The sequence below is a fragment of the Enterobacter sp. A8 genome, assembly GCF_004296595.1.
GTDB lineage: Bacteria > Pseudomonadota > Gammaproteobacteria > Enterobacterales > Enterobacteriaceae > Enterobacter > Enterobacter cloacae.
In genome coordinates this window covers 1-230,686 of record NZ_SCMF01000002.1, presented here as the reverse complement: position 1 = coordinate 230,686, position 230,686 = coordinate 1, and the positions used below count along the sequence as shown (strand labels likewise).

The following is a 230,686-nucleotide window of genomic DNA, read 5'->3' as shown; positions in this document are numbered from 1 at the left end:
CTTAAAATCACTGGCGACGGCCTGTCCCAGATCCACCACCATGTTCTGGCTGGCGCTGTCTACCTGGCAGGTGGTGTCGTAAATATTCCCTTCGATATTGAGCGTGACGTCGGTCGCGCCCGCAGAGAGGCTCGTCAGAGCGAGCAAAAGGGATAACGTTTTCATCTTCGCTCCGTTACTGGTATTCAAGATCGATGGTGGCAATCGTATTGGCTTTCCCCGCCGTGACGCTGGCATCCGTCTGGTAATACTGCACCGCGAAGGGGATCACATCCGGAACGCCTGGCTCGGCTCTTCCACCCACCGGGATTGGGTAGTCGTATTTAAGATCGACACCGTCAAGCAGCATTCTCACCCCCACGCCCGTGGCGCTGTCGCTGCCGGGCGTCAGGTTCAGGACATCTGCATACTGGCTGTTGATGCCATTTGCACTGGTTACCGAGGCCGTAAGATTGACCTCTTCGGTACAGGTGGCGGTGATGTTGAAATACTTCCAGGCCGTATAGCTGCCCACGTGGGTAAATTGCGACACCGGGAAATTGCCGAGGGTCACCGTCAGATTTAACGGATCAATAGAACAGGTCGCCGTTCTTTCGCTGACCGTGGCGGAATAGTGGCTGGTATTACGTGCACCAGAAATCCCCACAGAGTTAAAAACCCCGAATCCATAGGGATCCTGCGCGAGCGAAAGGGTACCGCTACCGATATGTGATGCCGTTTTGATTAACCGCTGGGTGTAGCTGAAAGAAAATGTTTGTCCGCTGTCGCTGCTGACCGTCCCAATGGGCGTGGCGGTTGTATCGCATGAGTACCCTTTGCCGCGAACGATCTGCCCGCTGCTGTTCAGAAGCTCAATGCCGATGCCGTCAACATTGGTGGTATACACGCCCGGCATGCCAGGCACTTCCGTTCCCGTTCCGTAATAGCAGGAAATAAGGGTGTGATTCGTCATCGTGCCGGTACAGCTGCCGTTAACGGTATGGGTCTTTGCCGAACCCGGGATGACGCCGCCAATATCGAGTGTTGTGGGTACAGAAAGCGTGCCCGCATCAAGGGTATAAGGCAGATCGGCGCTGTCACAGGAGGTTGCCGCCTGGGCATGCGGCACCAGACACGCGCTCGTGAGTAAAACCAGCAGTGCGAAGACATATCTACACATGTTCATTTTTTCCTCGGGAAGGGTCATACACACTGCGCCGTAACGTTAAGAACAGGGCCGTCGGCTTTGGTGGGCAGGTGATAAGTTGCCGTGCAATGGCTGTCGGCGGTTTTCCCCCAGCTGACGTTAACCGTACCTGTCTCGTGCATACCGGTGAGGTACACCTGCCCGCCGTCGCCTACGATAAATTCACCGTCCTGATGGGCCTGAGATGCCGTTGCGCCAAAGGGGATCGGGCGACCATCCGCGCGTTTTAGTGTCATCAACACCCGACTGCCTACGTGGGTTTCATAATGTGCTCGCACGATGGCGCCGCGCGTTGGTGTCACCGTTTTGGCGGCCTGGTCGATATCGGCATTTTCCGGCAAGGTTTCGGTGTTCAGCGCGAGGGTGTTGTGACGGTATGGCGAAACGTACGGCACAATGGCATAGCCGCGAAAATCGGTGTTAATGCCTGTCTGATTGGTGACGTTGGTGTCGTCTGCGCCCGGCGCTTCGATCAGCGCAGCGGTCTCACCCATCGGCTGACCAAGGGTGATGCCATGCGCATGGGCGATCATGCTGCCCTGAAGACCGACATTGAGTTGTTGTTGCTGGTTATCCTGGGAATACCCGGCGCTCACTTCGCCGTAGGTGCCTTTATAATCGGCATTCAGACTGGTGCTGTCACCACTGCTCTGACTATGGCCCTGCTGAACCCCCCAACTGAGGTTATTACCGGCCAGCGCCGTGCCGTTCAGACCTACGCTTTGGGTTGTTTCGTGCTTCGTGCTGTTCAGGTTGTAGTTCACCCAGGTGTTGCTGAGCCAGCGATCGAGCGGAACGGAGACGTTAAATGCGATCGTCTGCTCGCTGGTTTTCTCATTATTATCATCCCCGCTGTCACGCGTGTTTTTATCCAGTCCGTAACTGAGACCGTAGCTGATGCCGTGCCAGGAGTTGTTGTAGCCGAGGTTCAGTGAGGTCATCCCCTGGCTTGAATTCCAGTAGTTCTCTTTGACCAGGCTTAACGTCAGGGAACCAAACGCCCCGCCCAGGGACTGGTCGACAGTCGCCTCCTCGCGGCTGCGGCGCGTGTCCGGCGTTTCCCAGTCGTCATTACGGGTATGGGAATCCAGCGTGTCCTGCAGGGTGTAGAACCCCTTGCTGTTATAGCGATAGCCAGCAATGGAAAAATGGGTACCGGTGGTGGCGAAATCTTTGCTGTAGCGGATGCGCCAGGAGCGCCCACGAGTGGGGTCCTGATCCTGCATCTCTGATTTGGCGTCGGTGACATCCACCGAAAAGGCCCCGAGATCGCCGATATTCTTGCCGACCCCCAGCGCCAGCGCATCGTAATACTGGCTTGCCTGCACGCCGCCGTAGACCGTAAAGCCGTAAGGCAAGCCGTAGATTGCCGTACCCTGCATAAACGGAGTTTTTTCGACGTCGTTATCATAGCTGCGATAGCGCCCCGCGGTGAGGCTGTATTTAAAGCGGCCTTCACGCTGCAACACCGGCACTGACGCATAAGGCACCACAAAATGCTGTTCGCTGCCGTCCGTCTCTTTTACGGTGACGTTCAAATCGCCGCTTCCGCCGGTGGGGTAGAGATCGTTGATCTCGAACGCGCCGGGAGCGACATAGTTCTGGTAAATGACGTAACCATTCTGGCGAACGATAACCTGGGCGTTACTGTGCGCCGTACCGCGGATCACCGGCGCAAAGCCCTTCATGCTGTCCGGGAGCATGTCGTCATCCGAGGCGATCTGCGCCCCGGTGTAAGAGATGCTGTCAAACACGTCGGAAGGGGAAGAGCTTTGGCCGAATGTGACGTTCCCGCCAAGGGCGATAATATCGCGCTGGGCGTAGGTATAGACCGAAGAAAATTGGCTCTCTGCGTCACCGTTACCGCTGGTTTTGCTCCATGTGGAGTAGTTACGAAAACGCCACGCCCCGAGGTTAAGACCCGGACGCAGGTTAAGAAACTCGCTGCGCTGATCGCTACCGTTTTCACCTTTGCCGCGGTTGTTCCCGGCGGTGAAGCTGTAATTGAGCAGCAGGGCGTTAATTCCCTCGTCATATTCCTGCGGGTCGACGTAATCACGCGGTACCTGAGTAATTGCGGTCTGGGGAATGCTTAACAGCAACTGCTGCGGATTAACATGAAACGTTGCGCTGGCGGAGGGGATCACGCTCAGGTCAATACACTGCGCCTTATCGTCCTGCCCGAATTTTTCGATATTAATACCGAAGCTTTTTAGCTGGGCGGCGCTAAGACACGGCTGCAGGGTTGATTTACCGCTGGCGTCTTTCTTCAGCGTGAACTCAATCTCTTTGCTTGCCACTTTATTATTGTTGACGTAAACGTCAACGTGATATTTACCGGGAGCCTGACCGGGACCAATCTCATAAATACTGAGGTCGGTTTTACCCTGGCCTGGGTTATCAATATCCAGTAGCGCCGGGTTGAAATAATCATCGGCCAGCACTTTTTGCACACACACACCCAACAGCGTGCAGCCCAATGCAATAAGCATTGAGCGTCCGTGCTGTTTGGGTGGTTCGGTGGAGTAGTCCCAGCTCATAATAATTTTTGCTATTCCAGACGTTATTTAATCTGTGCGCTATAGGACTGGCTAATACCGCCATAATCATTGATGATTTTCCAGCTCACGGTGTGTGCTGTAATATTTCCGGGTGTCGCGAAATGGGTTTCACTTTTTGGGCCAGCATAGGTGGCTTTATCGACCTTTTTACCGTCGAGCGTTATTTCCTGGAAATTCATATAAAACGGCGTGGGGTTTTCGACAATCAGCTGGTTTCCCCGGGTGTGCCAGGATAATTGCGTGGCGACATCTTCCGGTTTTCCGGTAATACCTGACGGACGATAAAGCAGCTTAATGCGGGTTTTAATCGCAATCTGCAGCGTATTAACGCTCTCATTGCGCGCAGAAGAGGGGATGGATTTAATATTCAACCAGAACAGCGATTCGCGATCGGCAGGTAAGTTTCCCCCGGTTCTGATGATGCGCAGAACGTTCTCTTGCTTCGCATCAAGGCGAAACAGCGGCGGCGTGATCAGAAACGGCGCTTTCTCACGTGCGTTATCTTCCGTCTCGACCCATGACTGCACCAGATAATCGAGATTGTCCGGGTTGGTGATCCCAATAGAGGATTCTTTTTTACTTTCTGGGTAGACCACGCGCGTGCCGCCAATGGTAATACCCGCATGGGCAACGGAAGCAATAAATAAAAAAGAGGAGGCCAGAAGATATTTTCGCATAGTGACACCGTAATAAAGCAATAACAGATATTAGCCACTGGGGTAGCTAATATCTGTTTTATTAGTTGTAAACGATAGTGAAGGTAGAAGCGGCATTCGCCAGTCCGGCAGACACCGTTCCTCCGGTCTGGATATAACGTGCACCAAACTGTAGATCGTTTGTTGTGGTACCTGGCGTGAGCGTATACGCAGCAGAGGCCGTATATAAGCTCAGTGGATTTTCCGTTTTATCCAGCAACTGAACACCCACTCCTGACGCCGAACCGGTTCCTGATGTCACAGCAAGAATATCTTTGTTGTTACTGTCAGGCGTCCCGCCGAATGTCACCGAGGCGCTGGTAACCGTTTCAGGACAATCTTTTAACTGAATACTAAAGCGGGTTGTCGAGGTCGTCGAACCACTTCCGGTAAATGCAGATTTAGACACCTTACCTAATGAAACATTAAGCGGATTGCTTAAACCGTTTACCACAGTACATGCAGAATCAATAATCTCACCTGTGAAATTAATTTGACCTTCACCACTGGACGCAAATACAGAAACGGAAGCACACGCCATCCCGGCGGCGATCCCCGCAATAATCATTTTTTTCATTTAAATCCTCTGAATGAAAGTATGGCACTTCAGGTATTAATCATCACGTGGCTGATTAATTCGGCATGAACTATCGCTGAGAACTATTTTTCGTTCAATTTATCTTCAGACCATTTTTACTCTCGAAGGGCGTTTGTTCGGGTGTCGGGAGAGAAAGGAAAATGATTACCCGCCAGGCATTTATCAGGGCTATAGTATCTGCAAAGAGCCGCAAGGAGAGATGTCGTGGACTATCGTAAAATTATCAAAGAGGTAGGGCGGGGAAAAAACCATGCCCGCGACCTGGATCAGGAAACGGCCCGTGCGCTGTACACCCATATGCTTAACGGCGACGTGCCCGATCTGGAGATGGGCGGTATCCTGATTGCGCTACGCATTAAAGGTGAAGGCGAAGCGGAGATGCGCGGTTTCTATGACGCGATGCAGGCGCAAACGCTGCGCTTAACGCCACCGGTAGCCAGACCGATGCCGATTGTCATCCCTACCTACAACGGCGCGCGCAAACAGGCGAATCTGACGCCACTGCTGGCTATTCTGCTGCATAAGCTCGGGTTCCCGGTAGTTGTCCATGGCGTTAGCGAAGATCCGACTCGCGTCCTGACGGAGACCATTTTTGGCATGTTAGGTATCGAGCCAACCCTGCACGCCGGACAGGCACAGGCAAAGCTGGATGGTCATCAGCCGGTCTTTATTCCGGTTAAGGCGCTCTGTCCACCGCTGGAAAAACAGCTGGATATGCGCTGGCGCATGGGCGTGCGCAACAGTGCGCACACCCTGGCGAAACTGGCGACGCCGTTTGGTGAAGCGGATGCCCTGCGCCTCTCCAGCGTATCGCACCCGGAGTATGTCACGCGGGTGGGCAAGTTCTTTGAAGATATCGGCGGCAGGGCGCTGCTGATGCATGGCACCGAAGGGGAAGTTTATGCCAATCCGCAGCGCTGCCCGCAGCTGGTGCTGATTGATGCCGCCGGCACGCGACCCGTGCTGGAGCGGGGTGAAGAGAATGTAGATGTGGTGTTGCCGGAGGCAAAAGATCCGCACACGACTGCGCACTGGATTGAGCAGTGTCTAGCCGGCAATGTCCCTGTTCCGCACGCCCTTAAGCTGCAGATGGCCTGCTGCCTGCTGGCAACCGGAGAAGTGGAGTCTGTCCAGGCGGGGTTAGCCCGTGTGGAACAGGCGTTTTAGGCAAAAAAAAGCCCGTCCAGTGGCGGACGGGCAAGCAAGGGTAACAACAGGGTCAATGAGGGTTGGAGCAGCTCACCAGAGGGTATGGTGAGGGTGGAGCATTACTTCAGTCGATTATTTGTAGATAACCGCAGTGCCGCTCAGCTTGTTATTGCCGTTAGCGGAGGTGATGGTGTATCCGCTTGCACCGGCCGCAGCGGCTTTTTCAGCCAGTTTGGCTTCCAGACCGTCCAGCGTGGTTGCGCCATCAGCACTCACCACACCTACTTTATTCATGTTCTGTGCCTGAGCAGAAGAAACGGGCTCTACAGCGAAAGCGCCAAAAGACAGAGCAGACATGGCAACAGCAGCAACAGCATATTTGATGGTTTTCATAATTAATCTCTCGCAGGTTTTTCTGTTAAGGTGACGATGTTCCGTCGATGTGATAAGTATCACGTTTTTTTTCGGCAGATAAAATCGAAGAGAATTGACGTGGTTGCTCAAAAAAATTGAATGACAAATAACTTATTGAATATTAATAAATTCAGAAGGGCAATTTACAGTTCTTGTCGCTCCGGTTTACAGACGCATGATTCATGGCACATTTTGCTACGCGCCTGTTAAAAAATCGTGAGCGTAAAGGAAATCGCTTGCGCGGTGAACTTCGGTAAAGGAAAGTCAACGTAACTGGCTGTCTTTCGATCCTCTGCGATTATATCCTGAATGTGATTTGTTTTTTGAATCTTTATTCTGCTGGCAGGAGACGCATAACCGTACGCCGGGCATGGCTTTACGGCGCGCTTCCGGAATCGTTTCTCCGCACTCTTCACATTCCGTTAAACTTTCACCGCGCGGAATTTCACCGCGAGCACGGGCAACGGCATCTTCAATGGTACTGTTGATCTGTTCGTTAACGGCGTCATCATTCGCCCATCCGGAAGCCATGGCTTATCCTCACGTTCGGTGTGTATCTTATTCATATGGGGTCAAAAAACGTACAGTCAAGACGGGGGTGAGAACTGCATCTGTCAGCCAGATGCAGTGGTTCTCGGAAGGGGAACTTATTTATAGATGGTTGCTGTGCCATACATATGGTTATCGCCGCCAGCGGAATTCACCACGAAGCCTTTCGCACCTTCTTCGCGCGCTTTTTCGGCCAGCTTGTTTTGCAGATCGTCAAGGTTACTTGCACGGCTTACCGAGACGGTGCCTGCGGGGCGCAGCTGGCTGGTATCGGTACTTTCGGTCAGTGACTGAACGGCCATGGCAGAAAATGACGCACTCGCCAGCGCGCCAGCGATAACAACAAGAGTCAGGTATTTTTTCATAATCACATCCTCAGGGGGAAACAACAGGTGATTCCCTTTAAGTTTAGAAGCCTGACGAGTGTGATTTAGCGCAAAAATTTGATGATGATCTGCTTATTTTTTGAACGATATAAATTGACAATTCGCTGACAGATCAGCGACATAAAGGTCACTGATTTATGGCGTTTTTTTGCGCACAGCAGAGAGATATTTACCGTTGCTCCCGCACAGGGTATCTTACGCCGCTGTTTAAAGGAGAATGCCATGACTTCCAAGCCGGGATTACACCCGCGAAATCGCCACCGCAGCCGCTATGACATGAAGGCGTTATGCCAGAGCTGCCCTCCGCTGCAGGACTACATCGTGCAGACCCCAGCCGGTGAGCCTTCGGTCAACTTTGCCGACCCGCAGGCGGTAAAAATGCTGAATAAAGCCCTGCTGGCGCATTTTTACGGCGTTACGCACTGGGATATCCCGGAAGGCTTTCTCTGCCCGCCCGTGCCGGGGCGTGCCGACTATCTCCACTATCTTGCCGATCTGCTGGCTGACGATCGTGGCGGCGTTATTCCTCAGCAGGCCACGGTTCTGGATATTGGGACCGGCGCGAACCTGATTTATCCGCTTATCGGCGTGCATGAATATCACTGGCGCTTTACCGGGAGCGAAATTGGCGCTGAGGCGTTTGCCAGCGCGCAGGCGATCATTAATGCCAATCCTGGCTTAAGTCGGTCTATTCGCTTACGCCGTCAGAAAGATGCCGCCTCTATTTTCAACGGCATTATCCACAAGAACGAGCACTACGACGCCACCCTCTGCAACCCGCCATTCCATGATTCAGCGGCTGCCGCCCGGGCCGGGAGCGAACGTAAGCGTCGCAATCTGGGTCAGGCTGAAGATGGCGCGCTCAACTTCGGCGGCCAGCAGCAGGAGCTGTGGTGCGAAGGGGGCGAGGTGGCGTTTATCCTGCGCATGATCGCGGAAAGTAAACAGTTTGCCCGCCAGGTGAAATGGTTTACCACGCTGGTTTCGCGCGGCGATAACCTGCCGCCGCTCTACCGCGCGCTGACCGAAGCCGGTGCCGTGAAGGTGGTGAAAAAAGAGATGGCGCAAGGACAAAAACAGAGCCGCTTTATTGCCTGGACGTTTATGGACGATAACAAACGTCGCAAATAGCACGCCGTCGTAAGCCGGGTAAGGCGAAGCCGCCACCCGGCTCGGTTACAGCGTCGGCTCCTGCGGAGGGAGCGGCGAGGCAGGCGGCGGCAGCACCTGATACGTCTGCACCGGCATACGCACATCCGCCAGATCAAAGTGTTTTTTCACCATGCTGTCGAGGGCAAAACGTACCGTCCACTGTTTGAGCGGCTGGGTGGTGAACGACACGCGCAGGGTAAAGGCGGTGTTGGTCAGCCCGACAATACCGGCAAACGACGGCTCGCCAATCACCAGGCCGCGAATATCCTCCATGGCCATCATCTCATCTACCGCGTCCCGCAGCGCCTGTTTGGCTTTATCGGCATCTTCATGACGATCGACATCGTAATTTGCCACCACCGAGCCAATACCCCGGACGAAGTTGGCGAAGGTGGTAATCGATGACCACGGAATAATATGGTACGCCCCGGTGTCCTGGCGCACGCCGACGGATCGAATCGACATTCGCTCAACGGTGCCGGTCAGCGGCCCGATGGTCACCAGATCCCCGGTGTTCATGCCGTTTTCAAACTGAATAAAGATACCGGTGATGATGTCCTTCACCAGCGTCTGCGAGCCGAAGGAGATAGCCAGACCCAGCGCACCCGCACCGGCCAGCAGTGGCGCGATATTCACGCCGATTTCCGAAAGCACAATCATAATCGTGATGGTACTGATGATAACCGCCAGCGCGTTGCGGAACAGGGTGAGCAAGGTGCGGGCACGCGCGCTTGGCAGCGGCCTGCCGTGAATGTCAGAGACCAGGCGGTTCTCAATCAGGCTGGCCAGCAGCGTCCAGCCTACGGCAGAGAAGAACAGGATCAGCGCGATGCGAATTAAAATATCAACGGTCTTTTCCCCCGCGCCGTTGTGCAGCCAGTTCCAGAAATCGAACAGTCCCCAGGCATTGAGCAGCAGCATAATCGCCACACAGACGGTGAGAATGCGCGCCACCTTCAGTGAAACCGAAAGCCAGCCGTTCACCCGTTTTTGCAGCTCCGGGTAATTGCGCTGGACCTGCGCAGACAAGGTAATGGTTTTCGATAGCCAGCGAGAGAGCAGGCCGGAAACAAAGGCCGCGACGCCAATAATGGCCAGGCTTTTAAACGTGGCACCCATCATAAATTTCAGGCTGTTGCCGGGATCGAACAGCGAGAAGAAGCACAGCACAATGAAGTAAGCGCTGGCCAGCCAGTGCCACACCAGGGCAAAAGCGCGAATAAAGAGGCTAAAGAACGAAAGGGAACGGTCGGCCAGATGCAGCAAGCTCTCGGTGATCGTCTTTTTGTTATGGAAGATGAGGTAGAGCGCCCAGACGGTAATGCAGATCATAATCAGCACATTCGCCAGCGCACCAGACTGGACGTTCACCTGGTTGGAGATGATTGGCACGGCAACCAGCAGACCATAACCAATCAACCCGCTGAGCACGCTCAGACGCAGCGCCCAGTATCTGGCGCTGCTATCCCGAATAGTGAAAGGGCGAAGATCCGGCACGCGTGGGCAAAATATCAGCCGCAGCAGCGCCTTAAAGAACTCAATTACGGCGAAGGCATTCAGAAACAGCGCCTGCTGGAAGGCGATAGTTTTGTTGCCGGTATTCAGCCTGTCGGCCAGCAATTGCCCTGTAAACAACGTCAGCGCCAGCAGCAGTAAATCAATGATAAACGCGGCGGCGATCATCAGCGGCAGATGCAACCAGCTGCTTTTCTGCTGATTCTTCTTGCGACCCCATTGCCCCATTTTTCGGTACAGAGGCCACGCACACAGGCGCACCAGCCAGTAAAAAATGAAGACGGCGGCCGCCAGCAGTAAAAATTGCGTGGCAGCCGCGGTAAACGTCCGGGGGTTAAAGGGCTTGTGCGAAGAGCCCATCAGGTTGCGATAGAGCTGGGCAAAGCGCGAGGAGAGGGCATCGGCATAGTGGCGGCTAACCTCGGTCACATTTTCCAGCACCGTCTTTTGCTCTTCTACCGGCGGCGGGGTGATGGTTGGAACGGGCTCCTGGGGCGGTGTGGCGGCAATTTTTCTCAGCTGATCGACTAACTCTTGCCGGGAGGTGTCGTTTTCCAGCACATCGGCAAGGGCACTGTAGGCGGCTTTTTTCTCTTCTGCATCCGGTTCCGGTGGAGGCGTTTTTTGCTGCGCAGTGGACGTTCCGGTGGTGACGCCGGGGATAGCAACGGCTATCGATGGCGCACTAAACAAGCTAAGCAACAACAGCAGGATCCACGGCACGGTGCCCTCCGGTGAAAATGTCGAACAAAATGATAAGTATAGAGGGCAGGGAGCGAAGGGCGTGTTTTGGGAACAATCTGGCGTAAAAAAGCCGGGCATGCCCGGCTTTGTATTTCAGAGGTCTGGCAATCAGGAGACGTGCTGCAGGAACTCCTGCAAACGCTGGCTTGGCGGGTTTGCAATCAGCGCCTGCGGGTTACCGTCTTCTGCGATACGGCCTTTATCAATGAAGATAAGGCGGGACGCCACTTTCTCAGCGAAGCCGATTTCGTGGGTCACGATCACCATCGTCATGCCCTCCTCGGCCAGATCCTGCATGACTTTCAGCACCTCGTGGCGCAGCTCCGGGTCGAGTGCGGAGGTTGGCTCATCAAACAGCATCATTTTCGGTTTAACCGCCAGCGCGCGGGCGATAGCCACACGCTGCTGTTGTCCACCGGAAAGTTCAGAAGGGTAGTGGTGAGCACGTTCTGCGAGGCCCACTTTCGCCAGCAGATCTTTAGCCAGCGCTTCCGCCGCCGCTTTGTTGGCACCGCGTACGCGCAGCGGGCCAAACATCACGTTTTCCAGCGCCGTCAGGTGCGGGAACAGGTAAAACTGCTGGAACACCATGCCCGCTTCCTGACGAATCAGACGGTCATCCACTTTTGGATCATTTACTTTCAGACCATCGACGATCAGATCGCCACTGGTGATCTCTTCCAGCTTATTGATGCAGCGCAGCAGCGTGGATTTACCGGAGCCAGAGGGCCCGATAATGACAACCACTTCACCCTGTTTGATGCTCAGATCGATATTGTGCAGCACCTGGGTTGGACCAAAGTGCTTGGATACGTTTTTAAATTCAATCACAGGATTTTCATCCTTCTTTCAAGACGACGCAGAACGAAGCTCAGAACCAGAGTGATAATCAGGTAGACAACGGCTACCGCACTCCAGATTTCCAGCGCACGGAAGTTGCCAGCAATGATCTCCTGGCCCTGGCGGGTCAGTTCAGCAACGCCGATAACGATGAACAGCGACGTGTCTTTGATACTGATGATCCACTGGTTGCCCAGCGGTGGCAGCATGCGGCGCAGCGCCAGAGGCAAAATCACGTGACGGATGGTTTCGCGACGCGAAAGGCCTAACGCCAGACCCGCTTCACTGAAGCCTTTATGAATCGACAGCACCGCACCGCGCGTAATTTCCGCGATGTAGGCACCTGAGTTGATCATAATGGTCACGACGGCGGCGCTGAACGGGTCGATGCGCAGGTCGGTGAAGGCCATTGGCAGGGCGAAGTAGATGAACATGACCTGTACGACAATAGGCGTGCCGCGGATCACTTCGATGAAAACCAGTGCGATGTGGTTTGCAATCCAGCCACCGTAGGTGCGGGCGAAACCGGCGACAAGACCGATAATCAACCCGCCAACCAGACCGAGGACCGAAATCCACAGGGTCATTTTAGCGCCTTCAAGCAAGAGAGGAATGGCAGGCCAGATGGCGCTCCAGTCAAACTGCATGATGTATTCCTGTATACCGTGGTGAAAAACGAAAAACGTAGGCCCGGTAAGCGTGAGCGTCACCGGGCGTTACAAACCTGAATTCAGGTAAAATTATTTAGGCTCGGTACCGAACCATTTTTTGTAGATTTCGTTATACGTGCCGTTCTCTTTCAGGGTTTTCAGCGCGCCGTTAACTTTCGTACGCAGGTCGTCGCTGCCTTTCGGGAAGGCAATACCGTACTGCTGTGCTTCCAGAGACTCACCGACCGCTTTGAACTTACCGTTACCTGCGGTTTTGATGAAATAGAGGATGTTAGGCGTATCGTGCAGAACCGCGTCAGCACGGTTGGTGCCAAGTTCCATATAGGCGTTATCGATGTTCGGGAACTGGCGCAGATCTTTGGTTTTGATGTTCGCTTTCGCGTAATCAACGGAGCCGGTGCCGCTCTTCACCGCCACCACTTTACCGTCGAGATCTTTCACGCTTTTAACGTCGTTATTGTCAGCTTTGACCATCACCAGCAGGCCGCTTTTGTAGTAGCCGTCAGAGAAGTCGATCGCTTTTTTACGCTCATCAGTAATGGTGATGCCTGCCAGGGCCAGGTCTACGTTTTTGGTTTGCAGTGCCGGGATGATACCGCTGAAGTCCATTGGCTTCAGGGTGTAATCCAGTTTGAGTTCTTTTGCGATTGCGGCCCACAGATCCACATCAAAACCAACGTATTTATCACCCTGTTTGAATTCAAACGGAACAAACGCCGTGTCGGTGGCTACAACCAGTTTATCGGCGGCCTGAGAAGAGACCGCAAAAGCCAGGGTAAGTGCAGCCAGTGAAACTTTTAATACAGACTTCATAGCATTTCCTTTTATATCCACGGGGCGATCCCCTGCGAGAACGACAGGCACAATGAAAAAATCGTGCCAACTTTACAAGCTGTTGTTTTGCAAAGGGGAGGATGTCATGCATTGCACAATAAACGTGGCAATGATGTCTGATTGCACCAAGGTGGAGCACCGTTTTGGTGCGCGTCGTTTGGCTCAACTGACGGGGAGATATTTAGCGCAAATAATGATGAAAAAACAATCTTCCGTTAACGGTTGTGTGAGGTGATTATTACATTTCTTTCACTTTTGCAGCGTCTCAGTGGAAAAGTGTGCACCATAAATGTGCAAAACCCTCACCGGAGGCGAGGGTTTGATAGAAAATTCGTATGGATTATTCGATGTTAGATTCGATAAACCACAGGAATTGATCCAGGTCGCGAGACGCGGCGGTGAAGATATCCGCAGTATCTTCGTCTTTAGCCTGGCTAATCGCTTTACGTACGTCGTTAGCCACAATCGCATAACGGTCTGCCAGCTCTTTCAGGTGATCCTGAACGGTGTGAATATCCAGCGGATAGCTTTTCAGTGGCGTTTTGCTGTTAATCACCTGCGTGGTACCCAACGCCACACCGCCTAACTGCACGGCGCGTTCGGCCATGGTGTCCAGGTGGGTGACCAGTGCTGTGCGGAAGCCATCCAGCATTTCATGAACGGCAATAAAGTTTGCACCGCGCATATTCCAGTGGGCCTGTTTGGTGATCAGCGAAAGATCGATGAACTGGATCACCTGGCGATTCAGCAACTCAATCGTTGCTTTTTTGTCGCTGTCCGATACATCGTTACGGGTATAAAGCAGATTAGACGCTTTCGTTTTCACCAGTTTAGCGGTACTCATAATCTCATATCCTCTTGATGTTTATGTCCCAGGTAATTACGGAACTAAGTATAGCACCGGATTTTTTCCCTGCGGTTTGGCTGTGCCTATTGGTTTAATAGCAAGAAGGGAGTTGAATTATTAACCGGTTGAAACATATGGTATTTTTTAAAATTGACACAGATCAATCTTAATTCTCTATTTCCCATTAAGGGCGAGAGAAATATGACTTTTCGATGACGAAGAATGTAAGAAATTATAAATAATACAGAACTGGCCTTTATTCTGCATGGCACCGAGGCCATGCAGAATATACGGTATTAGCGGATGTCCACTTTCTCAACTTTTGGCTCAGGGCGCATGGTGAGCGTTGACCCCATCGACGCCGCAATAATGGAGCACAGCGCCAGCGTCTGGGTAAAGGTGAGGGTTTCCCCGAGGAATACCATACCGGAGATGGCGGCCAGTGCAGGCTCCATGCTCATCAGGGTACCGAAGATGCGCGTTGGCAGCCGCGTGAGGGCAATCATCTCCAGTGAATAAGGCAGAGCCGTTGAGAGGATGGCGACAGCAAAACCCACCGGCATTACTGACCACTGCCAGATAGAGTCCGTCGCCTGAGCCATACCCAGCGGAACAAATATGATGGCGGCAATGAGCGAGCCCAGCGCGACGGTCGCCGGGCCGTGCTCTTCGCCAGCGCGCTGACCCGTAAGGATATACACCGCCCAGCAGGCTCCGGCGCCCAGAGCCAGCGCGGCACCCGTCAGGTCGATTTCAGAGACGCTCTGGCCCAGTGGCAAGAGGAACCACAACCCCAGAACCGCTAGCACCACCCAGATAAAATCGACAGGCCGTCGGGAGGAGAAAAGGGCCACCGCCAGCGGGCCGGTAAATTCCAGCGCGACGGCAATCCCCAGCGGAATGGTCTGGATAGAGAGATAGAACATATAGTTCATGGCCCCCAGCGCCAGCCCGTAGAAAAGCAGCGGGAGGCGCTGCTCTTTTTTGACGCGCAACCGCCAGGGTTTAAAAATGACCACGAGGATCAGGGTACCCAAAGCGATACGCAGGGCAGTGACGCCCGGTGCGCCTACCAGTGGAAAGAGCGATTTCGCGAGGGACGCGCCACTCTGTATGGACAGCATTGCAATCAGAATTACGGCAACCGGCATCCAGACCGATGACGTGCGGGATATCCCTGGCATCCTTTCTCCTGTCAATTTTTGTCAAATAGGGTAAAAGCCGCAGTGTAATTGAAATATGGCGCAACGGTTGAGCTACTGTTGAAAAAAAACCAGGGAAAATCCGTAAAATGGATAAGCGTTGCTGGTTTTATCGCCTGTCAGATTAGGAATAATCTGGATGAATGTAACGGCGTTGACGCGCAGTATGAGTATTTAGCAACAGAAATCCTTTTTGATTTGAACAAGATAACTGATGCTGGAAACGTTCTGTTACAGGAAAGATCCCGTTAGACATCACGAATCACAAAGAGTTTCGCAAATTTTTTTGATATATTTAAAACTTACGGATTTACTTGAAGCACATTTGAGGTGGTTATGAAAAAAATTGCATGTCTTTCAGCACTGGCCGCTGTACTGGCTGTTTCCGCAGGTACCGCTGTAGCTGCTACTTCCACTGTTACCGGTGGTTACGCTCAGAGCGATATGCAGGGCGTAATGAACAAAGCTAACGGTTTCAACCTGAAGTATCGTTACGAGCAGGATAACAACCCACTGGGCGTGATCGGTTCTTTCACCTACACCGAGAAAGATCGTTCTGAAAACGGCGCATACAACAAAGGCCAGTACTACGGCATCACCGCTGGTCCAGCATACCGTATCAACGACTGGGCAAGCATCTACGGTGTTGTAGGTGTTGGCTACGGTAAATTCCAGCAGACCGAAAACCAGGGTCTGAACCGCACTGCAAGCAACAGCGACTACGGCTTCTCCTATGGCGCGGGTCTGCAGTTCAACCCAATCGAAGACGTTGCTCTGGACTTCTCCTATGAGCAGAGCCGTATCCGCAACGTTGACGTTGGCACCTGGATCGCGGGCGTAGGTTACCGCTTCTAATCACTTCGGTGAGCCAGTAAAAAATCCGCCCATGTGGCGGATTTTTTTTAACCTTTTTTCCCCTCTCCCTGTGGGCTGAGGGTTCCCCAGTCATTCACAAACAGAAGCAATAACGCTGCCTTCAGAATGACTGAGGGCATTCAGCGATGCCCTGGTCCGGCTGTAAATCGCTGAGGCGTTTCCTGCAGGCCGGGGCGAGGCGCATGGATGCGCCGAGAGGGCGGCTTTACAGGGACGTTACATCCGCCCGTCCCCGATAAGCCGGAAGGAATAAGCCGAAGGTACCGCGAAGCGGCGATTTACCGCCGGGAGCCCGGGTTGCCAGGGTGGTGGCGATTGAGCCACCCTGGCACGTTCACGGGTCATGTCGTTACAGAGTAGCAAGGAACATAAAGTGAACGGAATGACCACCAGAGCTGTATGTTCCCCCTCACCCCAGCCCTCTCCCCTAAGAGGAGAGGGGGCCGTCCGTAGACGCTTTTTGTATGGGGATCCCTCTCCCGTGGGAGAGGGCCAGGGTGAGGGCATCAGACCGCACAGCTTACTTACTCTTTATATCGAAAATATCCGTACCCAAATGGTTATAGTCAACTTTCTGTAACTTGAAGTTGGTAACGTACACTGGGGGAGCTTTCTTGTTTGAGATAAACGGGTAAGCATTTTTGATCTGCTCTGCTGAAATCCCCGTCCACTGCGAGAAGAACGTCAGGAAATCATTGGCCGAGCGGCGCGCGGTGATAATACGATGCTTCTTGTCATCACTCGACAGCACCATAAACGGTACCTGGAAGTTCTGCTGGAATTTATCGTCGTGCGCCAGATACTGCACCTCTTTACCGCGCTCTTTAAACGCCAGCCCGTGATCCGAGAAATAAACCATCGAGAAACTCTCACCCGTATTACGTAGCTGATCGTACAGCTTGCTGAGCAGTTCGTCGGTTTGCGTCATGGTATACAGATAGCAAGAGGTCTCTTTAGATTGCACAAACTCGGCGTATTTCCCCTGCGTGCGGTCACAGGCCTGAGGGTGCGAACCCATCAGGTGCAGGACGATCAGTTGTGGCTGCGTGCGCTGCGTGGCAAAAACCTGCGCCGTCATCTTGAGCAATGCTTCGTCTTTGGTATTTTTATCGGCTTCAAAATCCCCGTTTTTCAGGAACTGCACTTCATCGGCACGCTTCGCGATGCTGGCAATGGCGGTATCGTATTCGCCAATTTGCCCCTGATTAGAGAACCACCACGTCTGAAAACCGGCACGGTTTGCCAGCGTGACAAAGTTATCCTGATACTGTGGTTTGCCGTCGACAACGCGGTTCAGGGTCAGGCCGAGCGATTTCTGCGTCGAGCCGCTGGCCGCAATATAATCGGTAAACAGGGTACCGTTGACGGCGCTGGCGAACGGCGTGTTATGCCAGTGTCCGCCGAACGCGCCCATCGCATCGCGGCGTGCGCTTTCGCCGATGACGACCACATAGGTATGGTACTTCGGCTTCACCGCCAGCACGTTCCAGGTGTCTTTCATATTGGAGAGCTCAGCCATGCGCGCCTGCTCGTCGAGAACTTCCTGGTTATTGACGACAACGTCTTTTACAAAGCGGAACACCGGATAGCCGGTATCCTTCAGCTTGAACACGCCGCCCCAGGCCAGGTTTTGCACGGGGGTGACAAAGAAGGTCACTACGCTGAATGCCAGACACAGCGTCTCTATTTTTCCCCACGCTTTTTTCTCTTCGGGTTTACGACGCACCGCTATAACGCCAAGCGCAAAAATAAAGAGGCCGACCACGTAGCTGTACCACGGGAAGATCGTGAGGATCTCGGTCGACTCTTCCATGTTGGTCGAGTGCAGCGCCAGCAGGGTATTAAAGTTTGGCGAACCGTAAGCCTGACCAAACGGGAAATAGAGCGCAGCAATCAGGGAGCAGATGCCCACTAACGTTTTTTGCGCGCGCGGCGCGGTACGCCACAGCAAATGCAGAATGCAGGTAAACGCAACGGCATACAGCAGGCTGAAGGGGTAACCCAGCGCAAAGTTAATCAGCAAGGATTGTAAAAAGTAGAATGCCGTCCACGGACTTAAGGCCCGACTGCGGGTAACAACGGTGTCTATCAGGGTTAAATTCATAGGTCACTATCATGCATAAAAACGCCATGTGCTCACCCTGGCGTCAAGGGTCATAACCTGCCTGACAGTGCGTGGAGAGGGAATGAGGGTCCGCTTCAGCGAGCCGCAAATTGTGCAGGGCTGCAAGAAGATAGTGCGAGCGCTAAATAATATCAACCGTTGCTAAGCAGATGTTTTGCGAAGAGGATTGCAAATCCGTAAAAAAAACCGGGAATAGGGCGGCCGGAGGCCAGTTTACAGCGGGAATATGACGGCAAAATGAAGCGGCGTACCGCAACGCCGCTTAGTGGGAAGGTTTGTCGTCCTGATGCGGCTTGTTGTTAAACATATCGCACAGCATGTTCAACAGCATTAAGCGCACCCTGAAGGGGGAGTGAGTAAACACGGTCATACACCTCTTGAATTCGTTCATAAGACCTCCTGATTTTTGATCCCTTCGATCCGTGAAGGGTGACTGCATTACATACAGATATAGCACAGGCTATATTGTATAGCTATGGCTATTTCGTTAATTTTTTGTGCTTGTAGAGGTATGGTTTACAATGTGCGCTCTCGATACCGGGCGCTGGAAGCGTCACCCCACTGAGGAAGTACAATGAACCGTCGCGCAGGTAAGCCAACAATCAGAAAAACGACGCAACTGGTGAATGTGGAAGAGCACGTCGAAGGTTTTCGTCAGGTGCGTGAAGCCCACCGACGTGAACTGATTGATGATTATGTTGAGCTGATTTCCGATCTGATTCGCGAGGTCGGGGAAGCACGTCAGGTTGATATGGCGGCCAGGCTGGGGGTTTCGCAGCCAACCGTTGCGAAGATGTTAAAACGTCTGGCCTCCGTCGGCTTAATCGAAATGATCCCGTGGCGCGGCGTCTTTCTGACGCCGGAAGGGGAGAAGCTGGCGCAGGAGAGCCGCGAGCGCCACCAGCTGGTGGAGAACTTCTTGCTGGTGCTGGGCGTAAGCCCGGAGATTGCCCGTCGGGATGCGGAAGGAATGGAACACCACGTCAGCGAAGAGACGCTGGTGAAGTTTCGTGAGTTTACGCTTAAATATGGTTCCTCCGCTGAATGAAAATCCCTGGACTGCAGGCCCTCACGCGCGATCGCTTCTTTCATCTCTTATTGATTATTGGTGCAGGTTTAAGCCTTTTTGTACCGTTTGCGCCCAAGGCCTGGCCTGCGGCGATTGACTGGCGCACTATCATTACCCTGAGCGGGTTAATGATGCTCACCAAAGGGGTGGAGCTGAGCGGCTACTTCGACGTGCTGGGGCGCAAAATGGTGCGCCGGTTTGCCACCGAACGCAGGCTGTCGCTGTTTATGGTATTCTCCGCCGCGGTGCTGTCGACCTTTCTCACCAACGATGTGGCGCTGTTTATCATCGTGCCGCTGACGCTCACCCTGCGTAAGCTGTGCGAGATCCCGGTGAGCCGGCTGATCATCTTTGAAGCGCTGGCCGTCAACGCGGGCTCGCTGTTAACCCCTATTGGCAACCCGCAAAACATTCTGCTCTGGGGACGTTCAGGGTTATCGTTCGCCGCCTTTACCTGGCAGATGGCGCCGCTGGCGCTGGTGATGATGGCGTCGCTGCTGGTGGTCTGCTGGTTTGCCTTCCCGGATAAAAAACTGCAATACCACAGCGGCACAACCGGCCCGCAGTGGCAGCCTCGTCTGGTCTGGAGCTGCCTGGGGCTGTATATCGTCTTTCTGTTTGCGCTGGAGCTGCGGTATGAACTGGCGGGCGTGCTGCTCGTGGCGGCTGGTTTTGTCGTGCTGGCGCGACGCGTGCTGGTGAGCGTGGACTGGACGTTGCTGCTGGTCTTTATGGTGATGTTCATCGACGTGCATCTGCTTATCCAGCTCCCGGTGCTGCAACACGTGCTGCACAGCGTCAGCGGTCTGTCTCAGCCGGGGCTGTGGCTGACGGCGATTGGCCTCTCGCAGGTCATCAGCAACGTGCCTTCTACCATTTTACTGCTCAACTACGTTCCGCCGGACACGCTTCTGGCCTGGGCGGTTAACATCGGCGGCTTTGGTCTGCTGCCCGGCTCGCTGGCCAACCTGATTGCCCTGCGGATGGCGAACGATCGCCGCATCTGGTGGCGTTTCCATCTCTGGTCGATCCCCATGCTGCTCTGGGCTGCGGCGATCGGTTTCGGATTATTCCTTCTCATATAGTGCGCAATTTGTCAGTTTTTCCTGGCAAACGTATAGCAACGTCCTAGCTTTAGTGAACGGCATAGTGTGATGCCGCTCACTGACAGGACCGTTGCTGAACTATGGCTGAAGAACAAAACCCGCCTGCTGACGAGCAGGACAAAAACAATAATGAGCGTAAGCGTCCGGGCAAAAAACCGTTAATTATCCTCGGCATTGTCGTGGTGGTAATGGTCATCGTGGCGCTGGTCTGGTGGTTTTTAACCCGTAACGAAGAGACAACTGACGACGCCTTTACCGACGGCGATGTGGTGACGATTGCCCCTAAAACGGCGGGTTATGTCACGGCGCTACATGTGCGTGATAACCAGCGCGTGAAAAAGGGCGATCTGCTGGTGGTTATCGATCCGCGTGATACCACCGCCCAGCGCGATCAGGCTCAGGCCCAGCTTGGCCTGGCTATTGCGCAGCTGCATCAGGCCCAGGCACAGCTGGCGCTCTCGAAAGTGCAATACCCCGCCCAGCGCGACGAAGCCAAAGCGCAGGTGCTGAAAGCGCAGGCAGACCTCGCCAACGCGCAGGCGGAGTATCGCCGCCAGCGCGGGGTTGATCCGCGTGCCACCACCCAACAAAGCATTGATTCCGCCAACGCCCAGCTGCGTAGTGCACAGGCCGCTCTGGCAAGCGCGCAGGCCCAGCTGGAAGTGGCGGAGCAGGTACAGCTGCAGATCCGCCAGCAGGAGACCAACGTCGAAGCGCGTGAGCGCCAGGTCGATCAGGCTAAAGCGCAGCTGGAAACCGCTAACCTCAACCTCTCTTACACCGAAGTTCGCGCCCCGTTCGACGGGTTTGTCACTAAGCGCAACGTGCAGCCGGGTACGCTGGTACAGGCGGGCACGGCGCTGTTCTCGCTGGTCTCACCCAACGTCTGGGTGGTGGCCAACTTTAAAGAGTCTCAGCTTGAGCGCATGAAGCCAGGCGATAAGGTGGAGGTTTCCGTCGATGCCTGGCCAGATATGGCGCTTGAAGGCCATGTCGACAGTATCCAGCAGGGCAGCGGCTCGCGTTTCTCGGCGTTCCCGTCGGAAAACGCCACCGGCAACTTTGTTAAAATTGTCCAGCGCGTGCCGGTGAAAATTGTGATTGATAAAGGGCTGGATCCGAACAAACCGCTGCCGCTGGGGCTGTCGGTAGAACCGAAGGTCACCGTGGAATGACGGATCACAGCCACGATAACTGGAAGCCCGCCAGCAATCCGTGGGCGGTGGCGATTGTCGTCACGCTGGCGGTGTTTATGGAGATCCTCGACACCACCATCGTCAACGTGGCGCTGCCGCACGTGGCGGGCTCGCTCTCGTCCAGCTATGACGAGTCCACCTGGGTATTAACCAGCTACCTGGTGGCTAACGGCATCGTCCTGCCCATCTCGGCGTTTCTCAGCCGGGTGTTTGGCCGCAAGCAGTTCTTCCTGATTTGCATCGTGATGTTCACCGTCTGCTCGTTCCTGTGCGGGATCGCGACCGAGCTGTGGCAAATCATCTTGTTCCGTGTGATGCAGGGCTTTTTTGGCGGCGGCCTGCAGCCCACTCAGCAGTCGGTGCTGCTTGACTACTTTAAACCGGAAGACAGGGGTAAAGCGTTTGGTCTCTCCTCCATCGCCATCATCGTTGCGCCGGTACTCGGCCCGACGCTCGGGGGCTGGATCACCGACAACTACTCCTGGCGCTGGGTGTTCTTTATCAACATCCCGGTGGGGATAGTGACGGTGCTGGCGATCTACCAACTGCTGGAAGATCCACCCTGGGAGAGTAAAGCCAAAGAGAAGCTGACTATCGACTGGACGGGGATCGGCCTGATCGCGCTTGGCCTCGGCTGTCTGCAGGTGATGCTCGACCGGGGCGAGGATGATGACTGGTTCTACTCGAACTTTATTCGCACCTTTGCGGTGTTAACGCTGGTCGGCATCATTGGCGCCATTTACTGGCTGATGTATGCCAAAAAACCGGTTGTTGATCTGCACTGCATGAAGGACCGCAACTTTACCATCTCCAGCCTGCTGATGGCGGGGATGGCGATGATCCTTTACGGCAGCTCGGTGGTGATCCCGCAGCTGGCGCAGCAGGATCTGGGCTATACCGCCACCTGGTCCGGGCTGGTGCTGTCGCCCGGCGCAGTGTTGATTGTATTGACCATCCCGCTGGTCCTGAAGCTGATGCCGGTGGTGCAGACGCGCTGGATCATCGCCTTTGGCTTTACCTGTCTGGCAGTGTCGTTCTTCTGGTCGCGCACGCTCACCCCGGATATCGACTTCGAAACGCTGGTGCTGTTCCGCAGCGCCCAGTCGATTGGGCTGGGGTTCCTGTTTGTCCCGCTGACCACCATTGCGTTTATTTCTATCCCGAGGCGGCTGAACGCGGATGCCGCGGCGCTGTTCACCATGTTCCGTAACGTTGCGGGCTCGATTGGCATATCGCTTTCCACGGCGGCCATCACCGAGCGCTCGCAGGCCCACAGCGCGCACCTTGCGTACCACGCCTCGCCGTTTAACGAGCAGTTCCAGCAGGCGATCCGCGAAAGCGCGCAGGCGATCCAGAACTTTACCACTCAGGTCGGCGACCCGACCGGCATTGCCACCGGGCGCATGTACCAGACCATGATTGAGCAGTCGCGCTTCCTGGCCTATATCGACGTATTCACCATTCTGAGCGTGGTGGCGCTGGTCCTGATTCCGTTTTGTTTGTTGCTCTCGCCGGTTAAGAGCGAGGGGAGTGCAGGAGCACATTGATGATACACAGACGTTTACACCCCCTGATGATAATGATGCTACTGGCAGGCTGCGCCGTGGGGCCGGATTACCAGCCGCCTGCACCGCATGCCGTCACGCACTGGAACGATAAAGGCGACAGCACGGTGAAATCACAAACCACCTCCGCTTCGACTAACCCGCGCTGGTGGAAAACGTTCGGCTCGCCGCAGCTCGACAGTCTGATTGAACGCGCCATCGCCGGGAATTTGTCCCTGCAGCAAACGGTGCTGCGCATCGCTGGTGCGCGCGAACAGATTAACCAGGCGGGCGGGGCGTTTTATCCGTCGGTCAACGGCAATCTGCAGGCGACGCGCCAGCAGCTCGGCCTGGAAGGTGAGTTGAAGTCTCATGGGGTCTACGACCAGCTTGATAACGTCGATCCGGAACTCAGGGGGGCGTTAGGACCGCTGACGCAGCCGATCAACCTCTACCAGGGCAGCTTCGACGCCCAGTGGGAGATTGATCTCTGGGGCAAAGTTCGCCGTCAGGTTGAAGCTGCTGAAGCGCAGCAGAAAGCCGCTATTGAGCAGCGTAACGACGCGCTGGTCTCCCTTGAAGCCGAAGTGGCGCGCGCCTGGCTCCAGCTGCGCGGGGCGCAGAGCATTATTGCCACGCTGAACACCCAGATTAAAAGTGCGCAGCAAACGCTGGATCTGACCGAAAGTCGCCAGCGGGGCGGGCTGTCTCCGCAGATGGACGTAGAAAATGCGCGGGCGCAACTGGGCAACCTTGAAGCACAACTGCCGCAATATCAGGCGCAGGAGCGGCAGGCGATGAACGGCCTGGCGATCCTGCTCGGCAAGCAGCCGGGGGCGTTGGATGCGGAACTGCAGTCCGCCCAGCCGATGCCTGCGCTGCCGGATATCGTGCAAACGGGTATTCCATCCACGCTGGCGCGACGTCGTCCGGACGTGCGAGAAGCGGAAGCGAATCTCCATGCCGCCACAGCGCAAATTGGCGTGTCGGTGGCCGAGCTGTTCCCGAGCTTTACCCTGTCCGGACAGTTTGGCCTGCGCAACAGCGAATCCAACTGGCTCACCGACTGGAGCAGCCACTTCTACAGTTTTGGTCCGCAGGTCTCCATTCCCATCTTCCAGGGCGGAAGACTGGTCTCCAGCGTGAAAGTGGCGCGTGCGCAACAGGGGGCGGCGGTGCTGGATTATCGCCAGACGGTACTGACTGCGCTGGGGGATGTTGAGAATGCGCTGGTGAGTTACCGCACCGATCAGAAGCGTGAAGCGGGTCTGGCGAAGACCATCGATGCGCTGCAAAACGCCTTCGATCTGGCCAGCGACAGCTACCGGCAGGGAATTGCCAGCTTTATCGACGTGCTCGACGCCCAACGGCAGCTGGCACAGGCCGAGCAGCAGCGTGCCCAGGCGCAGGTGCAAAGCGCGCTCGATCTGGTGGCGCTCTATAAGGCACTTGGCGGCGGCTGGGAGCCCTATCAGCAGGTGCAGTTACCGGATTACGCCGTCTTTGGCGATGCCCCGCGCGGATAATATTCAGAGGATTGGGCAAGAAACGGACAGGAACGCCACATTCGCATTGGCCAGGGGGCGGGTATAACTATCAGGCACCCATCAAACGACATGTGAGGACTATCTTATGCGTTATCAAAAACTGGGCAATACCGGTCTGTTTGTTTCTGAACTGTGCCTTGGCACCATGACCTTCGGCGGTGAAGGTGGCATGTGGGGCAAGATTGGCCAGCTGCAGCAGAGTGAAGCCGAGCAACTGGTGGGCCGTGCGCTGGATGCCGGGATCAACTTCATCGACACCGCGAACGTCTATTCCGAAGGCCGCTCGGAGGAGATCACCGGCCGGGCACTCAAGAACCTGAAAATTCCGCGCGAAAACGTGGTGGTTGCCACCAAAGTGTTTGGCGAAACGGGCACGGCGGGGGTGAACTCACGCGGCAGCTCATGCTATCACATTATCAGCAGCGTGAAAGAGAGCCTGCGCCGTATGCAGCTCGACCATATCGATCTCTACCAGCTTCACGGTTTCGACCCCGCAACGCCGATGGAAGAGATGCTTTATGCCCTGGATAACCTTGTGCAGCACGGCCACGTGCGCTACATCGGTGTCTCTAACTGGGCCGCATGGCAGATTGCCAAAGCGCTGGGCATTTCCGAGCGGCTGGGTCTGGCCCGTTTCGCATCGCTGCAGGCCTATTACACCATCGCCGGACGTGATCTGGAGCGCGAACTGGTGCCAATGATGCAGAGCGAAGGCGTCGGGCTGATGGTCTGGAGCCCGCTGGCGGGTGGCCTGCTGAGCGGGAAATATGGCCGCGACGGGCAGAGTGAAACCGGTGGTCGTCGTCTGGAGTTTGACTTCCCGCCGGTGGAAAAAGAGCGCGCCTTCGATTGTGTGGATGTGATGCGCACTATCGCCGAAAGCAAAGGTGTCTCCGTCGCGCAGATCGCCCTGGCGTGGCTGCTGCATCAGAAGGCGGTGACCAGCGTCATTATTGGTGCCAAACGCGTCGATCAACTGGATGACAACATCGCCGCAACGGGGATCCGTTTAAGTGAAGACGAGCTGAAACAGCTTGATGCCGTCAGCGCACTGCCGCGCGAATATCCGGGCTGGATGCTGGAGCGGCAGGGGGAGTATCGTCGTAATCAGCTCGCACAGCAATAACCCTCCTTTCCCCGGTGGCGCACCGCTCACCGGGGCTTTTTTTCCCCGCTCTGCTCACAAAATTCGATCCTCCTCTTTGATCGCTTTTACATCTTCGCCTATATGACTAGTCATGAAATTTAAATGACTAGTCATATAGGGAGAGACCATGAATCAATCACTGCCAGCCAACTTTTTATGGGGCAACTCGGTATCCAGCATGCAGACGGAAGGGGCATGGAATGAGGGCGGGAAGGGGATGTCGGTGTACGACATTCGCGAAGCGGGGGAAAACATCTCCGACTGGAAAGTGGCGACCGATTCCTACCACCGCTACCGGGAAGATTTCGACCTGATGCAGGATCTGGGCATGAACTGCTACCGCTTTCAAATCTCCTGGAGCCGGGTCTGTCCGCAGGGCGACGGCGAGTTCAACGATGAAGGCATCGCCTTTTACGACCGCTTTATTAACGATCTCATCGCCCGCGGTATCGAGCCGATGATCTGCCTCTATCACTTCGATATGCCGCTGGCGCTGGCGCAGGAGTACAACGGCTTTAACGATCGTCGCGTCATGGATGCCTTTATCCGCTATGGCAAAAAGATGATCGACTGCTTCGGCGACCGCGTGAAGTACTGGCTGACCTTCAACGAACAGAACATCTTCCATATGCCGGAAGCGTTTCGTATTTCCGGCTACATGAAAGGCGAGAAAACCCTGCGCGAGCTCTACGAGTTGCAGCATCACACCATGGTGGCGCACATGACGCTGACCGAATACCTGCACCAGACAAAACCGGGTCAGCTGATGGGCGGTATGCTGGCACACCAGCTGGTTTACCCGGCCACCTGCAAACCGCGCGATATCTTCTGCGCCCAGCAGTACGACGAATTTCTCAACCAGAACCTGCTGCGCGTCTTTGCTGGTCAGGGCTATAGCCCGGCGGTGATGGCGGTGGTGGAGCAGGAAGGGTTTGGCGATATCTACCGTGCCGAGGATCTGGCGCTGTTCGCAAGAACCCAAAACGACTTTATGGCCTTCAGCTACTACGCCAGTAAAACGCTGGACAGCGATGCCATTCCGCAGGGAACCCCGGTGAACAATTATCTGCTGTACGGCGATAAAAATAACCCGTACCTGAAAGCCACCGAATGGAACTGGCAGATCGATCCGCTCGGTTTTCGCACCATCATCACCCGCTACGCCAACGACTGGCGCATGCCGGTGTTCCCGATTGAAAACGGCATTGGCGTGATTGAATCCTGGGATGGCGTGAACCCGATTGAGGATACCTACCGCATCGACTATCACCGGGCGCATATCGAGGCCATGAAAGCCGCCATGTTCGAGGATGGCGCTGAGGTGATGGGGTATCTCGGCTGGGGTCTGATCGACATTCTGAGCTCTCAGGGCGACATGCGTAAGCGCTACGGCGTGGTCTACGTCAACCGTGAAAACCACGACCTTAAAGACCTGAAACGCGTGCCGAAGAAGAGCTACGCGTGGTTAAAACAGGTTATCCATACCAACGGACGCGAGATGTAAGCCGTACGCTGCCGGGCCGTTTTTGTGACTGATTGATGGGAACTATCCGCTATGTCTGAAACAAAAATCACACCGCATATGCAGTCCTTTGTCGATAAATTTGTTGAGTTCTCAGCGCGCCTGGCAAACCAGGTGCATCTTCGCTCCCTGCGCGATGCCTTCGCCACGGTGATGCCGATTTTCATCCTCGCCGGACTGGCAGTGCTGGTGAACAATGTGTTGTTCCCATGGATTTTTGACGGCGACACGCTCACGCACTTCAAGGTATGGGGCGAGGCGATCATCAATGGCACGCTGAATATCGCCGCGCTGCTGCTGGCACCGATGATTGCCTGGTCGCTGGCGCGCAACAAGGATTTCGACAATCCGGTCTCGGCAGTGGTTATCGCTGTCAGCAGCTTTATTATCATGATGCCGATGCGTCTGCAGCTCACGCCCGTCGGCAGCGACACCACGGTGAATGTCACCCAGGTGCTGACCTTCGCCAACATTGGTTCGACCGGGATTTTCGCCGGGGTGCTGATTGGCTTGCTCTCGACGGAGCTGTTTATCGCCATCTCGCGGCTCAAGGCGCTGCAAATATCACTGGGGGAAAACGTGCCGCCGGCGGTCAGTAGATCTTTTAGCGCCCTGATCCCGACCATCCTGACGCTCTCACTGTTTGCCGTTCTGGCCGCGCTGCTGGCGAACGTATTGCATACGGATCTGATTCACCTGATCACCACCTTTATCCAGCAGCCGCTGCGGCTCATCAATACCAGCCTGCCGGGGACGATTTTTATCTACAGCTTTGGTAACTTCCTCTTCACGCTGGGTATTCATCAGTCGGTAGTCAACAGCGTGGTGCTGGAGCCGTTCCTGTTGATTAATACCAATGAGAACATGCTGGCCTTTGCCAACGGCCAGCCGATCCCGCACATCATCAACAACATCTTCGTGCCGACCTTTGGCATGGTGGGCGGTACCGGTAGCACCATTTCACTGCTGATCGCCATTTTTATCTTCTCGCGGCAACAATCGGCGAAACAGGTGGCACGTCTGTCGCTGGCGCCGGGTCTGTTCAATATCAACGAGCCGGTGATTTTCGGCCTGCCGATTGTATTTAACCTGCCTTTAATGATCCCGTTTGTCCTGTTGCCCGCCATTGGCATTTACTTCGCCTGGCTCTGCACCACGCTGGGATTAATGTCGCGCTGCGTGGTGATGATCCCGTGGACCACGCCGCCAATTCTGAGCGCCTGGCTGGCAACCGCGGGGGACTGGCGGGCGGTGGTGGTGCAGTTGGCAATCATCGTATTTGGTGTATTCTTCTACCTGCCTTTCCTCAAAATTGCCGAGCGAGTGGCGTTGAAAAACAGCGGGATAGAACATTAAACAGAAGGAAGGACGATGGCGGCGAAGTACATCACCATAGCGCGTGAAATCAAAAAACGCATCATCAGCCAGCAGTATGCCGCCAATGAACCCCTGCCGGACCAGTTTGCGCTGGCGGCGGAGTTCAATACCAGCCGGATGACCATTCAGCAGGCCATGCGTCAGCTGATCGTTGAAGGGCTGGTATATACCCGTCAGGGGCAGGGGACGTTCATCCGCAAAAACTTCCTTCAGTTGTCGCAGTGGGATCTCTCCGGCAGCGACTACTTTGGCGCGACCAAAACCTGGGAGCATCTGGGCACGGTAACGAGCCAAGTGGTGCATTTTGAACTGCGCTTCCCGAACGAAAAAGAGCAGGCCTCGCTGATGATTAATGCCGATACGCCGGTCTATGACTTCATTCGTCTGCGTTTACTTAATGGTGAGCCCATGTCGCTGGACGCGACCGTAATGCCGCTCAACCTGGTGCCCGGGCTGAACAAAAGCCATCTTGAAAGCTCGGTGTTTCGCTATGTGCAGGAGACGCTGGGTCTGAAAATTATGGGATCGTACCGCGTGGTGCGGGCGCTAAAGCCGAATGCGCTGGATATGCAGCATCTGGTCTGCGAGGAGAGCGACCCGGTGCTGGAGGTGGAGCAGGTGATCTATCTGGAAGATGGCACGCCGCTGGAGTATGCGCACTGTCATTATCGTTACGACCACGGCGGGATTGTGATCGTGAATAACGGATAAAAAAAGCGGGCATCGAAGCCCGCTTTTTTCGCTGTGTCGCGATTAGTTCAAACGCACCGGCATACCGGAACGGTTCTGCACAGCCTGGTCAACGATAGTCGTTTCCACGTCCGGCTGAGAGGTCACGGACTGCACCGCGCTGGTCAGCGTAATCGGCACGATTTCGTTATTGTTGATCTGGTCTTCGCTGGTGGACAGCGGGTTGTGCACTTCAATGTAACGGCTGCCATCCGGCTCAGAGGTCGCTTTAACCGGTTCGTTGATGAACTGGACGCGGGTACCTACCGGCACGTTTTCGAACAGGAATTTGATGTCGTCGTTACGCAGACGCACGCAGCCGTGGCTTACGCGCAGGCCGATACCGAAGTTAGCGTTGGTACCGTGGATGGCGTACAGGCGGCCGATGTACAGGGCGTACAGACCCATTGGGTTATCCGGGCCTGCCGGAACCACGGCGGGCAGCGGTTCACCTGCCGCGATGTATTCCGCGTGCATTTTCGCCGTTGGGGTCCAGGTTGGGCCTGCTTTCTTACGTTCAACTTTGGTGGTCCAGTTCAGCGGGGTATCTTTACCCAGCTGACCGATACCGATTGGCAGCACGATTACCGTGTTGGTGCCTTTCGGATAGTAATACAGACGCATCTCCGCGCTGTTAATCACGATGCCTTCATGAACGGTATCCGGCAGGATCAGCTGCTGAGGGATATTGAGAACGGTACCTGCTTTTGGCAGGTATGGGTCAACGCCCGGGTTCGCTTCCAGCATGTTAGACAGGCCCAGCTGGTACTGTGCTGCGAAATACTCCAGCGGCTGAGTGTTACCCTCAGGCACCGTCACCACCTGGTTTTGACCCACCAGACGGCTACCGTCTGTCGGCAGCGGATAAGTCACCGCAGAAGCGGTTTTGCAAAAACCTACTACGGCTAACGCCGCCGCAAAAAGCGTTGTTAATTTCATGTTCATGTTGTGCGAGGTATCTAAGCCATTCAGGCGTGAGTTGATAAGTCTGAATCTGTGATGGGAGCGCATTATATGTGCATTCCCGCTAACAGGGAATTCAGATGTGTACGAAATCACATTTTTTTCGATTTTGTTAAAGTTTAGCGGAGCGTCGCAACACAGGATCTCAATTCGGAATTGTGGCATAATGCCGTGTTTATCACACTTTTCGCAGGAATCTCCCCGTGTTAGTTACCAGCAACGTCACTATGCAGTTTGGCAGTAAGCCGCTGTTCGAAAACATTTCCGTCAAATTTGGCGGCGGCAACCGTTACGGCCTGATTGGTGCCAACGGTAGCGGTAAATCCACCTTTATGAAGATCCTCGGCGGTGACCTGGAGCCGACGCTCGGCAACGTGTCGCTCGATCCCAACGAGCGCATCGGTAAACTGCGTCAGGATCAGTTCGCCTTTGAAGAGTTCACCGTGCTCGACACCGTGATCATGGGGCACGCGGAGCTGTGGGAAGTGAAGCAGGAGCGCGACCGTATCTATGCGCTGGCCGAAATGAGCGAAGAAGATGGCTACAAAGTGGCCGATCTGGAGACGCAATACGGCGAAATGGACGGTTATTCTGCAGAAGCGCGTGCGGGCGAGCTGCTGCTGGGCGTGGGCATTCCGGTCGAACAGCATTACGGCCCGATGAGCGAAGTGGCACCTGGCTGGAAGCTGCGTGTGCTGCTGGCGCAGGCGCTGTTCTCTAACCCGGACATTCTGCTGCTCGATGAACCGACGAACAACCTGGACATCGACACCATCCGCTGGCTGGAGCAGACGCTCAACGACCGTGACAGCACCATGATCATCATCTCGCACGACCGTCACTTCCTGAACATGGTGTGTACGCACATGGCGGATCTGGATTACGGTGAGCTGCGTGTTTACCCGGGCAACTACGACGAATACATGACGGCGGCCACCCAGGCGCGTGAACGTCTGCTGGCGGATAACGCCAAGAAGAAAGCGCAGATTGCGGACCTGCAGTCCTTCGTCAGCCGCTTTAGCGCCAACGCCTCTAAATCCCGTCAGGCAACATCGCGTGCCCGCCAGATTGACAAAATCAAACTGGAAGAGGTTAAAGCTTCCAGCCGTCAGAACCCGTTCATCCGTTTCGAGCAGGACAAGAAACTGTTCCGTAACGCGCTGGAAGTGGAAGCCCTTACCAAAGGTTTTGATGAAGGCCCGCTGTTTAAGAATTTCAACCTGCTGCTGGAAGTGGGCGAGAAGATCGCCATTCTGGGTGCCAACGGCGTAGGTAAATCCACCATGCTGAAAACCCTGGTCGGCGAACTGCAGCCGGACAACGGGAGCGTGAAATGGTCCGAAAACGCGCAAATTGGTTATTACGCGCAGGATCACGAGTATGAATTTGAAAACGACCTGACCGTCTTCGACTGGATGAGCCAGTGGAAGCAGGAAGGCGACGATGAGCAGGCGGTGCGCAGTATTCTGGGGCGTCTGCTGTTCAGCCAGGACGACATCAAGAAGCCTGCCAAAGTGCTCTCCGGTGGAGAGAAGGGCCGTATGCTGTTCGGCAAGCTGATGATGGAAAAACCGAACATTCTGGTGATGGACGAACCGACCAACCACCTGGATATGGAATCTATTGAATCGCTGAACATGGCGCTGGAGATGTACCAGGGCACCCTGATCTTCGTTTCTCACGACCGTGAGTTCGTCAGCTCGCTGGCAACCCGCGTGATTGAAATTACGCCAGAGCGCGTGGTGGACTTCACCGGTAACTACGAAGATTATCTGCGCAGCAAAGGTATCGAGAACTAAAAAAAAGCCGGGTGGCGGCTGCGCCTTACCCGGCCTACGTTCTGTTCCCTCTCCCTGTGGGAGAGGGTTAGGGTGAGGGCATCAGGCCGCACTACATCACCCACTCACTCCCTTCAATCCCATTCACCAGCAGCCTGCGTTTTTCCCCCGCCGGTAATGACACCTTCAGTGCTTTCCACGCCGGACGATAATCTCCGCGCGCAGTGATCTTCAAATTGATGGTTGCCCCATCACACACCATTTCCCACTCTACCCACAGCGCATTGCCGTTCTGATAGCCCCAGCTTTCACCGTCATCTTCAAACAGCAGACCGGTGTTGGTGCCCACGCCTTTGACCGGGAACAGCTTCAGCTCGCGGGTGTCGTCTTTTTCCGCGCTGACGTGAGTGATGCGTTCGCTGAGCGGCAGACCGGCACCGGCGCGCACCAGCAGCGGCAGTTTTTCCAGCGGTGCATCCAGAGCGATCCACTGCCCGCCCGCGTACCACGCGTGGGTGTAAAAATCGTACCAGCCGGTTTCGTTATCCGGCAGCCAGAGACGGCGCTCGCGCTGTCCGGCCTCCACCACGCTTGCCACCAGCAGGTCCCGGCCCAGCAGGAACTCGTCGCACTCTTCAAAGGTCTGCGCATCGTGTTCGTGGTCGAGGAAGGTTGGGCGCAGCATCGGTTCGTCATCGGCATGTGCCTGCCAGAGCAGGGTGTAGAGATACGGCAGCAGACGATAGCGCAGCTCAATGGCACCGCGAATAGCGGGGGTGACGCCCGGATACATCCACGGCTCGTTCACCGTGTGGTCATCGTTCCACGAGTGAATGGTAAAACGCGGGTGCATCACGCCGTTCTGCACCCAGCGGACAAATAGCTCAGCGTCGGGTTTGTCGCCAGAAAAACCGCCCACGTCATGACCAACGTTAAACAGTCCGGACAGGCTCATACCCAGCCCCATGCGGATGTTATAGCGCAGGGTGTCCCAGTTGGTGCGGTTATCGCCGCTCCAGGTCTGAACGTAACGTTGCATCCCGGCGCAGCCGGAACGGGAGATCAGATACGGGCGCTTTTCCGGGGCAAACCGCTGCTGCGCTTCCAGCGAGGCGCGCATCATCAGCAGCGGCATCACCGGGCGGATGTGTTTGATGGCGATCTCCTTGCCAAAACCATGACAGCGCGCTTCGCCATCCCACACTTCGTACTCGTTGTTATCGTTCCAGGTGGAGTCGATCCCCATCTCCAGCAGCTGCGTGGTGACCCCTTCCTGCCACCATTTCACCGTCTGCGGGTTGGTAAAGTCGAGGTGGGAACCTTCGTCATCCCAGAAGCTGGAGCGTTCTGGTGCATCGGTTTCTGAATCACGAATGAACAGGCCGTTTTCCGCCACTTCGCTATAGCGCGGGTGGTCCTGCAGCAGGCACGGCTTGATGTTTGCCGCCAGCCGTAGCCCCGCATCGTGGAATGCCTGGGTCATCACCTTCGGTTGCGGCACTTTGTCGTAGTTCCAGTTAAAGACATAGCGCTTGCCGTTGATCGAGGTATAACCCGATGAGAGCTGGAACGAGTCGCACGGGATCGCATGCTCTTCGCACAGGCGAATAAAATTCATCAGTTGGTTTTGTGCGTCCGGCGCGTCGGTGTAGTGCATGGTCGACCCGCTGTAGCCCAGGCTCCACTTTGGCCCGAACAGCGTTTTCCCGGTCAGGCGCACAAAGGCTTTGGTGACGTCCAGCACCCGTTTGCCGGTAAAGAGGTAGTAATCGATATCACCCGCTTCCGCCTGCCAGCGACGGTAGGCGGTGTGGTAGTTATCAATTTCGTTGCCCAGATCCAGCCAGCAGCTGCTCAGGTTGTCGTAGAACAGGCCGTAACTCACGTCATCGCGGCGGGTAAGGGTAAACGGGATGTGTTTATACAGCGGGTCGGTGCTGGCCGCGTTGTAGCCCATGGCGTCGAGGTTGCGCATCTCGAAGCGCTTACCGTTGCGCTGCAGGTCGCCCGCTTTCTCACCCAGGCCGTAAAAACGCTCGTCCTTGCGACGGCTCAGGTAGTGTGCCACCCCGTCGCCGTGAGCGTTCAGCAGATAGGCGCTGGTCGGACGGTCATTGACCAGCGGCTGCCACTCACCGGCGTCATTGCGATAGTGCCACTCCAGCCACAGCGGCTGATGAACGGTCACACGTAGCTGTTCGGTGGCAATTGTCAGCCCCTCATCCTGCTGGCTTAGCGTCCAGGCAGGGCAGGTGAAGCCGCTCAGATCGTCGCGACGACGGCCTTCCCACGGCACATCTTCTTCCGGGGCGATGCTCCAGGTGCGGTCCAGCGCCAGTTCACCTTTACGTTTGATCAGTACGCGGAACAGGTTCTCTTCCAGCACATACAGGCACAGGCGGTGCTGGTTATCCACCAGCAGTTCCAGATGGTTGGCCGACTGCTTATCGACGGTCCAGTTTTTCAGGGTTTTCATATGCAATACATCCACTATCAGGCGCGCTTGGCGCGACGTTCAGCAATAAATGCCACCAGGAAAACAGCGCCAATCAGGTCAAAGAAACCCATGGCAATAAAGAGCGGGTTGAAGCCGATTTTGTCGGCGGTCACACCAATCAACAGCGAGAACAGGAAGCTGGCGATCCACGCCGCCGAGCCGCGCATACCGTTAACGGTCGCCATCTGGCCTTTATCGAACGACTCCACCACCAGGGCGCTGAGCATGCAGGAGATGATCTGATGCCCGAAACCGCCGATGGAGATCAGCACGATGGTGATGTACGGGTCGCGGGTAATGGCGACGACGGCCAGAGAGATCATCAGGAACGCGCCGGTGACGGAGCTTGCCACCACGGAGTTGACGCGGGAGCAGCCAAACAGGCGGGTATACAGACGGGTGAGGTAACCGCTTGCCACGCTGCCGAGATCGGCGGCCAGGAACGGCAGCCAGGCAAACATCGCGATCTGCTTCAGATCCATGCCGTGCTCTTTGGCGAGATACAGCGGCACCCAGAAACTCAGCACTGCCCAGGCCGGTTCCGCCATAAAGGCCGGGATGGCGATACCGTAAAAACGTTTATTTTTTGAGACGGTTTTCAGCGCGGTCAGGAAGGGCAGTTTTACTGCAGGCGGTTCGTTATCCTGCTTGATAAACGCCAGCTCGTTTTTGCTCAGGTTCGGGTGCTGCTCCGGATTGTGGTAGAACGCCCACCACAGGATCACCCACAGCAGCGCCAGCACGCCGGTGAACATAAACGCGCCCTGCCAGCCAAACGAGGCGTGCGCGAAGTAGATGATAGGCGGAGCCAGCATTGCGCCAATGGAGAAGCCCACACCAGCCCAGCCGGCTGCCACAGGACGTTCCGATTTCGGGAACCATTCACCAATGGTTTTGGCGTTTGCGGGCGTGGCGGCGGCTTCAGAAGCCCCCATAAAGAAGCGCAGGATGGCAAGGTGCAGCCAGCTCCCGGCACCCGCGTGGAAAATACACATCAGCGCCCAGATCCCGGCGCAAATCATAAAGCCAATCTTCAGGCCGATCACGTCGATCAGCCAGCCGCACAGAGGCTGGAAAATGGTGTAGGCGATCTGGAATGCCCCGACGATCCAGGAGTACTGCTCGGTGGTGATACCGAGGCTCTCTTTCAGTTCCGGGGCGAGGATCCCGAGTGAGTTTCGGGTGATGTAGTTAACGGTGACGCCAAGTAAGAACAGCACCAGCACATACCAGCGCAGGTTTTTAATGACGCGACGGGTTTTGCTTGCCGCAACGGTGTTATTAATGTCCTGACTCATTTTACTCTCCACAAGACGGACGGTAAGGGGACGGAGGTTCAGGTGTCACACAGGTTTATGACGTTGATTGTTATCTGTTTTACCGCTTCAAGTTGCTATACAACTAGTATGGAAGTTGTGTGACAAGTTCACCTTAAGGGAGAAAATGAGAAGGCAATAGTGGATTTTGTGCAAAATTTCTCATAACTGAGCGACATCATTTGGCATCATGGCTTTGACATCAGCTATTGCCTGATATGCACGCTATGAAAATTTTGTCATTTCGCAAATGGAGCCAGATCACAAAATGGACAAAAGGCTAAAAATCACCGAAATCGCGGCCCGGACTCAGCTCTCCATCAGCACCGTTTCGCGGGTCCTTGCCGGGAAGGCGAATACCAGTGAAAAAGCACGTGCGAAGGTGCTGGCATGCGCACGCGAGCTGGGGGTGCTGGACGGAATGGCTGCGGGCCGTTTGCTGCTCAACAGTCTCGTTGTCTTCGCCCCACAGCGCGCCTTTGACGAGCGGTCTGACATCTTTTACTACCGTGTGATCCAGAGCGTAAGCAAAGGCCTGGCCTCGTACGATGTTCGCCTGCGTTACTGCGCGCTGGAGGAGAACGACAGCGACGCCCAGCAGTTTCTGGCGCGAATGAACGAGCCGGACACCCAGGCCGCCATCCTCCTCGGGATTGACGATCCGCATATCCACGACCTGGCAGTGGATGTCGGTAAACCCTGCATGCTGATTAACTGCCGCGACCGGCATATGCGCCTGCCTGCCGTCGCGCCGGACCATCGGGCCATTGGCGAGCGGGCGGCGGACTATCTGTTTGAAATGGGACACCGTGAGGTGATGAATGTGTTGTGCCTGCGGCGTTACACCATGGAGCTGCGTCTTGCGGGGATCCGCGACGCATGGCAGTCGCACAACCTGAAGTTCAACGATAAACGCGATTTGCTGGTGGTGCCGAGCTTCAGCGCTCGCGAAACAGAGCAGCTGGTCACCGACTGGCTGAGCCACATGCAGGGAAAAGACTTGCCGACTGCGTTTCTGGTGGGGGGTGACTTTATGGCGGCGGGCACCATCAGCGCCCTGCAAAAACAGGGGTTACGCGTGCCGCAGGATATTTCGGTGATGAGCATTGACGGCTTCAATCTGGCGGCCATTCAGGATGTACCGTTAACCGCGGTACATGTTCCACGTGATGAGCTGGGCACCGAAGCGGTACATATGCTCCAGCAGCGGCTGATGCGCCCGGAGGCGCCGTCAGGCACGCTATTGCTTAACGGCACCCTGACCGTACGGGAATCGGTCCGGCGGATACGTCAGGGGAAACGACGCACCGCCGTTGAGCGGGAAGGGCTGTACGACAGTTAAGCCATGCCCAGCGCACGCTTGCCGTGGATATTGAGATCGGCCACGGTAAAGCGATCCTGCCAGGTTTCTTCATAATCCTCGCGCGGGAAATCACCCGGCGATGCCCCGGTTTCCAGCGCCGCTTTCACCTTCTTCGCGTAGGCGAGGTTCTTCTCGCACATCGGCGCGGCAGGAATGTACATCACGTTGCCCCAGCCCTGTTGATCCTCAACCGGCGCGACGGAGTGGATCACATCGCAGTGCCACCACACCGAATCGCCCGCCTCCAGTGCCGGAATGCTGGTGAGCGCTTCGATAAGCAGCGGGTGCCATTTCTCTGACACCGGCAGAACGCGCCCCGGCGCGACGCCGCACAGTTCGTCCTCCGGCACGTCATCCAGCAGCGGACGCAGCAGAATATAAGCCATCGCTTCCGGGATTGGCACCACGTGCAGCAGCCCCTGGCCCGGGATCATGTCCGACAGCGCCGTCCAGCCCTGGAAGGTGCGGAACACCGAACATTTGGTGGTGTTATCCACGGTGTACTCTTCCACTTCAGTACGGTGCGCAGCATTCCACGGGTCGTATTTCTCTACGTTGCCATCAAAGACGCGGGCGAAAACCTGCTGATAGGCGGGCAGCAGCCAGCGCTCCAGCGCACCGGAATCGGTATGCGCGCCCAGCCCTTTCGAGGTGGTGCCCGGTGGACGACGGCGGATGCGATCCGGGTAAATCACGCTGACGTCCGGGTCGAACCACTGTTTGCCGTTGCTCTCGAATGTCCACAGACGGTTCAGAAACGACTGCACCTGCGCCATCTCTTCACTCTGGCGCGCCTGCATTTGCGCCTGTGACCAGTAGATAGGGTAAATCTCCGGGCGAGACGCCGTTAAGGTACCAAAGAAGTTATCGCCGGGCCCTTTATAGACTTCATCAAACTGGTTGAGATCGAGGTAATCGAGCATCGACTGATCCCATGCCAGCGCCTGCTCGCGCGGGAAATGACCTTTTATTACCGCGCAACCCCGGCGTTTGATCGCCTCACGCTGCGCGGATGTGATGGTACCATTTTTCACATCCGCAAACGGGATCACCGGCCAGACGGGCTCGCCTTTGTTTTTCAGGGCGTTAATTTCCGCCACGCGGGTCGCGATGGTATCGCTGAGCTTATCGAACACCGCCTGCACATCGCCGATTTGCGCCCGTAGCTCGCGCTTCATCTCACGGATTGCGGCTTTGTGATCCGCCGGCAAAGTTTCACTGGTAAACGTCATAACTGCCTCGCATCTTTCATTCGAAAGTGAAAATGTCTACAAGTGATACTTTAAGTTAAAAATTGGTTAATGCAAGTTTAAAAAGTTGACGGGTAGCACAGGATGGAAAAAGAGTAAGGGGTGCCGGAGCGCGGCTCCGGCAGGAAGGGAATCAGGCGTCGAACGGGGAGTGGTGATCCAGCACCGCCTGAATAACGTTCAGCGCGCCCTGGTGGTTGTTGTCGTCGGTGCTGTAGCGGCTTACGTCTCTGATGCTTTCGGCCGCGTTGCCCATTGCAAAGGAGTATTTCACCAGCTTCAGCATCTCTGCGTCATTGCCGCTGTCGCCAATACCCACGCACTCCTGCGGGGAGACTTTCCAGCGTTTCAGCAGACGGCTGATGCCATTGGCTTTGTGCAGGCCGGGGATAATCAAATCGACAAAACCAAAGCCGCTGGTGACAGGCTTCATAATGCCGTCCAGGGAGACATGCAGTTTATCGACCAGATTCGGGATATCGCTGTCCGGCAAGTTAAGGGAGAACTTGAACAGCACGTCGTTAATGTCGCGGTAGTCGCTGATACGCTTTAAGCGGTGATAGTGCTTTGACATCAGCGCCACGAACGCCTCCGGGGCCTGGTCGCTGACGTAAGCGCTGTCGAGACCGCAGGCCACAAAGTTCAGCCCTTTGTCTTTCAGCAGTTCGCCAATAACGATTTGCGACTCATGACGCGTCAGCTCGCCGTGGAAAATTTGTTCACCGTGATCGAAGACCAGCGCACCGTTTTCCGCCACGAAGGAGATCTGATCTTTCAGTTCCGGGAAGAAGGAGATGAGCTGGTAATACTGGTTACCGCTGGCGACAACAAATTCAATATTACGGGCTTTAAGCTGCTCAAACTGTGCCTGAAAGCGGTCACGATCGTACTGCTTGGCATCATCAAGGAAAGTTCCGTCCATATCGGTGACGATAACTTTAACGGTCATACTGTGCTCCTGGGTCACTGCGTTTTGAAACATTCTAATAACAAGGTGACGGAGAGCACAAATTTAATTTCATTCGAAAGTAAAAGCAAAACGGCAACCGACGTTGCCGTTTTTAGTCTTTTCTCCCTCTCCCGGTGGGAGAGGGCCGGGGTGAGGGCATCAGCGTGCACATTTCCCCCTCACCCTAACCCTCTCCCTCAAGGGAGAGGGGATACTTCGTTACAGCGTATGCTCCGTACGCGCAATGATATCGTCCTGCGCATCCGGCGACAGGGCGGTGAAGAACGCCGAGTAGCCTGCGACGCGTACCACCAGGTCACGATACTGGTCCGGGTGTTTCTTCGCGTCCAGCAGCGTTTCGCGTGAAACGATGTTGTACTGAATATGCCAGCCTTTATGCACCTCGAAGAAGGTACGCAGCAGCACCATCAGCTTCTGGCGGTCGCTGTCGTTTTCCAGCGTCGACGGGTTCAGCTTCTGGTTTAACAGCACGCCGCCAAGAATCGCTTCGGTCGGCAGTTTACCCACGGAGCCGATTACCGCCGTTGGACCGAGATGATCGGTACCGGAGGCCGGACTGGCGCCTTCCGCCAGCGGGGTGTGCGCTTTGCGTCCGTCCGGAGTCGCCATTGTCGCTGCACCAAACGGCACGTTTGCGGAGATGGAGGATGTGCCCGCGTAGTAGTTACCGCCAATGGGGCCACGGCCGTAACGCGGGTTATGATACTGCTTCAGCTCGTCAATGTAGGTCTGATAAGCACGGGTCAGCAGCATGTCCACACTGTCGTCATCGTTGCCGTACTTCGGCGCACCGTTGATCAGACGCTGACGCAGCTGCTCGTGCGTCAGCCCGTCGAAGTCATCCGCCAGCGCCGCCGCCAGCTGCTGCTGACCGATGACGCCCTGCTCGAACACCAGTTTCTTCACCGCCGCCAGGCTGTTACCGAGGTTGGCAATCCCCACCTGCAGGCCGGAGACCCAGTCATACTTCGCGCCGCCCTGCTTGATGCTTTTCGCCCGCTCGATGCAGTCATCCACCAGCGCCGAGCAGAGGATATCGTGGACATTCTCTTCCAGCATGGTGTCCACGACATACTCAATCTCGATTGATTTACGGGTGTAATAGCGGATCTGGGTATCCCAGGCCGTCATCACCTCGTCGAAATTGCCGAAGTTACCGGCAGAGAGCGCTTTCTCCTGCGGCAGGAACACTTTCCCGCTGGTGGCGTCGCGGCCGCCTTCCAGCGCGGCGAGCATCACGCGGGCGAAGTTAATAAAGCTCATGCCGGTGCAGCGGTAGCCCCATTTGCCGCCAACGGCGGTTTCGATGCAGCCGATGGCGGCATAGTCGTACGCATCTTCTTTTTCCACGCCGAGCTTGATGAATTCCGGGATCACGATTTCATCGTTGTTGAACGCCGGCATGCCGAAGCCGCAGCGGATCACCTGCACGCAGGCGTCGAGGAAGTCGTTGCTCATCCCTGCGTGATAACGCACGCTCAGGTTTGGCTGGGTGGAGCGCAGACGACCGCAGGACTCCAGAATCGCGTAAGAGAGCGGGTTGACGGCGTCCATTGGCTCACCGTTGACCAGCTTCTGACCGCCGATGGTGACGTTCTGGTACAGCGGGCTGCCTGCGGAGGCTTTGGAGTGCGAGCCGGAGCGGATCTTGTTCACTTCCAGCAACTTCAGCCAGCAGCTGTGGAGCAGCTCGATGGCGTGCTCGCGGTCGAGGCTCTGGTTCAGCTCTACGTCGCGACGGTAGTACGGGTAGAGATATTGATCCATGCGGGCGAACGACACGGAGTGGCCGTTGGACTCAATCTGCAGGATAAGCTGAATGAAGTAGCACAGCTGCAGCGCCTGCCAGAAGGTTTTTGGCGGTTCATGGGCAATCGCGTCACAGTTTTCCGCTATCGCCAGCAGCTCGTCGCGGCGGCTGACGCGGGATTCGGTAGCCGCCATTTCACGCGCCAGGGCTGCAAAACGTTCGATATGCAGACTTACCGCCTCCAGCACGATATCAATCGCTTTCAGGAACTGATCGCCGTGCAGGTCGTCCAGCACTGTCAGGTTGATGCGCGAGCGGCGCTCGGCCACTTTAGCACGCAGGCCGTCGAGCCCTTTTTCCAGCACCAGCGGGAAGTTCACCGCCAGGTGGGCATCGCCGGAGGTCATGTTGCCTTCGGCTTTGATAATGCCGGTTTCCAGCAGGCTTTTCTGCTCGTCGGTGAACATGCCGTAACAGCGATCCTGTACCGTCTGGCCGCGCCACCACGGGCAGATCTCATGCAGAACGCGCTTATTCTCTTCGCTGACCGCAAAGCCCGCGCCGGGACGGTCCGCCAGATCGTCAATCTCTTTCTCAATCCAGGAGACGGTATATTCCGGGAAGATCGGCGCGGCGCGCACTTCGCTTGCCTGGTTACCGACGATCAGCTCATCGTGTTTGATCCAGATGGTGCGCTGCGCGAGATGATGCGCCAGCGCCAGCGCGCGACGCACCGGGATCGGTTTATCCATATGCTGCTGGTACATTTCAGTGTAGTGCTGCGCGCGCTCGGTACAGACCGGCGGCTTCACGATATGCACCAGGGCCATTTTGTGCGCTTTAATGCGCTCGCTGAGGGTGTTGAGATTCAGGGTAGTCATCGTTTTATCCTCGTAAGGTCGCGGTTAACCCTTTCTGGCAGGCATACTGCTGTGCAAAGTCCAGTAGCGCAGGGTTATCCAGCGGTTTGTCAGGGGCAGAGTAAGGTTGGCCGAGCAGTGTGTATTTGTTCATGCCCAGCGTGTGATACGGCAGAAAGTGAATGTCGCGAACGTTCAGTTCGTCGGCGGCGAAATTGGTAATGGCGGTAACAGAGGCTTCATCGGCGTTAAAGCCCGGGATCAACGGCACGCGAATGATGATTTTTTTCCCGGCCGCCGCCAGGCGTTTCAGGTTGTCCAGGATGCGTTTTGCCGAGCCGTCCGTCCACTGTTTGAACACCTCTGCATCCACATGCTTCAGGTCGGCGAGGAACAGATCGACATACGGTAGTGAAGGCGCGATATAGTGCCACGGCACGTGAAGGCAAGTTTCGACGGCGGTATGAATACCCTGTTCATGGCTGGCTTTAAACAACGCCAGTGCCAGATCGGGGTTCATAAACGGCTCGCCGCCGGAGAGGGTGATTCCACCGCCGCTGCGGTCGTAAAACGGCTTATCGCGCAGGACGGTCGCCATGATCTCCTCCACCTGACGTTCTTCACCACACACGGTGAGCGCCTGTGTCGGGCAGCAGTCGGTAAGGGCGTTAAGCGTCTGTTCGTCTAGTTTCTCTCGGTGGATGACCAGCCCGTTCAGCGCACGTTCGATACAGCCCGGTGCCGCCTGCTGGCACAGATCGCAGCCGTCCAGGCAAAGACGTGCATCAAACAGCACGTCCCGCGTGCGGGCCCGGCTTTCCGGGTTCTGGCACCAGCGACAGCCCAGCGAGCAGCCTTTCAGGAACACCACGGTACGGATCCCGGGGCCATCATGGGTAGAGTAACGCTGAATATTGAAGATCATGATTTTGCCTCTCATCTTGCATATGAAGATTAAATTACTTTCGAATGAAAGTTATCTTGATGCAGGTCAACTCCTGAGCAGGTTTTGTCGTGATAGGGTAAGTGCAGGCTAAAATTGAGGGCGACATCATGGAACTTTATCTCGACACTTCTGACGTTGCGGCAGTGAAAAAGCTCGCACGCATCTTCCCGCTGGCGGGCGTGACCACCAACCCCAGCATTGTGGCGGCAGGCAAAACGCCGCTTGAGGTTCTGCTGCCAGAACTGCACGACGCGCTGGGTGGCAAAGGCCGTCTGTTCGCGCAGGTGATGGCCACGACCGCCGAAGGCATGGTGGACGATGCGCGTAAGCTGCGTGCCATCATTAACGACCTGGTGGTGAAAGTGCCGGTGACGGCGGAAGGGCTGGCGGCGATCAAAATGCTAAAAGCAGAAGGGATCCCGACGCTGGGGACCGCGGTATATGGTGCCGCACAGGGGATGTTGTCCGCGCTGGCGGGGGCAGAGTATGTCGCGCCTTACGTTAACCGCGTGGATGCGCAGGGCGGAGACGGGATCCAGACCGTTGTGGAATTACAGCAGTTGCTGACGCTGCATGCCCCGCAATCAAAAGTGCTGGCGGCGAGCTTCAAAACCCCGCGTCAGGCGCTGGATTGCCTGCTGGCCGGCTGTGAGTCCATCACGCTGCCGCTGGATGTGGCGCAGCAGTTTATTACCTCTCCGGCGGTGGATGCGGCGATCGTGAAGTTTGAGCAGGACTGGCAGGGGGCGTTTGGACGGACGGCTCTCTGACGCGTTATCTCCCTCTCCCGGTGGGAGAGGGCCGGGGTGAGGGCATCAGGCCGCAACGAGGTTTAACCGCTGCACACCTCACACCCCGGACTACGCATCAGCTTCATCTCGCGGAACTGGCAGGTCATTGCGTCATACATCACAATTTTCCCCGCCGCTGGCGTACCGTAACGGGTCAGCACTTTGATCGCTTCCATCGCCTGCAGTGACCCGATCACGCCGACTAACGGCGCCATTACGCCCGCCTCGACGCAGGTGAGCGCATTCTCACCAAACAGGCGGCTCAGACAGCGATAACACGGTTCGCCTTCAGCATAGGTAAAGACGCTGATCTGTCCTTCCATGCGGATTGCTGCGCCAGAAACCAGCGGCGTTTTGTGGGTAAAACAGCCGGCGTTTAGCTGGTTGCGGATGGCGACGTTATCAGTACAGTCCAGCACCAGATCGTGCTTTGCGATTTGCGCGTATAACGCCTCGTCATCCAGCATCGCGTTAATCGGGGTGAACTGAACGTGAGGGTTGATGCGCGTTAACGCTGCGCGGGCAGAGTCTACCTTCGGCTGGCCGAGTGTCGCATCGCTGTGCAGCGTCTGGCGCTGCAGATTTGACACCGACACGGTATCAAAGTCCAGCAGCGTCATCTTGCCCACACCCGCCGCGGCGAGGTATTGCGCGGCGGCGCAGCCCAGACCGCCCAGGCCGACGACCAGTACGCTGGCCGCCTTGAGCGCTTCCTGGCCTTCAAAATCAAAACCGCGCAGCACAATCTGGCGGTTATAGCGCATCATCTCTTCATCGCTCAGTTCCGCCGCCATCTCAGCCTCCGAACAGGTGGTTAAAGTGCTCCACCTCAACCCATTCGCCTGCTTCCACATTGCCACGCTCGCGCTCCAGCACGATAAAGCAGTTGCCCTGGCTGAAGGAGCTGAAAATGTGCGAACCCTGATGGCCGGTGGTGCTCACCTCCAGCTCGCCCTCCGCGTTGCGCGTCAGAATACCGCGCTGGAAATCAAGACGACCGGGGGATTTCTTAAGGCGCGTAGCGGCACGCACGCGCTGGCGTACCGGCAGCGGACTGGCACGGTTGCCCGAAAGCTTCGCCAGCAGCGGGATCACCAGCTGGTAGAAGGTCAGGGCGGCAGAGACCGGGTTACCCGGCAGGCCGCAGAACCAGCTGTGCTTAAGCTTGCCAAAAGCGAACGGTTTGCCCGGCTTGATGGCCAGCTTCCAGAAGGCGATTTCACCCAGCTCTTCCAGGATGGTTTTAGTGTAATCCGCTTCACCCACCGAAACACCGCCGGAGCTGATCACCACGTCGGCCGCGTTGTCTGCCTCAATAAAGGCGGCGCGCAGTTTTTCCGGGTCATCAGGAATAATGCCAAGGTTGATCACTTCACAGCCCAACTGCTCCAGCATCAGGTGTACCGCCAGACGGTTGGTGTCGTAAATCTGCCCGTCCTGCAGCGGCTGGCCCGGTAGCTGCAATTCATCACCGGTAGAAAAGAGCGCGACGCGCACCTGACGGATCACCTCAATGTCCGCGATACCGAGCGAGGCCAGCACCGGCAGTTCACCCACCGTCAGCTTCTGCCCCGCAGCGAATACCGTTGCGCCAAGAGCAATATCTTCGCCGGTGCGGCGGATGTTCTGGCCTGCTTTGACGCTGGCGGTAAAGCGCACGCCGTCAGCGGTCTGTTCGGTCTCTTCCTGCATCACTACCGCATCGCAGCCTGCGGGAACCGGCGCGCCGGTCATGATGCGCACGCAAGTGCCCACAGGCCATTCTCCGTCAAACGGTTGACCGGCGAAGGCTTTTCCTGCGACAGGCAGCGCCTGACCCGTCTGGAGATCCGCCAGGCGTACCGCGTAACCGTCCATCGCTGAGTTATCAAACCCCGGCACGTTAAGCGGGGAAATGATGTCGCGTGCGGCAATACGACCAAAACAGCGCGCCAGCGGCAGCGTCTCTACGTCGTGCAGCGGGGAAAGTCGGTCAAGCATCTGCGTGAGTGCCGTCTCAAGCGGCATCAGTCCGGCGGTAAAATCCATGGTGGGCTCCAGCACAGTAACAACGAAAGCGCTCATTATGGCAGAAAAGTGCGGCTAACTGTATGACCCACCATGAGTACCCTTTACATCGCAGTTGCGTCTTTCTATATTCAAAAATTATCTGAAGAATCATCAACGATAATGATATTTATAGAAAAAGCCGCCATGCAGGCTGACAGGTGAGGCGAAATGGTTAATGCGGTAATCGCAATTCATGGCGGCGCCGGGGCTATTACCCGTGCACAGCTCAGTCCTGAGCAGGAGAAGCGCTACATTGATGCGCTCTACGCCATTGTCGAAACGGGCCAGCGAATGCTGGAGGCGGGCGAAAGCGCGCTGGATGTGGTAACCGAAGCGGTGCGTCTGCTGGAAGAGTGTCCGTTGTTCAATGCGGGGATTGGTTCCGTGTATACGCGTGACGAGACGCACGAGCTGGATGCCTGCGTGATGGATGGCGTCACCCTGAAAGCAGGGGCCGTGGCGGGCGTGAGCCATCTGCGCAACCCGATTCTGGCGGCGCGACTGGTGATGGAAGAGAGTCCTCATGTGCTGCTGACGGGCGTTGGGGCGGAGAACTTTGCCTTCGCACACGGGATGGAGCGGGTATCGCCGGATCTTTTTTCCACTGACGAGCGCTACCAGCAGCTGCTGGCAGCCCGTACGGCGGGCATGACCCAGCTGGACCACTCCTCACCGCTCAATGAAACCACCAAAATGGGCACGGTTGGCGCAGTGGCGCTCGACAAGGCCGGTAATCTGGCGGCGGCCACCTCAACCGGCGGTATGACCAACAAGCTACCTGGCCGGGTTGGCGATAGTCCGCTGCCGGGCGCCGGGTGCTATGCCAATAACGCCACGGCGGCGGTCTCCTGCACCGGGACCGGCGAAGTGTTTATTCGCGCGCTCGCCGCATACGACATTACCGCCCTGATGGATTACGGCGGGCTCAGCCTGAGTGAAGCCTGCGAGCGTGTGGTTATGGAAAAGTTGCCCGCGCTGGGCGGTGAGGGTGGACTCATTGCGGTGGACCGTGAGGGTAACGTGGCCCTGCCGTTCAACAGCGAAGGGATGTACCGCGCCTGGGGCTATGCCGGTGATGAACCCAGCACCGGGATCTATCGTGAATAAGGGGGCAACGCGTGCCGCACAGTGAAGAGCTGGATAACCGCGAAGTGCTGGCTGTCCATCAGCTGAATATTGCGTTTCAGGAGGAGCGGCAGTTCATCCCCGCAGTAGAGAATTTATCGTTCTCACTCAACCGCGGCGAAACGCTGGCGATTGTGGGTGAGTCCGGCTCCGGGAAATCGGTCACCGCGCTGGCGCTGATGCGCCTGCTGGAACAGACGGGCGGGCAAATCAGCAGCGAGAAGATGTTTCTGCGCCGTCGCAATCGTCAGGTCATTGATTTAAACGAGCTGAGCGCAGCACAGATGCAGGGCGTGCGCGGGGCGGATATCGCGATGATCTTCCAGGAGCCGATGACCTCGCTGAACCCGGTCTTCCCGGTTGGAGAGCAAATTGCCGAATCCATCCGCCTGCATCAGGGGCTGAGCGGCGATGAAGCCCTTCTGGAAGCCAAACGGATGCTGGAGCTGGTACGTATCCCGGAGTCGCAGTCCATACTCGGCCGCTATCCGCATCAGCTCTCTGGCGGGATGCGTCAGCGGGTGATGATTGCCATGGCGCTCTCATGCCGTCCGGCGGTATTGATTGCGGACGAGCCGACGACAGCGCTGGATGTCACCATTCAGGCGCAGATCCTGCAGCTTATCAAAGTGCTGCAGCAGGAGATGGAGATGGGGGTGATGTTTATCACCCACGATATGGGCGTGGTCGCGGATATTGCCGATCGCGTGCTGGTGATGCACCAGGGCAGGGCGGTAGAAACCGGCACGGTAGAGCAGATTTTCCATGCGCCCGCCCACCCATACACCAAAGCGCTGCTGGCGGCGGTTCCGCGGCTGGGGGCGATGAACGGCAGCGATCTTCCGCGCCGTTTCCCGCTGATTTCCCTTGAGGCGGCGGGCCGCCAGGAAGAGGAAACCGAGCAGGACACCGTGGTCCCCGGCAAGCCCATTCTGGAGGTGCGGGATCTGGTGACCCGTTTTCCTCTGCGCAGCGGCATTTTCAACCGCGTAAAGCGTGAAGTGCACGCGGTTGAAAATGTCAGTTTTGATTTATGGCCAGGCGAAACGCTGGCGCTGGTGGGGGAGTCGGGCTGCGGCAAATCCACCACCGGACGCGCGTTACTTCGGCTGGTGGAGTCGCAGGAAGGGAGCATTACCTTTAACGGCGAACGTATCGACACCCTTCCTGACAGTAAGCTTCAGGCGGTGAGGCGGAATATCCAGTTTATTTTTCAGGATCCGTATGCGTCTCTGGACCCGCGCCATACGGTGGGGTATTCGATTATGGAGCCGCTGCGGGTGCATAACCTGCTCGACGGCGAAGCCGCACAGCGTCGGGTGGCGTGGCTGCTGGAACGCGTGGGGCTGAAGCCGGAACATGCCTGGCGTTACCCGCATGAGTTTTCCGGCGGTCAGCGGCAGCGAATTTGTATTGCCCGCGCGCTGGCCCTCAACCCAAAAGTGGTGATCGCAGACGAATCTGTCTCGGCGCTGGATGTCTCTATCCGCGCGCAAATCATCAATTTATTGCTCGACTTACAGCGGGATCTGGGGATTGCTTTTCTCTTTATTTCCCACGACATGGCGGTGGTGGAGCGCATCAGCCATCGCGTGGCGGTGATGTATCTGGGGCAAATCGTCGAGATTGGTCCGCGGCGGGCGGTGTTTGAGAACCCGCAGCACCCGTACACCCGTAAGCTGATGTCTGCAGTACCGGTTGCCGATCCCGAACACCGTCACGGGCAGCGCGTGCTGCTGCAGGATGAGATGCCGAGCAATATTCGTAAACGGGGTGAGGTCATGGAGCGGGTCACGCTTCGTGAAGTGGGCCCCGGACATTTTGTTGCCCCTCCGCGTCAGGACAATGCATTTTCGCGGTTATAACGTACAACAGGCAGGAGAACACAATGGTTAAATTTGTTGCTCGTACATGGCTGTTAGCCGCGAGCGTGACGGCAGCCCTGGCCGCCTCTCCCGCGTTCGCTGCCAAAGATGTGGTGGTTGCCGTCGGCTCCAATTTCACCACCCTCGATCCCTATGACGCCAACGATACGCTGTCGCAGGCGGTCGCCAAATCGTTCTACCAGGGGCTGTTTGGCCTGGACAGAGAGATGAAGCTGAAAAATGTGCTGGCAGAGGGGTACACCGTCTCGGATGATGGGCTGGTCTATACCATTAAGCTCAGAACCGGCGTGAAGTTCCAGGATGGCACCGATTTCAACGCGGAGGCGGTGAAGGTTAACCTCGACCGCGCCAGCAACCCGGAAAACAGCCTCAAGCGCTATAACCTCTATAAAAATATTGCCAGCACCGAGGCGGTCGATCCGACAACGGTAAAAATTACCCTGAAAGAGCCGTTCTCGGCCTTTATTAATATTCTGGCGCATCCGGCGACGGCGATGATCTCACCTGCGGCGCTGAAAAAATACGGGAAAGAGATTGGGTTCCATCCGGTCGGTACCGGCCCGTATGAGCTGGTTACCTGGAACCAGACGGACTTTGTAAAGGTGAAGAAATTCGCCGGCTACTGGCAGCAGGGGCTGCCGAAGCTCGACACCATCACCTGGCGTCCGGTGGTGGATAACAACACCCGCGCGGCGATGCTGCAAACCGGCGAAACGCAGTTTGCCTTCCCGATCCCGTACGAGCAGGCGGCGATCCTGCAGAAGAACAGCAAGCTGGAGCTGGTGGCCAGTCCGTCCATTATGCAGCGTTACATCAGCATGAACGTGACGCAAAAGCCGTTTGATAATCCCAAAGTGCGCGAGGCCATCAACTACGCGATTAACCGTCAGGCGCTGGTGAAAGTGGCCTTCGCGGGCTTCGCCACCCCGGCCACCGGCGTGCTGCCACCGGCTATTGCCTATGCGCAAAGCTATCAGCCGTGGCCATACGATCCGGCGAAAGCCCGTGAACTGTTAAAAGAGGCGGGCTTCCCGAACGGCTTTAGCACCACGCTGTGGTCATCCCATAATCACAGTACTGCGCAGAAGGTGCTGCAGTTTACCCAGCAGCAGCTGGCGCAGGTCGGTATTAAGGTGCAGGTCACCGCGATGGATGCCGGACAACGTGCGGCAGAAGTGGAAGGGAAAGGGCAGAAAGAGAGCGGCGTGCGGATGTTCTACACCGGCTGGTCGGCCTCTACCGGTGAGGCTGACTGGGCGCTGTCGCCGCTGTTCGCCTCACAGAACTGGCCGCCGACCCTGTTCAACACGGCATTCTACAGCAACCCGCAGGTGGATAAAGATCTTGCCGATGCGCTGAAAACCACCAAACCGGATGAGAAAGCGCGCCTCTACAAAGACGCACAGGATATCATCTGGAAAGAGTCGCCGTGGGTACCGCTGGTGGTGGAAAAACTGGTTTCGGCGCATAACAAAGCGTTGACCGGGTTTTACATCATGCCGGATACGGGCTTTAGCTTTGACGATGCGGATTTAAAATAACACTCATGCTCAATTATGTTTGTAAACGCCTGCTGGGGCTGATCCCGACGCTGCTGATTGTGGCGGTACTGGTGTTTTTGTTTGTCCATCTGCTGCCGGGCGATCCGGCGCGTCTGGTGGCCGGGCCAGAGGCGGATGCCACCGTCATTGAACTGGTGCGCAAACAGCTTGGTCTCGACCAGCCTCTGTACATGCAGTTTCTCCATTATATTTGCAACGTTCTACAGGGCGATTTTGGTATCTCGATGGTGTCGCGTCGTCCGGTGTCGGAAGAGATTGCCAGCCGCTTTATGCCTACGTTCTGGTTAACGATTGCCAGCATGTGCTGGGCGGTGGTGTTTGGGCTTGGCGCCGGGATTGTCGCTGCCGTCTGGCGCAACCGCTGGCCGGACAAGCTTGGCATGGCGCTGGCGGTGACCGGGATCTCTTTCCCGGCCTTTGCGCTGGGGATGCTCCTGATGCAGATTTTCTCCGTGGAGCTGGGCTGGTTGCCCACCGTCGGGGCCGATACCTGGAAGCACTACATCCTGCCGTCCATGACGCTGGGCGCGGCCGTCTCCGCGGTGATGGCGCGCTTCACACGCGCGTCGTTCGTTGACGTGTTGAGTGAAGATTACATCCGTACCGCACGGGCGAAAGGGGTGAGCGAGAAGTGGGTCATCCTCAAGCACGGTTTTCGTAACGCGATGATCCCGGTGGTGACCATGATGGGGCTGCAGTTCGGCTTCCTGCTGGGGGGCTCTATCGTGGTGGAAAAGGTCTTCAACTGGCCGGGGCTGGGGCGCCTGCTGGTGGATTCGGTCGAGATGCGCGACTATCCGGTCATTCAGGCGGAAGTTCTGCTCTTCTCGCTGGAATTTATTCTTATCAATTTAGTGGTGGATGTGCTGTACGCCGCCATTAATCCGGCCATCAGGTATAAGTAAGATGCGATTGTTGAACTGGCGTCGTCAGGCCATTGTAAACGCTATGCCGGGGCTGAAGCCGGACCATATCCGCACCCCATGGTTTGAATTCTGGCGGCGCTTTCGTCGCCAGCCTGTTGCCATGACGGCGGGGCTGTTTGTACTGCTGCTGATTGTGGTGGCCGCCATTGCGCCGTGGGTGGCACCGTATGATGCGGAAAACTACTTTGATTACGACCGTCTGAATGACGGACCGTCGATGATGCACTGGTTCGGCGTGGACTCTCTGGGGCGCGATATTTTTAGCCGCGTGCTGATGGGCGCGCAGATATCGCTCGCCGCCGGGGTGTTTGCGGTGCTCATTGGTGCGGTCATCGGTACCGTTCTGGGCCTGATGGCAGGGTATTACGAGGGCTGGTGGGACCGGATCATTATGCGCATTTGCGACGTGCTGTTTGCCTTCCCCGGCATTTTGCTGGCAATTGCGGTTGTCGCCATTATGGGCAGCGGCATGGCGAATGTCATCATCGCCGTCGCGGTCTTTTCGATCCCGGCGTTTGCCCGTCTGGTGCGCGGCAATACGCTGGTACTGAAGCAGCAGACCTTTATTGAATCCGCCCGCAGTATGGGGGCCAGCGACGCCAACATCCTGTTCAGCCATATTCTGCCGGGTACGGTGTCGTCGATTGTGGTCTATTTTACGATGCGTATTGGCGTGTCGATAATTTCTGCTGCCAGCCTGTCGTTTCTGGGATTAGGGGCCCAGCCACCGACGCCGGAGTGGGGCGCGATGCTCAACGAGGCGAGGGCAGATATGGTGATTGCGCCGCATGTGGCGATATTCCCGAGTCTGGCGATTTTCCTGACCGTGCTGGCGTTCAACCTGCTGGGGGATGGGCTGCGCGATGCGCTGGATCCGAGGATTAAGGGGTAGGGCAGTGGAATGTGCCGGGTGGCGGCTACGCCTTACCCGGCCTACAAAACAGGCGCTGGGTGTTTAAACCCGGCTACCCCACAGGTCATACTCGTCGGCGTTTTCCACTTTCACGCGAATGATGTCACCCGGCTTGACGTTGGTTTCCCCATTCAGGTACACCGCGCCGTCGATTTCAGGGGCATCCGCCATGCTGCGGCCAATCGCGCCTTCTTCGTCAACTTCGTCGATGATGACCATAATTTCGCGGCCCACTTTCTCCTGCAAACGTTCAGCAGAGATCTGCTGTTGCAGCTGCATGAAGCGGTTCCAGCGCTCTTCTTTTACCTCTTCCGGCACCTGATCCGCCAGTTCGTTAGCGGTTGCGCCTTCAACCGGGCTGTACTTGAAGCAGCCTACGCGGTCCAGACGCGCCTCTTTCAGGAAGTCGAGCAGCATCTGGAAGTCTTCTTCGGTTTCACCCGGGAAGCCAACGATGAAGGTCGAACGCAGGGTCAGATCCGGGCAGATTTCACGCCACTGCTTGATGCGCGCCAGCTGGCGGTCAACGGAGCCTGGGCGTTTCATCAGCTTCAGAATACGCGGGCTGGCGTGCTGCAGCGGGATATCCAGGTACGGCAGGATTTTGCCTTCGGCCATCAGCGGGATAACGTCGTCAACGTGCGGATAAGGGTAAACGTAGTGCAGACGCGTCCAGATGCCCAGTTTAGCGAGCTGTTCGCACAGGCCGACCATGCTGGTTTTCACCGGCTCGCCGTTGTGGAAACCGGAACGGTGCTTCACATCCACGCCGTAGGCGGAGGTATCCTGGGAGATCACCAGCAGCTCCTTCACGCCCGCATCGGCCAGACGTTTGGCTTCTGCCAGCACTTCGCCAATCGGGCGGCTCACCAGATCGCCACGCATGGACGGGATAATGCAGAAGGTGCAGCGATGGTTGCAGCCTTCGGAAATTTTCAGGTAAGCGTAGTGACGCGGCGTCAGCTTCACCCCCTGTTCCGGCACCAGGCTCAGGAACGGGTTGTGCTTAGGCTTGGGTACGTAGTGATGAACATGTTCCAGCACCTGCTCGTAGCTGTGTGGACCGGTGATCTCCAGCACCTTCGGGTGCACTTCACGGATCTGGTCCTCTTTTGCGCCCAGGCAGCCGGTCACAATCACTTTGCCGTTTTCCGTCAGGGCTTCACCAATGGCTTCCAGGGATTCCTGAACCGCGCTGTCGATAAACCCGCAGGTGTTCACGATCACCATGTCGGCGTTGTCGTAGCTTGGCACCACGTCGTAGCCCTCGGTGCGAAGTTCGGTCAGGATGCGTTCAGAATCCACCAGGTTTTTCGGGCAGCCCAGGGAGACAAAGCCGATTTTCGGCGGGTGCGTAACATTGCTCATAGGTTAAAAATTCATCAATTATGGAGTTATCAGGGCGGGATTTTACAGCGTATCGCGGGGGATTTATACACTCTTTGCAGTGCAGATGATGTCCGCGCAAGTTGTAACATTGTAAATAATGTTAATCAGTTAAGAATAATTGATCTCAGGCATTAAACTGTACAAAAAATAACCTTATTCTGACTGTGCACAGGGGCTGACAGAGGAGGAATGAGCATGTCCGTTGACAGACTGAAACGCGATCTGCTGAACAAGCTGATCAACGCCCGAATAGACCTTGCCGCATATCTGCAGCTGAGGAAGGCGAAAGGGTATATGTCAGTCAGCGAAAGCGAACATCTGCGTGATAATTTCTTTGAACTTTGCAATTTCATGCGTGAAAAAGCACCCATCCTGAAAGCGGAATACGCCGAAAGCGAATGTATTGCGCTGCGCCGCGCCGCCGAGGTGCTCTCCATTGCCGGGGTTTGTCTGATGAACGGACGCCATGACTGCCCGACTTTTATCGCTGTAAACGCGGAGAAGCTTGAAAACTGCCTGACAACGCTCTCTCTATGCATCATGTGTCTGAACGAGCACGCGAAGCTTGAACAGCACTGATTCCGGGGGAGGCAACTCCCCCTTCTGATTAAGCTTTTGTAAAAGTGATAACGCGCCCGGACGTAGTGGCTAATCTTTATGCCATATGCCGATAAAGGAGCGTGTTATGCACCGATCCTCGCTAATTTTCCTGCCTGCGTTGTTATTTCCGTTTTCGCTCCTTGCTGCACCTGATGCGGTTAAGGTTGAGGTATTGCAGAACAAACTCGAACACCCCTGGTCGCTGGCGTTCCTGCCGGATAACAAAGGGCTGCTCGTGACGTTGAAGGGCGGCCAGTTGAAACACTGGCAGGCCGGGAAAGGGCTGTCAGACCCGATAACAGGGGTGCCCAAAGTCTGGGACAACGGACAGGGAGGACTGCTGGACGTGGTGCTGGCGCCGGATTTTGCCACCTCGCGCCGCGTCTGGCTGAGCTACGCCGAGGCAGGCGCTGACGGCAAAGCCGGAACGGCGGTGGGTTACGGGCGCTTAAGCGACGATCTTTCCCGCCTTGAGGCGTTCCAGGTGGTGTTCCGTCAGATGCCGAAACTCTCCACCGGTCACCACTTTGGCGGAAGGCTGGTGTTTGATGGCAAAGGCTATCTGTTTATTGCGCTGGGCGAAAACAACCAGCGCCCGACGGCGCAGGATCTGGATAAACTCCAGGGGAAAGTGGTACGCCTGACGGAGGATGGCAAAGTCCCGCCGGATAACCCCTTTGTGAACACCGCCGGTGCGCGGCCGGAAATCTGGTCTTATGGCATTCGTAACCCACAAGGGATGGCGATGAACCCGTGGAGCGACACGCTGTGGCTTAATGAACACGGCCCGCGTGGCGGGGATGAGATTAACATTCCGGAGAAAGGGAAAAACTATGGCTGGCCGCTGGCGACCCACGGTATCAACTACAGCGGATTGAAAATTCCTGAGGCGAAAGGTGAACACGTTGAAGGAACCGAAAAACCGCTGTTTGTCTGGAAAGTCTCGCCCGCCGTGAGCGGAATGGCGTTTTATAACAGTGACGTATTCCCGCAGTGGAAAAACAAGCTGTTTATCGGGGCGCTGAAAGAGAAGGATGTGATCGTGCTGAGTGTGAACGGCAACACGGTGACCGAGGACGGACGGATCCTGGGCGACCGGAAACAGCGCATCCGCGATGTGCGCGTCGGTCCGGACGGCTATCTGTATGTTCTGACCGATGAAACGGACGGGCAGTTGCTGAAAGTCAGCCCGTCCGGGAGGTGATCAGCTTACCGGAATCATCACCACGTTACGGTAGGCCGGGCGTTCGCTCAGCTGTTTAAGCCAGCGCGCCAGGTGAGGGCGCGGCGTCCACGTCAGACCGAGGTTGGTCAGGTTCCAGACAAATGGCGCAACGGCAATGTCGCCCACGCCGAAGTCGGCACCCGAGAACCAGGCGTGTTTCGCCAGCTCATCGTCCATCATCGCAAACAGATTTTCACAGGCGTCCTGCGCCGCATGAATGGCGGGATAGTCGCGCTCGGCTTCGGGGGTTCTGACCAGCCCCATCAGGATCACGCGGTGCGTGGGGGAGAGCGTCTGGTTGGCCCAGTCCATCCATTTTTCTCCCTGCGCGCGGCGGGCCGGATTTTCTACCCATAGACGGCCTTGCCCATACTGGGCGGCCAGGTAGCGGACAATGGTGTTGGATTCCCACAGCGTGGCGTCCGTCTCATCATCGCGCAGCAGCGGCACCAGGCCGTTCGGGTTCATCGCCAGGTAGTCGGCGTCTTTATTAACCCCATACTGCAAACCCGCCATTATCTGGTTAAACGGTAAATCCAGCTCCTCCAGCGTCCAGAGCACTTTTTTGACGTTGGTCGAATTATTCCTTCCCCACAGCGTAATCATAATTACTCCCGATAAGATGTGAATCCGAGTCAGCTTTTCGCCATGGTGAGATAAACCTAACAATTACGCAACAGAAGAGAAAAAAATCGCCTTAATCAAAGCGTATCTGAATGTTATTGCATAAACTTTAATAACTTTACCCTCGTTGGGTTTCATTAACCGTTTTAGTGCGCTATTACTCATCGCTTCTTGCGACACGGTGATGTGACGTAATTTTTGAATGGACACTCGGGTGGCATTTATGACGCGAAAAATGACTTCTCTGCGCAGCCTGGCGGCAGGCTCCGCGCTCCTTTTCCTGTTTGTACCAACTCTCTATGCGGCTGAGCAGGCTGCGCCCGAAGCGCCGCCGGTAGATGCGCGTGCCTGGATCCTGATGGATTACTCCAGCGGTAAAGTGCTGGCGGAAGGCAATGCGGATGAGAAACTCGACCCGGCCAGCCTGACCAAAATCATGACCAGCTACGTGGTTGGTCAGGCGTTGAAGGCGGGTAAGATCAAGCTCGACGATATGGTCACCATCGGGAAGGACGCCTGGGCGACCGGCAACCCGGCGCTGCGCGGGTCATCGGTAATGTTCCTGAAACCGGGCGATCAGGTTTCCGTTTCCGATCTGAATAAAGGGGTGATTATCCAGTCCGGCAACGATGCCTGTATCGCCCTGGCAGATTATGTTGCAGGAAGCCAGGACTCGTTTATTGGCCTGATGAACGGCTATGCGCAAAAGCTGGGTCTGACCAATACCACCTTTAAAACCGTCCACGGTCTGGATGCGCCGGGCCAGTTCAGTACCGCGCGCGATATGGCGCTGCTCGGCAAGGCGCTCATCCACGATGTGCCGGACGAATATGCCATCCACAAAGAGAAAGAGTTTACCTTTAATAAAATCCGCCAGCCGAACCGCAACCGTCTACTGTGGAGCAGCAACGTCAACGTTGACGGGATGAAAACCGGCACCACGGCCGGGGCGGGTTATAACCTGGTGGCCTCCGCGACCCAGGGTGACATGCGTCTGATCTCGGTGGTGTTGGGCACCAAAACCGATCGTATTCGTTTTAACGAGTCAGAAAAACTGCTGACCTGGGGCTTCCGCTTCTTTGAAACCGTGACGCCGATTAAACCAGATGCCACGTTCGTCAGCCAGCGCGTCTGGTTTGGTGACAAGAGTGAAGTGAACCTGGGAGCCGGTGAAGCCGGGTCGGTGACCATTCCACGTGGTCAGCTGAAAAACCTGAAAGCGAGCTATACCCTCACCGATCCGCAGCTCACCGCGCCGCTGAAAAAAGGCCAGGTGGTCGGGACGATTGATTTCCAGTTAAACGGTAAGTCGATTGAACAGCGTCCGCTGATTGTGATGGAAGCGGTCGAAGAGGGCGGCTTCTTCAGCCGGATGTGGGACTTCGTGATGATGAAATTCCATAGCTGGTTTGGCAGCTGGTTTAGTTAAGTCTTCCCGCTTTTCACCCTCTCCCTGTGGGAGAGGGCCGGGGTGAGGGCATCAGACCGCACCCCTCTCAATACATTAACTTGACCTGCTGCGCCTTTGCGTAGGTCACGTATTCTTCATCCGGGCGGCAATCGCTGATGATGGCATTGAACTGTGCCAGCTCGCCCATCCGTGCCGGACGCACCTTGCCGAACTTGCTGTGATCCACCACCAGCACATGGTACTGCGCGGCGCTTAATGCCCAGTGTTTTACCGGTAGCTCTTCCAGGTTAAAACAGGTCGCCCCCTGACGGGTACTCACGCCCGCCGCGGAGTAAAACGCGATATCCGGACACAAATTGCTGAGCGTGTCCTGAAGATTGAGCGGCTTAAAAATGGCGTTGCTGGCGTGGAACTCACCGCCGCAGAGGATCACCCGACACTCGGGTTTCTCCTGAAGGGCCAGGAAGGTGTTCAGCGAGTAGCACACGGCGGTAAAGGGGATGCTGCTGTCGATGGCTTCGATTATCCACGGCGTGGTAGTGCCGCAGTCAAAAAACAGCGTCTGGTGCGGTTGCACCAAAGAGGCCGCCAGACGGGCGGCTTTGCGTTTCTCTTCAACCAGGCGCGTCTTTTGATCGCTGATCAGATAATGACTGGCGCTACGTGGCTCCAGCACAATATAGCCGCCCAGCAGCACGACGGGCGCGCTCTCGCTGTTCAGGTCACGGCGAATGGTCATCTCTGAAACGCCGAGGAGGGTAGCGGCTTCCTTAAGATGAAGCTTATCACTACGCTTCAGCGCCTGTATCAACTGAGCTATGCGGTCATCGCGGCGTGTTTCCATAGATCCTCAGGATGAAAAAGTGAGCCCCCGCAGGGCGGGGGCTCAAGTGTAACCTGTCATACCGGGGTTAGTCACGTATCCAGCCTTTGCGGATCGGGATAGCGAAAAGGGTGCGATAGAGAGACGAGAGTCCGCGATACAGCGCCAGCCCGAAGAGGTTCCACAGGATCGCCGCGCTGACGCAGCCGATCAGCCCCACCAGGAAGCCGCCTACCATATCCAGCGGCCAGTGTACGCCCAGATACACGCGAGACCAGGCAATGGCGACCGCAATGGCCATCAGCAGCGCACCTGACCACAGGCGATGCCAGAACAGGAAGGCCAGCGCAAAAGCAAAGATCACCGTACCGTGATCGCTTGGGAACGAGTCATCCGGCGCGTGGTGCAGGAAGGTATAGCCGACGTGTTCGACAAAAGGACGATCGTGCGGGAAGGCGAGACCCAGAACATAGCTGACCAGCACGCTGACCCCCAGCGTCATCGCCACTTTGATCACCAGCTGACGCTGCGCGTTGACCTGGCTGCGCGGTCCCCACAGCCAGAGGATGGCCGCCAGCACAGGCACAATACTGATCAGATCTTTTGCCAGGAAAGTGGCCAAATCGATCATCCACTCAGGCGAGGCCGGGGTGGCGTTGATCAGATAAAACAGCTGGTAATTCAGATTCTCTAACATAGCGTTTTTACTCTTTAGCAAACCAGGCAGAAACGAGGCCGTAGACCACTACCTGGGAAAACCAGACCCACCACCCAGCCCACAGGTTGTGAGAGAAAAAATGCGCCCCGCGCATGACCTGGCCAAAGCCCATCGCCAGACCTAACACCACGCCGAAGGCCACAAAGCTCCAGGCGAGACGCGGACGTTCGCGCCAGAAGGCAAAGAACAGCCCCATCACCATAAAGCCGCTGGACGCATGGCCGCCGGGGAAGCAGCGGCCAGGACCGCTGTCTGCCGGAGCGGAACTGAACAGGGGGTAAGAGACGGCCTTACCGCCATACTCCACCAGATCCCACGGGCAGCTGTGATGGCTCAGGCTTTTCAACACGCCAACCACCAGCGTGCCAAGCCCCATCAGCAGTGCGGCAGTGACCAGTCTCGCATTGCGCTTCCAGGCACCGTAAAACAGCGCCCCAACCGCCATGGCAATGGCGATGTACTTCGCCAGCCGGTGGTTCAGCAGATCCAGCAGCGGGTTTTTCTGCAGCGGGAAACGGTGTGTTGCCGCGTCATACCAAAAGCCAGTGATCCATTTATCAAGCGTTTCGCCACGAGAAAGCCAGGTAAACACCACGGCAAGGGCGATCAGCACTAAAAGCTGATAACCATAAAAGCGCACAGGCAAGCGGTAAAGTTGTTTTGTCTTATTTGTCGGTAACTTAGACAATTCTGAACGAGGGGATATGCGGGTCATAGAGTTGGTTGGCAGCGTGAAATATGGCTATCATATTGGTGTCAACTTAAGGAAACCTTAAACAACGACGATAAATGCTTTATTTCTGTTTCTTCTGGATAATTTGCTATCTCAGACAGCGGCAATTCATTACACTCATCGCGATTTTTTCATCATAAAGAGATTGCATGTTAAACCGTTCTTCTTCGGGTACGCGTCTGGGTCGTCAGGCGTTACTTTTCCCTCTGTGTCTGGTGCTTTACGAGTTCTCTACCTATATCGGCAACGATATGATTCAGCCCGGTATGCTGGCCGTGGTGGCGCAATACAACGCAGGTATTGAATGGGTGCCGACCTCTATGACCGCCTATCTGGCTGGCGGCATGTTTTTACAGTGGCTGTTAGGGCCGCTGTCGGATCGTATTGGCCGCCGTCCGGTGATGCTGACGGGCGTGGTGTGGTTTATTGTGACCTGTCTCGCCACGCTGCTGGCGCAAAACATTGAACAGTTCACCCTGCTGCGTTTCCTGCAGGGGGTAAGCCTGTGCTTTATCGGTGCCGTGGGGTATGCCGCCATTCAGGAGTCCTTTGAGGAGGCGGTGTGTATCAAAATCACCGCGCTGATGGCGAACGTGGCGCTGATTGCTCCGTTGCTGGGGCCGCTGGTGGGCGCCGCGTGGGTGCATGTGGCACCGTGGGAAGGCATGTTTGTGCTCTTCGCCGTGCTGGCCGCCATCGCGTTCTTTGGCCTGCACCGCGCAATGCCGGAAACGGCCACCCGACTGGGTGAGACGCTGTCGCTGAAAGAGCTGGGACGGGATTATAAAGCGGTGCTGAAAAACGGCCGCTTTGTGGCAGGCGCGCTGGCGACGGGCTTTGTTAGCCTGCCGCTACTGGCGTGGATCGCCCAGTCACCGGTCATTATCATCAGCGGTGAACAGCTCAGCAGCTACGAGTACGGGCTGCTGCAGGTGCCGATTTTTGGCGCACTGATTATCGGTAACCTGGTGCTGGCGCGTCTGACATCACGACGCACGGTGCGCTCGCTCATCATCATGGGCGGCTGGCCGATTGCGGCGGGCCTTACCGTGGCCGCGGTGGCGACGGTGGTATCATCTCATGCCTATCTGTGGATGACGGCGGGATTGAGTATTTACGCCTTCGGTATTGGCGTGGCGAATGCCGGGCTGGTGCGTCTGACGCTGTTTGCCAGCGAGATGAGTAAAGGCACCGTTTCGGCGGCGATGGGGATGCTGCAGATGCTGATTTTTACCGTCGGGATCGAGGTGAGCAAGCACGCTTATGCGCTCGGCGGCAACGGTCTGTTCAGCCTGTTTAACCTCGCCAACGGCGTGCTGTGGGTTGTGCTGATGGTGATGTTCCTGAAAGACAAACGCGTCGGGAACGCCCTGCAGCCATAATTCTTATTCCCTCTCCCGGTGGGAGAGGGTCAGGGTGAGGGCACCTGAGCGCACGGAATCAATTAAACGGTGCTTCTCTGTTGAGCACCTTATCAATCACATCCAGTACGCCTTCCTCGTTATTATGCGGCGCTTCAAACCGCGCCGCTGCCTTAATATGCGGTCTGGCATTCGCCATCGCAAAGCTGAAGCCTGACTGGCGCAGCATCTCCACATCGTTCCCGCTGTCACCGAAAGCCACCACCTCGCTGTCGTCAATGCCCCAGCGCTGTTGCAGGATCCGCAGGCCGTTGGCTTTATGCACGCCGGGGATAATCAGGTCAATACTGCCGTGGCCGGTCGTGACGGGCACCATAATGTCGTTGAGTTTTTCGTGCAGCATGGCCTGAATGCGCGGGATTTCATCATCAGAAACGTTGAGTCCGAACTTGAAGAAAATATCGTTCAGGTTGTCGAAATCACTTACCATTTCGAGGCGATGATAGTACTTAGCGGCGATAGCTTTGAACTCATCGTCATAGGCTTTGAGCGTATAGGCACTGCCTTTGCCGCAGGCGATAATCTCAATGCCGGGAACGTCGTTTAGCACGGCAGCAACAGTATCGAAGTGCGTTTTCGACAGTTCACCGTTAAAAACATCTTCCCCGGCGCTGACCACCCAGCCGCCGTTTTCGGCGACAAACGCAATCTCATGCGCAATCTCCGGGAAGAAGGAGATCAGCTGGTAATACTGGTTACCGCTGGCCACCACAAAGCGAATACCTTGCTCCTTCATACGCGCATACTGCGCCAGAAAACGTTCGCGATTGTAGGTTTTCGCGTCGCTCAGGAAGGTGCCATCCATGTCGACTGCAATCAGTTTAACGCTCATATCCCTTCTCCAGTGTCGTTTGTTCTTTTTCCGGCTTCGCCACGGCGCGCGCCACCAGCGCCGCAATCATGACCAACCCTAACACCACCAGCATGGCGCTGCGCAGCCCGTAGTGCTCACCCAGGAAGCCCAGCAGCGGCGGCCCGACCAGGAAGGCCAGATAGCCTGTGGTTGCCACCACGCTGACGCGCGTCGGGGCATCCGGGCCGGTATCGCTGGCGGCGGAGATGGTCAACGGGAAGCCAAGTGAGGCACCCAGTCCCCAGAGGATCACCGATACGCCGGCAATCCAGTCCACATCCACGAAGATGATCATCGCAATGCCCAGCCCGCCGAGCAGGGCGCTGGCGCGCACCACCGCCACGCGGCTGTAGCGGTCAATAAACCAGCCGCCGGTAAAGCGTCCGACGGTCATCCCCAGCGTAAACCCGGCGTAGATCAGCGAGCCAGAGGTCGGGCTAAAGCCGTGGCCGTCCACCATCAGCAGCGGCAGCCAGTCGTTGGCGGAGCCTTCGGCAAACGCCATCGCCAGCACCACCACGCCGATCAGCATAAGCTGGAAATCACGGTAGAACGGCAGCCCTTTTTCCGCCGTTTTGTGTTCATCAGAGGTGTTTTTGCCCGTGCCGTCCGGAATGGCGCGGATGCCGGTCAGCACCGGCACAACAGAGATCAGCGCGGCCAGCAGGATATGCAGATTCGCGCTTACGCCGGAGGCCGTCAGCGCCATGCCCACACCCGCACCGGCCAGCGTGCCAAGGCTGTAAAAGCCATGCATCATTGGCAGCACGGTTTTATTCATCTCGCGCTCGACCGCAGCCCCTTCAACGTTAATGGCCACTTCCGCCGCGCCAAAGCTGCCGCCAAAGATCAGCAGACCCAGGGCAAACATGACCGGCGAGGCATACCACAGCGCCACGCTGAGCACCAGCATTCCGAGTATTGCGCAGCACATGGTGGTGCGGATCACCGTCCGGGTACCAAAGCGCTTCACCAGCCACGCCGAGCAGAGAATACCGCTCATTGAGCCTATCGACAGGCCAAACAGCACAATGCCCATCTCAGCGGTGGAGACCGACAAAATATCGCGGATCGCCGGGGTACGCGTGGCCCAGGACGCCATCAGCAGACCCGGAATAAAGAAGAACATAAAAAGCGCCCACATGCGCAACCGCAGGGCCTTACGGGATGAGGTCAGAGTCATTGAGATAAGCACCAGAAGCACAACAATAGCGACAACACTAGCAAGTTTGTGTACATTTGTACACAAATCAGATGAGGCATGTATGAGCAGACCACCTAACGACCCGCATCGCCGGGAGAAGATCCTGCAGGCGACGCTGGACACCATTGCTGAGCACGGTATCCATGCCGTCACGCACCGTAAAATCGCCAGCTGTGCCGGGGTTCCGCTGGGGTCGATGACCTACTATTTCGACGGCATGGAGTCGCTGCTGGAAGAGGCTTTCACGTGGTTTACCCGGCAGATGTCGCAGCAGTACCGTGATTTCTTCGCGGGGGTAACCAGCCCGGAGATGGCGTGTGAATCCATCACCACGCTGATCCACAGCTCGCAGGTGACGACGCCGCACAACATGGCGCTGATGTACCAGCTCTACACTTTTATGCACCGCAGCGCGGCGCTGAAAACGGTAATGCAGGACTGGATGCAGATGAGCCAGACGACGCTTGAGCAGTGGTTTGACCCGGTCACCACCCGCGCGCTGGACGCCTTTATCGAAGGAATGACGCTACACTTTGTCACCGACAGAGCGCCGCTAACGCGCGAGGAGATCCGGGCGATGGTGGGAAGGATTGCAGGGGAGGGGAACCGCTAGCCTGCAGGCCCGCCTCTATTTCTGAGTGATTTTTTTCCCGCTGGCATCCACGACGGCTTCACCGTCCTCTTTCGTAAATGCCCCTTTCTGCGCATCCGGCAGAATATCGAGGACCACTTCAGATGGGCGGCACAGGCGGGTGCCCAGCGGCGTCACCACAATCGGACGGTTAATCAGGATCGGGTGTTGCAGCATAAAACCGATAAGCTGGTCGTCAGTGAACGTCTCTTCTGCCAGGCCCAGTTGCTCATAGGGCTCCACGTTTGTGCGCAGCAGCGCCCGCACCGAAATGCCCATGTCGGCAATCAGTTTGATCAGTTCATCGCGTGACGGCGGATTCTCCAGATACAGAATGATCTCTGGTTCGGTGCCGCTGTTGCGGATCATCTCCAGCGTGTTGCGTGAGGTGCCGCAGGCGGGGTTGTGGTAAATGGTGATGTTGGTCATATCAGTGGCTCATTACAGTGTGAAGGAGAGACGTAACGCCAGCGCGGCGAGCGTCACAAACAGAACCGGCAGCGTCATGATGATGCCCGTCCGGAAATAGTAGCCCCAGGTAATGGTCATGTTTTTTTGCGCCAGCACGTGGAGCCAGAGCAGGGTGGCGAGACTACCGATAGGCGTGATTTTGGGCCCCAGATCGCAGCCAATCACGTTGGCGTAAATCATCGCTTCTTTAATCAATCCTGTTGCCGTGCTGCCATCAATAGAGAGCGCGCCAATCAGCACCGTGGGCATATTGTTCATTATGGATGACAGGCAGGCGGTGATGAACCCGGTTCCCAGAGTAGTCACCCATAAACCGTGGGTGGACAGCGCATTCAGCACGCCTGAAAGGTATTCGGTTAACCCTGCGTTACGCAAACCGTAGACCACCAGATACATCCCCAGTGAGAAGATGACGATCTGCCACGGTGCGCCGCGCAGCACTTTTCCGGTATTAATCGCGTGTCCGCGTTTTGCAACGGCGAATAAAATCAGCGCGCCAGCTGTTGCAATGGCGCTGACCGGAATGCCGAGAGGCTCAAGCACAAAGAAGCCGACGAGAAGAAGCAGCAGCACTATCCAGCCTGTTCTGAAGGTCGGGAGATCGTGAATGGCCCGGGCGGGCTCCCGGAGTTTCGCAAGATCATATTCCGGTGGAATTTCCTTGCGAAAGAACAGATGCAGCATCACCAGCGTGGCAGCAATCGCGGCGATATCAACCGGGATCATCACCGAGGCGTATTCGCTGAACCCCAGCTTAAAGAAGTCTGCCGACACAATGTTGACCAGGTTGGACACAATCAGCGGCAGGCTGGCGGTATCGGCGATAAAACCTGCCGCCATCACAAACGCCAGCGTGGCCTGCTTGCTGAACCCCAGCGCCAGCAGCATAGCGATGACGATAGGTGTCAGGATCAACGCTGCACCATCATTGGCAAACAGCGCCGCGACGGCCGCCCCCAGCAGCACGATATAAGTAAACAGCAAACGCCCCCGACCGTTTCCCCAGCGGGCGACATGCAGCGCCGCCCACTCGAAAAAGCCGGACTCATCCAGCAGCAGACTGATGATAATAACGGCGATAAACGTCGCCGTGGCATTCCAGACGATATTCCACACCACCGGAATATCGTTAAGGTGGATCACGCCGCTGGCCAGCGCCAGCACGGCGCCAATCGTCGCGCTCCAGCCGATACTGAGCCCTTTGGGCTGCCAGATGACCAGTACCAGCGTAAACAGAAAAATTGCTCCTGCCAGAAACATCGCTTACCCCGTTATATCTGTTTTAATGAATGTATTTAACACGTCCCTGGAAGGCTATTCTTTAGCCTTGCATGCGTTTCTTCCCGCAGGCAGTTCCAGCTGTTATCGATGACGGTAGCTGCCCACGCAGGCATGTTCGGAGACAAACGGTAATAGACCCACTTCCCCTCACGACGGTCGATAACCAGCCCGGACTCGCGAAGTAAGGCCATATGGCGCGAGACTTTCGGCTGTGACTCCGTGGTTGCGGAACAGAGATCGCAGACACATAGCTCACCGGCTTCACGCAGAAGCATGACGATGGAGAGCCGCGTTTCGTCGGAGAGGGTTTTGAAAAGCTGAAGCGGATGAAGCATGGTTGAACCCTGCGGGTAGTTGATACATATTTGTTTAATCATATATGTTTGAGGTGGGGGAGGGAAGAGGGGAAAAATCTGGCTTGCTGGTAAAGTGAAAAATCGTCTGGAAGCGCTCATGAGCTTTGGTTATTCTTTGTGCGGATTGAGACCAATATGGATGAGATATGGACGCTAAACAGGTTGCACTAGGAATACTCGATGGGATCTCCTCCATACCTAATACGGCTTACATGGGTATGGTAAGGAGTTGGGAAGGGAGCGGACTCGCAGGAGATAGTGCCAAACAACGGAACCAGGCTGAGACAGAGCGCTTTTTCTCTATGCTCAAAAGTTTGGGAAATGCTGAGTCCCCTCTACGCAGACTGATTACTATTGTTTTCACCTCTTTCTATCAGAAGCTTAACGATGAAGGAAAAGAAGCTGTAAACAACAAATTAGGGTACGGAGCTGGAAGCGTTGGTGGACGAACAGCCGGGCAGATTGCACTGGCGCAGACAACAGCAAGTATAATGTTGCGTCGGTTAGCGATTGACCAGGCATATAAGCATTTCATCCGGTTCAGTGCATCAGCGGCGCTAAACGTAGTGATGTTTCAAGGTATTATTGAAGAATCAGCAAGAGCATCAAGAAGGATGAAAACCAAATATCCAACTACGTACGCCATGGTGTCAAAAGAGAATCTTGACATGGTCTACTTCCTTGTTGAACAACAATTAGAGCCTTACCTTGTGTTCATTGAAGGACATCCCATTGATTGCAAAGGAATACAGAATGAAATTTGTAAAATCGTTGATGTCTCACGCAATTGAGGGGACCATTACCTTTTTGGCTGTGATTTTTGCTATGGGTTCTTTTTTCTGGTTCGAAAGCACCTGGATGAAGTTAGCAGGCTGTATTGGTGCATTAATCGCTGGTTATGTGCTTTCGTATGGAGCGGCAAAAATCAGAGGTGGGTGAGTTTTTGGCTGGCTCGTTGAGGATTAGTTCTGGCTGTAAACCTTTGACTAGCTGAAATTGAACGGTTGAATACTAGACAACAAAAAAATATATATAAAACATTTATCAAAAAATTACTTTTAAATTAATAGATTGAATAATTACCCAAGTGTGATGCAAGGTGGGGGGAGCAATCGCTACCGCCATTTTGCATGGTTAGGGAAGCTGCCTTAACAGATATCGCTACGCGCTGTCAGCGGCGCTCTGCCGCGTTCGGCCTTTTATGACACTCAGAGTTACCCTTAAACAGATTGTGTGCACAGCAGGGCGCTGGCGCGTCACAGCATGGCCAAAAAAATCTTTCGCAGACCAAAATCGCACTACACCGCACCCGCTTGCGGTTTTTGGATCATTAAAATTTTTCAGTTTTTTACAAACCAGACCGCCAGACTGCGCCAGTGCTGGCGGCTTTGTTGAAAACCAGAACTGAAAAAATTGAAAAGAATTTCAGTGTTTTTCATTTTTGAAGATACAGTAAGTATCTTGCTTTGGTGGCAACCGGTTGATAATTAAGGTTAAAATTGGAGTTAAGTGTGTTTAAAGCAAGAGCCGTACTTATCTGCCATCTTAGATGGATATGTTTGTATGCCAGCTAGGACAAGCGCAGACAGCATATTGAGAAGATTTCTGTGCTGAAAAAAGTGACAATTAGAAACTTTTAAAAATTCACTGTTACCCTAAAAAGGAATGTCTAAATCTGGAATGTTTTCACGAACCTTTATAGAAAATAATCGCTCACTTCTGAAAGGTTTGAGATGTAGCTCGGAAAACTTTTTTTCATATCTTTCTTTGAATCTTAAAGAGTAAAGAGTCTCGGTAAACTCACTTACTTCAAAACATTTTTCAATGTCGCTTTTATAAAATGAAAAGTTGAACTCATCTAATTCTGGCTTGATTTTTACATCGGACATGGCATTAATAATGGCTATAGCTGTTTCAGCATCAAAGCTATGAAAATGTTCCGTGTTGAGATTTACTTCCTCGTTCCATCTTTCATCAGCATATAACCTGATTTTTTGATTAAGTTGATACACCTTTTCCTCATTACTAATGTAAGTTAATGCTTCAATCCACCCTGATTTTTCAAGGAATTTTACATCTTCATGTTCGCTATGAAAGCTAAGGGAAGGGAATGTGATTAAGCTTCTAATAATCTTAATCTTATCAATGCTGAGATGGAAGTAAGCGGTTTTAAAGTTTGAAAATATTACCTCGCCACGTATATTTTTTTCCTTAATCGCTTTTAATTCACCTTGGGATTTTTTCTTTTTAGAAATGAGGCGTTCATAGGTTGTTAAAGCAATAAAATCAACTATGCTGAAAACCACAATTCCTAATGAAACACCTATTACAAGTGAAATCAATAAAATATAAGTTTCATAGTTCTGTGCTATCGGTTTTATTGTAGGTGTTAGCCATAAATGTAGAAGCGGTAATATTATACATAAGGATAGGATGCCTCCACATATCATAAATAATGTTGTGCATGCTCTTCTAGGAGTATACAAGGTGGAAACAAAATTGATAAATTGATCTATATAGTTCACTGGAATTCTCAATTTGTCAGATTGTTTGTTTTGCGGAATCACTGTTCGTATCTTCCAGTTCTTGCTGGTCTATTACCCTAATGGCATCAGCTACTTGAATCAACTTTAGAGCATCATCAACACTTACACCTTGTAATTCAATGATTTTTCTATCGGCTGCGACTTCAATTCTTATTTTGGATTTTGACTGCAACAAGTTAAGTACCTTAAGAAGGTATGGTGCAAACTTCTGTCCACGTTCAACTAAAATGCTCAGATATTCACGGATGCTTGGATTGGCGGAGAAACATTGTACTCTTTTGGCGTCAATACCGACAATAGTGCATTCTGCTAAGAAAGTCTGCTTCAACTCATCAGGAATGTATACAGCAATTGAAAAATACTGGGATTGATTTTTTGATGACATTATACAGGCCTAAAGAACATGAAGTAGAGCGCTGTTGCCACTTTGCCGCTACAGTCGCAACTCTTAGTTCCTAACTGATTGATTCGAAGGGGTTATAATAGCAGGCAACAAAAAACCCATCAACCTTGAACCAAAACGGCGGGGTTGATGGGCTCCACAAATTGGGGACATCAAAGAAAAGCAGTGGCACTAGTTATGACTGCCCCCTGATAAAAAAGTTCTGCGCATAACGAAAATTTTTTCGTTATGCGCAAAGTTAAGAGTTATCCGAGTCCAGGCCAGATGATGATGATCAGCGTACCTGCCAGCGTAAGCAGTACGTTAGCGATAGCGTAGGTGCCCGCATAACCCAGCGCCGGGATGTTGCTACGGGCGGTATCGCTGATGATTTCCATAGCTGGCGCACAGGTACGCGCACCCATCATGGCTCCGAAGAGCAGGGCGCGGTTCATGCGCAGCACGTAGGCGCCGAACAGGAAACAGATCACCACCGGTACCAGGCTGACGATAAGTCCGGAAACCAACATTTGCCAGCCGACGGCGCCCAGGCTGTGGCCAATGCCGCTACCGGCGCTTAAGCCGACACCCGCCATAAAGACCATCAGACCGAACTCTTTCACCATGTTCAGCGCGCCCTGCGGAATGTAGCCGAAGGTTGGGTGGTTCGCTCGCAGGAAGCCCAGCATGATCCCGGCAAACAGCAGCCCGGCGGCGTTACCGATGCCAAAGCTAAAGTTGCTGAACTGGAAAGTGATCATCCCAATCATCAGGCCAACAATAAAGAAGGCGCAGAAGGCCAGCAGGTCGGTGACCTGGCTGTGAATGGAGATAAAGCCGATACGGTCGGCGACGGTTTTTACGCGGCGTGCGTCGCCGCTGACCTGCAATACGTCACCTTTATTCAGGACGACATTATCGTCGATAGGCATCTCAATCTGGCTGCGGATCACGCGGTTCAGGAAGCAACCGTGGTCGGTCAGCTTCAGCTGCGCCAGACGACGGCCGACGGCGTTGTGGTTTTTCACCACAATCTCTTCGGTGACGATACGCATGTCGAGCAGGTCGCGGTCGAATACCTCTTTACCGTTACGGAAGCTTGGGTCCAGCCGCGCGTGGGCATCCGGGTAACCCACCAGCGCGATGTCGTCGCCCATCTGCAGTACCGCATCGCCGTCCGGGTTCGCCAGAATGCCGTTACGGCGGATACGTTCGATATAGCAACCTGTCTGGCGGTAAATCCCCAACTCGCGCAGATTTTTACCGTCCGCCCAGGCGACCAGCTCAGGCCCGACGCGATAAGCGCGGATCACCGGAAGATAAACTTTTCGTTTGGAGTCCGTGTCCAGACCACGCTCGCGGGCGATTTGCTGGGCGCTGGTCTGCAGATCCTGATGCTGCAGTTTCGGCAGGTAGCGCGCGCCCACAATCAGGCTCACCAGACCAATCAGATAGGTCAGGGCATAGCCCAGGCTCAGGTGATCGAGTGCGGTAGAAAGCTGTGCCCCGGCCATACCGGAATGGCGCAGGGTATCGCCTGCACCCACCAGAACCGGCGTCGAGGTCATGGAGCCTGCCAGCATACCGGCCGTTAACCCGATATCCCAGCCAAACAGTTTACCCAGCCCTAACGCGATCAGCAGCGCACTGCCGACCATCACCAGCGCCAGCATCAGATAATTTTTGCCGTCGCGGAAGAAAATGGAAAAAAAGTTAGGACCCGCTTCCACACCAACACAAAAAATAAACAGCATAAAACCTAAGTTAAGCGCGTCTGTGTTAATGCTGAAATGCTGCTGACCTAATAATAAGGAGACGACTAAAACGCCAATGGAATTACCAAGTTGTACTGAACCCAGGCGCAATTTACCCAGGCAAAGGCCCAGCGCCAGTACCACAAATAATAACAGGATGTAATTCCCATTTAACAAGTCTGCGACGTTTATATTCACGGAGGCTAACTTCTTGTTTACCAGTAAGTTGTTGAATGAAAGGACATTTTGGGCTACTGTTTTCAGTGCCAGGGAATACTTCTACACTCCCTGCGGCCAAAAAAATTCCCTAAGACAATAGCAGCTGGATAGTTTAATCGCATTAGCTACCAACGGCTACTCATTATCGCATAACCGTATGCGGGTTTTGGCAAGGATTGCCGCATAACTTTATCCGATCGGGTGTCCACGCGACGAAACTTTATTTGATAGAGAAGTCAGGAGGATAATTTGAACATTAAAGGAAAATGGGCAGGGGCGATAAGCTGTTTCTTACTGTTCACCGTTGTCTGTATGTCATTAGCGTTTAATGTTAAGGGGGCATTCAGAGCCTCCGGGCATCCGGAACTGGGACTGCTCTTTTTCATTCTGCCTGGCGTGGCCGCGAGTTTTCTCTCCCGCGAGGGCGAGGTTGTTAAGCCGCTGTTAGGGGCAATGCTGGCGGCACCGCTGTGTCTGGTGCTGATGCGGTTGCTTTTCGTGTCCACGCGAAGCCTCTGGCAGGAGCTGGCCTGGTTGCTGAGTGGCGTATTCTGGTGCGCGCTCGGTGCGCTGTTTTTCCTGTTTCTTCGCACTCTGATACGGCATCAACGGTTACATAATAAAAAAGAATGAGAACGCCGTTGCCGCAGATATTGTCGTCAAATACGGTACTGTGTACGGATTGCCCGGTATTCCAGTCCATACCTACCTTTTCCAGTCGTGACTGACAGCATCCCGCGTAGTGCGCCCAATGCCCTTAAGCCGTCTTTCTTGCCGGGTGGCGCTGCGCTTACCCGGCCTACAATCGGCATTAATATCAAGGAATTGCATTATTTATCGTAGGGCAAAACGCAAGACGCGCACTGGATTAACAGGCTAATCCATGCATCATATGGTTCAATTCTATTGGGTGAAGTGAAAAAGCAATAACAGGCAAATAGATAAAACCCCACGTCAGGGCGCGGGGTTTGCTTAGTGATTACTGAGCGGCAAACAGCCCCAGATGTTCTTTAGCGTAAGCTTCAAAATCGGTGCAGCCGCCAATGTGTTTCTGATCGAGGAAGATCTGCGGTACGGTTTCAACCGGTTTACCCACGGTTTTTTCCAGATCGGCTTTGGTGATGCCTTCTGCGTGGATATCCACATAGCGGAAGTTAAAGTCATCACGCTCTTCAGTCAGTTTTTCAGCCAGCTCTTTTGCGCGCACACAGTAAGGGCATCCTGGACGACCAAAAATTACTGCAAACATTTCTCTCTCCTCAAAAAACAAGCCTGACGGCGAATGACACGTATAGTGCACGATAACCTGCCGTCATTAAAGTAGGTTTCGCCTGTCGCTTTAATATCCTTGAGCTATGTTTCGCCAATTACATGCCGCGCATCATTGCCTATACTGGCTGCCACACGTATTAAGCAAGACAAAGAGAGAGACGATGACGCCAACAATTGACCTGCTCCGTTCCCACCGTTCTATCCGCCACTTCACCGATGAGCCCATTACCGAGGCGCAGCGTGAGGCCATCATCGACAGCGCCAGAGCCACCTCCAGCTCCAGCTTCCTGCAGTGCAGTTCGATTATTCGCATTACCGACAAGGCCATGCGCGAGCAGCTGGTGACGCTCACGGGCGGGCAGAAGCATGTAGCCCAGGCCGCCGAGTTCTGGGTATTCTGCGCTGACTTTAACCGCCACCTGCAAATTTGCCCTGAAGCCGAGCTGGGGCTGGCAGAACAGCTGCTGCTGGGCGTGGTCGATACCGCACTGATGGCGCAAAACGCCTTCACGGCGGCGGAATCGCTGGGATTAGGCGGCGTGTATATCGGCGGGCTGCGTAACAATATTGAAAGCGTAACCGAACTGCTGAAGCTGCCGAAGCACGTCCTGCCCCTGTTCGGTCTCTGCCTCGGCTGGCCTGCTGACAACCCGGATCTCAAGCCGCGCCTGCCTGCAGCGATGCTGGTCCATGAAAACCACTACCAGCCGGTCGACCTGGATGTTCTGAATCAATACGATGAAGAGCTGGCGCATTATTACATGACGCGCGGCAGCAATAACCGCCGCGATACCTGGAGCGACCACATCCGCCGTACCATCATTAAAGAAAATCGCCCGTTTATTCTCGATTATCTGCATAAACAGGGCTGGGCGACGCGCTAGTCCATTCGGTATGATACGCAGGCTTTTCCCATGTCTTTAGAGAGGTGCAGGGTGAAAATTGCCATTTTGTCCCGGGATGGAACGCTCTATTCATGCAAACGCCTGCGAGAAGCGGCGGCAAAACGCGGACATCAGATTGAGATCCTCGATCCGATGTCCTGCTATATGAACATTGACCCTGCTGCTTCCTCGATCCATTACAAAGGCCGCAAGCTACCGCATTTTGATGCGGTGATCCCCCGCATCGGCTCGCAGATCACCTATTACGGTACGGCCGCGCTGCGCCAGTTTGAAATGCTGGGCAGCTATCCTCTCAACGAATCTGTCGCCATTTCCCGTGCCCGGGATAAGCTGCGCTCGCTGCAGCTGCTCGCCCGCCAGGGGATCGATCTCCCGGTCACCGGCATCGCTCACTCCCCGGACGACACCAGCGATCTGATCGACATGGTGGGCGGTGCGCCGCTGGTCATCAAGCTGGTGGAAGGCACACAGGGTATTGGCGTAGTGCTGGCAGAGACGCGACAGGCAGCAGAGAGCGTGATTGACGCCTTCCGCGGCCTGAATGCGCACATTCTGGTGCAGGAGTACATCGAAGAGGCCAAAGGGCGCGATATCCGCTGTTTCGTGGTGGGCAATGAGGTGGTGGCGGCCATTGAGCGTCAGGCGAAAGAGGGCGATTTTCGCTCCAACCTCCACCGGGGCGGCGTTGCGCGGGTTGCTGATATCAGCGAGCGCGAGCGGGAGATTGCCGTGAAAGCGGCGCAAACGCTGGGGCTGGACGTGGCAGGCGTAGACCTTCTGCGGGCGACGCGCGGGCCGCTGGTGATGGAAGTGAATGCCTCGCCCGGGCTGGAAGGGGTAGAAAAAACCACCGGTGTCGATATTGCAGGTAAAATGATTGCATGGATTGAGCGTCATGCCACGCCGGGCTACTGTCTTAAAACGGGTGGTTAAATGGATTACCGCGCACTTTTTGAGTACCCTATGCGAAGTTTTTACTAAAGAGGCTCCACCGCGATGGATTTACAGGTCGTTCCAACACTGGATACGTTACGTCAATGGCTTGATGATGCCGGTATCACCTTCTTTGAATGTGATTCCTGCCAGGCGCTGCATCTGCCTCACATGCAGAATTTCGACGGCATTTTTGATGCCAAAATCGATCTCATTAACGACGTGATCCTCTTCTCTGCGCTGGCAGAAGTTAAGCCGTCTGCGCTGCTGGCGCTGGCCTCTGACCTCTCTGCGATCAACGCCAGTTCTTTGACGGTGAAAGCATTCCTCGATATACAGGATGATAATCTGCCAAAACTGGTCGTTTGCCAGTCTTTGTTCTCCGGCGCGGGGCTCTCCTTCAAGCAGTTCGCCTGGTTTATGCGTTTGAGTGAAGAGCAAATTTCGATGGTAATGATGGAAGCCAATGCACACCATCTGCTGTACAGCGCGGAAGACGATGCAGAGAATAATGATGCATCTCCCAATTTTCTTCACTAAGCCTGTCTGACTTTTGCGCAGTCGCTGCCAGAGCGGCTGCATAACGCCATTTATTCTGCTGCTTTTAACCTTTCTTTAAAGAATTTTTCACCTCCCCAAAGGCCATTTCGGCTTATCACGTAGACATAACCTGCATAAAAAATTGATAAAAGGCGTTTTTTCGTCTGGGCTATAGCCGGAGACACGGGCTACAGTTATTCTTGCGATGCTTAAAAAAGCGAGCGGATCCTGCCGGGTAAAGAGGTTTCTTTTTATTTTGAGCAGAGCGACAAACTATGCATGATTTTTGCATATATCCAGATTGCACAGTTTTAGTTCGTTTGTTAACGAGCTTTCAGAAGGAATAACACTATGATCGCCTTGAATAAAAAATGGTTATCGGGTCTGGTTGCGGGTGCTCTGATGGCCGTCTCTGCCGGCACGCTCGCTGCGGAACAAAAAACGCTGCATGTTTATAACTGGTCTGACTATATTGCCCCGGACACGGTGGCTAATTTTGAAAAAGAGACCGGCATTAAAGTGGTCTACGACGTGTTTGATTCCAACGAAGTGCTGGAAGGCAAACTGATGGCAGGCAGCACCGGTTTTGACCTGGTGGTACCGTCCGCAAGTTTCCTGGAGCGTCAACTGACCGCAGGCGTTTTCCAGCCGCTGGACAAGAGCAAGTTACCAAACTGGAAAAACCTCGACCCGGAAGTGCTGAAGCTGGTCTCTAAGCATGACCCGGAGAACAAATACGCCATGCCGTATCTGTGGGCGACCACCGGTATTGGCTACAACGTGGATAAAGTCAAAGCGGCGCTGGGCCCGGACGTCAAGCTGGACAGCTGGGACGTGGTGCTGAAGCCGGAGAACCTCGCGAAGCTGAAAAGCTGCGGCGTCTCCTTCCTGGATGCCCCGGAAGAGATTTTCGCCACCGTGCTGAACTATCTTGGCAAAGATCCGAACAGCAACAAGGCGGATGATTACACCGGCCCGGCGACCGATCTGCTGCTGAAGCTGCGTCCGAATATCCGTTACTTCCACTCTTCACAGTACATTAACGACCTGGCTAACGGCGATATCTGCGTGGCAATTGGCTGGGCAGGGGACGTCTGGCAGGCGGCTAACCGTGCGAAAGAGGCGAAAAACGGCGTGAATGTCTCCTACTTCATTCCGAAAGAGGGGGCGCTGGCCTTCTTTGATGTCTTCGCCATGCCTGCTGATGCGAAAAACAAAGATGAAGCGTATCAGTTCCTTAACTACCTGATGCGTCCGGAAGTGATTGCTCATATCAGCGACCATGTCTACTACGCCAACGGTAACAAGGCCTCCTTGCCACTGATTAGCGAAGAGATCCGTAATAATCCGGCTATCTATCCGCCAGCGGATGTGTTTGCCAAGCTCTTCACCCTGAAAGTTCAGGATCCAAAAATTGACCGCGTACGTACCCGTGCGTGGACCAAGGTGAAAAGCGGGAAATAACGGCGTTTGGTAACGTTGCCCGGTGGCGCTATCGCTTACCGGGCCGACACAACCCGTAGGCCGGGCAGGCGTTCGCGCCGCCCGGCGATGCGCACCCTGACGGTGCGTTTGCACCAGTTTTGATCTATGCCGGAGAACACCCCGTGAATGACGCGATCCCCCGCCCGCAGGCGAAAGTCCGTAAAGCGCTGACCCCGCTACTTGAAATTCGTAACCTCACCAAATCTTTCGATGGCCAGCATGCCGTGGACGACGTCAGCCTGACTATCTACAAAGGCGAAATATTTGCCCTTCTCGGGGCGTCTGGCTGCGGTAAATCAACCTTGCTGCGCATGCTGGCCGGGTTTGAACAACCTACCGCCGGGCAGATTGTGCTGGATGGCGTGGATCTCTCCAGCGTACCGCCGTATCAGCGTCCGATTAACATGATGTTTCAGTCTTACGCACTGTTCCCGCATATGACGGTGGAGCAGAACATCGCGTTTGGCCTGAAGCAGGACAAGCTGCCAAAAGCCGAAATCACCGCGCGTGTGGCGGAGATGCTGAGTCTGGTGCACATGCAGGAGTTCGCGAAGCGTAAACCGCACCAGCTTTCTGGTGGTCAGCGTCAGCGCGTGGCACTGGCCCGAAGCCTGGCGAAACGTCCGAAACTGCTGCTGCTTGATGAGCCGATGGGTGCTCTGGATAAAAAACTGCGCGACCGTATGCAGCTCGAAGTGGTGGATATCCTCGAACGCGTGGGCGTGACCTGCGTGATGGTCACCCACGACCAGGAAGAGGCCATGACCATGGCCGGGCGTATCGCGATCATGAACCGCGGTAAGTTCGTGCAGATTGGCGAGCCGGAAGAGATTTATGAACACCCGACTACCCGCTACAGCGCGGAGTTCATCGGCTCGGTGAATGTTTTTGAAGGGCTGCTGAAAGCGCGTGAAGAAGACGGGCTGATCATCGAATCGCCGGGGCTGCAGCATCCGCTGAAGGTCGACCCGGATAACTCCGTGGTAGACAACGTACCGGTCTATATCGCCCTGCGACCGGAGAAAATCATGCTCTGTGAAGATCCTCCGGCCGATGGCTTTAACTTTGCCGTGGGCGAAGTGGTGCACATTGCCTATCTGGGCGATCTCTCTATCTACCACGTCCGTCTGAATAGCGGGCAGATGATCAGCGCCCAGTTGCAAAACGAACATCGCTACCGTAAAGGACTGCCGACCTGGGGCGACGAAGTGCGTCTGTGCTGGGATGCGGACAGTTGTGTCGTGCTGACGGTATAAGGAGCGGCCAATGAGTACACTTGAACCGCCAGCCCGCGTCGAAAAACCGGGCGGCTTTGCGCACTGGCTGGCGCGCATGCAGATGAACCACGGCCGCAAGCTGGTGATTGCCATGCCTTACGTGTGGCTGATCCTGCTGTTCATGCTGCCGTTCCTGATCGTTTTCAAGATAAGCCTGGCGGAAATGGCGCGGGCGATCCCGCCCTACACCAATCTGCTGGACTGGGCAGACGGACAGCTGACGCTGACGCTTAACCTTGGCAACTTCCTGCAGCTGACGGAAGATCCGCTTTATGTCGAAGCCTATTTGCAGTCACTGCAGGTGGCGGCGATCTCCACGCTCTGCTGTCTGCTGATGGGCTACCCGCTGGCATGGGCGGTGGCGCACAGTAAGCCCTCGACGCGCAATATTCTGCTGCTGCTGGTGATCCTGCCGTCGTGGACCTCGTTCCTGATCCGCGTCTACGCGTGGATGGGGATCCTGAAAAATAACGGGGTGCTGAATAACTTCCTGATGTGGTTAGGGGTTATCGATCAGCCGCTGACTATTCTGCACACCAATCTCGCGGTCTATATCGGGATTGTATATGCCTACCTGCCGTTTATGGTGCTGCCGATCTATACGGCACTGACGCGTATCGACTACTCGCTGGTGGAAGCCTCGCTGGATCTGGGCGCCCGTCCGCTGAAGACTTTCTTCAGCGTGATTGTGCCGCTGACCAAAGGCGGGATTATCGCCGGGTCGATGCTGGTGTTCATTCCGGCTGTTGGGGAGTTTGTGATCCCGGAACTGCTCGGCGGCCCGGACAGCATCATGATTGGCCGCGTGTTGTGGCAGGAGTTCTTCAATAACCGCGACTGGCCGGTGGCCTCCGCGGTGGCGATCGTGATGTTGCTGCTGCTGATCGTGCCGATCATGTGGTTCCACAAGCATCAGCAGAAACAGATGGGAGACCACGGATGAACAACTTACCGGTAGTGCGCTCTCCGTGGCGAATTGCGATCCTGGTGATCGGCTTTACCTTCCTGTATGCGCCGATGCTGATGCTGGTGATCTACTCGTTCAACAGCTCCAAACTGGTCACCGTATGGGCTGGCTGGTCGACGCGCTGGTACAGCGAACTGTTCCACGACGATGCGATGATGAGCGCGGTGGGGCTGAGCCTGACCATCGCGGCGCTGGCGGCCACAATGGCCTGCGTGCTGGGCACGATTGCCGCGCTGGTGATGGTGCGCTTCGGGCGTTTTCGCGGCTCGAACGGCTTTGCCTTTATGATTACCGCGCCGCTGGTGATGCCGGACGTGATCACCGGCCTGTCGCTGCTGCTGCTGTTTGTGGCGCTGGCGCATGCCATTGGCTGGCCGGCGGATCGCGGCATGCTCACCATCTGGCTGGCGCATGTGACCTTCTGTACCGCGTACGTGGCGGTGGTCATCTCCTCGCGTCTGCGCGAGCTGGATCGCTCCATTGAAGAGGCGGCGATGGATCTCGGTGCCACGCCGGTGAAGGTCTTTTTCATCATCACGCTGCCGATGATTATGCCTGCGGTGATCTCCGGCTGGCTGCTGGCCTTTACCCTGTCGCTCGACGATCTGGTGATCGCCAGCTTTGTTTCCGGGCCAGGGGCGACGACGCTGCCAATGCTGGTCTTCTCCAGCGTGCGCATGGGGGTAAACCCGGAGATCAACGCCCTGGCGTCGATAATCCTCGGCGTGGTCGGAATTGTCGGATTTATCGCCTGGTATTTGATGGCGCGCGCGGAAAAGCAGCGCGTGCGCGATATCCAGCGTGCAAGACGCGGCTGAAGGAATTATTATTTCCAGTGATGTGCCGCGCATGACGCGGCACTGTTTTTCAGGGAAGTAAAACATTGGGATTATTAAAAAAATCACGTCTTACGCACGCTCGTCCAAACGTACCTGCGCTGGTGCAGGTGGCGGCGCTCGCTATTATTATGATCCGCTGTCTTGATGTACTGATGATCCTCAACACCCTGGGGGCGCGCGGCATCGGTGAGTTCATTCACCGCAGCGTGCAAACCTGGAACCTCACGCTGGTATTCCTCAGCAGCCTTGTGCTGGTGTTTATCGAAATCTACTGCGCGTTTTCGCTGGTTAAAGGGCGCAACTGGGCGCGCTGGGTCTATCTGCTGACGCAGGTGACCGCCGCCAGCTATCTGTGGGCCGCCTCGCTGGGCTATGGTTATCCGGAGCTGTTCAGCATTGCCGGTGGATCCAAACGTGAGATCTTCCATGCGCTGGTCATGCAGAAATTACCCGATATGCTGGTGCTCCTGCTGCTCTTTGCTCCAGCCTCAAGCCGGCGGTTCTTCCGCCTGCAATAATGTGTATAATCGCAGCCCTCGTTATTCTTAAGGTTTTCCTATGCAGTGCGCACTCTATGACGCCGGACGCTGCCGCTCCTGTCAGTGGATAGAACAGCCGGTCTCTCAACAACTCACCGCCAAAATGGCCGACCTGCAACAGCTGCTGGCTGAACATGCGGTGGGCGAGTGGTGCGCCCCCGTCAGCGGCCCGGAGCAGGGTTTTCGTAATAAAGCCAAAATGGTGGTCAGCGGCAGCGTAGAAAAACCGCTGCTGGGCATGCTGCATCGCGACGGTACGCCGGAAGATCTCACCGGCTGCCCGCTTTATCCTGCCTCGTTTGAGCCGGTCTTCGCGGCGCTCAAACCATTTATTGCCCGTGCGGGGTTAACACCTTATAACGTTGCCCGTAAGCGCGGCGAGCTGAAATATCTCCTCCTGACCGAGAGCCAGATGGACGGCGGTATGATGCTGCGTTTCGTGCTGCGCTCGCAAGCCAAGCTGGAACAACTGCGCGCGGCGCTGCCGTGGCTGCAGGAGCAGCTTCCGCAGCTGAAGGTCATTACCGCCAATATTCAGCCGGTGCATATGGCGATTATGGAGGGGGAGACAGAGATCTTCTTCACCGGGCAGCATGCGCTGGCGGAAACGTTCAACAACGTGCCGCTGTGGATCCGCCCGCAAAGTTTCTTCCAGACCAACCCGACGGTGGCGAGTGCGTTATATGCCACCGCCCGCGACTGGGTGAGGGCGTTAAACATCCATCATATGTGGGATCTGTTCTGCGGTGTCGGGGGCTTTGGTCTGCACTGCGCCACGCCTGAGATGCAGCTGACCGGGATTGAGATCGCCGCCGAAGCGATTGCCTGCGCGAAACAGTCTGCCGCTGAGCTCGGATTAACCAATCTGCACTTCCAGGCGCTGGACTCCACGCAGTTCGCGACCGGCCAGGGCAACGTACCGGAGCTGGTCCTGGTCAACCCGCCGCGCCGGGGCATTGGCAAGGCGCTGTGCGACTATCTGAGCCAGATGGCGCCGGATTACATTATTTACTCCAGTTGCAACGCCCGTACCATGGCGACAGATATCGCTCACCTGCCGGGCTACCGCATTGAACGCGTTCAGCTTTTCGATATGTTCCCGCATACCGCGCATTATGAAGTGTTGACGTTGTTAACCCGCATCCCGGGTAAGGCGTAGCCGCCACCCGGCATGACATCCGCAAAATCTTCAACAAAATGTGAACTCTTCAACCCTGCGAAATCAGGTAAGCTTACGTCATAAGAGATGAAATAAGGCTTACCCATGAAGCAGATCCTGCTGGTGGAAGATGACCACGATATCGCGGCACTTCTGCGACTCAATTTAGAAGATGAAGGCTACATCATCACCCACGAGCCCGACGGCGGCAACGCGTTACAGTGTCTTGAAAAACAGCCGTGGGACGCGGTGATCCTCGATCTCATGCTCCCCAACGTCGACGGCCTGGAGATTTGCCGTCGTATTCGCCAGATGACCCGCTACCTGCCGGTGATCATTATCAGCGCCCGCAGCAGCGAAACCGATCGGATAACCGGCCTGGAAACCGGCGCGGATGATTATCTGGCAAAACCGTTCTCGGTGCAGGAGCTGATTGCGCGCATTAAGGCGCTGTTCCGCCGCCAGCAGGCGATGGGGCAGGCGCAGAGTGCCGGGAATATTCAGGCGCATGGCCTGACAATCGACCCGCTGGCCCGCAGCGTGCTGCTTCACGGCCAGATAGTGGATCTCACCCCGCGCGAGTTTGAACTGCTGTACTTCTTTGCCCGCCATCCTGGCGAGGTCTTCTCGCGTCTGGCTCTGCTGGAGCAGGTGTGGGGCTATCAGCACGAAGGTTACGAGCATACCGTTAACACCCATATCAACCGCCTGCGCATCAAGATTGAAAAAGACGCTGCCGAGCCGGAGATCATTCGCACCGTCTGGGGAAAAGGCTATAAATTTGCGGAGCCGCACCATGATGCGCCGCTTTAGCCTGAGCCAGCGCCTGACGCTGCTGTTCATTTTACTAATGATGCTCTGTGCCGCCGTCGCCTGCGCCGTCCAGCTCTACAGCAGCATGCAGTATGGTAACGCCATGGTTCAGCGTCTCTCTGGCGGCCTGGCGCAACAGATCGTGCAGCGCGAACCAATTCTGAACGCCCAGGGCAGGGTCGACCGTACCGCGTTGAAACCGCTCTTTGACAGGCTGATGACCTTCAACCCGAGCGTGGAACTGTACGTCGTCTCCCCGGATGGCGATATTCTGGCCGATGCCGCCCCGCCGGGCCATATTCAGCGACAAAGCATCAATCTCGCGCCGGTACAGGAGTTCCTCAGCGGTGCGGCCATGCCGGTTTTTGGCGACGATCCGCGTAGCCAGAACAAGAAAGTGTTCAGCGCGACGCCGTTACGTCAGGACGGCGAGCTTAAAGGCTATCTGTATATTATTTTACAGGGCGAGGAGTCGAACGCGCTGGCGGACATGGCCTGGCACAAGGCGCTGTGGAGTACGGTGCTCTGGTCAATGCTTTGGGTGGCGCTGTTTGGCCTGCTGGCGGGCTTACTGATCTGGTACTGGGTCACGCGTCCGGTTAAACGGCTGACGCGTGAAGTGGCCGGGCTGGAGCATGACAGCATGAGCGCGATACGCGCGCTGGCGGTCCAACAGCCGGATGCGACAGCAAAAGATGAAGTGGCGCTCCTGCGTAACAGTTTTATCGAGCTGGCACGCAAAATCACCCAGCAGTGGGATCAACTGGCCGACAGCGACCGCCAGCGCCGGGAGTTTATCGCCAATATTTCCCACGACTTACGCACGCCGCTGACCTCGCTGCTGGGCTATCTGGAGACGCTGTCGCTGAAATCCGCCACACTGACGCCGCAGGAGCATCAGCAATACCTCGCCACGGCGTTGCGTCAGGGTCAAAAGGTGCGTCATCTGTCACAGCAGTTGTTTGAGCTTGCGCGTCTTGAGCACGGCGGCATCAAGCCCCAGCGCGAGCGTTTTGCGATGGGAGAGCTTATTTCCGACGTGGCGCAAAAGTTTGAGCTCACGGCGCGCACGCGCGAGCTTCAGCTCCAGATAGACGTTCCCGGGCCGCTGCCGCTGGTGTATGCCGATGTCTCGATGATAGAGCGCGTGGTGACCAATCTGCTGGATAACGCCATCCGCCATACCCCCACCGGCGGCAAGATCCGTCTCGCCGTATGGCAGGAGAATGAAAAGCTACAGGTTGAGGTGGCCGATTCAGGAACCGGTGTGGATGCCGCGCTGCGCGACGATCTGTTCCAGCGGCCTTCAGCGTTGAATCCGCAAGCATCGCGGGAGAATCGCGGTGGGTTAGGGCTGTTGATTGTCAAACGGATGCTGGAACTACACGGGGGAGGGATCAGGCTGATGGAGTCGGTGAGCGGGGCGCGGTTCAGGTTCTTCGTGCCGTTGTGAGAGAGTGCCGGGTGGCGCTGCGCTTACCCGGCCTACAACTCCCCCCGTAGGCCGGGTAAGGCGAAGCCATCACCCGGCAAAAAAAGTTACTGCGGGAACCACTGGTCGCTGATTTTCTGATACGTACCGTCAGCTTTAATCGCCTTCAGCGCGCCGTTCAGTTTTGCCAGCAACGCTTTGTTATCCGGACGCACCGCAATGCCCAGACCCGTACCGAAGTACTGCGGATCGGTCACTTTTTCGGTTGCCGTACCGAGCTGCGGGTTGGTTTTCAGCCATTCGTTGACGACCGCGGTGTCACCAAATACGCCATCAATACGGCCGTTTTTCAGGTCGATAATCGCGTTCTGATAGCTGTCATACGCCACGGTTTTCACTTCAGGATGTTTATCCTGGAGGTATTTCTGGTGCGTGGTGCCGTTTTCCATCCCGATGCGTTTGCCTTTCAGCTCATCAAAGGATTTATAAGCCCCTTTCTTCGCGATGACCACCGCCGAGTTGGCGTAGTACGGGTCGGTGAAGGCCACCTGCTTGCTACGCTCTGGCGTGATGTCCATACCGGAGATCACCGCGTCGTATTTTTTAAATTTCAGTGACGGGATCAGGCTGTCAAAGGCATGGTTGGTAAAGGTGCAGTCGGCCTGCATCTGTTTGCACAGCGCTTTCGCCAGATCGATATCAAAACCCACGATCTGGTTGCTGGCATCCAGCGATTCAAATGGTGGATACGTGGCAGAAACGCCGAAATTGATTTTATCGGCAGCCGTTGCGCCTGCGGCAAACGTTGCCAGTAATGCGGCCAGAACTAACTTTTTCATTGTAATACTCCCGTCTGTAGGTCTTATGAAAGTACAATGCCATTTAATGAATTTATATTCAATATAAATGATTAAATATTTATCGTGGAATAAAAAAAAGCGGATAAACCATCAGGTTACCCGCTTTATCAATACCGTTTTATGCATTTACGTGATTAATTTCTGCGCTCAAACGCCAGCGCTTTACGCTCGATCAGGCGCATCATCAGCGTCAACAGTCCGTTAACCACCAGATACACCACGCCTGCCGCGCCAAACACCATCACATCGTAGGTGCGTCCATAGAGCAGTTGCCCGTGGCCCATCACTTCCATCAGGGTGATGGTGTAGGCCAGCGAGGTACTCTTGAACACCAGCACCACTTCGTTGGAGTAAGAGGAGAGGGCACGCTTAAAGGCGTACGGCAGCAAAATGGCCAGCGTATCTTTTTTGCTCATGCCGAGCGCGCCGCAGGACTGCCATTGTCCTTCCGGAATGGCGCGGATCGCTCCGTAGAACAGCTGAGTGGTGTAGGCAGCGCTGTTCAGTGAAAGGGCGATCAGGGCACACAGCCACGGCTCAGAGAGCAGATGCCAGATAACCGGATACTCCTGCAGCGACGGGAACTGGCCCGGGCCGTAGTAAATCAGGAAGATCTGCACCAGCAGCGGCGTACCGGTAAAAAGGGTGATATAGCCGCGCACAATCCACACCAGCACCGGCGTTTTCAGCGTCAGGATGATGGTAAAGATCAGCGCCAGGATCAGCGCCACGATGATGGACGCCACGGTCAACGTCAGGCTGGTGTGCAGCCCTTTCATCAGCTCGGGTAAATAGTCCAGCATCAGCCTGGTCTCCGTTCAAAGCGCGTCGCACGCAGGTCAATACGCTTAAGGATGTACTGACTCAGCAACGTGATCACCAGGTAGATAGCCGCCGCCACAATGTACCAGGTAAACGGCTCCTGGGTGCGGGTAGCGATGCTTTTGGTTTGCAGCATTAAATCGTTAACGCTTATCAGGCTCACCAGCGCCGTATCTTTCAGCAGCACCAGCCACTGGTTCCCTAAACCCGGCAGGGCATGACGCCACATCTGCGGCATCACCAGACGGAAGAAGATCGCCGCTTTCGACATCCCCAGCGCCTGGCCAGATTCCCATTGTCCTTGCGGTACCGCTTTCAGCGCACCGCGCAGGGTTTGCGACGCGTACGCAGAATAGAGCAGGGAAAGGGCAATGACGCCACAGAGGAACGGGCTGACGTCGAAGTTTTCAATCTGCATCTGCACCGGGATCTGCACGACGCCAAGATTGAGGGTAAAGCCGTCCGACAGCGTCAGCAGCAGCTGTGAGGAACCGAAATAGATAAACAGGACCACCAGGATCTCCGGTAGCCCACGCAGCACGGTGACCAGCGCGGAGCCGGTCCAGGCGACAGGGAACCACTTTGAAGATTCCCATACCGCAAAGAACATCGCCAGCACCAGGCCGATAATCAGTGCGCAAACGGCAAGGCCGACGGTCATCCCGGCGGCGCTTGCTAAAGGAAGAATTTCATTCATCAGGAATTACTTCTGGAACCATTTTTTATAGATGGTTTCGTAGGTGCCGTCTTTCTTCACTTTTTCCAGCGCAGCGTTGAATTTCTGCTGCAGCTCAGTGTTGCCCTGACGAACGGCAATCCCCAGACCTGTGCCGAAGTAGTCCTTATCGGTCACTTTGTCGCCCACTGGCGCGAGTTTATCGTTGGCTTTCAGCCATTCGGTCACTACCGCGGTGTCACCAAACACGCCATCGATACGGCCGTTCTGCAGATCCAGTTTCGCGTTCTGGTAGCTGTCGTAAGGCACGGTGGTGATTTCCGGATGTTTATCCATGATGAATTTCTGGTGCGTGGTGCCGTTCTGTACGCCCACTTTTTTGCCTTTCAGCTGGTTAACAGAGGTAAATTTCCCTTTCTGACCAATAAACAGGGCGGAGTTGTCATAGTACGGCGTGGTGAACAGCACCTGCTTTTCACGCTCTGGCGTGATGTCCATACCGGCCATCACGGCGTCGATACGGCGGAACTTCAGGCTTGGGATCAGGCTGTCAAACGCCTGGTTGCTGAAGGTACAGGTTGCGTCGATCTCTTTACACAGCGCGTTAGCCAGATCGACATCGAAGCCCACAATCTTGTTGTTGGCGTCGATAGATTCAAACGGAGGATAGGACGCTTCGGTGGCGAAACGGATGGTCTGGGCTGCGGTAGCGGAAAGGCTGACGCTAGCGAGCAGCGCGGCAATCAATACTTTTTTCATTATCATTTTCCCTGGCACTCTCAGTGAGATAAGTAGTTTTTGAAGGCATCGGTTTGCGGGTTGGTAAAGCAACTCGCATCACCTTGCTCAACGATATACCCGTTTTCCATGTAGACCACACGGCTGGCGGTTTTACGCGCCACTTCCACTTCATGGGTGACGATGACCTGAGTAATGTTGGTTTCCGCCAGCTCACGAATGATGCTCACGATCTGGGCGGTGATTTCCGGGTCCAGCGCAGCGGTCGGCTCATCAAACAGCAGTACCGCTGGCTCCATCATCAGCGCACGGGCAATCGCCACACGCTGTTGCTGACCCCCGGAGAGGTGCAGCGGATAACGATCGCTGTAGGGCTTAAGGCGCAGACGCTCCAGCAGCTTTTCAGCACGCGCCATCGCCTGATCCTTGCTCAAACCGAGAACGCGGCAGGGCGCTTCAATCAAGTTTTGCAGGACGGTCAGATGCGGCCAGAGGTTGTATTGCTGGAAGACCATGCCAACGTTTTGACGCAGTTCACGAATCGCTTTATCGGACGGCGTTTTCGCAAAATCAAAGTGGTTACCGGCGATAGCCAGCGTTCCTGAACGGGGCATTTCAAGCAGATTAAGGACACGCAAAAGAGAACTTTTACCCGCGCCACTTGGGCCAAGCAAAACCAGCGTTTCGCCTTCCGGGCACTCCAGCGTGATGTCGAACAGCGCCTGGTGTGCGCCGTAGAAGCAGTTAATGCCGTTTAGTTTAATACTCATCGGGGCAGTCTTTACTCATCCAGGCAATCTATAGCAATTGAGGCCGCAGATAGTACCGTTGACAGAATAGTTATGCAATATTTCTGCGTTAAAAGTTAAATATAACCCGTAATACCCCTTAAACATAGCACAAAATAGCGAAGCCCAAGGTCGGCGAGTATAAATGTCGGCATTCCGCATGAAATGCCGCACATTTTTCGGGGTTTACAATTCTGAAACAGTGGGTTTAGCGATTCTCAATCGACTGGCGCAGCGTGCCTGCCGGGGCATGAACGCTCCCGCCGATATAGCGTACGTCATCCACCGCCCAGCACTGGCCTTCGCGGATCATCAGCACTTCATCCTGCCAGGTTTGGGTGCCCTGGGTCAGCTTCACGCGCAGGGGGATGTTACGCGCATCGGTGTTCGGGATGGTCGAGGCGCTGGCCACTTCGGCGCTGTCCGGCAACGTCGTGCGACTGGAGAACGGATCGGATTTCAGCAGCGCGTTGTGCTGCGGATCGCGCGTGGCATCGTTCAGCAGTTTTGCCAGCCCATCGCTCAGATACGGACGCAGGCCGGTGAGATCGTTGCTGCGGTGTTGAATGCGATAATCATAGAACTGTTGCGCCACGGTATCCGGGCCGCCCTCTATACAGGGGCCGCTGCGGGTACCGATATCCTTAAAGGCTGGCGTGACCGTGGTGGTACACGCGCTGAGCACCAGCGCGCAGGGCACCAAAAGCGTTAAAGCAGAGTAGCGCATGTTGATTTCCTTATTTATTAACTATCCTTTCAATCATAGCGTAACGAACCGATAATGCTGGTGAAGTTATGGGCTAAGGCATTGAACGCTAAAGAAGGAGAGAAACCATGCAGTTTTCAACAACGCCAACCCTGGAAGGGCAGCCGATTACCGAGTATTGCGGTGTGGTTACGGGCGAAGCCATTCTGGGGGCCAACATTTTTCGCGATTTCTTTGCCGGTATCCGCGATATCGTCGGCGGTCGCTCTGGCGCTTATGAAAAAGAGCTGCGTAAAGCCCGGGAAATCGCCTTTAAGGAGCTGGGCGAACAGGCCAAAGCACTGGGGGCGGATGCGGTTGTGGGGATTGATATCGACTACGAAACCGTCGGTAAAGATGCCAGCATGCTGATGGTGAGCGTAAGCGGTACGGCGGTGAAAACCCGTCGATGAAACGCGCGTTTTCAACACTCCTGCTGGCGCTGTTGCTGGCAGGGTGCGCCACGGAAAAAGGCATTGTGGATAAAGGCGCCTATGAACTGGATACCCGCCACCAGGCGCAGGCGGCCTATCCGCGCATCAAGGTGCTGGTTATCCACTATACGGCGGATGACTTTGACGGTTCGCTGGCCACGCTGACGGACAAGAACGTCAGCTCCCACTATTTGATCCCGGCGAAGCCGCCCGCGCCGGACGGTAAACCGCGCATCTGGCAGCTGGTTCCCGAGAACGAACTGGCCTGGCATGCGGGTATCAGCTTCTGGCGCGGCACCAACCGTATTAATGATACGTCGGTTGGCATTGAGCTTGAGAATCGCGGCTGGCAAAAAACGGCCGGAGTAAAACACTTTTCGCCGTTCGAACCCGCGCAAATTGCGGCCCTGGTACCGCTCGCAAAAGACATTATTGCCCGCTATCACATTAAACCCGAGAACGTGGTGGCCCATGCGGATATCGCGCCTCAGCGCAAGGACGATCCCGGTCCGCTGTTCCCGTGGCGCGAGCTTGCAGAGCAGGGGATTGGCGCCTGGCCCGACGCGTCCCGGGTGGCGTTCTATATGAACGGGCGGCCACGGTATCAGGCCGTGGAGACCGCAGCGTTACTTGATTTGCTCGCGCGTTACGGTTACGAGGTTCCCGACAACAGCACCCCCGCTCAGCAGAAGCGCATCATTATGGTCTTTCAGATGCACTTCAGGCCGCAGCTGTGGAACGGCGTGGCAGATGTGGAAACGCTGGCCATTGCCGAAGCACTTTTAGAGAAATACGGGCAGGGGTAATCCTTCGGGATTAACCCGAATGCCTCGTTTTTGTGAGCATGATCATAAGATTAATCTTAAGTACATTCTCAATTCATTTTAAGTAAATTGATTTAAAATCGCCCTCATCTAAGATTGATTCATCGATTCACAGCATGAATCAAATTAAAGAAACAGTCCTCTTCTGGTTTTTTTAATTTCAAAAAGAATACCAACACATTTTACGGCAACGTAACACCTTGTCGGATAATTCTCTTATTTAAACATCTTAATTGGGTATAATAATGTTAAGCATTTTTGGTAAAAAAACACGTCCCCATCATGAAATGGAAGCCATTATTTCTGCAACGGCCGGGTATGAAGAAAAAACGTTAAGAAAATGGCAAAAAATATCAACCTGTAACTCCGATAATATTCACATTATCGTCAGCGGAGAAGTCGAGTTCCGCCGCAGTTCTGATGACTTATGTATGTTTACGCTACAGGGACAATGTATCTTTGGTCTCTCCGCTATTTTCTACAACTCTACGCATATGCAGGGCGTGGTACGCAGTAATACCGTGGTTCGTACCATACATAAAGATCAATTCCAGCAGTTAATGACCCAACACGGACTGTGGCCTGAACTGACTAAAGTGCTGGCCTGGTATATCTGTTTGCTCAGCAAGCGGGATGATGTTTTGGTTGCCCGCAGCGCATATTCCGTCGTCCGTGAATTCCTGATAGAAATTAACGAGCTGATTGTTGATCATCAGCGAGATATTAATATTTATGATTATATTCAGGAATACACCAACCTGGCACGCAGCACCATTATTAAAATTCTCTCAGACCTGAAGAAAGGTCAATATATTGTGGTCGAAAAAGGGCGACTGATTAGCCTGACCTCCCTGCCGGAAAAATATTAATCCCCTCCCGCGTCTCCTTTTATTATCGAAGGAGACGCATTTTGCGTTTCGTCAACCGGTGGTGCGGGCATTTTTCCCTTCGCCATATCATCCTGCTGCTGTTTTAGCGCCTGCATAAATAACGTTTTTAATGAATTGTCTTCATCCGGCTGCGTTGCCTGCGCGTGTTTCATCGCCTGTTCGTGCGCTTCGGTGCCGGGTAAGGTATCGCGCGAGGTATCATGCGTGACGGGGCTGTCCGGCAATGCGCCATCAGGTGCCTGCTGCCACTCATTTTCGTCGCTATTAATGGGCATATTGTCCATCGGCGGTAAATCTTCCTGCACTTTTACCGACTGCGGCTTTGGCTGCGGGTGCGGGAACGGTTTGGTGACATACACGTAATGCATATCAGAAAGTGTGGTGTCTGGCTTCGCGACGCTCACCTTTTTTATCACCGGTGCCGGGTGGCGCAGGTTCCAGTACACGTGCGCATAGAGGCCTGCGACGATCAGCGCGCACAGCCCCAGACACCAGAGCGTCACCACGCTGATAATTTTACTGAATGACGGCAAACGCCATGAGAACCAGACCGGTTCCCCGGTGGTATAGCTGCGCTGGGCAGCGAGGCAGATGGTAGACATTATGCGTGCTTCTCTTGCGTAGTCGGGTTAGCCTGGGTTGTCTGGATCAACACGCTCGGCGTGGTATGGGTTTCGCGCATCAGCTGCATCAGGGTGTCTTCACCCGGAATACCGTCGACGCGGAGGTGCATTTTTTCCTGGAATTCGCGGGTGCGCTTCATCAGTTCCGCCGTCCAGTTTTTATCGTGCGTTTCGCTTTCGCCCAACGCCACGCTCAGCTGCTGATCCAGCCACTCAAGATCTTTACTGTCGCTGGCGGCGGTGATTTCGTCTTTGCCTGACGGGGTCAGGCGGTGCAGAAGGATGTAATTGCCCGTTGCGTGCTGGTTATACCACGTGCGGCTCACCTGCCAGGTGCGGTTGTTCATCAGCAGGTCGAGGGAATTTTTCCCGGCACGCGCCACGACGGCGTAATTCATGTGATCGCCTGTTTTAATCTCGCTCACCCACGGGTAACCGTCATTCGCCAGGGTGTCCAGGGAAGCATTACCCTGTTTACACATCAGGTTCACTTTTGCGGCATTCTGGCACAAGGCATCTTCGGCAGAGGCGTCATAGCCCCACATGGCATAAAGCTGGTGCATGGCATCGGCCTGATTCACCACCTCATGTTCGATGACCGGCAGTACCGGCGCGTCTGGCGTTTTTACCTGCTGTTTCCAGCTGGCTGGTACCGGCAGCGCCACCGGCAGTTTTGCCGTAATGGACGAGGTCATCATCCAGCCGCAGGCGGCGAACAGGACGGACGCGAACAATCCGATGGAGGCCAGCGTTTTACCACGCTTAGGCGCTGGCAGGGCTTCACCGGTGGCGAGACGCAAATGACGCGGTCCAACGTTTGGCGCCCGTTCGGTCCAGGCGGCCAGCATGGAAAGATGAGCCAGTTCGTTCAGCTTGCTGATGTTGCCTTTGGTCAGGGCGTGGATTTTTTTCACGCGAGCGGGCGTCAGCGGAGAGACATCCGCGCCGTGCTCGTGGCACTGGGCGTCAACGTAGCTCAGGAACTCGCGGCAGGTCAGGTTGCGCAGGGTATGGCAGGTCAGCACATATTCCTGCAGGGCAGAGGCTTTCAGCATCACTTCCTGGTCGGCCGTGCCCATCAGCACAATCGACAGGCGAACATCCAGCTCTTGCGCACGGGTAAGCAGTATGCCCAGCACGTCATAGCCGCTGGCCTTCATCGCCTGGGCCTGGGAAATGACCAGCACCTTGTGGGTCGACTTCGCATCGCGCCACTGGCGAATAATGGCGTCAACCGCCTGGAGCTTGTTCTTCTCTTTCGCTACCGGGTTGAGTTTGAAGAGCAGGCTACTGGCGCTCAGCTTTGGAAAGGCATTAATGCAGAGCACCGACTTGCTGCTGGCTTTGAGGGCATCGCTGAACTGCCCCAGCAGTTCGCTGTCGTGGTAAAAGAGCCCGGTGATCCCTGCCTGCTGGCTTTTCTCTTTCAGAAGATTAAACACATCCTGATGATAAGGCACCAGAAAATCGCCCGACTTGCGGGTGATATTTCTGAACGGCGGGGTACTGAATTTAAAATGGCTCTGATACATAACGACTTACCGTCTCTTCTCTTTAATAGCAATGGGCGAAAAGTACGGTAAGCCCCTGTCATGGTCAATTTAACACCAGAGTAAAAATAACCTGTCAGGCCGCATCTAACATTCCCTTTTTTTCCGGTCAATCATTTTCTTCATTAAAGTTAATAGCGAAGCCGGTGGTTTGCACTGGTCACGCTTATTACTATTTGCTCACTAAGTTATGCAGCATACCGCTGCGAATTCCTGCTTTGCTAAAAGGCCCGATAATAATGAGGAACGCATTCCTTTCCAGGCTAATGACGCCCTGCATAATGCTAGTCATGCTAATTTTTTGCAGCCAGCAGGGTTATGTCGTTTTTAAAGATTATAAAAAGGTTACGAATAAGTTAGCGAATGCTGATAAAGCGCCGCTAAAACCGCGTAACAGTGACAAAACGTTTGGTCTTTTTACGGCTGCGGTCCGTCAGGCCGACGTTCCGGCGGCGGTAAAAGCGCCGCTGTCTGCAGAAATTGAAGGCATCATCCGCAGCGATGAGTCGTGGCTGTCGTTTGCCGTGATTAAGACCCCCGCCGGGCAGCAGAGCTACCGGGAAGGGGAACCGCTGGTGGGGTTCGATGACGCATATGTGGATGAAATTAATAAAGATAACGTGGTTGTTCAGTATGAAGGCACGAAGCAAACGCTCGCCCTCAAACAGCCGCCTTATTTTAAGGGCGATGCAGGCAATAGCCCAGTGACGAAATCGAAAAAAGATGCCGGCGCGGACAGTCTGCATCTCGATGATTATCTGGTGTTAAAGCCGTTAATCGATAAAGGCCAACTGGAAGGCTTTAACATTAATCCACGCAATGCGTCGCCTTTTTACAGTGAAACAGGACTGAAACAGGGTGATGTGGTGGTGAAAGTGAATGACGTCGATATGACGAAAGAAGCGCAGGCGAAAAATATTATCGCCAACTGGTCGAAAATGAAAGAAGCGGAGGTCGTCGTCAGACGGCACGCTCACCTTGAAAATATTCGGGTTAATGTTCTAAACAATTAACAAGTGTAAATCATGAAGAAATTTCCATGGGCGTGCGTGGCGCTGACCGCATTGTCGTTATATTCCGGTTCGCTGTTTGCAGCCAACTTTAGCGCCAGTTTTAAAAATACCGATATTCGCGAATTTATCGATACGGTAAGTCGCAATCTGAATAAAACGATTCTCGTCGATCCGTCCGTTCAGGGCACGGTGTCGGTGAGAACCTATAACGTGCTGTCAGAAGATGAATATTATCAGTTCTTCCTGAGCGTGCTGGATCTCTACGGTCTGTCGGTGATCCCAATGGATAACGGCATGATTAAAGTGGTGCGTTCCAGCGTGGCGCGTACCGCCGGGGTGCCGGTGGCCGACAGCAAAAACCCGGGCAAAGGGGATGAGATCATCACCCGCGTAGTGCGCATGGAGAACGTCCCCGTGCGCGAGCTGGCCCCGCTGCTGCGCCAGCTGAACGATGCCTCGGGGATCGGCAACGTGGTCCATTTTGAACCCTCTAACGTGCTGCTGTTAACCGGGAAAGCCTCGGTGGTGAACCGCCTGGTGGATCTGGTTGAGCGCGTGGACCGTTCCGGTATGCAGCGTCGCGAAATCGTACCGTTGCGCTATGCCTCGGCGAAAGAGCTCTCCGATATGTTGAACAACCTCAACAATGAAGAGCAGAAAGGGCAGAACGCGCCACAGCTGGCGACCAAAGTGGTGGCCGATGATGAAACCAACAGCCTGGTGATCAGCGGCACCGAAGATGCCCGCGCGCGTACCCGCTCGCTGATTGGCCAGCTCGACCGCGAACAGAACAACGAGGGCAATACCCGCGTCTTCTACCTGAAATACGCCAACGCCTCGAAAGTGGTGCCAGTGCTGACCGGTATCGGTGAGCAGCTGAAAGACAAAGCCGGTACCGCGAAAAGCAAAACCGCCACAACCAATAGCGAGCTGAATATCACCGCCGATGAGTCCACCAACTCGCTGGTGATCACCGCTCAGCCAAACGTCATGAACTCGCTGGAGAAGGTGATCGACAAGCTGGATATTCGTCGTCCGCAGGTGCTGGTGGAAGCCATCATTGCGGAAGTGCAGGACGGTAACGGTATGGATCTCGGCGTGCAGTGGACCGGCAAACACGGCGGCGTGCAGTTCGGTTCAACCGGTCTGCCCATTAGCCAGGTCAAAAACGGCACGATCAAAGGGGCCTCCTTTACTGGCCTGGCGACCGGTTTCTTCAACGGTGACTATGGCGCACTGCTGACCGCGCTCTCCACCAGTGGCAAGAACGATATTCTCTCCACGCCAAGCGTGGTGACGCTGGATAACAAAGAAGCGTCGTTCAACGTGGGTCAGGATGTGCCGGTGCTGTCGGGTTCTCAGACCACCAGCGGCGACAACGTCTTTAACTCGGTTGAGCGTAAAACCGTTGGTACCAAGCTGAAGATTGTTCCGCAGATCAACGACGGGGACATGATCCACCTGAAGATCGAGCAGGAGGTCTCCAGCGTTGACGCCAGCGCCACCGAAGACGCCAGCCTCGGCCCAACCTTCAACACCCGTACCATCAACAACGAAGTGATGGTCCACAGTGGCCAGACGGTGGTGCTGGGTGGTCTGATGGAAAACGTCAGCAAACAGAACGTGTCGAAAGTGCCGCTGCTCGGCGATCTGCCGCTGGTGGGACAGCTGTTCCGCTATACCTCGGAGGATACGTCGAAGCGCAACCTGATGGTCTTTATCCATACCACCGTCCTGCGTGATGATGACAACTACAGCGCGGCGACGAAGGAGAAATACGACCAGATCCGCGCCCGTCAACAGCAGCGTCTGGAGGAGAAAAAGCTCGGCATCGTTGAGAACACCGATAACGCCGTCCTGCCTGCCTATCCAAAGCAGGATCACTCCATGCCGGTCGGCGTGAGCGCACCTGCTACCACGCGCAACCCCTTCAAAGAGTAAGGGGAGGTGACGCGTGGATGAACTGACGAAACAGCTTTGCACCAGCGGCTTTGCGAAGGAGAACGGCATCCTTTTCTGGAACGACACGGTCTATATCCGTGACGACGTCCCCGCGTTTGCGCTGCTGGAGATGCGCCGGGTACTGGGGCGCGCCTTTGTGCCCCAGACGCTGAGCGCGGAGGCGTTTGATGAGATGCTGGCTAAAATCTGGCAGCAGAACAGCGGCGTTTCGCAGCAGCTGGTGGACGATATGGATGCGGATATCGATCTGATGGCGTTAACCGAGGAGATCCCGGACAACGAAGATCTGCTGGATAACGACGAAAACTCGCCGGTGATCCGCCTGATCAACGCCATTCTCGGCGAAGCGGTAAAAGACGGCGCATCGGATATCCATATCGAAACCTTTGAGCGCACGCTGAGCATCCGTTTCCGCGTTGACGGCGTGCTGCGCCCGGTGCTCCAGCCCGCACGTAAACTGGCCCCGCTGCTGGTCTCGCGTATTAAGGTCATGTCGAAACTCGACATCGCCGAAAAACGACTGCCGCAGGATGGCCGTATCTCCCTGCGCATTGGCCGCAAGGCGATTGACGTGCGTGTCTCGACCATTCCGTCGCAGTACGGCGAGCGCGTGGTCATGCGTCTGCTCGACAAGAGCAACCTGAAACCAGATATCAACAAGCTCGGACTCATTGATGAAGAGCTGGAAAAACTGAAAGGGCTGATTAACCGCCCGCACGGCATCATCCTGGTCACCGGGCCGACAGGCTCCGGTAAAAGTACCACCCTGTATGCCATTCTGTCGGCCCTGAACGGACATGAACGCAACATTCTGACCGTCGAAGATCCGATTGAGTACGAGCTGGAAGGGGTGGGGCAGACGCAGGTCAACCCGCGCGTGGACATGACCTTTGCCCGCGGCCTGCGCGCCATTTTGCGTCAGGATCCGGACGTGGTGATGATCGGGGAAATTCGTGACGGTGAAACCGCGCAAATCGCGGTGCAGGCGTCGCTCACCGGTCACCTGGTCATGTCTACGCTGCACACCAACAGTGCGGCGGGGGCCATCACCCGTCTGCGGGATATGGGGCTGGAGTCCTTTTTAATTGGTTCGTCGCTACTCGGCGTCATTGCCCAGCGTCTGGTGCGTCGGCTGTGTACGCACTGCCGTACCACCAGTCCGCTGGATGACAATGAAAAAGTGCTGTTTAGCTTTATGGATAAGCCACCAAAGGCCATCTATCGCGCCGTTGGCTGCGACCAGTGCCGCCAGAGCGGGTATCAGGGACGCGCGGGCATTCACGAGTTTCTGGTGGTCGACAGCGCCATGCGTCGCGCCATTCATGAAGACAAAGATGAGATGTCCATTGAGACCGAGCTGTTCAAACAGGCCTACAGCCTGCGTGAAAACGGGCTGATGAAGGTCATCAGCGGTATCACGTCCCTTGAAGAGGTGATGCGCGTGACCGCCGAGCGTGGAGGCGATGAATAATGGCTTTCTACGCGTGGACCGCGACCGATGCCGCCGGGAAAACCCAGCGCGGCACGCTGCAGGCGGAAGGACCTAAGCAGGTGCGCCAGTCGCTGCGTGAGCAGAAGCTGATGCCGCTCACCATCACCGAAACCCGTGAAAATGCGGCCAGCGCTAAAGCCAAAACCGGCGCCAGACTCTCTGTGCCGGTGCTGTCGATGTTCACCCGTCAGCTGTCAACGCTGGTTAACGCGTCGCTGCCGCTGGAAAGCGCCCTGAAGGCCATTTCAAAGCAGACGGAAGACAAAAAGCTGGCGGCTATGGTGACGGAGATCCGCGAGAAAGTGGTGGAAGGCCATACGCTGTTTGATGCCTTCAGCCAGTTCCCGCGCACCTTTGACAAGCTGTACTGCACGCTGGTGATGGCCGGGGAAAAAACCGGCCACCTCGGCGATGTGCTGGAGAAGCTGGCAGAGTACAACGAGCAGCGCCAGAAGATGAAAAGCAAGCTGACGCAGGCGATGGTCTACCCGATCACCCTGACGGTGGTTGCCGTGGCGGTGATCAGCATCCTGCTTGTGGCGGTGGTACCGCAGGTCATCGAGCAGTTCGTGCACATGAAACAGCAGCTGCCGATCACCACCCGCACGCTGATTGCGGTGAGCGATTTTCTGCAGGCGTACGGGATCTACATTGCCGGGGGGCTGTTCGGCGCAATCGTGGGCTTTAAGACGTGGGTGAAGAAAACCACGAACCGCTTTCGCTGGCACAGCTGGCTGGTGAATGGCTCGCCGATTAAAAAGCTGGTTTGCGCCATCAACAGCGCCCGCTATATCCGTACGCTCAGCATTCTGCAGGCCAGTAGCGTCCCGCTACTGGAGGGGATGTATATCGCGATGGACGGGATCGAAAACCTCTATGCCCGGCAGGTGCTGGAGCAGGCGGCGGATACCGTACGTCAGGGCGCTTCTCTGTATAACGCGCTGGACCAGGCGAAGCTCTTTCCGCCGACCATGCTGTACATGATTGCCTCCGGCGAAGAGAGCGGGGAATTAGGTTCATTAATGGATCGCGCCGCGGAAAACCAGGAATCGGCATTACAGCATCGAATTACGTTAACGCTGTCGGTATTTGAACCGGCACTGGTGGTGACAATGGCGACAGTGGTTTTATTTATCGTGCTGTCAATATTACAACCGCTTCTTCAGCTCAATAATATGGTGGGTTAAATATGTCTTTAAAACGAAATAGCCTGAAAGGTCAGGCCGGTTTTACCTTGCTCGAATTAATGGTGGTGATCGTTATTCTCGGTGTGCTCGCCAGTATGGTGGTACCAAATTTAATGGGGAATAAAGAAAAAGCCGATGCCCAGAAAGCAACCAGCGATATTGTGGCGCTGGAAGGTTCGCTGGATATGTACAAGCTGGATAACCACCGTTACCCCACGACGGAGCAGGGGTTGCAGGCGCTGGTCACCAAACCTGATATCGCGCCAATCCCGAAAAACTACCGTGATGATGGCTATATTCGCCGCCTGCCGGAAGATCCGTGGGGCAATGATTATATTCTGGTCAGCCCGGGTGAACATGGCGCAGTGGATGTTTTCTCTGCGGGCCCGGATGCCGAAGCGAATACCGCGGATGATATTACCAACTGGTCTTTAGATAAAAAAGAGAAGTAATGAATAAGCAACGTGGGTTTACCTTACTGGAAATTATTCTGGCGCTGGTGATATTTGCCTCCTGCGCCATGATGGTGGTGTCGACAATCCCCTCGCGCAGCGGCGCGGATATTTTCGGTCAGCAGTTAAAAGCCCTCGTTGAATATGGTTCAGACCGTGCGGTAATGGACGGAAATATCGTTGGGCTGGTGATCACCACCTCAGAATATCAGCTGGTGACCTGGGCCGAAAAAGAGGGCGAACGACACTGGGAACCCTTAACCGCCGGGCGCATTGTCACCCACGGCCAGTTCCCGGAAGAAATGCACGTGTCGCTGTCACCGCAGCGCATTGCTGCCACAACCGACGCCACGCCGCAGATTGTCTTTTTGCCGGACGGGGAGATAAGCCGCTTCACGCTGTCCCTGCAGAGTTTCGATAAAAAGCAGCGCTTTCGCGTGGTGTCGCAGGGGGCATCACCGGTTTCGGTAGAGAACGATGACTAAACGCAAAGAACAGGGGATGACCCTGCTGGAAGTGATGGTCGCTCTGGTCATCTTCTCCACCGCCGCGCTGGCGCTGATGAACTCCGTCTCGCTGAACGTGCGCTTTACCCATGGCCTGGCCGATTCGCTGCAGGCGAGCTGGGTGGCGGAAAACCAGCTGGCGGAAGCAAAGCTGAGCAACACGCCGTTCCCGGATGCCCTGCAGACAGGGACAGAAATCATGGGGGGGCGAAGCTGGATCTGGCGCAAGCAGCGGGTGAAAACCGCCGAAAATCGCTTTGCCGATGAAGTGCAGGTGTACGCCGAGGATGATGAAGACAAACCGGTGTTGAGCCTGCAGATACCGGAACCCGGAGAGGTGAAATGAGTAAGCACATTCAGCGTCAGCAGGGCTTTACGCTGCTGGAGATTATGATTGCGCTGACCATCTTCGCGGTTATCAGCACGCTTGCCTGGCAAATTCTGGACGGGGCGATGCGCACCTCGAACGCCACCGACGTGGCGGCGACTCAACTCAACCAGCTTCAGCGCGCCTATAACCTGCTGGAGCGGGATTTCTTTCAGCTTCAGGCACGCGCGCCACGCAACGAGCCTGACGTATTTGTCCAGCACGACGATGCGCTGGAGTTGACCACGCTGAACGGCGTGAGCGGTCAGGTCCAGCTGGAGCGCGTGCGCTGGCGGCTTGAGGACAAAAAACTGTGGCGCGATATCTGGCCGGTTATCGACAGCCCTGCCGATGTGAAGCCGGAAGAGGTGCCGATCCTCAGCGATGTCAAAGAGATGACGTGGCGCTTCTGGAAAGAGGGCTGGCAGAACAAATGGACCGACACGGCGCATCAGCCGGACGGCGTAGAGCTTCTGCTGACCATGGAGAATGGCGATACCTGGCGCTGGGTATTTACCACGCCGAGTGATATGCCGGTCGCCCCGGCGGCACCAACAGAACAAACGCCTGCGCCATCGGGGGATGCGGCCACACCAGCGCAGCCACAACCGCAGCCGGTGCCCGCTCCGTCAGGAGAGAACAAATGAGCGGAAAATCGGTTCGAAAACAGCGCGGTGTCGCGCTGCTGGTGGTGCTAATTTTGCTGGTCATGATGTCGGCGCTGGCGGCCAAAATCAGTCAGCAGTTCTGCCGCAATCTGCAGAAAACCCGTTATCAGGTGAGTCAGCAGCAGCTGCGCTGGGCCATTCAGAGCCAGCAAAAAACCATTGAAGGTCTGCTTCAGACCTACGCCAGCGGTGACAGCCAGGGGCTGTCGCCCAAAGGGGAGTGGACAGAGCCGGTGGAGACAGAGGGTGAACACTACACCGTGGTGAGCCAGATTGAGGATGCCCAGACCTGCTTTAACGTCAATAACCTGCTGGCGGCCGATCCGACCCCCGCGGTACAGACCGCAGGGGCGCTGCCGGAAAAACCGGTCAAAGCGCGCATCGTTGAGCAGCTTCTGACCGACAGCGGCATTTCCGCTGGTGACGCAGAAGAGATTTACCAGCAACTAATGGACTATCTCGACGGTGATACCACAACGGCCAAAGAGGGGCTGGAGACAGATGCCTGGGCCGGCGTTGAGCCCGCGCGGCTGCCTGCGAATCAGATGATGCGCACCCCGGGCGAGCTAAAGCTGCTGCCTGCGTTTCCGGTGGCGGCCTACGGCAAGGTCAGTAAAGTGCTGTGCGCCTTACCCGACACCGCCAGCAAGGTGGATGTCAACACCCTGACCGAAGAACAGGCACCGCTGCTGGCAGCCCTGTTTATCGGCTCGCTGAGCGAGGACGAGGCCGCCCGTCTGATCGCCTCCCGCCCGGAAGAGGGCTGGGAGTCGATGGAGGCATTCCAGAAAGAGCTTGAGACAAATTATCCGCAGACCAAAGACGCCCTCAAGCAGGTTCAGGCGTTTCTTGCGGTAAACAGTCACTATTTCCGGGTCAACAGTACCGGCAATACCGATGATTTAACGCTGCGCGTCGTCAGCCAGCTTCATGTTGATAATGAAGCCGGGAAGGTGATTACCTGGCAACGTCGCTACCGAATGGTTGAATAACACAAGACGAATTCTATGAAACAGGTGCTTTTTATTCGTCCCGACACGCATGAGGACGGGAACATAATGTGGTGCGAGTCCGGTAGCGACCAGGTGGAACAGCGTCAGGGCGGGGCGTCACTGGCGGCGCTTGCCGGTCACGCGTTAGCCGCACGCGTCTGCCTGCTACTGCCGGCCAGCGAAATGATCTTCCGTCGCTTCACGTTGCCCAAAAAAGGCAGCGTTGAGTTCTCCTGGCTGGCAGAAGAGACGCTGATTGGCGATGTGGACACGCTTCACTGGACGGTGCTCAACAAGAAGGGGCGGGAAGTGGACGCGGTGGCCATTGATGCGGCGCGTCTGCAGTACTGGCTGGACCGCTGTGCCGATGCCGGGCTGACGGTGGTGCAGGTGCTGCCCGATGCGATCCTTCTGCCGGTAACCGAAGGCGGCAGCACGCTGGTGTCCACCGACAGTGGTTACTGGATGCGCTATTCGCCGTTTGGCGCCTGTGAAACCGACGCTGCCCTGTTGCCGCTGCTGTTGAGCCAGCAGTGCGCCGGTAACCTCGTCTGTTACGGCGATGCGCCGGCGGACGTGCAGGTGGATGAGCAACGGGCCTGGCAGCATCCGCTGGTGCTGATCCAGCCGCAGTGGAAAAGCTGCAAAGCAAACCTGCTGCACGGCGTTTTTAGCGCCACGGGTGCACAGACCGGTTTCCGTTATGCGAAACCGACTCTTGCCGCCATGGCGGTGCTGAGTATCGGATTGCTGGTTGGCCCTCGTATCGGCATGGCCTGGATGCTCTCTAACCAGGAAAACCTGGCCCAGCAGCAGATGGTGGAATTGGCCCAGCACTATTTCCCCACGCTGCGCCAGACCACCAACCTGAAGTACCACTTCGGGCAGAACATCAAGAAAGAGAAGAAAGGGATCTTTCTTCAACTGGACGCACTGGAGCAGGTCAAGCAATCGCTCCCGGCGGTCGAACTGAGTGAAGTGGGATACGACGACACCCAGAATCAGCTCACGCTGAACATCCGTTCGATGGATCCCACGGCGTTGCAGGCGTTCGTCAATAAGGCGAGTGATACCTTCGACTTTACGCTGCAGCCGGTCTCCAGTGAAGCGCCTTATACCGCTATCATCACAGGGAAATATAAATGAAAGAGAAAATTGGACAATTAAAAGCACGCTATTTGCGTTACAGCCCGCGCGAACGAACGCTGATTAAACTCTGTGGCTCGGCGCTCTGTTGCGCCATTATCTGGTACGGTGTAATGACCCCGCTGGATAATATTATTAAAAATGAGAAAAGCACGCTGCAAAAACAGAAACAGACCCTGAACTGGATGCGTGCAGAAATTAATAAAAATCACCTTCAGGCGAAAGTATTAAAAACCAGTAACCCGAGAAGCGTGGTGGAAGAGAGCGCCAAAGAGATCCACGTTGCGCTGAGTAATATCCAGCAGGACGGGCAAACCCTGACGTTTAATATTGATCGGGTCAACGTCTATGAACTGAAAAACTGGCTTCGGGAGGTGAATTTAACCACCGGGGTTCGTCTGGAGAAAATGGATCTCACGCCGGTTGATCACCTTAGCGATGTAAAGGCCCAGATTAAGCTCTCCTGGGCGAAAGTGGCATGAACTCGCTGACGCTGCTTCAGGGCAGCCAGATGCCCGCCCTTTGCCTGCTCAGCGGCACGCTTGGCGGCATTATCGGCAGCTTTCTGGGGGTGGTGGTCGAACGCATTCCCCCGCTCATTAAAGAGGAGGAGGGGGCCGGAAACCTGCTGTTTCCGACCTCCCACTGTCCCGCATGCTCCCACACGCTCGCCTGGTGGGAAAATATCCCGGTTCTGAGCTGGTGTTGCCTGCGTGGGCGCTGCCGCTGCTGCCAGACTGCGATCCCGCTGCGTCTGCTGTTGCTTGAACTTTCCAGCGCCCTGTTTTTTGCCCTGACGGCGGCGTATGCCCCGTCTGCGGCTGCATTGATGTCGCTATGGGTGCTCTGGTGTGGACTGCTGCCGCTGGCGATGATAGACGCAAAACACATGCTGCTGCCGGACTGCCTGACGCAGCCGCTGCTGTGGGCGGGCCTGCTGAATCATGCGCTTTTTCATACCTTACCGTTGTCGGATGCCCTGTTTGGCGCAGCGGCGGGCTACCTGTCGCTGTGGCTTCTCTACTGGGCCTTTCGCCTGACAACAGGACGCGAGGGATTGGGCTACGGTGATTTTAAGCTGCTGGCTGCGCTGGGCGCGTGGTGCGGCTGGCAGGCGTTACCTTCGTTATTGCTCGCGGCGGCATTAAGCGGTATCGCACTGTATTTTGTTTTTTATAAAGCGGTTAAAGAAAATAGCGTTATTCCGTTTGGCCCTCTGTTGTCACTCGCCGGTTTGGTTATTTTTATTCTGCAGACCTTGCAATTCACATTCTGATTTACGTGGTCAAGTTTTTTTTGAAATTTTTTCGCTGAGGGAATAAAAGGACGTCAACTAATTCCCGGAGTATTGTAAGAAACATAAGCTGTAAGGATTGCCGCTCATGTCTTTTTATGGAGGGTATATTAGCACTATACATGGTTAGTAAAATTAAATTGGGTTTGTGGTTTTAATTAAATAGCTTATTCAGTACTCGCCCATGTTATATGGAATACATGGTCCTTTTCATTTATCAAAAATAAGATTATCAGGAATTAATAATGAAATTTATGAAGCCAACCTATCTGGCACTCTTTGTCGCAGCCGTTTCCGGCTCTGCGTTCGCCGCAGCGCCAGGTACGCCTTCAATCAGCAGCGGTAACGATAAATTTGCCATCGTTGAAGTGGACCAGGCCGTAGTGGACTACGGTAATCTTGTTAAGGTTCATAACGACGGTGTCGACGTAAAAGTCGAGTGGAACGTCTGGAGCGGCGACGCGCCGACCTCCGGTAAAGTGCTGCTGGATGGCAAGACCGTCTGGTCCGGTGCTGCCGGTGCATCCGGTTCTGCCACCTTTAAAGTGAAAAAAGGCGGTCGCTACCAGGAGCAGGTTGAACTCTGTAACAACAGCGGCTGTACCAAAAGCGCAAGCAAGCTGATCATCGTGGCGGATACTGACGGTAGCCACCTCCTGCCGCTGAATGCGCCTCTGCAGGAAAACAACAAAACCTTCGCAAAACATACCGATAAAGTGGTTGCCGCCTACTTCCCTGAGTGGGGCGTTTATGGCCGTAACTTCCCGGTCGATAAAATCCCTGCCGCTAACCTGAACCACATCCTGTACGGCTTCATTCCAATCTGTGGCGGCGACGGCATCAACGACGGTCTGAAAACCGTTGAAAACGGCAACAGCTTCGCCAACCTGCAGAAAGCCTGTGCTGGCCGACCTGACTACACCGTGGCGATCCACGACCCGTGGGCTGCGCTGCAGAAACCACAGTCCGGCGTATCTAACTGGGACGACCCGTACAAAGGTAACTTCGGCCAGCTGATGGCGCTGAAAAAAGCCCATCCTGACCTGAAAATTCTGCCATCCATTGGCGGCTGGACCATGTCCGATCCGTTCTATCACATGAACGATTCCGCGATCCGTGCACGTTTCGTGGCCTCTGTTAAAGACTTCCTGAAAACCTGGAAATTCTTCGACGGTGTGGATATCGACTGGGAATTCCCGGGCGGCGGCGGTGTGAACGAATCACTGGGTAACCCGCAGGTGGATAAAGCAACCTACACCGCGCTGATGCACGATCTGCGTACCATGCTGAACGAACTGTCCGCTGAAACGGGGCGCACCTATGAACTGACCAGCGCCATCGGTGCCGGTAAAGATAAGATTGAAGACGTGGATTACACCACGGCGCAGCAGTATCTCGATCACATCTTCCTGATGAGCTACGACTTCTACGGCGCGTGGAGCATGACCGATCTGGGCCACCAGGCTGCGCTGCATGCACCAGCATGGCGTCCGGACACCAACTACACCACCGAAAATGGCGTTAACGCGCTGCTGGAGCAGGGCGTACAGCCAGGCAAAATCGTGGTGGGTACCGGCATGTACGGTCGTGGCTGGACTGGCGTTCACGGCTATACCGGCAACAACCCGTTCACCGGTACGGCGACTGACGGCGTGAAAGGCACCTGGGAACCAGGCGTTGTTGACTATCGTCAGATTGTGAACGAGTACAAAGGCAAGCCTGGCTGGGAATATGGCTATGACGCAGACGCTGAAGCGCCATACGTCTTCAACAAATCCACCGGCGAGCTGATCTCTTATGAAGATGCCCGTTCCGCAACCGCAAAAGGTAAGTACGTTCTGGCGAAAAACCTGGGCGGCCTGTTCGCGTGGTCTATCGACTCCGATAACGGCGATATCCTGAACGCGATGAACGAAAGCCTGCTGGGCAGCTCCACACCAGATCCGGTGGTGACCAACCATGCGCCGGTTGCTTCTGCGGCGGATCAAACCGTGACCGGCCCTGCGACCGTGACTCTGGATGGCTCTGCCTCCACCGATCCTGATGGCGATGCGCTGACCTACAAATGGACCCAGATTTCTGGCCCAAGCGTTACCCTGACCAACAGCACCAAAGCGAAGGCGACCTTCTCCGTTGGCGCTGTGACCAGCAACCAGACCCTGGCATTCCGTCTGACCGTGACCGATCCAAAAGGTCTGAGCAGCACCGCTGACGTTCAGGTTGTGAACAAAGCGCCGAAAGCCAACCAGGCCCCTGTGGTTAACCAGATGCAGAACGTCACTCTGGAAGCCGGTCAGACCTACGCCCTGAACGTGCAGGCAGCGGATCCAGACGGTGATGCACTGACCTACGCCTGGAGCGTACCATCTGATATGCACGCGACCGGTACTGATACCTCCAGCGTACAGATCACCGCGCCGGACGTTACAACTGACTCAACCTACACCCTGAGCGTTGTCGTAAGCGACGGTAAAACCAGCGTACAGTCTAACGTACAGGTTACCGTAACGCCGAAAGCCACCCCGGTTGTGCCTGATGAAGACAATACCCCGTCTGACGAAGGCAACACGCCATCCGATGAAGGTAACACCCCATCTGATGAAGGCACTGCAACCGGCAGCTGCGATAACCCGGTAGATGCCAACGCCAGCAAATACGCGGCATGGGAATCCAGCAAAATCTACAACAACGGCGACATGGTCAGCTCCGATAATCTGGTATGGAAAGCGAAGTACTGGACTCAGGGCAACAAACCTGGCTTTAACGCCGATGCATGGGAACTGGTCAGCCAGGTGAAAATGAACTGGCGCTCCGACATGGTCTACAACGGTGGTGACAAGACAACCTATCAAGGTTTCGAGTACCGCGCGAAATGGTGGACAAAAGGTGACAAACCAGGCAACAGCGATGTATGGGTGAAAGAAGGCGCGTCAGCAGACTGCAAATAATCTTCTGAGCTTGAAATTGTGGGTGTGATATCAGCCCACAATCACTGGTCACACCCCGCTTCGGGTGTGGCCAGTACCTTCCACTAATTTAACAGGACGTGTTTGAGGAGAATAAAAAACGGCCACGCAGGTGAAGAATGAAAAGGTTTCTGTTTTTGTTATTGATATTAAGTCATAGCGCATTTGCAAATTGCTGGAATAAAGCGGCGCATTATTATCATATTGATCCGTTTTTACTTTATGCCATCGCGAATGTGGAATCGGGAATGAACCCGTACGCCATTGGCATCAATCATGACGGAACGCGCGATATCGGATTAATGCAAATCAACAGCTCGCACTTTCCTGAACTTGAACGCAAAGGCATTAATGAAAACCGTCTGATGACAGAGCCCTGTACCTCCATTATGGTCGGCGCCTCTATTTTGTCAGGCATGATTAAGGTTTATGGATACAACTGGGAAGCGGTAGGTGCGTATAACGCCGGGCTTAAAAAAGAAAATTACCCTAAGCGCATGGTCTATGCCCATAAGGTCTGGAAAAAGTATCAGCAGTTAAAATTAGCCGCCCGCGACAGAACCAACTGGTGAGTTTTTTGTTTTTTGAAGAGTACCCACCCGTATTCTTCAGAAAATGAAAAGCAGCTGTCTGAAGTTTATTTATTAACGGATTAATAAATGAATTTAGATTTATTTAACTTTATCGAAATTAACAGGAATAACCGAGATGAATAAAAGGACATTACTGAGCGTGCTTATTGCCGGTGCCTGCGTAGCGCCGGTGATTGCTCAGGCCACCATGCTGAAGGCGGAAAGCAGTGTGCCTTACACCATGAAAGCCAGCGATCTGGCTAAAAAGGAAAAAGAGCTCACCGATTTCCCACTGATGAAATCCGTGAAGGATACCATCCGTACACTGGACAACGCTCAGGTCGAGCAGATTGAGCCAGGCCGTGCAGCCAACCCGGTAAACGTGAAACGCGTTGAAGGGATCCTTAAAGAGAGCGACTGGGAATACCTGTTCCCGCTGCGCGCGAAGGATTACAGCTACAGTAACTTCCTGAAAGCCGTGGGTAAATTCCCGGCGCTGTGTGATACCTACAACGATGGCCGCGACAGCGAAGCTATCTGCCGTAAAGAGCTGGCAACCATGTTTGCTCACTTCGCACAGGAAACCGGCGGCCACGAAAGCTGGCGTCCGGAGCCGGAATGGCGTCAGGCACTGGTCTATGTGCGTGAGATGGGCTGGAGCGAAGGCCAGAAGGGCGGCTATAACGGGGAGTGTAACCCGGACGTCTGGCAGGGTCAGACCTGGCCGTGCGGTAAAGACAAAGATGGCGACTTCCTGAGCTACTTTGGCCGCGGCGCTAAGCAGTTGTCCTACAACTACAACTACAACTACGGTCCATTCTCTGAAGCAATGTACGGCGATGTCCGCACGCTGCTCGACAAACCTGAGCTGGTGGCCGATACCTGGCTGAACCTGGCGAGCGCCATCTTCTTCTTCGCCTATCCACAGCCGCCAAAACCAAGCATGCTTCAGGTTATCGACGGCACCTGGCAGCCGAACGACCACGATAAAGCCAGCGGCCTTGTCCCTGGCTTTGGCGTGACCACCCAGATCATCAACGGCGGCGTAGAGTGCGGTGGCCCGACTGAAATTGCCCAGTCTCAGAACCGTATCAAATACTACAAAGAGTTCGCTAACTACCTGAAAGTCCCTGTACCGGCTGACGAAGTGCTTGGCTGTGCCAACATGAAGCAGTTCGATGAAGGTGGCGCAGGTGCCCTGAAGATCTACTGGGAACAGGACTGGGGATGGAGCGCGGATACCCCAGATGGCAAGACCTACGCTTGCCAGCTGGTGGGTTATCAGACGCCATTCAGCGCGTTCAAAGACGGCGACTACACCAAGTGTGTACAGAAGTTCTTTAACGTGAATATCGTTAACGACGACGGTTCCGCGGTCGTGCCGGATGAAACACCGGCTCCTGCTCCAGCCCCGTCTGAAGATGAGACGCCAGCGCCGACACCAACACCGGATGAAACCCCGGCACCTGTGCCAGACGACATCCCGGCGGTGGTAAATCATGCGCCTGTAGCGCAGATTGCCGGTCCGATCGGTGCGGTTGAAGCCGGCGCGCAGGTCTCCCTGAGCGCAGAAGGCTCTACCGACGAAGACGGCAATAAGCTGACCTACACCTGGCGTTCCCAGGACGGCCAGACCGTTACCGGCGACGATAAAGCGGTGGTGACCTTCAACGCACCTGAAGCCGCGACGGCGCAGCAGTATGAAATCAGCCTGACCGTCAGCGACGGTGAGCTGAGCAGCACCACCACATACCTGCTGAACGTAAAAGCCAAAGCAGCCACCCCGTCTCAGGACGAAGGCACTTCCGGCTCTTACCCGGCGTGGAGCGCGAACAGCAAGTACAGCGCAGGCGATATCGTGAACAACCACGGTAAACTGTTCCAGTGCAAACCGTTCCCGTACAGCGGCTGGTGTAACAATGCACCAATGTACTATGAACCAGGCGCAGGTCTGGCATGGTCTGAGGCCTGGACGGCATTATAAACAGCAAACGGCAACCGAAAGGTTGCCGTTTTAGTCTTTACCCCCTCTCCCTGTGGGAGAGGGCCGGGGTGAGGGCATCAGGCCGCACCCAATTAACTACCGATGCAACTTCCCGTGGTCCCGCAGCCACGCCGCCGTGCGCACAATCCCTTCATCCAGCGTCACAATCGGCTTATACCCCAGCTCGTTCTCCGCGCGCGAAATATCCAGCGTGAAATCAAAATTCAGCTTCGACACGCCGTAATGCGTCAGCGCAGGCTCTTTGGCGGTTTTGCTGCCAAAACGCTCCATGCTGCGGGCAATCATATCCAGCATAGGATAAGGCACCGAGCGAATGCGGCAGTCGATGTGCAGCTCGTCGATCAGGCGCTGCACAATGGTGCGAAGGCGGCAGGGTTCGCCGTTGGTGATGTTATACGCGCGGCCCGACGCCAGCTTATCGCTGTCCGGCTGGCTCGCCAGCCACATGGCGTACACGGCATTTTCGTAGTAAGTCATGTCCACCAGCGCATCACCGCCGCGCGGCAGCAGCACGCTGCCGTAGTGGTGCATCATCTGCGCGAGGCGCGGAATAAACACTTTATCGTGCGGTCCGAAAAGACTTTGCGGGCGCAGGATCGTAAAGCGCGTATGTGGGTTCGACTGCGCCAGCAGGTCGATCACCTCTTCGCTGGCCGCCTTGCTGCGGGCAAACTCACAGGCAAAACGGGCCGGACGGAACGTTTCCTGGATATCCCGGTGGTGGTGGTAGTCGAAGTAGAGCGACGGAGAGGAGATATGAATAAAGTTACGCACGCCCCAGGCAACGGCCCACTCGCCCAGACGGCGCGTGGCGCGCACGTTGGCGAGATCGAAGGCTTCCTGGGTTCCCCACGGAGAGGTAAAACTGGAGCAGTGCCACAGGGTGTCGATTCCGGCGAGCATCACTTTCGCCTGAGAGGAGACCAGCTCCGTCAGGTCGGCATGGACAAACTCTGCGCCCATTTTTTGCAGTAGCTTACCCATCGCCTCGTTGCGACCGGTAGCCCTGACGCTAATGCCTTTGTTGCGCAGAAATTCGACCGCATTTCGGCCTAAGCCGCTGGTCGCCCCGGTAACCAGTACCTTCATAACAATCCACTGTGTTGAAAAGAATTTCGTGCGCATTCTTTCGTGAATTACGGCGGGTTGCAATGGGAAAGGTGAAAGAAAGCGAGTTTTATTTAGTTCTTTTCCGTTTTTTGTTCTGCCAGTTGCGCAATCCGTTTTGCCATCCCGCGGAAGATAAACAGATGTGCGGGGATCATCAGTAACCAGTAGAACAGACCGGGCATCCCATGTGGGTGCCACCAGGCGCGGACATCCAGTTCACGGCAATCGCCTTTGTCTTTTAGCGTGAAGCAGAGCCGTCCCAGCCCTGGCGCTTTCATGCCGAACAGCAGCGCCAGCTGTTTTTCCGGTTCGACGATGATGACTTTCCAGCTGTCGACCGTATCACCCACTTTGAGGTACGGCTGCGCAGGGCGACCTTTCGCCAGCCGGTGGCCCACCAGCAGATCCATCGCTCCGCGTGTCTGCCAGAGAATATTGCCGAAGAAATAACGCTCTTTGCCGCCGATCTGGTTCACCACCTCCCACAGCGATGCCAGGCTGGCCGAGGTTTTCACCGTGCAGCCCGCCTGTTTCGGGTAATAACCGTACTCCGGCCGCCAGCGGGCAAACGCCTGCGCGTCGTAGCCCCAGTCGCTGGAGTTCACCAGCTTCTCTTCTTCTTTCAGGGTATGGCGTACCGCGTCGTCAAAACGGATCAGCGTCTGCGGAATTAATGCGCGCAGTTCGCCATCGTCCGCCAGCAGATCGTGCTTCAGCCCCTGGATCAGCGCTTTCGCTGTCGTCGGCGGCACCGAGGTAATAACGTTTAAAAACCACACGGAGATCCAGCGGGTCGGGAAGGGAACGGGGATGAGCCAGCGTCGGCGGCCGCTGACGCGCATAAAATGCTCGAACTGTTCCTGATAGCTCAATACCTCCGGCCCGGCGGCCTCAAGCACGCGGTGCTGTTCGGCGGGATGGTCCAGCAGCGCCACCAGGTAATGCAGCAGGTTTTCCAGGGCAATCGGCGTGGTGCGCGACCGCACCCAGCGCGGTGGGGTGAGCACCGGCAGGTTGTAGACCATATCGCGCATCACTTCGAAGGCGGCAGAGCCCGCGCCGACGATGATCCCCGCCCGCAGTTCGGTAACGGGGATATCCGCGCTGCGCAAGGTATCCGCGGTAAGCTGACGGGCGCGCAGGTGGTCCGACTGCTCATTTTCGGGCGCCTGGAGCGAGCTTAAAAAAATCACCTGCTTAACCGGCGTTTGCCGCAGGGCATCGCGGACGTTCAGGGCCACCTGACGTTCGTGGGCGATAAAATCGCCTCCTTCGCCCATGCTGTGCACCAGGTAATACAGCGTGTCGACCCCTTCCAGCAGCGCGGGCAGCGACTCAGGCCAGTTAAGGTCGACGTTGTGGCAGGTGACGCCAGGCAGGTTTAGTTTTTGCAGGCGTTCCGTGTTGCGTGCCGCCGCCAACACCTGATGCCCCTGCTGGCTTAACGCCGTGGTCAGATGCTGACCGATATACCCGCTGGCACCAAGCACCAGAATACGTTGCGGCACGTTCTGCTCCTTAACGCTGTAAAAACGCCTGCCAGTGTTTCACGACGTCCAACAGCTGCTCGCGGCTGACGTCGAGATGCATCACCAGACGCACAACGGGTGACGCGTTGATCAGTACGCCACGCGCTTTCATGAACTCCCCAAGCGCAGCGGCGTGCTCATCACCCACGCGAACAAACAGCATGTTGGTGTCGTGTCGCATCACATCGGCGCCAATTTCACGCAGTTGCCCGGCCATCCACGCGGCGTTGTCGTGATCGTCCTGCAGACGTGCCACGTTGTTTTTAAGGGCATACAGACCCGCTGCGGCCAGAATACCGGCCTGGCGCATGCCGCCGCCGGTCATCTTGCGCCAGCGGTTGGCGCGTTTGATGTAGTCCGCATCGCCCACCAGCAGAGAACCCACGGGGGTGCCCAGCCCTTTTGAGAGGCAGATGGTGAACGAGTCACAATATTGCGTAATCTCGTTCAGCTCGCAGCCGTAGGCCACCACGGCGTTAAAGATTCGTGCGCCGTCCACGTGCAGGCCGAGCCTGCGCTCGCGGGTAAATTCCCACGCCGCTTTGAGGTACTCGCGCGGCAGGACTTTGCCGTTGTGGGTGTTTTCAAGGCTGAGTAATTTGGTGCGGGCGAAGTGGATGTCGTCGGCTTTGATTTTTGCGGCGACCTTGTCGAGCGGGAGAGTGCCGTCCGGTGCGGCGTCGATCGGCTGCGGCTGAATGCTGCCGAGCACCGCCGCGCCGCCCGCTTCGTACAGGTAGTTATGCGCTCCCTGGCCGACGATGTACTCTTCACCGCGCTCGCAGTGGCTGAGCAGCGCCACCAGGTTGGCCTGCGTTCCGGTGGGCAGGAACAGGGCGGCCTCTTTACCGCTGAGTTCTGCGGCATAGCGCTGCAGTTCGTTGACCGTTGGATCGTCACCGTAGACGTCGTCCCCGACCGGGGCGGCCATCATCTCTTCGAGCATGGCGCGACTCGGACGGGTAACGGTATCACTGCGTAAATCAATCATTTCACATCCCTTTATTTTAAGAGGTCATGCGAAATGTTTTACCTGAGCCAGTTAGTTTTTGCCAGTTCGATCACTTCATCGCCGCGGCCGCTGATGATCGCCCGCAGCATGTAGAGGCTAAAACCTTTGGCCTGCTCCAGCTTGATCTGCGGCGGGATGGCCAGCTCCTCTTTGGCGACCACCACATCCACCAGCACCGGGCCGTCGATGGAAAACGCCCGTTGCAGAGCTTCATCCACCTCGGAGGCTTTCTCCACGCGGATACCGGTTATGCCGCAGGCTTCGGCAATGCGGGCAAAGTTGGTGTCGTGCAGTTCGGTGCCGTCCGTCAGATAGCCCCCGGCCTTCATCTCCATCGCCACAAAGCCCAGCACGCTGTTATTGAAGACCACGATTTTCAGCGGCAACTTCATCTGCACCACCGACAGGAAATCGCCCATCAGCATGCTGAATCCGCCGTCACCGCACATCGCCACCACCTGACGCTCCGGGGCGGTGGCTTTGGCACCCAGCGCCTGTGGCATGGCGTTGGCCATTGAGCCGTGGTTGAACGAGCCGAGCAGGCGGCGTTTGCCGTTCATCTTCAGGTAGCGTGCCGCCCAGACGGTTGGCGTGCCGACGTCGCAGGTAAAGATGGCATCGTCGTCCGCGAAGTGGCTGATCTGCTGCGCGAGATACTGCGGGTGGATCGCTTTGTCGCTCGGTTTGGCGAGATCGTCCAGCCCCTTACGCGCATCGCGGTAATCGCTCAGGGCTTTGTCGAGGAATTTACGATCCGTTTTCTCTTCCAGCAGCGGCAGCAGGGCGGCAAGGGTAGATTTAATGTCGCCCACCAGCGCCATATCGACCTTGCTGTGTGCACCGATGCTGGCCGGGTTAATATCGATCTGAATGATTTTGGCATCCGTCGGGTAGAACGCGCGATAGGGGAACTGGGTACCGAGCAGAATCAGCGTGTCGGCATTCATCATGGTATGGAAGCCGGACGAAAAACCGATCAGCCCGGTCATGCCCACGTCGTAAGGGTTATCGTACTCAACGTGCTCTTTGCCGCGCAGGGCATGAACAATTGGGGCTTTTAGCTTACCTGCAAATTCAAGGAGTTCCTTGTGCGCGCCAGCACAGCCGCTGCCGCACATCAGGGCGATATTGCTGGCGTAACGCAGCAGTTGCGCCAGTTTTTTCAGCTCCTCTTCAGCTGGGGTTACGACCGGCTGGGGGGCGTGATACCAGTGGGTGCTGGCCCCTTCGGGCGCAGCCTTGAGCGCCACATCCCCCGGGATCACGACCACAGAAACACCGCGGTTCAGCACCGCCTTGCGCATGGCTATCGCCAGAACCTGCGGGATCTGCTCCGGCGAGGACACCAGCTCGCAATAGTGGCTGCATTCACGGAACAGCTCCTGCGGATGCGTCTCCTGAAAATAGCCACTGCCGATTTCAGATGAGGGAATATGGGCGGCAATTGCCAGCACCGGCACGTGATTGCGGTGACAGTCGAACAGCCCGTTAATCAGATGCAGGTTCCCTGGGCCACACGATCCGGCGCAGACGGCCAGCTCCCCGGTGAGCTGTGCTTCGGCCCCGGCGGCAAAGGCGGCGACCTCCTCATGACGGGTCGGCATCCATTCAATGGTTTTCATCTTGTTGAGGCTGTCGCTCAGCCCGTTCAGTGAATCGCCGGTTACGCCCCAGATACGTTTTACACCTGCCTGTTCAAGGGTCTTCGCTATGTATGCAGCCACGGTTTGTTTCATGGTTGTCCGTCTCCTTTTTGTGATATCGCTTACAAGCTTAGAAGAAAGTCACTGTATTGCCTGCACAATACCCCTCATTTCAGGGTGGTTTTCACCGGCAATGATTCGGCATAATCTGGCGACAGATTGGGTGAAAACGGGAATCATTTCAGATGGTTAAATCATTGTTAATTGCTGTAAACGAAAAGCTAACGTGCGACGATCTCGGCAAACTCTTGTTACGACTTGCCGTCGGTGGGCTGATGTTGTTTCACGGATTACACAAGTTATTTGGCGGTGTGGGCTTCATCAGCGGCCTGCTGGTGGAAAAAGGGCTGCCGGGGTTTATTGCGTACGGCGTATTGATTGGCGAAGTGGTGGCACCGATCCTGATCATTGTCGGCCTCTTTACGCGCCCGGCGGCGCTGGTACTGGCGTTTACCATGATTGTGGCATGGCTGATGGTGGGCACGGGCAAAACCTTTGCACTCGATGCCGTCGGTGCGTGGGCCATTGAGAGCCTGGTGTACTTCTTTATCGGCTCGCTGGCGGTGGCGTTTTTAGGGGCAGGGCGGTACGCGGTAGGGAAAGGTCCTGCGTGGCGATAGGGTTGTTGTAGGTCGGGTAAACGTAGTGCCCCCCGACAAAAAGCCCGGTGGCGCTGACGCTTACCGGGCCTACGATCGAACATTTAACGTTTATGCAAGGACCAGGTCCCCCTGCGGATGACATGAGCACGCCAGCACATAACCTTCAGCAATTTCTGCATCGGTCAGCGTCATGGTGCTGGTCACGCTGTACTCCCCGGAGACTACCTTCGTTTTACAGCAACCGCATACGCCCGCGCGACAGGCAGCTACCACGGGCACCTTATTGCTTTCCAGCGCTTCCAGCAGCGTGGTGCCGACGCGGCCAAAGAAGGTTTGTGCCGGTTGCAGTTTGGTGAACTGAATCCCGCTGGTTGCCGCCTCCGCCACCGGCGTGAAGAACTGCTCTTTGAAGAAGCGGGTTACGCCCAGGGCTTTCACTTCCTGTTCCACAATCTCCATATACGGTGCCGGGCCGCAGGTCATCACGGTACGGTTCGCTATATCGGGCACGCGTTGCAGCAGCTCGCGGCTCAGACGTCCCTCGACAAAACCGTGCGTCGCGTTGTGCTCTGCCACCAGCGTCACCGGGTAGTTGCGCCACTCATCGGCAAAGATCACATCGTCCGGCGAACGCACGCTGTAGATCACCTGCACGTCGGCCTGGGGGCGGTTTTTGGCCAGCCAGCGACGCATTGACATGATCGGCGTGACGCCACAGCCCGCGGCCAGCAGCAGGAATTTATCTTCGCTTTTGTCGTCACAGGTAAATTCCCCCTGAGCGTCAGACAGCCAGATGTAATCCCCGCGCTTGACGTCACGCGTGAGCCACTGCGAGCCTGCACCGTCATCGATGCGGCGGATAGTGAGCGTAATGTATTCGCTCACGCCCGGCGTCGAGGAGATCGTATAGGCGCGCAATGTGTCCGCCGCGTTGCGGACACTGACCAGCGCATACTGACCGGCACGGTACGGGTAGTAGTCATGGCACAGCAGCGACAGCGTCCACACATCCGGCGTCTCCTGCTGGATGTGATGAACCTGCATCCGCCACGGGCACTGAGAGGTTGGCATGGTCATGAAATACTCCTTACGCGCTCAGCAGTTGCTGCATATCTTCTTCTACGGTGGTCACGGAACGCAGACCGAATTTCTCGTTCAGCACGGCCAGCAGGTCCGGCGTCAGGAAGCCTGGCGCGGTTGGGCCGGTGACGATATTGGTAACGCCCAAAGAGAGCAGGGTCAGCAGGATCACAATCGCTTTCTGCTCGAACCAGGAGAGCACCAGCGACAGCGGCAGATCGTTCACGCCGCAGCCCAGTTTCTCCGCCAGCGTGACCGCCAGAATGATGGCTGAATAGGCATCGTTACACTGACCAGCATCCACCAGACGCGGCAGCCCTTCAATGTTACCGAAGTCCAGCTTGTTGAAACGGTATTTACCGCAGGCCAGCGTCAGGATCAGGCAATCTTCCGGCACGCGGGTGGCGAAATCGGTGAAGTAGTTACGCTCACCGCGCGCGCCGTCACAGCCGCCAATCAGGAAGATGTGGCGCAGTTTTTCACGGCTGACGAGGTCAATCAGCGAGTCTGCGGCGCCGAGCAGCGTTTCGCGGCCAAAACCGACGGTAATCAGGTGCGGAATTTCGCTGTACGGGAAGCCCGCCATCTGCTGCGCCTGGGCGATCACCGGACCGAAATCGTCACCTTCAAGGTGGCTCACGCCCGGCCAGCCGACGATGCTGCGGGTCCAGATGCGGTCATCATACGCGCCGACGGTCGGGTCGATGATGCAGTTAGAGGTCATCACAATTGGGCCCGGGAAGCGGGCGAACTCAACCTGCTGATTCTGCCAGCCGCTGCCGTAGTTCCCGATCAGATGTTTGAATTTACGCAGTTCCGGGTAGCCGTGTGCGGGCAGCATTTCGCCGTGGGTATAGACGTTAACGCCGGTGCCTTCGGTCTGCTTCAGCAGGTTGTAGAGATCTTTCAGGTCGTGGCCGGAGATGAGAATACATTTGCCTTCGGTCGCTTTCACATTGACCTGCGTTGGCGTTGGATGACCGTAGGTGCTGGTTTCACCGGTATCCAGAATGCTCATCACTTTGAAGTTCATCTGGCCGATTTCCATGGAGCACTCAAGCAGCGCATTCATATCGGCAGGCCAGGTGCCCAGCCACGCCATGATTTTGTGGTACTGCGCGTAGATGTCGTTATCGTACTGGCCAAGCACGTGCGCGTGCTCCATATAGGCTGCGGCACCTTTCAGGCCGTACAGGCACAGCAGGCGCAGGCCGAGAATGTTCTCGCCAATCGCCGCTTTGTCTTTGTTCGGGGTAAATTCTGCGGCCTGACGCTGTAATTCGCCCAGGTCGTCACTCACCAGCTGCAGTTCTGACATCGGGTTGTCCACGCGGGCGCTGGCATCGGCATTCAGGCACTGCGCTTTCAGCGCTTCGCGCAGGGCAATCGCTTCACGGGCGTACCCGACAATGCGCGGCGAATCAAAGTTAACGTTAGTCAGCGTGGAGAAAAAGGCGCGCGGCGCAAAGCTGTCTACGTAGTGGTCGACAATACCGTACTCGCGGGCTTTGAATGCCCAGGCGGAAAGCCCCTGCAGGGCAGCAATCAGCAGATCCTGCAGGTCTGATGTTTCTGCGGTTTTACCGCACATACCCTGCGCGTAAGAACAGCCATTGCCTGCCGGGGTACGGATAGTTTGTTCACATTGCACACAAAACATAATCACACCTGTTAAAGTTATATTTGATATACATGTTTAAGGTTATGCCTGTGTCCGGGCGGTGAAAAGGGCTTTTTTTGACAAAGTAGAGGGAGATTGATTTAGCGCAATTTTGGCGGCAGGAACCCTACCGCCAGAGAGGTATCAGGCGGAGAAAAAGGCCATCAGAACAGGCACCAGCAGGCTCAGAATAAAGCCGTGTACGATGGCGGCGGGCACCATTTCCAGCCCGCCAGAGCGTTGTAATACCGGCAGGGTAAAGTCCATCGACGTCGCCCCGCTCAGACCCAGCGCGGTAGAGCGGCTGCGGCGAACCAGACCCGGGATCAGCATGATGGCGATTAACTCCCGCGCCAGGTCGTTAAAGAAGGCGGCGCTGCCAATAACAGGGCCAAACGACTCGGTTAGCAGAATACCGGAGAGGGAATACCAGCCAAATCCGGAGGCCATGGCCAGGCCGGTTTTGAGCGGCAGGTCGAGAATCAAGGCGTTAATGACGCCTGCTACCAATGAACTGGCGACCACAATAACGGCAACAATCATTCCCCGACGATTCAGGACAATCTGTTTCAGGGTCATGCCATTATTGCGTAACTGGATACCAATAAGGAACAGCAGGAAGATCAGGGTATATTCGCTGGCTTCGGTGGCGTGCTGCAAAAAAGGCCATCCGGTGAGCCCAAGGACAAAACCGAGCACCACGACGCCGCACAGTTTTAATGATTCCAGCGCCATCGCAATTCGGGAAGGCAGTTTTTCCTGATGGTGATGGTTTTTCCACGGAATAGTGCGTTCAAGCCAGAATAAGGCGGCGATATTGCAGAGCAAAATAACCACAACTGTGACCGCAGAATAATGCAGGATGGAAAGCAGATTGGTCGCCAGGTTATCCAGAAAGGCCAGGCTAATCCCCATAAAGAACAGAATGACGTAAACAATCCAGCTGAGAAAACGGTTGATAAGCCGTAATGCCGATGCCTGATGCAGCGGGATAAGATAGCCCACAATCAGGGGCAGCAGAATAATGAGGAGTCCTGAGAACATGAACAACCGGTCCTTGTGAGTAGCTGTTGAGCGCCAGAGACACTACCCAATAAAGGCTGTTCAGTAAAGCGGCAAAAGAAAGCCGGGTGTCGGCTGCGCCTTACCCGGCCTGTTGCCCTCACCGTGGCCCTCTCCCACAGGGAGAGGGAGGGAAAGATTAATCGCGTTTTTCCAGCAGGGTGCGATACAGCACGCCGCCCAGAATACCGCCGACGATCGGCATTACCCAGAACAGCCACAGCTGCTCAAGTGCCCAACCGCCCTGGAAGATGGCGACGGCGGTGCTGCGCGCCGGGTTCACCGAGGTGTTGGTCACCGGAATGGAGATCAGGTGAATAAGCGTCAGTGCCAGACCAATGGCGATAGGCGCGAAGCCCGCAGGGGCGTATTTGTCGGTCGCGCCGTGGATCACCAGCAGGAAGCCGGCGGTCAGCACAATTTCAATCACAATGGCAGAGAGCATAGAGTAGCCGCCAGGCGAGTGCTCACCGAAGCCGTTGGAAGCAAAACCGCTGGCTGCGGCGTCAAAGCCGGCTTTACCGCTGGCAATCACGTACAGCACCGCGGCAGCAATAATACCGCCCACAACCTGAGCGACAATATAGCCAATGACCTCTTTAGCCGGGAAGCGACCACCAGCCCATAAGCCTAATGTCACGGCCGGGTTAAAATGACCACCGGAAATATGTCCCACGGCGAAGGCCATGGTTAATACCGTTAAACCAAATGCCAGCGCGACGCCGACAAAACCTATGCCGAGTTCCGGAAATGCTGCTGCCAGAACGGCACTACCGCAGCCACCAAACACCAGCCAGAATGTACCAAAGCATTCTGCTGCTAATTTTCTGAACATAACCACCTCAATTAACTACCGCACGCTTTCCCGCGCGCGGGATATATCGCCATAAAGGGATGACGACTCAAAGAGCCATTATTTTAGAAACCAACAACACCCCTTCGCCACTTAAATAAATTCGGATAATTTGATTTAAGGCAATGTGATGTCAATCCTTGTTCAAACTGGAGGTGAATAGATCATAGTCCAATTTGCGGGCAATAGTTTGTGGTGCTATTGAGACTATTTCAAATGAAACCTTGCACGTAAATTCTGAATTTTTCGTGCTGAGACAAAATAATCAGGAGGCCTGACAGTGTTCTGTGCGGCATCCTCCCGCTATACTGCTGATAACTTAAAGGAAAAAGTGATCATTTCTCGGGGGATGTATGCTTCTCGAACGTGTGGAAATTGTCGGGTTTCGCGGTATAAACCGTCTGTCACTCCAGCTGGAGCAGAATAACGTCCTCATCGGCGAGAACGCCTGGGGTAAGTCCAGCCTGCTGGATGCGCTGACGCTGCTGCTTTCGCCCGAAGGCGATTTGTATCACTTCGTTCATGATGATTTCTGGTTTCCGCCCGGCGATGTCAACGGCCGCGAGAAGCATCTCCATATCATTCTGACGTTCCGCGAATCCGAGCCGGGGCGTCACCGGGTGCGTCGCTTCCGCCCGATGTCACCGTGCTGGGTTCAGAGCGACGATGGCTTCCACCGTATTTTTTATCGTCTGGAAGGCGAGATGTCAGAGAATGAAGGGGTGCTGACCCTGCGTGAATTTCTCGACCAGAAAGGCAACCCCATACCGCTGGACAATATCGACGAGCTGGCCCGGCATCTGATTCGTTTGATGCCGGTGCTACGCTTGCGCGATGCGCGTTTTATGCGGCGTATCCGTAACGGTACCGTGCCGCATATGCCGGAAGTAGAAGTCACCGCCCGCGAGCTTGATTTCCTGGCACGCGAGCTGGTTTCGCGTCCGCAAAATCTCACCGATGGGCAAATCCGCCAGGGGCTCTCTGCCATGGTGCAACTGCTGGAGCACTATTTTTCCGAGCAGGGAACCTCGCAGTCGCGCCATCGTCTGATGCGCCGTCGGTCCCATGATGAGCAACGAAGCTGGCGCTATCTCGATATCATTAACCGGATGATCGACCGGCCCGGCGGACGCACTCATCGGGTGATTTTGCTGGGGCTATTTTCCACTCTTCTGCAGGCCAAGGGAACCGTCCGTCTGGATCGCGATGCGCGTCCGCTGCTGCTGGTGGAAGATCCGGAAACACGTCTGCACCCCATCATGCTCTCCGTTGCCTGGCACCTGTTGAATCTGCTGCCGCTTCAGCGCATTACCACCACCAATTCCGGCGAGTTGTTGTCGCTGACGCCGGTAGAGTATGTTTGCCGCCTGGTGCGTGAATCATCGCGCGTTTCTGCTTACCGGCTGGGGCCGGGAGGGATGAATGCCGAGGATGGTCGCCGTATTGCGTTTCATATCCGCTTTAATCGCGCCTCGTCGCTTTTTGCCCGCTGCTGGCTTCTGGTGGAGGGGGAAACCGAGACCTGGGTCATCAACGAGCTGGCGCGCCAGTGCGGCCACCATTTTGATGCGGAGGGGATTAAGGTCATCGAGTTTGCGCAGTCAGGGTTAAAGCCGCTGATCAAATTCGCCCGGCGGATGGGCATAGAATGGCACGTGCTGGTCGACGGCGATGAGGCGGGTAAAAAATACGCATCCACCGTGCGCAGCCTGTTGAACGATGAGCGAGAAGAAGAGCGGGATCATTTAACCATGCTGCCCGCCATGGACATGGAGCACTTTATGTACCGCCAGGGGTTCGATGACGTGTTCCACAGGATAGCGATGGTGCCGGTCGATGTGCCGATGAACATGCGGCGCGTGATCGCCAAAGCGATCCACCGCTCTTCAAAACCGGATTTAGCCATTGAAGTGGCAACAGAAGCAGGGCGGAGAGGGATCGAATCGGTGCCTACGCTGCTGCGTAAAATGTTCTCCCGCGTCCTGTGGCTGGCACGCGGGAAAGCCGATTAACGCCGGGTTGCCTGGGTGACCTGCTCTGTCAGGCTATCCAGCAGCTCATAGCGGCGGCGATATTCCGCGCGTTTTTTACTGGCAATCTCTTCCATGGACTTACGCGGCATGGCAAGCGGCAGTTCAAAGTTACCGCTATCCTGTTTGTGTCCGCCGAGGGAGATCCAGAAGCTGTCGTAATCCGCCAGCAGTTTCCCCTCTTTTTTCTTGCGATATCGCCAGCTGCGATAGATGTGGGTGGCATTACTCACCGCCACAATCTGCTCCACCGGGAAGGCGCTGCCAAGCGTCATGACAGCTTCAACCAGCAGACGTTTCGGGAAAAGACCATGGCACGCCTTGGTTGCCTTCTGGATCAGCTCATGCGGAACGTGGGCTTTCGCCCCCTGCAGACCGCCGATAAAGAGTGTGCTTTTGCCTTCAAACGGGCACAGCGTAAACGTTATTTCCGCCAGCACGGTATCCTGATGGTCACTGAAAAAGAGGGTAGCTTCTCCCTCTTTATCCAGGAACGCATCGGCGCACAACCGAACGGTAAACTGCTGTTCATCCTTACCGGTTAAGGTCAGGAGCGTCACGCCCTGCTTAGAAAGATAGCCTTTAAGCAGCGCGGCCGGCAGGTGGTCACTCATGGTCTGGTAGTGCCAGTTCAGGGCTTCCAGCGCATGCGGGCGATCCATATTCACGGTCAGCCAAGGGCGATGCAGGCGACAGGGCAGGCCAGGCTGGACCTGCAGCATTTGCATCAAACGGGGCTGCTTTGCCAGGCTTGAGAGCAGACGTGCGGTGCTGAGCGGTGTGGCCAGCGTGCGAAGCGCAAACTTACGTCGATAGGCGGGATTTTGCCATGCCAGGCCCGGCGTAATGGCGCCAGTGACCAGACTTTTAAACAGCTGCCAGCCGGATTTAGGCTGCGACAGAGTGGAATACGGTGTATCGACGATGGAAGACATGTGAGATCCTGCTTCTTATGGAATGGCGTTATTTCAGCAGGCCCTTTGTCAACGTTGTGTCAACAAATCCAGGCATTTCCTGAATTCAGGGGTTTCGTTGAGGAGTGGTTTAGATAGAATCGACGTTGATATAAGCCAGAATAATTATTTGGAATATTTATGAACCTTAAGGGAAAACGCAGAAAGTGGTTTCTGCTGCTGGCGATAGTGGTGATAGCGGGCGGATACTGGTTATGGCAAGTGCTCAACGCGCCGGTTCCGCAGTATCAAACGCTGATCGTCCGTCCGGGTGAATTGCAGCAAAACGTGCTGGCGACCGGCAAACTTGATGCGCTGCGCAAGGTTGACGTGGGCGCACAGGTTAGCGGGCAGTTAAAAACGCTGTCCGTTGAGATTGGCGATAAGGTGAAAAAGGGGCAACTGCTCGGCGTTATCGACCCGGAACAGGCTGAAAACCAGATCCGGGAAGTGGAAGCCACGCTGATGGAGCTGCGCGCACAGCGTGCGCAGGCGCTGGCGGAGCGTAATCTTGCCCAGGTGACCCTGACGCGTCAGCAGGCGCTGGCCAAAACGCAGGCGATCTCGAAACAGGATCTCGACACGGCCGCCACCGAACTGGCGGTGAAACAGGCGCAGATTGGCACCATTGACGCGCAAATCAAGCGCAACCAGGCGTCTCTGGATACGGCGAAAACCAACCTCGATTATACGAAGATTGTGGCGCCCATGGCCGGGGAAGTGACCCAGATCACCACGCTTCAGGGTCAGACGGTGATTGCTGCCCAACAAGCGCCGAACATTCTGACGCTGGCGGACATGAGCACTATGCTGGTGAAAGCGCAGGTTTCCGAGGCGGATGTTATCCATCTTAAGCCGGGGCAGAACGCCTGGTTTACCGTACTGGGCGATCCGCAGACGCGCTATGAAGGCGTGCTGAAGGACATTCTGCCTACGCCGGAAAAAGTGAACGATGCGATCTTCTACTATGCCCGTTTTGAAGTCCCCAACCCGCAGGGCGTGCTGCGTCTGGATATGACCGCGCAGGTCCATATTCAGCTGACCGGCGTAAAAAACGTGCTGACCGTTCCGCTCTCTGCGCTGGGGGAATCCGCCGGGGATAACCGCTATAAGGTGAAGGTGTTACGCAACGGCGAAACGCGCGAGCGTGAAGTGGTGATTGGCGCACGCAACGATACTGACGTGGTGGTGGTGAAAGGGCTGGAAGAGGGTGACGAGGTTGTCACCAGCGAAACCCTGCCCGGAGCGGCGAAATGACGGCGTTGCTTGAGCTGACTGACATTCGTCGCAGCTATCCGTCGGGCGATGGTCCGGTGGAGGTGCTGAAGGGTATCTCCCTGAGCGTGGAAGCGGGCGAGATGGTGGCGATTGTTGGCGCGTCGGGTTCCGGTAAATCGACGCTGATGAACATTCTTGGCTGTCTGGATAAACCGACCAGCGGCACCTACCGCGTGGCCGGAACGGACGTTTCCACTCTGGACGGCGACGCGCTGGCAAAGCTGCGTCGGGAACACTTCGGCTTTATCTTTCAGCGTTACCATCTGCTCTCTCACCTGAGTGCGGCGCAGAACGTGGAGGTCCCGGCGGTCTATGCAGGTGTGGAGCGCAAGAAACGCCTTGCGCGGGCGCAGACGCTGTTAACGCGTCTTGGCCTGGCGGAGCGGGTAGAGTATCAGCCCTCACAGCTTTCTGGCGGTCAGCAGCAGCGTGTGAGTATTGCCCGTGCGCTGATGAACGGCGGGCAGGTGATCCTGGCCGATGAACCCACCGGAGCGCTCGACAGCCATTCCGGTGAAGAGGTGATGGCGATCCTCCATCAGCTTCGCGATCAGGGGCACACGGTCATTATCGTGACTCACGATCCGCAGGTGGCGGCGCAGGCTGAGCGCATTATCGAGATCCACGACGGCGAGCTGGTGAGCAACCCGCCGCCGCGTGCGTCCAGAGCGGCCGCGCCAAAAGAAGCCTTGCCTGCTGCAACCGGCTGGGGACAGTTTTCCAGTGGTTTTCGCGAGGCGCTGACCATGGCCTGGCTGGCGATGGCGGCCAATAAAATGCGCACCCTGCTGACCATGCTTGGGATCATCATCGGTATTGCATCGGTGGTGTCGATTGTGGTGGTGGGCGATGCAGCCAAACAGCTGGTGCTGGCGGATATCCGCGCTATCGGGACCAACACCATTGACGTCTATCCCGGGAAAGACTTTGGTGATGACGAACCGCAGTATCAGCAGGCGTTGAAATACGACGACCTGGCGGCCATTCAGAAACAGCCGTGGGTCAATTCGGCGACGCCTGCCGTGTCGCAAAACCTTCGCCTGCGCGTGGGTAACGTGGACGTTGCCGCCAGCGCGAACGGCGTCAGCGGAGATTATTTCAACGTCTACGGCATGACCTTCAGCGAAGGGGCGACCTTCAACGCCGAACAGCTGGCGGGCAGGGCGCAGGTGGTGGTACTGGATGCGAACTCGCGCAGACAGCTCTTCCCCAATAAAACCAACGTCGTGGGCGAAGTGATCCTCGTAGGGAACATGCCAGCCACCGTGATTGGCGTGGCGGAAGAGAAGCAGTCCATGTTTGGCAGCAGCAAGATCCTGCGGGTCTGGCTACCGTACAGCACCATTTCCGGGCGGATTATGGGGCAGTCATGGCTGAACTCCATCACCGTGCGCGTCAAGGAGGGTTATGACAGCGCGCTGGCCGAACAGCAGCTTGAGCGGCTGTTAACCCTGCGTCACGGGAAGAAGGATTTCTTCACCTGGAATATGGACGGCCTCTTGAAAACGGCGGAAAAGACCACACGTACTCTTCAGCTGTTCCTCACGCTGGTGGCGGTGATTTCGCTGGTTGTTGGCGGTATCGGGGTAATGAATATCATGCTGGTCTCGGTGACGGAACGTACCCGGGAAATTGGTATTCGCATGGCGGTCGGGGCCAGAGCCAGCGACGTGCTGCAGCAATTTTTGATTGAAGCGGTGCTGGTGTGTCTGGTGGGCGGCGCCATGGGGATTGCGCTGTCGATGATGATCGCCTTTGCCCTGCAGATTTTCTTACCCGGCTGGGAGATTGGGTTTTCACCGGTGGCCATTCTTACCGCATTTTTATGCTCGACCTTTACCGGCATCTTGTTTGGCTGGCTGCCGGCCCGCAACGCGGCGCGGCTGGATCCGGTGGATGCGCTGGCTCGGGAATAACCCGAAAATAAAAATGCCAGCCGATCGGGCTGGCATTTTGACTGCGGGATGTACACAATAAAACAGAGAGCTAAGCAACCGTTTCTGCTTCAATCGGTACAATAAGGCTTGCGTGATTGCCTTTGGGTCCCTGATGTACATCGAACCGGACGGACTGCCCGGCTTTGAGCGTTCTGTAACCATCCATCTGAATGGTGGAATAGTGAGCGAATATATCCTCGCCGCCGCCTTCGGGGCAGATGAAGCCAAACCCTTTGGCGTTGTTGAACCACTTAACAGTACCCATTTCCATGCTTCGACATCCTTCGTAAATCTTATAAGTTAAGATGGAATGAACCGGTGGTGGAGTGGGGGCTGTTCAAAACCTCGCCATCTCACGCTTGTACAATTTAGAGAATCGAAAGACATCGTCAAGCGTTTGGCGCTGGAGATGGGACAATAATCAACCAAAGTTTGAAGCAGTTAACGCTATTGCAACAGTTTGTGACAGACATCGCGGATGACAGTAATAGATGATTGTTATCTAACATCTGAGGTAGATTCAAAGTGGTTATGCAAAATGGGTAAGACCAACGACTGGCTGGATTTTGACCAGCTGGCGGAAGACAAAGTGCGTGACGCGCTAAAACCGCCATCTATGTATAAAGTTATGTTAATGAACGATGATTACACGCCGATGGAATTTGTAATTGACGTGCTACAAAAGTTCTTTTCTTATGATGTAGAACGTGCAACGCAACTGATGCTTACCGTTCATTATCGTGGCAAAGCTATCTGCGGCATCTTTACCGCCGAGGTGGCAGAAACCAAAGTGGCGATGGTGAACGACTATGCGAGGGAGAACGAGCATCCGTTGCTGTGTACGCTGGAAAAGGCCTGATAAGGCATAAAATTGGGGGAGGTGCCTATGCTCAATCAAGAACTGGAACTCAGTTTAAATATGGCTTTCGCCAGAGCGCGTGAGCACCGACATGAGTTTATGACCGTCGAGCATTTACTGCTCGCACTGCTTAGCAACCCATCTGCCCGCGAAGCGCTGGAAGCCTGCTCCGTGGATCTGGTGGCGCTACGTCAGGAACTCGAAGCCTTCATCGAACAAACGACACCGGTGCTGCCAGCCAGTGAAGAAGAGCGCGACACACAGCCGACGCTCAGCTTCCAGCGTGTGCTGCAGCGCGCGGTATTCCACGTCCAGTCTTCCGGACGTAGCGAAGTGACGGGCGCAAACGTCCTGGTCGCTATCTTCAGCGAGCAGGAGTCGCAGGCGGCCTACCTGCTGCGCAAACATGAAGTCAGCCGACTTGATGTGGTTAACTTTATTTCCCACGGCACGCGCAAAGACGAGCCTAACCAGGCATCGGATCCCAGCAATCAGGTCAATAACAATGAAGAGCAAGCAGGCGGGGAGGATCGTATGGAAAACTTCACCACCAACCTTAATCAGCTTGCTCGCGTTGGCGGTATCGACCCGCTGATTGGTCGCGATAAAGAGCTGGAGCGCGCGATTCAGGTGCTGTGCCGTCGCCGCAAAAATAACCCGCTGCTGGTGGGGGAATCGGGCGTGGGTAAAACCGCGATTGCCGAAGGTCTCGCCTGGCGCATTGTGCAGGGCGACGTACCGGAAGTGATTGCCGATTGCACCATCTACTCGCTGGATATCGGCTCTTTGCTGGCGGGCACCAAATACCGTGGTGATTTTGAAAAACGCTTCAAGGCGCTGTTAAAACAGCTGGAGCAGGATACCAACAGCATCCTGTTTATCGATGAAATTCATACCATCATCGGTGCGGGTGCCGCTTCGGGTGGGCAGGTGGACGCCGCTAACCTGATCAAACCGCTGCTCTCCAGCGGCAAGATCCGGGTGATTGGCTCGACCACATACCAGGAGTTCAGCAATATCTTCGAGAAGGATCGTGCCCTGGCGCGTCGCTTCCAGAAAATCGATGTCACTGAACCGTCCGTCGAGGAAACGGTGCAGATCATCAACGGCCTGAAACCGAAGTATGAAGCGCACCACGACGTGCGTTACACCGCGAAAGCGGTGCGTGCGGCGGTGGAGCTGGCGGTGAAATACATCAACGATCGTCATCTGCCGGATAAGGCGATTGACGTGATTGACGAGGCAGGGGCGCGTGCGCGTCTTATGCCAGCCAGCAAGCGTAAGAAAACCGTCAACGTGGCGGATATTGAGTCCGTAGTGGCTCGTATCGCGCGCATTCCTGAGAAGAGCGTTTCTCAGAGCGATCGCGACACGCTGCGTACCCTTGGCAATCGTCTGAAGATGCTGGTCTTTGGTCAGGATAAAGCCATTGAGGCCTTAACCGAAGCGATCAAGATGGCCCGTGCCGGACTTGGGCATGAGCATAAGCCTGTCGGTTCGTTCCTGTTCGCCGGTCCAACCGGTGTCGGGAAAACCGAAGTAACGGTGCAGCTCTCCAAAGCGCTGGGCATTGAACTGCTGCGCTTTGATATGTCCGAGTATATGGAGCGTCACACCGTCAGCCGCTTGATTGGTGCGCCTCCGGGATACGTAGGCTTTGACCAGGGCGGTCTGCTCACCGACGCGGTGATCAAGCATCCACATGCGGTACTGCTGCTCGATGAAATCGAGAAAGCGCACCCGGACGTGTTCAACATCCTGCTGCAGGTGATGGACAACGGGACGCTGACCGACAACAACGGGCGCAAGGCGGACTTCCGTAACGTGGTGCTGGTGATGACCACCAACGCCGGGGTACGTGAAACCGAGCGTAAATCCATCGGTCTGATCCACCAGGATAACAGCACCGATGCGATGGAAGAGATCAAGAAGATCTTTACGCCGGAGTTCCGCAACCGTCTGGACAACATTATCTGGTTCGATCACCTGTCTACCGAGGTGATCCATCAGGTGGTGGACAAGTTCATTGTCGAACTGCAGGTTCAGCTTGATCAGAAAGGCGTGTCGCTGGAAGTGAGCCAGGAGGCCCGCAACTGGCTGGCTGAGAAAGGCTACGACCGTGCGATGGGTGCCCGTCCGATGGCGCGTGTGATTCAGGACAACCTGAAGAAACCGCTGGCGAACGAACTGCTGTTTGGCTCGCTGGTGGACGGCGGCCAGGTGACAGTGGCACTGGATCAGGCGAAGAACGAACTGACGTACGATTTCCAGAGTGCGGCGAAGCACAAGCCGGAAGCGGCTCACTGATTTCTTACTTAGGTCTAAAAACCGGGCAACAGCCCGGTTTTTTTATGCCTGCTTTTCTGCCTCTCCTGGTGGGAGAGGGGCGGGGTGAGGGCATCATGCCGCAGAGAAATTTTGCGAGGCGCTTTCCAGATTCTTTCGAAGTCAGTTGCTGGATAAATCCACAGTAATAAAATGGCGGCGCACCTGCAAAATCAGGTGTCAGGATTGGCGTCCTGAAAGTGTGTGAGCAGCAGTGATGCTGCAGGCTTCGTTCGCCCTATGGAAAGGGGTATAATCTGCATCTGGCGGGCGAATCGGAAGCTTCTTTTGAAGCGCCAGTAGCACACACACTGGTACGCCAATTCCTTTTCGTCCGCCGCCAGCGAATTGGCGTTTCCTGCGGTGGTAAATTCAAAGTGTGTGAAGGAATTACCCAATGAATACAGAAAACAATTTCGCCCATTTATACAGTGAACTCTCCCTCAGCCCCGATCTCCCAACCCTCGCCAAACGCTGCAAACTGCTCACCGAAATTCTCCTCGACTGCAAATCACTCCCACAAACGCAGCCCGTATGCCGCTGTCTCGGAGCATATCTGGAAGAAGTGAAAACCGGCCTCACAGAATCAATGAGTGATTTTCAGGTACGCAAATGGCAATGCGGGAGTTCGCGCGAGCAGGCGTGATGGTTGGTTTTTGTGGAACGGACGGCACGCCGCTTTATTCCGCGAACGAGGTGGATATTGACGTCTCATGGCTCAGCCCGCAAAGCGAATATCGTCCCACGGCATATTTACAAAACTGGGTCTCATTCTGGTTTGATGAAGAGAAACGTCTGCAGGCGGCAAAGCAATTTCAGTTTATTCGTTTACAGCAAATCGAAAAACAGTGGGCAGGGCTGCGGATGCAGCGAGAAACGTCATTTCAGCCCGATCGGGACGCGCTGAAAACTATTCTGGAGCGTGCAAGGCAGGGTATGGAAAACGCGCAGGATCATACGTCGCTGATGCTCCAGGAAGCACAGCTCACAAAATCGCTCTACAAAGTGGCCAGCCAGACGGTGGGCTATGGTTGTTTTACCCGCGCCAAACGGGGCGGCGGTGCGGATATGGCAAATCGGTTTCTCGATCAGGGTAACTATCTGGCCTACGGGTTGGCTGCGGTTGCGACATGGGTGACGGGGATTCCTCATGGTCTGGCTGTTATGCACGGTAAAACTCGTCGCGGTGGGCTGGTCTTTGATATTGCGGATTTGATAAAAGACGCGCTTGTGATGCCACAGGCCTTTATCGCGGCGATGGAAGGAGAAGACAGCCAGCAGTTTCGCCAGCGTTGTATCAGCGCCTTTCAGCAGGCTGATGCTTTGGACGTGATGATTGCCACGTTGCAGGAGATATCTGGTGCCATTAATGACCGGTTACCAGCGCATCTCTGAACTCTACGCACCCGGCGTCGTGGCAAATGCGCGTGATGCAGAAACACCGTTCGCGTTTACCGAAGCCGTATATGGCGTGGGCGAGTGGTGCGGTCTGCACCGGATTCGGTCATTAGAAGACATTTTCTGGCGCTATCGCACGACGGAAACAGGCTACTACTGTCAGGGCGCGGGCGCGCCGGTGACATCTGAACCTCTAAATTAAAAAGGACTTATTTATGGCAAAGGCTCCAACTGCCGTTAAAACGGCATCTGTACTGGCATTTGAACGTAAACTGGCGACCTCGGATGCGGTGATGTATTCAGGATGCTGGGAAGGAGAAATCTGGCAACCGATTCGGATTCAGGAAAAAGCAGTACGTGGCACTATCTCTAACCGTCTAAAAAACGCGCTCACCAACGATCCGGCAAAACTGGATGCTGAGATCCAGAAAGCCAATCTCCAGCGTGTAGATGTGGCGGCACTGCCTGCGGACGCGGATACCTTACAGGTTAAATTTACCCTGCGCGTGTTGGGAAACTTATCGACTCCTTCTGTATGTAATGACCGCGCTTATCAGGAAGAACTCCAGCAGGTTATCGACGTCTACATACATGAACATGGTTTTGCCGAACTGGCGCGTCGTTACGCCAACAATCTGGCGAATGGTCGTTTTTTATGGCGTAACCGCGTTGGTGCAGAAAAAATCATTGTGAAAGTGACAGGCAGCCAGCCGTGGACGTTTGATGCGTACAGTTATGCGCTGCGTGATTTTACCGCCCGTGACAAGAGCCTCACAGAACTCGCTCAGGAAATAGAAAAGGGGCTCAGTGGAAAAGGATTTGTTCTGCTCAACGTAGAGGCGCAGGTTTTGCTTGGCGCAGGGCAGGAGATCTTCCCGTCGCAGGAGTTAGTATTGGACAGCAACAACAGCAAGAGCCGTCTGCTTTATCAGGTGGATGAAGTCGCTGGCATCCACTCGCAGAAAATCGGTAATGCGATTCGAACTATCGATACCTGGCATCCTAAAGTGGACGAACTTGGTGCGATAGCCGTTGAACCCTATGGATCAGTCACCAGCCGCGGGGTGGCGTGTCGTCAGCCGAAAGAGAAAATGGATTTCTACACGCTTCTCGATAATTGGGTCACCAAAGGCCAGAAGCCGGATGTGGATCAGCAACATTACGTGATGGCCGTATTGATCCGTGGTGGTGTCTTCGGCGAGAAGAGCGAGTAAGGAGCTGTTTATGGATCACTATCTTGAGATCCGTGTGTTGCCAGATCCCGAATTCAGTGAAGAGATGCTAATGGCCGCGCTGGTGGCAAAACTGCATCGCGCATTGGGTCAGAGAGGGCAGGGCGATATTGGTATTAGTTTCCCTGCGTATGCTGTAAAACCTGGCGCTATTCTGCGTTTGCATGGCCACCGGCAGGCACTCAATGAGCTTGAGCGACTGGCCTGGAGAAAAGGGCTGAGTGATTACTGCGACTGTACGCAGATTAAGAATGTGCCAGAGGTAAATCACTGGCGTTGTGTCAGCCGGGTACAGGTCAAAAGTAGTGCGCAGCGGCTCATGCGACGTTCGGTGAAGAAGGGATGGTTAACTGAAGAGGAAGCGCAGCAGCGTATGTTGACGATGGCAGAGGCTAGGACTGATTTGCCGTGGCTTAATTTGCGTAGTCTCTCTACGGGTCAATCGTTCAGGCTGTTTATCCGCCATGGTGATTTGCTCTCCGCACCCGTTACGGGAGTATTTTCCACCTACGGGCTAAGCGCTACAGCCACGATCCCCTGGTTTTGAAACGTGACCACCGCATTCGTTCTCAGGATGCGGTTTTTTCTGCTAGCCGGTTATCAAAGCTAAAAGGGAGTTGCTGGACGGTCTCCAGTCTCTGATGAAAATCGGGATGCAGTGGATTAAGTATGGCGTTATTTTCATAAGGAATGATGCAGGACGGTAGAATAAGCGCCAGCGCGCTGCTGGACTGGAGCCAACCGGTTCCCAGATCCATTGTCGACATCGGTGCAGGATCCTCCTGCCAGTCTTCGGGTAGCCATGCTTTATCCAGATACTCAATTTGCTCTTCCGGGATATCAATGCTGAAAAGCTGGTACTGGTTTAACACGGTATCTTTTTTAACGTGAACCAGAATTTCAAGTGATGCCAGCGAGATGGATGTAGAGACGTATACCGCCGGGTGTCCTTTGTGATTCCAGCGGCCGCCATACTGGTTTGCGCCGCCTCCACTCCACGCTTCGCTGGCATATCGTCCTGTCACCAGACGATAAAAAATCATGCGAATACTCCATGTTCCAGGCGACCAATCAAATCGGTCACTTCCAGTGCACCGGTTTCTGTTGCAATCAAATCGACAGGCGCAACATTTCCGAGTCCACGGACCGGTGATTGCAGCCAGTTCCATGCATCATCTTTACTGCCAAAATAATCAACGGCAGCATCCAAAACGCGTACGAAGCGCGCCACGCGCTCACTTTCATCGGGGGTCAACGTACGACCCGCACTTTTACGACGCGCGACATTGCGTTCGTTTATACCGGTGACGCGCAAAATGTCTGCTTTTGACATCGCCGTCCATTCATGAATGTTGTCGAGCACGCTAACGGGTAGACCTTGGCTGAGTAACTCGATCAGTTGCATACCTCGATTTGCAGGTAAACCTGCATAGCGCCAAAGTGCGTTATCAGCAGGCTTCTGCGCAGGAACCCATGTTCTCATTTTGACCTCCTGATATGTCATTTGTCATGAGCTAGTATAGTCATTTGTCTGGTAATGCGAAATGAATATGTTCTGCACAAAGAAAGATAGGGTCAGCCAGATTCTGACCTTGATTTTTGGCTAATGTTTAGTTGTTTGATTTTAATACGAATTTAGATGGAGTAAAAAAGAGGGTAGGCACAGGGTTTTAGCTTTTTTGTATGAAAATCATGGTGTTGCGAAGATATTATTTCAATGCAATGCCGTACAACCAGCATGCTACCGCGTCGCCTGGCGGTGCTACGCTTGCACTGGCCTACAATGAGTTAGGTAATTTATTGACATCGACGTAGGCTGGGTAAGCGCAGCGCCACCCGGCAGGAAAGGCGGTTGTATAAAAGAGGGTAGGGTTTTTCATAAATTTAAGGCCGGGAATTTCCCGGCCTTATTAAATATTCATCTGCCATTACAGGCGAAAACAATTAGCGACTACGGAAGACAATGCGGCCTTTGCTCAGGTCGTACGGGGTCAGTTCAACAGTCACTTTGTCGCCCGTCAAAATGCGGATATAGTTTTTGCGCATTTTACCGGAGATGTGCGCAGTTACCACGTGACCGTTTTCCAGCTCTACGCGAAACATGGTGTTAGGCAACGTATCAAGTACGGTACCCTGCATTTCAATATTGTCTTCTTTGGCCATCTAATCCTCTGGGGTATCACTACCAAGTTTTGAACCGGCAAGATAATGCCGAAATTCATCAATTAAGTAAAGAATTGCGCGTTTAAAACGCAGCAAAACAGTTTCGGCGCATTGCCCAAGCGTCACGGTACAACCGAACGGAAAGCGCATTCGTAAAGGGGATACAACAGGATAAACGTCAGGACGTTATCTGAAGCGAAGGTCCCAAACGGCGGCGGGGCAACAGGCAGAAGCTACTCTGCGGCATAATTATAACACCCTCATAAAAAATATGCGGAAAACATTTAGACATTGGGCATAAAGAGTGTCCGCGGTACCCAAAAATCGCGTGGCAGCTTCTCCTGACGGCAGTTATCCAGGTGCTCAATGTAGTGGCGGCGGGAGATTTCAACCGCACCGAGGGAGGCGGTATGCTCGTTCAGAACCTGACAATCCAGCAACTGCCCGCCGCGCTGAGCAAACTCCTGGCAGAAAACCAGCAGGGCCGTTTTCGAGGCGTTTACCGCCCGGGAGAACATCGACTCACCGCAGAACAACGTCCCCTGCGCGACGCCGTACATACCGCCAACAAGTTCGCCACCTTCCCACACCTCAATGGAGTGGGCGTAGCCAAGCTCGTGCAGTTGATGATAGGCAGTGATGATATCGCGGGTGATCCATGTCCCCTCATGACGGTCTTCCGCACACCCTTCTATCACCTGACCGAAGGCGTGATTCAATGTGACCCGATACGGTGACTTTGCGTGGAAACGCTTCATGCTGCGGCTCAGGTGAAACTGCGTGGGCCAGAGCACGGCGCGTGGATCGGGAGACCACCATAAAATAGGGTCGCCAGGTGAAAACCACGGGAATATGCCGCGCTGGTAGGCCATCAGGAGCCGGGCAGGGCTGAGATCGCCGCCAAGTGCCAGCAGCCCATTGGGTTCACGCAGCGCTCCCTCTGGCGACGGGAACGCAATGTTATGACGAGAAAGCTGGACCAGGCGCATGACAGCAAAACTCCAGTACGCGAGTGAGGACGCTACAAATATAGTCTACAGACGCTGTTTAAACTGGTAGTAGCGACCCTGTTTCGTCAACAGCTCTGCGTGACTACCTTGCTCAATAATGTGTCCGTTGTCCATCACAATTATCCGATCAAAACTTGCCAGTCCACGCAGGCGGTGTGTCACCATCAGTACGGTTTTACCGGCCATAACATTCGCAAGTAAATCAAGGATCTGGCTTTCAGTTGTCGCATCAAGCCCTTCTGTGGGCTCGTCGAGCAACATCAGCGGCGCATCATGCAGCAGCGCGCGCGCAATCGCCAGACGACGCAGCTCACCGCCAGAGAGTTGACGACCGCCTTCACCCAGCCAGCTGTTCAGGCCATCGTCTTCAAGCAGCTTATGCAGCCCGACCTGCTCCAGCATGGCGCGGAGTACGTCATCAGTGGCTTCCGGTGCAGCCAGCAGCAGGTTATCGCGCAGCGTGGCGCTGAAGAGATGAACGCGCTGCGGAACCACGCTGACGGTTTTGCGCAGCGCCTGTTCGCTGAAGTCTGCCAGCGGAGTTCCGTTAAACTGAATCTGACCTTGCTGTGGATCCCAGGCTCGCGTTAACAACTGCAAAAGCGTGGATTTGCCGCAGCCGGTACGGCCGAGGATCGCAATCCGCTGACCCGCATCCACAGCGAGGCTGATGCCTTCCAGCGCATTCTGTGCCTGCTTGTCATAGGCGAAGGTGACGTTACTGAGCGTCAGGGCAACCTGCTCAGGCGTGGCCGTTTGCTCTGCGGTGAACTTCACCTCCGGATCCTGCTCCGCAATCTCCGTGATGCGCAGGGCGGAGGCGATGACCTGGCCGAGATGCTGGAAGGCACCCGTCACCGGCGCCAGCGCTTCAAAGGCCGCCAGGGCACAGAATACGAACAAGGCAATCAGAGGGCCCGGCTGTGCGTTATTGCCAACGCCACCGGACGCCATCCAGAGCATGGCGATGACCGCGACACCCCCGATTAACATCATAAGCGCCTGAGAGAACGCGGTAAGCTCAGACTGACGGCGCTGGGCTTCATGCCAGTTCAGTTCTGTGTTCTCCATTCGCGCACGGTAGCGCTCGCTGGCGCCAAATATCGTCAGTTCGGCCTGCCCTTGTAACCAGGAGGTGAGCTGCTGGCGGTACTCCCCGCGCAGACGCGTCAGGTTCTCTCCGGTGGATTTACCCGCGTGGTAAAATAGCGGCGGCAGGATAATGAGCGTCAAAAGCATGATCCCGCCCAGCGTCAGCGCAACTGAGACATCCAGCACCGACAGGCCCAGCGTGACCACGACAATCACCACAAACGCGCCGACTATCGGGGAAATCACGCGCAGGTAGAGGTGATCCAGGGTGTCGACATCCGCAACCACACGGTTGAGCAATTCCCCCTGACGAAAACGCGCCAGTCCGGCAGGGGAGAGGGGCAGCAGTTTACTGAAGGTGTAAATGCGCAGATGTTGCAGCACGCGGAATGTCGCGTCATGGCTGACCAGTCGCTCGAAGTACCGTCCAGCCGTACGGGTAATGGCGGTGCCGCGTACGCCCGCCGCCGGAAGCATGTAGTTGAAGCTGTAGAGCCCGGCGACCCCCGCCACGGCAGAGGCAGACAAGAACCAGCCGGAAAGCGTGAGCAGGCCGATGCTGGCAAGCAGGGTCACAATGGCCAGCACGATGCCCAGCGTCAGCATCCATTTGTGGCGTTTATAGAGCGCGAGATAGGGAAGCAGGGCACGCATCAGATGTCCTCCTGACGATTCGCCAGCAGGGCAGCGAAGGGGCCCTGCGCGGTAACGAGAGAGGCGTAATCGCCTTGCTCAACAATACGACCGTTTTCCATGACCCAGATCTGGTCCCAGTCGGCAATGCCTTCCAACTGATGAGTGACCATCAGGGTGGTTTGCTGCCGCGAGGCGGCGTTCAGGGCCGCCATCACGCGCTGTTCACTGTGCGCATCCAGGCTGGCCGCTGGCTCGTCCAGCAGCATTAACTGGCATGGATTAAGCAACGCGCGGGCGACCGCCACGCGCTGCGCCTGGCCCACGGATAACCCGGCAGACTGATCGCCGACAACGGTATCGACGCCATGCGGAAGCAGCGGCAGAAACTCGCTGACCCAGGCGCGGTCGAGAACAGATTGCAACTCGTCTTCACGTGCATCCGGGCGAGCCAGCAGGACATTTTCCCGCAGCGTCGGGGCTGGCAGCTGCGGGTTTTGCCCCACCCAACTGAGCTGTTTTCGCCAGGCGTCCGGATCGAGATCGCGCAGTTCGGTTTTGTTGATGCGCAGTGAGCCGGTATAAGCCATAAAACCGGATAACGCATTGATCAGCGAGCTTTTTCCTGAACCACTGGTCCCTACCAGCACCACCCGTTGCCCGGCGGGTAAGGTAAAGTTCAGTGGGCCTGCCAGCACTTTCCCTTCCGGTGACAGGATAGAGAAATCACGTGCTTCAATGGTCACGGGTTCATTGGCGTTCAGCGTTACCTCTCCTCGCTCCGGATGCGCCAGCGGCGTCTCCAGGAACGTTTTCAGGCTGTCAGCCGCGCCAACGGCCTGCGCTTTGGCATGGTAAAAGGTGCCAAGATCGCGAAGCGGCTGGAAAAATTCCGGAGCCAGAATAAGCGCCAGGAAACCGGCCGACAGCGTTACCGCCGTGCCGTAGTGACCAAAATCCAGCGCGCCGAGATACGAGAAACCAAAATAGACCGCCACGAGGGCGATAGAGAGCGAGGTAAAGAATTCCAGTACGCCAGACGACAGAAATGCCAGACGTAACACTTCCATCGTGCGCTGACGGAAATCCTGCGACGCCAGGCGAATGTTTTCCGTTTCGGCTTCACCCCGGCCAAAAATGCGTAACGTCTCCATCCCGCGCAGACGGTCAAGGAAATGGCCGCTCAGGCGACCCAACGCAAGGAAGTTACGGCGGTTCGCATCGGCCGCTCCCATCCCCACCATCGCCATAAACAGGGGGATCAGCGGGGCGGTACCCAGCAGGATCAGCGCAGCTACCCAGTTGACAGGGAAAATGGTTATCACAATCAGCAGCGGGACGCAGACGGCCAGCGCCATCTGCGGAAGGTAGCGGGCGTAGTAGTCGTGCATATCGTCAATCTGTTCAAGGATTAACGTTGCCCAGCTTCCGGCTGGTTTTCCCTGGATCCATGCGGGCCCGGCTTCCTGAAGACGATCAAGCACCTGTCGGCGAATTTCGTAGCGAATATGCTGCCCCGCGTGAAAACCAACGCGTTCGCGCAGCCAGACGACCCAGGCGCGCAGAATGAAAACCAGGATCAGGACGATGAAGGGCAGCAGAAGCGCTTCACGCGGAATGTTCTCCATGATCATATGATTGAGAATGCGGGCCAGCAGCCATGCCTGGGCAACAATCAACAGACCACTGATCAGTCCCAGAAGACGGGAAATCATGAGCCAGCGGCGGGAAAGAACGCTCTGCTGTTTTAGCCAGCGTGTTAACTCTTGTTGACGGGTTTTTTCCATTGCGTGCTTTGCAGGTGATGTTATTAGAAAGTGGGCAGCGCAATGTTACAACGAGGAGACAATAAAGGCGACTTATCACCGCCTTTATTTACGTTTGTTACTGACTTGTAAAGATTATTTACCTTGTTCAGCCAGCCCATCAAGGTAGCGTTCAGCGTCCAGCGCGGCCATGCAACCGGTGCCTGCGGAGGTGATCGCCTGACGGTAAATATGGTCCATTACGTCACCAGCAGCGAACACACCCGGGATGCTGGTCTGGGTCGCGTTGCCGTGAATACCGGACTGCACTTTGATGTAGCCGTTTTCCAGCTCCAGTTGCCCCTCGAAGATCGCCGTGTTCGGGCTGTGACCGATAGCCACAAACAGGCCCGCCACTTCCAGCGTTTTGACGTTATCGGTGTTCTGGGTATCACGAATACGCAGACCGGCAACGCCCATCTGATCGCCCGTCACTTCTTCCAGCGTACGGTTGGTGTGCAGCACAATGTTGCCGCTCGCCACTTTATCCATCAGACGTTTGATCAGGATCTTCTCGGCGCGGAAGGTATCGCGACGGTGGATCAGGTGCACTTCAGAAGCGATATTCGCCAGATAGAGCGCCTCTTCTACGGCGGTGTTACCGCCGCCGATGACCGCGACTTTCTGGTTGCGATAGAAGAAACCGTCGCAGGTTGCGCAGGCAGAAACGCCGCGACCTTTGAACGCCTCTTCTGACGGCAGGCCAAGGTAGCGGGCAGAAGCGCCCGTTGCGATGATCAGCGCATCGCAGGTGTACTCGCCGCTGTCGCCCGTCAGGCGGAACGGACGGTTCTGCAAATCGACCTTGTTAATGTGGTCGAACAGAATTTCGGTTTCGAATTTAGCCGCATGCTCGTGCATACGCTCCATCAGCAGCGGCCCGGTCAGGTCGTTAGGGTCGCCTGGCCAGTTTTCCACTTCAGTGGTGGTGGTCAGCTGACCGCCTTTTTCCATACCGGTAATCAAAACCGGTTGCAGGTTAGCGCGTGCAGCATAGACCGCCGCGGTATATCCCGCAGGTCCAGAACCAAGAATTAGCAGCTTACTGTGTTTGGCCGTGCCCATGAGATCCCCATTGTTGTTGGCAGACAGTTGGCTGGATTGTAGGGAATTTGTTGCCGTAAAAAAAGAGCACAGCAATGTTGATCTCAATCTGTACGATAGGCAATGACGATAAATTGAGCGCTATAACATCAGGCTTACTTCTTAAATTCGCTTGTTTATAAGGCAATAAAATGAGGATTAATACCCCACCGAAATGAATATCCGGCATGTTGTACTAAAAATCGATGTTTTGCTTTGACAATCCCCTGCGCTTTTGCGAAAACATTCAAGGAAGAAAAAAAACCGCGTTAACCGTGTGCCGCATAGGCATGCATGTAAATGCCATTTTTACCGGGTCAGTGAAATCTACGCATGGCGTGGACAGACGCCATACGTGATGTCGGTGACTGCCTTCGGGCAACGGTCTTCTTACCAACAGAACCCGAATCCGCATCGCGTCTAATAGATAACCAGGCGATGTGATGACTAACGGGTACAGGCTCTGAACAGTGATGTGCACAGGGTCCAGGCAGGAGTAGGGAAGGAATACAGAGAGACAATAATAATGGTAGATAGCAAGAAGCGCCCTGGCAAAGATCTCGACCGTATCGATCGTAACATTCTTAATGAATTGCAAAAGGATGGGCGTATTTCCAACGTCGAGCTTTCAAAACGTGTGGGACTTTCCCCGACGCCGTGCCTTGAGCGTGTGCGCCGACTGGAAAGACAGGGTTTTATTCAGGGCTATACGGCTCTGCTGAACCCGCATTATCTGGATGCCTCACTTCTGGTATTTGTTGAGATTACTCTGAATCGTGGTGCACCGGATGTGTTTGAGCAATTTAACGCCGCTGTACAAAAACTTGAAGAAATTCAAGAGTGTCATCTGGTTTCTGGCGATTTCGACTACCTGTTGAAAACCCGCGTACCAGATATGTCCGCCTACCGTAAGCTGCTGGGTGAAACCCTGCTGCGTCTGCCAGGCGTGAACGACACCCGTACCTATGTGGTGATGGAAGAGGTCAAACAGAGCAATCGTCTGGTTATTAAGACGCGCTAACACGGAACAGGTGCAAAATCAGTGTAGTTTGATTACACTCCTGTTAATCCATACAGCAACAGTGCCGGGGTGTCCCGGCGCTGTTGTCCGTTTTAGCAAACAGGCAGGATATGCCTGATACCTGGAGAGCCTTTCTTGAGCCAGGAATACACTGAAGACAAAGAAGTCACATTATCGAAGCTAAGCAGCGGACGTCGGCTCCTTGAGGCGTTGCTGATTGTTATTGCCCTTTTTGCCGTCTGGCTGATGGCAGCCTTACTCAGTTTCAACCCCTCAGATCCCAGCTGGTCACAAACTGCATGGCATGAGCCTATCCATAATTTAGGCGGCGTTCCCGGTGCCTGGCTTGCGGACACCCTGTTTTTCATTTTCGGTGTGATGGCCTATACCATTCCCGTCATTATTATTGGCGGATGCTGGTTTGCCTGGCGCCATCGTCAGAACGACGACTACATCGACTATTTCGCGGTTTCGCTGCGCCTGATAGGCGCGCTGGCGTTGATCCTCACTTCCTGCGGGCTGGCAGCCATCAACGCCGATGACATCTGGTATTTCGCCTCTGGCGGGGTCATCGGTAGCCTGCTGAGCTCTGCACTGCAGCCTATGCTTCACAGCAGCGGCGGTACCCTGGCACTGCTGTGCATCTGGGCGGCAGGATTAACGCTGTTCACCGGCTGGTCGTGGGTGAGCATTGCCGAGAAGATCGGCAGTTTTGTCCTCACTATTTTGACCTTTGCCAGCAACCGTACCCGTCGTGACGACACGTGGGTTGATGAAGACGAATATGAAGATGAGTACGAAGAGGAAGACGATGCGCCCGTACAGCGTCGTGAATCTCGTCGTGCACGTATTTTGCGTGGAGCACTGGCACGCCGTCAGCGCGTCGCCGAGAAATTTGCCAACCCGCTGGGCCGTAAAACCGATGCGGCGCTCTTCTCCGGTAAACGCATGGACGAAGACGATCATGTTGAGTACCGTTCAGCCGGTGCCGCCGTCGATCCTGATGATGTGCTTTTCTCTGGCAGTCGCGCCACGCCGGGCGATTTTGATGAATACGATCCACTGCTAAACGGTCACTCTGTTACCGCACCGATTGCCGCCGCGGCAGCCGCGACCACGGCGGCGCAGGCTTATGCAGCACCAGCGGAAGCCGTTATGCCGTCTGCGTCGGTTCCCGCTCCCGAGTCCGCTATTCAACAGCCTCAGGTAGAGTGGCAAACGGCGCCTGGCGTGCATACGCCAGAGCCGGTTATCGCACCAGAGCCAGAAAGCTATGCGCCGGTCCAGCAGGAACCGTGGCAGCAACCTTATCAGCCTGAGCCCGTTCATGAGCCGCAGGGGTACCCGTACGACGAGCAGCCCGTCGCGCAACCGTATCAGGAGTATGTCCCTGAGCCTGTTCCGCCTGCTGAGCCTTACGTCGCGCCTCAACCAGAACCTGAGGTGGTGGAAGAGGTCAAACCGTCTCGTCCACCAATGTACTATTTCGAAGAGGTTGAAGAGCGCCGTGCCCGTGAGCGCGAGCAACTGGCAGCATGGTATCAGCCTGTTCCTGAGCCGGTGCAGGAGCCTGTTGTGAATACACCTTCTGTCTCCCCACCGCCGGTTACTCCAACGCCTGCGGTTGCACCAGTGGCAGAGAGCGTGAAACAGGCTACAGCAGCCGCTTCGGCTGCGGCGCCGGTCTTTAGCCTGGCGACAGGTGGAACACCACGTCCTCAGGTAAAAGAGGGGATTGGCCCGCAGTTGCCGCGTCCTAACCGCGTGCGTGTGCCAACCCGCCGCGAGCTGGCATCCTATGGCATTAAACTGCCTTCTCAGCGTATGGCTGAGGAGAAAGCCCGTGAATCTGATTACGACGATGATGCAGATGAAATGCAGCAGGACGAACTGGCGCGTCAGTTCGCCGCACAGCAGCATCAGCGCTATGGCGAGGAGTATCAGCACGATCATCCTGCTCAGGCGGACGATGATGATGCAGCAGAGGCAGAATTAGCACGCCAGTTTGCGGCCACCCAGCAGCAACGCTATTCAGGTGAGCAACCTGCTGGTGCGAACCCGTTCTCGCTGTCGGATTTCGAATTCTCACCGATGAAAGATCTGGTCGATGATGGTCCGAGCGAACCGCTGTTCACGCCGAGCGTCATGCCGGAAGCCGAGCCGGTGCGTCAGCAGCCGGCCCCAGCGCCACAGGCGTACGCCCAGCCGCAGCAGCCTGCGCCAGAATCTTATGCGCAGCCACAGCAGCCACGGTTCCAGCAGCCTCAGGCACAGCCGCAGGAAAGTCTCATTCATCCGCTGCTGATGCGTAACGGTGACAGTCGTCCGTTGCAACGTCCGAGCACGCCTCTGCCGTCGCTGGATCTGTTAACGCCCCCGCCAGCAGAAGTTGAGCCGGTCGATACCTTCGCGCTGGAGCAAATGGCCCGTCTGGTAGAAGCGCGTCTGGCTGACTTCCGCATTAAAGCGGACGTGGTCAACTACTCTCCAGGCCCTGTCATTACCCGTTTCGAACTCAACCTGGCGCCTGGCGTTAAAGCCGCGCGTATTTCAAACCTGTCCCGCGACCTGGCGCGTTCTCTGTCGACCGTTGCGGTTCGTGTGGTTGAAGTCATTCCTGGTAAACCTTATGTCGGTCTTGAGTTGCCGAACAAAAAACGTCAGACCGTTTACCTGCGTGAAGTGCTGGACAACACCAAATTCCGCGACAACCCTTCACCACTGACCGTGGTGCTGGGTAAAGATATCGCGGGTGAGCCGGTGGTAGCCGATCTGGCGAAAATGCCTCACCTGCTGGTCGCGGGTACAACCGGTTCCGGTAAGTCGGTAGGTGTGAACGCCATGATCCTCAGCATGCTCTACAAAGCGCAGCCGGAAGATGTCCGTTTCATCATGATCGATCCGAAAATGCTGGAACTGTCGGTCTATGAGGGGATCCCGCATCTGCTGACGGAAGTTGTGACCGACATGAAAGACGCGGCCAACGCTCTGCGCTGGAGCGTCAACGAGATGGAGCGCCGTTATAAGCTGATGTCGGCTCTGGGCGTGCGTAACCTTGCCGGTTATAACGAGAAAATCGCTGAGGCGGCGCGGATGGGGCGTCCAATTCCCGACCCATACTGGAAACCGGGCGATAGCATGGATGCCCAACATCCGGTGCTGGAAAAACTGCCTTACATCGTCGTGCTGGTGGATGAGTTCGCCGACCTGATGATGACCGTCGGTAAGAAAGTGGAAGAGTTGATTGCCCGTCTGGCACAGAAAGCGCGTGCGGCCGGTATTCACCTCGTCCTGGCGACGCAGCGTCCTTCTGTGGACGTCATTACGGGTCTGATTAAAGCCAACATTCCGACCCGTATCGCCTTTACCGTATCAAGCAAAATTGACTCGCGTACCATCCTTGATCAGGGCGGTGCTGAATCGCTGCTGGGGATGGGGGATATGCTCTACTCCGGCCCGAACTCCACCTCTCCGGTGCGCGTTCACGGCGCATTCGTTCGCGACCAGGAAGTGCATGCCGTGGTGCAGGACTGGAAAGCGCGCGGTCGTCCACAATACGTTGACGGCATTACCTCCGACAGCGAAAGCGAAGGCGGCGGCGGTGGCTTTGACGGCGGCGAAGAGCTGGATCCGTTATTCGACCAGGCGGTTAATTTTGTTACCGAAAAACGCAAAGCGTCGATCTCCGGCGTTCAGCGTCAGTTCCGTATTGGCTACAACCGCGCGGCGCGCATCATTGAGCAGATGGAAGCTCAGGGCATTGTCAGTGAGCAGGGGCATAACGGTAACCGTGAGGTGCTGGCTCCGCCGCCGTTTGATTGATCTTCAGCGTGTGCAAAGAAGGGTAAATCAGCCAAATTTAAGCATTTTCTTCTGTCACCTGCCTGCGGGCAGGTCCAGAATAGAAAACGGAAACCCCATTTCGGGATGACGTATTTTAAGGAACAACAATGAAAAAAATCGCAATCGCCTGTGCATTACTCACCAGTTTTGTCGCCAGCAGCGTCTGGGCTGATGCGGCCAGCGACCTTAAAAGCCGCCTGGATAAAGTGAGCAGCTTCCACGCCAGCTTCACGCAAAAAGTGACTGACGGCAGCGGTAATGCGGTGCAGGAAGGCCAGGGCGATCTGTGGGTAAAACGCCCAAATCTTTTCAACTGGCACATGACTCAGCCGGATGAGAGCATCCTGGTCTCTGACGGCAAAACCCTGTGGTTCTTCAACCCGTTTGTTGAGCAGGCAACCGCCACCTGGCTGAAAGATGCGACCAGCAACACGCCATTTATGCTGATTGCCCGTAACCAGGCCAGCGACTGGCAGCAGTATAATATTAAGCAGAACGGTGATGAGTTTGTCCTGACGCCAAAAGGCAGCAACGGCAACCTGAAGCAGTTCACCATCAATGTAAGCACCAACGGTACCATCAATCAGTTCGGCGCCGTTGAGCAGGACGATCAGCGCAGCAGCTATCAGCTCAAATCTCAGCAAAATGGCGCTGTCGATGCATCTAAATTTACCTTTACCCCGCCGCAGGGCGTAACGGTGGACGACCAACGTAAGTAAGAGGCATGAGTGGGCAACCTGTCGCTCGATTTTTCAGATAATGCGTTTCAACCTCTGGCCGCGCGTATGCGGCCAGAAAATTTAGCTCAGTATATTGGCCAGCAGCACCTGCTGGCTGCGGGAAAGCCGTTGCCGCGGGCCATTGAGGCCGGGCATCTGCACTCGATGATCCTCTGGGGACCACCCGGTACCGGTAAAACCACGCTTGCTGAAGTGATCGCCCGCTACGCTAACGCGGACGTCGAGCGCATCTCGGCCGTCACATCCGGTGTGAAGGAGATCCGCGAGGCAATCGAGCGCGCGCGCCAGAACCGTAACGCCGGGCGACGAACCATCCTCTTTGTGGACGAAGTCCATCGCTTCAATAAAAGTCAGCAGGATGCATTCCTGCCGCACATCGAAGATGGCACCATCTTCTTCATAGGTGCCACCACCGAAAACCCGTCATTTGAACTCAACTCGGCACTGCTTTCCCGGGCGCGCGTCTACCTGCTTAAATCGCTCACCACCGAGGATATTGAAAACGTCCTCACCCAGGCGATGGACGACAAAGCCCGCGGCTATGGCGGACAGGACATTATCCTGCCTGACGACACGCGTCGGGCAATTGCGGAGCTGGTCAACGGCGATGCGCGGCGGGCACTGAATACCCTGGAAATGATGGCCGATATGGCCGAAGTCGACGACGCCGGCAAACGGGTATTAAAACCGGAACTGTTGACCGAAATTGCCGGTGAGCGTAGCGCCCGTTTTGATAACAAAGGCGATCGCTTTTACGATCTGATCTCGGCGCTGCATAAGTCGGTACGCGGCAGCGCGCCGGATGCCGCGCTTTACTGGTACGCACGCATTATCACTGCCGGTGGCGATCCGCTGTACGTCGCGCGTCGCTGTCTGGCGATTGCTTCAGAAGATGTTGGCAATGCCGATCCGCGCGCCATGCAGGTGGCGCTTTCGGCCTGGGATTGTTTTACTCGCGTCGGGCCGGCAGAAGGTGAGCGCGCTATTGCCCAGGCGATTGTCTATCTGGCCTGCGCGCCGAAAAGTAATGCCGTCTATACCGCATTTAAAGCGGCCATGTCGGATGCGCGTGAGCGCCCGGACTACGATGTGCCGGTGCATCTGCGTAATGCGCCAACGAAGCTGATGAAAGAGATGGGGTACGGGCAGGAGTATCGTTACGCTCACGATGAACCCAACGCTTACGCGGCCGGGGAGGAGTATTTCCCGCAGGAAATGGCACAAACCCGCTATTATCACCCCACAAACAGAGGTCTTGAAGGCAAGATTGGCGAAAAGCTCGCCTGGCTCGCCGGACAGGATCAAAATAGCCCTATAAAACGCTACCGTTAGTTCAGTCGTTGCGGTAATGTTGGCATTGTATCCCTGTGGCCGCAGGCTGTGGCCACATTTTCCTATTTTAATTCGATAAGCACAGGATAAGCATGCTCGATCCCAATCTGCTGCGTAATGAGCCAGACGCAGTCGCTGAAAAACTGGCACGCCGGGGCTTTAAGCTGGATGTAGATAAGCTGCGCGCTCTTGAAGAGCGTCGTAAAGTTCTGCAGGTACAAACTGAAAATCTGCAGGCAGAGCGTAACTCTCGATCGAAGTCCATCGGCCAGGCGAAAGCGCGCGGGGAAGACATTGAGCCATTACGCCTGGAAGTGAACAAACTGGGTGAAGAGCTGGACCAGGCGAAAGCTGAGCTGGACGTTCTTCAGGCCGAAATTCGTGATATCGCCCTGGCTATCCCGAACATTCCTGACGACAGCGTTCCTGTCGGTAAAGACGAAAACGACAACGTTGAAGTGAAACGCTGGGGTACGCCTCGTGAGTTCGACTTCGAGGTTCGCGATCACGTTACTCTGGGTGAAATGCACGCGGGCCTGGACTTTGCGGCAGCCGTGAAGCTGACCGGTTCTCGCTTCGTGGTGATGAAAGGTCAGATTGCTCATCTGCACCGTGCGCTGGCACAGTTCATGCTGGATCTGCACACTGAGCAGCACGGTTACAGCGAAACCTACGTTCCGTATCTGGTTAACCACGATACTCTGTACGGTACCGGACAACTGCCGAAATTTGCCGGCGATCTGTTCCATACCCGTCCGCTGGACGAGGAAGCCGACAGCAGCAACTACGCGCTGATCCCAACCGCGGAAGTGCCGCTGACCAACCTCGTGCGTGATGAGATCATCGACGAAGACGACCTGCCAATCAAACTGACGGCGCACTCTCCGTGCTTCCGCTCTGAAGCGGGTTCTTACGGCCGTGACACGCGTGGTCTGATCCGTATGCACCAGTTCGATAAAGTTGAGATGGTACAGATCGTTCGTCCGGAAGAGTCCATGGACGCGCTGGAAGAGATGACCGGCCACGCGGAGAAAGTGCTGGAGCTGCTCGGCCTGCCGTACCGTCGTATGGCGCTATGCACCGGTGATATGGGCTTTGGCGCCTGCAAAACCTTCGATCTGGAAGTGTGGGTACCTGCGCAGAACACCTACCGTGAAATCTCCTCCTGCTCTAACGTCTGGGATTTCCAGGCGCGTCGTATGCAGGCACGCTGCCGCAGCAAGTCCGACAAGAAAACCCGTCTGGTGCATACCCTGAACGGCTCTGGTCTGGCTGTTGGCCGTACGCTGGTTGCCGTGCTGGAAAACTATCAGCAGGCAGACGGACGTATTGAGATCCCTGAAGTACTGCGCCCATACATGAAAGGCCAGCAGTACATCGGCTAATTCTTTGCCTTACAACAAAAAAGCGCCTTTTGGCGCTTTTTTTATACCCTCGGTTTGATACGACGCAATACCCCCTCCCTCTAAAGTAGTAATACTCCTGCGAATGAAAGCCAGCATAAAACACGCATAACGCATTAGCTCGTTATATATAAAACTATATCGCGGTCAATTCCGCCCCTTATTCTTTGTGAGCAACCAAAGTGAGTCTTTATGAAAATCAAAGCGCCTGAAGCGTTAATGGCTGCCGAGGTCACTCGCCGTGGGTTGATGAAAACCACGGCAATTGGCGGTCTCGCCGTTGCCAGCAGTGCCTTCACTCTCCCTTTTACCCGACTGGCGTCGGCGGCGGATGCGTTGTCCCCGGCTACGGCCCCGGAAAACGTGGTGTGGAGCGCCTGTACCGTAAACTGTGGTAGCCGTTGTCCATTACGTATGCATGTGGTGGATGGCGAGATCAAATACGTCGAAACCGACAATACCGGTGACGATAACTACGACGGCTTGCATCAGGTTCGCGCCTGTCTGCGTGGCCGCTCAATGCGCCGCCGGGTTTATAACCCGGACCGTCTGAAGTACCCGATGAAACGCGTCGGTAAGCGCGGGGAAGGGAAGTTCGAGCGCATCAGCTGGGATGAAGCTTACGATATCATCGCCAGCAATATGCAGCGTCTGATAAAAGAGTACGGTAACGAATCCATCTACCTGAACTATGGCACCGGAACGCTCGGGGGAACGCTGACCCGCTCCTGGCCACCGGGCAAAACGCTGGTGGCGCGCTTGATGAACTGCTGCGGCGGTTATCTCAATCACTACGGCGACTACTCTTCTGCACAGATTGCTGCCGGCCTGAACTACACCTACGGTGGCTGGGCAGACGGTAACAGCCCGTCCGATATCGAAAACAGTAAACTGGTGGTGCTTTTCGGTAACAACCCTGGTGAAACGCGCATGAGCGGCGGTGGGGTAACCTATTACCTTGAGCAGGCTCGCGCCAAATCTAACGCCCGGATGATCATCATCGATCCGCGTTATACCGATACGGGGGCAGGCCGGGAAGATGAGTGGATCCCTATTCGCCCGGGTACCGATGCGGCGCTAGTCAGTGCGCTGGCGTGGGTCATGATCACCGAGGACCTTGTCGATCAGCCATTCCTCGATAAATACTGCGTCGGCTATGATGAGAAAACCCTGCCCGCCAGTGCGCCTGCCAACGGGCATTACAAGGCGTATATTCTGGGCCAGGGCAGTGACGGCGTGGCGAAGACCCCGGAGTGGGCATCAAAAATCACCGGGATACCGGCGGAACGTATTGTCCAGCTGGCGCGTGAAATCGGTTCAGCGAAACCGGTCTATATCAGCCAGGGCTGGGGGCCACAGCGTCACGCGAATGGCGAAATCGCCACTCGTGCTATTTCGATGCTCTCCATTCTGACCGGTAACGTGGGTATTAATGGTGGGAATAGTGGCGCGCGCGAAGGTTCCTATTCGCTGCCGTTTGAACGGATGCCAACCCTGGAAAACCCGGTTCAGACCAGTATCTCCATGTTTATGTGGACCGACGCCATTGAGCGCGGGCCGGAGATGACCGCCCTGCGCGATGGCGTACGGGGCAAAGACAAGCTGGATGTGCCGATCAAGATGATCTGGAACTACGCCGGTAACTGCCTTATTAACCAGCACTCGGAGATCAACCGCACCCACGAAATCCTGCAGGATGACAAGAAGTGCGAGATGATTGTGGTGATCGACTGCCACATGACCTCATCGGCGAAATATGCGGATATTCTGCTGCCGGATTGCACCGCCTCGGAGCAGATGGATTTCGCGCTGGATGCCTCCTGCGGCAACATGTCCTACGTGATCTTCACCGACCGGGCCATCAAACCGCGTTTCGAGTGCAAAACCATCTATGAGATGACCTCTGAGCTGGCGAAACGTCTTGGTGTCGAACAACAGTTCACAGAAGGCCGCACTCAGGAAGAGTGGATGCGTCATCTGCATGAACTTTCCCGTAAAGCGATCCCTGACCTGCCGGATTTCGATACCTTCCGCAAGCAGGGCATCTATAAACAGCGCGATCCGCAAGGGCACCACGTGGCGTACAAAGCCTTCCGCGACGATCCGCAGGCGAATCCGCTGACCACGCCATCGGGCAAAATCGAGATTTACTCCGAAGAGCTGGCAAACATTGCCGCAACCTGGGAATTGCCGGAAGGGGATGTTATCGATCCCCTGCCGATCTACACGCCCGGGTTTGAAAACTATAACGATCCGCTGACCGCAAAATTCCCGCTGCAACTGACCGGCTTCCACTACAAAGCGCGCGTTCACTCCACCTACGGCAACGTTGATGTCCTGAAAGCCGCCTGCCGCCAGGAGATGTGGATTAACCCGATGGATGCGAAAGCACGAGGCATCAGCAATGGCGATCGCGTGCGTATCTTTAACGGTCGCGGCGAGGTGCATATTGAAGCCAAAGTGACGCCCCGCATGATGCCTGGTGTTGTTGCGTTGGGGGAAGGCGCGTGGTACAGCCCGGATGCAAACCGCATCGACCAGGCTGGCAGTATTAACGTACTGACCACGCAGCGCCCGTCGCCGCTGGCGAAAGGCAACCCGTCCCACACAAACCTTGTTCAGGTTGAGAAGGTGTAAGGAGTAACCGATGACAACCCAGTATGGATTTTTTATTGATTCCAGCCGTTGCACCGGGTGCAAAACCTGCGAGCTGGCCTGCAAGGATTACAAAGACCTGACCCCGGACGTCAGCTTCCGCCGGATCTACGAATACGCGGGCGGCGACTGGCAGGAGGATAACGGCGTCTGGCATCAGAACGTCTTTGCCTATTACCTGTCGATTGCCTGTAACCACTGTGAAGACCCGGCCTGCACCAAAGTGTGCCCGAGCGGGGCGATGCACAAGCGCGACGACGGGTTTGTGGTAGTGAATGAGGAAGTCTGCATTGGCTGCCGCTACTGCCATATGGCCTGTCCGTACGGTGCGCCACAGTACAACGCCGCCAAAGGTCACATGACCAAGTGCGACGGCTGCCACGACCGCGTCGCAGAGGGCAAAAAGCCGATTTGCGTGGAGTCCTGTCCGCTGCGCGCGCTGGACTTCGGCCCGATTGACGAGCTGCGTAAAAAACACGGTCAGCTTGCGGCCGTCGCGCCACTGCCGTCCGCGCACTTCACCAAGCCGAGCATTGTGATTAAACCTAACGCCAACAGCCGCCCGACGGGAGATACCACCGGCTATCTGGCAAACCCGAAGGAGGTGTGAGATGGGAAGTGGATGGCATGAATGGCCGCTGATGATCTTCACGGTCTTTGGGCAGTGTGTGGCGGGTGGCTTTATTGTGCTCGCGCTGGCGTTACTGAAAGGCGATTTGAAAGCTGAACAGCAGCAGCGCGTGGTGCTGAGTATGTTTGGTCTGTGGGTGTTGATGGGGATCGGTTTTATTGCCTCTACGCTGCACCTCGGCTCGCCAATGCGCGCGTTCAACTCTCTCAATCGCGTGGGGGCATCCTCACTGAGTAACGAAATTGCCAGCGGGGCGATCTTCTTTGCCGTCGGTGGGTTGGGGTGGCTGCTGGCAGCCCTGAAAAAGCTTCCTGCGGGGCTGCGCAACGTGTGGCTGATCGTGACAATGGTGCTGGGCGTGGTCTTCGTGTGGATGATGGTGCGGGTTTATAACACAATCGATACCGTTCCCACCTGGTATAGCGTCTGGACGCCAATGAGTTTCTTCCTGACGATGTTTATCGGCGGGCCGCTGCTGGGCTACCTGCTGCTGCGCGTGGCGGGTGTGGACGGCTGGGCGATGCGTCTGCTTCCCGCCGTTTCGCTGTTGGCGCTGGTGGTAAGCACGATGGTTGCGCTGATGCAGGGCGCTGAGCTGGCAACCATTCACAGCTCCATTCAGCAGGCCTCAACCCTGGTGCCAGATTACGGTTCTCTGATGGCCTGGCGTGTGGTGTTGCTGGCTGTTGCGCTGGTGTGCTGGATTGCCCCTCAGCTTAAAGGTTATCAGCCCGCACTGCCGTTACTGTCAGTGGCCTTTGTGCTGGTGCTGGCAGGGGAGTTGATCGGTCGCGGTGTGTTTTACGGCCTGCATATGACGGTAGGCATGGCTATCGCCAGCTGATTTGATTTTTCGTTATAAAAAGCCGGGACATAGCGCCCGGCTTTTCTTTTTTGCATCATGAAATTTTTCGACTGATGTTTGGTATTAAAAATCCCCTGAAATAAATAAAAACAACCAGATAATTAATATCAGTAGCAGACTTTGCATTAGCAGGATGAGTTTTTTAAATCGACATGGCACATATCGTGCGTGACGCCTGAATCGGTGGATTGACTTTGTTTTTGCCAGTGGCATGATGCGCACGAAATCTGAATTTCCTCACGGTTTTTAATCCATGACCATCTATACCCGGCCAGTGCTCCTGTTGCTCTGTGGCCTGCTTTTGTTGACCCTGGCGATCGCAGTGTTGAACACGCTCGTCCCGCTATGGCTTGCCCATGAAAACTTACCAACCTGGCAGGTGGGTATGGTCAGCTCGTCCTTTTTCACGGGGAACCTGCTGGGCACCCTGATGACGGGGAGCCTGATTAAACGCGTTGGCTTTAACCGTAGCTATTATCTGGCCTCGCTGATTTTCGCTGCCGGATGTGCCGGGCTGGGCCTGATGGTCGGCTTCTGGAGCTGGATGATCTGGCGCTTTATCGCTGGCGTAGGCTGCGCGATGATTTGGGTTGTGGTGGAAAGTGCGCTGATGTGCAGCGGTACCTCGCGCAACCGGGGACGTCTGCTGGCAGCGTATATGATGGTCTATTACGTCGGAACCGTGCTTGGGCAATTAATGGTCAGCAAACTGCCGACCGACCTGATGAGCGTTCTGCCGTGGGTAACGGGCATGGTCCTGGCGGCGATCCTGCCGCTGCTCTTTACACGCATTGTGAATCAGAACAGTGAGCATCAGGAAGCGACCCACGTCTGGCCGATGCTGAGACTGCGACAGGCGCGTCTGGGCGTGAACGGCTGCATCATCTCCGGAATTGTTCTGGGGTCGCTTTATGGTCTGATGCCGCTCTACCTGAACCATCAGGGTGTCAGTGATTCCGGGATCGGCTTCTGGATGGCGGTAATGGTCAGCGCGGGCATCGTCGGACAGTGGCCGATTGGCCGTCTGGCAGACCGTTTTGGGCGTCTGCTGGTGTTGCGCGTTCAGGTCTTCGTGGTGATCATGGGTTGCCTTGCCATGCTCAGCAATGCCGCGATGGCGCCAGCGCTGTTTATTCTGGGGGCTGCAGGCTTCACACTTTATCCGGTCGCGATGGCCTGGGCCTGTGAAAAAGTTGAACATCACCAGCTGGTGGCGATGAACCAGGCGCTGTTATTAAGCTATACCATTGGCAGTTTGCTGGGGCCGACATTCACCGCGATGCTGATGCAGAATTATTCCGACAATTTGCTGTTTATCATGATTGCCAGCGTGTCGTTTATTTATCTCTTAATGCTGCTGCGCAAAGCGGGCGAACATCCCACTCCAGTGGCGCATGCCTGATGAATTAAAAGCCAGTCGTTGACTGGCTTTTTTGTCCCCATCACATATAAGAATTTTACGCATTGTTTGTTTATCACGCCAGGCGATAATTCAGGTGAGTTCTAACACTAAAAGGCAGCAATCATGGCTACACGTCGTTTAACCACTACCGCACTGGCAGTAGTGTTGTCTTTAACGTTTGCTACAGCACCGGTCATGGCTAACCCTGGAAACGGGAATGGCGGTGGTGGTCACGGTAACAGTGGCGGACAAGGTAATGGCGGTAATCACGGCAACGGGAATTCCGGCAATCATGGCAACGGAATGTCCGATACTCATGGCAATAAAAAAAGTGGTCAGGACAACCCGGGTAAATCGAATAAAAGCGTTAGCGATGATGTCGATGCTCGCGTGAGCTTCGATCATGCTCGCCATCTGGCAGTGAACTATGGATTAACGGGATATGAATCGCTGCCTCCGGGCATCGCTAAAAACCTCGCGCGCGGCAAACCACTGCCTCCAGGTATTGCGAAGAAAACCGTGCCAGCCTCCATGCTGGGCCAGCTCCCTAACTATCCTGGCTATGAGTGGCGCGTGGTCGGTGACGATCTGGTCCTGGTTGCGCTGAGTACTGCGATTGTGACTTCCATTATTAATGGTGTCTTTAAATAAAATACAAAAAGGCCCGGTTCTCACCGGGCCTCTTCGTTAATACATGACCTTGTGTCCGTATTGTTCCAGAATACCTTTCACGCGCTCCATCGTCTCTTTCTTCGGCGGCTTAACGCCATCAAGCTTATATTCTTCACCCATCGCCACCCATTTATGTTTACCCAGTTCATGGTAGGGCAGAAGCTCAATTTTCTCGACGTTGCCCATATCGCGGGTAAATTCGCCCAGACGATGTGCGGAATCATCATCATCAGACCAGCCTGGAACCACGACATAGCGGATCCAGGTTTTAATGCCCTTGGCTGAAATATATTTGGCGAACTCCAGCGTACGGTGGTTGGATACGCCAACCAGGTTCTGGTGGATCTCATCATTCATCTGTTTGAGATCGAGCATGACCAGGTCGGTGACTTCAAGCAATTCATCGATGACCGGATCGTAGCGGCGCACAAACCCGTTCGTGTCGAGGCAGGTGTGTATGCCTTCTTTGTGGCAGGCGCGGAACCAGTCGCGCACAAATTCCGCCTGAAGAATGGCTTCACCACCGGATGCGGTGACGCCCCCGCCGGACGCGTTCATAAAGTGGCGGTAAGTCACCACCTCTTTCATCAGATCTTCAACGGTCACTTCTTTGCCGCCGTGCGTATCCCATGTGTCACGGTTGTGGCAGTACAGGCAGCGCATCAGGCAGCCCTGGAAAAAGGTGATAAAACGGATGCCCGGGCCATCAACAGTGCCACAGGATTCAAAGGAGTGAATGCGACCAATAATTGACATTGCGGTGATATCTCCGAATTTGGCCCATCCCGGGGCCTGTGTTGATGCACAGCTCAAAGGCTATGTCGAGTCTGTTTTGGCTGTTATCCATTCAGTATAGATAGCGGCCAAAAGAGACTGGGGTGGGGAAGAAAAAGGCCCCACTGACGTGGAGCCTTTATTGTACGCTTTTTAACGCGTGATTTCAGTCAATTCCAGTTACATGGACTGAGTGAAAGTACGGGTGATAACGTCCTGCTGCTGTTCTTTAGTCAGGGAGTTAAAGCGTACTGCGTAGCCAGATACACGGATGGTCAGCTGAGGATATTTCTCAGGGTGTTCCATCGCATCAAGCAGCATTTCACGGTTCATGACGTTCACGTTCAGGTGCTGACCACCTTCGATGGACGCTTCGTGGTGGAAGTAACCATCCATCAGACCCGCGAGGTTAGTTTTACGCACTTCGTCGTCTTTACCCAGCGCGTTTGGCACGATAGAGAAGGTGTAAGAGATACCATCTTTCGCGTAAGCAAACGGCAGTTTTGCAACGGAAGTCAGAGAGGCAACCGCACCTTTCTGGTCACGACCGTGCATTGGGTTAGCACCTGGGCCAAATGGCGCGCCAGCACGACGACCGTCTGGGGTGTTACCGGTTTTCTTACCATACACAACGTTAGAGGTGATGGTCAGAACAGATTGAGTCGGGATAGCGTTACGGTAAGTAGTCAGTTTCTGAATTTTCTTCATGAAACGTTCAACCAGGTCAACCGCCATGTCATCAACGCGAGCGTCGTTGTTACCAAACTGCGGATATTCGCCTTCGATTTCGAAGTCGATAGCCAGACCGTCTTCGTCACGAATTGGTTTAACTTTCGCATATTTGATAGCAGACAGGGAGTCAGCAGCAACGGACAGACCTGCGATACCACACGCCATGGTACGGATAACGTCACGGTCATGCAGCGCCATCAGAGAGGCTTCGTAGCTGTACTTGTCGTGCATGTAGTGGATAACGTTCAGTGCAGTAACGTACTGTTTCGCCAGCCAGTCCATGAAGTGATCCATGCGATCCATGACTTCGTCATAGTTCAGCACATCGCCTTTGATTGGTTCAGACTTAGGACCAACCTGCATTTTCAGTTTTTCATCAACGCCGCCGTTGATAGCGTACAGCATGGTTTTCGCCAGGTTTGCACGCGCACCGAAGAACTGCATTTGTTTACCAACAACCATTGGGCTTACGCAGCATGCGATAGCGTAGTCGTCGTTGTTGAAGTCCGGACGCATCAGGTCATCGTTCTCATACTGCAGAGAAGAGGTGTCGATGGACACTTTAGCGGCGAATTTCTTGAAGTTCAGAGGCAGTTTTTCAGACCACAGAACGGTGATGTTTGGCTCCGGAGAAGGACCCATGGTGTACAGGGTGTTCAGGAAGCGGAAGCTGTTTTTGGTGACCAGAGTACGGCCATCTACGCCCATACCACCAATAGATTCGGTTGCCCAGATTGGGTCACCAGAGAACAGTTCATCATATTCAGGGGTACGCAGGAAGCGAACCATACGCAGTTTCATGACCAGGTGGTCAATCATTTCCTGAGCGTCTTGCTCGGTGATTTTACCTGCTTTCAGGTCACGTTCGATGTACGCATCCAGGAAGGTGGATACACGACCGAAGGACATTGCTGCACCGTTCTGAGACTTAACTGCGGCCAGGTAGCCGAAGTAGGTCCACTGGATAGCTTCTTGAGCGTTAGTTGCAGGACCAGAGATATCGCAGCCATATTTAGCAGCCATCTCTTTGATCTGACCCAGCGCACGGTGCTGTTCAGCGATCTCTTCACGCAGACGGATGGTGGCTTCCAGGTTTACGCCGTTTTCCAGATCGGACTGCAGGGAAACGAACTGCGCGTATTTGTCTTTCATCAGGAAGTCGATACCGTACAGCGCAACGCGACGGTAGTCACCGATGATACGGCCACGGCCGTAGGCATCTGGCAGACCAGTCAGAACACCGGATTTACGGCAGTTCAGAATGTCTTTGGTGTAAACATCGAATACACCCTGGTTGTGGGTTTTACGGTATTCGGTGAAGATTTTTTTCAGCATTGGGTCCAGCTCGCGGTTGTACGCTTTGCAGGAACCTTCAACCATTTTGATACCACCGAACGGGATGATCGCACGTTTCAGTGGTGCTTCAGTCTGCAGACCAACGATTTTCTCAAGGGCTTTGTTGATGTAACCAGCATCGTGAGAAGTGATGGTGGAAGCAACGGAGGTGTCAAAATCAACTGGCGCGTGAGTGCGGTTTTCCAGTTTTACGCCTTCCATTACGCTGTCCCACAGCTTGGTGGTCGCTTCAGTTGCGCCAGCCAGGAAGGATTCGTCACCTTCATACGGGGTATAGTTTTTCTGAATGAAGTCACGTACGTTTACTTCATTCTGCCAGTCACCTTTTGCAAAACCTTCCCAGGCTGTGGCTAACTTTTCATTAAGCTCGGACATGTAACACCTACCTTCTTAAGTGGATTTTTTATTTACTGCCTGAGATAACCATCAATGATGATCGTCGCCACGCAGGTAAATGACCCAGTATGTCAACCCAACTAACAGACCCCCACCGATAATGTTCCCGATAGTGACAGGGATCAGGTTATCAGTAATGAAATTCATAATAGTCAGGTGAGAGAAACTTTCCGGGGTTGAACCAACTGCAGTCCAGAACTCCGGGCTCGCAAAGTTGCGGATTACAATACCCATTGGGATCATAAACATGTTCGCGATACTGTGCTCGAAGCCGCTGGCAACAAACATCGCAACCGGCAGAACCATAATCATGGCTTTGTCCATCAGGCTACGGCCGGAGTAACTCATCCATACCGCCAGACAGACCATCAGGTTCGCGAGGATGCCAAGTGCAACCGCTTCGATAAATGTGTGGTGCATTTTGTGGTCCGCGGTCTGCAGGACGTTCAGTCCCCAGCCACCGTTGGCGGTCATATACTCGCCAGAGAGCCACATCAACAAAACAAAGAGCAGACAGCCAATCAGGTTACCAACATAGACGTTAAGCCAGTTGCGCGCCAGTTGACCCCAGGTAATTCTTCCGCTGGCTTTTGCTACGACAATCAGCACCGTTGAGGTGAAGAGGTCGGCGCCACAGATAACGCACAGAATCAGACCCAGTGAGAAGCAAATGCCGCCAATCAGTTTGGCCATGCCGTAAGGCATCGCGGCAGTACCGGTGGTGGCAGTGATGTAGAAGACGAACGCGATAGAGATGAACACACCAGCCGTGATCGCCAGATAGAACGTCTTCATCGGGTGTTTCGTTGCTTTATAGACACCTGCTTCTTCGGCCACTTTGGCCATCGCAGCAGGGAGTAAAAGATCAAAAGGGTTGTCAGCTTTCACACTAACTCTCTCTTTATTAAGTCGGCGACGAGATACTAACAAAGCATTATAGAAGAGAAATTGATATAGATCATATCTCGCCTGGCTTATAGGCCCGCAGTGTGTATGGTTTTACGACAAATGCGGTGTAAGTTTTTGATTATCCGTATAAAAATAAATTTTAAAAGTTATGAGAAGAGTTGAATTTTTTCGGTCGGCCACCTCTGAAACAGTTAATTAATATGGAGTATTTGCCATAAAAAGTAACAGTAAAGCCCAGGTAAATATTATTATATTTACCCATATTTAACTTTATTATTACATTCAACGTTCATTGCCGAAAAAAATAAAAAACGGGGCAATGAAATTGCCCCGTAATATAGCCCAGACGATTAAATACGCCTACTGCTGATAATGTTATATGCGCTTATTTTGACCAGTAAGCGGCTTTTGCTTTCTGCAGTTTTTCATAGGCCTTCAACAGCGACTGATGCGCAGGGAAGGCTTTCAGATCGCTGTCGACCGCCTGCAGTCCGTAGAATGGCGCTTCGCCGCTCAGGGCCGCGCTGGCGGCTTCTACCGCCTCGGCACCGTACATGCGCACGAAGGCATTCAGGTACTGCAGTGGCTCACGATCCTCTTCCTGCGCAAGAAGCAGGAGGGTTTGCAGGCAGCGGTAGTAGTTGGTGCGCTCGGCAGAGAACACTGACTGGTTGAATTCCATGGTCCACTCGGTCCAGGCCAGGGCCTGATCCAGATCGCCGCCAGCCAGCGCCAGCATCGCTTTCAGCTCGCCGATGCGCAGGGTATACCAGCCGTTATCTTTACCGGTAGCCAGACCCAGCAGTTCACGTACGCGCGTGAAGTCATCATGGCCTTCGTCGTCCAGCTGGGCGATCAGGTTCAGATAATCCTCTTTTTCCCACTCGCTGCCCGGCAGGGCCAGCAGCGTTTCACGCAGGTGCGCACCCATGCTGTTGTTTGCCAGCCACAGATCTTCAGCCGGATAGATATCGGACATGCCCGGCACCAGAATACGGCAGGCGTAAACACCCAGGTGTTCGTAGTCAGCAATGTAGACTTCTTTATCTTCCGCGTTGAAGATGGTCATCAGGGTAGCGAACTCTTCTTCGGTCGTACCGGCAAAGCTCCAGTCGACGAATGGATAGTCTGCGTCCTGCTTGAACATGTCCCAGGAGATCAAACCGCTGGAGTCGATGAAGTGGGTTTCGAGGTTGGTATGCTCGGCCACTTCTTCGTCGTCAAAGGTTGGTGGAGTAAATACATCGAGATCTTTCAGGCTACGGCCCTGCAGCAGCTCGGTGACGGTACGCTCCAGCGCCACGCCGAAGTCAGGATGCGCGCCGAAGGAGGCGAAGCAGGTGCCGTTTGTCGGGTTAAACAGCACAACGCAGATAACCGGATATTTACCACCCAGCGAGCCATCATACGCAAAGATAGGGAAGCCTTCTGCCTCCAGCTTAGCAATGGATTCCACCACGCCCGGATAGCGCGCCAGCACGTCGGCCGGAATTTCAGGCAGACTGATGGATTCAGCAATGATGCGGTTTTTAATGTGGCGCTCAAACACTTCTGACAGCCCCTGCACACGCGCTTCATTGCGGGTATTACCGGCGGACATGCCGTTAGAGACATACAGGTTACCGACAATGTTCATCGGGATGTACACGGTCTGTTCATCAGACTGACGGGTGAACGGCAGGGCGCAGATCCCACGCTCTTCATTACCCGACTGCAGATCGATCAGCATACTGGCGGTCAGTTCATTTTCTGGATCGTAGAACGCACGCAGACGCGCATCCAGAATGCCTTCCGGCAGTTCATCGTCTTCGGTCAACGGGAACCATTTTTCATTGGGATAGTGAACGAACGGGCCGTTAGCGATGGTTTCACCCAGCCAGAAATCGGCGAAGAAGTAGTTGGTCGACAGACGTTCAAAATACTCACCCAGCGCAGAAGCCAGCGCCGCTTTTTTCGTCGCGCCTTTACCGTTGGTAAAGCACAGTGCACAGTCTTTATCGCGAATATGCACGGACCAGACGTGAGGCACTGGATTAAGCCAGGAGGCTTCTTCGATATTAAAGCCCAGGTCGGTCAGTTTCTGCTGGAAGCGAGCGATGGAATCTTCCAGGGCGGCGTCTTTGCCGGGGATAAACGTTTGAGTCATGGCGTTCACTTTTATCGTACGTAAAGCGCGCAATGATACGGGTTTTGCGTGACGGGTGCTATCTCCGGCGAAAATAAAAGACTGGGCTATGCTTACTGTCAGTAACTGACTGTTAAGGCATAAAAAAATGAAAGCATTCGATCTGCAAAGGATGGCGTTTGATAAAGTCCCACCCGAATTTTTAGGCGAAGTGGCGCTGCGTAGTCTGTATACCTTCGTCCTGGTCTTCCTGTTTCTTAAAATCACTGGTCGGCGTGGCGTACGGCAGATGTCGCTGTTTGAGGTGCTGATCATTCTGACGCTGGGTTCAGCGGCGGGGGATGTCGCTTTTTACGATGATGTGCCAATGGTGCCGGTGTTTATTGTCTTCGTCACGCTGGCGCTGCTTTACCGGCTGGTCATGTGGCTGATGTCGAAAAGCGAAAAGCTGGAAGACATGCTTGAAGGGAAACCCGTCGTTATCGTTGAGAACGGACAGCTGGCATGGGAAAATGTCCAAAGCGCCAATATGACCGAATTTGAGTTCTTTATGGAGCTGCGGCTGAACAGCGTGGAGCAGCTTGGGCAAGTGCGTCTGGCGATAATGGAAACGAATGGGCAAATCAGCGTGTATTACTATCCTGACGACGAGGTTAAGCCAGGGCTCTGTATTCTGCCGGATATGTTGATCGAGCGGTTTAAAACGGTACCGGAATCCGGCGAATATGCCTGTGTAAGATGTAGCCATGTCGTTGCCATGCACGTGGGCGATCATCAATTATGTCCCCGCTGTACAAATCCGGAATGGTCGAAGGTTAGCCGGGCCAAACGCCTTGTCTGACAGCCATTTTGTCGGTTTTGTGACAGCGAGGCGACAGATTGTATTGTGTGACGAAGGGCACATTTCACCGGTCATAAGTTTTAGACATTGCGGCGCGTGTCACTGAATGATAAAACCGATATCCACAGTTATAACTTATGGCTTTTAGCGTGGTGAGGGGAAATGGCTCAAGTCTTTAATTTCAGTTCAGGTCCGGCAATGTTACCGGCAGACGTGCTTAAACAGGCTCAACAGGAACTTTGTGACTGGAACGGTCTGGGTACGTCGGTGATGGAAATCAGCCACCGAGGTAAAGAGTTTATTCAGGTGGCGGAAGAGGCAGAAAAGGATTTTCGCGATCTGCTGAACATTCCCTCGAACTACAAAGTATTGTTCTGCCACGGTGGTGGACGCGGCCAGTTTTCTGGCGTACCGCTGAATATTCTGGGTGACAAAACCACGGCAGACTATGTTGACGCTGGCTACTGGGCTGCCAGCGCGGTGAAGGAGGCGCACAAGTATTGCACGCCAAACGTCATCGACGTCAAAGTGACCGTTGATGGCCTGCGTGCCGTGAAGCCAATGAGCGAGTGGCAGCTCTCTGACAACGCCGCGTATCTGCACTACTGCCCGAACGAAACCATTGACGGGATTGCCATCGACGAGACGCCGGACTTCGGTAAAGACGTGGTGGTTGCTGCTGACTTCTCCTCCACCATTCTCTCTGCGCCGATTGACGTCAGCCGCTACGGTGTCATCTATGCGGGTGCGCAGAAAAATATCGGCCCTGCAGGCCTGACTATCGTCATCGTACGTGACGATCTGCTGGGTAAAGCGCATAAATCCTGCCCGTCGATTCTTGATTACACTGTGCTGAACGATAACGACTCCATGTTCAACACCCCACCGACGTTTGCCTGGTATCTCTCCGGCCTGGTCTTTAAATGGCTGAAGCAAAACGGCGGCGTGGCGCAGATGGACAAGATCAATCAGCAGAAAGCTGAACTGCTGTACGGCGTCATTGATAAGAGTGATTTCTATCGTAACGATGTGGCGAAAGCCAACCGTTCCCGCATGAACGTGCCGTTCCAGCTGGCGGACAGCAACCTGGATAAAGTTTTCCTGGAAGAGTCCTTCGCCGCAGGTCTGCATGCGCTGAAAGGTCACCGTGTGGTAGGCGGCATGCGCGCCTCCATCTATAACGCCATGCCGCTGGAAGGCGTTAAAGCCCTGACCGATTTCATGATTGACTTCGAACGTCGCCACGGTTGATTGCGCTGTTTTCACCCCCGTAGCCCTGCTGCGGGGTTTTTATTATGTTGAGTTGAGAGTTAAGTTTCATGGAATCCCTGACGTTACAACCTATCGCGCGGGTAGATGGCACCATCAATCTGCCTGGTTCAAAAAGTGTCTCGAACCGCGCTCTGCTGCTGGCAGCTCTGGCAAACGGCACCACCGTCCTCACGAACCTGCTGGACAGCGATGACGTGCGCCATATGCTCAATGCGCTGAAAGCGTTGGGAGTTCACTACACGCTGTCTGACGACCGTACCCGCTGTGAAGTGACGGGGAACGGCGGTGCGCTACGTTCAGCCGAGGAACTGGAGCTGTTTCTGGGTAACGCGGGAACCGCCATGCGCCCACTGGCGGCAGCTCTGTGCCTGGGCAGCAACAATATTGTTCTGACCGGCGAGCCGCGCATGAAAGAGCGTCCGATCGGTCATCTTGTGGATGCCCTTCGTCAGGGCGGTGCCCAGATTGACTATCTGGAGCAAGAAAATTACCCACCACTGCGCCTTCGCGGTGGCTTTACCGGCGGCAACGTCGAGGTGGACGGCAGCGTCTCCAGCCAGTTCCTGACGGCACTGCTGATGACTGCACCGCTGGCACCGCAGGATACGGTCATCACCATCAAGGGCGACCTGGTGTCTAAGCCGTACATTGATATCACCCTGCATCTGATGAAAACCTTTGGTGTGGAGGTGGAAAACCAGGCGTATCAGCGCTTCGTGGTTCGCGGTGCGCAGCAGTATCAGTCTCCGGGTAACTATCTGGTTGAAGGTGACGCCTCATCTGCGTCTTACTTCCTGGCGGCAGGTGCTATTAAAGGCGGTACGGTGAAAGTGACCGGTATTGGCCGTAACAGCGTGCAGGGCGATATTCGTTTTGCTGATGTGCTGGAGAAAATGGGTGCGGTAGTGACCTGGGGGGAGGATTTCATCGCCTGTACACGTGGTGAACTCAACGCCATCGATATGGACATGAACCACATTCCTGACGCGGCAATGACCATTGCCACCGCTGCGCTCTTTGCAAAAGGCACCACGACGCTGCGTAACATCTACAACTGGCGCGTAAAAGAGACTGACCGTCTGTTTGCGATGGCCACCGAGTTGCGTAAAGTGGGTGCCGAAGTGGAAGAGGGCGAAGACTACATTCGCGTAACGCCTCCGGCAAAACTGCAGTTCGCGGAAATCGGAACTTACAACGATCACCGTATGGCGATGTGCTTCTCGCTGGTGGCCTTGTCCGATACACCTGTCACGATCCTCGATCCGAAATGTACGGCGAAAACCTTCCCGGACTATTTCGAACAGCTGGCCCGCATCAGTACACTGGCCTGATGACATGATGCCGCATCACCCGATGCGGCATTTCCTTACGTTTTCTGACGTTTGTTCCCGCACATTTCTTCTACACTCTGCTTCATTAATTCCGTAATTTGCACGCAAAGGTAACAGTTGCGCACGTTGGCGCGTATAATGCGCGGCGTTCATGTTAACGGTATGCCTTTATTAAGGAGAAAAAGATGACGGCAGTTGCCCCGGTAATCACCATTGATGGGCCTAGTGGCGCAGGGAAAGGAACTCTGTGCAAGGCGATGGCGGAAGCATTGCAATGGCATCTTTTAGATTCGGGAGCTATCTATCGCGTGCTGGCGCTGGCAGCGCTGCATCACCATGTTGATGTTGCGTCTGAAGAGGCGCTGGTTCCGCTGGCTGCGCATCTGGATGTGCGTTTTGTCTCGACCGATGGCAACCTCGAAGTGATCCTGGAAGGGGAAGATGTGAGCGGCGAAATTCGTACGCAGGAGGTTGCGAACGCTGCCTCTCAGGTGGCGGCTTTCCCGCGCGTTCGTGAGGCCCTGTTACGCCGTCAGCGTGCTTTCCGTGAAGCACCCGGCCTGATCGCTGACGGACGAGATATGGGGACGGTGGTATTCCCTGATGCGCCAGTGAAAATTTTCCTTGACGCCTCCTCGGAAGAACGGGCTCAACGCCGCATGCTTCAGTTGCAGGAGAAGGGGTTTAGTGTTAACTTTGATCGCCTTTTATCCGAGATAAAAGAGCGCGATGACCGCGACCGTAACCGCGCCGTCGCCCCACTTGTTCCTGCAGAAGATGCATTAGTTCTGGATTCCACCAGTTTAACTATTGAGCAAGTGATTGAAAAAGCGCTACAATATGCGCGCCAAAAACTGGCACTCGCGTAATTGCGACCGATTTAGCAGTACCCCCGCTGCAATGGATTGACGGCGGGTATGTGAAACAACCCCATCCGGCACGGAGCCAGGTGGACGTTAATATTAACCTGAAGATTAAACATGACTGAATCTTTTGCTCAACTGTTTGAAGAATCCTTAAAAGAAATCGAAACCCGTCCGGGTTCCATCGTTCGCGGTGTTGTTGTTGCTATCGACAAAGACGTAGTACTGGTTGACGCCGGTCTGAAATCTGAGTCCGCCATTCCGGCAGAGCAGTTCAAAAACGCCCAGGGCGAGCTGGAAATCCAGGTAGGTGACGAAGTTGACGTTGCTCTGGACGCAGTAGAAGACGGCTTCGGCGAAACCCTGCTGTCTCGTGAAAAAGCTAAACGTCACGAAGCATGGATCACGCTGGAGAAAGCTTACGAAGAAGCTGAAACTGTGGTCGGTGTTATCAACGGCAAAGTTAAAGGTGGCTTCACTGTTGAGCTGAATGGTATTCGTGCGTTCCTGCCAGGTTCTCTGGTAGACGTTCGTCCAGTCCGTGACACCCTGCACCTCGAAGGCAAAGAGCTTGAGTTCAAAGTAATCAAGCTGGACCAGAAGCGTAACAACGTTGTTGTTTCCCGTCGTGCCGTTATCGAATCCGAAAACAGCGCAGAACGCGATCAGCTGCTGGAAAACCTGCAGGAAGGCATGGAAGTCAAAGGTATCGTTAAGAACCTCACTGACTACGGCGCATTCGTTGACCTGGGCGGCGTTGATGGCCTGCTGCACATCACCGACATGGCGTGGAAACGCGTTAAGCACCCAAGCGAAATCGTGAACGTGGGCGACGAAATCACTGTTAAAGTGCTGAAGTTCGACCGCGAGCGTACTCGTGTATCCCTCGGCCTGAAACAGCTGGGCGAAGATCCATGGGTAGCTATCGCTAAGCGTTACCCAGAAGGTACCAAACTGACTGGCCGCGTGACCAACCTGACTGACTACGGCTGCTTCGTTGAAATCGAAGAAGGCGTTGAAGGTCTGGTACACGTTTCCGAAATGGACTGGACCAACAAAAACATCCACCCATCCAAAGTTGTTAACGTTGGTGACGTAGTGGAAGTTATGGTTCTGGATATCGACGAAGAACGTCGTCGTATCTCCCTGGGCCTGAAGCAGTGCAAAAACAACCCATGGCAGCAGTTCGCGGAAACCCACAACAAGGGCGACCGTGTTGAAGGTAAAATCAAGTCTATCACTGACTTCGGTATCTTCATCGGCCTGGACGGCGGCATCGACGGCCTGGTTCACCTGTCTGACATCTCCTGGAACGTTGCAGGCGAAGAAGCAGTTCGTGAATACAAAAAAGGCGACGAAATCGCAGCAGTTGTTCTGCAGGTTGACGCAGAGCGTGAGCGTATCTCTCTGGGCGTTAAACAGCTCGCAGAAGATCCGTTCAACAACTGGGTTGCACTGAACAAGAAAGGCGCAATCGTAAACGGTAAAGTGACTGCAGTTGACGCTAAAGGCGCAACCGTAGAACTGGCTGACGGCGTTGAAGGTTACCTGCGCGCTTCTGAAGCTTCACGTGACCGCGTTGAAGATGCCACTCTGGTTCTGAACGTTGGCGACGATGTTGAAGCTAAGTTCACCGGTGTTGACCGTAAGAACCGTGCAATCAGCCTGTCTGTTCGTGCGAAAGACGAAGCTGACGAGAAAGATGCAATCGCTACTGTTAACAAACAGGAAGATGCAAACTTCTCTAACAACGCAATGGCTGAAGCTTTCAAAGCAGCTAAAGGCGAGTAATATCAAGTCCTCAGCATCCTTTGAGCGGTAACGCATTTATCGCGCGAAGGATGAGGAGCAAACTTGACAGATTGCAGGATTCGTCCTGTAATCAATAACAAAGGGCGGCTACGGCCGCCCTTGTTTAATGAGCTGTTCAGCTAATTGGTTTGAAAGGAACCGGAGGAATCATGACCAAGTCAGAATTGATTGAAAGACTTGCCAGTCAGCAACCGCATATCCCAGCTAAAGCAGTGGAAGATGCCGTAAAAGAGATGCTGGAGCATATGGCCACCACTCTTGCCCAGGGCGAGCGCATTGAAATCCGCGGTTTCGGTAGTTTTTCTCTGCACTATCGTGCTCCACGTACCGGGCGTAACCCGAAGACTGGTGATAAAGTCGAGCTGGAAGGTAAGTACGTTCCACACTTTAAGCCGGGTAAAGAACTGCGCGATCGCGCCAATATTTACGGCAACTGAGTTTAGCCATCAGGTTAAACTGGGTTCAAAAGAAAGCACCTCCGGGTGCTTTTTTTGTACTTATCGTTTTTATTCTGAAGCTGTGCCGCAATCCTCGTGTCGTTTTCTGCAAACCGACAAAAACAGTGCAGCGCGCGCTGTAACCTGCATTTTATTCAACTGACGCCTCTCTCCCTCTTCTTACATACTGCCGCCCTGAAACAGGGAGGTCGTAATGGGAATTCCCACACTAAGTCTGTGCGCAATTCTGGCGATAGTGCCGCTACTCTGGTTACCTGAACTACCTGCACGGCATACTGTATGGATCATGGTTGCCGGTGGGGTGTTGCTGGGCTTACAGCGAAGCTTCAGTCTGAAGTGTATCGGTATGGGGTTGTTATTTTGCGCGTGGGGCATTCTGGCAGCGCAGGAAAGCGTCTGGCCGATGCAGCATCTAACCACCGGTGCAGTCAAGGCTGAGGTGGAGATCACCGCCACCGATGGCGCAACAGTCCATCAGGGGAAACTCGTTGCACTTAATGGCAAACGCTGGTGGGCATCGACGGGCATCGTGCTGTATGGCAATTACCTGCCGCAAAAGGCCTGCGCGGGTCAGCGCTGGGCCATGACGCTCAGGCTCAGGCCTGTACATGGTGAACTGAACGACGGAGGATATGATCCTCAGCGAAATGCTTTTGCCCGGCATCAAACGTTGAGCGGACGTTTTACACGGGCAGAAATTATTGATGAACGCTGCAGCTTGCGTGCCCGCTATCTGTCATCGCTGCACGACACCCTTTCAGCCTATCGATGGGGAGCGGTGATCCTGGGGCTGGGGATGGGCGAGCGCCTGGATGTGCCCCGGGAAATAAAAACACTGATGCGTGAAACCGGCACGTCGCATCTGATGGCGATCTCGGGTTTGCATATCACGCTGGCGGCTTCCATCGTCTGGTTGCTTGCCAGGGGTATTCAGTTTTTATTGCCGTGTCAGTGGATCCGCTGGCAGATGCCACTGCTTGCGGGACTGTTTTTTGCGGCCTTCTACGCATGGCTGACGGGTCTGCAGCCGCCTGCATTACGCACGGTCATCGCACTTGCGGTGCTGGCCGCTCTGCGGATCGGCGCGCGTCAGTGGTCAGCATGGCAGGTCTGGTGTAGCTGTATTGCAGCGATACTCATCGTTGATCCGCTGGCGGTGCTTTCTCAAAGCCTGGCGTTGTCAGCGTTTGCTGTCGCGGCGTTGATTTTCTGGTTTCAGTGGCTGCCACTCCCCAGCTGGCGCTGGACTCGCCGGGTGCGACCCCTGGTAAATTTACTCTATCTGCAGGTTGGGATGTTGCTGCTGCTCCTGCCTTTGCAGGTGTTGATGTTCCATGGCTTCAGCGTCTCTTCGCTGGTGGCCAATCTCTTTGCCGTTCCGCTGGTGACCTTTATCTCGGTTCCGCTGATCCTGCTCGGTATGCTACTGCACCTGCTCCCGCTGGTCCCCCTGGAGACTGGCGTATGGTTTGCGGCAGATAAGTCCCTGGCCGGATTGTTCTGGCTGCTGCAGCGTCTGCCTGATGGCTGGCAGGACGTCGATGAGCGCTGGCAGTACCTGACATTGCTGCCCTGGCTGGCCATTATCGGCTGGCGCTTTCGCTCCTGGAAAAGCATGCCGGCTGTGTGTCTGACAGGAACTGTCGTGCTGGCATCCCCATTCATGCAAACGGCGAAAACCGATAGCTGGACGTTGCATATGCTGGATGTGGGGCAGGGGCTATCTATGGTTATTGAGCGGCAGGGTAAAGCGCTTCTATACGACACCGGTCCCGGCTGGCCTGGGGGAGACAGTGCGCAGCAGTTGATCATTCCGTGGTTACGCTGGCATCACCTGCAACCAGAGGGCGTTATTCTCAGTCACGAGCACCTGGACCATGCTGGTGGTCTGGCATCGCTGCAGGCGGCATGGCCAGACTTGTGGGTACGAAGCCCGCTGGGGTGGGCGCAGCATCTTTCCTGCTTTCGCGGGCAGCAGTGGAAATGGCAGGGGCTAACATTGACCGTTCACTGGCCACCGGCTGGATCCTCTGCCCAGGGTAACAATCGCTCCTGCGTGGTTAAAATTGATGACGGTGAGCAGAGTGTTTTGCTGACAGGGGACATTGAAGCGCAAGCGGAACAGGCTATGCTTAGCCATTACTGGCGTTATCTTACGTCAACGGTGATACAGGTGCCGCACCATGGCAGTAATACCTCCTCATCGTTGCCGCTGGTACAACGGGTGGGAGGCGAAATCGCGCTGGATTCTGCGGCCCGTTACAATGCGTGGCGATTCCCGTCAGTGAAGGTGGTGAAGCGTTATCGAAAAGAGGGCTATGTCTGGCACGATACCCCACATTCGGGCCAAATATCGGTGACGTTTTCGCAACATGCCTGGCAAATCCGACGGTTGCGGCAGCAATATTTACCGCGTTGGTATCATCAGTGGTTTGGCGCGCCCGTCGATAACGGGTAGAATATGCGGCTATTTCAACAGATGCTGGTTTTTTGAATGCATAACGACAAAGATCTCTCCACGTGGCAAACCTTCCGCCGACTCTGGCCGATGATTGCACCTTTTAAAGCAGGTTTAATCGTGGCGGGTATAGCGTTAGTTCTCAACGCAGCCAGCGATACTTTTATGTTATCGCTCCTCAAACCGTTACTGGATGACGGTTTTGGTAAAACGGATCGCTCAGTGTTGCTATGGATGCCTCTGGTGGTGATCGGACTGATGATCTTACGCGGTATCACCAGCTATATTTCCAGTTATTGCATCTCCTGGGTGTCAGGAAAAGTGGTCATGACAATGCGCCGTCGGCTGTTCAGCCACATGATGGGCATGCCGGTGGCCTTCTTTGACAAACAATCGACAGGTACGTTGCTGTCACGTATCACCTATGACTCAGAACAGGTGGCATCCTCTTCCTCCAGCGCACTGATTACCGTTGTGCGTGAAGGTGCGTCAATTATCGGTCTGTTCGTGATGATGTTCTATTACAGCTGGCAGCTGTCGCTGATCCTCATCGTGCTGGCTCCGGTTGTTTCTGTCGCGATCCGCGTCGTCTCAAAGCGTTTTCGCAATATCAGTAAGAATATGCAGAATACGATGGGGCAGGTGACCACCAGCGCTGAACAGATGCTGAAAGGACATAAAGAGGTGTTGATTTTCGGCGGGCAGGAGGTCGAAACAAAACGCTTCGATAAAGTCAGCAACAAAATGCGTCTGCAGGGGATGAAAATGGTCTCGGCCTCTTCAATCTCTGACCCCATTATTCAGCTGATTGCCTCTCTGGCTCTGGCATTCGTCCTCTATGCGGCAAGCTTCCCGAGCGTAATGGAAACGCTGACGGCGGGGACCATCACCGTTGTGTTCTCTTCCATGATTGCGCTGATGCGTCCGCTGAAGTCGCTGACCAACGTTAACGCCCAGTTCCAGCGCGGGATGGCAGCATGCCAGACGCTGTTCAGCATCCTGGATTCCGAGCAAGAGAAAGACGAAGGCACTCGCGTCATTGAGCGCGCAAAGGGCGATGTCGAATTCCGCAACGTGACCTTCACTTACCCTGGCCGTGAAGCTCCAGCATTACGTAACATCAACCTGACCATTCCGGCAGGCAAAACCGTTGCGCTGGTCGGCCGTTCCGGTTCGGGTAAATCGACGATTGCCAGCCTGATTACCCGCTTCTACGACATCGATCAGGGTGAAATTCTGTTAGACGGTTACGACCTGCGGGAATACACCCTGCAGTCGCTGCGTAACCAGGTTGCGCTGGTGTCTCAGAACGTGCATCTGTTCAACGATACTGTTGCGAACAACATTGCCTATGCGCGCACTGAAGAGTACAGCCGCGAGCAGATTGAAGAAGCCGCTCGCATGGCCTATGCCATGGACTTTATTAACAAGATGGACAACGGCCTGGATACCATCATCGGTGAGAATGGGGTTCTGCTCTCCGGTGGTCAACGCCAGCGTATCGCCATCGCCCGTGCACTGCTGCGTAACAGCCCTATTCTGATCCTTGACGAAGCAACCTCTGCTTTGGATACAGAATCTGAACGTGCAATTCAGTCTGCGCTGGATGAACTGCAAAAGAACCGTACATCACTGGTGATTGCGCACCGCCTGTCAACGATTGAACAGGCTGACGAAATCGTTGTTGTGGAGGATGGGGTCATTGTAGAACGCGGTAGCCATACCGATTTACTGGCACAGCGTGGTGTTTACGCTCAGCTCCATAAGATGCAGTTCGGCGAATGATTGCCCGCATCTGGTCCGGTGAGTCCCCGCTGTGGCTGCTGCTTCTGCCGCTCTCCTGGCTGTATGGTCTGGTGAGCGGCATTATCCGTCTGCTTTACCGTCTGGGGCTAAAGCGGGCGTGGCGTGCACCGGTGCCGGTTGTCGTGGTGGGCAACCTCACGGCAGGGGGGAACGGTAAAACCCCTGTGGTCATCTGGCTGGTTGAGCAACTGCAAAAGCGCGGCATCCGCCCCGGCGTGGTGTCGCGAGGTTACGGCGGCAAAGCGGCGTACTATCCACTGCTCCTGACGCCGGACACGACGACCGCCGAGGCGGGGGATGAGCCGGTATTGATTTATCAGCGTACTGGCGCGCCTGTCGCAGTCTCTCCGGTGCGTAGTGATGCTGTTCAGGCGTTGCTTGCCGAACACGACGTGCAAATAATTATTACCGATGACGGTCTGCAGCATTACGCGCTGGCGCGTGATAAAGAGATTGTGGTCATTGATGGCGTCCGCCGTTTTGGCAACGGCTGGTGGCTGCCTGCAGGCCCCATGCGTGAACGCGCTTCGCGCCTGAAGTCCGTGGATGCGGTGATTGTTAACGGCGGTGTGGCACAGCCGGGGGAGATCCCGATGCAACTCCAGCCAGGTATGGCAATTAACCTGTTGACCGGTGAACGACAGGCCGTTTCCCGGCTACCGGCGCTGGTCGCGATGGCAGGTATTGGTCATCCTCCACGTTTCTTCGCAACGCTGGAACAGTGTGGTGCCCGCCTTGAAAAACGTGTTCCGCTGGCCGATCACCAGGCGCTGGTGGCGGAGCAGGTAGACGCGTTGACAACATCCGGTCAGACATTAATCATGACCGAAAAAGATGCGGTGAAATGCCGCGCTTTTGCAAAAGAAAACTGGTGGTATCTGCCGGTTGACGCTGAACTCAGCGGCGAGCAGCCGGAACACTTGCTCCAGGAACTGATTGCGTTGGTGCATTAAGAGCTTACGCGGTTCTGGTGGCGCTTTGACTGACAGGAAAACGCATGTCTTTACCGCAACTCTCGCTTTCAGCCGCACGTAACTTGCACCTTGCCGCGCAAGGACTTCTTAAAAAGCCCCGTCGCCGCGCGCAGCCTGCCGATATCCTCACTACCGTGCAACGCATGTCGTTGTTGCAAATCGACACCATCAACATTGTGGCTCGTAGCCCCTACCTGGTGCTGTTCAGCCGGCTGGGCAATTATCCGCCTCAGTGGCTCGATGATGCGCTCAGCAAGGGAGAGCTGATGGAATACTGGGCACATGAAGCCTGTTTCCTGCCCCGCAGCGATTTTGCCCTGGTTCGCCACCGTATGCTTGCCCCGGAAAAAATGGGCTGGAAATACCGGCAGGCGTGGGTGCACGAGCATGCGGCTGAAATTGAGCAGCTCATTGCCCATATCGCGGAAAAGGGGCCAGTACGTTCCGCGGATTTTGAACATCCGCGAAAAGGGGCAAGCGGCTGGTGGGAATGGAAACCGCACAAGCGTCATCTCGAAGGGTTGTTTACATCAGGCAAGGTAATGGTAGTCGAGCGGCGTAATTTTCAACGGGTGTACGACCTGACGCAGCGGGTGATGCCTCACTGGGACGACGAGCGCGACCTGCTCACACAGGAGGCAGCCGAAGCCGTCATGATTGAAAACAGCGCCCGCAGTCTGGGTATTTTCCGTCCGCAATGGCTGGCCGATTATTACCGTCTCCGACAGCCCACGCTGAAACCGTTGCTGGATAACTGGCAGCGCGAGCAGCGGGTTATCCCGGTCTCTGTAGAGAAGTTGGGCGAAATGTGGCTGCATGCGGATTTACTCCCGCTGCTGCCACAAGCTGAAGCAGGTAAACTTCAGGCAACCCATAGCGCGGTGCTGTCACCTTTTGATCCGGTGGTCTGGGACAGAAAACGGGCCGAGCAGCTGTTTGATTTCAGCTACCGGCTGGAGTGCTACACTCCCGCGCCAAAGCGCCAGTACGGTTACTTTGTTTTGCCCCTGCTGCACAAGGGACAACTGGTAGGGCGCATGGATGCCAAAATGCACCGTAAAACCGGCACGCTAGAGGTCATTGCGCTGTATCTGGAAGAGGGCGTCAGGATAACCGCGACCCTGGAAAAAGGGTTAACATCCGCCATCAATGATTTCGCCTGCTGGCAGAAGGCCTGCGAAGTGACGCTGGGCCGCGTGCCTGACGGACTCTTTACATCCTGTCGAAGTGGCTGGGAAACAGGCACGCCCTGAAAAGGGAATGTGATAAGCTTTAGCGATTACCCATACGGAGGAACTATGGATCACCGTTTACTTGAAATTATTGCCTGCCCGGTGTGCAACGGCAAACTCTACTATAGCCAGGACAAACAAGAGCTGATTTGCAAACCGGACAGCCTGGCTTTCCCGCTGCGTGACGGTATTCCGGTACTGCTGGAAAACGAAGCCCGTTCCCTGGTGGCTGAAGAGAGCAAACCATGAGCTTTGTCGTCATTATTCCTGCCCGTTACGCCTCAACGCGTCTGCCGGGTAAGCCGCTGGTAGATATCAACGGCAAGCCAATGATTGTGCATGTCCTTGAACGCGCCCGTGAGTCCGGCGCTGACCGTATTATCGTGGCCACCGATCATCCTGATGTTGCGCGTGCGGTTGAAGCCGCAGGCGGGGAAGTATGCATGACCCGTGCCGATCACCAGTCTGGTACTGAACGTCTGGCTGAAGTGGTTGAGAAATGCGCGTTCAGCGACGATACGGTAATCGTTAACGTGCAGGGCGACGAACCGATGATCCCGGCGGCGATTATTCGTCAGGTGGCGGAAAACCTGGCGCAGCGTCAGGTTGGCATGGCAACTCTCGCGGTACCTATCGACCACGCGGAAGAAGCGTTCAACCCGAACGCGGTGAAGGTTGTGACGGATGCGGAGGGCTATGCGCTCTATTTCTCCCGTGCCACCATCCCGTGGGATCGTGATCGCTTTGCGGTGTCCAGAGAGACCATTGGCGATACCTTCCTGCGCCATATTGGCATCTACGGCTATCGCGCTGGCTTTATTCGCCGGTATGTAACCTGGACACCGAGTCCGCTGGAGCATATTGAAATGCTGGAACAGCTTCGTGTGCTCTGGTACGGCGAAAAGATCCACGTTGCCGTCGCCGAAGAGGTGCCTGGTACAGGCGTAGACACCCCAGAAGATCTTGAGCGCGTTCGCGCTGAATTGCGTTAATCCTTGCGGCATCCCTCTTTTGGGAGGGATGCACTCCGCCGTTTATTTTCTCTTATCTTTTCCATAATTGATCTCCGCAGGGTGACATCTGCGTCCTGCGCGCTCATTATAAAAGCAGTAGTCTTAATGGGGGTAATCTCATATGGAACAGCTGCGTGCCGAACTGAGTCACCTGCTTGGCGAGAAGTTAAGCCGGGTGGAATGTGTAAGCGAAAAGGCAGATACCGCGCTCTGGTCGTTGTACGACAGTCAGGGAAACCCAATGCCGCTGATGGCCCGAAGCTTTACCTCGCCGGGTGTGGCCAGGCAGCTCGCCTGGAAAATTTCAATGCTCGCGCGGCAAGGAACCGTGCGTATGCCGACGGTTTACGGAGTGATGACGCATGAAGAGCACCCCGGTCCGGATGTTCTGCTGATTGAGCGTTTACGCGGAGTATCCGTTGAAGCCCCGGCGCGTACACCGGAGCGCTGGGAACAGCTGAAAGACCAGATTGTGGAGGCTCTGCTGGCCTGGCACCGGCAGGATAGCCGTGGCCTTGTGGGACCCGTCGACAGCACTCAGGAAAATCTCTGGCCGCTGTGGTATCGCCAGCGGGTGGAGGTGCTGTGGGGAACGCTTAATCAGTTCAACAACACCGGCTTGACCATGCAGGATAAACGTATCCTGTTCCGCACCCGGGAGTGTTTACCGGCGCTATTTGAGGGCTTTAACGACAACTGCGTGTTGATACACGGTAATTTTACCCTGCGTAGCATGCTTAAAGATTCTCGTAGCGATCAGCTTCTGGCGATGCTGGGGCCAGGGGTCATGCTCTGGGCTCCACGCGAGTATGACTTGTTCAGGCTCAGCGACAGCGCGGCCGCTGAAGGCTTGCTGTGGCACTATCTGCAGCGCGCGCCCGTTGCGGAGGCGTTTCTCTGGCGGCGCTGGCTTTATTTATTGTGGGATGAAGTGGCGCAGCTGGTGAATACCGGACGTTTCAACCGCGCCAACTTTAACCTTGCGACAAAATCACTCCTGCCCTGGCTCGCCTGAGGAGCCTTTCAGCCACTGCCAGATGCGTCCCAGCGTCTCATAGCCGACGCGATCGCTATGCATCAACCACATCGGGGACGGGATCACCCGTTCCCATGGGTTGAGCGGGGCGTTAATGGCCATCTGGTTCGCCGGCGCGGGAAGCGGGTGCAGTCCTTGTTTTTCGAAGAAAATCATTGCCCTTGGCAGATGCGAAGCAGACGTCACCAGTAAGAACGGAACATCGCCAATAGCCTGTTTCACCGCGGCGGCTTCTTCTTCGGTATCTTTCGGACTGTCCAGCGTGATAATAGCGGAGCGCGGCACGCCGAGGGATTCCGCCACCCTGGCGCCGGCTTCAGCCGTGCTGACCGGGTTGGTTTTGGCTGGCGCGCCGGTGAAGATCATTTTTGATCCCGGATTAGCCAGCCACAGGCGAATACCTTCGTTCAGGCGCGGCAGGCTGTTGTTGATCAGGTTAGAGCTGGGGGCCCAGTTTGGATCCCAGGTATACCCGCCGCCCAGCACCACGATGTACTCCACTTTCTGGTTTCCCTGCCAGGTCGGGTAGGTGTTTTCGATGGGACGTAACAGTTTGTCTGCGACGGGTTGCAGGCTCAGCAGCAGCAGTACCAGCCAGCCGAAGGTGATCAGCGTTTTGCCACTTTTCTGAAAGCGACTAAACCACACCAGCCCCAGCCCCAGCGCGATGATGAGCAGCAGTAGCGGAAGGGGAAGCATCATGCCTCCAATGTATTTCTTCAGGGTAAAAAGCATCCTTTTTGGTTCCTTTTTTAACCATATAGCAGGCGAATACCCGTGATATTACACCAGAGAGGTTCATTCTCCGCGCGGGTGTGACAAAATAGCGGTTTTGCAGTTAGCGAGTGGAACTCTCCCAATGCGGGATCGCAATTTTGATGACATCGCGGAAAAGTTTTCGCGCAACATATACGGCACCACAAAAGGGCAGTTACGTCAGACGATCCTCTGGCAGGATCTGGACACCATTCTGGCCACGTATGGCGGTCAAACGTTGCGCGTGCTTGACGCCGGAGGCGGTGAAGGGCAGACGGCCATAAAAATGGCTGAGCGCGGTCATCACGTCACACTTTGCGATCTTTCTGCTGAGATGGTTGCGCGTGCCACGCGTGCAGCAGAGGAGAAAGGTGTGAGCGACAACATGCATTTTGTACAATGCGCCGCTCAGGACATCGCACAGCATTTGGAAACCCAGGTTGATCTGATATTGTTTCATGCGGTGCTGGAATGGGTAGCCGATCCGTTAAGCGTGTTACAAACCCTGTGGTCGATGCTACGCCCGGGCGGTACGCTGTCGCTGATGTTCTACAATGCTAACGGCTTCCTGATGCACAACATGGTTGCGGGCAACTTCGACTATGTTCAGGTCGGAATGCCGAAAAAGAAAAAGCGCACGCTTTCCCCGGACTATCCGCGCGATCCCCAGCAGGTTTACGGCTGGCTGGAAGAGATTGGCTGGCAGATAACCGGGAAGACGGGCGTCAGGGTGTTTCATGATTATCTGCGTGAAAAACACAAACAGCGTGACTGTTTTGACACCTTAACAGAATTAGAAACGCGGTATTGCCGTCAGGAACCGTTTATCAGTCTTGGCCGCTATATTCACGTCACCGCGCACAAGCCGCAGATGCAAGGATAACCTATGAGTGAATTTTCCCAGACAGTCCCCGAACTGGTTGCCTGGGCCAGGAAAAATGATTTCTCCATCTCGCTGCCGGTAGACAGACTCTCTTTCCTGCTGGCGGTTGCCACGCTGAACGGAGAACGGCTCGATGGCGAAATGAGCGAGGGTGAACTGGTGGATGCGTTCCGCCATGTGAGTGATGCGTTTGAGCAAACCAGCGAAACCATTAGCGTGCGTGCCAACAACGCAATCAACGATATGGTGCGTCAACGTCTGCTGAACCGCTTTACCAGCGAGCAGGCGGAAGGTAACGCCATCTATCGACTGACGCCACTGGGCATCGGCATTACCGATTACTACATCCGCCAGCGTGAATTTTCCACGCTGCGTCTTTCCATGCAGCTCTCGATTGTGGCGGGTGAACTCAAGCGTGCAGCCGATGCTGCGGATGAAAACGGTGATGAATTCCACTGGCACCGCAACGTCTACGCGCCGCTGAAATATTCGGTGGCGGAGATTTTTGACAGTATCGATCTGACCCAACGTCTGATGGACGAACAGCAGCAGCAGGTGAAAGATGATATCGCGCAACTGCTGAATAAAGACTGGCGTGCGGCCATCTCCAGCTGTGAACTGCTGCTGTCGGAAACCTCCGGCACGCTGCGTGAACTGCAGGATACGCTGGAGGCCGCAGGCGATAAGCTCCAGGCCAACCTGCTGCGCATTCAGGATGCGACCATGGCACATGACGATCTGCATTTTATCGACCGTCTGGTCTTTGATTTGCAGAGCAAGCTCGATCGCATCATTAGCTGGGGCCAGCAATCGATTGACCTGTGGATCGGTTACGATCGTCACGTACATAAATTTATCCGTACCGCCATCGATATGGATAAAAACCGCGTCTTTGCTCAGCGTCTGCGTCAGTCTGTTCAAACCTACTTCGATGCGCCGTGGGCGCTAACCTACGCCAATGCCGATCGTCTGCTTGATATGCGTGACGAAGAGATGGCGTTGCGTGATGAAGAGGTAACCGGTGAGCTGCCGCCGGATCTGGAATACGAAGAATTCAACGAAATTCGTGAGCAACTTGCGGCCATGATCGAAGAACAGCTCGCTGTCTACAAAACCAGACAGGTACCGCTGGATCTTGGTCTCGTGGTGCGCGACTATCTGGCGCAATATCCTCGCGCGCGCCACTTCGACGTTGCCCGCATTGTGGTAGATCAGGCGGTTCGCCTGGGTATCGCGCAAGCAGATTTCACCGGACTGCCGCCGAAGTGGCAGCCGATTAACGATTACGGAGCCAAGGTACAGGCGCATGTCATTGACAAATATTGAACAAGTGATGCCATTAAAGCTGGCACAGGCGCTGGCGAATCCGTTATTTCCGGCGCTGGACAGCCAGCTGCGTGCCGGTCGTCATATTGGCCTCGACGAGCTGGATAATCACGCCTTTTTGATGGACTTCCAGGAGTATCTGGAAGAGTTTTACGCACGCTATAACGTTGAGCTTATCCGCGCGCCGGAAGGTTTCTTCTACCTGCGTCCGCGTTCCACCACGCTTATTCCGCGCTCCGTGCTTTCCGAGCTGGATATGATGGTCGGCAAAATTCTGTGCTACCTCTACCTCAGCCCGGAACGTCTGGCAAATGAAGGGATCTTCACCCAGCAGGAGCTTTACGATGAGCTGTTGACGCTGGCCGACGAAAGCAAGCTGCTGAAGCTTGTGAACAACCGTTCAACAGGGTCGGATCTCGATCGTCAGAAATTGCAGGAAAAAGTTCGCTCTTCTCTGAACCGTCTGCGTCGTCTGGGGATGGTCTGGTTTATGGGCCACGACAGCAGCAAATTCCGCATTACGGAATCTGTTTTCCGCTTCGGTGCCGACGTGCGTGCGGGCGACGACGCGCGTGAAGCGCAGCTTCGCATGATCCGCGACGGTGAGGCGATGCCGGTGGAAAACCATTTGCAGCTCAATGACGAGCCTGAAGACAATCAGCCGGATAGCGGGGAGGAAGAGTAATGATTGAACGCGGTAAATTTCGCTCACTAACGCTGATTAACTGGAACGGTTTCTTTGCCCGAACCTTTGATCTTGATGAGCTGGTGACAACGCTCTCCGGCGGTAACGGTGCGGGTAAATCCACCACCATGGCGGCCTTTGTGACGGCGCTGATCCCTGATTTGACGCTGCTGCACTTCCGTAATACCACCGAAGCGGGGGCGACAAGCGGCTCCCGCGATAAAGGCCTGCACGGTAAGCTCAAAGCTGGCGTCTGTTATTCGGTGCTGGATGTGATCAACTCCCGTCACCAGCGTGTGGTGGTGGGCGTGCGTCTGCAGCAGGTCGCCGGTCGCGATCGAAAAGTGGATATCAAACCGTTCGCGATTCAGGGGCTGCCAACCTCAATGCAGCCAACGGCGCTGCTGACGGAAACGCTCAATGAGCGCCAGGCGCGCGTACTGACGCTGCAGGAGCTGAAAGACAAGCTCGAAGCTATCGAAGGCGTGCAGTTCAAGCAGTTCAACTCAATTACCGATTACCACTCCCTGATGTTCGATCTGGGCGTGGTGGCGCGTCGTCTGCGTACCGCATCCGACCGCAGCAAATATTACCGTCTGATTGAAGCCTCCCTGTACGGCGGGATCTCCAGCGCCATTACCCGCTCCCTGCGCGACTACCTGTTGCCGGAAAACAGCGGCGTGCGTAAGGCCTTCCAGGACATGGAAGCCGCGCTGCGTGAAAACCGCATGACGCTGGAAGCGATTCGCGTTACCCAGTCTGACCGCGATCTGTTTAAACACCTGATCAGTGAAGCCACCAACTATGTGGCGGCGGATTATATGCGTCACGCCAACGAGCGCCGCGTGCATCTCGATCAGGCATTAGAGTACCGCCGCGAGCTGTTCACCTCCCGTAAACAGCTGGTGGCCGAGCAGTATAAGCACGTTGAAATGGCCCGTGAACTGGGCGAACACAACGGGGCTGAAGGCGATCTGGAAGCCGATTATCAGGCCGCCAGCGATCACCTGAACTTGGTTCAGACCGCGCTGCGCCAGCAGGAAAAAATCGAGCGCTACGAAGCCGATCTCGATGAACTGCAAATTCGTCTCGAAGAGCAAAACGAAGTGGTGGCCGAAGCCGCCGACATGCAGGAAGAGAACGAAGCGCGTGCCGAAGCCGCCGAACTGGAAGTGGATGAGCTGAAAAGCCAGCTCGCCGATTACCAGCAGGCGCTGGACGTACAGCAGACGCGAGCGATTCAGTACAACCAGGCCCTGCAGGCATTGCAGCGTGCGAAAGAGCTATGCCATCTGCCTGACCTGACGCCGGACAGCGCCGATGAATGGCTGGACACCTTCCAGGCGAAAGAGCAGGAAGCCACGGAAAAACTGCTCTCCCTGGAACAGAAAATGAGCGTCGCGCAGACCGCGCACAGCCAGTTTGAACAAGCTTATCAGCTGGTGGTGGCGATTAACGGCCCGCTGGCGCGAAACGAAGCGTGGGACGTAGCCCGCGAGTTGCTGCGCGACGGCGTCAACCAGCGTCATCTGGCCGAACAGGTGCAACCGCTGCGTATGCGTCTGAACGAGCTGGAACAACGTCTGCGCGAGCAGCAGGAGGCCGAGCGTCTGCTGGCCGAGTTCTGTAAGCGTCAGGGTAAACATTACGATATTGACGATCTTGAGGCTCTGCACCAGGAGCTAGAAGCCCGTATCGCCGCCCTTTCCGATACGGTATCCAGCGCCAGCGAACAGCGGATGACGCTGCGTCAGGAGCTGGAGCAGCTTCAGTCCCGCTCGCAGACGCTGTTGCAACGCGCACCCGTCTGGCTGGCGGCGCAAAGCAGCCTGAACCAGCTCAGCGAACAGTGCGGCGAAACGTTCGAATCCAGCCAGGAAGTGACCGAATATCTGCAACAGCTGCTTGAGCGCGAGCGCGAGGCGATTGTTGAGCGTGATGAAGTTGGCGCGCGCAAGCGCGAGGTTGACGAAGAGATTGAACGCTTAAGCCAGCCGGGCGGTGCGGAAGATGCACGCCTGAATACGCTGGCGGAGCGTTTCGGTGGCGTACTGCTGTCAGAAATTTATGATGACGTGGGTCTGGACGATGCGCCGTACTTCTCCGCGCTGTATGGCCCGTCGCGTAACGCGATTGTGGTGCCGGATCTGTCTCTGATTGCCGAACAGCTCGAAGGGCTGGAAGATTGCCCGGAAGATCTCTATCTGATCGAAGGGGATCCGCAGTCGTTCGATGACAGCGTGTTCAGCGTTGACGAGCTGGAAAAAGCGGTAGTGGTGAAAATCGCTGACCGTCAGTGGCGTTACTCGCGCTTCCCGGAACTTCCTCTGTTTGGCCGCGCCGCGCGTGAAAGCCGTATTGAGAGCCTGCACGCTGAGCGTGAAACACTGTCTGAACGTTTTGCGACGTTGTCGTTTGACGTGCAGAAAACCCAGCGCCTGCATCAGGCATTTAGCCGCTTTATCGGTAGCCATCTGGGAGTGGCCTTTGAGGCTGACCCGGAAGCGGAAATTCGCAAGCTCAACACCCGCCGTGGCGAGCTTGAGCGCGCAATTGCCAGCCATGAAAATGACAACCAGCAGAGCCGCGTTCAGTTTGAACAGGCGAAAGAGGGCGTTGCTGCCCTGAACCGCATTCTGCCGCGTCTGAATCTGCTGGCGGACGATACGCTGGCTGACCGTGTGGATGAAATCCAGGAACGTCTGGATGAAGCGCAGGAGGCTGCGCGCTTCGTGCAGCAACACGGTAATCAGCTGGCGAAGCTGGAGCCGGTCGTTTCGGTGCTTCAGAGCGATCCAGAGCAGTTTGAGCAGCTAAAAGAAGATTATGCCTGGTCCCAGCAGGTGCAGCGTGAAGCACGCCAGCAGGCGTTTGCCCTGACGGAAGTGGTGCAGCGTCGCGCTCACTTCGGCTACTCTGACTCGGCGGAAATGCTGAGCGGTAACAGCGATCTGAACGAGAAATTACGCCAGCGCCTTGAGCAGGCTGAAGCGGAACGTACGCGTGCCCGTGAAGCGATGCGTAGCCACGCGGCCCAGTTGAACCAGTACAACCAGGTTCTGGCCTCGCTAAAAAGCTCCTTTGATACCAAGAAAGAGCTGTTAAACGATCTGCAAAAAGAGCTGCAGGACATCGGCGTCCGTGCCGACAGCGGGGCAGAAGAGCGGGCGCGTGTTCGTCGTGATGAGCTGCATGCCCAGCTGAGCAATAACCGTGCGCGTCGTAATCAGCTGGAAAAAGCGCTGACCTTCTGTGAAGCGGAGATGGATAACCTGACCCGCCGCCTGCGCAAGCTGGAGCGCGACTATCACGAAATGCGCGAGCAGGTGGTAACTGCGAAGGCAGGCTGGTGCGCGGTGATGCGCATGGTGAAAGATAATAATGTTGAACGCCGTCTGCATCGTCGTGAACTGGCGTACCTCTCTGCTGATGAACTGCGATCGATGTCGGATAAGGCGTTGGGTGCGCTGCGTCTGGCGGTGGCCGATAACGAACATCTGCGCGATGTGCTGCGTATGTCTGAAGATCCGAAGCGTCCTGAGCGTAAAATTCAGTTCTTCGTGGCTGTATACCAGCATCTGCGTGAGCGTATTCGTCAGGACATCATCCGTACCGACGATCCGGTCGAAGCCATTGAACAGATGGAAATTGAACTGGGGCGCCTGACGGAAGAACTGACCTCCCGTGAACAGAAGCTGGCTATCAGCTCCCGTAGCGTGGCGAACATCATCCGCAAGACCATTCAGCGCGAGCAGAACCGTATTCGCCAGCTGAACCAGGGTCTGCAGAGCGTATCGTTTGGTCAGGTGAACAGCGTACGTCTGAATGTAAACGTCCGTGAAGCGCACGCTACGCTGCTGGATGTGCTCTCTGAGCAGCATGAACAGCATCAGGATCTGTTTAACAGCAACCGTCTGACCTTCTCTGAAGCGCTGGCGAAGCTGTATCAGCGTCTGAATCCGCAGATTGATATGGGGCAACGTACGCCGCAAACCATCGGTGAAGAGCTGCTGGATTACCGTAACTACCTGGAAATGGAAGTTGAGGTTAACCGTGGCTCAGATGGCTGGTTGCGTGCTGAATCGGGTGCGCTGTCTACCGGTGAAGCTATCGGTACCGGGATGTCGATTCTGGTGATGGTCGTGCAGAGCTGGGAAGATGAAGCGCGTCGTCTGCGCGGCAAGGATATTTCCCCATGCCGTCTGCTGTTCCTTGATGAAGCAGCGCGTCTGGACGCCCGTTCCATCGCCACGCTGTTTGAGCTCTGCGAACGTCTGGATATGCAGCTCATCATTGCGGCACCGGAAAACATCAGTCCGGAAAAAGGCACCACCTATAAACTGGTGCGTAAAGTGTTCCAGAACAGCGAGCACGTTCACGTTGTAGGCCTGCGTGGCTTTGCTCCGCAGCCGCCGGAGTCATTACCGGGAACGGCAGACGCCTCCTGAGGTGTGTTGTTACAAAGCGCGGCGCACTAGCGCCGCTTTTTTTTACGCTTAACTTATGCTTACGGCTGCGTTATCTTTAAACTTCTTTACATAAGGTAAGGCAACTGCGTTTGTGCCTTCCTATAATGAATAAAAGCCCCAGTGTGATGGGCATGTCGTGAGAAAACAGGGGGCAAGGGATGTTGCTAAAGAAAAATCGTGGTCATCAGCTGTCAGCGTTGAGTTTGTGTCTGGCGGTGATGTTTGCTCCACTGTTAAGCGCTCAGGCCGATGAGCCTGAAGTTGTACCGTCAGACAGTTCCGCGACGATGGGTGCGCAGCCGACGTCGCTGTCACAACCGCTGGATCAATCTCCGGCAACGGCCATTTTAGCGGGTATCAGACCGCTACCCGAAGGTATAGACACCGGCGCGCTCCGCCAGCAGCTTCTTACCGGGCTTCCTGCAGGATACACGCCTGCTTACATTAACCAGCTTACGCTGCTTTATGCCGCGCGTGATATGAAGCCTATGTGGGAAAACCGGGACGCCGTGCGCGCTTTTCAGCAGCAACTGGCGGAAGTCGCCATTGCAGGTTTTCAGCCGCAATTCACCACCTGGGTTGAACTCTTGACCGATCCAGGCGTTACCGGTCAGGCGCGTGATGTGGTGCTGTCTGATGCCATGATGGGCTACCTCCAGTTCGTGGCGGGCATCCCGGTCAATGGCAACCGCTGGTTATACAGTCAAAAACCGTACAAGCTGGCGACGCCGGCGCTGTCGGTCATTAACCAATGGCAACTGGCGCTGGATAACGGTGACCTGCCGCGCTTTATCGCAAGCCTGGCACCGGCCCATCCGCAGTATGCCACCATGCATCAGTCGCTGCTTGAGCTGGTTGCGGATTCCCGCCCGTGGCCTCAGGTGCGTGGCACAACCACGCTTCGTCCGGGACAGTGGAGCAGCGATGTCCCGGCGATCCGCGAAATTATGAAACGCTCCGGCATTCTCGAAAGCGGTCCTAAGATTGCGCTGCCCGGCGACGATACGCAAAGCGCGGTCGTCAGCCCGTCAGCCCCGGTAAAAGAGAAAAAGGCCGTTGCACAGAGCAACAAACCCGTCGCCTACGATCGCGAACTGGTCGCGGCGGTTAAGCAGTTCCAGGCCGCGCAGGGGCTGGGCGCAGACGGGGTGATCGGTCCATCCACCCGCGACTGGCTGAACGTCTCGCCTGCCCAGCGTGCTGGGGTGCTGGCGCTGAATATCCAGCGTTTACGTCTGCTGCCGGGAACACTGTCGACCGGGATTATGGTGAATATTCCAGCGTATTCGCTGGTTTATTATCAGAACGGTAGCGAAGTGCTGGTGTCGCGCGTGATTGTCGGACGTCCTGACCGTAAAACGCCGATGATGAGCAGTGCCCTGAATAACGTGGTGGTAAACCCGCCGTGGAACGTGCCACCGACGCTGGCGCGCAAGGATATTCTGCCTAAGGTCTGGAACGATCCTGGCTATCTGGAGCGTCATAACTATACGGTGATCCGCGGCTGGAACAGCAAAGAGACGATCGATCCGTGGATGGTTGACTGGTCAACAATTACGCCGTCGAACCTGCCATTCCGTTTCCAGCAGGCACCGGGTGCGCATAACTCGCTGGGGCGCTATAAATTCAACATGCCAAGTTCGGACGCTATCTATCTGCATGATACGCCGAACCATAACCTGTTCCAGAAAGATGCCCGCGCGCTCAGCTCAGGCTGCGTTCGTGTGAATAAGGCATCGGAACTGGCGAATATGCTGTTGCAGGATGCGGGCTGGAACGACACGCGGATCTCCGATGCCCTCAAGCAGGGGGACACCCGTTACGTTAACATTCGACACAATATACCGGTCAATCTTTACTATCTGACGGCGTTTGTTGGTGAAGATGGACGTACCCAGTATCGTACAGATATTTACAATTATGATCTCACGGCGCGATCCGGCGCACAAATTTTGCCAAAAGCTGAACAATTAATCAGGTAAATGAAGCAGTTCGGGAAAATAGGTTGTCGTAAGTTAGGGCAAATACGTGGCGATATGGCTGGAAGCCGCGTATTTGCTGGGGTTGGGTGCCTTGACGTCGTCGGCTTTGCCAGTTAAGGTGCCCTTCGTGCGCTAAGCATATTACGATTTCTTTGACCTGTAGACCTGATTATCATGGACAAATTTGACGCTAATCGCCGCAAACTGCTGGCGTTAGGTGGCGTTGCGCTCGGCGCAGCGGCCATCCTGCCGACGCCAGCATTTGCCACCCTCTCGACACCTCGTCCGCGTATTTTAACGCTCAACAATCTGCATACTGGTGAGTCGCTAAAAGCGGAGTTCTTCGATGGCAGAGGCTATATTCAGGATGAATTAGCAAGACTTAACCATTTTTTCCGTGATTTCCGCGCGAATAAAGTAAAAGCCATCGACCCAGGATTATTTGACCAGTTGTTCCGCCTTCAGGGCCTGCTGGGTACCAGCAAGCCGGTGCAACTCATTTCGGGTTATCGTTCCATTGATACCAATAATGAATTGCGCGCCCGCAGCCGTGGGGTAGCGAAAAAAAGCTATCACACCAGGGGACAGGCAATGGATTTCCATATTGAAGGCGTTTCGTTAGCCAATATTCGCAAAGCTGCGTTATCTATGCGCGCAGGTGGTGTAGGATATTACCCAAGTAGTAACTTTGTGCATATTGATACCGGTCCAGTTCGGCACTGGTAATAACGAAACACAGGAGCAGTATGAACTATCGTATTATTCCGGTTACGGCGTTCTCCCAGAATTGTTCATTGATCTGGTGTGAGCAAACCAAACTGGCCGCGCTTGTCGATCCCGGCGGTGACGCTGAGAAGATCAAACAGGAAGTTGCAGAAAGCGGTGTGACGCTGATGCAGATTTTACTGACGCATGGTCACCTTGACCATGTCGGCGCAGCGGCGGAGCTGGCACAGCACTATGGAGTGCCGGTGATCGGTCCGGAAAAAGAAGATGAGTTCTGGCTGCAGGGTTTGCCAGCCCAAAGCCGCATGTTTGGCCTCGATGAGTGTCAGCCATTGACGCCCGATCGCTGGTTAAACGAAGGAGAGCGTGTGAACGTAGGGAATGTGACTTTACAGGTGTTGCATTGTCCTGGGCATACGCCAGGCCATATTGTCTTCTTTGATGACCAGTCCCGTCTGCTGATTTCCGGCGATGTGATTTTCAAAGGTGGCGTAGGGCGCAGCGATTTTCCGCGTGGCGACCACGGACAGCTGATCCAGTCGATTAAACAGAAGTTATTGCCACTGGGTGATGACGTGACGTTTATCCCTGGACACGGCCCGATGTCGACGCTGGGCTACGAGCGGGTGCATAACCCCTTCCTTCAGGATGAAATGCCTGTCTGGTAAATCCGGATAATAAAAAAAAGCCTGCATCGTGCAGGCTTTTTTGTGGGCGCTAATTACATTACAGTACGGCGACAATCGCTTCACACAGTGGCGCCATGTTGTCAGGCGTCATACCTGCAACGTTCACGCGGCCAGAGGCCACGGCGTACACGCCAAACTCTTCACGCAGACGCAGAACCTGTTCTTTGGTCAGGCCACTGAAAGAGAACATACCGTTCTGCTTAGTAATAAAGCTGAAATCACGGTCTGCACCTTTCTCTGCCAGGGTGTTCACAAACAGCAGGCGCATGCGCTGAATACGCTGACGCATATCGTTGAGCTCTTGCTCCCAAATCGCGCGGAGCGCATCGTTGCTCAGGATGGTGGCAACGACAGAGGCACCGTGCGCTGGTGGGTTAGAGTAGTTAGCGCGGATAACTGATTTCATCTGGCTGAACGCACGATCGGCAGTCTCTTCGTTTGCTGCGACCAGCGTGCAGGCACCAACACGCTCATTGTACAGGCCAAAGTTCTTGGAGTAGGAGCTAGCAACGATCAGCTCCTGATGGACGGCTGCGAAAGCGCGCAGACCTTCAGCATCTTCTTCCAGACCACGGGCGAAGCCCTGGTAAGCGAAGTCAAACAGTGGCAGCCAGCCTTTTTCGACAGACAGTTTCGCCAGCTGTTCCCACTGTTCAAGCGTCGGATCAATGCCGGTTGGGTTGTGGCAGCAGCCGTGGAACAGTACCACGTCGCCCGCCTGGGCTTCACTCAGGCTCGCCAGCAGACCGTCGAAGTCCAGAGCGTGATTTGCGGCGTCGTAGTAGGCATATTCGCGCACTTCCAGACCCGCAGAGTTAAAGACGCTCTTATGGTTCGGCCAGCTTGGGTTGCTGACCCATACGCGCTTAACAGCGGTATTTTTTGCAAGGAAATCCGCCGCCACGCGCAGTGCGCCGGTACCGCCAGGCGTTTGTGCTGTGCGCGCGCGTTTGTCGCTCACAATTGTACTACCTTTACCGAACAGCAGCTCCTGTGTGCAACGACCAAACTCAGGGATACCATCAATACCGAGGTAGTTCTTGGTGGTTTCATTTTCCAGCAGATACTGCTCAGCTTTTTTTACGCTGGTCAGTACCGGGGTTTTGCCGGTTTCATCTTTATATACACCAATACCCAGGTTGATTTTGCCTGGGCGGTCGTCGGCACGAAACAGATCGGCCAGGCCCAGAATAGGGTCGGCAGGAGCGGCGGTAATGTTCTCAAACATGACGAAGTTCCATTGTGATTACAGAAGTGAAATCCGCTATCAGGTTAACGGTAGATTTACAAAATGCCAACCGTTTGCGACGAAAAGCGTGCGGCTTTTCAAAAGTCGCCATTATTTTCTGTCAGGCATAAAAAAACAGGGCCGAAGCCCTGTTCATTAAGCATATAACAAAGTGGTGTACTGATTAGAACTGGTAAACCAGACCTACAGCAACGGTATCATCGTTGTTGATGCCCAGCTTGTTGTCGTCTTTCAGCTGGTTGATCTGGTAGTCAACATAGGTGGACATGTTTTTGTTGAAGTAGTAAGTCGCGCCGATGTCGATGTAGTTGATGTAGTCTTCGTCACCGATGCCTTCTACGTCTTTCGCTTTAGATTTGTAGTAAGCGATGGATGGACGCAGACCGAAGTCGAACTGATACTGAGCTACAACAGAGAAGTCCTGAGTTTTGTTAGCGAAACCATTGTCCAGACGAGCCGCGTTACGCATCTCACCGTACAGTGCTGCCAGGTAGATGTTATTCGCGTCATATTTCAGACCGGTTGCCCACTGCTCAGCTTTATCGCCTTTACCCCATTGCAGATTCTGCTGGGCATTGGTGCGGTCAGCCGCGCCGTAAGCACCGACGATACCGAAGCCATCGAAATCATAGCTCAGAGAGGTTGCCCAGCCGTCACCGTTGGAACGCAACGCATCGGTACGCTCATTTTTGCCCAGGTACTGAACGCCAAAGTTCAGACCATCAACCAGGCCGAAGAAGCCGCTGTTACGGTAAGTCGCCAGACCACCGGTACGACCAGAGAAGAAGTTATCGCTCACGCCGGTGTCACCACCGAACTCAGGCAGCATATCGGTGATACCGATTGCATCATAAACCAGGCCATAGTTACGACCGTAGTCGAAGGAACCTGCGTCACCAAATTTCAGGCCTGCGAATGCCAGACGGGTTTTGTTACCTGACTGAGCATCAGCGCCTTCAGAGTTGTTACCCTGGAAGTTATATTCCCACTGACCATAGCCGGTCAGCTGGTCGTTGATTTTGGTTTCGCCTTTGAAGCCCAGACGAGCATAAGTTTTGTCGCCATCGTTGCCGTCATTATCAGAGAAGTAATGCAGGCCAACTGCTTTCCCGTACAGATCCAGTTTGTTGCCGTCTTTGTTATAGATTTCTGCAGCGTTAGCTGCACCGGCTACCAGCAGGGCAGGGATTACCACTGCCAGAATATTGCGCTTCATCATTATTTATTACCCTCATTGGTTTTTTTATGACACTCGCCACTGCCGCCAATAAATTCCGTCAATAAATATTTCCGGAACTATTGATGAGAGTTTGGTGTCTTTATGTATCTGTCAGGCATCTTTCCATTCATAGAACCGTTTCGCTAGCCTGAAAGTGCTACAGTTTTCAAGATTGAGTAACAAAAAGAAATTATATGTAACTAAATGTGTATTTTTCGGAACTTTGTGAACCACCTCAAATTTCAGAAAGACCTGGCGAATTAAACGGCAGGCAGATTCCTATATATATGAATTCCTTATAATTAATTTAGATAAAGGCAATTCGTATACGCGCACCTTCAACGACTCATTTTTTCTTATGACCCAAAAAGGACTTCTGGATGGCTGTGATTTTGGTTGAAATTTGTGCTATTGATTGAGGATTAAATAATCGCAATAAGAATAGGGTTTATTTTTTGTTCGTAGATATTTCGTGGAAACAAAACGTAACAACTAGTGGTTGTGACGGGGTTAAAGTTGAAAGGTGCTTACTTTACGCTGACGAAAATTGACAGAGCAGAATAAAATAATGGCCAGCAAATGCTGGCCATTATGATTTTGGTTACTTAGAAGCTGGCATTACGCGGCGTACGTGGGAACGGAATAACGTCACGTACGTTCTGAACACCTGTGACGTAGGCGATCAGACGTTCGAAGCCCAGACCAAAGCCTGAGTGTGGCACAGTACCGTAACGGCGCAGATCGCGATACCAGCTGTAATCCGCCGGATTGAGCCCCATCTCTTGCATGCGCGCATCCAGCACATCCAGACGCTCTTCACGCTGGGAACCACCGATAATTTCACCAATGCCCGGCGCCAGTACGTCCATTGCGGCAACGGTTTTACCGTCTTCGTTAAGGCGCATATAGAACGCCTTAATGTCTTTCGGGTAGTTTTTCACAACAACCGGTGCTTTGAAGTGCTTCTCAGCCAGGTAACGCTCATGCTCGGAAGAGAGATCCACGCCCCAATAAACCGGGTTCTCAAACTTCTCACCGCATTTCTCGAGAATAGCGACCGCATCGGTGTAATCCACCTGGGCAAAGTCGGAGGAAACAAAGCGCTCCAGACGTGCAATCGCTTCGTTATCGACACGCTCAGCGAAGAATTTCATATCATCAGCACGTTCTTCCAGTACCGCTTTGAAGACGTACTTGAGCATGGCTTCCGCCAGGCCAGCGACATCGTTCAGATCTGCGAAAGCCACTTCAGGCTCCAGCATCCAGAATTCAGCCAGGTGACGGCTGGTGTTGGAGTTTTCCGCACGGAAGGTTGGGCCGAAGGTATAGATTTTAGACAGCGCACAGGCGTAGGTTTCGCCGTTGAGCTGGCCGGATACCGTCAGGAAGGCTTCTTTACCAAAGAAGTCTTTGTCAAAGTCCACTTTACCTTCCGGCGTGCGCGGCAGGTTTTCCAGATCCAGCGTAGAAACGCGGAACATCTCGCCAGCGCCTTCGGTATCGGAGGCGGTGATCAGCGGGGTAGATACCCAGAAATAACCCTGCTCATCGAAGAAGCGATGCAGTGCCTGCGCCAGCGTGTGGCGGACACGGGCCACCGCACCAATCAGGTTAGTGCGTGGACGCAGGTGAGCCACTTCACGCAGATATTCGATGCTGTGACGTTTTGCGGCCATCGGGTAGGTATCAGGATCTTCAACCCAGCCGGTTACTTCAACGGCAGTGGCCTGAATTTCGAAACTCTGACCCTGGCCCGGTGATGCGACAACCACGCCGGTAACAATTACGGAACAACCGGTTGTCAGGTGCAGAACGTCATCATTGTAATTGGGCAGAGAATTATTAATGACGGCCTGTACAGGATCAAAGCAGGAACCGTCATAGACGGCAAGGAAGGAGATGCCAGCTTTAGAATCTCGGCGGGTACGCACCCATCCGCGCACGGTGACTTCTAGGTCTTCGGCGACACGGCCCTGGAGTACGTCGGCTACAGGCACAACGCTCATAATATTCTCTCTGTTAATAGTCGGAAAAAATAAACACTTGTCCACCCAAATGGGGGGATATCTATGTTACCTGCCATCCGCTATCAGACAAGTAAATTTCGCAGTCAAAAGAGAAGAATTAAGAAATAAATAAGAAGTAGGGAGCCATTTGGCTCCCTTAAGCGCTTAACTGGCTTTTTTGACCTGAGGGAGATCGAAAGCTTTGCGTAACGCGCGGACAAACGCTTTATCATGACAGATGGTTTTACCCGGGCTATCGGAGAGCTTGGCTACCGGCTTGCCGTTACATTCCACCAGTTTTATCACGATATTCAGCGGTTTTACCTGAGGGATGTCGCAGGTTAAACGGGTGCCAATCCCGAAGCTCAGGTTCACTCGGGTACTGAAATGGCGATAGAGTTCAACCGCTTTCGCGAGATCGAGGTTGTCGGAGAAGACCAGCACCTTGCTCATCGGGTCGATGCCGAGTTTTTCGTAATGCGCGATCGCCTTCTCACCCCATTCAACCGGATCCCCGGAGTCATGACGTAACCCCTGGTAACGCTCAGCGAACTCAGGGCCGAAATCACGCAGGAACGCATCCATGGTGATGCAGTCGGTCAGGGCGATGCCGAGTTGATTCGGATACTCGTCAAGCCACGCGGCCAGTGCGGCGCGTTGGCTGTTGGCCAGATCAGGGCTGATCTGCTGATGCGCCTGGAACCATTCATGTGCCTGGGTACCCATTGGTGTTAGGTTCAGACGACGTGCCAGATCGTAATTACTGGTGCCCACGAACCACGACTCTTGCTGCAGACGCTGAACAATGGCCTGCTGAACGTCGCGGGAGAAACGGCGACGCGTGCCAAAGTCCATCAGACGGAAGCGGGACATATCCAACCCATCCGTCAGGGTGGCAAACCCCGCGAGTTTGTTTTCCAGCGCTGCCAGTGCCTGAGTCACCCCGGTTTCCGGCGAACGGTAGCGGTGAGCCAGCTCGCTGATCACAGCCAGCAGCGGAACTTCCCACATGATCACTTCACGCCATGGGCCTTCAAGGCGAATATCCAGCTTGCCGTTATCATTCGTGACGGTGACCTGCTCTGGCTTATAACGGAAGTCGCGCAGCCAGTTCAGATAGTCCGCTTTAAAGAAAGGCAGGCCAGAAAGCCACTGGTATTCGTCGTCCTGCAACGTCAGATGCTGCATAGCATCGACCTGTTCACGAATGGAATCTGCGTAGATACCGAGCAAGTCGTCGCCACGGCAGCGGAATTCCGCCGCAACATCAACATCATAGTAATGGTGGAAAACGGCTTGCTGCATGTGCAGTTTATACGCGTCGGTATCCAGCAACGTATGCAGAACAGGAGAAGCGAATCGAGTCATAGGTGCGCAGTAGCATCCTCTCACAGGAGCGTTTAGTACAATAAACAACTCCGGAGTATACCTTGTTTAGTGATTTATTGAACCCCGATCACAACATAAGCGCTCTTTATGGTCGAGGGCATTTTGTGCCCCGTGTTATACAAATGTAGCAATAGAGCAGCTAACCACTTGAATTTACAGATTACTACTGTGCTACAACCATGCTTTGGGGCAGTGATGGGGCAAAGCGTGAAAGCGCCTGGTTGAGCAGGGAAACCTGTTCGGTACTCTTCTCTGACATCCACTTTCCATACACCTTGTAAACCATCTGTGCATCGGTATGTCCCATCTGAGTTGCTATAAAGTTTGGGTTTGCCCCAGCTGATAATGACCAGCACGCATAAGTATGTCGTGACTGGTAGGCGTTGCGGTACCGTATTCCGGCGCGCTTGATTATCGGGGCCCAAATTTTATTAATCGAATTAACCGCGTAGTGATATCCTCTACGAGGCCCATGCTTGACGCATTGAGGACTGAAAACGAAAGTGCAGGGGTGTATGACTGACTGGCCATATTCCCGCAATTTCACTTCAATCTCATACTGCCGGCCAAGGCGCGTCAGCTGGGCCTGATTCCTCAGGGCATCAATAGCTGGTTGAATGAGATAAATCACCCTGTCAGTGCCAGCGTCGGTTTTTGGCAGGGTGAACTCATTCGTCTGGGTAAGGTTGCGTTTCACTGTGATGGTTCCGGCATGCAGATCGATATCTTCCCACGCCAGACCGCACAACTCCCCATGCCTCATTCCAGTATAGACTGCCAGCGACCAGAGATTTCTCATCTGCTGGTGGCCGCAAGCCTGGATAAACCGGATAAACTCTTCTGTCGTGAGTGGATCTGGTTCACCTTTCGCTTTTTTGAGGCGGTTAATTCCGCTAAACGGGTTTTCCTTCGCGTAACCGTTATCCGCTCCGAACTGGAAGATCTCGGCCATCAGCATCATGTAATTATTCACGGTCGAAGACTTCCTGCCTTTAACCTGTGTCCGGTGATCCTTCTTCATTACATGAAAACCCGTCAGCAACTCCTTTCTCACGTACAGCAAATCCTCAGTGGTCACCGCAGAAACCATTTTGTTTTCGCCGATGCGCGGAAGCATGTTTTTTATGATGGATTCGTACCGACTCATAGTGTTAGAGCTGATTTCCATCCTCTTCAGCTCAGACCACTTTTCGGTAAGCTCCAGCACAGTAATTTCCTTTCTATCCTGACCGAACCGGGCAAGGTTCGGTGAGTTTGGGAATTTTTCCGCATAGTCAAAATTTCCCATCCTTATCGCAAAACAAACTGAAGAACGAAGCTCGCCGGCTATCTTGCGATTTTTGGCAGTATCAGGGACACCGAGGTTTTCTCTGACACGCTTGCCTTTATATACAAACCAGATGCGGAGTGAACCGCCGTGGTTTTCGACGCCTGTCGGGTATGATGCATTAGCCATTAATCCCTCCTGACGTCCAGGAGCGTTGACGAGTGTACTGCTTTTCATGCTGTCTTCGCACCTGGTTGATTTTTTTTCTGAGCCTCGATCCACTGATCAACGGCTTTTCTGTTGTACATGCATTCGCTCGAAGGCTTTGGATTGCCATCTGGTGAAATGTGCAGGTACTCGCGACCAAGCATCCAGGATTCTTTTCTGGCTCGGGTGATGGTTCCGGGCTTAAGCCCGGTAACCGCAATCAGAACCTTTTCGCTAACCCAGTCATTCGGCACCAGAAGAATAATTTCAGCACTGGTTTGCATGGTTCTCCTCCACTTTTTCTTTAGCCAGGCGAACGCACCGCGCGAAAGAAGAGGGCGTTACAATTTCGCGAAGAGCCTGAACCAGAAAATCATTGTGCTGCTGGTGCAGCTGCAGGTTGCGTTCCTTCTCCTCATGGCGCAGGACAGCCAGACGAGCTGTGATGATGCGTCGCTTACCTTTGATCACCCGTAGCGCGTTTTCAGCCTTTTTCCGCCATGCGCTCCAGTCACTGCAGCTGTTCGATCTCGCCAGCTGCTCTTCAATGCTGAGCTGCGCTTCTTCTGCGTTAACGAGCTGCTGCAGGCATTCGCTGATTGTGTTCAGATTGTCTGTCTCGACGTAGAATTTGTGCATTATTAACCCTCCCACCCAATCGCCTGGAACAGACCCATTTTAGGGTGATACCAGCGGGTGCCGCGCGGTTCAGCCTCTGACATCATCTGGCGAAACGCGGCCATGAATGGCTCCAGTTCGACGATGGCTCTGCGTGACAACAGGCCGTCTGGTGTCATAAATTCGTGCGTGTCTGTCGGGATGCGGTAAGCATTGACCAGATTTCGACACTTGGCGTCACTCATTCCGCTTTTGGCTACCACTTGGCGGTAACCGACATATCCGGCGCGCATGGTGCCGCGCTTGATGTTCTCCACCGCTTCGGTGACCGTTTCGATCTGCTCTTCAACATGATTCAGGCGTTTTTGCTGGCGAACGGCATCGGCGGCCATAGCGGCGATCATCTCGATTTCTGTCAGCGGCGCGCGAGTGCGGAAATAGCTGTTAACCAGTTCTCGCTGAACCTGCCAGGCAAGATCATCGTTAAATGGCTTCGTCAACATCAGATAGCCTGATTCAAAAAGCACAATTCCTGAAGGTGCAAATTTTGAGAATGTCCCTTCCGGGAGGTCCGTACGTATTACGTCCGCACCTAATTCGGCATAATCCACACCGTTGATGAAATGCTCACGGTTTCTGTTGAATGCCGCACGCGCGGTGCCTTCTGGTCGCTGGTGGACTTCATCAATCATCGCCAGCGTCACAACGCGCTGACCGCGATATTCGACTGCCGGCAGCCGTTTGTTATTGATCGTTACTGTGTTCATGCTCGATATCCTTCTGAGTGCCCGGCTTTACGCCGGGCTGGTGAATCACTTAACCTGGATAAATGGAGTATTGGCGCCGCTGGTCATGTACTGGGGCAGAGTGCCGTTCCATTTGTTGATGGCCTCCAGTTGAAGCACTTCAGGGTTTTCGCGCATGGCCTGCCCACGAATCTGGATAGACTTCGCTTCCGCTTCCGCCAACTTCAACTTTGCGTCTGCCTGGCCATCCGCTTCAGCGCGCAGCATGTTTGCTTCGGCTTCACGCTGTTTCACCTCCTGCTCGCGCTGCAGGGTCTTCTGGTTGGCGGTGACTTTGGCGTTAATGCTGTCGATAACTGTCGGCGGGTACTCAGGACGGCCGACGTAAGAAAGGCTGATAACCTGGATTCCTACCGGCCCCATGTCGGACTGGATCTCTTTCAGAGCGTTTTCAAGCAGCTCAGCTTTCCCGCCGTCAATGAACTTATCGGTACTCATGCGGCTTGCGAGACGATTAAGGGCATCGGCAATCTTCTGGCGCAGATCGGTATCGGTGATGTCGTCCACACCTTTGCGATAGGTCTGGAAGACCGTCGTCACTTTGGTTGGATCAACTTTATAGGCGACACCAATGTGATAGCCGATCGTAGTGCCGTCACTCATCTGGAAATTGAATGCGTCGTCGTAGGTTTTCATCTGTTTGAAGGTTGGGAAGATGTAGACCTCTGTGTTCCAGCCGGTCCAATAGCGGCCTACTCCAACCACTTCTCCGACACCTTTGTCGTCTCCCAGCTTATTCACCTTGATACCCACGTTGCCGGGCTCGACACGATCGCAACCTACAAGACCGATGGCAGAGAGCGCGATAATTGAAGCCATAATTGCTTTTTTCATTTCTTTTCCTTAGTTACGGTTACAACAAGACCCTTACAAATGGCGTAGATGCACGGCGGGGTCATGATCGCCAGGGCAAAACCGGATAACACTGCTGTGGTGTCCTTCATCGAAATGAGGATCGGAACGAAAAGGCCATAAACGCTGGCGACAATTACCAGCGAGAGAACAACGCGTAAGTAAGCAATCATCAGCGCAGCCCCTCTGGTTTACAGGCCTGCAGTTCTGCCTGCTCTCTCACGAATCGGTCATGCATGGCGTCCCACTTTCCGAGCCACTTACGTGCTTCGCGCTTACGCTCCAGAATTCGGCGAATGCGCCGCATGCATCGGTTATGTGCAAAGAGATATTGCTGTGTGTGCTGACCCATGCGGTTGACGAGCACACCATTGCTGAAAACAGGTTCGTCTGGTTCGTTGGTGTTCAAACCGGCACGATGAAAAGTTTTGGTTACCATGTAGTGAGCAAGGTTACTGATCGCTGCGCTCCTGCTGAGGAAACGGCGCGAGTAGCCGTGTCGAGATACGACGTAAACGGGCTGCAGCTCCTTGGCAAAGGCGCTGTCAATTGAGGTGGTGCTGATGCGTTTATCGTTCATTTCCGGTCCTTAACTTTGCTGTATCGTTCGTGACTCATGACTTCCCAGTTCTTGCCGCCATCGCGGGACAGCAGCCGCCATCGGTGATTAACCTTGAGGCTCAAATTACCGGAGCCGTGCATACGGCAGGGGTGAATGCGCCTTGTTCTGAACTGGCTTAAAACGTGTGCTGCTTTGAGGTGAACCCACTCAGGAATTCGTATCGCTGTAAGTGCCATCAGATCCCCCCATTTCATGACCCTCCGTTTTCGGAGCCTCCACTTTTTGTTTTTTGACGAACTCGACCAGCTCAGAAATGAGCTCGTCGATTAACTCCTTTCCGCTATCCGTAAGGAATTCACCGCTGCCATTTACATCAACAGCGCCGCTGTAAATTCCCCTGATGGCTTTTACACCATCGACATTTCCGTACTCACTGAACGCAAGCCTTTCGAATTTTCGTAATAATCCATCAAGTAAAATCTCTGTTAATTCGACCGTGTTAATGCCGCCTTTATTGAGCTTAATAACAAGGCAGTTACTGCCCGTTTTTCGCTGGTGGCGTAATAAAGCTGCCTTTAAAATTCGGCGTCGATATGTCTCGATTAATTTATCCATTGCGCTTTTCCTCCTCCAAACCCATAACTATTTCCTCTTCTTTTTCGGTCCAATCATGAATTTCGCCAGCAATGTCATAAACAAGAGAGCAAATAGTTTTAAGTTGGAAATGGTCCAGTTTGTCGTGATATTCAAATAATGTTTGCGATAAACCAGCCAGTTGCTCGGCTTTGATGTTCACAACCTGAATGTCTTGCCTTTTTAATAAGCTCATAATTACCGACCATATGCTTTTTTAAGATAAAGACGAGCGATTACCTCGTAACCGCAGGCCGCATAAAGGCATGCTGTTCTATATGCCGATTTATCAATGATGAAAGTCATACGAAGCGACTCACAGCCAAAGAAGCCACCACCCGACCGTGAATTTTGATTTCTTTCTGTTCATCGGTATCAAGGGTGAAAGTTTCGTAATGATGGTTATCAGAAATGATTTTTAATGAGCCATCAGCTAATGGCTCAATTCTCTTAATGAAAAGACATGGGCGACCAAAAGCATCCATTGTGTAAACATAAATGCCAGAGGTAAGCGCACGTCCACCGCAATCAACGAAAGCCACAACCTCACATGGTTCGATGGTCGGCTGCATTGAATCACCTTCCATCCGGCAGCTTTGTACGCGGTTGCCAAAGTCATTGATGTTGTCAGATCCGAACAGCATTTGAGGCGTTTTAACTGGCTGATTAACTGCGACGGAATTTTTCATTTTCATTTCCTCGGGGTGAGTTTTTCCCCACCCTAAAAGGTGTTGATTTTGATTAATTGAGTTGGTTAATTAATTGGTTAGTTAGCTAACAGAAAACATTTTTTTAATATCAGGATGGTCATCTATGATTTTTTTAGCATCATCACATGCTTCTTCATAAGACTTGAAGAAATCAACCAGAACAAAATAATTATCTACACGTTCGTAGATAGCGAATTCCAAACCATCAATAAAAGTTGTGTTAAATTCGTAATCAAAATCATTCTGATGAGGCTGTGCAGCTCGTAAATAAATCCAGTGTGAATTTGCTGCTTTAAGCTTGGCGTGGATATCAAATGCCTGGCTCGCTGGGTTTGGTTGGGAGTTTGTATTCATCTCATTGGCTCCGTTGTTTGCCGATGAAATGAGAATACTTAAGTATTAATTGGAGGTCAATGGTATTAATACAAAAAGAATAATAGATTTCTTATGTATTTGTTATTGAAGATTATTTTAGTAATAAAAAAGCCGACACTATGGTCGGCTTGGTGCTTTTTTGGTAGCAGATCAGAAGATTGTTGATACCCAAAACAGCCTTCCTAAAACCTCAAGACTATCCATGTCTACTTCTTCGTCAGGGTATTCATCAGAGTTGTAGCTTCTGATTGTTACCTTATCTGGCCCAGATCTGTAGAGGATTTTTAACCTTTTCCATCCACCTTGGTTGATGCCGTAAATTTTACCATCCACGATACGCTTGTCATGGCAGTTTATGGCAACAGTTGAGCCATCAGCGATCACTGGCTCCATGCTATTCCCGTGTGCAGCAAAGCATAGAACGCCATCACCATCACTATTAGCTCCCACCTTTCGCAATGTTGCTTTGGAAAACCTAAGTTTTTTGCCATTGTAATCATCATTAAGAGCGCTGCCATCTCCACATGCGAACTCGATATCCTTTAAGTAAGGCACCTCTACCTCATCATCCTCAAGCGGCGTTTGCTTATCCCATGGATCTATACCAAACATCCTTTGTTCTGGAGTTTTTGCGGGCCCCATGGTGCCTTCACCAGTGCTTAACCATATTGGATCTACATCCAACGCTTTGGCTATATCCACGATTTTTCCGCTGGACTGAGCTTTTCCTGAGGTTAGTTTTTGTATGGCCCCCTGGCTTACCCCAACCCTATGCGCTAATTGACTTTGAGTAGCCCCGGCATGAGCCATCGCCAGCCTTAGTCTTTCTGCAAGTGTGTTCATCTAAGTATCTCCGATTTCTGTGCATATTTAATACCACAGGATTAACCATGGCAAGCGGATAATACTTGATTAATTATTCCTTTGGTATTATTTTATATCTTTAATATTAATACTAAGGGCTTTGTTATGACTGATGAGGTTTTTGAATCCCCAATGGCGAAAGCCGTGTACGTTGCTGGTGGGCAAAGTTCGCTTGCTAAAAAGGTTGGCGTTACGCAAGGAGCGGTCTGGAAGTGGGTCAGGGGGATCAAGAAAGTTTCTCCTGTCCATGCAGTGGCAGTCTCAAACGCAGTTAATGGAGTTGTTAAGCCTCATGAACTGCGTCCTGATTTGCCGACTCTTTTCCCGCACCCGGGCAATGAGGTGTGACATGTCACGGCATTATTGCGTCAGCGAACCTTTACTGGTGGCTGAATTCAGTAACGAAAATGAGTTGGCGGGTGTCGCATGAGCATGGAACTGATGGTTAAAGCAATGAAGGTCAAGGTGGGAAATCCACTGCGTAAGCTCGTGCTACTGAAGCTTGCAGATAACGCTAGTGACCATGGCGAGTGCTGGCCAAGCTATCAACATATCGCCGATCAGTGCGAAATCAGTAAGCGATCTGTGATGATTCACATTGATGCTTTATGCGAATGCGGCCTGGTAAAAAAAGAACTTCGCCGAGGTCCAAAAGGTAACTCAAGTAATGTATATCGGCTTGATTTCAGTAGTGCAGGAGATTCACTAGGGGGTAGTGCAAATCGTTCACTACCTGGTGCAGCAGATTCACCCCGTAGTGCAGGAGATTCACTAGGTGGTAGTGCAGGAGCTGCACCCATAATCAGTCACTCTTTTGAACCAGTCAATGAATCAGTCATAGAACATAAATATAACGGTTCATCTGATAACCATTCTGAAAATCGCTCTTCCAAAGAGAACTATTCCAACGAGTTCGAGAAGGCATGGCAGGCATACCCTAAACGTGCTGGCGGTAATTCTAAAGCTGCCGCCTGGAAAGCCTGGAAAGCTCGAATCAAAGACGGTGTTAACACTGAGGCAATGCTGGCTGGTGTAAACCGTTATGCAGGTTATGTCCGTGCTACAGGTAGCGCCGGAACGCAGTACGTGAAACAGGCGGCGACGTTCTTTGGACCCGATCGGCATTTCGAAGAGCCATGGCAGGCGCCATCTGGTGCGGTAAGCGGTAGACCTGGTGGGCTGCCGGTTTCTGGGTTTAGTGAACAAGACTATGGCCAATCAGACTGCAACTGGTAAGCAGGAGAAATCACAATGCTGAGTATTAAACAACGCGAAGAAAGGGAAGCTCTGGTGGCAAAGCGCGAAGGGCTTCGTGAAGAACTGGCGTTTGCTGTTGAACATAAAAAACCGTGGCAGTGGGGGAGCTGGGAGTCCGGCGAGGTCCACGCCGCCGACTGTGAAAAACATGGCAACTATCAGCGCATTTCCCTCACTGGAAAAGCATATCGTGGAGTTGAAAACGTTAAATACTCCCAGTGCCCGGAGTGTGTGAAAGCGGAACTTGCTGACATTGAATCCAGTCTGCGTGCATTACGAGTAGTCGACCTGATGGACAATGCCGGGATCGCAAGACGATTCGAAGCATGTGAATTCGATAATTACCAGGCTGTCAACCCGGATGCCGCCAAAAATCTGGCAGTCTGTCAGCGCTACACCGCCAGTTGGCCTGATCGCCTGAAAGCTGGAACTGGGCTCGTCATGACCGGAAACTGCGGGACCGGTAAAAACCATCTGGCAGTGGCCATGGCGAAGAGCATTATCCGTGGACATCTCGCTAAAGTGGAAATCACCGACGTTATGCGCCTCACCCGAGCAGTGAAAAGCACGTGGCGCCACAATGCTGAAATGACCGAGGAAGATGTAATTGAACGTTTCGCTTCATTGGATCTGCTAATTATCGACGAGGTGGGCGTTCAGTTCGGCAGTCCGACTGAAATGACCATCCTTCAGGAAATTATCAATGCCAGGTACGAAAGCATTTTGCCAACAATCCTGATCAGCAATCTTACATTCGACCAGTTGAAAGAAACGATTGGCGAGAGAATTGTGGATCGGGTTACCGATGGTGGCCGCAACCGTCTGGCATTTGGCTGGGGAAGTTTCCGTGCCATCGCGTCAGGAGTTGTAGCATGACTCCTGTCTGGAAAAATGAAGATCTGGAAGGTGCGGTGATCGGCGCAATTTTTCTGCGTGGTGCCGACCCTGAGGTACTGGATATTCTTTCCAGGGTGCCAGCCACCGCTTTCTCGGTACCGCAGTATCGGGAAATATATACTGGGATCTGCCGTCAGGCGCGTGGAGCTGGCGTTATTGACCCTGTACTGCTCTGCGAAAACATGCCAAAGCACAGCGCAATCATTATGGACTCGAGCCGTATCGCATGGGCGAAGTCGGCGCTTGTGTCCTACGTTTCCACGCTGGAGCGTAATGCAGCTGTTCGCGATGCCGAAGCTGTCATTGAAAGGGCGCTGGCCGATCTCCGGAATGCTCACAATAGTGATGCGGCTTTATCGGCATTCAGGGCCGCACAGAACAGCATTGCAGCAATTACTCTCGAAGAAAAGACCGTTCAGCCAGTTCATATCGACGACATTCTTCCTGCTGTGGTGGATCGGGTAGATGCGCGCAACCGTGGGCTTGAAGAAGCCAGAAGCCTCATGACAGGTATCGAAGAGCTGGACGCAAAGACTGGCGGCATTGAACCAACAGACTTGGTGTTTATCGCTGCGCGGCCGTCGATGGGTAAAACTGAATTGGCGCTGGATATCATCGACAAGGTTTCTGAGCAGGGCCGTGGTGTGCTGTTCTTCAGCATGGAAATGCCTAATATCCAGATCGGAGAGCGAATGGTATCTGCTGCCGGCGGCATGTCGGTTTCACGCCTGAAAAAGGCTGCTGATTTTGATGATGAGGACTGGGCCAGGCTGACAAACGGTGTAGAACGGCTGACTGGTCGTAGCATCTGGATGGTTGATTCCACCGATCTGACAGTAGATCAGATTCAACAGATAGCTACCCGCCTACAGCTGGCGCATCCGGAAATAGCGCTGGTGGTCGTGGATTACCTGGCACTCATCAAAATTGAAAGCACTGCACGATATGACCTTGCCGTCGGTGAGGTGTCAAAAGGACTCAAGCGTCTGGCTAAATCCAATAAAACTCCGGTCCTTGCCCTGAGCCAGCTTTCTCGTGGCGTTGAGTCGAGACCCAACAAACGACCGATGAACTCAGACCTCAAAAACTCGGGTGAGATTGAGGCTGATGCTGATCTGATCATGATGCTATACCGAGATGAAGTTTATAACCCTGAGTCGCCAGCGAAGGGGATCGCGGAAATTAACGTGACCAAACAGCGCAACGGTGAATTGGGTACGATCTACCGTCGATTCTATAACGGGCACTTCCTGCCAATTGACCAGGAGTTAGCAAAGCAGCGTTCGGCGCCACAGCAGAAAGCTCAGACCAGACGTTACTCAAAAGAAAAGCATTCCAGCAATGCAGACTATTAAAAACATCAAAGCAACGAGGGCAACCTTATGAAACTGGAAGCATCGCTCAAACATTTTAGTCCTCAGGGAATGCACATCAGCGACGACGTGAAAGGAACCTCTCCGGATCGTCTCACTGGTACTGATGTTATGGCAGCGATTGGTACCACCAGCAGCCGTGCACGCTTCGGACTGGCGGCGTTCTTCGGTAAAGCGGGAATCAGCAAAACGGATGAACAGCTCGCAGTTCAGGCGCTGGCGCGATATGCGATGGATGTCGCACCGAAGAATGTTCGCAAAGCAGCTGGTGGGCAGTTCGGATGGTGTATGCAGATGCTGGCACAATTTGCCTTTGCTGATTACTCCCGTTCGGCGGCTACCAGCGTGACATGTCACAGTTGCAGCGGTACCGGGTTTATCTCCGGGAATGAGGATGTGGTTAAACATCCTGGTATTTTCGACGCCGACGGTGCCGAAGTGGTGGCCCCGAAGATTAAAAATGAGCTGGTGAATAGGGTTTGCGGAACATGCGGAGGAAAGAAAGTGATCCTTGCCCGGTGCAGGTGTGGAGGTAAAGGCGAAGTGTTGGACCGCAAAGCGACTAAAGACCGCGGCGCACCGGTTTTCAAAACGTGTGAACGTTGCTCTGGTAATGGCTTCTCTGCTATCTCCTCGGCGACGGTACACCGAGCCATTCTGAAGCGTCTCCCGGACCTCCATCAGTCCTCATGGTCACGTAACTGGAAACCCTTCTATGAAATGCTGGTGGACACTTTGCGTCAGGGGGAGCGTCATGCAGCAGTGGAATTTGAGAAGGCGACAACTTATTAATATGATCGGAGCAAATGGTGACACTTTTTTGCACGTTAGTGTTGACTTTGCATAAAACTGTCCTATATGCTTTCCATCGTGGGATATTACGCCTACACGACACCAAACCCGCCTCAGTGCGGGTTTTTTATTTTAAGGGCTGCCTCCGGGTGGCCTTTTTTGTTTCCCCTCGTTCTGAGAGGACTCATGGCGATGATGTATTGACCGCTAGAATGGATTAGTCGTAACTTATTATTGTGGTGAATCCTTTCTAAGCGAAAGGGCGTTCCAGTCAACTGCTATCTGCAGGTATGCGCGCGGCTTTGCTGACTGGGGTAGAGTCACCGGGAGGCACCCGGCACCATGATAACAACAATAAAAGCACCAAATTCCTTGAGAGCCTGCCCTAAAAAGCAGGTTTTTTTTATGTTTTTGTTAACTGCTGCTACGCTTTGAGTTGTGGGTCTAAGATAACTGACTGATGGTTCTCCTGAACCATAGTGAATCAGCCCGATACTGCATCACTCTGGTCAGTTAGCAATACTCACGACTACCTACCTTACTTACAATAGTCACTCATTAGCCCGCCTTCAAAAGCGGGCTTTTTTTATCTCCCCTCAAATTTTCTGAGAGGATTCACAGCAATAAGAGGGGGCTAAATGTCCGATCCTGTTTCTGGCACTACGGTAGCGGCTGGTGGTCTGCTGGTTTCAGTCCTGTACGGTGTCTTTACTCATACTGATTTCGGAGTGGTGTTTGGAGCGTTTGGTGGCGCGGTGTTTTACGTTGCGACAGCTGCAAACCTTACGCGTGCGCGCCTGGCTGCATACTTCCTGACCTCATTCATTGTTGGAGTGCTTGGTGCCGGGTTTGTTGGATCATGGCTAAATGCTGCATCGAGTTATGAAAAACCACTGGATGCACTTGGTGCAGTGATTCTGTCTGCGCTGTGTATAAAAATCCTAACTTTTCTTAATAACCAGGACCTGAACACCCTGTTCGGTTTTTTCTCACGGTTACGCGGAGGAGGGGGAAATGGTAATTGACCCGTCAGCTGTCTTAAACGCGTTTATCTGCTCGGTGATCGTCGTCGTTCTGATGTTCTACCAGCGCCATGGTGCCCGGCACCGTCCTTTCATCTCAATCCTGGCGTATATAATCATCCTGGTTTACGCAGTAATCCCGTGGCAATTCATCTTCGGCCTCTATCGTGACTCCAGTTGGCTGGTGGTAGTGGCAAACCTCCTGATATGCGCAGCTGTTATGAAGGTCCGGGGAAATCTGGCGCGTCTGGTTGATCTTCTGAGGCACTAATGAACCAAATACTATTTCAAAAGGCGGCTGGCATTAGCGCCGGGCTCGCTTTGCGCTGGTTTCAGCATATCGATGCTGCAATGAAGGAATTCGGCATCACGGCACCGCTCGATCAGGCCATGTTCATCGCACAGATGGGGCATGAGTCCACGGGATTTACCCGGCTGGTGGAAAACCTGAATTACGCGGCTGAAAACTTAGTGCCTACATTCGGCAGACACCGCATTACTCCCCAGCAGGCCGCCGCACTCGGCAGAACGGCAACGCAACCGGCAAATCAGAAAGCGATAGCCAATCTGGTTTATGGCGGTGAGTGGGGCAAAAAGAACTTGGGCAACCAGGTTGCTGGTGATGGCTGGAAATATCGCGGTCGCGGCCTGAAGCAAATCACCGGGCTCAGCAATTACCGCAACTGTGGCAACGCGCTGAAGTTGGACCTTGTAACCCAGCCTGAATTGCTGGAACAGGATGAATATGCTGCGCGCTCCGCTGCATGGTTCTACGTCTCGCACGGATGCCTGCTCCATTCCGGCGACGTGGAGCGCGTCACGCTGCTTATCAATGGCGGACGTAACGGGCTGGATAAACGCCGCGCGCTGTTTAACCTGGCGAAATCTGTGCTGGTGTGAGGTCACTATGGGGTTTGAAACTTTAATTGGTATTGCTGCAGCAGTCATTGCCGCCATCGCTGGCGCTTTCGGCCTGGGCCATATTCGCGGCTCAAGCAAAGCAGAAGCAAAAGCAGATCAGCAGCGCACCGAAGATAACGCAGCTGCAACGGTCGCAGCAGCAGAACGCCGGGTAGAGACAACGAAAGAGGCCAGCAATGTTCAGCAGACAGTTAACCATATGCCTGATGACGATGTTGATCGCGAGCTGCGTGACACGTGGAAGCGTCCCGGTGGTGGTTGATACCGCCTGTGACTGGGTAAAGCCGATCTACCTGACTGAACACGATATCGACGTTATGGACCGCCAGACGAAGAAAGACATCCTGGCGCATAACAAAGCGTGGCAGGCGAACTGCCAGAAACCAATAGCAGTCACCATTCCAAAAGGATAAGCATGATAGCAGGCATTCAATTATCGGCTATGATGATGCTCTTTTATTTAGTTGCTGATATAATCCCCCCTAAATGATTTCAGGAGGGATCTGCGTTGTCCGCGATAAACCACATAAAAAACCCGTTAACGATTATCGGTATTTTTGCGGGGATAGTAGAGGTCTCTGCAAACCTCGTATTACCTTTTCTTAATGATTCCCAGCAAAGTACATATCTTTGGTTTTTAATGTTTTTCCCGGCAGGGCTTGTAATAGTGTTTTTTTTGACGCTGAATTTTAATCATGTTGCACTTTATGCTCCAAGCGATTATAGCAACGATAGAGGATTCATGCAGGCCAATGGTAAAATGATCGGTAATGATGTTCAGGATACTGATGCAACACAAGGCTTTGAATTAACATGAATAAATTCATCTCAAGCACTTTTAATAATACTATCGTCGAACTGGATGGCAACCATTACGAAAGGTGCGTTTTTGAAAATTGCGAAATTGTATATAAGGGGTTACAGCCTTTTAATTTAATTAATTGTAATTTTATTGCATGCAAATGGAAATTTGAAGGTGCAGCGTCAAACACAATTAATTTTTTAAAGGTTATGTATAAAGATATGGGTGAGTTTGGAAAGAAAATGGTAGAAGCCACTTTCGAAAACATAAAAAAATAGTTTCATCCATTTACTTTCAATTTATGAGATATTGCCCTGCAATCGCGGGGCTTTTTTATGCGCATCGCACGCGCACATCAAAGAAAGTCTTTCAGCTGTGAGCCTGGGCAAACCGTTAACTTTCGGCGGCTTTGCCGTGCGACAGGCTCACGTCTAAAAGGAAAATTAAAATGTCAGAACCTTCAATCGTCCCTTACGTAAAAACCACTCCCAAACCTTTTGGTGTGGACGTCGAATGGAAATGGCCGGGTGGCTGCGCGGTGCTAGAACTGCAATGCCTTCATGAAGATGGCCGACTTATGAAAGAACGCATCTTCTGGCCAGCTACCGTATGCCTTATTTCCGGCCTCAAAGCTGGTGAGAGATTGCAGGTGCGCCTGCGTCCAATTGCAGAAGATGGCTCAGCACGAGATTGGCGAGCCGGTGACTGGATCGAAGGGGTTTCTTCTGTCGATACCGAAGAGATTATTGAGGCGCTGGACGAAGAGATCCGTAACAGCTGCGCACTTCATGGCCTTAAAGGTGGCTGGTTTGTTGATAAAACCGGCAAGGCTTACATCCACGAGGCGCTGATCGGCAATGGCACATTGTCTACGAACTACAGCGTGAAGATGAACGTGGATTATGGTGGCAAACGGTACGCAGCTGGCATGGCACTCGATGTTGACGATGGTAAAAGCCGCGTGAAGATTTTGGCTGAAAAGTTGGCGGTTGCCGCCAATCACCAAAACGCGTTAGAGACCGCCTTACAGCAGTCCATCAAAAATGTTGTGGACGAAACTATTCAACAAGCTATGCAGCCAGGCGGTGCGATCTGGACTTCCTTACGGCGTGGAATCTGACGGGAGGTTTTATGCAGGTCACTATTGATGGTGTCCCATACGCTCCAGCCAGCGTCGTTTCATCACGGATCGGAATTGCAATAACGACACACCAGCGCGCTGAAGTTCTGAAACGAGCGCTCGAACAGCACATGAAGCATCTTCCCGCCGGTGCGCTGGTGGTGGTTGTCGATGATGGTTCAAAACCTGCAGCGGTAGTGCCCGACGGCGTTCAGCTGCATCGACATGAAACATCACTCGGCATTGTTGCTTCGAAGAACGCCAGCCTGTCTGCCCTGATGGATGCCGGGTGTGAGCATCTTTTCCTGTGGGATGATGATGCCTGGCCTATCGCTGATAACTGGCACTTGCCTTACATCGAATCACCCGAACCGCACCTTGCTTACCAGTTTCTCGATCTGGCAGGGGTGAATAAGCTGAAGGATATGGCGGTCCTGTACCGGGATGATAAGCACATCGCTTACACCGGGCAGCGCGGCGTGATGCTGTACTACCACCGCAGCGCCATCGAGAAGGTGGGCGGATTCGATCCGGTTTACGGTCGCGGCATGTACGAACACAGCGACCTCGCCCTGCGGATTCATAACGCTGGCCTCACGACGTGGGCTTACGCTGATGTCGTCGGTTCAGAAAAGCTGATTCATTCTCTTGATGAGCATGAGGCCGTGGAGCGTTCGGTACCGAAACCAGACCGGCAGGCGCTGGTGGAACGTAACGTTAAAATCCACAACGAACGGCGTGATGCCGGGTTTACTGGTTATGTGGAGTACCGGCGACAGCGCGACGTGGTTATCACTACGTTACTGACTAGCCAGCCCGACCCGCAGCGCGGTACGAAAATGACCGCATCTCCTGACATGCTGGCTAAATGGGCCTCATCGCTTCGGAATTGTGGACGTATTGCGCTGGTGGATGAGCTGCAGACGGCACCGGCAGACGTTGAGCTGTATCGCGTCGCTGACGTGAAGATGAATGTCTACTTCCGGCGCTGGCTGCACATCTGGCAGCACCTGCGCGATCATCATGAATACCGTTTCGTCTGGTGTACCGACGGAACCGATGTCGAAATGCTTCGCGCACCGTGGGAAGAAATGCAGCCCGGTAATGTTTATGTCGGTTCAGAACCGAAAACATATGCTGACACCTGGGCAAAGCAGAATCATCCGGAGCGTATCTATCAGGAGTTCATCGAAGCGCACCGCAACGATGTGATGCTTAACGCTGGTCTGCTGGGTGGTTCCCGCGCTGATGTAATGGCATTCGCTCACGGCATCATCCGTCTTTACTACCGGATCGAGAGTTATCGTTTCTGGAAGAAAGAACAGGCTGGCGCCGCGGTGGGGGATATGTTGGCGTTCGGCATTGTTGCGCAGTCGTTCGCTGACAGGCTGGTCACCGGCCCTCTGGTACATACCGTTTTCAAAACTGATGGTATCGGTGGGGAGGCCACATGGTGGAAACACAAGTGAAGTTTGTTGTGGTCGGTCATCACGCCAGACTGCAGCAGGCTGAGGCGCTGGCCTCGGCTATAGGCGCACATTTGCTGATTGATGACGGTAACAACGGAGCTAACTGGAATCATCGCCGCGCGCTTGAATGGGCAGCCTGCCAACCCTGCCGGGTAGTGGTGCTGGAAGACGACGCATTGCCGGTACCCGGATTCACCGAAAAGGTAACCGACTGGTTAGCGCGCTGCCCAGATGACCTTCTGAGCTTTTACCTCGGAACTGGTCGGCCTCCTCAGTACCAGATGCAAATAGCCGAACGGCTAATCATTGCTGATAAAGCTCGATATGAATTCATTTCGTTTCCTCGCCTGATTCATGGTGTTTGCTACAGCGTGCCGCCTCACCGTATAAGCCGTGTGCTATCTCGATGGGACAGTGATAAGCCTGCCGATTTTGCAGTGGGTGATGCTTGGGGTGGCTCAGTGATCTATCCGTGTTACTCGCTGGTGGACCATGCTGACGGCGAGCCGGTTGAGAGTCACCCTGACTCAGCGCCACGCACAGAACGCCGCCGGGCGTGGAGGTTAGCCTGATGCCTGCGTTAATACCGAGAGCATGCCGTAAGCGTGGCTGTCCTGGCACAACCACAGACCGCTCTGGCTATTGTCCCAATCACCTTAACGAAGGCTGGCAGCAGCATCAGCGAGGACAGAGCAGACATCAGCGAGGTTATGGCAGCAAATGGGACAGGCTGCGCCCAATCGTTCTCGACAGAGACAAACACCTTTGTCAGGAATGCCTGCGAAATGGAAGGTATACACCCGCTGAGACGGTGGACCACATCATCGCCAAAGCAAATGGGGGGACCGATGACCTGTCCAATCTCGAAAGCCTCTGCAAGCCTTGTCACAGGGCGAAGACAGCGGTCGAAAGACTCAAATGACATCAATTCTCATTTGAATCGACCGAGGGGGAGGGCGGGTTGAAAGTTCAGGAACGACGCGCCAAAGGACCGCCGCCTAACCTCTTTTCACATCGCCGCAGGTTAGAAAACTTTTTTATGGGGTCCCCCATTCGATGATTAATAGGAGTTTTCGATTATGTCTGGACCACCGAAAACCCCGACCCATCTACGTTTGGTGAGGGGTAACCCATCAAAACGCCCGATTAATGAAAACGAACCTAAGCCAGCTGCAGGGGTACCCCCAACGCCGAAGCATTTCGACAAGCAGGGGAAATACTGGTTCAGGCGTATGGCTGAAGAGCTCGATGCGCTAGGCGTCATGTCGCAGCTGGACGCGAGAGCACTTGAGCTTCTGGTTGAGGTTTACACTGAGTACCGGCATCACTGCGATACGCTGGAGAGAGAAGGCTACACCTACGCCGTTTATAGCGACGAAGAGCCGGACGAAGGTAAAGAGCGAGAGATTCGCATGATCAAGGCTCACCCGGCCGCCATTATGAAAGCTGATGCCTGGAAACGTCTGCGCGCCATGCTCGGTGAGTTCGGCATGACGCCTGCCAGCCGCTCTAAAGTGAATGCAAAAGGTCCTGATGCGGTTGATCCGCTGGCCGAGTTTATGAAAGCGAGGGATTAATGGCTAAGGTTGCAGAAGGCATCCGCTATGCCGAGAGGGTGGTGGCGGGAGAAATTATTGCCTGTGAGTATGTGCGCCTTGCCTGTCAGCGTTTTCTTGACGATCTGGCACACGGCGAAGAGCGCGGTATTTTCTTCAGTGAGCCGCGCGCGCAGCACATTCTGAATTTCTATAATTTTGTTCCTCACGTCAAAGGTGCGCTGGCAGGCCAGCCTATTGAGCTGATGGACTGGCATGTTTTCATCCTGATTAATATTTTTGGCTTTGTTATCCCGCTGGTGAACGAAGAGACGGGGGAAACCGTCCTGCGTAACGACGGCAGCGGTCGGCCGGTGATGGTTCGGCGTTTCCGTACAGCAGATGTTGAGGTGGCCCGTAAAAATGCCAAATCAACGCTTTGCTCTGGCGTGGGGCTTTATATGGCTGGCGCAGACGGCGAGGGCGGGGCGGAGGTTTATTCCGCTGCAACTACCCGTGACCAGGCGCGAATTGTTTTTGAAGACGCGAAAAATATGGTCAAGAAGGCGAAAGCCACTCTTGGGCGGATCTTCGAATTCAACAAGCTCGCTATCTACCAGGAGCAAACGGCCTCCAAATTCGAGCCTTTATCATCAGATGCGAACAACCTCGACGGCCTGAACATCCACTGTGCCATCGTCGACGAGCTGCATGCTCATAAAACCCGTGACGTCTGGGACGTTCTGGAGACGGCCACAGGCGCGCGCCTGCAATCGCTGCTTTTCGGTATCACCACCGCCGGCTTCAACAAAGAAGGTATCTGTTACGAACTACGCGATTACGCAATCAAGGTCCTGCGCGGCCTGGTTAAAGACGATACGTTTTTTGCCATCATCTACACCTTAGATGAAGGTGACGATCCCTTTGATGAAAAAGTCTGGCAGAAGGCGAATCCGGGGCTGGGTATCTGTAAGCGCTGGGATGACCTGCGCCGCCTGGCTAAAAAGGCGAAAGAGCAGGTTTCGGCCAGGATTAACTTTTTCACCAAACACATGAATATCTGGGTTACCGCTGAGTCTGCCTGGATGGACATGATGAAATGGGAAAAATGCGAGTTTATCGCCCCGCAGCACGAACTTAAAACCTATCCCTCCTGGGTGGGCGTTGACCTTTCAAACAAAATTGATATCTGTGCAGCCGCTAAAGTCTGGCGCGCGCCAAGTGGCCACGTTCATGCGGATTTTAAATTCTGGCTGCCGGAAGGACGCCTTGAGAAATGTTCACGCCAGATGGCAGAGCTCTATCGTAAGTGGGCCGAGATGGACAAGCTGATCCTTACCGACGGGGATGTAATCGACCATGCTCAGATTAAGGAAGAGCTACAGCTGTGGGTAGCTGGCGAGAGCCTGAAAGAAATTGGCTTCGACCCGTGGAGTGCGACGCAGTTCAGCCTTGCGCTGGCAGAAGAAGGGTTGCCGCTGGTGGAAGTGCCGCAGACGGTTCGCAATTTCTCTGAGGCGATGAAAGAGGTCGAAGCGCTGGTATACGGTGGCCGCTTCCATCACAGCGATCACCCGGTGATGAACTGGATGATGTCCAACGTAACCGTCAAACCGGACCGTAACGAGAACATTTTCCCGAATAAGTCCACACCAGAAGCCAAAATTGATGGCCCTGCGGCCTTGTTCACAGCAATGAGCCGCGTTCTGGTTAACGGTGGCAACGACCAGCAGGATCTCTCCGGATTCTTCAATAATCCCATCATGGTAGGTTTCTGATGAAAAAAAACAAACGGCCAGGCAGGGTTAAAAGTGCTTTGCTTAACTGGCTTGGTGTGCCTATCAGCCTGACTACCGGAACGTTCTGGGAGGAATGGTTTGGTACCAGCAGCAGCGGAAAGGTGGTAACGGCCGATAAAGCCATCCAGCTATCGGCTGTGTGGGCATGCGTAAGACTGTTAAGCGAGTCTATTTCAACCCTTCCGCTGAAAATATACGTTCGACAGCCTGACGGTTCGCGTAAAGCGGCAACCGATCATCCGGCCTATTCGATACTGTGCCGCCGACCCAATTCAGAAATGACACCATCACGCTTTATGTTGATGGTAGTCGCCAGTATTTGCCTGCGCGGGAACGCCTTCATTGAGAAGAAATTCATCGCAAACCGCCTGGTTTCGCTGGTGCCTTTGCTGCCGCAGAACATGGTGGTTAAACGTCTCGTGACCGGGGCGCTGGAATACAAATACACTGAAAACGGTAACGAGCGCGTCATTCCCGTCAAAAACATCATGCACATTCGCGGGTTCGGTCTTGACGGCGTTTGCGGCATGATGCCGATGAAAACAGGCCGGGATGTGATCGGTTCTGCAATGGCGGTTGAGGAGTCTGCTGCGAAGATATTTGAACAGGGGCTTCAGAGTTCAGGTTTTCTCTCCGCTGAGAATGCGCTGTCTGACGAACAACGTGAAAGACTTCGTGGCTATATGGCATCATTCACCGGCTCCAAAAACGCCGGAAAAATTATGGTTCTTGAAGGCGGCCTGAAATATCAGGGCGTGACCATGAACCCGGAAGATGCTCAGATGCTCGAAAGCCGCGCATTTAGCATTGAGGAGATCTGCCGCTGGTTTCGCGTGCCGCCTTTCATGGTTGGCCACACCACGAAACAAAGCAGCTGGGCATCCAGCCTGGAAGGGATGAACCTGCAGTTTCTGACTCATACCCTTCGACCGCTGCTGGTGAATATTGAGCAGGAAATTGGCCGGTGCTTACTCGACAGCGATGACGAAGTGTTTGCAGAATTCTCTGTTGAAGGTCTACTGCGAGCCGATAGTGCCGGTCGCGCGGCATACTATACCAGCGCGCTTCAAAATGGCTGGATGTCCCGTAATGACGTTCGCCGTCTGGAGAACATGCCACCGATTGAAGGTGGCGATATTTACACCGTTCAGCTCAACCTGACGCAACTGAAAAATCTCGAAAGCAGCAACCCTGCTGTTCAGGCACTGGCCCTGCGAGAGCTGCATAACCACGTATTCCCCGATATTTCCTTTGAACAATCTCCGCTGAAACAGGCCGCTTAGGAGCACTTTCCTGATGAGCAAAAAACAACTTCCGGTAGCACCGGCTGGTCGCCCCTGCGCGCGCGTTACCTGTGAAACATTACCGTCCGCACTGGACCGCTGGGACGGCGGGATCAAAGCGGCGGCCACCGACGATAACAGCATTTCTGTTTTTGATGTTATCGGGCAAGACTACTGGGGCGAAGGGGTAACCGCTAAACGTATTGCCGGTGCGCTTCGGGCTATGAACGGCGCCGACGTTACGGTGAATATCAACTCACCGGGCGGCGACATGTTCGAAGGTCTGGCTATTTATAACCTGCTCCGAGAATACGAAGGCCGTGTAACGGTGAAGGTGCTGGGCATTGCCGCCAGCGCCGCCTCGATAATTGCGATGGCCGGGGATGATATTCAGATTGGCCGCGGTGCCTTCCTGATGATCCACAACTGCTGGGTATACGCGATGGGAAACCGCCATGATTTTGCTGAACTGGCACAGTCACTGGAACCCTTCGATACCGCTATGGCTGACATCTACGCGGCGCGCTCCGGCCTTGATATGGCCGCTGTGCAGAAGCTGATGGACGCGGAAAGCTATATCGGTGGCAGTGATGCAGTAGCGAAGGGACTGGCAGACAGCTTGCTTTCTGCTGATGCGGTCAGCGACGGCGACGAATCGCCTGCAGCCGCGCTTCGCAAACTTGATGCATTGCTGGCCAAGACCAACACCCCGCGCTCTGAGCGCAGAAAACTCATTAAAGCCTTATCCGGTGGCATGCCTGGCGCTGTCACCACCAACGACGGTACGCCGGGCGCTGCCGAAGACATCAAACCTGAAACCATCAATTCACTTGAAAGCGCCCTGGCGGCGTTAGTCAAATAAGGACCCTTTATGTCTGAAGTAAACGATATTCTGAAAAAAGTCACGGCCAGCATTGAAGAGGCTACCGGCAAGTTCAACGCGAAAGCAGAAGAAGCAGTGAAGGAGGCGCAGAAGTCCGGCAAGCTGTCAGAAGAAACAAAGGCAGCCGTCGATAAAATGGCTTCTGAGTTCAACGCCCTGCGTGAGGCAGAAAAAACGCTGAAGGCAGCTATGGGCGAACTGGAGCAACATGTTGCCCAGATGCCGCTGGCAAACGCGAAGCATGTTGTGGAATCAATCGGCCAGCAGGTGATCTCTGCTGAAGCGCTGAAAACCTTTGCCTCCGGGGTGGAAGGTGGCAAACGTATCAGTATCCCGGTTAAGGCGGCATTGACTTCTGCTGATGTGCCTGATGGCGTTATCGAACCCCAGCGAATTCCAGGCATCGATACGGCACCGAAGCAGCGCCTGTTCATCCGCGATCTGATTGCGCCTGGTCGCACTTCCTCCCCTGCTATTTTCTGGGTGCAACAGACTGGCTTTACCAACAACGCGAAAGTGGTTCCTGAAAATACACAGAAACCATACAGCGAAATTGAGTTTACGCCGAAAATCACTGGCGTTAGCACCATCGCTCATCTGTTCAAAGCCTCAAAGCAGATCCTGGATGACTTCGCACAGCTGCAGTCAACCGTTGATGCAGAAATGCGCTACGGACTGAAGTACGCGGAAGAGCAGGAAATTCTCTTCGGTGATGGTACCGGCGTGCATCTGCATGGCATTGTTCCTCAGGCGTCAGCATTTAACCCGGCGTTTACTGTAGAACAGCAGAGCGGTATTGACGATCTGCGTCTGGCAATGCTGCAGGCGCAACTGGCGCGCTTCCCGGCATCCGGCCACGTTCTTCACTTCATTGACTGGGCGCGGATCGAGCTGACCAAAGACAGCCTGGGCCGATACATTCTGGCTAACCCTGCGGCGCTGACTGGACCGACGCTTTGGGGCTTGCCGGTTGTAGCCACGGAAGCGGCGGCCTTCCAAGGTAAATTCCTGACTGGTGCTTTCAACGCTGGGGCGCAAATCTTCGACCGCGAAGATGCGAACGTGGTTATCTCCACGGAGAACGCCGACGACTTCGAGAAAAACATGATCACCATCCGTTGCGAGGAACGTCTGGCGCTGGCCGTCAAACGACCTGAAGCGTTCGTGTATGGCTCTTTCAGCACTGGCTCAGGTAGCTGATAAACACTGCGGCCTTCGGGCCGCTTTCACAGGTGGGAAAATGAAACTGATCGCACTCAAACCGATTTATTTCGGCGGTACCGTCGTTACAGAAGGGCTTCCGCTGGAAACTCTGGAACAGCACGGGCGCGAGCTCATCAAAAAAGGTTATGCGATGCTCGATGAATCAGAAAATCCTGCAGAGCAGGAACAGCAGCAGGAACAGCAGCAGGAACAGCAGCAGGAACAGCAGCAGGAACAGCAGCAGGAACAGCAGCAGGAACAGCAGCAGGAACAGCAGCAGGAACAGCAGCAGGAACAGCAGCAGGAACAGCCGGAAGTAAAAGCGGACAAGAAGGCGAAAAAATAATGGTCGACCTTGATGTGGTGAAACAGCACTGCCGCATTGATACCGATTTTTCCGGAGACGATGCCCTGCTGACTTTATACACCGGTGCGGCGGCGCGTTACGTCCAGACATGGACAAGGCGAACGCTCTATGAAAACCAAAACTCCCTTGGCTACGCAGACGACCCGGACCCGATTCTACTGAATGATGATGTTAAAGCGGCCATGTTATTGCTGATAGGTCACTGGTATGCCAACAGAGAATCAGTTTCCGTCGGTCAGACCGTTGCAGAGGTCCCGTTTGCAGTTGAAGCCTTGCTGCAGCCATACCGAATTTACGGGGTATAGGAGGACTTTATGCAGGCCGGAAGACTGAGAGACAGGGTGGTGGTTCAGAACATCACAACATCCAGAGATCCTTCTGGCCAGCCTGTTGAAACATGGCATGACGGCGCAGAAACCTGGGCAGAAGTAAAGGGCATTAGTGGGCGCGAGCTGGTAGCCGCTGGTGCTGAAACCGCAGTCGCCACTATCAGGGTATGGACACGATTTCGTAGCGATATAACTGCTGCGTCCAGACTCAGGGTTATGACTGGCCCGTTCAAGGGCGCCATTTTGAATATCATTGGTCCGCCAATCCCTGATTCTCGTGGTATTCAGCTCGAAATTCTTTGCAAACAGGGTACCGAAAAATGATTGATACGAGGCTCGATTTTTCCGGGCTGAATGACATCGCAAAGGATCTGGAGGCGCTTAGCCGCGCTGAAAACAACAAGGTTCTGCGTGATGCCACGCGCGCCGGCGCCGAAGTGCTTAAGGAAGAAGTGATCGCCCGCGCTCCGGTGCGTACCGGGAAACTGAAAAAAAACGTGGTGGTGGTGACCCAAAAAAGCCGTCGCCGCGGGGAAATTTCTTCCGGCGTCCATATTCGTGGCGTTAACCCGCGCACCGGCAACAGCGATAACACGATGAAGGCGAAGAACCCGAGAAACGCCTTTTACTGGCGATTCGTTGAAATGGGAACCGTTAACATGCCACCGCACCCTTTCATTCGTCCCGCGTTCGATGTTCGCCAGGAGCAGGCGACGGAGGTTGCGATCAGGCGCATGAACCAGGCCATTGACGAGGCATTAAGCAAATGACGGAAGAAGATCTCTATCCTCTGCTGGCGCCGCTGGCCGGAGGGCAGGTTTATCCCTACGTTGCGCCGCTCGGCAGTGACGGGAAGCCTTCAGTCTCGCCGCCCTGGGTAATTTTCTCGATTATTACCGACGTGGCCGCAGACGTTCTTTGCGGTCAGGCTGAATCTGCCGTTTCTGTGCAGGTTGATGTCTATTCCAGCACCATCGCTGAAGCGCGCACGATCAGGAATATGGCGCTGGATGCTCTGCAGGTTCTGAAGCCGGAAAGCATTGTGAAAACGCCGGGCTATGAGCCCGATCTGCGCTATCACCGGGCGACGCTTGAATTTCAGGTAACCGTTTAACCTTACCCACCATAACAGACCGCTTCGGCGGTCTTTTTTTAACTGGAGAAACCATGACCAGTAAGTATGAAGTCACAAAGGGGATGACCTTTGCCGTCTCCGACGCACCCGTAACCGCCGAGGATTTTAACGCCTCAGGTTTCCCGGGGGCTGGTGTTACCTGGCTGGAAACAGCCTGTGCAACAAAGGAGATCACCTTCACCGGCGGGCAGAAAGGGGATATCGACGTAACCACGCTGTGCTCAACTGAACAGGAGCAAACCAACGGCCTCGCCGCGCCTGCCGAAATGAGCATTACCCGTAACTGGGTTGGCGATGAAGCAGCACAGGAGGCACTGCAGACCGCTTACGAAAATGACGAACTGCGCGCGCTGCGCGTGGTATTCCCGTCTGGCAACGGTTTTTACGTGCTGGTGGAGGTACGCCAGAGCTCATGGTCTGCTGCAACCTCATCCGTTGTTGGCGCTACCTATTCTCTGCGTGTACGTGGCAAACCTAAACGCATCTACGCGTCTGGTTCCTGAGCGGCTTCGGCCGCTTTTTTTATCCATCCGATCATGTAACAAGAGAAAAATGAAATGCCGCAAAAAACATCACAGAATTCATTACGCAACGTGGCACTTACTGCATCGAAAGCCTACCGCACAAAAGAAGGTATCACAGTCCCTGAATGGGATGGCGTAAAGGTAACGCTGCGTGAACCCTCTGGCGATGCCTGGGTGAAATTCCGGGAGATCGTTAATCCCCAGCTGGCCGAGGGCGAAGAGGCACCGACGCTGACGGAGGCGGAAAAGTTTCTGCGTAACAAAGAGGCTGATGTGGTTCTGTTTATTGACGTTCTGCTGGATGAAAACGGCGAGCGAGTATTCACCGATGAGGATCAGGAGCAGGTATCTAAAATTTATGGTCCTGTGCACTCCCGCCTGCTGGCTCAGGCCCTCAACCTCGGCATGAGCCAGGAAGAAGCGGGAAAGCCGTAAAGCAGCCGCTGACCTTCTTCCTGATGTCGCTGGCGCTCCGGTTGGGGCGTACTCTCCACGAACTGCGCCAGACCATGACCGCCAGCGAGCTCAAAATGTGGATCGAGTTCGACCGCATCAGTCCGATTGGTGACTGGCGCGCCGATGCTCAGGCGGCGCAGATCTCCGTTGCAATGCTGAACTCTCAGGGCGGGAAATTCACCATTCCTGACGTGATGCTGAAATGGGGTGAGCAGGAAGAAGGCGCTGAAGTCTCTGAACTTGAAGAATGGATGTCCAGTCTTTGATGCCCGCGGCTGCGGGCTTTTTTATGGGTGAAATATGGCAACGCTGCGCGAGCTCATCATCAAAATTTCGGCGAACTCTTCTTCTTTTCAGTCAGAGATCGCCAGAGCGTCCCGCATGGGAACCGATTACTACCGCACTATGGAACAGGGCGGGAAAAAAGCTGCAGCGGCCACGCGTGAAACTCAGCGGTCTTTGGCTGACCTGAATTCTCAGCTTGCAACCGTGCGATCCTCTGCTGCCGGGCTTGCCGGTGCGTGGGCTGGTGCATTTGCCACGCATCAGCTGATTCAGTTTGCCGACACGTGGAACCAGTTGAATGGGCGTCTTCGCCTTGCGTCCTCTTCCAGTGAGGATTACGTGCAATCCCAGCGCGTGCTGATGGAGATTAGTCAGCGCACCGGAACATCCCTCGAGGCAAACAGCAACCTGTACAGCAGAATTGCGCAGTCCCTGCGTGATGCCGGTTACGCTTCTGCTGACGTCGCAAAAGTTACGGAAACCGTAGCAACCTCACTCAAGCTGTCTGGCGCCAGTACCGAAGAGGCGAGTTCTGTTATCACCCAGCTTAGCCAGGCGCTTGGCTCAGGCGTTTTGCGAGGCGAAGAATTTAACTCCATCATGGAGAACGGCGGCCGCCTGGCGAAACTGCTGGCTGATGGGCTGGGTACCACTGTTGGTGGCCTGCGAAATATGGCCAACAACGGCGAGCTGACGACCAACAAGATAGTCCCACTGCTGACCAACGTTGAGATCCTCCGTAAAGAGTTCGACACCCTTCCCGCATCAATCAGCGGATCTGCACAGAAAGTGCAAAATGCCTTTCTCGCATGGGTGGGCGGGGCGAACGATGCGGTCGGCGCATCATCAACTCTATCCGGCGTGCTGGATGGTCTGGCGAATAATATCGATGATGTGGCAAATACAGCCGGTATTCTGGTTGGTGTTGGCCTCGCTCGTTATTTTGGCAATATGGTTGGCAGCGTCGCTCAGTCAACCCGGGCAGTGCTCGCTAATACGGCCGCCGAGGTCGCACTGGCGCAGGCTCAGGTTCGCGGCGCTCAGGTTAGCGTTGCTGCTGGTCGCCAGGCTGTTTACCGCGCTCAACAGGCGCGCGCGGCGGCGACGAGTATTGAGGCTCAGATTGTCGCTGAGCGTAATCTTGCTGCTGCTCAGGCATCACTCAATACGGCGCTTGCTGGCAGGACTTCGGCCGTTAATAACCTCACCAATACAGCCTCGTTGATGTCCCGCCTGGGTAGTGGCGTTCTTGGCATTCTCGGTGGCTGGCCTGGAGTGATTATCGGTGCTGGCGCTGCGATGTATGGCCTTTATCAGCATACCCAGCAGGTGCACCGTGAGGCGGTAGGTTTTGCCAACAACCTCGACGAGATCAACACCAAGCTCCAGCAGATGTCGGTGCTTGGCCTGCGCTCGACCGCGGCTGATGCCCGTACATCTTTACAGGCGCAAAAACAGGACCTGGCCGACCTCGACTCTCAGATCGCTAAGGTGAAAGACAGCCTTAAGGCGGTTGACCAAATCCAGCAGGACTACAACCGCCATCCGACGCTGACCCTGATCAACACCTTCATGGACCAGGCCGACATCACGGCCAAAAACATCGAGCTGACTGATAAGCTGAACCAGCTGGAGTACCAGCGCGAACAGGCAGCTTCAAAAGTCGAGCAAACGCAGAAGCTGGTTAACCAGGCCAGTGATCTGGCCACGCAAAAGGCTATCGAACAGGCTGGTGCCGTATCAATACTGAAAGGTGCGTATGACCTGCTTAACCGCTCGATGTCAGCGACCGCTGGCGCCAAGCCGCCGCAATATGCCGGGCCCGTCGTCTCACTGGCGAATGCAACGCCTCAACAGCAAACTGCACTGGAGCGCTCGCGCCGCGATAATGAGCTGGCCAGCTTAAGCGGATTAGAGAAACTCCATCAGCAGCACGTCTACGAAGCAGAAGACCTGCAGCTGACGGGGGCGCTTTACACACAGTACATCTACAACAAGGATCAGGCAGCCAAAAAGGATGCAGCGGCTGCGGAGGCAAAGAAAACCTCTACCGCCGCCTCGAAAGCGCAGAGTAAAGCCGAGCGCGAAGCGGCCAGCACCGCCGAACAGTATTCCCGGAAAATGGCCGATCTGAGCGTGGCTATCGACGTGCAACGCGTTCGGGCCACGGAAGGCGAAAAAGCCTCGGAGCTTTACGCTGCATCGCACCAGGCAGGCACTAAATGGACCGACGAGCAGCGCAGGGCGATCCAGGCATCATCAGCAGAGCTGGCAAAATGGACGCAAAAAGCCGACGAGAACGTGCGCAAGCAGCGCGAACAAGCTGATGCCATAAAGGATTTAACTGAAGCGGCCCGAAAGTTCAGGGATGAGGCGACGCTGACAACCGAAACCGCAGGCATGAGCGATCGCCAGCGCAGCCGGTTCGACGAGACGCAACAGATCGACCGTGTTTTTGCTAAAACGGACGGCGGTACCGAGGCCATCGCGCAGCGCGCTGCAGCCCTCGATGCTCTGGATAAGAAATACAAGGCTATTGCAGCAGCTGAAGCGGACTGGATGTCCGGAGTATCACGCGGCTATGCCAACTGGTTTGATGAAATCAGTAACGTATCCGGCACGGTTTCTGACGGGGTGAAAACCACCCTCGACAGCGCGTTTGGTAATGTCACCTCAATGCTCGAAGGCAATAAGGTTAGTTGGAAATCGTGGGGTATTTCTGTCCTGCAGATCATCGAAAAAGTAGCGCTGCAGATGGCGGCGGTCAGCGCGATGGGTGGTGCCTCTTCCGGTTCTGGCATCTTTGGCTCACTCATCGGCAGTGTAGGCAGCTTTTTCGGCGGTGGGGCGGGAGCATCAGCCAGCACCGGTACGGCGGTTTCCAGTTATGGCTCAAGCTTCCAGTTTAACGCCAAAGGCGGCGTTTATGACTCTCCATCCCTGAGTGCTTTCAGTAATGGGATCGTCAGGAACCCCACCATGTTCGCTTTCGCAAAAGGCGGGGCCGGAATCATGGGCGAGGCTGGTCCGGAGGCAATCATGCCGCTGACCCGCGCGCCGGATGGTTCTCTCGGTGTCCGTGCGGTCGGAGGTGGCGGAGGTCAGTCCGTATCGTCGGCGCCACAGGTTTATATCACCATCGATGGTAACGGCAACACTCAAACTCAGGCCTCACCAGGCCTTGAGCAATTTGGTGCAGAGGTCGGGAAATTTGTCGATCAGCGATATAAGCAGAATGTAATGCGTGATATCCGCCCCGGCGGTGACATCTGGAACGCAATGAAAGGAAACCGATAAATATGGCCATCGAAACTTTCACATGGTGCCCACGGATTAACGCTGAGGCTGATACAAATTTCCGCGTCAGGAAAGCCAAGTTTGGCGATGGATATGAGCAGGTTTCAGGTGATGGATTAAACCCTAAAAGCCAGCAATGGACGCTTAATTTCACCGGCAATGAAATCTACATTTCCGCCATAAAGACTTTTCTCGACAGGCATGAAGGAACAAAAGCCTTTCAATGGAAGCCACCGCTCGAACCTTTGGGTTTGTATCGTTGCGAAACGTATAAACCCACCGGGCTCGGCGCGGGAAAATTCAACCTTGAAGCAACATTCATCCAGGCATTTAAACCATGAGCTTAAACGCAGATTATCAGAAGCTGGAATCCGGAAACGATGTTCGTCTGATTGAGGTGGACGGTTCTTCCTTTGGGCTAACAGACGTTCTCCGCTTTCACAATTACAACATTCCCCACACAGAAGCGGAAATCATCGCAGCTGGTGGGGATGAGTCCAAGCTTCCGGCTAAACCGATCTGGTGGCAGGGAAATGAATACGCCGCCTGGCCGTATCAACTGGAAGGTCTGGAGAAATCAACCAGTGGGAGTAATGCAACGCCATCACTGACGGTTGCGAACATCGAAAGCTCCATTTCTGCTCTGTGTCTTGCGTATGACGATCTTCTGCAGGCTAAAGTCACTATTCACGACACAAAAGAGAAATATCTCGATGCCAGGAATTTCGCAGACGGTAACCCTTCAGCAGACCCGACTCAGGAAAAGCTGCAGGTCTGGTATATCGACGGGAAAACGGGCGAGCTTGCCGGTGAAACCGTTGAATTTGTTCTGTCCAGCCCGATGGACCTGCAGGGGCAAATGATCCCGACGCGACAGCTTCATTCCCTGTGTACCTGGTGCATCCGGAATAAATATCGTACCGGCGACGGCTGCGACTATGCTGGCACCCGCTATTTCGACAAAAACAACAACCCGGTAAGCGATCCGTCGCTGGATGAATGCAATGGCACGCTGACGGCCTGCAAACTCCGATTCGGCGAAAATAACGAACTCTCGTTTGGTGGCTTCCCGGGCACGTCTTTGATCAGGAGTTGATATGCGTCAGAAAACCATCGATGCGATTATGGCGCATGCTGCAGCTGAATATCCTCTTGAGTGTTGCGGCGTGGTGGCGCAGAAAAGCCGCGTTGAACGTTATTTCCCGTGCCGGAATCTTGCCGCGGCGCCGGAGGACAATTTTGTCCTTTGCCCTGAAGACTACGCAACTGCTGAGGACTGGGGAACGGTGATCGCCATCGTTCACAGTCACCCTGACGCCACAACGCAACCGAGCGAACTGGATAAAGCGCAATGCGACGCAACGCTTTTACCCTGGCATATTGTGAGCTGGCCGGAGGGGGATTTACGCACCATCCAGCCGCGCGGAGAACTGCCTCTGCTGGAGCGTCCGTTTGTGCTTGGACACTTCGACTGCTGGGGGCTGGTAATGAGCTATTTCCGGCAAACGCATGGTATCGAGCTCCACGATTACCGGGTGGATTATCCCTGGTGGGAAAACGACTATCCGGACAACTTCTATCAGGATTGCTGGTATGAGTGCGGATTCCGTGAATTCGACGGGCCACCGAAACCCGGCGATATGGTGATCATGCAGGTTCAGGCCGATAAGTGGAATCACGCGGGAATTCTGCTGGAGGGAAATATGCTGCTGCACCACCTGTACGGACATCTGAGCCAGCGCGTGCCGTATGGTGGCTACTGGCAGGAAAGGACGATGAAGATTCTACGTCACAGATCTCTATGCTAACCTTTACGAAATTTCAAAGGAGCATGAAAATGAAAAAGCTATTCTTGGTGCTAGTTATTGGTTTGGCTGGCTGCTCTGTAAATTCCCTCGAATCCCAAAAGCCTATTCTTTCAGAGCACACTTCAAAGAGTGCAGATCAGGTTAACAGGTGCCTGGCCCCAAAATGGGTGGAGCTTCGATCTTCAAGCTCCAGCATACCAACTGAATCAGGTTACAAAATAACAGCATCAGACGATATTTTCGGGGCCCTTTCAGTGGTGAATATCGATAAATCAGAAGCAGGCGGAAGCGATGTTAAAGTTTACGCCGTCGCAAAAGGATGGAACGATCACTGGGCTACTGCTGCCAGATCATGCCTTTGAAAAGTTAAAAATAAGCTAAGCCACCTTCGGGTGGCTTTTTTTATGGAGAAATAAAATGTCAGAGGTCATGACCCGAATTGAGCTTGGCGGTGTTTTGGGTAAAACCTACGGAAAGGTTCACCATCGATTAATACGCACAACCGCTGAGGCGATCAACTCTCTTACAAAAACTATAAACGGGCTGGAGAAATTCCTGATCACCAGCAAAGCAAGGGGCCTGACTTACGCCGTTTTTAAAGATAAAAAAAATATCGGAAAGGATGATTTTGGTTTTCCGGTAACCGGTGAAGTTATTCGAATTGTCCCGGTGGTAATCGGAAGTAAAAAAGCCGGGGTATTACAGACAATTCTTGGCGCCGTGCTCGTCGTTGTTGGCGTAGCCATTGGCTATTTCTCAGGCGGCACTCTATCAGCGGTGGGGTACGGGGCTGCGAAATTCGGTGCAGCCATGATGCTGGGAGGTGTTGTCCAAATGCTATCTCCTCAACCTGCAGGTCTGGCAAGCAAACAAAGCGCAGATAACCGCGCATCCTACGCATTCGGTGGTGTAACAAACACCGCGGCGCAAGGCTATCCAGTACCGCTCCTATATGGCCGCCGGCGGATAGGCGGAGCGATTATTTCTGCCGGAATTTATGTCGAAGATCAGCAGTAGATAACTAACTTTTTTCTGGCCACCTTCGGGTGGCTTTTTTTATGGGCGCAATATGGCTACAGATAAAGTGTTAAAGGGCCGCAAGGGCGGCAGCTCCAGTTCACGAACCCCTACCGAACAGCCTGATGATCTGCAATCTGTAGCGAAGGCAAAAATCCTCGTTGCGCTTGGGGAAGGGGAGTTTGCAGGGCAGCTAACCGGCAAAGATATCTACCTGGACGGAACAGCCCTGGAGAATGCTGACGGCTCCCAAAACTTCAGCGGCGTAACGTGGGAGTTTCGCGCGGGAACGCAGGCGCAAAAATATATTCAGGGTATTCCCGGTACCGAAAATGAAATCAGCGTAGGAACTGAGGTATCAAGCGCTACAGCATGGACGCGCACCTTTACCAATACGCAGCTTTCAGCAGTTCGCCTGCGTCTGAAATGGCCCTCGCTTTTCAAACAGGAGGACGACGGAGATCTGGTGGGTTATTCGGTCAATTATGCGATTGACCTGCAGACGGACGGCGGCACATGGCAGACGGTACTCAATACTAGCGTGACCGGCAAAACGACGTCTGGTTATGAGCGCAGCCACCGTATCGATTTACCGCAGGCTGGCAGCACCTGGACAATACGTCTGCGTAAGATTACCTCTGATGCCAACAGCGCGAAGATCGGCGACACGATGACGCTGCAGAGCTTCACCGAGGTGATTGACGCCAAACTGCGCTACCCGAACACCGCGCTGCTCTACATCGAATTCGACTCAAGCCAGTTTAACGGCTCTATCCCGCAGATCTCCTGCGAGCCTCGCGGCCGTGTTATCCGCGTTCCAGATACCTACGACCCTGAAACCCGCACTTATAGCGGTACATGGACCGGTGCGTTTAAGTGGGCATGGACGGATAACCCTGCGTGGATTTTTTACGATCTGGTTGTTTCTGACCGGTTCGGCCTCGGGCACCGTTTGACCGCTGCGAATATTGATAAATGGACGCTTTATCAGGTTGCCCAGTATTGTGATCAGATGGTACCAGACGGCAAAGGGGGCAACGGTACCGAACCACGTTATACCTGCAACGTGTACATTCAGGACCGGAACGACGCCTACACAGTCCTGCGTGATTTTGCCGCTATCTTCCGTGGCATGACCTACTGGGGCGGGGATCAGATTGTGGCCCTGGCTGACATGCCGCGCGATGTTGATTACAGCTACACGCGCGCTAACGTTGTTGGCGGTCGCTTCACCTATTCGAGCAGCACCACGAAAAGCCGCTACACCACAGCGCTGGTTTCATGGTCAGACCCGGGTAACGCTTATGCCGACGCAATGGAGCCGGTATTTGAGCAGGCGCTGGTGGCGCGATACGGCTTCAATCAGCTGGAAATGACAGCCATCGGCTGCACCAGGCAGTCAGAAGCGAACCGAAAGGGGCGCTGGGGTATTCTCACCAACAACAAGGATCGCGTTGTTTCGTTTGATGTCGGGCTAGACGGCAACATTCCGCAGCCGGGCTACATCATCGCCGTGGCAGACGAGCTGCTTTCCGGAAAGGTTATGGGCGGCCGCATCAGCGCCGTTAACGGTCGCGTTATCAAACTTGACCGTGTAGCTGATGCAGCACCAGGTGATCGCCTTATTCTCAACCTTCCCTCCGGAGCGTCGCAGAGCAGGACCATTCAGGCCGTGAACAGTGAATCAGTCACAGTCACCACGGCATACAGTGAGACGCCACAGGCCGAAGCTGTTTGGGTGGTTGAATCTGACGAGCTTTACGCGCAGCAGTATCGTGTTGTCAGCGTTTCCGATAACGATGATGGCACATTCTCGATTACCGGCGCATGGCACGACCCGGATAAATATGCCCGTATCGATACCGGAGCCATCATTGACCAGCGGCCGGTGAGCGTGATCCCGCCGGGCAACCAGTCGCCGCCTGACAACATCGTGATCAGCTCGTTTTCCGTGGTGCAGCAAAATATCAGCGTCGAAACGATGCGCGTAAGCTGGGACCAGGCGCAGAACGCTATCGCCTATGAAGCGCAATGGCGCCGGAACGACGGGAACTGGGTTAACGTGCCGCGCAGCTCCACCACGTCATTCGACGTCCCGGGGATTTATGCCGGGCGCTACCTGGTGCGCGTACGCGCAATCAATGCCGCAGAAATCTCGTCCGGATGGGGCTATTCAGAAGAGAAAACGCTGACCGGTAAAGTGGGCAATCCACCGAAGCCGGTTGGCTTCATCGCTTCTGAAAATGTGGTGTTCGGTATCGAGCTGAACTGGGGATTCCCTGCGAATACCGACGACACGCTGAAGACGGAAATTCAGTACAGCCTGACCGGTACCGAAGACGATGCGATGCTGCTGGCCGATGTACCTTACCCACAGCGCAAATATCAGCAGATGGGCCTTAAGGCTGGGCAGATTTTCTGGTATCGGGCGCAGCTGGTGGACCGCAGCGGCAACGAATCAGGTTACACAGAATGGGTGCGCGGTCAGGCCAGCATCGACGTGTCCGACATCACCGATGTGATCCTGGAGGAAATTAAAGACTCGGATACCTTCAAGGACCTGATCGAGAATGCCGTTGATACCAACGAAAAAATTGCTGGTATGGCTGACGACATCAAACAGGCCAACGATGAACTTGAGCTGCAGGCGCAGGAAATCGCAAAAAACGCGCAGGACATCGGGCAGGTTCAGACCAGTGTTAATGAGCTTTCGAGCACGGTCGGTGATGTGTCGTCCTCTCTATCAGATCTTGAGCAGACCGTCGCAACGGCTGATACCGCGCTGGGCCAGCGAATCGATAGCATCAGCGTGTCTATGGACGGCATGACGGGCGGATTTAAGAACTCAGCCATTGCCATTATCCAGAACGGGCTGGCTCAGGTAGCCACACGTAAATCGTTGTCAGCTTCGGTCGCAGGGAACAGCGCGCAGTTGGATCGTATTGATGAGGTAATCGTCAGCGAGAAGGAAGCCACAGCGCGCTCATTGCTGAGTCTGCAGACGGACGTTAACGGCAACAAAGCATCCATCAACAGCCTGAACCAGACGTTCTCCGACTATCAGCAGGCTACGGCCACGCAGATAAACGGCATTACGGCGACTGTGAACGGGCATACCTCCGCCATCACCACTAACGCTCAGGCGATAGCCAACGTTAATGGCGACCTCAGCGCGATGTACAACATCAAGGTTGGTGTCTCCAGCAACGGGCAGTATTACGCCGCGGGGATGGGTATCGGCGTGGAGAATACGCCATCCGGCATGCAGTCGCAGGTTATCTTCCTGGCAGATCGCTTCGCAGTCACCACGGCGGCCGGTAACAGCGTGGCCTTGCCGTTCGTGATCCAGAACGGGCAGACATTCATCCGGGCCAGCTTCATCCAGGACGGCACCATTGAGAACGCCAAAATCGGCAACTATATCCAGTCGAATAACTATGTGGCTGGTTCTGCAGGCTGGAAGCTTGATAAGGGAGGAACGTTCGAAATTAACGGCGTGGCCGGGGGCGGGAGGATGCTGATAACCAGCACTCTCATTCGCATCTATGACAGCAATAACGTGCTGCGTGTCAGAATGGGGTTATGGTAATGCCACAGGGGTTGCAATGCTGGGACAGTGCAGGGAGGATAGCGGTTGATTTGAGTGATTATGCCATCCGGTATATCGGAAGCACCTCGGTAACATTCGCTGCGGGGGAAACGTCGAAAAACGTTTCCTTCGCCGGGATAACCCAGGATGGCTCATTCATATCAATTGTGTCGACTGGCGTCACGGTCAATGAATATCACTGCCGCGCATATAATGGCGGCTTTACTGCTTACTATTTGCCGTCTACCGGTAGTCCTGCGATCACTCTCAATGTGGAGGTGTATAACTTTCAATGAGCGGATTCGAAGTTTACAACAGCGATGGAAAATTACTGGTGGACTCGCAAAACAGGTCCACCCTTTTTTATGACCAGCGTACGCTCGGCGCAGTGAACAACAAGGGTTTTTACCAGGTAGACAGCCCATTTGGGAATGGCAGTACCCTGGGATTCACTCCGCAGGCATTCTGGAATGACGGGAGATTAAGGTGGCTGCAGCTTGGCGCAAACAGATACGGGATGCCTGGTGCAGACCTGCTTGAAGATAACGCGGGGAGCATGATCCGCACTGCGCGTAACATTGGAATACAAAGCGGGTATCTGGATGTCTTCGACAGTGCCGGAAATCTCATCTGGAGCGCGGCTTCAGCCTCAAAAATGCCCCGCGTTGTCGGGTTCTTTGACGTACCGGCGAACTATGACCTGCAGAACAACACACTATCGGTGAACCTCAGTTTTAACCCGTGGATTCTGGTAAACAACTGCCCCGGAAATCTCAGCGATGACGGGGAGGTGGTCGGTTATTCAGGGATAGTGCTGAAGTGGACGGGCTCACAGCTGCAGGGGAGGTATATTTCTAAAAATCAGCGCAGCTGGAGCCAGACGATGCAGGGGCGAGGATTAAGAATCCCTGTCGCTCAGTTTGTCGGTATTTGAAACAGGCGGGACACGTGGATACTGCGTGGCAATCATATCCTGCCTGACTCCCTTCGCAGCGTTGAAGCGATAAACGACATCGAGTTTATCTGTTTTTTTATAGCAAATATTACTCAGACGTTTATTAACATGGCGGCTGAATATTCCATTACTGCTGTCTGAAATAACTTTCATTTCCTTGGTGGCACAATCGATATTCACATGAATATCGCCACCTAGGGAAAGTCGCGCTGCATCCACCGGATAATCCATTTTAAATGCGTAATCTGTGTGTTTATCGGCACAGCCAGCCAGCAGCAAAAGTGCTGCAGCAAATAATCGTTTCATTTCTACATTCCTGTAAGAGCGGGAATATCCATTCTATTCAAGTTTAAAAAATAGTCAGATTGATATGAGCGATCAATTTTACATTATTGATCGTTTCAAACGATCATTATTATCGTGAGGTAGTTCATGCTTTATAACACTGGCACTATCGCTATCAATGGAAATACCGCGACCGGCACCGGCACAAACTGGACGGCACCCGCCAGCCAGGTTCGCGCTGGCCAGACGATTATTGTAATGTCTAACCCGGTCCAGATGTTCCAGATTTCATCCGTGAACAGCGCCACGTCAATGACGGTTACGCCTGCCGCTTCCCCTGCGCTGAGCGGCCAGAAGTATGGAATTCTTGTGTCGGACATTATCTCAGTCGACGGCCTGGCACAGGCCATGTCGCAGCTCATCAAAGAGTACGACGAGAACATTGGCGCGTGGGAGACGTTCGCTACTACCTCAGCAAACCAGAGCATCACAGTTACCATAAACGGCACCGCCGTAACCATCCCAGGCATCGGTAAACTGGCTCAGAAAGGGAGCAATGGTGCGCTTGCAATCGCTGACGGCGGGACCGGGGCAACTACGGCAGAAGGCAGTCGCACAAACCTCGGTTTGAGAAGTGCTGCTTTGGCCGATGTTTTAGGCACAGTTTCCCAGACTGGAGGAGTGCCCACCGGAGCAGTGATAGAGAAGGGGGCAAATTCGAATGGTGAGTATGTTCGTTTTGCCGATGG

At 54.7% G+C, this 230,686-nt stretch carries 218 protein-coding genes and 5 pseudogenes (1 of these 223 cut by a window edge); 136 read left to right on the top strand and 87 right to left on the bottom strand.

Annotation, left to right across the window (positions count from 1 at the left end; translation table 11 throughout):
• The 5 genes from EQV24_RS09120 to EQV24_RS09100 form a co-directional block, all read right to left on the bottom strand.
• Positions 1–165: the beginning of a fimbrial protein gene (locus EQV24_RS09120; protein WP_038984985.1), read on the bottom strand. Its footprint begins 336 nt before the window's first position; only the first 165 of its 501 coding nucleotides appear in the window; the start codon lies at positions 163–165; its stop codon lies beyond the left edge, outside the window.
• Between the two features lie 10 nt (positions 166–175).
• Positions 176–1,159: a fimbrial protein gene (locus tag EQV24_RS09115; RefSeq protein WP_013097476.1), complete on the bottom strand. Its 984-nt coding sequence runs from the start codon at positions 1,157–1,159 to the stop codon at positions 176–178.
• A gap of 23 nt (positions 1,160–1,182) precedes the next feature.
• Complete coding sequence (locus EQV24_RS09110) at positions 1,183–3,678, bottom strand: fimbria/pilus outer membrane usher protein (protein ID WP_130626486.1); 2,496 nt, start codon at positions 3,676–3,678, stop codon at positions 1,183–1,185.
• Positions 3,679–3,749: 71 nt separating this feature from the next.
• On the bottom strand, positions 3,750–4,424 hold the full coding sequence (locus EQV24_RS09105; protein ID WP_020684993.1) for a molecular chaperone: 675 nt from the start codon (positions 4,422–4,424) through the stop codon (positions 3,750–3,752).
• A 61-nt stretch (positions 4,425–4,485) separates the two neighbouring features.
• Positions 4,486–5,019: a fimbrial protein gene (locus tag EQV24_RS09100; RefSeq protein ID WP_029882477.1), complete on the bottom strand. Its 534-nt coding sequence runs from the start codon at positions 5,017–5,019 to the stop codon at positions 4,486–4,488.
• Positions 5,020–5,244: 225 nt separating this feature from the next.
• On the opposite strand from EQV24_RS09100, the gene ybiB reads away from it, so the two are divergent.
• A complete protein-coding gene (ybiB, locus tag EQV24_RS09095) occupies positions 5,245–6,207 on the top strand; it encodes a DNA-binding protein YbiB (protein WP_029882476.1) in 963 nt (320 codons plus the stop codon).
• 114 nt (positions 6,208–6,321) lie between these two features.
• Here ybiB and ybiJ read toward each other — a convergent pair whose 3' ends face one another.
• From ybiJ to mcbA, 3 genes are all read right to left on the bottom strand, one after another.
• Positions 6,322–6,582 (bottom strand): DUF1471 family protein YbiJ, encoded by a 261-nt coding sequence (ybiJ, locus tag EQV24_RS09090; RefSeq protein WP_130626485.1) that lies wholly within the window; start codon positions 6,580–6,582, stop codon positions 6,322–6,324.
• A 285-nt stretch (positions 6,583–6,867) separates the two neighbouring features.
• Positions 6,868–7,134, bottom strand: coding sequence for a DksA/TraR family C4-type zinc finger protein (locus EQV24_RS09085; protein ID WP_013097470.1), 267 nt, complete (start codon positions 7,132–7,134; stop codon positions 6,868–6,870).
• Positions 7,135–7,250: 116 nt separating this feature from the next.
• A complete protein-coding gene (mcbA, locus tag EQV24_RS09080) occupies positions 7,251–7,517 on the bottom strand; it encodes a DUF1471 family periplasmic protein McbA (protein WP_013097469.1) in 267 nt (88 codons plus the stop codon).
• A 243-nt stretch (positions 7,518–7,760) separates the two neighbouring features.
• Between mcbA and rlmF the strand changes: the two genes are divergently transcribed.
• Positions 7,761–8,669 (top strand): 23S rRNA (adenine(1618)-N(6))-methyltransferase RlmF, encoded by a 909-nt coding sequence (rlmF, locus tag EQV24_RS09070; protein ID WP_013097467.1) that lies wholly within the window; start codon positions 7,761–7,763, stop codon positions 8,667–8,669.
• 45 nt (positions 8,670–8,714) lie between these two features.
• On the opposite strand, the gene ybiO is transcribed toward rlmF, so the two are convergent.
• The 6 genes from ybiO to rhtA all read right to left on the bottom strand — a co-directional run bounded on the left by ybiO (position 8,715) and on the right by rhtA (position 15,325).
• The gene (ybiO, locus tag EQV24_RS09065; RefSeq protein WP_108453352.1) at positions 8,715–10,928 is read right to left on the bottom strand and encodes a mechanosensitive channel protein; all 2,214 of its coding nucleotides are present in this window, start codon (positions 10,926–10,928) and stop codon (positions 8,715–8,717) included.
• A 129-nt stretch (positions 10,929–11,057) separates the two neighbouring features.
• Entirely contained in the window at positions 11,058–11,780 is a 723-nt protein-coding gene (glnQ, locus tag EQV24_RS09060; protein WP_013097465.1) for a glutamine ABC transporter ATP-binding protein GlnQ, read from the bottom strand.
• The gene (gene glnP / locus EQV24_RS09055) at positions 11,777–12,436 is read right to left on the bottom strand and encodes a glutamine ABC transporter permease GlnP (RefSeq protein WP_003858462.1); all 660 of its coding nucleotides are present in this window, start codon (positions 12,434–12,436) and stop codon (positions 11,777–11,779) included. The genes glnQ and glnP overlap by 4 nt, the downstream gene beginning before the upstream one ends.
• A gap of 93 nt (positions 12,437–12,529) precedes the next feature.
• Complete coding sequence (gene glnH, locus EQV24_RS09050; protein ID WP_013097464.1) at positions 12,530–13,273, bottom strand: glutamine ABC transporter substrate-binding protein GlnH; 744 nt, start codon at positions 13,271–13,273, stop codon at positions 12,530–12,532.
• Positions 13,274–13,634: 361 nt separating this feature from the next.
• Positions 13,635–14,138 carry a DNA starvation/stationary phase protection protein Dps gene (dps, locus tag EQV24_RS09045; RefSeq protein WP_013097463.1) on the bottom strand — a complete coding sequence of 168 codons (504 nt, stop codon included), beginning with the start codon at positions 14,136–14,138 and terminating at the stop codon, positions 13,635–13,637.
• Between the two features lie 299 nt (positions 14,139–14,437).
• Complete coding sequence (rhtA, locus tag EQV24_RS09040; RefSeq protein WP_013097462.1) at positions 14,438–15,325, bottom strand: threonine/homoserine exporter RhtA; 888 nt, start codon at positions 15,323–15,325, stop codon at positions 14,438–14,440.
• A 354-nt stretch (positions 15,326–15,679) separates the two neighbouring features.
• Here rhtA and ompX point away from each other — a divergent pair, with 354 nt between their 5' ends.
• Positions 15,680–16,198 carry an outer membrane protein OmpX gene (gene ompX / locus EQV24_RS09030; RefSeq protein WP_013097460.1) on the top strand — a complete coding sequence of 173 codons (519 nt, stop codon included), beginning with the start codon at positions 15,680–15,682 and terminating at the stop codon, positions 16,196–16,198.
• A 541-nt stretch (positions 16,199–16,739) separates the two neighbouring features.
• Here ompX and EQV24_RS09025 read toward each other — a convergent pair.
• Entirely contained in the window at positions 16,740–18,323 is a 1,584-nt protein-coding gene (locus tag EQV24_RS09025) for a phosphoethanolamine transferase (protein WP_130626483.1), read from the bottom strand.
• A gap of 283 nt (positions 18,324–18,606) precedes the next feature.
• On the bottom strand, positions 18,607–18,735 hold the full coding sequence (gene mntS, locus EQV24_RS09020) for a manganase accumulation protein MntS (RefSeq protein WP_013097458.1): 129 nt from the start codon (positions 18,733–18,735) through the stop codon (positions 18,607–18,609).
• 183 nt (positions 18,736–18,918) lie between these two features.
• Here mntS and mntR point away from each other — a divergent pair, with 183 nt between their 5' ends.
• The 9 genes from mntR to EQV24_RS08975 all read left to right on the top strand — a co-directional run bounded on the left by mntR (position 18,919) and on the right by EQV24_RS08975 (position 29,563).
• Positions 18,919–19,392, top strand: a complete 474-nt coding sequence (gene mntR / locus EQV24_RS09015) for a manganese-binding transcriptional regulator MntR (RefSeq protein WP_013097457.1) — start codon at positions 18,919–18,921, stop codon at positions 19,390–19,392.
• On the top strand, positions 19,389–20,498 hold the full coding sequence (locus EQV24_RS09010) for an anion transporter (protein WP_108453353.1): 1,110 nt from the start codon (positions 19,389–19,391) through the stop codon (positions 20,496–20,498). Before mntR ends, EQV24_RS09010 begins: the two co-directional genes overlap by 4 nt.
• 101 nt (positions 20,499–20,599) lie before the next feature.
• Complete coding sequence (locus tag EQV24_RS09005; protein ID WP_029882857.1) at positions 20,600–21,694, top strand: HlyD family secretion protein; 1,095 nt, start codon at positions 20,600–20,602, stop codon at positions 21,692–21,694.
• On the top strand, positions 21,691–23,262 hold the full coding sequence (locus EQV24_RS09000) for a DHA2 family efflux MFS transporter permease subunit (RefSeq protein WP_029882858.1): 1,572 nt from the start codon (positions 21,691–21,693) through the stop codon (positions 23,260–23,262). The genes EQV24_RS09005 and EQV24_RS09000 overlap by 4 nt, the downstream gene beginning before the upstream one ends.
• Positions 23,262–24,785 (top strand): efflux transporter outer membrane subunit, encoded by a 1,524-nt coding sequence (locus EQV24_RS08995; protein ID WP_130626482.1) that lies wholly within the window; start codon positions 23,262–23,264, stop codon positions 24,783–24,785. The genes EQV24_RS09000 and EQV24_RS08995 overlap by 1 nt, the downstream gene beginning before the upstream one ends.
• Positions 24,786–24,891: 106 nt before the next feature.
• A complete protein-coding gene (locus tag EQV24_RS08990) occupies positions 24,892–25,932 on the top strand; it encodes an aldo/keto reductase (RefSeq protein WP_130626481.1) in 1,041 nt (346 codons plus the stop codon).
• A gap of 148 nt (positions 25,933–26,080) precedes the next feature.
• Complete coding sequence (locus tag EQV24_RS08985) at positions 26,081–27,457, top strand: glycoside hydrolase family 1 protein (RefSeq protein ID WP_023622501.1); 1,377 nt, start codon at positions 26,081–26,083, stop codon at positions 27,455–27,457.
• A 51-nt stretch (positions 27,458–27,508) separates the two neighbouring features.
• Positions 27,509–28,831 (top strand): PTS transporter subunit EIIC, encoded by a 1,323-nt coding sequence (locus EQV24_RS08980; protein ID WP_130626480.1) that lies wholly within the window; start codon positions 27,509–27,511, stop codon positions 28,829–28,831.
• Positions 28,832–28,846: 15 nt separating this feature from the next.
• Positions 28,847–29,563 carry a GntR family transcriptional regulator gene (locus tag EQV24_RS08975; protein ID WP_013097449.1) on the top strand — a complete coding sequence of 239 codons (717 nt, stop codon included), beginning with the start codon at positions 28,847–28,849 and terminating at the stop codon, positions 29,561–29,563.
• Between the two features lie 42 nt (positions 29,564–29,605).
• Here EQV24_RS08975 and ldtB read toward each other — a convergent pair whose 3' ends face one another.
• Positions 29,606–30,526: a L,D-transpeptidase gene (gene ldtB / locus EQV24_RS08970; protein WP_020689864.1), complete on the bottom strand. Its 921-nt coding sequence runs from the start codon at positions 30,524–30,526 to the stop codon at positions 29,606–29,608.
• Between the two features lie 221 nt (positions 30,527–30,747).
• Between ldtB and EQV24_RS08965 the strand changes: the two genes are divergently transcribed.
• Positions 30,748–32,343, top strand: coding sequence for an ABC-F family ATPase (locus tag EQV24_RS08965; protein WP_013097447.1), 1,596 nt, complete (start codon positions 30,748–30,750; stop codon positions 32,341–32,343).
• 91 nt (positions 32,344–32,434) lie between these two features.
• Here the strand turns inward: EQV24_RS08965 and EQV24_RS08960 are convergent, their stop codons facing one another.
• Positions 32,435–34,798, bottom strand: a complete 2,364-nt coding sequence (locus tag EQV24_RS08960; protein WP_130626479.1) for a glycoside hydrolase family 31 protein — start codon at positions 34,796–34,798, stop codon at positions 32,435–32,437.
• 17 nt (positions 34,799–34,815) lie between these two features.
• Complete coding sequence (locus EQV24_RS08955) at positions 34,816–36,117, bottom strand: MFS transporter (RefSeq protein WP_130626478.1); 1,302 nt, start codon at positions 36,115–36,117, stop codon at positions 34,816–34,818.
• 286 nt (positions 36,118–36,403) lie between these two features.
• Between EQV24_RS08955 and EQV24_RS08950 the strand changes: the two genes are divergently transcribed.
• Positions 36,404–37,477, top strand: a complete 1,074-nt coding sequence (locus tag EQV24_RS08950) for a LacI family DNA-binding transcriptional regulator (protein ID WP_130626477.1) — start codon at positions 36,404–36,406, stop codon at positions 37,475–37,477.
• Here EQV24_RS08950 and EQV24_RS08945 read toward each other — a convergent pair.
• From EQV24_RS08945 to EQV24_RS08930, 4 genes are all read right to left on the bottom strand, one after another.
• The gene (locus tag EQV24_RS08945) at positions 37,474–38,730 is read right to left on the bottom strand and encodes a DUF1479 domain-containing protein (RefSeq protein WP_130626476.1); all 1,257 of its coding nucleotides are present in this window, start codon (positions 38,728–38,730) and stop codon (positions 37,474–37,476) included. The two genes, EQV24_RS08950 and EQV24_RS08945, sit on opposite strands and share 4 nt — an antisense overlap.
• A 151-nt stretch (positions 38,731–38,881) precedes the next feature.
• Positions 38,882–39,697 carry a Cof-type HAD-IIB family hydrolase gene (locus tag EQV24_RS08940; protein WP_029882866.1) on the bottom strand — a complete coding sequence of 272 codons (816 nt, stop codon included), beginning with the start codon at positions 39,695–39,697 and terminating at the stop codon, positions 38,882–38,884.
• Between the two features lie 219 nt (positions 39,698–39,916).
• Positions 39,917–42,349 (bottom strand): formate C-acetyltransferase/glycerol dehydratase family glycyl radical enzyme, encoded by a 2,433-nt coding sequence (locus EQV24_RS08935; protein ID WP_045901360.1) that lies wholly within the window; start codon positions 42,347–42,349, stop codon positions 39,917–39,919.
• Between the two features lie 4 nt (positions 42,350–42,353).
• Positions 42,354–43,253, bottom strand: a complete 900-nt coding sequence (locus EQV24_RS08930) for a glycyl-radical enzyme activating protein (protein WP_045295694.1) — start codon at positions 43,251–43,253, stop codon at positions 42,354–42,356.
• A gap of 128 nt (positions 43,254–43,381) precedes the next feature.
• Between EQV24_RS08930 and fsa the strand changes: the two genes are divergently transcribed.
• Positions 43,382–44,044 carry a fructose-6-phosphate aldolase gene (gene fsa / locus EQV24_RS08925; protein WP_029882869.1) on the top strand — a complete coding sequence of 221 codons (663 nt, stop codon included), beginning with the start codon at positions 43,382–43,384 and terminating at the stop codon, positions 44,042–44,044.
• 62 nt (positions 44,045–44,106) lie between these two features.
• On the opposite strand, the gene moeB is transcribed toward fsa, so the two are convergent.
• Together moeB and moeA are read right to left on the bottom strand one after the other, a co-directional pair.
• Positions 44,107–44,859, bottom strand: coding sequence for a molybdopterin-synthase adenylyltransferase MoeB (moeB, locus tag EQV24_RS08920; RefSeq protein ID WP_013097439.1), 753 nt, complete (start codon positions 44,857–44,859; stop codon positions 44,107–44,109).
• 1 nt (position 44,860) lies between these two features.
• Entirely contained in the window at positions 44,861–46,093 is a 1,233-nt protein-coding gene (gene moeA / locus EQV24_RS08915) for a molybdopterin molybdotransferase MoeA (protein WP_094085269.1), read from the bottom strand.
• Positions 46,094–46,282: 189 nt separating this feature from the next.
• Here moeA and iaaA point away from each other — a divergent pair, with 189 nt between their 5' ends.
• From iaaA to gsiD, 5 genes are read left to right on the top strand one after another with little or no spacing between them, the layout of a single operon-like run.
• Positions 46,283–47,221 carry a beta-aspartyl-peptidase gene (gene iaaA / locus EQV24_RS08910; protein WP_020689875.1) on the top strand — a complete coding sequence of 313 codons (939 nt, stop codon included), beginning with the start codon at positions 46,283–46,285 and terminating at the stop codon, positions 47,219–47,221.
• An 11-nt stretch (positions 47,222–47,232) separates the two neighbouring features.
• Positions 47,233–49,104, top strand: a complete 1,872-nt coding sequence (gene gsiA, locus EQV24_RS08905; protein WP_114519125.1) for a glutathione ABC transporter ATP-binding protein GsiA — start codon at positions 47,233–47,235, stop codon at positions 49,102–49,104.
• A 23-nt stretch (positions 49,105–49,127) separates the two neighbouring features.
• Positions 49,128–50,666, top strand: a complete 1,539-nt coding sequence (gene gsiB / locus EQV24_RS08900; protein WP_130626475.1) for a glutathione ABC transporter substrate-binding protein GsiB — start codon at positions 49,128–49,130, stop codon at positions 50,664–50,666.
• Positions 50,667–50,671: 5 nt separating this feature from the next.
• On the top strand, positions 50,672–51,592 hold the full coding sequence (gene gsiC / locus EQV24_RS08895; RefSeq protein WP_020689877.1) for a glutathione ABC transporter permease GsiC: 921 nt from the start codon (positions 50,672–50,674) through the stop codon (positions 51,590–51,592).
• 1 nt (position 51,593) lies between these two features.
• Positions 51,594–52,505, top strand: a complete 912-nt coding sequence (gene gsiD, locus EQV24_RS08890; RefSeq protein ID WP_130626474.1) for a glutathione ABC transporter permease GsiD — start codon at positions 51,594–51,596, stop codon at positions 52,503–52,505.
• A gap of 63 nt (positions 52,506–52,568) precedes the next feature.
• Here gsiD and rimO read toward each other — a convergent pair whose 3' ends face one another.
• Positions 52,569–53,894 (bottom strand): 30S ribosomal protein S12 methylthiotransferase RimO, encoded by a 1,326-nt coding sequence (gene rimO, locus EQV24_RS08885; RefSeq protein ID WP_013097432.1) that lies wholly within the window; start codon positions 53,892–53,894, stop codon positions 52,569–52,571.
• Between the two features lie 216 nt (positions 53,895–54,110).
• Here rimO and bssR point away from each other — a divergent pair, with 216 nt between their 5' ends.
• A complete protein-coding gene (gene bssR, locus EQV24_RS08880; RefSeq protein ID WP_013097430.1) occupies positions 54,111–54,494 on the top strand; it encodes a biofilm formation regulator BssR in 384 nt (127 codons plus the stop codon).
• Positions 54,495–54,600: 106 nt separating this feature from the next.
• Positions 54,601–55,719: a PQQ-dependent sugar dehydrogenase gene (locus EQV24_RS08875; RefSeq protein WP_040020711.1), complete on the top strand. Its 1,119-nt coding sequence runs from the start codon at positions 54,601–54,603 to the stop codon at positions 55,717–55,719.
• Here the strand turns inward: EQV24_RS08875 and EQV24_RS08870 are convergent, their stop codons facing one another.
• On the bottom strand, positions 55,720–56,346 hold the full coding sequence (locus tag EQV24_RS08870) for a glutathione S-transferase family protein (RefSeq protein WP_013097428.1): 627 nt from the start codon (positions 56,344–56,346) through the stop codon (positions 55,720–55,722).
• Positions 56,347–56,587: 241 nt separating this feature from the next.
• Between EQV24_RS08870 and dacC the strand changes: the two genes are divergently transcribed.
• Positions 56,588–57,793: a serine-type D-Ala-D-Ala carboxypeptidase gene (gene dacC, locus EQV24_RS08865; protein WP_040020720.1), complete on the top strand. Its 1,206-nt coding sequence runs from the start codon at positions 56,588–56,590 to the stop codon at positions 57,791–57,793.
• Between the two features lie 67 nt (positions 57,794–57,860).
• On the opposite strand, the gene deoR is transcribed toward dacC, so the two are convergent.
• The 3 genes from deoR to EQV24_RS08850 all read right to left on the bottom strand — a co-directional run bounded on the left by deoR (position 57,861) and on the right by EQV24_RS08850 (position 60,031).
• Positions 57,861–58,619, bottom strand: coding sequence for a DNA-binding transcriptional repressor DeoR (gene deoR / locus EQV24_RS08860; protein WP_038418989.1), 759 nt, complete (start codon positions 58,617–58,619; stop codon positions 57,861–57,863).
• A 67-nt stretch (positions 58,620–58,686) separates the two neighbouring features.
• Positions 58,687–59,295, bottom strand: coding sequence for an undecaprenyl-diphosphate phosphatase (gene ybjG, locus EQV24_RS08855; RefSeq protein WP_020689884.1), 609 nt, complete (start codon positions 59,293–59,295; stop codon positions 58,687–58,689).
• A 7-nt stretch (positions 59,296–59,302) separates the two neighbouring features.
• The gene (locus EQV24_RS08850; protein ID WP_058684153.1) at positions 59,303–60,031 is read right to left on the bottom strand and encodes a phosphatase PAP2 family protein; all 729 of its coding nucleotides are present in this window, start codon (positions 60,029–60,031) and stop codon (positions 59,303–59,305) included.
• Positions 60,032–60,198: 167 nt separating this feature from the next.
• Between EQV24_RS08850 and EQV24_RS08845 the strand changes: the two genes are divergently transcribed.
• Complete coding sequence (locus EQV24_RS08845; RefSeq protein WP_014831213.1) at positions 60,199–61,431, top strand: MFS transporter; 1,233 nt, start codon at positions 60,199–60,201, stop codon at positions 61,429–61,431.
• Positions 61,432–61,489: 58 nt separating this feature from the next.
• On the opposite strand, the gene EQV24_RS08840 is transcribed toward EQV24_RS08845, so the two are convergent.
• Together EQV24_RS08840 and EQV24_RS08835 are read right to left on the bottom strand one after the other, a co-directional pair.
• On the bottom strand, positions 61,490–62,302 hold the full coding sequence (locus EQV24_RS08840; RefSeq protein ID WP_023620241.1) for a Cof-type HAD-IIB family hydrolase: 813 nt from the start codon (positions 62,300–62,302) through the stop codon (positions 61,490–61,492).
• Entirely contained in the window at positions 62,292–63,506 is a 1,215-nt protein-coding gene (locus EQV24_RS08835) for an MFS transporter (RefSeq protein ID WP_130626473.1), read from the bottom strand. The genes EQV24_RS08840 and EQV24_RS08835 overlap by 11 nt, the downstream gene beginning before the upstream one ends.
• A gap of 82 nt (positions 63,507–63,588) precedes the next feature.
• Here EQV24_RS08835 and EQV24_RS08830 point away from each other — a divergent pair, with 82 nt between their 5' ends.
• The gene (locus EQV24_RS08830) at positions 63,589–64,140 is read left to right on the top strand and encodes a TetR family transcriptional regulator (protein ID WP_058650659.1); all 552 of its coding nucleotides are present in this window, start codon (positions 63,589–63,591) and stop codon (positions 64,138–64,140) included.
• Positions 64,141–64,155: 15 nt separating this feature from the next.
• Here EQV24_RS08830 and arsC read toward each other — a convergent pair whose 3' ends face one another.
• Genes arsC through EQV24_RS08815 form a run of 3 tightly spaced genes read right to left on the bottom strand, consistent with a single transcriptional unit; the run spans position 64,156 to position 66,245 of the window.
• Positions 64,156–64,587 (bottom strand): glutaredoxin-dependent arsenate reductase, encoded by a 432-nt coding sequence (gene arsC, locus EQV24_RS08825; protein WP_013097418.1) that lies wholly within the window; start codon positions 64,585–64,587, stop codon positions 64,156–64,158.
• Between the two features lie 12 nt (positions 64,588–64,599).
• Positions 64,600–65,889 carry an arsenic transporter gene (locus EQV24_RS08820; protein WP_130626472.1) on the bottom strand — a complete coding sequence of 430 codons (1,290 nt, stop codon included), beginning with the start codon at positions 65,887–65,889 and terminating at the stop codon, positions 64,600–64,602.
• 35 nt (positions 65,890–65,924) lie between these two features.
• The gene (locus EQV24_RS08815) at positions 65,925–66,245 is read right to left on the bottom strand and encodes a metalloregulator ArsR/SmtB family transcription factor (RefSeq protein ID WP_130626471.1); all 321 of its coding nucleotides are present in this window, start codon (positions 66,243–66,245) and stop codon (positions 65,925–65,927) included.
• Between the two features lie 167 nt (positions 66,246–66,412).
• Between EQV24_RS08815 and EQV24_RS08810 the strand changes: the two genes are divergently transcribed.
• Positions 66,413–67,057 carry a hypothetical protein gene (locus tag EQV24_RS08810; RefSeq protein WP_130626470.1) on the top strand — a complete coding sequence of 215 codons (645 nt, stop codon included), beginning with the start codon at positions 66,413–66,415 and terminating at the stop codon, positions 67,055–67,057.
• Positions 67,020–67,205: a hypothetical protein gene (locus tag EQV24_RS08805; protein ID WP_130626469.1), complete on the top strand. Its 186-nt coding sequence runs from the start codon at positions 67,020–67,022 to the stop codon at positions 67,203–67,205. The genes EQV24_RS08810 and EQV24_RS08805 overlap by 38 nt, the downstream gene beginning before the upstream one ends.
• A gap of 716 nt (positions 67,206–67,921) precedes the next feature.
• On the opposite strand, the gene EQV24_RS08800 is transcribed toward EQV24_RS08805, so the two are convergent.
• From EQV24_RS08800 to EQV24_RS08790, 3 genes are all read right to left on the bottom strand, one after another.
• On the bottom strand, positions 67,922–68,833 hold the full coding sequence (locus tag EQV24_RS08800) for a hypothetical protein (protein WP_130626468.1): 912 nt from the start codon (positions 68,831–68,833) through the stop codon (positions 67,922–67,924).
• The gene (locus EQV24_RS08795) at positions 68,808–69,197 is read right to left on the bottom strand and encodes a hypothetical protein (RefSeq protein WP_130626467.1); all 390 of its coding nucleotides are present in this window, start codon (positions 69,195–69,197) and stop codon (positions 68,808–68,810) included. Before EQV24_RS08795 ends, EQV24_RS08800 begins: the two co-directional genes overlap by 26 nt.
• 263 nt (positions 69,198–69,460) lie before the next feature.
• On the bottom strand, positions 69,461–71,146 hold the full coding sequence (locus EQV24_RS08790) for an aspartate:alanine antiporter (protein ID WP_014169303.1): 1,686 nt from the start codon (positions 71,144–71,146) through the stop codon (positions 69,461–69,463).
• A 270-nt stretch (positions 71,147–71,416) separates the two neighbouring features.
• Here EQV24_RS08790 and EQV24_RS08785 point away from each other — a divergent pair, with 270 nt between their 5' ends.
• Positions 71,417–71,800 (top strand): inner membrane protein YbjM, encoded by a 384-nt coding sequence (locus tag EQV24_RS08785; RefSeq protein ID WP_013097375.1) that lies wholly within the window; start codon positions 71,417–71,419, stop codon positions 71,798–71,800.
• Positions 71,801–72,146: 346 nt separating this feature from the next.
• Here the strand turns inward: EQV24_RS08785 and EQV24_RS08780 are convergent, their stop codons facing one another.
• On the bottom strand, positions 72,147–72,416 hold the full coding sequence (locus EQV24_RS08780) for a GrxA family glutaredoxin (RefSeq protein ID WP_006809455.1): 270 nt from the start codon (positions 72,414–72,416) through the stop codon (positions 72,147–72,149).
• A gap of 184 nt (positions 72,417–72,600) precedes the next feature.
• On the opposite strand from EQV24_RS08780, the gene nfsA reads away from it, so the two are divergent.
• The 11 genes from nfsA to EQV24_RS08725 all read left to right on the top strand — a co-directional run bounded on the left by nfsA (position 72,601) and on the right by EQV24_RS08725 (position 83,349).
• A complete protein-coding gene (gene nfsA, locus EQV24_RS08775) occupies positions 72,601–73,323 on the top strand; it encodes a nitroreductase NfsA (protein ID WP_045295705.1) in 723 nt (240 codons plus the stop codon).
• A gap of 51 nt (positions 73,324–73,374) precedes the next feature.
• Positions 73,375–74,277 carry a 30S ribosomal protein S6--L-glutamate ligase gene (gene rimK, locus EQV24_RS08770; protein WP_013097373.1) on the top strand — a complete coding sequence of 301 codons (903 nt, stop codon included), beginning with the start codon at positions 73,375–73,377 and terminating at the stop codon, positions 74,275–74,277.
• A gap of 63 nt (positions 74,278–74,340) precedes the next feature.
• Entirely contained in the window at positions 74,341–74,817 is a 477-nt protein-coding gene (locus tag EQV24_RS08765; protein ID WP_003858385.1) for a YbjN domain-containing protein, read from the top strand.
• 351 nt (positions 74,818–75,168) lie between these two features.
• Positions 75,169–76,281 (top strand): spermidine/putrescine ABC transporter substrate-binding protein PotF, encoded by a 1,113-nt coding sequence (gene potF, locus EQV24_RS08760; protein ID WP_013097372.1) that lies wholly within the window; start codon positions 75,169–75,171, stop codon positions 76,279–76,281.
• A gap of 143 nt (positions 76,282–76,424) precedes the next feature.
• On the top strand, positions 76,425–77,558 hold the full coding sequence (gene potG, locus EQV24_RS08755) for a putrescine ABC transporter ATP-binding subunit PotG (RefSeq protein WP_130626466.1): 1,134 nt from the start codon (positions 76,425–76,427) through the stop codon (positions 77,556–77,558).
• A 10-nt stretch (positions 77,559–77,568) separates the two neighbouring features.
• A complete protein-coding gene (potH, locus tag EQV24_RS08750; RefSeq protein ID WP_020689896.1) occupies positions 77,569–78,522 on the top strand; it encodes a putrescine ABC transporter permease PotH in 954 nt (317 codons plus the stop codon).
• Positions 78,519–79,364, top strand: a complete 846-nt coding sequence (gene potI / locus EQV24_RS08745) for a putrescine ABC transporter permease PotI (RefSeq protein ID WP_013097369.1) — start codon at positions 78,519–78,521, stop codon at positions 79,362–79,364. Before potH ends, potI begins: the two co-directional genes overlap by 4 nt.
• A 65-nt stretch (positions 79,365–79,429) precedes the next feature.
• Positions 79,430–79,903 carry a YbjO family protein gene (locus tag EQV24_RS08740; protein ID WP_020689898.1) on the top strand — a complete coding sequence of 158 codons (474 nt, stop codon included), beginning with the start codon at positions 79,430–79,432 and terminating at the stop codon, positions 79,901–79,903.
• Between the two features lie 40 nt (positions 79,904–79,943).
• Positions 79,944–81,083: a 23S rRNA (uracil(747)-C(5))-methyltransferase RlmC gene (rlmC, locus tag EQV24_RS08735; RefSeq protein WP_029883195.1), complete on the top strand. Its 1,140-nt coding sequence runs from the start codon at positions 79,944–79,946 to the stop codon at positions 81,081–81,083.
• 105 nt (positions 81,084–81,188) lie between these two features.
• The gene (locus EQV24_RS08730; protein ID WP_029883196.1) at positions 81,189–81,896 is read left to right on the top strand and encodes a response regulator transcription factor; all 708 of its coding nucleotides are present in this window, start codon (positions 81,189–81,191) and stop codon (positions 81,894–81,896) included.
• The gene (locus tag EQV24_RS08725) at positions 81,880–83,349 is read left to right on the top strand and encodes an ATP-binding protein (protein ID WP_038984436.1); all 1,470 of its coding nucleotides are present in this window, start codon (positions 81,880–81,882) and stop codon (positions 83,347–83,349) included. The genes EQV24_RS08730 and EQV24_RS08725 overlap by 17 nt, the downstream gene beginning before the upstream one ends.
• Before the next feature lie 86 nt (positions 83,350–83,435).
• Here the strand turns inward: EQV24_RS08725 and artJ are convergent, their stop codons facing one another.
• The 6 genes from artJ to EQV24_RS08695 all read right to left on the bottom strand — a co-directional run bounded on the left by artJ (position 83,436) and on the right by EQV24_RS08695 (position 87,939).
• The gene (artJ, locus tag EQV24_RS08720; RefSeq protein WP_013097364.1) at positions 83,436–84,167 is read right to left on the bottom strand and encodes an arginine ABC transporter substrate-binding protein ArtJ; all 732 of its coding nucleotides are present in this window, start codon (positions 84,165–84,167) and stop codon (positions 83,436–83,438) included.
• Between the two features lie 155 nt (positions 84,168–84,322).
• Complete coding sequence (gene artM / locus EQV24_RS08715) at positions 84,323–84,991, bottom strand: arginine ABC transporter permease ArtM (protein ID WP_013097363.1); 669 nt, start codon at positions 84,989–84,991, stop codon at positions 84,323–84,325.
• Positions 84,991–85,707 carry an arginine ABC transporter permease ArtQ gene (gene artQ, locus EQV24_RS08710; protein ID WP_130626465.1) on the bottom strand — a complete coding sequence of 239 codons (717 nt, stop codon included), beginning with the start codon at positions 85,705–85,707 and terminating at the stop codon, positions 84,991–84,993. The genes artM and artQ overlap by 1 nt, the downstream gene beginning before the upstream one ends.
• Before the next feature lie 6 nt (positions 85,708–85,713).
• Positions 85,714–86,445, bottom strand: a complete 732-nt coding sequence (artI, locus tag EQV24_RS08705) for an arginine ABC transporter substrate-binding protein ArtI (protein ID WP_130626464.1) — start codon at positions 86,443–86,445, stop codon at positions 85,714–85,716.
• Between the two features lie 20 nt (positions 86,446–86,465).
• Positions 86,466–87,194, bottom strand: a complete 729-nt coding sequence (artP, locus tag EQV24_RS08700; RefSeq protein WP_013097360.1) for an arginine ABC transporter ATP-binding protein ArtP — start codon at positions 87,192–87,194, stop codon at positions 86,466–86,468.
• A 226-nt stretch (positions 87,195–87,420) separates the two neighbouring features.
• Positions 87,421–87,939 carry a lipoprotein gene (locus EQV24_RS08695; protein WP_013097359.1) on the bottom strand — a complete coding sequence of 173 codons (519 nt, stop codon included), beginning with the start codon at positions 87,937–87,939 and terminating at the stop codon, positions 87,421–87,423.
• A gap of 107 nt (positions 87,940–88,046) precedes the next feature.
• Here EQV24_RS08695 and EQV24_RS08690 point away from each other — a divergent pair, with 107 nt between their 5' ends.
• The 3 genes from EQV24_RS08690 to EQV24_RS08680 all read left to right on the top strand — a co-directional run bounded on the left by EQV24_RS08690 (position 88,047) and on the right by EQV24_RS08680 (position 90,084).
• Positions 88,047–88,370: a heavy metal-binding domain-containing protein gene (locus tag EQV24_RS08690; protein ID WP_006174327.1), complete on the top strand. Its 324-nt coding sequence runs from the start codon at positions 88,047–88,049 to the stop codon at positions 88,368–88,370.
• A complete protein-coding gene (locus EQV24_RS08685; RefSeq protein ID WP_130626463.1) occupies positions 88,367–89,197 on the top strand; it encodes an N-acetylmuramoyl-L-alanine amidase in 831 nt (276 codons plus the stop codon). The genes EQV24_RS08690 and EQV24_RS08685 overlap by 4 nt, the downstream gene beginning before the upstream one ends.
• A 263-nt stretch (positions 89,198–89,460) precedes the next feature.
• A complete protein-coding gene (locus EQV24_RS08680; RefSeq protein ID WP_047351950.1) occupies positions 89,461–90,084 on the top strand; it encodes a helix-turn-helix domain-containing protein in 624 nt (207 codons plus the stop codon).
• Here the strand turns inward: EQV24_RS08680 and EQV24_RS08675 are convergent.
• A complete protein-coding gene (locus EQV24_RS08675) occupies positions 90,081–90,707 on the bottom strand; it encodes a hypothetical protein (protein ID WP_029883201.1) in 627 nt (208 codons plus the stop codon). The genes EQV24_RS08680 and EQV24_RS08675 overlap by 4 nt on opposite strands.
• Positions 90,707–92,260, bottom strand: a complete 1,554-nt coding sequence (locus EQV24_RS08670) for a peptidoglycan-binding protein (RefSeq protein ID WP_130626462.1) — start codon at positions 92,258–92,260, stop codon at positions 90,707–90,709. Before EQV24_RS08670 ends, EQV24_RS08675 begins: the two co-directional genes overlap by 1 nt.
• A gap of 299 nt (positions 92,261–92,559) precedes the next feature.
• Between EQV24_RS08670 and gspC the strand changes: the two genes are divergently transcribed.
• The 15 genes from gspC to EQV24_RS08595 all read left to right on the top strand — a co-directional run bounded on the left by gspC (position 92,560) and on the right by EQV24_RS08595 (position 108,879).
• The gene (gene gspC, locus EQV24_RS08665) at positions 92,560–93,291 is read left to right on the top strand and encodes a type II secretion system protein GspC (RefSeq protein WP_029883203.1); all 732 of its coding nucleotides are present in this window, start codon (positions 92,560–92,562) and stop codon (positions 93,289–93,291) included.
• Positions 93,292–93,303: 12 nt separating this feature from the next.
• The gene (gene gspD / locus EQV24_RS08660; protein WP_038419009.1) at positions 93,304–95,232 is read left to right on the top strand and encodes a type II secretion system secretin GspD; all 1,929 of its coding nucleotides are present in this window, start codon (positions 93,304–93,306) and stop codon (positions 95,230–95,232) included.
• 13 nt (positions 95,233–95,245) lie between these two features.
• The gene (gene gspE / locus EQV24_RS08655) at positions 95,246–96,724 is read left to right on the top strand and encodes a type II secretion system ATPase GspE (protein WP_130626461.1); all 1,479 of its coding nucleotides are present in this window, start codon (positions 95,246–95,248) and stop codon (positions 96,722–96,724) included.
• A complete protein-coding gene (gspF, locus tag EQV24_RS08650) occupies positions 96,724–97,932 on the top strand; it encodes a type II secretion system inner membrane protein GspF (protein ID WP_020689910.1) in 1,209 nt (402 codons plus the stop codon). The genes gspE and gspF overlap by 1 nt, the downstream gene beginning before the upstream one ends.
• A gap of 2 nt (positions 97,933–97,934) precedes the next feature.
• Complete coding sequence (gspG, locus tag EQV24_RS08645; protein ID WP_013097349.1) at positions 97,935–98,384, top strand: type II secretion system major pseudopilin GspG; 450 nt, start codon at positions 97,935–97,937, stop codon at positions 98,382–98,384.
• Positions 98,384–98,869, top strand: a complete 486-nt coding sequence (gspH, locus tag EQV24_RS08640; RefSeq protein WP_020689911.1) for a type II secretion system minor pseudopilin GspH — start codon at positions 98,384–98,386, stop codon at positions 98,867–98,869. The genes gspG and gspH overlap by 1 nt, the downstream gene beginning before the upstream one ends.
• Positions 98,862–99,236, top strand: coding sequence for a type II secretion system minor pseudopilin GspI (gene gspI, locus EQV24_RS08635; RefSeq protein ID WP_029883205.1), 375 nt, complete (start codon positions 98,862–98,864; stop codon positions 99,234–99,236). The genes gspH and gspI overlap by 8 nt, the downstream gene beginning before the upstream one ends.
• Complete coding sequence (gene gspJ / locus EQV24_RS08630; protein ID WP_130626460.1) at positions 99,233–99,904, top strand: type II secretion system minor pseudopilin GspJ; 672 nt, start codon at positions 99,233–99,235, stop codon at positions 99,902–99,904. The genes gspI and gspJ overlap by 4 nt, the downstream gene beginning before the upstream one ends.
• Positions 99,901–100,917: a type II secretion system minor pseudopilin GspK gene (gene gspK, locus EQV24_RS08625; protein ID WP_013097345.1), complete on the top strand. Its 1,017-nt coding sequence runs from the start codon at positions 99,901–99,903 to the stop codon at positions 100,915–100,917. Before gspJ ends, gspK begins: the two co-directional genes overlap by 4 nt.
• A 15-nt stretch (positions 100,918–100,932) precedes the next feature.
• Positions 100,933–102,063: a type II secretion system protein GspL gene (gene gspL, locus EQV24_RS08620; protein WP_130626459.1), complete on the top strand. Its 1,131-nt coding sequence runs from the start codon at positions 100,933–100,935 to the stop codon at positions 102,061–102,063.
• Positions 102,060–102,545 (top strand): type II secretion system protein M, encoded by a 486-nt coding sequence (locus EQV24_RS08615; protein WP_023621352.1) that lies wholly within the window; start codon positions 102,060–102,062, stop codon positions 102,543–102,545. The genes gspL and EQV24_RS08615 overlap by 4 nt, the downstream gene beginning before the upstream one ends.
• Positions 102,542–103,339 (top strand): A24 family peptidase, encoded by a 798-nt coding sequence (locus tag EQV24_RS08610; protein WP_130626458.1) that lies wholly within the window; start codon positions 102,542–102,544, stop codon positions 103,337–103,339. The genes EQV24_RS08615 and EQV24_RS08610 overlap by 4 nt, the downstream gene beginning before the upstream one ends.
• Positions 103,340–103,602: 263 nt before the next feature.
• Positions 103,603–106,305, top strand: a complete 2,703-nt coding sequence (locus EQV24_RS08605) for a glycosyl hydrolase family 18 protein (RefSeq protein ID WP_058650636.1) — start codon at positions 103,603–103,605, stop codon at positions 106,303–106,305.
• 137 nt (positions 106,306–106,442) lie between these two features.
• Positions 106,443–106,895: a type III secretion system invasion protein IagB gene (iagB, locus tag EQV24_RS08600; RefSeq protein ID WP_040022870.1), complete on the top strand. Its 453-nt coding sequence runs from the start codon at positions 106,443–106,445 to the stop codon at positions 106,893–106,895.
• A 136-nt stretch (positions 106,896–107,031) separates the two neighbouring features.
• Positions 107,032–108,879 (top strand): glycoside hydrolase family 19 protein, encoded by a 1,848-nt coding sequence (locus EQV24_RS08595; protein ID WP_130626457.1) that lies wholly within the window; start codon positions 107,032–107,034, stop codon positions 108,877–108,879.
• Positions 108,880–108,975: 96 nt separating this feature from the next.
• Here EQV24_RS08595 and EQV24_RS08590 read toward each other — a convergent pair whose 3' ends face one another.
• The 4 genes from EQV24_RS08590 to poxB form a co-directional block, all read right to left on the bottom strand.
• Entirely contained in the window at positions 108,976–109,989 is a 1,014-nt protein-coding gene (locus tag EQV24_RS08590; RefSeq protein WP_013097338.1) for an NAD(P)-dependent oxidoreductase, read from the bottom strand.
• Between the two features lie 92 nt (positions 109,990–110,081).
• Positions 110,082–111,518 (bottom strand): SDR family oxidoreductase, encoded by a 1,437-nt coding sequence (locus EQV24_RS08585; RefSeq protein ID WP_029883005.1) that lies wholly within the window; start codon positions 111,516–111,518, stop codon positions 110,082–110,084.
• Positions 111,519–111,528: 10 nt separating this feature from the next.
• A complete protein-coding gene (gene ltaE / locus EQV24_RS08580) occupies positions 111,529–112,530 on the bottom strand; it encodes a low-specificity L-threonine aldolase (RefSeq protein WP_020689923.1) in 1,002 nt (333 codons plus the stop codon).
• Positions 112,531–112,568: 38 nt separating this feature from the next.
• Positions 112,569–114,287 carry a ubiquinone-dependent pyruvate dehydrogenase gene (poxB, locus tag EQV24_RS08575; RefSeq protein ID WP_023343670.1) on the bottom strand — a complete coding sequence of 573 codons (1,719 nt, stop codon included), beginning with the start codon at positions 114,285–114,287 and terminating at the stop codon, positions 112,569–112,571.
• A gap of 152 nt (positions 114,288–114,439) precedes the next feature.
• Here poxB and EQV24_RS08570 point away from each other — a divergent pair, with 152 nt between their 5' ends.
• Positions 114,440–114,874: a DoxX family protein gene (locus EQV24_RS08570; RefSeq protein WP_029883004.1), complete on the top strand. Its 435-nt coding sequence runs from the start codon at positions 114,440–114,442 to the stop codon at positions 114,872–114,874.
• Between the two features lie 90 nt (positions 114,875–114,964).
• On the opposite strand, the gene hcr is transcribed toward EQV24_RS08570, so the two are convergent.
• From hcr to aqpZ, 4 genes are all read right to left on the bottom strand, one after another.
• Positions 114,965–115,933 carry an NADH oxidoreductase gene (hcr, locus tag EQV24_RS08565; protein ID WP_130626456.1) on the bottom strand — a complete coding sequence of 323 codons (969 nt, stop codon included), beginning with the start codon at positions 115,931–115,933 and terminating at the stop codon, positions 114,965–114,967.
• A gap of 10 nt (positions 115,934–115,943) precedes the next feature.
• Entirely contained in the window at positions 115,944–117,596 is a 1,653-nt protein-coding gene (hcp, locus tag EQV24_RS08560) for a hydroxylamine reductase (protein WP_130626455.1), read from the bottom strand.
• 144 nt (positions 117,597–117,740) lie between these two features.
• The gene (locus EQV24_RS08555; RefSeq protein WP_130626454.1) at positions 117,741–118,640 is read right to left on the bottom strand and encodes a lysine exporter LysO family protein; all 900 of its coding nucleotides are present in this window, start codon (positions 118,638–118,640) and stop codon (positions 117,741–117,743) included.
• A 157-nt stretch (positions 118,641–118,797) separates the two neighbouring features.
• Positions 118,798–119,493 (bottom strand): aquaporin Z, encoded by a 696-nt coding sequence (gene aqpZ / locus EQV24_RS08550; protein ID WP_013097330.1) that lies wholly within the window; start codon positions 119,491–119,493, stop codon positions 118,798–118,800.
• Positions 119,494–119,864: 371 nt separating this feature from the next.
• Between aqpZ and EQV24_RS08545 the strand changes: the two genes are divergently transcribed.
• The gene (locus EQV24_RS08545) at positions 119,865–121,523 is read left to right on the top strand and encodes an ATP-dependent endonuclease (protein ID WP_013097329.1); all 1,659 of its coding nucleotides are present in this window, start codon (positions 119,865–119,867) and stop codon (positions 121,521–121,523) included.
• Here the strand turns inward: EQV24_RS08545 and EQV24_RS08540 are convergent.
• Positions 121,520–122,476, bottom strand: coding sequence for a VirK/YbjX family protein (locus EQV24_RS08540; protein ID WP_130626453.1), 957 nt, complete (start codon positions 122,474–122,476; stop codon positions 121,520–121,522). The two genes, EQV24_RS08545 and EQV24_RS08540, sit on opposite strands and share 4 nt — an antisense overlap.
• Positions 122,477–122,635: 159 nt before the next feature.
• On the opposite strand from EQV24_RS08540, the gene macA reads away from it, so the two are divergent.
• A complete protein-coding gene (gene macA / locus EQV24_RS08535) occupies positions 122,636–123,751 on the top strand; it encodes a macrolide transporter subunit MacA (protein WP_013097327.1) in 1,116 nt (371 codons plus the stop codon).
• Positions 123,748–125,688, top strand: a complete 1,941-nt coding sequence (gene macB, locus EQV24_RS08530; protein ID WP_130626452.1) for a macrolide ABC transporter ATP-binding protein/permease MacB — start codon at positions 123,748–123,750, stop codon at positions 125,686–125,688. Before macA ends, macB begins: the two co-directional genes overlap by 4 nt.
• 70 nt (positions 125,689–125,758) lie before the next feature.
• On the opposite strand, the gene cspD is transcribed toward macB, so the two are convergent.
• Entirely contained in the window at positions 125,759–125,980 is a 222-nt protein-coding gene (gene cspD, locus EQV24_RS08525) for a cold shock-like protein CspD (RefSeq protein ID WP_008499993.1), read from the bottom strand.
• 267 nt (positions 125,981–126,247) lie between these two features.
• Here cspD and clpS point away from each other — a divergent pair, with 267 nt between their 5' ends.
• From clpS to cas6f, 7 genes and pseudogenes are all read left to right on the top strand, one after another.
• Positions 126,248–126,568 (top strand): ATP-dependent Clp protease adapter ClpS, encoded by a 321-nt coding sequence (clpS, locus tag EQV24_RS08520; protein ID WP_006174393.1) that lies wholly within the window; start codon positions 126,248–126,250, stop codon positions 126,566–126,568.
• Between the two features lie 27 nt (positions 126,569–126,595).
• A complete protein-coding gene (gene clpA, locus EQV24_RS08515; RefSeq protein WP_023622164.1) occupies positions 126,596–128,875 on the top strand; it encodes an ATP-dependent Clp protease ATP-binding subunit ClpA in 2,280 nt (759 codons plus the stop codon).
• A gap of 415 nt (positions 128,876–129,290) precedes the next feature.
• Positions 129,291–129,512, top strand: a pseudogene (locus EQV24_RS08510) (hypothetical protein); the annotation flags it as partial.
• Positions 129,500–130,288 (top strand): annotated as a pseudogene (gene cas1f, locus EQV24_RS08505) (type I-F CRISPR-associated endonuclease Cas1f); the annotation flags it as partial. The pseudogenes EQV24_RS08510 and cas1f, both read left to right, overlap by 13 nt.
• Positions 130,248–130,493: pseudogene (locus EQV24_RS08500) on the top strand (type I-F CRISPR-associated protein Csy2); the annotation flags it as partial. The pseudogenes cas1f and EQV24_RS08500, both read left to right, overlap by 41 nt.
• Positions 130,494–130,506: 13 nt before the next feature.
• On the top strand, positions 130,507–131,505 hold the full coding sequence (gene csy3, locus EQV24_RS08495) for a type I-F CRISPR-associated protein Csy3 (RefSeq protein WP_130626451.1): 999 nt from the start codon (positions 130,507–130,509) through the stop codon (positions 131,503–131,505).
• Positions 131,506–131,515: 10 nt separating this feature from the next.
• On the top strand, positions 131,516–132,070 hold the full coding sequence (gene cas6f / locus EQV24_RS08490; protein WP_108453386.1) for a type I-F CRISPR-associated endoribonuclease Cas6/Csy4: 555 nt from the start codon (positions 131,516–131,518) through the stop codon (positions 132,068–132,070).
• Between the two features lie 22 nt (positions 132,071–132,092).
• Here the strand turns inward: cas6f and EQV24_RS08485 are convergent, their stop codons facing one another.
• The 7 genes from EQV24_RS08485 to trxB form a co-directional block, all read right to left on the bottom strand.
• Positions 132,093–132,566 carry an RES domain-containing protein gene (locus EQV24_RS08485; protein WP_058679276.1) on the bottom strand — a complete coding sequence of 158 codons (474 nt, stop codon included), beginning with the start codon at positions 132,564–132,566 and terminating at the stop codon, positions 132,093–132,095.
• A complete protein-coding gene (locus EQV24_RS08480) occupies positions 132,563–133,006 on the bottom strand; it encodes an antitoxin Xre/MbcA/ParS toxin-binding domain-containing protein (protein ID WP_038981400.1) in 444 nt (147 codons plus the stop codon). Before EQV24_RS08480 ends, EQV24_RS08485 begins: the two co-directional genes overlap by 4 nt.
• A 461-nt stretch (positions 133,007–133,467) precedes the next feature.
• Positions 133,468–133,686 carry a translation initiation factor IF-1 gene (infA, locus tag EQV24_RS08475; RefSeq protein WP_002211347.1) on the bottom strand — a complete coding sequence of 73 codons (219 nt, stop codon included), beginning with the start codon at positions 133,684–133,686 and terminating at the stop codon, positions 133,468–133,470.
• A gap of 284 nt (positions 133,687–133,970) precedes the next feature.
• Entirely contained in the window at positions 133,971–134,675 is a 705-nt protein-coding gene (aat, locus tag EQV24_RS08470; RefSeq protein WP_013097324.1) for a leucyl/phenylalanyl-tRNA--protein transferase, read from the bottom strand.
• A 45-nt stretch (positions 134,676–134,720) separates the two neighbouring features.
• Positions 134,721–136,442, bottom strand: a complete 1,722-nt coding sequence (gene cydC / locus EQV24_RS08465) for a cysteine/glutathione ABC transporter ATP-binding protein/permease CydC (protein ID WP_130626450.1) — start codon at positions 136,440–136,442, stop codon at positions 134,721–134,723.
• Positions 136,442–138,208 carry a cysteine/glutathione ABC transporter permease/ATP-binding protein CydD gene (cydD, locus tag EQV24_RS08460; RefSeq protein ID WP_029882997.1) on the bottom strand — a complete coding sequence of 589 codons (1,767 nt, stop codon included), beginning with the start codon at positions 138,206–138,208 and terminating at the stop codon, positions 136,442–136,444. The genes cydC and cydD overlap by 1 nt, the downstream gene beginning before the upstream one ends.
• 114 nt (positions 138,209–138,322) lie before the next feature.
• Positions 138,323–139,291, bottom strand: a complete 969-nt coding sequence (trxB, locus tag EQV24_RS08455) for a thioredoxin-disulfide reductase (protein ID WP_130626449.1) — start codon at positions 139,289–139,291, stop codon at positions 138,323–138,325.
• 544 nt (positions 139,292–139,835) lie between these two features.
• Between trxB and lrp the strand changes: the two genes are divergently transcribed.
• From lrp to EQV24_RS08400, 10 genes are all read left to right on the top strand, one after another.
• Positions 139,836–140,330 carry a leucine-responsive transcriptional regulator Lrp gene (lrp, locus tag EQV24_RS08445; RefSeq protein WP_000228469.1) on the top strand — a complete coding sequence of 165 codons (495 nt, stop codon included), beginning with the start codon at positions 139,836–139,838 and terminating at the stop codon, positions 140,328–140,330.
• 135 nt (positions 140,331–140,465) lie between these two features.
• Positions 140,466–144,152: a DNA translocase FtsK 4TM domain-containing protein gene (locus tag EQV24_RS08440; protein WP_130626448.1), complete on the top strand. Its 3,687-nt coding sequence runs from the start codon at positions 140,466–140,468 to the stop codon at positions 144,150–144,152.
• 128 nt (positions 144,153–144,280) lie between these two features.
• Entirely contained in the window at positions 144,281–144,892 is a 612-nt protein-coding gene (lolA, locus tag EQV24_RS08435; RefSeq protein WP_013097319.1) for an outer membrane lipoprotein chaperone LolA, read from the top strand.
• 9 nt (positions 144,893–144,901) lie between these two features.
• Positions 144,902–146,245 (top strand): replication-associated recombination protein RarA, encoded by a 1,344-nt coding sequence (gene rarA / locus EQV24_RS08430; RefSeq protein WP_020686418.1) that lies wholly within the window; start codon positions 144,902–144,904, stop codon positions 146,243–146,245.
• 92 nt (positions 146,246–146,337) lie between these two features.
• Positions 146,338–147,630, top strand: a complete 1,293-nt coding sequence (serS, locus tag EQV24_RS08425) for a serine--tRNA ligase (RefSeq protein ID WP_008499983.1) — start codon at positions 146,338–146,340, stop codon at positions 147,628–147,630.
• A 210-nt stretch (positions 147,631–147,840) separates the two neighbouring features.
• Positions 147,841–150,285, top strand: a complete 2,445-nt coding sequence (dmsA, locus tag EQV24_RS08420) for a dimethylsulfoxide reductase subunit A (RefSeq protein ID WP_130626447.1) — start codon at positions 147,841–147,843, stop codon at positions 150,283–150,285.
• A 10-nt stretch (positions 150,286–150,295) separates the two neighbouring features.
• A complete protein-coding gene (locus EQV24_RS08415; RefSeq protein WP_130626446.1) occupies positions 150,296–150,913 on the top strand; it encodes a DMSO/selenate family reductase complex B subunit in 618 nt (205 codons plus the stop codon).
• 1 nt (position 150,914) lies between these two features.
• Positions 150,915–151,778: a dimethyl sulfoxide reductase anchor subunit family protein gene (locus EQV24_RS08410; RefSeq protein ID WP_038981313.1), complete on the top strand. Its 864-nt coding sequence runs from the start codon at positions 150,915–150,917 to the stop codon at positions 151,776–151,778.
• A gap of 274 nt (positions 151,779–152,052) precedes the next feature.
• Positions 152,053–153,201, top strand: coding sequence for an MFS transporter (locus EQV24_RS08405; protein ID WP_013097314.1), 1,149 nt, complete (start codon positions 152,053–152,055; stop codon positions 153,199–153,201).
• Between the two features lie 123 nt (positions 153,202–153,324).
• Positions 153,325–153,852 carry an anti-virulence regulator CigR family protein gene (locus tag EQV24_RS08400; protein ID WP_058679349.1) on the top strand — a complete coding sequence of 176 codons (528 nt, stop codon included), beginning with the start codon at positions 153,325–153,327 and terminating at the stop codon, positions 153,850–153,852.
• Between the two features lie 36 nt (positions 153,853–153,888).
• On the opposite strand, the gene pflA is transcribed toward EQV24_RS08400, so the two are convergent.
• From pflA to ycaO, 4 genes are all read right to left on the bottom strand, one after another.
• Positions 153,889–154,629 carry a pyruvate formate lyase 1-activating protein gene (pflA, locus tag EQV24_RS08395; protein ID WP_014831281.1) on the bottom strand — a complete coding sequence of 247 codons (741 nt, stop codon included), beginning with the start codon at positions 154,627–154,629 and terminating at the stop codon, positions 153,889–153,891.
• 198 nt (positions 154,630–154,827) lie between these two features.
• The gene (gene pflB, locus EQV24_RS08390) at positions 154,828–157,110 is read right to left on the bottom strand and encodes a formate C-acetyltransferase (protein WP_013097311.1); all 2,283 of its coding nucleotides are present in this window, start codon (positions 157,108–157,110) and stop codon (positions 154,828–154,830) included.
• 51 nt (positions 157,111–157,161) lie between these two features.
• Positions 157,162–158,019: a formate transporter FocA gene (focA, locus tag EQV24_RS08385; protein WP_013097310.1), complete on the bottom strand. Its 858-nt coding sequence runs from the start codon at positions 158,017–158,019 to the stop codon at positions 157,162–157,164.
• Between the two features lie 406 nt (positions 158,020–158,425).
• Positions 158,426–160,186 (bottom strand): 30S ribosomal protein S12 methylthiotransferase accessory factor YcaO, encoded by a 1,761-nt coding sequence (gene ycaO / locus EQV24_RS08380; protein WP_129252577.1) that lies wholly within the window; start codon positions 160,184–160,186, stop codon positions 158,426–158,428.
• Between the two features lie 127 nt (positions 160,187–160,313).
• Between ycaO and EQV24_RS08375 the strand changes: the two genes are divergently transcribed.
• The 13 genes from EQV24_RS08375 to EQV24_RS08315 all read left to right on the top strand — a co-directional run bounded on the left by EQV24_RS08375 (position 160,314) and on the right by EQV24_RS08315 (position 175,240).
• Positions 160,314–161,006 carry a DUF421 domain-containing protein gene (locus tag EQV24_RS08375; protein WP_013097308.1) on the top strand — a complete coding sequence of 231 codons (693 nt, stop codon included), beginning with the start codon at positions 160,314–160,316 and terminating at the stop codon, positions 161,004–161,006.
• Between the two features lie 162 nt (positions 161,007–161,168).
• On the top strand, positions 161,169–162,257 hold the full coding sequence (serC, locus tag EQV24_RS08370) for a 3-phosphoserine/phosphohydroxythreonine transaminase (protein ID WP_130626445.1): 1,089 nt from the start codon (positions 161,169–161,171) through the stop codon (positions 162,255–162,257).
• Positions 162,258–162,325: 68 nt separating this feature from the next.
• Positions 162,326–163,609: a 3-phosphoshikimate 1-carboxyvinyltransferase gene (gene aroA, locus EQV24_RS08365; RefSeq protein ID WP_013097306.1), complete on the top strand. Its 1,284-nt coding sequence runs from the start codon at positions 162,326–162,328 to the stop codon at positions 163,607–163,609.
• Between the two features lie 185 nt (positions 163,610–163,794).
• Positions 163,795–164,478, top strand: coding sequence for a (d)CMP kinase (gene cmk / locus EQV24_RS08360; RefSeq protein ID WP_013097305.1), 684 nt, complete (start codon positions 163,795–163,797; stop codon positions 164,476–164,478).
• Between the two features lie 111 nt (positions 164,479–164,589).
• Positions 164,590–166,263 (top strand): 30S ribosomal protein S1, encoded by a 1,674-nt coding sequence (rpsA, locus tag EQV24_RS08355; protein WP_008499966.1) that lies wholly within the window; start codon positions 164,590–164,592, stop codon positions 166,261–166,263.
• A gap of 170 nt (positions 166,264–166,433) precedes the next feature.
• Positions 166,434–166,721 carry an integration host factor subunit beta gene (ihfB, locus tag EQV24_RS08350; protein ID WP_003858233.1) on the top strand — a complete coding sequence of 96 codons (288 nt, stop codon included), beginning with the start codon at positions 166,434–166,436 and terminating at the stop codon, positions 166,719–166,721.
• A 214-nt stretch (positions 166,722–166,935) separates the two neighbouring features.
• Complete coding sequence (locus EQV24_RS08345; protein ID WP_130626444.1) at positions 166,936–169,200, top strand: ComEC family protein; 2,265 nt, start codon at positions 166,936–166,938, stop codon at positions 169,198–169,200.
• A 36-nt stretch (positions 169,201–169,236) separates the two neighbouring features.
• Positions 169,237–170,985, top strand: a complete 1,749-nt coding sequence (msbA, locus tag EQV24_RS08340) for a lipid A ABC transporter ATP-binding protein/permease MsbA (protein WP_045902753.1) — start codon at positions 169,237–169,239, stop codon at positions 170,983–170,985.
• Positions 170,982–171,959, top strand: a complete 978-nt coding sequence (gene lpxK / locus EQV24_RS08335; RefSeq protein ID WP_045902754.1) for a tetraacyldisaccharide 4'-kinase — start codon at positions 170,982–170,984, stop codon at positions 171,957–171,959. Before msbA ends, lpxK begins: the two co-directional genes overlap by 4 nt.
• 44 nt (positions 171,960–172,003) lie before the next feature.
• A complete protein-coding gene (locus EQV24_RS08330) occupies positions 172,004–173,233 on the top strand; it encodes a winged helix-turn-helix domain-containing protein (protein ID WP_130626443.1) in 1,230 nt (409 codons plus the stop codon).
• Positions 173,234–173,278: 45 nt separating this feature from the next.
• The gene (ycaR, locus tag EQV24_RS08325; protein WP_013097300.1) at positions 173,279–173,461 is read left to right on the top strand and encodes a protein YcaR; all 183 of its coding nucleotides are present in this window, start codon (positions 173,279–173,281) and stop codon (positions 173,459–173,461) included.
• Positions 173,458–174,204, top strand: a complete 747-nt coding sequence (kdsB, locus tag EQV24_RS08320) for a 3-deoxy-manno-octulosonate cytidylyltransferase (protein ID WP_130626442.1) — start codon at positions 173,458–173,460, stop codon at positions 174,202–174,204. Before ycaR ends, kdsB begins: the two co-directional genes overlap by 4 nt.
• Positions 174,205–174,346: 142 nt before the next feature.
• Complete coding sequence (locus EQV24_RS08315) at positions 174,347–175,240, top strand: YcbJ family phosphotransferase (protein ID WP_130626441.1); 894 nt, start codon at positions 174,347–174,349, stop codon at positions 175,238–175,240.
• Here EQV24_RS08315 and elyC read toward each other — a convergent pair.
• Positions 175,217–175,996: an envelope biogenesis factor ElyC gene (gene elyC / locus EQV24_RS08310; RefSeq protein ID WP_013097297.1), complete on the bottom strand. Its 780-nt coding sequence runs from the start codon at positions 175,994–175,996 to the stop codon at positions 175,217–175,219. The two genes, EQV24_RS08315 and elyC, sit on opposite strands and share 24 nt — an antisense overlap.
• Before the next feature lie 124 nt (positions 175,997–176,120).
• On the opposite strand from elyC, the gene cmoM reads away from it, so the two are divergent.
• The 7 genes from cmoM (at position 176,121) to EQV24_RS08275 (ending at position 186,756) form a co-directional block, all read left to right on the top strand.
• The gene (cmoM, locus tag EQV24_RS08305; protein WP_013097296.1) at positions 176,121–176,900 is read left to right on the top strand and encodes a tRNA uridine 5-oxyacetic acid(34) methyltransferase CmoM; all 780 of its coding nucleotides are present in this window, start codon (positions 176,121–176,123) and stop codon (positions 176,898–176,900) included.
• Between the two features lie 3 nt (positions 176,901–176,903).
• Entirely contained in the window at positions 176,904–178,226 is a 1,323-nt protein-coding gene (mukF, locus tag EQV24_RS08300; protein WP_013097295.1) for a chromosome partition protein MukF, read from the top strand.
• Positions 178,207–178,911: a chromosome partition protein MukE gene (gene mukE / locus EQV24_RS08295; RefSeq protein WP_013097294.1), complete on the top strand. Its 705-nt coding sequence runs from the start codon at positions 178,207–178,209 to the stop codon at positions 178,909–178,911. The genes mukF and mukE overlap by 20 nt, the downstream gene beginning before the upstream one ends.
• Complete coding sequence (mukB, locus tag EQV24_RS08290; protein WP_130626440.1) at positions 178,911–183,359, top strand: chromosome partition protein MukB; 4,449 nt, start codon at positions 178,911–178,913, stop codon at positions 183,357–183,359. Before mukE ends, mukB begins: the two co-directional genes overlap by 1 nt.
• Positions 183,360–183,538: 179 nt before the next feature.
• Entirely contained in the window at positions 183,539–185,362 is a 1,824-nt protein-coding gene (gene ldtD, locus EQV24_RS08285) for a L,D-transpeptidase (protein ID WP_130626439.1), read from the top strand.
• A 174-nt stretch (positions 185,363–185,536) separates the two neighbouring features.
• On the top strand, positions 185,537–186,088 hold the full coding sequence (locus tag EQV24_RS08280) for a YcbK family protein (protein WP_013097290.1): 552 nt from the start codon (positions 185,537–185,539) through the stop codon (positions 186,086–186,088).
• Between the two features lie 20 nt (positions 186,089–186,108).
• Entirely contained in the window at positions 186,109–186,756 is a 648-nt protein-coding gene (locus tag EQV24_RS08275; RefSeq protein WP_013097289.1) for an MBL fold metallo-hydrolase, read from the top strand.
• A gap of 58 nt (positions 186,757–186,814) precedes the next feature.
• Here the strand turns inward: EQV24_RS08275 and EQV24_RS08270 are convergent, their stop codons facing one another.
• The 16 genes from EQV24_RS08270 to EQV24_RS08190 form a co-directional block, all read right to left on the bottom strand.
• Positions 186,815–188,005 (bottom strand): amino acid aminotransferase, encoded by a 1,191-nt coding sequence (locus EQV24_RS08270; RefSeq protein WP_029882979.1) that lies wholly within the window; start codon positions 188,003–188,005, stop codon positions 186,815–186,817.
• A 184-nt stretch (positions 188,006–188,189) separates the two neighbouring features.
• Positions 188,190–189,245 carry a porin OmpF gene (gene ompF / locus EQV24_RS08265; RefSeq protein WP_274621681.1) on the bottom strand — a complete coding sequence of 352 codons (1,056 nt, stop codon included), beginning with the start codon at positions 189,243–189,245 and terminating at the stop codon, positions 188,190–188,192.
• A 605-nt stretch (positions 189,246–189,850) separates the two neighbouring features.
• A complete protein-coding gene (gene asnS / locus EQV24_RS08260; RefSeq protein ID WP_029882977.1) occupies positions 189,851–191,251 on the bottom strand; it encodes an asparagine--tRNA ligase in 1,401 nt (466 codons plus the stop codon).
• A gap of 165 nt (positions 191,252–191,416) precedes the next feature.
• Positions 191,417–192,619, bottom strand: a complete 1,203-nt coding sequence (pncB, locus tag EQV24_RS08255; RefSeq protein ID WP_029882976.1) for a nicotinate phosphoribosyltransferase — start codon at positions 192,617–192,619, stop codon at positions 191,417–191,419.
• A gap of 184 nt (positions 192,620–192,803) precedes the next feature.
• Positions 192,804–194,096 carry a site-specific integrase gene (locus tag EQV24_RS08250; RefSeq protein ID WP_130626438.1) on the bottom strand — a complete coding sequence of 431 codons (1,293 nt, stop codon included), beginning with the start codon at positions 194,094–194,096 and terminating at the stop codon, positions 192,804–192,806.
• Between the two features lie 44 nt (positions 194,097–194,140).
• Positions 194,141–194,398: an excisionase family protein gene (locus EQV24_RS08245; protein WP_058657756.1), complete on the bottom strand. Its 258-nt coding sequence runs from the start codon at positions 194,396–194,398 to the stop codon at positions 194,141–194,143.
• Positions 194,382–194,753 (bottom strand): hypothetical protein, encoded by a 372-nt coding sequence (locus EQV24_RS08240; RefSeq protein WP_063926589.1) that lies wholly within the window; start codon positions 194,751–194,753, stop codon positions 194,382–194,384. The genes EQV24_RS08245 and EQV24_RS08240 overlap by 17 nt, the downstream gene beginning before the upstream one ends.
• A 2-nt stretch (positions 194,754–194,755) precedes the next feature.
• Positions 194,756–195,499, bottom strand: a complete 744-nt coding sequence (locus EQV24_RS08235) for an ORF6N domain-containing protein (protein ID WP_130626437.1) — start codon at positions 195,497–195,499, stop codon at positions 194,756–194,758.
• Between the two features lie 45 nt (positions 195,500–195,544).
• Complete coding sequence (locus tag EQV24_RS08230; protein WP_042889584.1) at positions 195,545–196,372, bottom strand: SPFH domain-containing protein; 828 nt, start codon at positions 196,370–196,372, stop codon at positions 195,545–195,547.
• Positions 196,369–196,563 carry a hypothetical protein gene (locus tag EQV24_RS08225; protein ID WP_032635101.1) on the bottom strand — a complete coding sequence of 65 codons (195 nt, stop codon included), beginning with the start codon at positions 196,561–196,563 and terminating at the stop codon, positions 196,369–196,371. The genes EQV24_RS08230 and EQV24_RS08225 overlap by 4 nt, the downstream gene beginning before the upstream one ends.
• Positions 196,563–196,970 carry a hypothetical protein gene (locus tag EQV24_RS08220; protein WP_032635102.1) on the bottom strand — a complete coding sequence of 136 codons (408 nt, stop codon included), beginning with the start codon at positions 196,968–196,970 and terminating at the stop codon, positions 196,563–196,565. The genes EQV24_RS08225 and EQV24_RS08220 overlap by 1 nt, the downstream gene beginning before the upstream one ends.
• A gap of 189 nt (positions 196,971–197,159) precedes the next feature.
• On the bottom strand, positions 197,160–197,567 hold the full coding sequence (locus EQV24_RS08210) for a hypothetical protein (protein ID WP_058682872.1): 408 nt from the start codon (positions 197,565–197,567) through the stop codon (positions 197,160–197,162).
• Positions 197,560–197,781 carry a hypothetical protein gene (locus EQV24_RS08205; RefSeq protein ID WP_058651196.1) on the bottom strand — a complete coding sequence of 74 codons (222 nt, stop codon included), beginning with the start codon at positions 197,779–197,781 and terminating at the stop codon, positions 197,560–197,562. The genes EQV24_RS08210 and EQV24_RS08205 overlap by 8 nt, the downstream gene beginning before the upstream one ends.
• A 106-nt stretch (positions 197,782–197,887) precedes the next feature.
• Positions 197,888–198,274 carry a S24 family peptidase gene (locus EQV24_RS08200; RefSeq protein WP_058651197.1) on the bottom strand — a complete coding sequence of 129 codons (387 nt, stop codon included), beginning with the start codon at positions 198,272–198,274 and terminating at the stop codon, positions 197,888–197,890.
• An 81-nt stretch (positions 198,275–198,355) separates the two neighbouring features.
• Complete coding sequence (locus EQV24_RS08195; RefSeq protein ID WP_062939322.1) at positions 198,356–198,649, bottom strand: hypothetical protein; 294 nt, start codon at positions 198,647–198,649, stop codon at positions 198,356–198,358.
• Between the two features lie 171 nt (positions 198,650–198,820).
• Positions 198,821–199,513, bottom strand: coding sequence for a helix-turn-helix transcriptional regulator (locus tag EQV24_RS08190; RefSeq protein WP_023296237.1), 693 nt, complete (start codon positions 199,511–199,513; stop codon positions 198,821–198,823).
• 126 nt (positions 199,514–199,639) lie between these two features.
• On the opposite strand from EQV24_RS08190, the gene EQV24_RS08185 reads away from it, so the two are divergent.
• The 37 genes and pseudogenes from EQV24_RS08185 (at position 199,640) to EQV24_RS08005 (ending at position 229,631) form a co-directional block, all read left to right on the top strand.
• Entirely contained in the window at positions 199,640–199,882 is a 243-nt protein-coding gene (locus EQV24_RS08185) for a YdaS family helix-turn-helix protein (RefSeq protein ID WP_023296238.1), read from the top strand.
• A gap of 78 nt (positions 199,883–199,960) precedes the next feature.
• The gene (locus EQV24_RS08180) at positions 199,961–200,770 is read left to right on the top strand and encodes a helix-turn-helix domain-containing protein (RefSeq protein WP_088544729.1); all 810 of its coding nucleotides are present in this window, start codon (positions 199,961–199,963) and stop codon (positions 200,768–200,770) included.
• 15 nt (positions 200,771–200,785) lie between these two features.
• Positions 200,786–201,667 carry an ATP-binding protein gene (locus EQV24_RS08175; protein WP_058651199.1) on the top strand — a complete coding sequence of 294 codons (882 nt, stop codon included), beginning with the start codon at positions 200,786–200,788 and terminating at the stop codon, positions 201,665–201,667.
• Positions 201,664–203,043: a replicative DNA helicase gene (locus EQV24_RS08170; protein WP_058651200.1), complete on the top strand. Its 1,380-nt coding sequence runs from the start codon at positions 201,664–201,666 to the stop codon at positions 203,041–203,043. Before EQV24_RS08175 ends, EQV24_RS08170 begins: the two co-directional genes overlap by 4 nt.
• Before the next feature lie 27 nt (positions 203,044–203,070).
• Positions 203,071–203,853 carry an antitermination protein gene (locus EQV24_RS08165; protein ID WP_023332570.1) on the top strand — a complete coding sequence of 261 codons (783 nt, stop codon included), beginning with the start codon at positions 203,071–203,073 and terminating at the stop codon, positions 203,851–203,853.
• Positions 203,854–204,491: 638 nt separating this feature from the next.
• Positions 204,492–204,878 (top strand): phage holin family protein, encoded by a 387-nt coding sequence (locus EQV24_RS08160; RefSeq protein WP_048703153.1) that lies wholly within the window; start codon positions 204,492–204,494, stop codon positions 204,876–204,878.
• Entirely contained in the window at positions 204,868–205,146 is a 279-nt protein-coding gene (locus tag EQV24_RS08155; protein ID WP_058651201.1) for a phage holin family protein, read from the top strand. Before EQV24_RS08160 ends, EQV24_RS08155 begins: the two co-directional genes overlap by 11 nt.
• On the top strand, positions 205,146–205,775 hold the full coding sequence (locus tag EQV24_RS08150; protein ID WP_058651202.1) for a glycoside hydrolase family 19 protein: 630 nt from the start codon (positions 205,146–205,148) through the stop codon (positions 205,773–205,775). Before EQV24_RS08155 ends, EQV24_RS08150 begins: the two co-directional genes overlap by 1 nt.
• A gap of 7 nt (positions 205,776–205,782) precedes the next feature.
• Positions 205,783–206,058, top strand: coding sequence for a hypothetical protein (locus EQV24_RS08145; RefSeq protein WP_058651203.1), 276 nt, complete (start codon positions 205,783–205,785; stop codon positions 206,056–206,058).
• Positions 206,027–206,209, top strand: a complete 183-nt coding sequence (locus EQV24_RS08140; protein WP_130626436.1) for a hypothetical protein — start codon at positions 206,027–206,029, stop codon at positions 206,207–206,209. Before EQV24_RS08145 ends, EQV24_RS08140 begins: the two co-directional genes overlap by 32 nt.
• Before the next feature lie 95 nt (positions 206,210–206,304).
• A complete protein-coding gene (locus tag EQV24_RS08135; RefSeq protein WP_001274212.1) occupies positions 206,305–206,613 on the top strand; it encodes a hypothetical protein in 309 nt (102 codons plus the stop codon).
• Positions 206,610–206,876 carry a hypothetical protein gene (locus tag EQV24_RS08130; protein ID WP_058651205.1) on the top strand — a complete coding sequence of 89 codons (267 nt, stop codon included), beginning with the start codon at positions 206,610–206,612 and terminating at the stop codon, positions 206,874–206,876. Before EQV24_RS08135 ends, EQV24_RS08130 begins: the two co-directional genes overlap by 4 nt.
• A 170-nt stretch (positions 206,877–207,046) precedes the next feature.
• Positions 207,047–207,718, top strand: a complete 672-nt coding sequence (locus EQV24_RS08125) for a DUF1983 domain-containing protein (RefSeq protein ID WP_088544730.1) — start codon at positions 207,047–207,049, stop codon at positions 207,716–207,718.
• An 11-nt stretch (positions 207,719–207,729) separates the two neighbouring features.
• Complete coding sequence (locus EQV24_RS08120) at positions 207,730–209,187, top strand: glycosyltransferase family 2 protein (RefSeq protein ID WP_130626435.1); 1,458 nt, start codon at positions 207,730–207,732, stop codon at positions 209,185–209,187.
• A pseudogene (locus EQV24_RS08115) lies at positions 209,169–209,790 on the top strand (hypothetical protein). The gene EQV24_RS08120 and the pseudogene EQV24_RS08115 overlap by 19 nt, the downstream one beginning before the upstream one ends.
• Positions 209,759–210,109 carry an HNH endonuclease signature motif containing protein gene (locus tag EQV24_RS08110; protein WP_130626433.1) on the top strand — a complete coding sequence of 117 codons (351 nt, stop codon included), beginning with the start codon at positions 209,759–209,761 and terminating at the stop codon, positions 210,107–210,109. The pseudogene EQV24_RS08115 and the gene EQV24_RS08110 overlap by 32 nt, the downstream one beginning before the upstream one ends.
• A gap of 157 nt (positions 210,110–210,266) precedes the next feature.
• On the top strand, positions 210,267–210,764 hold the full coding sequence (locus EQV24_RS08105) for a phage terminase small subunit P27 family (protein WP_045326830.1): 498 nt from the start codon (positions 210,267–210,269) through the stop codon (positions 210,762–210,764).
• Positions 210,764–212,500, top strand: coding sequence for a terminase TerL endonuclease subunit (locus EQV24_RS08100; RefSeq protein WP_130626432.1), 1,737 nt, complete (start codon positions 210,764–210,766; stop codon positions 212,498–212,500). The genes EQV24_RS08105 and EQV24_RS08100 overlap by 1 nt, the downstream gene beginning before the upstream one ends.
• Positions 212,500–213,804 carry a phage portal protein gene (locus EQV24_RS08095; RefSeq protein WP_130626431.1) on the top strand — a complete coding sequence of 435 codons (1,305 nt, stop codon included), beginning with the start codon at positions 212,500–212,502 and terminating at the stop codon, positions 213,802–213,804. Before EQV24_RS08100 ends, EQV24_RS08095 begins: the two co-directional genes overlap by 1 nt.
• A 13-nt stretch (positions 213,805–213,817) precedes the next feature.
• Complete coding sequence (locus tag EQV24_RS08090) at positions 213,818–214,666, top strand: head maturation protease, ClpP-related (protein ID WP_063217331.1); 849 nt, start codon at positions 213,818–213,820, stop codon at positions 214,664–214,666.
• 9 nt (positions 214,667–214,675) lie between these two features.
• Complete coding sequence (locus EQV24_RS08085) at positions 214,676–215,887, top strand: phage major capsid protein (protein WP_046091695.1); 1,212 nt, start codon at positions 214,676–214,678, stop codon at positions 215,885–215,887.
• A 40-nt stretch (positions 215,888–215,927) separates the two neighbouring features.
• The gene (locus EQV24_RS23650) at positions 215,928–216,236 is read left to right on the top strand and encodes a hypothetical protein (RefSeq protein ID WP_165876012.1); all 309 of its coding nucleotides are present in this window, start codon (positions 215,928–215,930) and stop codon (positions 216,234–216,236) included.
• A complete protein-coding gene (locus tag EQV24_RS08080) occupies positions 216,236–216,562 on the top strand; it encodes a head-tail connector protein (RefSeq protein WP_129541400.1) in 327 nt (108 codons plus the stop codon). The genes EQV24_RS23650 and EQV24_RS08080 overlap by 1 nt, the downstream gene beginning before the upstream one ends.
• A gap of 9 nt (positions 216,563–216,571) precedes the next feature.
• The gene (locus EQV24_RS08075; protein WP_001549110.1) at positions 216,572–216,910 is read left to right on the top strand and encodes a phage head closure protein; all 339 of its coding nucleotides are present in this window, start codon (positions 216,572–216,574) and stop codon (positions 216,908–216,910) included.
• Positions 216,907–217,356, top strand: a complete 450-nt coding sequence (locus tag EQV24_RS08070; RefSeq protein WP_130626430.1) for an HK97-gp10 family putative phage morphogenesis protein — start codon at positions 216,907–216,909, stop codon at positions 217,354–217,356. The genes EQV24_RS08075 and EQV24_RS08070 overlap by 4 nt, the downstream gene beginning before the upstream one ends.
• Positions 217,353–217,700 carry a DUF3168 domain-containing protein gene (locus tag EQV24_RS08065; protein WP_058651214.1) on the top strand — a complete coding sequence of 116 codons (348 nt, stop codon included), beginning with the start codon at positions 217,353–217,355 and terminating at the stop codon, positions 217,698–217,700. Before EQV24_RS08070 ends, EQV24_RS08065 begins: the two co-directional genes overlap by 4 nt.
• A gap of 53 nt (positions 217,701–217,753) precedes the next feature.
• On the top strand, positions 217,754–218,224 hold the full coding sequence (locus EQV24_RS08060) for a phage tail tube protein (protein WP_130626429.1): 471 nt from the start codon (positions 217,754–217,756) through the stop codon (positions 218,222–218,224).
• A 54-nt stretch (positions 218,225–218,278) separates the two neighbouring features.
• Entirely contained in the window at positions 218,279–218,680 is a 402-nt protein-coding gene (locus EQV24_RS08055) for a phage tail assembly chaperone (RefSeq protein ID WP_130626428.1), read from the top strand.
• 23 nt (positions 218,681–218,703) lie between these two features.
• Positions 218,704–218,967: a DUF4035 domain-containing protein gene (locus EQV24_RS08050; protein WP_000050396.1), complete on the top strand. Its 264-nt coding sequence runs from the start codon at positions 218,704–218,706 to the stop codon at positions 218,965–218,967.
• Between the two features lie 34 nt (positions 218,968–219,001).
• On the top strand, positions 219,002–222,283 hold the full coding sequence (locus tag EQV24_RS08045; RefSeq protein WP_130626427.1) for a phage tail tape measure protein: 3,282 nt from the start codon (positions 219,002–219,004) through the stop codon (positions 222,281–222,283).
• Between the two features lie 2 nt (positions 222,284–222,285).
• The gene (locus tag EQV24_RS08040) at positions 222,286–222,624 is read left to right on the top strand and encodes a phage tail protein (protein ID WP_130626426.1); all 339 of its coding nucleotides are present in this window, start codon (positions 222,286–222,288) and stop codon (positions 222,622–222,624) included.
• A complete protein-coding gene (locus tag EQV24_RS08035) occupies positions 222,621–223,379 on the top strand; it encodes a phage minor tail protein L (protein ID WP_130626425.1) in 759 nt (252 codons plus the stop codon). Before EQV24_RS08040 ends, EQV24_RS08035 begins: the two co-directional genes overlap by 4 nt.
• A gap of 1 nt (position 223,380) precedes the next feature.
• The gene (locus tag EQV24_RS08030; RefSeq protein WP_130626424.1) at positions 223,381–224,091 is read left to right on the top strand and encodes a C40 family peptidase; all 711 of its coding nucleotides are present in this window, start codon (positions 223,381–223,383) and stop codon (positions 224,089–224,091) included.
• Positions 224,092–224,120: 29 nt separating this feature from the next.
• Positions 224,121–224,453, top strand: a complete 333-nt coding sequence (locus tag EQV24_RS08025) for a hypothetical protein (RefSeq protein WP_223861874.1) — start codon at positions 224,121–224,123, stop codon at positions 224,451–224,453.
• Positions 224,454–224,508: 55 nt separating this feature from the next.
• Positions 224,509–225,108 carry a tail assembly protein gene (locus tag EQV24_RS08020; protein WP_000005717.1) on the top strand — a complete coding sequence of 200 codons (600 nt, stop codon included), beginning with the start codon at positions 224,509–224,511 and terminating at the stop codon, positions 225,106–225,108.
• 52 nt (positions 225,109–225,160) lie between these two features.
• Positions 225,161–228,697, top strand: a complete 3,537-nt coding sequence (locus EQV24_RS08015) for a phage tail protein (RefSeq protein ID WP_130626423.1) — start codon at positions 225,161–225,163, stop codon at positions 228,695–228,697.
• A 292-nt stretch (positions 228,698–228,989) separates the two neighbouring features.
• Positions 228,990–229,631 (top strand): hypothetical protein, encoded by a 642-nt coding sequence (locus tag EQV24_RS08005; protein WP_130626422.1) that lies wholly within the window; start codon positions 228,990–228,992, stop codon positions 229,629–229,631.
• Here the strand turns inward: EQV24_RS08005 and EQV24_RS08000 are convergent.
• Positions 229,596–229,958, bottom strand: coding sequence for a hypothetical protein (locus EQV24_RS08000; RefSeq protein WP_165876011.1), 363 nt, complete (start codon positions 229,956–229,958; stop codon positions 229,596–229,598). The two genes, EQV24_RS08005 and EQV24_RS08000, sit on opposite strands and share 36 nt — an antisense overlap.
• A gap of 131 nt (positions 229,959–230,089) precedes the next feature.
• A complete protein-coding gene (locus tag EQV24_RS23810; protein ID WP_243649023.1) occupies positions 230,090–230,317 on the bottom strand; it encodes a hypothetical protein in 228 nt (75 codons plus the stop codon).
• Between EQV24_RS23810 and EQV24_RS23805 the strand changes: the two are divergent.
• Positions 230,307–230,686, top strand: a pseudogene (locus EQV24_RS23805) (phage tail protein); the annotation flags it as partial. The gene EQV24_RS23810 and the pseudogene EQV24_RS23805 overlap by 11 nt on opposite strands.

Bases quoted from the DNA above. Each gene is read 5' to 3' on its own strand.
- EQV24_RS09115 (WP_013097476.1), bottom strand. From the start codon at position 1,159: ATGTGTAGATATGTCTTCGCACTGCTGGTTTTACTCACGAGCGCGTGT.
- EQV24_RS09110 (WP_130626486.1), bottom strand. From the start codon at position 3,678: ATGCTTATTGCATTGGGCTGCACGCTGTTGGGTGTGTGTGTGCAAAAA.
- EQV24_RS09105 (WP_020684993.1), bottom strand. From the start codon at position 4,424: ATGCGAAAATATCTTCTGGCCTCCTCTTTTTTATTTATTGCTTCCGTT.
- EQV24_RS09100 (WP_029882477.1), bottom strand. From the start codon at position 5,019: ATGAAAAAAATGATTATTGCGGGGATCGCCGCCGGGATGGCGTGTGCT.
- ybiJ (WP_130626485.1), bottom strand. From the start codon at position 6,582: ATGAAAACCATCAAATATGCTGTTGCTGCTGTTGCCATGTCTGCTCTG.
- EQV24_RS09085 (WP_013097470.1), bottom strand. From the start codon at position 7,134: ATGGCTTCCGGATGGGCGAATGATGACGCCGTTAACGAACAGATCAAC.
- mcbA (WP_013097469.1), bottom strand. From the start codon at position 7,517: ATGAAAAAATACCTGACTCTTGTTGTTATCGCTGGCGCGCTGGCGAGT.
- rlmF (WP_013097467.1), top strand. From the start codon at position 7,761: ATGACTTCCAAGCCGGGATTACACCCGCGAAATCGCCACCGCAGCCGC.
- glnP (WP_003858462.1), bottom strand. From the start codon at position 12,436: ATGCAGTTTGACTGGAGCGCCATCTGGCCTGCCATTCCTCTCTTGCTT.
- glnH (WP_013097464.1), bottom strand. From the start codon at position 13,273: ATGAAGTCTGTATTAAAAGTTTCACTGGCTGCACTTACCCTGGCTTTT.
- dps (WP_013097463.1), bottom strand. From the start codon at position 14,138: ATGAGTACCGCTAAACTGGTGAAAACGAAAGCGTCTAATCTGCTTTAT.
- rhtA (WP_013097462.1), bottom strand. From the start codon at position 15,325: ATGCCAGGGATATCCCGCACGTCATCGGTCTGGATGCCGGTTGCCGTA.
- ompX (WP_013097460.1), top strand. From the start codon at position 15,680: ATGAAAAAAATTGCATGTCTTTCAGCACTGGCCGCTGTACTGGCTGTT.
- EQV24_RS09025 (WP_130626483.1), bottom strand. From the start codon at position 18,323: ATGAATTTAACCCTGATAGACACCGTTGTTACCCGCAGTCGGGCCTTA.
- mntS (WP_013097458.1), bottom strand. From the start codon at position 18,735: ATGAACGAATTCAAGAGGTGTATGACCGTGTTTACTCACTCCCCCTTC.
- mntR (WP_013097457.1), top strand. From the start codon at position 18,919: ATGAACCGTCGCGCAGGTAAGCCAACAATCAGAAAAACGACGCAACTG.
- EQV24_RS09010 (WP_108453353.1), top strand. From the start codon at position 19,389: ATGAAAATCCCTGGACTGCAGGCCCTCACGCGCGATCGCTTCTTTCAT.
- EQV24_RS09005 (WP_029882857.1), top strand. From the start codon at position 20,600: ATGGCTGAAGAACAAAACCCGCCTGCTGACGAGCAGGACAAAAACAAT.
- EQV24_RS09000 (WP_029882858.1), top strand. From the start codon at position 21,691: ATGACGGATCACAGCCACGATAACTGGAAGCCCGCCAGCAATCCGTGG.
- EQV24_RS08995 (WP_130626482.1), top strand. From the start codon at position 23,262: ATGATACACAGACGTTTACACCCCCTGATGATAATGATGCTACTGGCA.
- EQV24_RS08990 (WP_130626481.1), top strand. From the start codon at position 24,892: ATGCGTTATCAAAAACTGGGCAATACCGGTCTGTTTGTTTCTGAACTG.
- EQV24_RS08985 (WP_023622501.1), top strand. From the start codon at position 26,081: ATGAATCAATCACTGCCAGCCAACTTTTTATGGGGCAACTCGGTATCC.
- EQV24_RS08980 (WP_130626480.1), top strand. From the start codon at position 27,509: ATGTCTGAAACAAAAATCACACCGCATATGCAGTCCTTTGTCGATAAA.
- EQV24_RS08975 (WP_013097449.1), top strand. From the start codon at position 28,847: ATGGCGGCGAAGTACATCACCATAGCGCGTGAAATCAAAAAACGCATC.
- ldtB (WP_020689864.1), bottom strand. From the start codon at position 30,526: ATGAACATGAAATTAACAACGCTTTTTGCGGCGGCGTTAGCCGTAGTA.
- EQV24_RS08960 (WP_130626479.1), bottom strand. From the start codon at position 34,798: ATGAAAACCCTGAAAAACTGGACCGTCGATAAGCAGTCGGCCAACCAT.
- EQV24_RS08955 (WP_130626478.1), bottom strand. From the start codon at position 36,117: ATGAGTCAGGACATTAATAACACCGTTGCGGCAAGCAAAACCCGTCGC.
- EQV24_RS08950 (WP_130626477.1), top strand. From the start codon at position 36,404: ATGGACAAAAGGCTAAAAATCACCGAAATCGCGGCCCGGACTCAGCTC.
- EQV24_RS08945 (WP_130626476.1), bottom strand. From the start codon at position 38,730: ATGACGTTTACCAGTGAAACTTTGCCGGCGGATCACAAAGCCGCAATC.
- EQV24_RS08940 (WP_029882866.1), bottom strand. From the start codon at position 39,697: ATGACCGTTAAAGTTATCGTCACCGATATGGACGGAACTTTCCTTGAT.
- EQV24_RS08935 (WP_045901360.1), bottom strand. From the start codon at position 42,349: ATGACTACCCTGAATCTCAACACCCTCAGCGAGCGCATTAAAGCGCAC.
- EQV24_RS08930 (WP_045295694.1), bottom strand. From the start codon at position 43,253: ATGATCTTCAATATTCAGCGTTACTCTACCCATGATGGCCCCGGGATC.
- fsa (WP_029882869.1), top strand. From the start codon at position 43,382: ATGGAACTTTATCTCGACACTTCTGACGTTGCGGCAGTGAAAAAGCTC.
- moeB (WP_013097439.1), bottom strand. From the start codon at position 44,859: ATGGCGGCGGAACTGAGCGATGAAGAGATGATGCGCTATAACCGCCAG.
- moeA (WP_094085269.1), bottom strand. From the start codon at position 46,093: ATGGATTTTACCGCCGGACTGATGCCGCTTGAGACGGCACTCACGCAG.
- iaaA (WP_020689875.1), top strand. From the start codon at position 46,283: ATGGTTAATGCGGTAATCGCAATTCATGGCGGCGCCGGGGCTATTACC.
- gsiB (WP_130626475.1), top strand. From the start codon at position 49,128: ATGGTTAAATTTGTTGCTCGTACATGGCTGTTAGCCGCGAGCGTGACG.
- gsiC (WP_020689877.1), top strand. From the start codon at position 50,672: ATGCTCAATTATGTTTGTAAACGCCTGCTGGGGCTGATCCCGACGCTG.
- gsiD (WP_130626474.1), top strand. From the start codon at position 51,594: ATGCGATTGTTGAACTGGCGTCGTCAGGCCATTGTAAACGCTATGCCG.
- rimO (WP_013097432.1), bottom strand. From the start codon at position 53,894: ATGAGCAATGTTACGCACCCGCCGAAAATCGGCTTTGTCTCCCTGGGC.
- bssR (WP_013097430.1), top strand. From the start codon at position 54,111: ATGTCCGTTGACAGACTGAAACGCGATCTGCTGAACAAGCTGATCAAC.
- EQV24_RS08875 (WP_040020711.1), top strand. From the start codon at position 54,601: ATGCACCGATCCTCGCTAATTTTCCTGCCTGCGTTGTTATTTCCGTTT.
- EQV24_RS08870 (WP_013097428.1), bottom strand. From the start codon at position 56,346: ATGATTACGCTGTGGGGAAGGAATAATTCGACCAACGTCAAAAAAGTG.
- dacC (WP_040020720.1), top strand. From the start codon at position 56,588: ATGACGCGAAAAATGACTTCTCTGCGCAGCCTGGCGGCAGGCTCCGCG.
- deoR (WP_038418989.1), bottom strand. From the start codon at position 58,619: ATGGAAACACGCCGCGATGACCGCATAGCTCAGTTGATACAGGCGCTG.
- ybjG (WP_020689884.1), bottom strand. From the start codon at position 59,295: ATGTTAGAGAATCTGAATTACCAGCTGTTTTATCTGATCAACGCCACC.
- EQV24_RS08850 (WP_058684153.1), bottom strand. From the start codon at position 60,031: ATGACCCGCATATCCCCTCGTTCAGAATTGTCTAAGTTACCGACAAAT.
- EQV24_RS08845 (WP_014831213.1), top strand. From the start codon at position 60,199: ATGTTAAACCGTTCTTCTTCGGGTACGCGTCTGGGTCGTCAGGCGTTA.
- EQV24_RS08840 (WP_023620241.1), bottom strand. From the start codon at position 62,302: ATGAGCGTTAAACTGATTGCAGTCGACATGGATGGCACCTTCCTGAGC.
- EQV24_RS08835 (WP_130626473.1), bottom strand. From the start codon at position 63,506: ATGACTCTGACCTCATCCCGTAAGGCCCTGCGGTTGCGCATGTGGGCG.
- EQV24_RS08830 (WP_058650659.1), top strand. From the start codon at position 63,589: ATGAGCAGACCACCTAACGACCCGCATCGCCGGGAGAAGATCCTGCAG.
- arsC (WP_013097418.1), bottom strand. From the start codon at position 64,587: ATGACCAACATCACCATTTACCACAACCCCGCCTGCGGCACCTCACGC.
- EQV24_RS08820 (WP_130626472.1), bottom strand. From the start codon at position 65,889: ATGTTTCTGGCAGGAGCAATTTTTCTGTTTACGCTGGTACTGGTCATC.
- EQV24_RS08815 (WP_130626471.1), bottom strand. From the start codon at position 66,245: ATGCTTCATCCGCTTCAGCTTTTCAAAACCCTCTCCGACGAAACGCGG.
- EQV24_RS08810 (WP_130626470.1), top strand. From the start codon at position 66,413: ATGGACGCTAAACAGGTTGCACTAGGAATACTCGATGGGATCTCCTCC.
- EQV24_RS08805 (WP_130626469.1), top strand. From the start codon at position 67,020: ATGAAATTTGTAAAATCGTTGATGTCTCACGCAATTGAGGGGACCATT.
- EQV24_RS08795 (WP_130626467.1), bottom strand. From the start codon at position 69,197: ATGTCATCAAAAAATCAATCCCAGTATTTTTCAATTGCTGTATACATT.
- EQV24_RS08780 (WP_006809455.1), bottom strand. From the start codon at position 72,416: ATGTTTGCAGTAATTTTTGGTCGTCCAGGATGCCCTTACTGTGTGCGC.
- nfsA (WP_045295705.1), top strand. From the start codon at position 72,601: ATGACGCCAACAATTGACCTGCTCCGTTCCCACCGTTCTATCCGCCAC.
- EQV24_RS08765 (WP_003858385.1), top strand. From the start codon at position 74,341: ATGGATTTACAGGTCGTTCCAACACTGGATACGTTACGTCAATGGCTT.
- potF (WP_013097372.1), top strand. From the start codon at position 75,169: ATGATCGCCTTGAATAAAAAATGGTTATCGGGTCTGGTTGCGGGTGCT.
- potH (WP_020689896.1), top strand. From the start codon at position 77,569: ATGAGTACACTTGAACCGCCAGCCCGCGTCGAAAAACCGGGCGGCTTT.
- potI (WP_013097369.1), top strand. From the start codon at position 78,519: ATGAACAACTTACCGGTAGTGCGCTCTCCGTGGCGAATTGCGATCCTG.
- rlmC (WP_029883195.1), top strand. From the start codon at position 79,944: ATGCAGTGCGCACTCTATGACGCCGGACGCTGCCGCTCCTGTCAGTGG.
- EQV24_RS08730 (WP_029883196.1), top strand. From the start codon at position 81,189: ATGAAGCAGATCCTGCTGGTGGAAGATGACCACGATATCGCGGCACTT.
- EQV24_RS08725 (WP_038984436.1), top strand. From the start codon at position 81,880: ATGATGCGCCGCTTTAGCCTGAGCCAGCGCCTGACGCTGCTGTTCATT.
- artJ (WP_013097364.1), bottom strand. From the start codon at position 84,167: ATGAAAAAGTTAGTTCTGGCCGCATTACTGGCAACGTTTGCCGCAGGC.
- artM (WP_013097363.1), bottom strand. From the start codon at position 84,991: ATGCTGGACTATTTACCCGAGCTGATGAAAGGGCTGCACACCAGCCTG.
- artQ (WP_130626465.1), bottom strand. From the start codon at position 85,707: ATGAATGAAATTCTTCCTTTAGCAAGCGCCGCCGGGATGACCGTCGGC.
- artI (WP_130626464.1), bottom strand. From the start codon at position 86,445: ATGAAAAAAGTATTGATTGCCGCGCTGCTCGCTAGCGTCAGCCTTTCC.
- artP (WP_013097360.1), bottom strand. From the start codon at position 87,194: ATGAGTATTAAACTAAACGGCATTAACTGCTTCTACGGCGCACACCAG.
- EQV24_RS08695 (WP_013097359.1), bottom strand. From the start codon at position 87,939: ATGCGCTACTCTGCTTTAACGCTTTTGGTGCCCTGCGCGCTGGTGCTC.
- EQV24_RS08690 (WP_006174327.1), top strand. From the start codon at position 88,047: ATGCAGTTTTCAACAACGCCAACCCTGGAAGGGCAGCCGATTACCGAG.
- EQV24_RS08685 (WP_130626463.1), top strand. From the start codon at position 88,367: ATGAAACGCGCGTTTTCAACACTCCTGCTGGCGCTGTTGCTGGCAGGG.
- EQV24_RS08680 (WP_047351950.1), top strand. From the start codon at position 89,461: ATGTTAAGCATTTTTGGTAAAAAAACACGTCCCCATCATGAAATGGAA.
- EQV24_RS08675 (WP_029883201.1), bottom strand. From the start codon at position 90,707: ATGTCTACCATCTGCCTCGCTGCCCAGCGCAGCTATACCACCGGGGAA.
- EQV24_RS08670 (WP_130626462.1), bottom strand. From the start codon at position 92,260: ATGTATCAGAGCCATTTTAAATTCAGTACCCCGCCGTTCAGAAATATC.
- gspC (WP_029883203.1), top strand. From the start codon at position 92,560: ATGCTAGTCATGCTAATTTTTTGCAGCCAGCAGGGTTATGTCGTTTTT.
- gspD (WP_038419009.1), top strand. From the start codon at position 93,304: ATGAAGAAATTTCCATGGGCGTGCGTGGCGCTGACCGCATTGTCGTTA.
- gspF (WP_020689910.1), top strand. From the start codon at position 96,724: ATGGCTTTCTACGCGTGGACCGCGACCGATGCCGCCGGGAAAACCCAG.
- gspG (WP_013097349.1), top strand. From the start codon at position 97,935: ATGTCTTTAAAACGAAATAGCCTGAAAGGTCAGGCCGGTTTTACCTTG.
- gspH (WP_020689911.1), top strand. From the start codon at position 98,384: ATGAATAAGCAACGTGGGTTTACCTTACTGGAAATTATTCTGGCGCTG.
- gspI (WP_029883205.1), top strand. From the start codon at position 98,862: ATGACTAAACGCAAAGAACAGGGGATGACCCTGCTGGAAGTGATGGTC.
- gspJ (WP_130626460.1), top strand. From the start codon at position 99,233: ATGAGTAAGCACATTCAGCGTCAGCAGGGCTTTACGCTGCTGGAGATT.
- gspK (WP_013097345.1), top strand. From the start codon at position 99,901: ATGAGCGGAAAATCGGTTCGAAAACAGCGCGGTGTCGCGCTGCTGGTG.
- gspL (WP_130626459.1), top strand. From the start codon at position 100,933: ATGAAACAGGTGCTTTTTATTCGTCCCGACACGCATGAGGACGGGAAC.
- EQV24_RS08615 (WP_023621352.1), top strand. From the start codon at position 102,060: ATGAAAGAGAAAATTGGACAATTAAAAGCACGCTATTTGCGTTACAGC.
- EQV24_RS08610 (WP_130626458.1), top strand. From the start codon at position 102,542: ATGAACTCGCTGACGCTGCTTCAGGGCAGCCAGATGCCCGCCCTTTGC.
- EQV24_RS08605 (WP_058650636.1), top strand. From the start codon at position 103,603: ATGAAATTTATGAAGCCAACCTATCTGGCACTCTTTGTCGCAGCCGTT.
- iagB (WP_040022870.1), top strand. From the start codon at position 106,443: ATGAAAAGGTTTCTGTTTTTGTTATTGATATTAAGTCATAGCGCATTT.
- EQV24_RS08595 (WP_130626457.1), top strand. From the start codon at position 107,032: ATGAATAAAAGGACATTACTGAGCGTGCTTATTGCCGGTGCCTGCGTA.
- EQV24_RS08590 (WP_013097338.1), bottom strand. From the start codon at position 109,989: ATGAAGGTACTGGTTACCGGGGCGACCAGCGGCTTAGGCCGAAATGCG.
- ltaE (WP_020689923.1), bottom strand. From the start codon at position 112,530: ATGATTGATTTACGCAGTGATACCGTTACCCGTCCGAGTCGCGCCATG.
- poxB (WP_023343670.1), bottom strand. From the start codon at position 114,287: ATGAAACAAACCGTGGCTGCATACATAGCGAAGACCCTTGAACAGGCA.
- EQV24_RS08570 (WP_029883004.1), top strand. From the start codon at position 114,440: ATGGTTAAATCATTGTTAATTGCTGTAAACGAAAAGCTAACGTGCGAC.
- hcr (WP_130626456.1), bottom strand. From the start codon at position 115,933: ATGACCATGCCAACCTCTCAGTGCCCGTGGCGGATGCAGGTTCATCAC.
- hcp (WP_130626455.1), bottom strand. From the start codon at position 117,596: ATGTTTTGTGTGCAATGTGAACAAACTATCCGTACCCCGGCAGGCAAT.
- EQV24_RS08555 (WP_130626454.1), bottom strand. From the start codon at position 118,640: ATGTTCTCAGGACTCCTCATTATTCTGCTGCCCCTGATTGTGGGCTAT.
- aqpZ (WP_013097330.1), bottom strand. From the start codon at position 119,493: ATGTTCAGAAAATTAGCAGCAGAATGCTTTGGTACATTCTGGCTGGTG.
- EQV24_RS08545 (WP_013097329.1), top strand. From the start codon at position 119,865: ATGCTTCTCGAACGTGTGGAAATTGTCGGGTTTCGCGGTATAAACCGT.
- EQV24_RS08540 (WP_130626453.1), bottom strand. From the start codon at position 122,476: ATGTCTTCCATCGTCGATACACCGTATTCCACTCTGTCGCAGCCTAAA.
- macA (WP_013097327.1), top strand. From the start codon at position 122,636: ATGAACCTTAAGGGAAAACGCAGAAAGTGGTTTCTGCTGCTGGCGATA.
- macB (WP_130626452.1), top strand. From the start codon at position 123,748: ATGACGGCGTTGCTTGAGCTGACTGACATTCGTCGCAGCTATCCGTCG.
- cspD (WP_008499993.1), bottom strand. From the start codon at position 125,980: ATGGAAATGGGTACTGTTAAGTGGTTCAACAACGCCAAAGGGTTTGGC.
- clpS (WP_006174393.1), top strand. From the start codon at position 126,248: ATGGGTAAGACCAACGACTGGCTGGATTTTGACCAGCTGGCGGAAGAC.
- clpA (WP_023622164.1), top strand. From the start codon at position 126,596: ATGCTCAATCAAGAACTGGAACTCAGTTTAAATATGGCTTTCGCCAGA.
- csy3 (WP_130626451.1), top strand. From the start codon at position 130,507: ATGGCAAAGGCTCCAACTGCCGTTAAAACGGCATCTGTACTGGCATTT.
- cas6f (WP_108453386.1), top strand. From the start codon at position 131,516: ATGGATCACTATCTTGAGATCCGTGTGTTGCCAGATCCCGAATTCAGT.
- EQV24_RS08485 (WP_058679276.1), bottom strand. From the start codon at position 132,566: ATGATTTTTTATCGTCTGGTGACAGGACGATATGCCAGCGAAGCGTGG.
- EQV24_RS08480 (WP_038981400.1), bottom strand. From the start codon at position 133,006: ATGAGAACATGGGTTCCTGCGCAGAAGCCTGCTGATAACGCACTTTGG.
- infA (WP_002211347.1), bottom strand. From the start codon at position 133,686: ATGGCCAAAGAAGACAATATTGAAATGCAGGGTACCGTACTTGATACG.
- aat (WP_013097324.1), bottom strand. From the start codon at position 134,675: ATGCGCCTGGTCCAGCTTTCTCGTCATAACATTGCGTTCCCGTCGCCA.
- cydC (WP_130626450.1), bottom strand. From the start codon at position 136,442: ATGCGTGCCCTGCTTCCCTATCTCGCGCTCTATAAACGCCACAAATGG.
- cydD (WP_029882997.1), bottom strand. From the start codon at position 138,208: ATGGAAAAAACCCGTCAACAAGAGTTAACACGCTGGCTAAAACAGCAG.
- trxB (WP_130626449.1), bottom strand. From the start codon at position 139,291: ATGGGCACGGCCAAACACAGTAAGCTGCTAATTCTTGGTTCTGGACCT.
- lrp (WP_000228469.1), top strand. From the start codon at position 139,836: ATGGTAGATAGCAAGAAGCGCCCTGGCAAAGATCTCGACCGTATCGAT.
- lolA (WP_013097319.1), top strand. From the start codon at position 144,281: ATGAAAAAAATCGCAATCGCCTGTGCATTACTCACCAGTTTTGTCGCC.
- serS (WP_008499983.1), top strand. From the start codon at position 146,338: ATGCTCGATCCCAATCTGCTGCGTAATGAGCCAGACGCAGTCGCTGAA.
- dmsA (WP_130626447.1), top strand. From the start codon at position 147,841: ATGAAAATCAAAGCGCCTGAAGCGTTAATGGCTGCCGAGGTCACTCGC.
- EQV24_RS08415 (WP_130626446.1), top strand. From the start codon at position 150,296: ATGACAACCCAGTATGGATTTTTTATTGATTCCAGCCGTTGCACCGGG.
- EQV24_RS08410 (WP_038981313.1), top strand. From the start codon at position 150,915: ATGGGAAGTGGATGGCATGAATGGCCGCTGATGATCTTCACGGTCTTT.
- EQV24_RS08405 (WP_013097314.1), top strand. From the start codon at position 152,053: ATGACCATCTATACCCGGCCAGTGCTCCTGTTGCTCTGTGGCCTGCTT.
- EQV24_RS08400 (WP_058679349.1), top strand. From the start codon at position 153,325: ATGGCTACACGTCGTTTAACCACTACCGCACTGGCAGTAGTGTTGTCT.
- pflA (WP_014831281.1), bottom strand. From the start codon at position 154,629: ATGTCAATTATTGGTCGCATTCACTCCTTTGAATCCTGTGGCACTGTT.
- pflB (WP_013097311.1), bottom strand. From the start codon at position 157,110: ATGTCCGAGCTTAATGAAAAGTTAGCCACAGCCTGGGAAGGTTTTGCA.
- ycaO (WP_129252577.1), bottom strand. From the start codon at position 160,186: ATGACTCAAACGTTTATCCCCGGCAAAGACGCCGCCCTGGAAGATTCC.
- EQV24_RS08375 (WP_013097308.1), top strand. From the start codon at position 160,314: ATGAAAGCATTCGATCTGCAAAGGATGGCGTTTGATAAAGTCCCACCC.
- serC (WP_130626445.1), top strand. From the start codon at position 161,169: ATGGCTCAAGTCTTTAATTTCAGTTCAGGTCCGGCAATGTTACCGGCA.
- aroA (WP_013097306.1), top strand. From the start codon at position 162,326: ATGGAATCCCTGACGTTACAACCTATCGCGCGGGTAGATGGCACCATC.
- cmk (WP_013097305.1), top strand. From the start codon at position 163,795: ATGACGGCAGTTGCCCCGGTAATCACCATTGATGGGCCTAGTGGCGCA.
- rpsA (WP_008499966.1), top strand. From the start codon at position 164,590: ATGACTGAATCTTTTGCTCAACTGTTTGAAGAATCCTTAAAAGAAATC.
- ihfB (WP_003858233.1), top strand. From the start codon at position 166,434: ATGACCAAGTCAGAATTGATTGAAAGACTTGCCAGTCAGCAACCGCAT.
- EQV24_RS08345 (WP_130626444.1), top strand. From the start codon at position 166,936: ATGGGAATTCCCACACTAAGTCTGTGCGCAATTCTGGCGATAGTGCCG.
- msbA (WP_045902753.1), top strand. From the start codon at position 169,237: ATGCATAACGACAAAGATCTCTCCACGTGGCAAACCTTCCGCCGACTC.
- lpxK (WP_045902754.1), top strand. From the start codon at position 170,982: ATGATTGCCCGCATCTGGTCCGGTGAGTCCCCGCTGTGGCTGCTGCTT.
- EQV24_RS08330 (WP_130626443.1), top strand. From the start codon at position 172,004: ATGTCTTTACCGCAACTCTCGCTTTCAGCCGCACGTAACTTGCACCTT.
- ycaR (WP_013097300.1), top strand. From the start codon at position 173,279: ATGGATCACCGTTTACTTGAAATTATTGCCTGCCCGGTGTGCAACGGC.
- kdsB (WP_130626442.1), top strand. From the start codon at position 173,458: ATGAGCTTTGTCGTCATTATTCCTGCCCGTTACGCCTCAACGCGTCTG.
- EQV24_RS08315 (WP_130626441.1), top strand. From the start codon at position 174,347: ATGGAACAGCTGCGTGCCGAACTGAGTCACCTGCTTGGCGAGAAGTTA.
- elyC (WP_013097297.1), bottom strand. From the start codon at position 175,996: ATGCTTTTTACCCTGAAGAAATACATTGGAGGCATGATGCTTCCCCTT.
- cmoM (WP_013097296.1), top strand. From the start codon at position 176,121: ATGCGGGATCGCAATTTTGATGACATCGCGGAAAAGTTTTCGCGCAAC.
- mukF (WP_013097295.1), top strand. From the start codon at position 176,904: ATGAGTGAATTTTCCCAGACAGTCCCCGAACTGGTTGCCTGGGCCAGG.
- mukE (WP_013097294.1), top strand. From the start codon at position 178,207: ATGTCATTGACAAATATTGAACAAGTGATGCCATTAAAGCTGGCACAG.
- mukB (WP_130626440.1), top strand. From the start codon at position 178,911: ATGATTGAACGCGGTAAATTTCGCTCACTAACGCTGATTAACTGGAAC.
- ldtD (WP_130626439.1), top strand. From the start codon at position 183,539: ATGTTGCTAAAGAAAAATCGTGGTCATCAGCTGTCAGCGTTGAGTTTG.
- EQV24_RS08280 (WP_013097290.1), top strand. From the start codon at position 185,537: ATGGACAAATTTGACGCTAATCGCCGCAAACTGCTGGCGTTAGGTGGC.
- EQV24_RS08275 (WP_013097289.1), top strand. From the start codon at position 186,109: ATGAACTATCGTATTATTCCGGTTACGGCGTTCTCCCAGAATTGTTCA.
- EQV24_RS08270 (WP_029882979.1), bottom strand. From the start codon at position 188,005: ATGTTTGAGAACATTACCGCCGCTCCTGCCGACCCTATTCTGGGCCTG.
- ompF (WP_274621681.1), bottom strand. From the start codon at position 189,245: ATGATGAAGCGCAATATTCTGGCAGTGGTAATCCCTGCCCTGCTGGTA.
- asnS (WP_029882977.1), bottom strand. From the start codon at position 191,251: ATGAGCGTTGTGCCTGTAGCCGACGTACTCCAGGGCCGTGTCGCCGAA.
- pncB (WP_029882976.1), bottom strand. From the start codon at position 192,619: ATGACTCGATTCGCTTCTCCTGTTCTGCATACGTTGCTGGATACCGAC.
- EQV24_RS08250 (WP_130626438.1), bottom strand. From the start codon at position 194,096: ATGGCTAATGCATCATACCCGACAGGCGTCGAAAACCACGGCGGTTCA.
- EQV24_RS08245 (WP_058657756.1), bottom strand. From the start codon at position 194,398: ATGCAAACCAGTGCTGAAATTATTCTTCTGGTGCCGAATGACTGGGTT.
- EQV24_RS08240 (WP_063926589.1), bottom strand. From the start codon at position 194,753: ATGCACAAATTCTACGTCGAGACAGACAATCTGAACACAATCAGCGAA.
- EQV24_RS08235 (WP_130626437.1), bottom strand. From the start codon at position 195,499: ATGAACACAGTAACGATCAATAACAAACGGCTGCCGGCAGTCGAATAT.
- EQV24_RS08230 (WP_042889584.1), bottom strand. From the start codon at position 196,372: ATGAAAAAAGCAATTATGGCTTCAATTATCGCGCTCTCTGCCATCGGT.
- EQV24_RS08225 (WP_032635101.1), bottom strand. From the start codon at position 196,563: ATGATTGCTTACTTACGCGTTGTTCTCTCGCTGGTAATTGTCGCCAGC.
- EQV24_RS08220 (WP_032635102.1), bottom strand. From the start codon at position 196,970: ATGAACGATAAACGCATCAGCACCACCTCAATTGACAGCGCCTTTGCC.
- EQV24_RS08210 (WP_058682872.1), bottom strand. From the start codon at position 197,567: ATGGATAAATTAATCGAGACATATCGACGCCGAATTTTAAAGGCAGCT.
- EQV24_RS08205 (WP_058651196.1), bottom strand. From the start codon at position 197,781: ATGAGCTTATTAAAAAGGCAAGACATTCAGGTTGTGAACATCAAAGCC.
- EQV24_RS08200 (WP_058651197.1), bottom strand. From the start codon at position 198,274: ATGAAAAATTCCGTCGCAGTTAATCAGCCAGTTAAAACGCCTCAAATG.
- EQV24_RS08195 (WP_062939322.1), bottom strand. From the start codon at position 198,649: ATGAATACAAACTCCCAACCAAACCCAGCGAGCCAGGCATTTGATATC.
- EQV24_RS08190 (WP_023296237.1), bottom strand. From the start codon at position 199,513: ATGAACACACTTGCAGAAAGACTAAGGCTGGCGATGGCTCATGCCGGG.
- EQV24_RS08185 (WP_023296238.1), top strand. From the start codon at position 199,640: ATGACTGATGAGGTTTTTGAATCCCCAATGGCGAAAGCCGTGTACGTT.
- EQV24_RS08180 (WP_088544729.1), top strand. From the start codon at position 199,961: ATGAGCATGGAACTGATGGTTAAAGCAATGAAGGTCAAGGTGGGAAAT.
- EQV24_RS08175 (WP_058651199.1), top strand. From the start codon at position 200,786: ATGCTGAGTATTAAACAACGCGAAGAAAGGGAAGCTCTGGTGGCAAAG.
- EQV24_RS08170 (WP_058651200.1), top strand. From the start codon at position 201,664: ATGACTCCTGTCTGGAAAAATGAAGATCTGGAAGGTGCGGTGATCGGC.
- EQV24_RS08165 (WP_023332570.1), top strand. From the start codon at position 203,071: ATGAAACTGGAAGCATCGCTCAAACATTTTAGTCCTCAGGGAATGCAC.
- EQV24_RS08160 (WP_048703153.1), top strand. From the start codon at position 204,492: ATGTCCGATCCTGTTTCTGGCACTACGGTAGCGGCTGGTGGTCTGCTG.
- EQV24_RS08155 (WP_058651201.1), top strand. From the start codon at position 204,868: ATGGTAATTGACCCGTCAGCTGTCTTAAACGCGTTTATCTGCTCGGTG.
- EQV24_RS08150 (WP_058651202.1), top strand. From the start codon at position 205,146: ATGAACCAAATACTATTTCAAAAGGCGGCTGGCATTAGCGCCGGGCTC.
- EQV24_RS08145 (WP_058651203.1), top strand. From the start codon at position 205,783: ATGGGGTTTGAAACTTTAATTGGTATTGCTGCAGCAGTCATTGCCGCC.
- EQV24_RS08130 (WP_058651205.1), top strand. From the start codon at position 206,610: ATGAATAAATTCATCTCAAGCACTTTTAATAATACTATCGTCGAACTG.
- EQV24_RS08125 (WP_088544730.1), top strand. From the start codon at position 207,047: ATGTCAGAACCTTCAATCGTCCCTTACGTAAAAACCACTCCCAAACCT.
- EQV24_RS08120 (WP_130626435.1), top strand. From the start codon at position 207,730: ATGCAGGTCACTATTGATGGTGTCCCATACGCTCCAGCCAGCGTCGTT.
- EQV24_RS08110 (WP_130626433.1), top strand. From the start codon at position 209,759: ATGCCTGCGTTAATACCGAGAGCATGCCGTAAGCGTGGCTGTCCTGGC.
- EQV24_RS08105 (WP_045326830.1), top strand. From the start codon at position 210,267: ATGTCTGGACCACCGAAAACCCCGACCCATCTACGTTTGGTGAGGGGT.
- EQV24_RS08100 (WP_130626432.1), top strand. From the start codon at position 210,764: ATGGCTAAGGTTGCAGAAGGCATCCGCTATGCCGAGAGGGTGGTGGCG.
- EQV24_RS08095 (WP_130626431.1), top strand. From the start codon at position 212,500: ATGAAAAAAAACAAACGGCCAGGCAGGGTTAAAAGTGCTTTGCTTAAC.
- EQV24_RS08090 (WP_063217331.1), top strand. From the start codon at position 213,818: ATGAGCAAAAAACAACTTCCGGTAGCACCGGCTGGTCGCCCCTGCGCG.
- EQV24_RS08085 (WP_046091695.1), top strand. From the start codon at position 214,676: ATGTCTGAAGTAAACGATATTCTGAAAAAAGTCACGGCCAGCATTGAA.
- EQV24_RS23650 (WP_165876012.1), top strand. From the start codon at position 215,928: ATGAAACTGATCGCACTCAAACCGATTTATTTCGGCGGTACCGTCGTT.
- EQV24_RS08080 (WP_129541400.1), top strand. From the start codon at position 216,236: ATGGTCGACCTTGATGTGGTGAAACAGCACTGCCGCATTGATACCGAT.
- EQV24_RS08075 (WP_001549110.1), top strand. From the start codon at position 216,572: ATGCAGGCCGGAAGACTGAGAGACAGGGTGGTGGTTCAGAACATCACA.
- EQV24_RS08070 (WP_130626430.1), top strand. From the start codon at position 216,907: ATGATTGATACGAGGCTCGATTTTTCCGGGCTGAATGACATCGCAAAG.
- EQV24_RS08065 (WP_058651214.1), top strand. From the start codon at position 217,353: ATGACGGAAGAAGATCTCTATCCTCTGCTGGCGCCGCTGGCCGGAGGG.
- EQV24_RS08060 (WP_130626429.1), top strand. From the start codon at position 217,754: ATGACCAGTAAGTATGAAGTCACAAAGGGGATGACCTTTGCCGTCTCC.
- EQV24_RS08055 (WP_130626428.1), top strand. From the start codon at position 218,279: ATGCCGCAAAAAACATCACAGAATTCATTACGCAACGTGGCACTTACT.
- EQV24_RS08050 (WP_000050396.1), top strand. From the start codon at position 218,704: ATGTCGCTGGCGCTCCGGTTGGGGCGTACTCTCCACGAACTGCGCCAG.
- EQV24_RS08045 (WP_130626427.1), top strand. From the start codon at position 219,002: ATGGCAACGCTGCGCGAGCTCATCATCAAAATTTCGGCGAACTCTTCT.
- EQV24_RS08040 (WP_130626426.1), top strand. From the start codon at position 222,286: ATGGCCATCGAAACTTTCACATGGTGCCCACGGATTAACGCTGAGGCT.
- EQV24_RS08035 (WP_130626425.1), top strand. From the start codon at position 222,621: ATGAGCTTAAACGCAGATTATCAGAAGCTGGAATCCGGAAACGATGTT.
- EQV24_RS08030 (WP_130626424.1), top strand. From the start codon at position 223,381: ATGCGTCAGAAAACCATCGATGCGATTATGGCGCATGCTGCAGCTGAA.
- EQV24_RS08025 (WP_223861874.1), top strand. From the start codon at position 224,121: ATGAAAAAGCTATTCTTGGTGCTAGTTATTGGTTTGGCTGGCTGCTCT.
- EQV24_RS08020 (WP_000005717.1), top strand. From the start codon at position 224,509: ATGTCAGAGGTCATGACCCGAATTGAGCTTGGCGGTGTTTTGGGTAAA.
- EQV24_RS08015 (WP_130626423.1), top strand. From the start codon at position 225,161: ATGGCTACAGATAAAGTGTTAAAGGGCCGCAAGGGCGGCAGCTCCAGT.
- EQV24_RS08005 (WP_130626422.1), top strand. From the start codon at position 228,990: ATGAGCGGATTCGAAGTTTACAACAGCGATGGAAAATTACTGGTGGAC.
- EQV24_RS08000 (WP_165876011.1), bottom strand. From the start codon at position 229,958: ATGAAACGATTATTTGCTGCAGCACTTTTGCTGCTGGCTGGCTGTGCC.
- EQV24_RS23810 (WP_243649023.1), bottom strand. From the start codon at position 230,317: ATGTCCGACACAAGAATTCCATACTTCTGGCCGCTCAGCGCAGGGGAA.